General features: G+C 71.1%; 218 protein-coding genes, 1 tRNA gene, 2 pseudogenes and 2 riboswitches (2 of these 223 running past the window's edge). Of the genes and pseudogenes, 129 read left to right on the top strand and 92 right to left on the bottom strand.

Annotated features, from left to right (window positions below):
- On the top strand, positions 1 to 825 hold the 3' portion of the coding sequence (locus BLQ62_RS04380) for a PucR family transcriptional regulator (RefSeq protein WP_068567078.1). It extends 387 nt beyond the left edge of the window; the window shows 825 of its 1,212 coding nt (coding positions 388–1,212); its start codon lies off the left edge, out of view; its stop codon occupies positions 823 to 825.
- Positions 826 to 835: 10 nt separating this feature from the next.
- Here the strand turns inward: BLQ62_RS04380 and BLQ62_RS04375 are convergent, their stop codons facing one another.
- From BLQ62_RS04375 to groL, 4 genes are all read right to left on the bottom strand, one after another.
- On the bottom strand, positions 836 to 1,351 hold the full coding sequence (locus tag BLQ62_RS04375) for a mycothiol transferase (protein ID WP_068533532.1): 516 nt from the start codon (positions 1,349 to 1,351) through the stop codon (positions 836 to 838).
- A 42-nt stretch (positions 1,352 to 1,393) separates the two neighbouring features.
- The gene (locus BLQ62_RS04370; RefSeq protein WP_068567080.1) at positions 1,394 to 1,879 is read right to left on the bottom strand and encodes a hypothetical protein; all 486 of its coding nucleotides are present in this window, start codon (positions 1,877 to 1,879) and stop codon (positions 1,394 to 1,396) included.
- A 129-nt stretch (positions 1,880 to 2,008) separates the two neighbouring features.
- Complete coding sequence (gene htpG / locus BLQ62_RS04365) at positions 2,009 to 3,922, bottom strand: molecular chaperone HtpG (RefSeq protein ID WP_068567082.1); 1,914 nt, start codon at positions 3,920 to 3,922, stop codon at positions 2,009 to 2,011.
- A 185-nt stretch (positions 3,923 to 4,107) separates the two neighbouring features.
- Positions 4,108 to 5,730: a chaperonin GroEL gene (gene groL, locus BLQ62_RS04360; protein WP_068533544.1), complete on the bottom strand. Its 1,623-nt coding sequence runs from the start codon at positions 5,728 to 5,730 to the stop codon at positions 4,108 to 4,110.
- Positions 5,731 to 5,984: 254 nt separating this feature from the next.
- On the opposite strand from groL, the gene BLQ62_RS04355 reads away from it, so the two are divergent.
- The gene (locus BLQ62_RS04355; protein WP_068533546.1) at positions 5,985 to 6,446 is read left to right on the top strand and encodes an SRPBCC family protein; all 462 of its coding nucleotides are present in this window, start codon (positions 5,985 to 5,987) and stop codon (positions 6,444 to 6,446) included.
- A gap of 60 nt (positions 6,447 to 6,506) precedes the next feature.
- Here the strand turns inward: BLQ62_RS04355 and BLQ62_RS04350 are convergent, their stop codons facing one another.
- The 3 genes from BLQ62_RS04350 to BLQ62_RS04340 are packed head-to-tail and all read right to left on the bottom strand — an operon-like array spanning position 6,507 to position 10,052.
- Entirely contained in the window at positions 6,507 to 7,694 is a 1,188-nt protein-coding gene (locus BLQ62_RS04350) for a DUF7373 family lipoprotein (RefSeq protein WP_068533548.1), read from the bottom strand.
- Between the two features lie 19 nt (positions 7,695 to 7,713).
- Complete coding sequence (locus BLQ62_RS04345) at positions 7,714 to 8,889, bottom strand: DUF7373 family lipoprotein (protein WP_083350791.1); 1,176 nt, start codon at positions 8,887 to 8,889, stop codon at positions 7,714 to 7,716.
- On the bottom strand, positions 8,886 to 10,052 hold the full coding sequence (locus BLQ62_RS04340; protein ID WP_068567086.1) for a DUF7373 family lipoprotein: 1,167 nt from the start codon (positions 10,050 to 10,052) through the stop codon (positions 8,886 to 8,888). The genes BLQ62_RS04345 and BLQ62_RS04340 overlap by 4 nt, the downstream gene beginning before the upstream one ends.
- A 75-nt stretch (positions 10,053 to 10,127) precedes the next feature.
- Here BLQ62_RS04340 and BLQ62_RS04335 point away from each other — a divergent pair, with 75 nt between their 5' ends.
- From BLQ62_RS04335 to BLQ62_RS04310, 6 genes are read left to right on the top strand one after another with little or no spacing between them, the layout of a single operon-like run.
- Positions 10,128 to 11,522 carry a M20/M25/M40 family metallo-hydrolase gene (locus BLQ62_RS04335; RefSeq protein WP_068567087.1) on the top strand — a complete coding sequence of 465 codons (1,395 nt, stop codon included), beginning with the start codon at positions 10,128 to 10,130 and terminating at the stop codon, positions 11,520 to 11,522.
- Positions 11,519 to 12,733, top strand: coding sequence for a molybdopterin molybdotransferase MoeA (gene moeA, locus BLQ62_RS04330; RefSeq protein ID WP_068567089.1), 1,215 nt, complete (start codon positions 11,519 to 11,521; stop codon positions 12,731 to 12,733). The genes BLQ62_RS04335 and moeA overlap by 4 nt, the downstream gene beginning before the upstream one ends.
- 9 nt (positions 12,734 to 12,742) lie before the next feature.
- Positions 12,743 to 13,054: a GlsB/YeaQ/YmgE family stress response membrane protein gene (locus BLQ62_RS04325; protein WP_068533557.1), complete on the top strand. Its 312-nt coding sequence runs from the start codon at positions 12,743 to 12,745 to the stop codon at positions 13,052 to 13,054.
- Between the two features lie 56 nt (positions 13,055 to 13,110).
- The gene (locus BLQ62_RS04320) at positions 13,111 to 13,833 is read left to right on the top strand and encodes a phosphatidylserine decarboxylase (RefSeq protein ID WP_068533559.1); all 723 of its coding nucleotides are present in this window, start codon (positions 13,111 to 13,113) and stop codon (positions 13,831 to 13,833) included.
- Positions 13,830 to 14,726, top strand: a complete 897-nt coding sequence (locus BLQ62_RS04315; RefSeq protein ID WP_170842893.1) for a CDP-alcohol phosphatidyltransferase family protein — start codon at positions 13,830 to 13,832, stop codon at positions 14,724 to 14,726. Before BLQ62_RS04320 ends, BLQ62_RS04315 begins: the two co-directional genes overlap by 4 nt.
- A 36-nt stretch (positions 14,727 to 14,762) precedes the next feature.
- Positions 14,763 to 16,967, top strand: coding sequence for an AAA family ATPase (locus tag BLQ62_RS04310; RefSeq protein WP_068533561.1), 2,205 nt, complete (start codon positions 14,763 to 14,765; stop codon positions 16,965 to 16,967).
- Between the two features lie 70 nt (positions 16,968 to 17,037).
- Here BLQ62_RS04310 and BLQ62_RS04305 read toward each other — a convergent pair whose 3' ends face one another.
- Both BLQ62_RS04305 and BLQ62_RS04300 read right to left on the bottom strand, forming a co-directional pair.
- Positions 17,038 to 17,895 (bottom strand): type IV toxin-antitoxin system AbiEi family antitoxin domain-containing protein, encoded by an 858-nt coding sequence (locus tag BLQ62_RS04305; RefSeq protein ID WP_068567091.1) that lies wholly within the window; start codon positions 17,893 to 17,895, stop codon positions 17,038 to 17,040.
- 181 nt (positions 17,896 to 18,076) lie between these two features.
- Complete coding sequence (locus BLQ62_RS04300) at positions 18,077 to 18,526, bottom strand: hypothetical protein (RefSeq protein ID WP_133298757.1); 450 nt, start codon at positions 18,524 to 18,526, stop codon at positions 18,077 to 18,079.
- Positions 18,527 to 18,597: 71 nt separating this feature from the next.
- Here BLQ62_RS04300 and BLQ62_RS04295 point away from each other — a divergent pair, with 71 nt between their 5' ends.
- The 6 genes from BLQ62_RS04295 to mnhG are packed head-to-tail and all read left to right on the top strand — an operon-like array spanning position 18,598 to position 25,137.
- A complete protein-coding gene (locus BLQ62_RS04295) occupies positions 18,598 to 21,495 on the top strand; it encodes a Na+/H+ antiporter subunit A (RefSeq protein WP_068567414.1) in 2,898 nt (965 codons plus the stop codon).
- Positions 21,492 to 22,073 (top strand): Na(+)/H(+) antiporter subunit C, encoded by a 582-nt coding sequence (locus BLQ62_RS04290; protein ID WP_068533565.1) that lies wholly within the window; start codon positions 21,492 to 21,494, stop codon positions 22,071 to 22,073. The genes BLQ62_RS04295 and BLQ62_RS04290 overlap by 4 nt, the downstream gene beginning before the upstream one ends.
- Positions 22,070 to 23,797 (top strand): Na+/H+ antiporter subunit D, encoded by a 1,728-nt coding sequence (locus BLQ62_RS04285; protein ID WP_068567093.1) that lies wholly within the window; start codon positions 22,070 to 22,072, stop codon positions 23,795 to 23,797. Before BLQ62_RS04290 ends, BLQ62_RS04285 begins: the two co-directional genes overlap by 4 nt.
- Positions 23,790 to 24,488 (top strand): Na+/H+ antiporter subunit E, encoded by a 699-nt coding sequence (locus tag BLQ62_RS04280; RefSeq protein ID WP_068533569.1) that lies wholly within the window; start codon positions 23,790 to 23,792, stop codon positions 24,486 to 24,488. Before BLQ62_RS04285 ends, BLQ62_RS04280 begins: the two co-directional genes overlap by 8 nt.
- A complete protein-coding gene (locus BLQ62_RS04275; RefSeq protein WP_068567095.1) occupies positions 24,485 to 24,808 on the top strand; it encodes a monovalent cation/H+ antiporter complex subunit F in 324 nt (107 codons plus the stop codon). Before BLQ62_RS04280 ends, BLQ62_RS04275 begins: the two co-directional genes overlap by 4 nt.
- Positions 24,805 to 25,137 carry a monovalent cation/H(+) antiporter subunit G gene (mnhG, locus tag BLQ62_RS04270; RefSeq protein ID WP_068533573.1) on the top strand — a complete coding sequence of 111 codons (333 nt, stop codon included), beginning with the start codon at positions 24,805 to 24,807 and terminating at the stop codon, positions 25,135 to 25,137. Before BLQ62_RS04275 ends, mnhG begins: the two co-directional genes overlap by 4 nt.
- On the opposite strand, the gene BLQ62_RS04265 is transcribed toward mnhG, so the two are convergent.
- The 11 genes from BLQ62_RS04265 to BLQ62_RS04215 form a co-directional block, all read right to left on the bottom strand.
- A complete protein-coding gene (locus BLQ62_RS04265; RefSeq protein ID WP_068567098.1) occupies positions 25,134 to 26,135 on the bottom strand; it encodes a pyridoxal-phosphate dependent enzyme in 1,002 nt (333 codons plus the stop codon). The two genes, mnhG and BLQ62_RS04265, sit on opposite strands and share 4 nt — an antisense overlap.
- Entirely contained in the window at positions 26,132 to 27,052 is a 921-nt protein-coding gene (locus tag BLQ62_RS04260) for a GHMP family kinase ATP-binding protein (RefSeq protein WP_068567100.1), read from the bottom strand. The genes BLQ62_RS04265 and BLQ62_RS04260 overlap by 4 nt, the downstream gene beginning before the upstream one ends.
- Positions 27,049 to 28,254, bottom strand: coding sequence for an MFS transporter (locus tag BLQ62_RS04255; protein WP_068533579.1), 1,206 nt, complete (start codon positions 28,252 to 28,254; stop codon positions 27,049 to 27,051). Before BLQ62_RS04255 ends, BLQ62_RS04260 begins: the two co-directional genes overlap by 4 nt.
- Entirely contained in the window at positions 28,251 to 29,045 is a 795-nt protein-coding gene (locus tag BLQ62_RS04250; RefSeq protein ID WP_068567102.1) for a Rossmann-like domain-containing protein, read from the bottom strand. The genes BLQ62_RS04255 and BLQ62_RS04250 overlap by 4 nt, the downstream gene beginning before the upstream one ends.
- Positions 29,042 to 30,040, bottom strand: coding sequence for an ABC transporter substrate-binding protein (locus BLQ62_RS04245; protein WP_068567104.1), 999 nt, complete (start codon positions 30,038 to 30,040; stop codon positions 29,042 to 29,044). The genes BLQ62_RS04250 and BLQ62_RS04245 overlap by 4 nt, the downstream gene beginning before the upstream one ends.
- A 28-nt stretch (positions 30,041 to 30,068) precedes the next feature.
- The gene (locus BLQ62_RS04240; RefSeq protein ID WP_068567106.1) at positions 30,069 to 30,818 is read right to left on the bottom strand and encodes an ABC transporter ATP-binding protein; all 750 of its coding nucleotides are present in this window, start codon (positions 30,816 to 30,818) and stop codon (positions 30,069 to 30,071) included.
- Complete coding sequence (locus BLQ62_RS04235) at positions 30,815 to 31,882, bottom strand: FecCD family ABC transporter permease (protein ID WP_068567108.1); 1,068 nt, start codon at positions 31,880 to 31,882, stop codon at positions 30,815 to 30,817. Before BLQ62_RS04235 ends, BLQ62_RS04240 begins: the two co-directional genes overlap by 4 nt.
- 82 nt (positions 31,883 to 31,964) lie before the next feature.
- A complete protein-coding gene (locus tag BLQ62_RS04230) occupies positions 31,965 to 33,101 on the bottom strand; it encodes a glutamate--cysteine ligase (RefSeq protein ID WP_068533781.1) in 1,137 nt (378 codons plus the stop codon).
- 2 nt (positions 33,102 to 33,103) lie between these two features.
- A complete protein-coding gene (gene sodC / locus BLQ62_RS04225) occupies positions 33,104 to 33,838 on the bottom strand; it encodes a superoxide dismutase[Cu-Zn] (RefSeq protein WP_068533589.1) in 735 nt (244 codons plus the stop codon).
- 119 nt (positions 33,839 to 33,957) lie between these two features.
- Positions 33,958 to 34,425, bottom strand: a complete 468-nt coding sequence (locus BLQ62_RS04220) for a LytR C-terminal domain-containing protein (RefSeq protein ID WP_068533591.1) — start codon at positions 34,423 to 34,425, stop codon at positions 33,958 to 33,960.
- Positions 34,426 to 34,444: 19 nt separating this feature from the next.
- Complete coding sequence (locus BLQ62_RS04215) at positions 34,445 to 34,771, bottom strand: nucleoid-associated protein NapA (RefSeq protein ID WP_068533592.1); 327 nt, start codon at positions 34,769 to 34,771, stop codon at positions 34,445 to 34,447.
- A 173-nt stretch (positions 34,772 to 34,944) separates the two neighbouring features.
- On the opposite strand from BLQ62_RS04215, the gene BLQ62_RS04210 reads away from it, so the two are divergent.
- The 3 genes from BLQ62_RS04210 to BLQ62_RS04200 are packed head-to-tail and all read left to right on the top strand — an operon-like array spanning position 34,945 to position 36,906.
- Positions 34,945 to 35,535 carry a peptide deformylase gene (locus BLQ62_RS04210; protein ID WP_068533594.1) on the top strand — a complete coding sequence of 197 codons (591 nt, stop codon included), beginning with the start codon at positions 34,945 to 34,947 and terminating at the stop codon, positions 35,533 to 35,535.
- Position 35,536: 1 nt separating this feature from the next.
- On the top strand, positions 35,537 to 36,424 hold the full coding sequence (locus BLQ62_RS04205; RefSeq protein WP_068567110.1) for a GNAT family N-acetyltransferase: 888 nt from the start codon (positions 35,537 to 35,539) through the stop codon (positions 36,422 to 36,424).
- Complete coding sequence (locus tag BLQ62_RS04200; RefSeq protein ID WP_068533598.1) at positions 36,421 to 36,906, top strand: DUF1990 domain-containing protein; 486 nt, start codon at positions 36,421 to 36,423, stop codon at positions 36,904 to 36,906. Before BLQ62_RS04205 ends, BLQ62_RS04200 begins: the two co-directional genes overlap by 4 nt.
- On the opposite strand, the gene BLQ62_RS04195 is transcribed toward BLQ62_RS04200, so the two are convergent.
- Positions 36,903 to 37,244, bottom strand: coding sequence for a GNAT family N-acetyltransferase (locus BLQ62_RS04195; RefSeq protein ID WP_068533783.1), 342 nt, complete (start codon positions 37,242 to 37,244; stop codon positions 36,903 to 36,905). The genes BLQ62_RS04200 and BLQ62_RS04195 overlap by 4 nt on opposite strands.
- Before the next feature lie 133 nt (positions 37,245 to 37,377).
- Between BLQ62_RS04195 and BLQ62_RS04190 the strand changes: the two genes are divergently transcribed.
- From BLQ62_RS04190 to thiD (BLQ62_RS04175), 4 genes are all read left to right on the top strand, one after another.
- Positions 37,378 to 38,217, top strand: coding sequence for an ABC transporter ATP-binding protein (locus BLQ62_RS04190; RefSeq protein ID WP_068567112.1), 840 nt, complete (start codon positions 37,378 to 37,380; stop codon positions 38,215 to 38,217).
- Positions 38,214 to 39,344 (top strand): ABC transporter permease, encoded by a 1,131-nt coding sequence (locus BLQ62_RS04185; RefSeq protein WP_068567114.1) that lies wholly within the window; start codon positions 38,214 to 38,216, stop codon positions 39,342 to 39,344. Before BLQ62_RS04190 ends, BLQ62_RS04185 begins: the two co-directional genes overlap by 4 nt.
- A 31-nt stretch (positions 39,345 to 39,375) precedes the next feature.
- A riboswitch (TPP riboswitch) is annotated at positions 39,376 to 39,488 on the top strand.
- Positions 39,485 to 41,167 (top strand): phosphomethylpyrimidine synthase ThiC, encoded by a 1,683-nt coding sequence (gene thiC / locus BLQ62_RS04180; RefSeq protein ID WP_068567415.1) that lies wholly within the window; start codon positions 39,485 to 39,487, stop codon positions 41,165 to 41,167. Its footprint overlaps the riboswitch before it by 4 nt.
- Positions 41,168 to 41,253: 86 nt before the next feature.
- Positions 41,254 to 42,093 carry a bifunctional hydroxymethylpyrimidine kinase/phosphomethylpyrimidine kinase gene (gene thiD / locus BLQ62_RS04175; protein ID WP_068567416.1) on the top strand — a complete coding sequence of 280 codons (840 nt, stop codon included), beginning with the start codon at positions 41,254 to 41,256 and terminating at the stop codon, positions 42,091 to 42,093.
- Positions 42,094 to 42,099: 6 nt separating this feature from the next.
- Here the strand turns inward: thiD (BLQ62_RS04175) and BLQ62_RS04170 are convergent, their stop codons facing one another.
- A complete protein-coding gene (locus BLQ62_RS04170) occupies positions 42,100 to 42,564 on the bottom strand; it encodes an HNH endonuclease (RefSeq protein ID WP_068567115.1) in 465 nt (154 codons plus the stop codon).
- Between the two features lie 120 nt (positions 42,565 to 42,684).
- On the opposite strand from BLQ62_RS04170, the gene thiD (BLQ62_RS04165) reads away from it, so the two are divergent.
- Positions 42,685 to 43,527, top strand: coding sequence for a bifunctional hydroxymethylpyrimidine kinase/phosphomethylpyrimidine kinase (thiD, locus tag BLQ62_RS04165; protein WP_068567116.1), 843 nt, complete (start codon positions 42,685 to 42,687; stop codon positions 43,525 to 43,527).
- Here the strand turns inward: thiD (BLQ62_RS04165) and BLQ62_RS04160 are convergent.
- From BLQ62_RS04160 to BLQ62_RS04150, 3 genes are all read right to left on the bottom strand, one after another.
- On the bottom strand, positions 43,493 to 44,674 hold the full coding sequence (locus tag BLQ62_RS04160) for an AbrB family transcriptional regulator (protein WP_231857660.1): 1,182 nt from the start codon (positions 44,672 to 44,674) through the stop codon (positions 43,493 to 43,495). The two genes, thiD (BLQ62_RS04165) and BLQ62_RS04160, sit on opposite strands and share 35 nt — an antisense overlap.
- A gap of 107 nt (positions 44,675 to 44,781) precedes the next feature.
- Positions 44,782 to 45,543 carry a hypothetical protein gene (locus BLQ62_RS04155; RefSeq protein ID WP_068533609.1) on the bottom strand — a complete coding sequence of 254 codons (762 nt, stop codon included), beginning with the start codon at positions 45,541 to 45,543 and terminating at the stop codon, positions 44,782 to 44,784.
- Positions 45,540 to 46,478, bottom strand: a complete 939-nt coding sequence (locus BLQ62_RS04150) for an ABC transporter ATP-binding protein (protein ID WP_068533612.1) — start codon at positions 46,476 to 46,478, stop codon at positions 45,540 to 45,542. Before BLQ62_RS04150 ends, BLQ62_RS04155 begins: the two co-directional genes overlap by 4 nt.
- A gap of 89 nt (positions 46,479 to 46,567) precedes the next feature.
- Between BLQ62_RS04150 and BLQ62_RS04145 the strand changes: the two genes are divergently transcribed.
- The 4 genes from BLQ62_RS04145 (at position 46,568) to BLQ62_RS04130 (ending at position 51,410) form a co-directional block, all read left to right on the top strand.
- Positions 46,568 to 48,076 (top strand): serine/threonine-protein kinase, encoded by a 1,509-nt coding sequence (locus BLQ62_RS04145; protein WP_068567117.1) that lies wholly within the window; start codon positions 46,568 to 46,570, stop codon positions 48,074 to 48,076.
- On the top strand, positions 48,054 to 48,992 hold the full coding sequence (locus tag BLQ62_RS04140; protein ID WP_139184153.1) for a serine hydrolase: 939 nt from the start codon (positions 48,054 to 48,056) through the stop codon (positions 48,990 to 48,992). The genes BLQ62_RS04145 and BLQ62_RS04140 overlap by 23 nt, the downstream gene beginning before the upstream one ends.
- 81 nt (positions 48,993 to 49,073) lie before the next feature.
- On the top strand, positions 49,074 to 49,922 hold the full coding sequence (locus BLQ62_RS04135) for a LuxR C-terminal-related transcriptional regulator (protein ID WP_068533616.1): 849 nt from the start codon (positions 49,074 to 49,076) through the stop codon (positions 49,920 to 49,922).
- A gap of 84 nt (positions 49,923 to 50,006) precedes the next feature.
- Complete coding sequence (locus BLQ62_RS04130; RefSeq protein WP_068533618.1) at positions 50,007 to 51,410, top strand: MFS transporter; 1,404 nt, start codon at positions 50,007 to 50,009, stop codon at positions 51,408 to 51,410.
- 3 nt (positions 51,411 to 51,413) lie between these two features.
- Here the strand turns inward: BLQ62_RS04130 and BLQ62_RS23700 are convergent, their stop codons facing one another.
- The 5 genes from BLQ62_RS23700 to thiO all read right to left on the bottom strand — a co-directional run bounded on the left by BLQ62_RS23700 (position 51,414) and on the right by thiO (position 56,222).
- Entirely contained in the window at positions 51,414 to 52,784 is a 1,371-nt protein-coding gene (locus BLQ62_RS23700) for a TetR/AcrR family transcriptional regulator (protein WP_082756672.1), read from the bottom strand.
- 11 nt (positions 52,785 to 52,795) lie between these two features.
- On the bottom strand, positions 52,796 to 54,211 hold the full coding sequence (locus BLQ62_RS04120; RefSeq protein ID WP_115391400.1) for an ABC1 kinase family protein: 1,416 nt from the start codon (positions 54,209 to 54,211) through the stop codon (positions 52,796 to 52,798).
- Positions 54,198 to 54,998 (bottom strand): thiazole synthase, encoded by an 801-nt coding sequence (thiG, locus tag BLQ62_RS04115; RefSeq protein ID WP_068533622.1) that lies wholly within the window; start codon positions 54,996 to 54,998, stop codon positions 54,198 to 54,200. The genes BLQ62_RS04120 and thiG overlap by 14 nt, the downstream gene beginning before the upstream one ends.
- The gene (gene thiS / locus BLQ62_RS04110; protein ID WP_068567119.1) at positions 54,991 to 55,188 is read right to left on the bottom strand and encodes a sulfur carrier protein ThiS; all 198 of its coding nucleotides are present in this window, start codon (positions 55,186 to 55,188) and stop codon (positions 54,991 to 54,993) included. The genes thiG and thiS overlap by 8 nt, the downstream gene beginning before the upstream one ends.
- Positions 55,179 to 56,222, bottom strand: coding sequence for a glycine oxidase ThiO (gene thiO / locus BLQ62_RS04105; RefSeq protein ID WP_231857661.1), 1,044 nt, complete (start codon positions 56,220 to 56,222; stop codon positions 55,179 to 55,181). The genes thiS and thiO overlap by 10 nt, the downstream gene beginning before the upstream one ends.
- Positions 56,213 to 56,324, bottom strand: a riboswitch (TPP riboswitch). Its footprint overlaps the gene before it by 10 nt.
- A gap of 33 nt (positions 56,325 to 56,357) precedes the next feature.
- Here thiO and thiE point away from each other — a divergent pair.
- The gene (gene thiE, locus BLQ62_RS04100; protein WP_068567121.1) at positions 56,358 to 57,029 is read left to right on the top strand and encodes a thiamine phosphate synthase; all 672 of its coding nucleotides are present in this window, start codon (positions 56,358 to 56,360) and stop codon (positions 57,027 to 57,029) included.
- 129 nt (positions 57,030 to 57,158) lie between these two features.
- Here the strand turns inward: thiE and BLQ62_RS04095 are convergent, their stop codons facing one another.
- Entirely contained in the window at positions 57,159 to 57,629 is a 471-nt protein-coding gene (locus tag BLQ62_RS04095; RefSeq protein ID WP_068533628.1) for an NUDIX hydrolase, read from the bottom strand.
- Between the two features lie 153 nt (positions 57,630 to 57,782).
- On the opposite strand from BLQ62_RS04095, the gene BLQ62_RS04090 reads away from it, so the two are divergent.
- From BLQ62_RS04090 to BLQ62_RS04080, 3 genes are read left to right on the top strand one after another with little or no spacing between them, the layout of a single operon-like run.
- Positions 57,783 to 59,120 (top strand): hypothetical protein, encoded by a 1,338-nt coding sequence (locus tag BLQ62_RS04090; protein ID WP_139184152.1) that lies wholly within the window; start codon positions 57,783 to 57,785, stop codon positions 59,118 to 59,120.
- On the top strand, positions 59,117 to 60,097 hold the full coding sequence (locus tag BLQ62_RS04085) for a glutamate ABC transporter substrate-binding protein (protein ID WP_068567125.1): 981 nt from the start codon (positions 59,117 to 59,119) through the stop codon (positions 60,095 to 60,097). The genes BLQ62_RS04090 and BLQ62_RS04085 overlap by 4 nt, the downstream gene beginning before the upstream one ends.
- A 9-nt stretch (positions 60,098 to 60,106) precedes the next feature.
- Complete coding sequence (locus BLQ62_RS04080) at positions 60,107 to 62,434, top strand: serine/threonine-protein kinase (RefSeq protein WP_068567127.1); 2,328 nt, start codon at positions 60,107 to 60,109, stop codon at positions 62,432 to 62,434.
- A gap of 189 nt (positions 62,435 to 62,623) precedes the next feature.
- Here the strand turns inward: BLQ62_RS04080 and BLQ62_RS04075 are convergent, their stop codons facing one another.
- The 3 genes from BLQ62_RS04075 to BLQ62_RS04065 are packed head-to-tail and all read right to left on the bottom strand — an operon-like array spanning position 62,624 to position 65,669.
- Entirely contained in the window at positions 62,624 to 63,481 is an 858-nt protein-coding gene (locus tag BLQ62_RS04075; protein WP_231857662.1) for an ABC transporter ATP-binding protein, read from the bottom strand.
- Complete coding sequence (locus tag BLQ62_RS04070) at positions 63,478 to 64,569, bottom strand: FecCD family ABC transporter permease (protein WP_068536442.1); 1,092 nt, start codon at positions 64,567 to 64,569, stop codon at positions 63,478 to 63,480. Before BLQ62_RS04070 ends, BLQ62_RS04075 begins: the two co-directional genes overlap by 4 nt.
- Positions 64,566 to 65,669: a FecCD family ABC transporter permease gene (locus BLQ62_RS04065; RefSeq protein ID WP_197467303.1), complete on the bottom strand. Its 1,104-nt coding sequence runs from the start codon at positions 65,667 to 65,669 to the stop codon at positions 64,566 to 64,568. The genes BLQ62_RS04070 and BLQ62_RS04065 overlap by 4 nt, the downstream gene beginning before the upstream one ends.
- Before the next feature lie 43 nt (positions 65,670 to 65,712).
- On the opposite strand from BLQ62_RS04065, the gene BLQ62_RS04060 reads away from it, so the two are divergent.
- The gene (locus tag BLQ62_RS04060; RefSeq protein ID WP_068536444.1) at positions 65,713 to 66,639 is read left to right on the top strand and encodes an ABC transporter substrate-binding protein; all 927 of its coding nucleotides are present in this window, start codon (positions 65,713 to 65,715) and stop codon (positions 66,637 to 66,639) included.
- Positions 66,640 to 66,687: 48 nt separating this feature from the next.
- On the opposite strand, the gene BLQ62_RS04055 is transcribed toward BLQ62_RS04060, so the two are convergent.
- Genes BLQ62_RS04055 through BLQ62_RS04035 form a run of 5 tightly spaced genes read right to left on the bottom strand, consistent with a single transcriptional unit; the run spans position 66,688 to position 73,516 of the window.
- Positions 66,688 to 68,247, bottom strand: a complete 1,560-nt coding sequence (locus BLQ62_RS04055) for an adenylate/guanylate cyclase domain-containing protein (RefSeq protein ID WP_068536447.1) — start codon at positions 68,245 to 68,247, stop codon at positions 66,688 to 66,690.
- Positions 68,247 to 69,404: an acetate kinase gene (locus BLQ62_RS04050; protein ID WP_068567131.1), complete on the bottom strand. Its 1,158-nt coding sequence runs from the start codon at positions 69,402 to 69,404 to the stop codon at positions 68,247 to 68,249. Before BLQ62_RS04050 ends, BLQ62_RS04055 begins: the two co-directional genes overlap by 1 nt.
- Positions 69,401 to 71,530, bottom strand: coding sequence for a phosphate acetyltransferase (gene pta / locus BLQ62_RS04045; RefSeq protein ID WP_068567134.1), 2,130 nt, complete (start codon positions 71,528 to 71,530; stop codon positions 69,401 to 69,403). The genes BLQ62_RS04050 and pta overlap by 4 nt, the downstream gene beginning before the upstream one ends.
- A gap of 24 nt (positions 71,531 to 71,554) precedes the next feature.
- Positions 71,555 to 72,565 carry a glucose-6-phosphate dehydrogenase (coenzyme-F420) gene (fgd, locus tag BLQ62_RS04040; RefSeq protein ID WP_068536455.1) on the bottom strand — a complete coding sequence of 337 codons (1,011 nt, stop codon included), beginning with the start codon at positions 72,563 to 72,565 and terminating at the stop codon, positions 71,555 to 71,557.
- A gap of 33 nt (positions 72,566 to 72,598) precedes the next feature.
- Positions 72,599 to 73,516: a SpoIID/LytB domain-containing protein gene (locus tag BLQ62_RS04035; RefSeq protein ID WP_068567137.1), complete on the bottom strand. Its 918-nt coding sequence runs from the start codon at positions 73,514 to 73,516 to the stop codon at positions 72,599 to 72,601.
- Positions 73,517 to 73,838: 322 nt separating this feature from the next.
- Between BLQ62_RS04035 and BLQ62_RS04030 the strand changes: the two genes are divergently transcribed.
- Both BLQ62_RS04030 and BLQ62_RS04025 read left to right on the top strand, forming a co-directional pair.
- Positions 73,839 to 75,707 carry an ABC transporter ATP-binding protein gene (locus BLQ62_RS04030; protein WP_068536458.1) on the top strand — a complete coding sequence of 623 codons (1,869 nt, stop codon included), beginning with the start codon at positions 73,839 to 73,841 and terminating at the stop codon, positions 75,705 to 75,707.
- A 79-nt stretch (positions 75,708 to 75,786) separates the two neighbouring features.
- Positions 75,787 to 76,074 carry a putative quinol monooxygenase gene (locus BLQ62_RS04025; RefSeq protein ID WP_068536459.1) on the top strand — a complete coding sequence of 96 codons (288 nt, stop codon included), beginning with the start codon at positions 75,787 to 75,789 and terminating at the stop codon, positions 76,072 to 76,074.
- A gap of 13 nt (positions 76,075 to 76,087) precedes the next feature.
- On the opposite strand, the gene BLQ62_RS04020 is transcribed toward BLQ62_RS04025, so the two are convergent.
- On the bottom strand, positions 76,088 to 76,441 hold the full coding sequence (locus BLQ62_RS04020; protein ID WP_068536460.1) for a VOC family protein: 354 nt from the start codon (positions 76,439 to 76,441) through the stop codon (positions 76,088 to 76,090).
- A gap of 63 nt (positions 76,442 to 76,504) precedes the next feature.
- Between BLQ62_RS04020 and BLQ62_RS23990 the strand changes: the two genes are divergently transcribed.
- Both BLQ62_RS23990 and BLQ62_RS04010 read left to right on the top strand, forming a co-directional pair.
- The gene (locus tag BLQ62_RS23990) at positions 76,505 to 77,008 is read left to right on the top strand and encodes a nucleoside deaminase (protein ID WP_068567139.1); all 504 of its coding nucleotides are present in this window, start codon (positions 76,505 to 76,507) and stop codon (positions 77,006 to 77,008) included.
- Complete coding sequence (locus BLQ62_RS04010; protein ID WP_068567141.1) at positions 77,005 to 77,739, top strand: ankyrin repeat domain-containing protein; 735 nt, start codon at positions 77,005 to 77,007, stop codon at positions 77,737 to 77,739. The genes BLQ62_RS23990 and BLQ62_RS04010 overlap by 4 nt, the downstream gene beginning before the upstream one ends.
- A 33-nt stretch (positions 77,740 to 77,772) precedes the next feature.
- Here BLQ62_RS04010 and BLQ62_RS04005 read toward each other — a convergent pair whose 3' ends face one another.
- Positions 77,773 to 78,345, bottom strand: a complete 573-nt coding sequence (locus BLQ62_RS04005; RefSeq protein WP_139184151.1) for a hypothetical protein — start codon at positions 78,343 to 78,345, stop codon at positions 77,773 to 77,775.
- Positions 78,346 to 78,395: 50 nt separating this feature from the next.
- The gene (locus tag BLQ62_RS04000) at positions 78,396 to 79,358 is read right to left on the bottom strand and encodes an alpha/beta hydrolase (protein ID WP_139184150.1); all 963 of its coding nucleotides are present in this window, start codon (positions 79,356 to 79,358) and stop codon (positions 78,396 to 78,398) included.
- Positions 79,359 to 79,509: 151 nt separating this feature from the next.
- Between BLQ62_RS04000 and BLQ62_RS03995 the strand changes: the two genes are divergently transcribed.
- From BLQ62_RS03995 to BLQ62_RS03965, 7 genes are all read left to right on the top strand, one after another.
- Positions 79,510 to 83,418: a Pls/PosA family non-ribosomal peptide synthetase gene (locus tag BLQ62_RS03995; protein WP_170842892.1), complete on the top strand. Its 3,909-nt coding sequence runs from the start codon at positions 79,510 to 79,512 to the stop codon at positions 83,416 to 83,418.
- A 210-nt stretch (positions 83,419 to 83,628) separates the two neighbouring features.
- Positions 83,629 to 84,609 carry a hypothetical protein gene (locus BLQ62_RS03990; protein WP_068567148.1) on the top strand — a complete coding sequence of 327 codons (981 nt, stop codon included), beginning with the start codon at positions 83,629 to 83,631 and terminating at the stop codon, positions 84,607 to 84,609.
- Positions 84,606 to 84,989 carry a GntR family transcriptional regulator gene (locus BLQ62_RS03985; RefSeq protein WP_068567150.1) on the top strand — a complete coding sequence of 128 codons (384 nt, stop codon included), beginning with the start codon at positions 84,606 to 84,608 and terminating at the stop codon, positions 84,987 to 84,989. Before BLQ62_RS03990 ends, BLQ62_RS03985 begins: the two co-directional genes overlap by 4 nt.
- 50 nt (positions 84,990 to 85,039) lie before the next feature.
- A complete protein-coding gene (locus BLQ62_RS03980; protein WP_231857663.1) occupies positions 85,040 to 85,516 on the top strand; it encodes a GNAT family N-acetyltransferase in 477 nt (158 codons plus the stop codon).
- A gap of 36 nt (positions 85,517 to 85,552) precedes the next feature.
- A complete protein-coding gene (locus tag BLQ62_RS03975; protein ID WP_068536469.1) occupies positions 85,553 to 86,917 on the top strand; it encodes a M1 family metallopeptidase in 1,365 nt (454 codons plus the stop codon).
- 135 nt (positions 86,918 to 87,052) lie between these two features.
- Positions 87,053 to 87,424, top strand: a complete 372-nt coding sequence (locus BLQ62_RS03970; protein ID WP_231857664.1) for a YciI family protein — start codon at positions 87,053 to 87,055, stop codon at positions 87,422 to 87,424.
- 34 nt (positions 87,425 to 87,458) lie between these two features.
- Entirely contained in the window at positions 87,459 to 88,727 is a 1,269-nt protein-coding gene (locus BLQ62_RS03965; RefSeq protein WP_068567427.1) for an RNA polymerase sigma factor, read from the top strand.
- Positions 88,728 to 88,731: 4 nt separating this feature from the next.
- Here BLQ62_RS03965 and rfbC read toward each other — a convergent pair whose 3' ends face one another.
- Together rfbC and rfbA are read right to left on the bottom strand one after the other, a co-directional pair.
- Positions 88,732 to 89,301, bottom strand: a complete 570-nt coding sequence (gene rfbC / locus BLQ62_RS03960; protein WP_068567152.1) for a dTDP-4-dehydrorhamnose 3,5-epimerase — start codon at positions 89,299 to 89,301, stop codon at positions 88,732 to 88,734.
- Positions 89,298 to 90,167 (bottom strand): glucose-1-phosphate thymidylyltransferase RfbA, encoded by an 870-nt coding sequence (gene rfbA, locus BLQ62_RS03955; protein ID WP_068567154.1) that lies wholly within the window; start codon positions 90,165 to 90,167, stop codon positions 89,298 to 89,300. Before rfbA ends, rfbC begins: the two co-directional genes overlap by 4 nt.
- Positions 90,168 to 90,232: 65 nt before the next feature.
- On the opposite strand from rfbA, the gene BLQ62_RS03950 reads away from it, so the two are divergent.
- The 16 genes from BLQ62_RS03950 to BLQ62_RS03875 all read left to right on the top strand — a co-directional run bounded on the left by BLQ62_RS03950 (position 90,233) and on the right by BLQ62_RS03875 (position 106,232).
- Complete coding sequence (locus BLQ62_RS03950; protein ID WP_068567156.1) at positions 90,233 to 91,300, top strand: alpha/beta hydrolase family protein; 1,068 nt, start codon at positions 90,233 to 90,235, stop codon at positions 91,298 to 91,300.
- On the top strand, positions 91,297 to 92,457 hold the full coding sequence (locus BLQ62_RS03945; RefSeq protein WP_068567428.1) for a saccharopine dehydrogenase NADP-binding domain-containing protein: 1,161 nt from the start codon (positions 91,297 to 91,299) through the stop codon (positions 92,455 to 92,457). Before BLQ62_RS03950 ends, BLQ62_RS03945 begins: the two co-directional genes overlap by 4 nt.
- Positions 92,458 to 92,483: 26 nt before the next feature.
- On the top strand, positions 92,484 to 93,281 hold the full coding sequence (locus tag BLQ62_RS03940; protein WP_068567429.1) for a PaaX family transcriptional regulator C-terminal domain-containing protein: 798 nt from the start codon (positions 92,484 to 92,486) through the stop codon (positions 93,279 to 93,281).
- A 9-nt stretch (positions 93,282 to 93,290) separates the two neighbouring features.
- The gene (gene rfbB / locus BLQ62_RS03935; RefSeq protein WP_068536476.1) at positions 93,291 to 94,292 is read left to right on the top strand and encodes a dTDP-glucose 4,6-dehydratase; all 1,002 of its coding nucleotides are present in this window, start codon (positions 93,291 to 93,293) and stop codon (positions 94,290 to 94,292) included.
- A 145-nt stretch (positions 94,293 to 94,437) separates the two neighbouring features.
- Positions 94,438 to 95,061 (top strand): cholesterol catabolism transcriptional regulator KstR, encoded by a 624-nt coding sequence (gene kstR / locus BLQ62_RS03930; RefSeq protein ID WP_068536478.1) that lies wholly within the window; start codon positions 94,438 to 94,440, stop codon positions 95,059 to 95,061.
- Positions 95,062 to 95,188: 127 nt separating this feature from the next.
- The gene (locus BLQ62_RS03925; RefSeq protein WP_068536480.1) at positions 95,189 to 96,007 is read left to right on the top strand and encodes an MlaE family ABC transporter permease; all 819 of its coding nucleotides are present in this window, start codon (positions 95,189 to 95,191) and stop codon (positions 96,005 to 96,007) included.
- Positions 96,007 to 96,864 (top strand): MlaE family ABC transporter permease, encoded by an 858-nt coding sequence (locus BLQ62_RS03920; protein ID WP_068536481.1) that lies wholly within the window; start codon positions 96,007 to 96,009, stop codon positions 96,862 to 96,864. The genes BLQ62_RS03925 and BLQ62_RS03920 overlap by 1 nt, the downstream gene beginning before the upstream one ends.
- Before the next feature lie 9 nt (positions 96,865 to 96,873).
- Positions 96,874 to 97,905, top strand: coding sequence for an MlaD family protein (locus BLQ62_RS03915; RefSeq protein ID WP_068567158.1), 1,032 nt, complete (start codon positions 96,874 to 96,876; stop codon positions 97,903 to 97,905).
- On the top strand, positions 97,906 to 98,910 hold the full coding sequence (locus BLQ62_RS03910) for an MlaD family protein (RefSeq protein WP_068536485.1): 1,005 nt from the start codon (positions 97,906 to 97,908) through the stop codon (positions 98,908 to 98,910).
- Entirely contained in the window at positions 98,907 to 99,899 is a 993-nt protein-coding gene (locus BLQ62_RS03905) for an MlaD family protein (protein WP_068536487.1), read from the top strand. Before BLQ62_RS03910 ends, BLQ62_RS03905 begins: the two co-directional genes overlap by 4 nt.
- An 8-nt stretch (positions 99,900 to 99,907) precedes the next feature.
- Positions 99,908 to 100,981 (top strand): MlaD family protein, encoded by a 1,074-nt coding sequence (locus BLQ62_RS03900; RefSeq protein WP_068536491.1) that lies wholly within the window; start codon positions 99,908 to 99,910, stop codon positions 100,979 to 100,981.
- Positions 100,981 to 102,006 carry an MlaD family protein gene (locus BLQ62_RS03895; protein ID WP_068567160.1) on the top strand — a complete coding sequence of 342 codons (1,026 nt, stop codon included), beginning with the start codon at positions 100,981 to 100,983 and terminating at the stop codon, positions 102,004 to 102,006. Before BLQ62_RS03900 ends, BLQ62_RS03895 begins: the two co-directional genes overlap by 1 nt.
- Positions 102,003 to 103,082 (top strand): MlaD family protein, encoded by a 1,080-nt coding sequence (locus tag BLQ62_RS03890; RefSeq protein WP_068536494.1) that lies wholly within the window; start codon positions 102,003 to 102,005, stop codon positions 103,080 to 103,082. Before BLQ62_RS03895 ends, BLQ62_RS03890 begins: the two co-directional genes overlap by 4 nt.
- A 19-nt stretch (positions 103,083 to 103,101) precedes the next feature.
- Complete coding sequence (locus BLQ62_RS03885; RefSeq protein WP_068567162.1) at positions 103,102 to 105,192, top strand: acyl-CoA dehydrogenase family protein; 2,091 nt, start codon at positions 103,102 to 103,104, stop codon at positions 105,190 to 105,192.
- 44 nt (positions 105,193 to 105,236) lie between these two features.
- On the top strand, positions 105,237 to 106,022 hold the full coding sequence (locus tag BLQ62_RS03880) for a 2-keto-4-pentenoate hydratase (protein WP_068567164.1): 786 nt from the start codon (positions 105,237 to 105,239) through the stop codon (positions 106,020 to 106,022).
- Positions 106,023 to 106,043: 21 nt separating this feature from the next.
- Complete coding sequence (locus BLQ62_RS03875; protein WP_068536500.1) at positions 106,044 to 106,232, top strand: ferredoxin; 189 nt, start codon at positions 106,044 to 106,046, stop codon at positions 106,230 to 106,232.
- Between the two features lie 122 nt (positions 106,233 to 106,354).
- Here BLQ62_RS03875 and dmpG read toward each other — a convergent pair whose 3' ends face one another.
- Together dmpG and BLQ62_RS03865 are read right to left on the bottom strand one after the other, a co-directional pair.
- Positions 106,355 to 107,404: a 4-hydroxy-2-oxovalerate aldolase gene (dmpG, locus tag BLQ62_RS03870; RefSeq protein ID WP_068567166.1), complete on the bottom strand. Its 1,050-nt coding sequence runs from the start codon at positions 107,402 to 107,404 to the stop codon at positions 106,355 to 106,357.
- Positions 107,401 to 108,309 (bottom strand): acetaldehyde dehydrogenase (acetylating), encoded by a 909-nt coding sequence (locus BLQ62_RS03865; protein ID WP_068567168.1) that lies wholly within the window; start codon positions 108,307 to 108,309, stop codon positions 107,401 to 107,403. Before BLQ62_RS03865 ends, dmpG begins: the two co-directional genes overlap by 4 nt.
- Before the next feature lie 39 nt (positions 108,310 to 108,348).
- Between BLQ62_RS03865 and BLQ62_RS03860 the strand changes: the two genes are divergently transcribed.
- On the top strand, positions 108,349 to 109,104 hold the full coding sequence (locus BLQ62_RS03860) for an IclR family transcriptional regulator (RefSeq protein WP_068567170.1): 756 nt from the start codon (positions 108,349 to 108,351) through the stop codon (positions 109,102 to 109,104).
- On the opposite strand, the gene BLQ62_RS03855 is transcribed toward BLQ62_RS03860, so the two are convergent.
- Positions 109,101 to 110,102, bottom strand: coding sequence for an NAD(P)-dependent alcohol dehydrogenase (locus BLQ62_RS03855; protein ID WP_068536509.1), 1,002 nt, complete (start codon positions 110,100 to 110,102; stop codon positions 109,101 to 109,103). The genes BLQ62_RS03860 and BLQ62_RS03855 overlap by 4 nt on opposite strands.
- Positions 110,103 to 110,160: 58 nt before the next feature.
- Between BLQ62_RS03855 and BLQ62_RS03850 the strand changes: the two genes are divergently transcribed.
- Positions 110,161 to 110,847: a TetR/AcrR family transcriptional regulator gene (locus BLQ62_RS03850; protein ID WP_068536511.1), complete on the top strand. Its 687-nt coding sequence runs from the start codon at positions 110,161 to 110,163 to the stop codon at positions 110,845 to 110,847.
- Here the strand turns inward: BLQ62_RS03850 and BLQ62_RS03845 are convergent.
- Genes BLQ62_RS03845 through BLQ62_RS03835 form a run of 3 tightly spaced genes read right to left on the bottom strand, consistent with a single transcriptional unit; the run spans position 110,807 to position 113,160 of the window.
- Positions 110,807 to 111,493, bottom strand: a complete 687-nt coding sequence (locus BLQ62_RS03845) for a nuclear transport factor 2 family protein (protein ID WP_068567172.1) — start codon at positions 111,491 to 111,493, stop codon at positions 110,807 to 110,809. The genes BLQ62_RS03850 and BLQ62_RS03845 overlap by 41 nt on opposite strands.
- On the bottom strand, positions 111,494 to 112,267 hold the full coding sequence (locus tag BLQ62_RS03840) for a glucose 1-dehydrogenase (RefSeq protein ID WP_068567173.1): 774 nt from the start codon (positions 112,265 to 112,267) through the stop codon (positions 111,494 to 111,496).
- Positions 112,268 to 112,269: 2 nt separating this feature from the next.
- Positions 112,270 to 113,160 carry a 3-oxoacyl-ACP reductase gene (locus BLQ62_RS03835; RefSeq protein ID WP_068567433.1) on the bottom strand — a complete coding sequence of 297 codons (891 nt, stop codon included), beginning with the start codon at positions 113,158 to 113,160 and terminating at the stop codon, positions 112,270 to 112,272.
- 121 nt (positions 113,161 to 113,281) lie between these two features.
- Between BLQ62_RS03835 and BLQ62_RS03830 the strand changes: the two genes are divergently transcribed.
- The 4 genes from BLQ62_RS03830 to BLQ62_RS03815 are packed head-to-tail and all read left to right on the top strand — an operon-like array spanning position 113,282 to position 118,790.
- The gene (locus BLQ62_RS03830) at positions 113,282 to 114,463 is read left to right on the top strand and encodes an acyl-CoA dehydrogenase family protein (protein WP_068567175.1); all 1,182 of its coding nucleotides are present in this window, start codon (positions 113,282 to 113,284) and stop codon (positions 114,461 to 114,463) included.
- A gap of 16 nt (positions 114,464 to 114,479) precedes the next feature.
- Positions 114,480 to 115,562 (top strand): acyl-CoA dehydrogenase family protein, encoded by a 1,083-nt coding sequence (locus BLQ62_RS03825; RefSeq protein WP_068567177.1) that lies wholly within the window; start codon positions 114,480 to 114,482, stop codon positions 115,560 to 115,562.
- Positions 115,559 to 117,202: a GMC family oxidoreductase gene (locus BLQ62_RS03820; RefSeq protein ID WP_068567179.1), complete on the top strand. Its 1,644-nt coding sequence runs from the start codon at positions 115,559 to 115,561 to the stop codon at positions 117,200 to 117,202. Before BLQ62_RS03825 ends, BLQ62_RS03820 begins: the two co-directional genes overlap by 4 nt.
- A gap of 1 nt (position 117,203) precedes the next feature.
- Positions 117,204 to 118,790, top strand: coding sequence for an AMP-binding protein (locus BLQ62_RS03815; protein ID WP_068536523.1), 1,587 nt, complete (start codon positions 117,204 to 117,206; stop codon positions 118,788 to 118,790).
- Here the strand turns inward: BLQ62_RS03815 and BLQ62_RS03810 are convergent.
- Positions 118,776 to 119,645: pseudogene (locus BLQ62_RS03810) on the bottom strand (ATP-dependent DNA ligase); the annotation flags it as partial. The gene BLQ62_RS03815 and the pseudogene BLQ62_RS03810 overlap by 15 nt on opposite strands.
- A gap of 39 nt (positions 119,646 to 119,684) precedes the next feature.
- On the opposite strand from BLQ62_RS03810, the gene BLQ62_RS03805 reads away from it, so the two are divergent.
- From BLQ62_RS03805 to BLQ62_RS03755, 12 genes are all read left to right on the top strand, one after another.
- Positions 119,685 to 121,076 carry a recombinase family protein gene (locus tag BLQ62_RS03805; RefSeq protein WP_068567181.1) on the top strand — a complete coding sequence of 464 codons (1,392 nt, stop codon included), beginning with the start codon at positions 119,685 to 119,687 and terminating at the stop codon, positions 121,074 to 121,076.
- Between the two features lie 219 nt (positions 121,077 to 121,295).
- Positions 121,296 to 121,517: a MerR family transcriptional regulator gene (locus tag BLQ62_RS03800; RefSeq protein ID WP_068567183.1), complete on the top strand. Its 222-nt coding sequence runs from the start codon at positions 121,296 to 121,298 to the stop codon at positions 121,515 to 121,517.
- Positions 121,514 to 121,657, top strand: a complete 144-nt coding sequence (locus BLQ62_RS23695) for a hypothetical protein (RefSeq protein WP_156483199.1) — start codon at positions 121,514 to 121,516, stop codon at positions 121,655 to 121,657. The genes BLQ62_RS03800 and BLQ62_RS23695 overlap by 4 nt, the downstream gene beginning before the upstream one ends.
- Entirely contained in the window at positions 121,654 to 121,932 is a 279-nt protein-coding gene (locus BLQ62_RS03795) for a hypothetical protein (protein ID WP_068567185.1), read from the top strand. The genes BLQ62_RS23695 and BLQ62_RS03795 overlap by 4 nt, the downstream gene beginning before the upstream one ends.
- Before the next feature lie 103 nt (positions 121,933 to 122,035).
- On the top strand, positions 122,036 to 122,215 hold the full coding sequence (locus BLQ62_RS03790) for a hypothetical protein (RefSeq protein ID WP_068567187.1): 180 nt from the start codon (positions 122,036 to 122,038) through the stop codon (positions 122,213 to 122,215).
- Positions 122,216 to 122,243: 28 nt separating this feature from the next.
- Positions 122,244 to 123,131: a hypothetical protein gene (locus BLQ62_RS03785; RefSeq protein ID WP_068567189.1), complete on the top strand. Its 888-nt coding sequence runs from the start codon at positions 122,244 to 122,246 to the stop codon at positions 123,129 to 123,131.
- Positions 123,132 to 123,155: 24 nt separating this feature from the next.
- On the top strand, positions 123,156 to 123,464 hold the full coding sequence (locus BLQ62_RS03780; RefSeq protein WP_068567191.1) for a hypothetical protein: 309 nt from the start codon (positions 123,156 to 123,158) through the stop codon (positions 123,462 to 123,464).
- Positions 123,461 to 123,667, top strand: coding sequence for a hypothetical protein (locus BLQ62_RS03775; protein ID WP_068567193.1), 207 nt, complete (start codon positions 123,461 to 123,463; stop codon positions 123,665 to 123,667). The genes BLQ62_RS03780 and BLQ62_RS03775 overlap by 4 nt, the downstream gene beginning before the upstream one ends.
- 121 nt (positions 123,668 to 123,788) lie before the next feature.
- Positions 123,789 to 126,413: a phage/plasmid primase, P4 family gene (locus BLQ62_RS03770; RefSeq protein WP_082756681.1), complete on the top strand. Its 2,625-nt coding sequence runs from the start codon at positions 123,789 to 123,791 to the stop codon at positions 126,411 to 126,413.
- A 189-nt stretch (positions 126,414 to 126,602) separates the two neighbouring features.
- The gene (locus BLQ62_RS03765; RefSeq protein ID WP_139184149.1) at positions 126,603 to 127,148 is read left to right on the top strand and encodes a hypothetical protein; all 546 of its coding nucleotides are present in this window, start codon (positions 126,603 to 126,605) and stop codon (positions 127,146 to 127,148) included.
- A 1,186-nt stretch (positions 127,149 to 128,334) separates the two neighbouring features.
- Positions 128,335 to 128,559, top strand: coding sequence for a hypothetical protein (locus BLQ62_RS03760; RefSeq protein ID WP_068567199.1), 225 nt, complete (start codon positions 128,335 to 128,337; stop codon positions 128,557 to 128,559).
- Between the two features lie 27 nt (positions 128,560 to 128,586).
- Positions 128,587 to 129,462: a putative toxin-antitoxin system toxin component, PIN family gene (locus BLQ62_RS03755; protein WP_160126339.1), complete on the top strand. Its 876-nt coding sequence runs from the start codon at positions 128,587 to 128,589 to the stop codon at positions 129,460 to 129,462.
- Here BLQ62_RS03755 and BLQ62_RS03750 read toward each other — a convergent pair.
- A complete protein-coding gene (locus tag BLQ62_RS03750) occupies positions 129,450 to 129,641 on the bottom strand; it encodes a hypothetical protein (RefSeq protein ID WP_115391402.1) in 192 nt (63 codons plus the stop codon). The genes BLQ62_RS03755 and BLQ62_RS03750 overlap by 13 nt on opposite strands.
- A gap of 301 nt (positions 129,642 to 129,942) precedes the next feature.
- Here BLQ62_RS03750 and BLQ62_RS03745 point away from each other — a divergent pair, with 301 nt between their 5' ends.
- The 7 genes from BLQ62_RS03745 to BLQ62_RS03715 all read left to right on the top strand — a co-directional run bounded on the left by BLQ62_RS03745 (position 129,943) and on the right by BLQ62_RS03715 (position 134,984).
- Positions 129,943 to 130,452: a hypothetical protein gene (locus BLQ62_RS03745; RefSeq protein ID WP_068567205.1), complete on the top strand. Its 510-nt coding sequence runs from the start codon at positions 129,943 to 129,945 to the stop codon at positions 130,450 to 130,452.
- Positions 130,452 to 130,784 (top strand): hypothetical protein, encoded by a 333-nt coding sequence (locus tag BLQ62_RS03740; RefSeq protein WP_068567207.1) that lies wholly within the window; start codon positions 130,452 to 130,454, stop codon positions 130,782 to 130,784. Before BLQ62_RS03745 ends, BLQ62_RS03740 begins: the two co-directional genes overlap by 1 nt.
- On the top strand, positions 130,781 to 131,818 hold the full coding sequence (locus tag BLQ62_RS03735; protein ID WP_068567209.1) for a hypothetical protein: 1,038 nt from the start codon (positions 130,781 to 130,783) through the stop codon (positions 131,816 to 131,818). Before BLQ62_RS03740 ends, BLQ62_RS03735 begins: the two co-directional genes overlap by 4 nt.
- Positions 131,815 to 132,147, top strand: a complete 333-nt coding sequence (locus BLQ62_RS03730) for a hypothetical protein (protein WP_068567211.1) — start codon at positions 131,815 to 131,817, stop codon at positions 132,145 to 132,147. Before BLQ62_RS03735 ends, BLQ62_RS03730 begins: the two co-directional genes overlap by 4 nt.
- A gap of 94 nt (positions 132,148 to 132,241) precedes the next feature.
- The gene (locus BLQ62_RS03725; protein WP_068567213.1) at positions 132,242 to 134,254 is read left to right on the top strand and encodes a glycine-rich domain-containing protein; all 2,013 of its coding nucleotides are present in this window, start codon (positions 132,242 to 132,244) and stop codon (positions 134,252 to 134,254) included.
- Positions 134,251 to 134,535: a DUF7572 family protein gene (locus BLQ62_RS03720; RefSeq protein ID WP_083350788.1), complete on the top strand. Its 285-nt coding sequence runs from the start codon at positions 134,251 to 134,253 to the stop codon at positions 134,533 to 134,535. The genes BLQ62_RS03725 and BLQ62_RS03720 overlap by 4 nt, the downstream gene beginning before the upstream one ends.
- Positions 134,536 to 134,648: 113 nt before the next feature.
- Positions 134,649 to 134,984, top strand: coding sequence for an HNH endonuclease (locus BLQ62_RS03715; protein WP_244499917.1), 336 nt, complete (start codon positions 134,649 to 134,651; stop codon positions 134,982 to 134,984).
- Positions 134,985 to 135,057: 73 nt separating this feature from the next.
- Here BLQ62_RS03715 and BLQ62_RS03710 read toward each other — a convergent pair whose 3' ends face one another.
- Positions 135,058 to 135,744 carry a hypothetical protein gene (locus tag BLQ62_RS03710; protein WP_231857665.1) on the bottom strand — a complete coding sequence of 229 codons (687 nt, stop codon included), beginning with the start codon at positions 135,742 to 135,744 and terminating at the stop codon, positions 135,058 to 135,060.
- Positions 135,745 to 135,834: 90 nt separating this feature from the next.
- On the opposite strand from BLQ62_RS03710, the gene BLQ62_RS03705 reads away from it, so the two are divergent.
- Together BLQ62_RS03705 and BLQ62_RS03700 are read left to right on the top strand one after the other, a co-directional pair.
- Positions 135,835 to 136,854, top strand: a complete 1,020-nt coding sequence (locus BLQ62_RS03705; protein WP_115391403.1) for an ATP-binding cassette domain-containing protein — start codon at positions 135,835 to 135,837, stop codon at positions 136,852 to 136,854.
- The gene (locus BLQ62_RS03700; RefSeq protein WP_068536529.1) at positions 136,851 to 137,672 is read left to right on the top strand and encodes an ABC transporter permease; all 822 of its coding nucleotides are present in this window, start codon (positions 136,851 to 136,853) and stop codon (positions 137,670 to 137,672) included. Before BLQ62_RS03705 ends, BLQ62_RS03700 begins: the two co-directional genes overlap by 4 nt.
- 27 nt (positions 137,673 to 137,699) lie before the next feature.
- On the opposite strand, the gene BLQ62_RS03695 is transcribed toward BLQ62_RS03700, so the two are convergent.
- Positions 137,700 to 140,927: an ATP-binding protein gene (locus BLQ62_RS03695; RefSeq protein WP_068567223.1), complete on the bottom strand. Its 3,228-nt coding sequence runs from the start codon at positions 140,925 to 140,927 to the stop codon at positions 137,700 to 137,702.
- Positions 140,928 to 140,979: 52 nt separating this feature from the next.
- The gene (locus BLQ62_RS03690) at positions 140,980 to 142,560 is read right to left on the bottom strand and encodes a succinic semialdehyde dehydrogenase (RefSeq protein WP_068567225.1); all 1,581 of its coding nucleotides are present in this window, start codon (positions 142,558 to 142,560) and stop codon (positions 140,980 to 140,982) included.
- 45 nt (positions 142,561 to 142,605) lie between these two features.
- Here BLQ62_RS03690 and BLQ62_RS03685 point away from each other — a divergent pair, with 45 nt between their 5' ends.
- On the top strand, positions 142,606 to 143,625 hold the full coding sequence (locus BLQ62_RS03685) for an LLM class F420-dependent oxidoreductase (RefSeq protein ID WP_068567226.1): 1,020 nt from the start codon (positions 142,606 to 142,608) through the stop codon (positions 143,623 to 143,625).
- Positions 143,626 to 143,628: 3 nt separating this feature from the next.
- On the opposite strand, the gene BLQ62_RS03680 is transcribed toward BLQ62_RS03685, so the two are convergent.
- From BLQ62_RS03680 to BLQ62_RS03670, 3 genes are read right to left on the bottom strand one after another with little or no spacing between them, the layout of a single operon-like run.
- Complete coding sequence (locus tag BLQ62_RS03680; RefSeq protein ID WP_068536536.1) at positions 143,629 to 144,309, bottom strand: hypothetical protein; 681 nt, start codon at positions 144,307 to 144,309, stop codon at positions 143,629 to 143,631.
- Between the two features lie 8 nt (positions 144,310 to 144,317).
- A complete protein-coding gene (locus BLQ62_RS03675; protein WP_068536538.1) occupies positions 144,318 to 144,815 on the bottom strand; it encodes a pyridoxamine 5'-phosphate oxidase family protein in 498 nt (165 codons plus the stop codon).
- 4 nt (positions 144,816 to 144,819) lie between these two features.
- Positions 144,820 to 145,923 (bottom strand): NAD(P)H-dependent flavin oxidoreductase, encoded by a 1,104-nt coding sequence (locus tag BLQ62_RS03670; RefSeq protein WP_068536540.1) that lies wholly within the window; start codon positions 145,921 to 145,923, stop codon positions 144,820 to 144,822.
- Between the two features lie 118 nt (positions 145,924 to 146,041).
- Between BLQ62_RS03670 and BLQ62_RS03665 the strand changes: the two genes are divergently transcribed.
- Positions 146,042 to 146,839 (top strand): crotonase/enoyl-CoA hydratase family protein, encoded by a 798-nt coding sequence (locus BLQ62_RS03665; protein WP_068567228.1) that lies wholly within the window; start codon positions 146,042 to 146,044, stop codon positions 146,837 to 146,839.
- A 93-nt stretch (positions 146,840 to 146,932) separates the two neighbouring features.
- Here the strand turns inward: BLQ62_RS03665 and BLQ62_RS03660 are convergent, their stop codons facing one another.
- Entirely contained in the window at positions 146,933 to 148,486 is a 1,554-nt protein-coding gene (locus BLQ62_RS03660; RefSeq protein ID WP_068567230.1) for an AMP-binding protein, read from the bottom strand.
- A gap of 129 nt (positions 148,487 to 148,615) precedes the next feature.
- Between BLQ62_RS03660 and BLQ62_RS03655 the strand changes: the two genes are divergently transcribed.
- From BLQ62_RS03655 to BLQ62_RS03645, 3 genes are read left to right on the top strand one after another with little or no spacing between them, the layout of a single operon-like run.
- A complete protein-coding gene (locus BLQ62_RS03655) occupies positions 148,616 to 149,578 on the top strand; it encodes a Zn-ribbon domain-containing OB-fold protein (protein WP_414929918.1) in 963 nt (320 codons plus the stop codon).
- Entirely contained in the window at positions 149,575 to 150,654 is a 1,080-nt protein-coding gene (locus BLQ62_RS03650; RefSeq protein ID WP_068567231.1) for a thiolase domain-containing protein, read from the top strand. Before BLQ62_RS03655 ends, BLQ62_RS03650 begins: the two co-directional genes overlap by 4 nt.
- On the top strand, positions 150,654 to 151,826 hold the full coding sequence (locus BLQ62_RS03645) for a thiolase domain-containing protein (RefSeq protein WP_068567233.1): 1,173 nt from the start codon (positions 150,654 to 150,656) through the stop codon (positions 151,824 to 151,826). The genes BLQ62_RS03650 and BLQ62_RS03645 overlap by 1 nt, the downstream gene beginning before the upstream one ends.
- A 31-nt stretch (positions 151,827 to 151,857) precedes the next feature.
- On the opposite strand, the gene BLQ62_RS03640 is transcribed toward BLQ62_RS03645, so the two are convergent.
- Together BLQ62_RS03640 and BLQ62_RS03635 are read right to left on the bottom strand one after the other, a co-directional pair.
- Positions 151,858 to 153,003 (bottom strand): MFS transporter, encoded by a 1,146-nt coding sequence (locus BLQ62_RS03640; protein ID WP_068567234.1) that lies wholly within the window; start codon positions 153,001 to 153,003, stop codon positions 151,858 to 151,860.
- A gap of 264 nt (positions 153,004 to 153,267) precedes the next feature.
- Positions 153,268 to 154,491 carry a cytochrome P450 gene (locus BLQ62_RS03635; protein WP_068567236.1) on the bottom strand — a complete coding sequence of 408 codons (1,224 nt, stop codon included), beginning with the start codon at positions 154,489 to 154,491 and terminating at the stop codon, positions 153,268 to 153,270.
- 246 nt (positions 154,492 to 154,737) lie between these two features.
- Between BLQ62_RS03635 and BLQ62_RS03630 the strand changes: the two genes are divergently transcribed.
- Both BLQ62_RS03630 and BLQ62_RS03625 read left to right on the top strand, forming a co-directional pair.
- On the top strand, positions 154,738 to 155,898 hold the full coding sequence (locus BLQ62_RS03630) for a steroid 3-ketoacyl-CoA thiolase (RefSeq protein WP_068567238.1): 1,161 nt from the start codon (positions 154,738 to 154,740) through the stop codon (positions 155,896 to 155,898).
- A 4-nt stretch (positions 155,899 to 155,902) separates the two neighbouring features.
- Positions 155,903 to 156,889 (top strand): NAD-dependent epimerase/dehydratase family protein, encoded by a 987-nt coding sequence (locus BLQ62_RS03625; protein WP_068536551.1) that lies wholly within the window; start codon positions 155,903 to 155,905, stop codon positions 156,887 to 156,889.
- Between the two features lie 85 nt (positions 156,890 to 156,974).
- On the opposite strand, the gene BLQ62_RS03620 is transcribed toward BLQ62_RS03625, so the two are convergent.
- Both BLQ62_RS03620 and BLQ62_RS03615 read right to left on the bottom strand, forming a co-directional pair.
- Complete coding sequence (locus BLQ62_RS03620) at positions 156,975 to 157,880, bottom strand: SDR family oxidoreductase (protein ID WP_068536553.1); 906 nt, start codon at positions 157,878 to 157,880, stop codon at positions 156,975 to 156,977.
- A 27-nt stretch (positions 157,881 to 157,907) separates the two neighbouring features.
- Positions 157,908 to 158,705 carry an SDR family oxidoreductase gene (locus tag BLQ62_RS03615; protein ID WP_068536556.1) on the bottom strand — a complete coding sequence of 266 codons (798 nt, stop codon included), beginning with the start codon at positions 158,703 to 158,705 and terminating at the stop codon, positions 157,908 to 157,910.
- Between the two features lie 105 nt (positions 158,706 to 158,810).
- On the opposite strand from BLQ62_RS03615, the gene BLQ62_RS03610 reads away from it, so the two are divergent.
- The 4 genes from BLQ62_RS03610 to BLQ62_RS03595 are packed head-to-tail and all read left to right on the top strand — an operon-like array spanning position 158,811 to position 162,281.
- Positions 158,811 to 159,623, top strand: a complete 813-nt coding sequence (locus tag BLQ62_RS03610; RefSeq protein ID WP_068536558.1) for an enoyl-CoA hydratase family protein — start codon at positions 158,811 to 158,813, stop codon at positions 159,621 to 159,623.
- Complete coding sequence (locus BLQ62_RS03605) at positions 159,620 to 160,486, top strand: CoA transferase subunit A (protein ID WP_068536560.1); 867 nt, start codon at positions 159,620 to 159,622, stop codon at positions 160,484 to 160,486. Before BLQ62_RS03610 ends, BLQ62_RS03605 begins: the two co-directional genes overlap by 4 nt.
- The gene (locus BLQ62_RS03600; protein ID WP_068567240.1) at positions 160,483 to 161,226 is read left to right on the top strand and encodes a CoA-transferase; all 744 of its coding nucleotides are present in this window, start codon (positions 160,483 to 160,485) and stop codon (positions 161,224 to 161,226) included. The genes BLQ62_RS03605 and BLQ62_RS03600 overlap by 4 nt, the downstream gene beginning before the upstream one ends.
- Positions 161,223 to 162,281 carry an NAD(P)H-dependent flavin oxidoreductase gene (locus BLQ62_RS03595; RefSeq protein ID WP_068567242.1) on the top strand — a complete coding sequence of 353 codons (1,059 nt, stop codon included), beginning with the start codon at positions 161,223 to 161,225 and terminating at the stop codon, positions 162,279 to 162,281. Before BLQ62_RS03600 ends, BLQ62_RS03595 begins: the two co-directional genes overlap by 4 nt.
- Positions 162,282 to 162,293: 12 nt before the next feature.
- Here the strand turns inward: BLQ62_RS03595 and BLQ62_RS03590 are convergent, their stop codons facing one another.
- The 5 genes from BLQ62_RS03590 to BLQ62_RS03570 all read right to left on the bottom strand — a co-directional run bounded on the left by BLQ62_RS03590 (position 162,294) and on the right by BLQ62_RS03570 (position 167,128).
- Positions 162,294 to 162,986 carry an MspA family porin gene (locus BLQ62_RS03590; RefSeq protein ID WP_082756683.1) on the bottom strand — a complete coding sequence of 231 codons (693 nt, stop codon included), beginning with the start codon at positions 162,984 to 162,986 and terminating at the stop codon, positions 162,294 to 162,296.
- 411 nt (positions 162,987 to 163,397) lie between these two features.
- On the bottom strand, positions 163,398 to 164,561 hold the full coding sequence (locus BLQ62_RS03585) for an acetyl-CoA C-acetyltransferase (protein ID WP_068536568.1): 1,164 nt from the start codon (positions 164,559 to 164,561) through the stop codon (positions 163,398 to 163,400).
- The gene (locus BLQ62_RS03580; protein ID WP_068536569.1) at positions 164,558 to 165,163 is read right to left on the bottom strand and encodes a TetR/AcrR family transcriptional regulator; all 606 of its coding nucleotides are present in this window, start codon (positions 165,161 to 165,163) and stop codon (positions 164,558 to 164,560) included. Before BLQ62_RS03580 ends, BLQ62_RS03585 begins: the two co-directional genes overlap by 4 nt.
- Entirely contained in the window at positions 165,156 to 165,944 is a 789-nt protein-coding gene (locus BLQ62_RS03575) for an SDR family oxidoreductase (protein ID WP_068536570.1), read from the bottom strand. Before BLQ62_RS03575 ends, BLQ62_RS03580 begins: the two co-directional genes overlap by 8 nt.
- Positions 165,941 to 167,128 (bottom strand): acyl-CoA dehydrogenase family protein, encoded by a 1,188-nt coding sequence (locus BLQ62_RS03570; protein WP_068567244.1) that lies wholly within the window; start codon positions 167,126 to 167,128, stop codon positions 165,941 to 165,943. The genes BLQ62_RS03575 and BLQ62_RS03570 overlap by 4 nt, the downstream gene beginning before the upstream one ends.
- 113 nt (positions 167,129 to 167,241) lie before the next feature.
- On the opposite strand from BLQ62_RS03570, the gene BLQ62_RS03565 reads away from it, so the two are divergent.
- The 6 genes from BLQ62_RS03565 to BLQ62_RS03540 all read left to right on the top strand — a co-directional run bounded on the left by BLQ62_RS03565 (position 167,242) and on the right by BLQ62_RS03540 (position 173,842).
- Positions 167,242 to 168,768, top strand: coding sequence for a FadD3 family acyl-CoA ligase (locus BLQ62_RS03565; protein WP_068567246.1), 1,527 nt, complete (start codon positions 167,242 to 167,244; stop codon positions 168,766 to 168,768).
- On the top strand, positions 168,765 to 169,676 hold the full coding sequence (locus tag BLQ62_RS03560; RefSeq protein WP_068567249.1) for an enoyl-CoA hydratase: 912 nt from the start codon (positions 168,765 to 168,767) through the stop codon (positions 169,674 to 169,676). Before BLQ62_RS03565 ends, BLQ62_RS03560 begins: the two co-directional genes overlap by 4 nt.
- Positions 169,677 to 169,680: 4 nt before the next feature.
- Positions 169,681 to 170,841, top strand: a complete 1,161-nt coding sequence (locus BLQ62_RS03555) for an acyl-CoA dehydrogenase family protein (RefSeq protein WP_068567251.1) — start codon at positions 169,681 to 169,683, stop codon at positions 170,839 to 170,841.
- Entirely contained in the window at positions 170,838 to 171,827 is a 990-nt protein-coding gene (locus tag BLQ62_RS03550) for an acyl-CoA dehydrogenase family protein (RefSeq protein ID WP_068567253.1), read from the top strand. The genes BLQ62_RS03555 and BLQ62_RS03550 overlap by 4 nt, the downstream gene beginning before the upstream one ends.
- On the top strand, positions 171,824 to 172,858 hold the full coding sequence (locus BLQ62_RS03545) for an acyl-CoA dehydrogenase family protein (RefSeq protein ID WP_068567255.1): 1,035 nt from the start codon (positions 171,824 to 171,826) through the stop codon (positions 172,856 to 172,858). The genes BLQ62_RS03550 and BLQ62_RS03545 overlap by 4 nt, the downstream gene beginning before the upstream one ends.
- 69 nt (positions 172,859 to 172,927) lie before the next feature.
- Positions 172,928 to 173,842: an SAM-dependent methyltransferase gene (locus tag BLQ62_RS03540; RefSeq protein WP_068567257.1), complete on the top strand. Its 915-nt coding sequence runs from the start codon at positions 172,928 to 172,930 to the stop codon at positions 173,840 to 173,842.
- Between the two features lies 1 nt (position 173,843).
- Here BLQ62_RS03540 and BLQ62_RS03535 read toward each other — a convergent pair whose 3' ends face one another.
- The 5 genes from BLQ62_RS03535 to hsaA all read right to left on the bottom strand — a co-directional run bounded on the left by BLQ62_RS03535 (position 173,844) and on the right by hsaA (position 178,008).
- Complete coding sequence (locus tag BLQ62_RS03535) at positions 173,844 to 174,407, bottom strand: peroxidase-related enzyme (protein ID WP_068536588.1); 564 nt, start codon at positions 174,405 to 174,407, stop codon at positions 173,844 to 173,846.
- A 70-nt stretch (positions 174,408 to 174,477) separates the two neighbouring features.
- The gene (gene hsaB / locus BLQ62_RS03530; RefSeq protein WP_068567259.1) at positions 174,478 to 175,038 is read right to left on the bottom strand and encodes a 3-hydroxy-9,10-secoandrosta-1,3,5(10)-triene-9,17-dione monooxygenase reductase subunit; all 561 of its coding nucleotides are present in this window, start codon (positions 175,036 to 175,038) and stop codon (positions 174,478 to 174,480) included.
- The gene (gene hsaC / locus BLQ62_RS03525) at positions 175,038 to 175,943 is read right to left on the bottom strand and encodes an iron-dependent extradiol dioxygenase HsaC (RefSeq protein ID WP_068536592.1); all 906 of its coding nucleotides are present in this window, start codon (positions 175,941 to 175,943) and stop codon (positions 175,038 to 175,040) included. Before hsaC ends, hsaB begins: the two co-directional genes overlap by 1 nt.
- Before the next feature lie 17 nt (positions 175,944 to 175,960).
- Entirely contained in the window at positions 175,961 to 176,830 is an 870-nt protein-coding gene (hsaD, locus tag BLQ62_RS03520) for a 4,5:9,10-diseco-3-hydroxy-5,9,17-trioxoandrosta-1(10),2-diene-4-oate hydrolase (RefSeq protein WP_068567260.1), read from the bottom strand.
- A 2-nt stretch (positions 176,831 to 176,832) separates the two neighbouring features.
- Complete coding sequence (gene hsaA / locus BLQ62_RS03515) at positions 176,833 to 178,008, bottom strand: 3-hydroxy-9,10-secoandrosta-1,3,5(10)-triene-9,17-dione monooxygenase oxygenase subunit (protein WP_068536594.1); 1,176 nt, start codon at positions 178,006 to 178,008, stop codon at positions 176,833 to 176,835.
- Between the two features lie 160 nt (positions 178,009 to 178,168).
- Between hsaA and BLQ62_RS03510 the strand changes: the two genes are divergently transcribed.
- From BLQ62_RS03510 to BLQ62_RS03480, 7 genes are all read left to right on the top strand, one after another.
- Positions 178,169 to 179,632: an FAD-dependent oxidoreductase gene (locus BLQ62_RS03510; RefSeq protein ID WP_068567262.1), complete on the top strand. Its 1,464-nt coding sequence runs from the start codon at positions 178,169 to 178,171 to the stop codon at positions 179,630 to 179,632.
- A gap of 237 nt (positions 179,633 to 179,869) precedes the next feature.
- The gene (locus BLQ62_RS23690) at positions 179,870 to 180,304 is read left to right on the top strand and encodes a hypothetical protein (RefSeq protein ID WP_156483200.1); all 435 of its coding nucleotides are present in this window, start codon (positions 179,870 to 179,872) and stop codon (positions 180,302 to 180,304) included.
- 170 nt (positions 180,305 to 180,474) lie between these two features.
- Positions 180,475 to 182,196, top strand: a complete 1,722-nt coding sequence (gene kstD / locus BLQ62_RS03500; protein WP_068567267.1) for a 3-oxosteroid 1-dehydrogenase — start codon at positions 180,475 to 180,477, stop codon at positions 182,194 to 182,196.
- Positions 182,193 to 183,365, top strand: coding sequence for a 3-ketosteroid-9-alpha-monooxygenase, oxygenase component (locus BLQ62_RS03495; protein ID WP_068567269.1), 1,173 nt, complete (start codon positions 182,193 to 182,195; stop codon positions 183,363 to 183,365). Before kstD ends, BLQ62_RS03495 begins: the two co-directional genes overlap by 4 nt.
- A gap of 4 nt (positions 183,366 to 183,369) precedes the next feature.
- Positions 183,370 to 183,708: a hypothetical protein gene (locus BLQ62_RS03490; RefSeq protein WP_197467304.1), complete on the top strand. Its 339-nt coding sequence runs from the start codon at positions 183,370 to 183,372 to the stop codon at positions 183,706 to 183,708.
- On the top strand, positions 183,705 to 184,793 hold the full coding sequence (locus BLQ62_RS03485) for a ferredoxin--NADP reductase (RefSeq protein WP_068567271.1): 1,089 nt from the start codon (positions 183,705 to 183,707) through the stop codon (positions 184,791 to 184,793). Before BLQ62_RS03490 ends, BLQ62_RS03485 begins: the two co-directional genes overlap by 4 nt.
- Before the next feature lie 47 nt (positions 184,794 to 184,840).
- Positions 184,841 to 185,698: a MaoC/PaaZ C-terminal domain-containing protein gene (locus BLQ62_RS03480; RefSeq protein ID WP_068567273.1), complete on the top strand. Its 858-nt coding sequence runs from the start codon at positions 184,841 to 184,843 to the stop codon at positions 185,696 to 185,698.
- A 75-nt stretch (positions 185,699 to 185,773) separates the two neighbouring features.
- Here BLQ62_RS03480 and BLQ62_RS03475 read toward each other — a convergent pair whose 3' ends face one another.
- Together BLQ62_RS03475 and BLQ62_RS03470 are read right to left on the bottom strand one after the other, a co-directional pair.
- A complete protein-coding gene (locus BLQ62_RS03475) occupies positions 185,774 to 186,190 on the bottom strand; it encodes a nuclear transport factor 2 family protein (RefSeq protein WP_068567275.1) in 417 nt (138 codons plus the stop codon).
- Positions 186,191 to 186,207: 17 nt separating this feature from the next.
- The gene (locus tag BLQ62_RS03470; protein ID WP_068536610.1) at positions 186,208 to 187,077 is read right to left on the bottom strand and encodes a TIGR03619 family F420-dependent LLM class oxidoreductase; all 870 of its coding nucleotides are present in this window, start codon (positions 187,075 to 187,077) and stop codon (positions 186,208 to 186,210) included.
- Between the two features lie 99 nt (positions 187,078 to 187,176).
- Here BLQ62_RS03470 and BLQ62_RS03465 point away from each other — a divergent pair, with 99 nt between their 5' ends.
- From BLQ62_RS03465 to BLQ62_RS03445, 5 genes are read left to right on the top strand one after another with little or no spacing between them, the layout of a single operon-like run.
- Positions 187,177 to 189,471: an acyl-CoA dehydrogenase family protein gene (locus BLQ62_RS03465; protein ID WP_068567435.1), complete on the top strand. Its 2,295-nt coding sequence runs from the start codon at positions 187,177 to 187,179 to the stop codon at positions 189,469 to 189,471.
- Entirely contained in the window at positions 189,468 to 190,454 is a 987-nt protein-coding gene (locus BLQ62_RS03460) for a bifunctional MaoC family dehydratase N-terminal/OB-fold nucleic acid binding domain-containing protein (RefSeq protein ID WP_068567277.1), read from the top strand. Before BLQ62_RS03465 ends, BLQ62_RS03460 begins: the two co-directional genes overlap by 4 nt.
- Positions 190,455 to 190,512: 58 nt before the next feature.
- Complete coding sequence (locus tag BLQ62_RS03455) at positions 190,513 to 190,929, top strand: MaoC family dehydratase (protein WP_068567279.1); 417 nt, start codon at positions 190,513 to 190,515, stop codon at positions 190,927 to 190,929.
- On the top strand, positions 190,926 to 192,098 hold the full coding sequence (locus tag BLQ62_RS03450; protein ID WP_068567281.1) for a lipid-transfer protein: 1,173 nt from the start codon (positions 190,926 to 190,928) through the stop codon (positions 192,096 to 192,098). Before BLQ62_RS03455 ends, BLQ62_RS03450 begins: the two co-directional genes overlap by 4 nt.
- Positions 192,099 to 192,101: 3 nt before the next feature.
- Positions 192,102 to 192,728, top strand: a complete 627-nt coding sequence (locus BLQ62_RS03445; RefSeq protein WP_068536620.1) for a PaaI family thioesterase — start codon at positions 192,102 to 192,104, stop codon at positions 192,726 to 192,728.
- Between the two features lie 62 nt (positions 192,729 to 192,790).
- Here the strand turns inward: BLQ62_RS03445 and BLQ62_RS03440 are convergent, their stop codons facing one another.
- Together BLQ62_RS03440 and BLQ62_RS03435 are read right to left on the bottom strand one after the other, a co-directional pair.
- Complete coding sequence (locus BLQ62_RS03440; protein WP_068567283.1) at positions 192,791 to 193,501, bottom strand: hypothetical protein; 711 nt, start codon at positions 193,499 to 193,501, stop codon at positions 192,791 to 192,793.
- A gap of 151 nt (positions 193,502 to 193,652) precedes the next feature.
- Positions 193,653 to 194,135, bottom strand: coding sequence for an SgcJ/EcaC family oxidoreductase (locus BLQ62_RS03435; protein ID WP_082756684.1), 483 nt, complete (start codon positions 194,133 to 194,135; stop codon positions 193,653 to 193,655).
- Between the two features lie 275 nt (positions 194,136 to 194,410).
- Here BLQ62_RS03435 and BLQ62_RS03430 point away from each other — a divergent pair, with 275 nt between their 5' ends.
- From BLQ62_RS03430 to BLQ62_RS03415, 4 genes are all read left to right on the top strand, one after another.
- Positions 194,411 to 195,331: an SPFH domain-containing protein gene (locus BLQ62_RS03430; protein WP_068567440.1), complete on the top strand. Its 921-nt coding sequence runs from the start codon at positions 194,411 to 194,413 to the stop codon at positions 195,329 to 195,331.
- A complete protein-coding gene (locus BLQ62_RS03425) occupies positions 195,331 to 195,579 on the top strand; it encodes a type II toxin-antitoxin system antitoxin (RefSeq protein WP_068536624.1) in 249 nt (82 codons plus the stop codon). The genes BLQ62_RS03430 and BLQ62_RS03425 overlap by 1 nt, the downstream gene beginning before the upstream one ends.
- Before the next feature lie 75 nt (positions 195,580 to 195,654).
- A complete protein-coding gene (locus tag BLQ62_RS03420; protein ID WP_068536626.1) occupies positions 195,655 to 196,647 on the top strand; it encodes an ABC transporter substrate-binding protein in 993 nt (330 codons plus the stop codon).
- Positions 196,648 to 196,797: 150 nt separating this feature from the next.
- Positions 196,798 to 196,873: transfer RNA gene (locus BLQ62_RS03415), tRNA-Thr, on the top strand.
- Positions 196,874 to 196,876: 3 nt separating this feature from the next.
- On the opposite strand, the gene BLQ62_RS03410 is transcribed toward BLQ62_RS03415, so the two are convergent.
- The 3 genes from BLQ62_RS03410 to BLQ62_RS03400 are packed head-to-tail and all read right to left on the bottom strand — an operon-like array spanning position 196,877 to position 198,872.
- Positions 196,877 to 197,269, bottom strand: coding sequence for an inorganic diphosphatase (locus BLQ62_RS03410; protein ID WP_231857666.1), 393 nt, complete (start codon positions 197,267 to 197,269; stop codon positions 196,877 to 196,879).
- Between the two features lie 37 nt (positions 197,270 to 197,306).
- Positions 197,307 to 197,885 carry a hypothetical protein gene (locus BLQ62_RS03405; RefSeq protein ID WP_083350787.1) on the bottom strand — a complete coding sequence of 193 codons (579 nt, stop codon included), beginning with the start codon at positions 197,883 to 197,885 and terminating at the stop codon, positions 197,307 to 197,309.
- Positions 197,886 to 197,915: 30 nt separating this feature from the next.
- Positions 197,916 to 198,872 carry an arsenic resistance protein gene (locus tag BLQ62_RS03400; protein ID WP_068567286.1) on the bottom strand — a complete coding sequence of 319 codons (957 nt, stop codon included), beginning with the start codon at positions 198,870 to 198,872 and terminating at the stop codon, positions 197,916 to 197,918.
- Between the two features lie 52 nt (positions 198,873 to 198,924).
- On the opposite strand from BLQ62_RS03400, the gene BLQ62_RS03395 reads away from it, so the two are divergent.
- From BLQ62_RS03395 to BLQ62_RS03385, 3 genes are all read left to right on the top strand, one after another.
- The gene (locus BLQ62_RS03395) at positions 198,925 to 200,169 is read left to right on the top strand and encodes a PucR family transcriptional regulator (protein ID WP_068536634.1); all 1,245 of its coding nucleotides are present in this window, start codon (positions 198,925 to 198,927) and stop codon (positions 200,167 to 200,169) included.
- Between the two features lie 141 nt (positions 200,170 to 200,310).
- Positions 200,311 to 201,804, top strand: a complete 1,494-nt coding sequence (locus BLQ62_RS03390; protein ID WP_068536637.1) for a flavin-containing monooxygenase — start codon at positions 200,311 to 200,313, stop codon at positions 201,802 to 201,804.
- Positions 201,805 to 201,886: 82 nt separating this feature from the next.
- Positions 201,887 to 203,566, top strand: coding sequence for a serine/threonine-protein kinase (locus BLQ62_RS03385; RefSeq protein ID WP_068567288.1), 1,680 nt, complete (start codon positions 201,887 to 201,889; stop codon positions 203,564 to 203,566).
- A 27-nt stretch (positions 203,567 to 203,593) separates the two neighbouring features.
- On the opposite strand, the gene BLQ62_RS03380 is transcribed toward BLQ62_RS03385, so the two are convergent.
- The gene (locus tag BLQ62_RS03380) at positions 203,594 to 204,814 is read right to left on the bottom strand and encodes a DNA polymerase III subunit delta' (protein WP_068567290.1); all 1,221 of its coding nucleotides are present in this window, start codon (positions 204,812 to 204,814) and stop codon (positions 203,594 to 203,596) included.
- A 63-nt stretch (positions 204,815 to 204,877) separates the two neighbouring features.
- Here BLQ62_RS03380 and BLQ62_RS03375 point away from each other — a divergent pair, with 63 nt between their 5' ends.
- Complete coding sequence (locus tag BLQ62_RS03375; protein WP_068536652.1) at positions 204,878 to 206,407, top strand: adenylate/guanylate cyclase domain-containing protein; 1,530 nt, start codon at positions 204,878 to 204,880, stop codon at positions 206,405 to 206,407.
- An 87-nt stretch (positions 206,408 to 206,494) separates the two neighbouring features.
- On the opposite strand, the gene topA is transcribed toward BLQ62_RS03375, so the two are convergent.
- From topA to BLQ62_RS03360, 3 genes are all read right to left on the bottom strand, one after another.
- On the bottom strand, positions 206,495 to 209,452 hold the full coding sequence (gene topA, locus BLQ62_RS03370) for a type I DNA topoisomerase (protein ID WP_068567292.1): 2,958 nt from the start codon (positions 209,450 to 209,452) through the stop codon (positions 206,495 to 206,497).
- Positions 209,453 to 209,621: 169 nt separating this feature from the next.
- Positions 209,622 to 210,200 carry a hypothetical protein gene (locus BLQ62_RS03365; RefSeq protein ID WP_068536655.1) on the bottom strand — a complete coding sequence of 193 codons (579 nt, stop codon included), beginning with the start codon at positions 210,198 to 210,200 and terminating at the stop codon, positions 209,622 to 209,624.
- A gap of 135 nt (positions 210,201 to 210,335) precedes the next feature.
- Entirely contained in the window at positions 210,336 to 210,539 is a 204-nt protein-coding gene (locus BLQ62_RS03360; protein ID WP_013128449.1) for a cold-shock protein, read from the bottom strand.
- A 367-nt stretch (positions 210,540 to 210,906) separates the two neighbouring features.
- Between BLQ62_RS03360 and BLQ62_RS03355 the strand changes: the two genes are divergently transcribed.
- Positions 210,907 to 213,222, top strand: coding sequence for a DEAD/DEAH box helicase (locus BLQ62_RS03355; protein WP_068567294.1), 2,316 nt, complete (start codon positions 210,907 to 210,909; stop codon positions 213,220 to 213,222).
- A 1-nt stretch (position 213,223) separates the two neighbouring features.
- Here the strand turns inward: BLQ62_RS03355 and BLQ62_RS03350 are convergent, their stop codons facing one another.
- Complete coding sequence (locus BLQ62_RS03350; RefSeq protein WP_068536658.1) at positions 213,224 to 213,553, bottom strand: TfoX/Sxy family protein; 330 nt, start codon at positions 213,551 to 213,553, stop codon at positions 213,224 to 213,226.
- Between the two features lie 84 nt (positions 213,554 to 213,637).
- Here BLQ62_RS03350 and BLQ62_RS03345 point away from each other — a divergent pair, with 84 nt between their 5' ends.
- Positions 213,638 to 213,982 (top strand): tetratricopeptide repeat protein, encoded by a 345-nt coding sequence (locus tag BLQ62_RS03345; RefSeq protein ID WP_068567297.1) that lies wholly within the window; start codon positions 213,638 to 213,640, stop codon positions 213,980 to 213,982.
- Positions 213,983 to 214,000: 18 nt separating this feature from the next.
- Here BLQ62_RS03345 and BLQ62_RS03340 read toward each other — a convergent pair whose 3' ends face one another.
- The 6 genes from BLQ62_RS03340 to BLQ62_RS23200 form a co-directional block, all read right to left on the bottom strand.
- Positions 214,001 to 214,399: an Rv3654c family TadE-like protein gene (locus tag BLQ62_RS03340; RefSeq protein WP_231857667.1), complete on the bottom strand. Its 399-nt coding sequence runs from the start codon at positions 214,397 to 214,399 to the stop codon at positions 214,001 to 214,003.
- Entirely contained in the window at positions 214,396 to 214,704 is a 309-nt protein-coding gene (locus BLQ62_RS03335) for a TadE family type IV pilus minor pilin (protein WP_068536662.1), read from the bottom strand. The genes BLQ62_RS03340 and BLQ62_RS03335 overlap by 4 nt, the downstream gene beginning before the upstream one ends.
- Before the next feature lie 23 nt (positions 214,705 to 214,727).
- Complete coding sequence (locus BLQ62_RS03330; protein ID WP_068567299.1) at positions 214,728 to 214,922, bottom strand: DUF4244 domain-containing protein; 195 nt, start codon at positions 214,920 to 214,922, stop codon at positions 214,728 to 214,730.
- A 24-nt stretch (positions 214,923 to 214,946) separates the two neighbouring features.
- On the bottom strand, positions 214,947 to 215,423 hold the full coding sequence (locus tag BLQ62_RS03325) for a type II secretion system F family protein (protein ID WP_231857668.1): 477 nt from the start codon (positions 215,421 to 215,423) through the stop codon (positions 214,947 to 214,949).
- 117 nt (positions 215,424 to 215,540) lie between these two features.
- On the bottom strand, positions 215,541 to 216,353 hold the full coding sequence (locus BLQ62_RS03320; protein WP_068567301.1) for a type II secretion system F family protein: 813 nt from the start codon (positions 216,351 to 216,353) through the stop codon (positions 215,541 to 215,543).
- On the bottom strand, positions 216,350 to 216,526 hold the full coding sequence (locus BLQ62_RS23200; protein WP_176582433.1) for a hypothetical protein: 177 nt from the start codon (positions 216,524 to 216,526) through the stop codon (positions 216,350 to 216,352). The genes BLQ62_RS03320 and BLQ62_RS23200 overlap by 4 nt, the downstream gene beginning before the upstream one ends.
- A gap of 174 nt (positions 216,527 to 216,700) precedes the next feature.
- Between BLQ62_RS23200 and BLQ62_RS03315 the strand changes: the two genes are divergently transcribed.
- The 5 genes and pseudogenes from BLQ62_RS03315 to BLQ62_RS03295 all read left to right on the top strand — a co-directional run bounded on the left by BLQ62_RS03315 (position 216,701) and on the right by BLQ62_RS03295 (position 222,945).
- Positions 216,701 to 217,459 carry a hypothetical protein gene (locus tag BLQ62_RS03315; protein ID WP_068567303.1) on the top strand — a complete coding sequence of 253 codons (759 nt, stop codon included), beginning with the start codon at positions 216,701 to 216,703 and terminating at the stop codon, positions 217,457 to 217,459.
- 58 nt (positions 217,460 to 217,517) lie between these two features.
- A complete protein-coding gene (locus BLQ62_RS03310; RefSeq protein WP_068567304.1) occupies positions 217,518 to 218,780 on the top strand; it encodes a helix-turn-helix domain-containing protein in 1,263 nt (420 codons plus the stop codon).
- Between the two features lie 31 nt (positions 218,781 to 218,811).
- Entirely contained in the window at positions 218,812 to 220,068 is a 1,257-nt protein-coding gene (locus BLQ62_RS03305) for a tyrosine-type recombinase/integrase (protein WP_068567306.1), read from the top strand.
- Positions 220,055 to 222,409: pseudogene (locus tag BLQ62_RS24090) on the top strand (tyrosine-type recombinase/integrase); the annotation flags it as partial. The gene BLQ62_RS03305 and the pseudogene BLQ62_RS24090, both read left to right, overlap by 14 nt.
- Positions 222,410 to 222,516: 107 nt before the next feature.
- Entirely contained in the window at positions 222,517 to 222,945 is a 429-nt protein-coding gene (locus BLQ62_RS03295) for a DUF6262 family protein (protein WP_068567308.1), read from the top strand.
- Positions 222,946 to 223,059: 114 nt separating this feature from the next.
- Here BLQ62_RS03295 and BLQ62_RS03290 read toward each other — a convergent pair whose 3' ends face one another.
- On the bottom strand, positions 223,060 to 223,247 hold the end of the coding sequence (locus BLQ62_RS03290) for an LCP family protein (RefSeq protein WP_082756685.1). It continues 1,105 nt past the right edge of the window; 188 of the gene's 1,293 nt are visible here — the last part of the coding sequence; its start codon lies beyond the right edge, outside the window; its stop codon occupies positions 223,060 to 223,062.

The raw sequence follows: 223,247 nt of genomic DNA, 5'->3' as shown, positions 1-223,247 counted from the left end.
CTGCTGTACTTCTGGCCGCGGACCACGGACTGGCTCGACAACGCGATCGAGGAGATGATCGGCACCTTCACCGCCGAGCGCGAGCAGTGGCAGCGCGGCGCGCTCGCCCGGCAGGCCGGCGCCGTGGAGGCCGTGCTGTCCGGGCAGGAGGTCGACGCGGGCGAGGTCAGTGCGGCGCTCGGCTACCCGGTGACCGCGACGCACACCGCCTACGTCCTGTGGGTCGACGACGGTGTCCCCGACGCCGACGTGCACCGCCTCCTCGAGCGCGCGGGGCTCGCGGTGCACCGCGCCGTCGGCGGCGAGCACCGCCTGGCCCTGCGCACCGGGGCGCGGTCACTGCGCTGTTGGAGCGCCGGTTCCGCGACGCCCGACCTGCAGGACCTTGCCCCGACGGTGCGCTGCGCCCTCGGCACCGCGCATCCCGGGATCGACGGGTTCCGGCGCAGCGAAGCCGAAGCCGCTGCGGCACTGGAGGTCGCGCAGCGGACCGGAAGGCGGGCCGTCGCCTACGAGGACGCGGAGCTGGCGTGCCTGGCGCACGGGATCGCGGGCCCGGCCGGTGCGCGGACGCTGATCCAGCGGGAGCTCGGCGAGCTCGCCGCGCCGACGGATTCGGCTGCGCGGCTGCGGGAGACGGCCCTGGCGTTCCTCGGCGCCGGAGGCGATGCGCGGGCCGCGGGCGAGGCGCTGGTGCTGCACCCCAACACCGTTCGCTATCGGATTCGGCAGATCGAGCAGCTGCTGGGGCACCCGATCGATGAACGGCGGGTGCACGTGGAGCTGGCACTGCACTGCGTGCGGACGTTCGGCCCCATCTCTTGACCGCCCCGGCTCAGGGAACGAGTGCGCCCTTGAGATAGGCGGCAGCGCCGAGGTGCTGGGCACAGTCGTCGACGATGCTCACCAGCCGCACCGCGACGGTGACCGGCGGGTCCCACGCCTCGTCGATCACGCGGGCCAGCTCGTGCTCGGTGATGCCGGCCAGGTAGCGCTGCGCCATCGCGTCGACGTCGCGGAAGTACCCGATGAGCAGCGCGTCGCTCCCGTGCACCTCGGCCGCCTCGGCGCGGCTGTGCCCGTAGCCGGTGGACTCCGGCGGCAGATCGAGACCGAAGCGGCCGTACCAGTCGCTTGCGGTCCAGACCTCCTCGACGCCCGTGATCGGTGCGAGCTGCGCGTCGATCACCCGGGCGCTGTGCCACACCAACCACGCGATCGTGTTGGCCTCCGGCACGATCCGGCGGTTCGCGATCTCCGCGGTGAGCCCGTCCGTCACGTCCTCCGCGTGCTCGAGGATGCGGGCGAAGGAGTCGATGAGCAGGTCCCGTGCAGCCGTCGCGTCGTCCATGTCCCCGACGGTACGCCGATGCCTCGACGAACAGGATCGGGGTTAGGCAGCCATGACAAAGACGAGGAGGGCGAGCGCCGCCAACAGAATGGCGAGCAGAATGCCGCCACAGATCCACAGGATCGCGATCTGCACGACTTTGTAGCCGTTGGTCGGTGGCGGGGGCGGCGGCGTGAAGCTGAAGCTCCCCGGCGTCCCGCCGCTGTTGGGAGCGGCGTAGAACACCGTTACCGTCTGACCCGCAGCCACCCGGAGCGGGATACTCGCCGTGCCGAACATCGCGCTCGGCACGCCGAGCGCCATCCCGGGACCACCGAGCGCCAGAGCGGTACCCAACTGCACACTGAGCACATGGTCGCCAGGGGCGACGGGGAGGATCGACTCACCCCATGCCGCCATCCGGGCGACGCTGTCGACGAACGCGCTGACGTGCACGCTGTACTCGTACTCGATGAAGGCGTCAGGCGAGTCACCGGGCTGGCAGATCAGTCGGATCCAGCCCTGCTCAGGCGCTACGGGGAAAGCCACTGCCACTCCTTCGTCGTCAGCACAGTTCTGTGCGATGACGCCAGCGTGGCAATTCCTGCTTTCCCTCCGCTTGCCGCCGACTGAAAGCCGCGGTGCCCCGGGAGTGCCGGGCGCCGCGGCCTACGTCGATCAGGCGAGCTCGCGCGCCAGATGCCGCGCGAGCACGGCGGCGAACTCGGCGGGCTCCGCCGGTGCGCCACCTTCGGCGAGAACGGCGGTGCCGTAGAGGATCTCGGCGGCGTCCTTGAGTGCCTCGTCGTCGCGCGCGGCCCCGTCGCCGACGACGCGGTCGCGCAGGCCCTTGACGAGGTCGTTCTCCGGGTTGAGCTCCAGGGTGCGGCGGGTGCGCGGCACCTCCTGGCCGCTGGCGCGGTACATCTGCTCGAGCTGCGGCGTGAGGTCGAACTCGCCACCCACGAGGCAGGCGGGCGAAGTGGTCAGGCGCGAGGTCAGGCGCACACCGGAGACCTTGTCGGTCAGCACCTCGGCGAGCCACGTCGTGAGCGGCTCGAAGCCCTCGGCCTCCGGCGCGTCGTCGCCGAGATCGGCCTCGCCCTTGGCGACGGAGACGAACCGCTTACCGTCGAACTCCGCGCCCGTGGTCCACAGTTCGTCGACCTGGTCGGTGAGGAGCAGTACCTCGAAGCCCTTGGCGGCGAACGCCTCCAGGTGCGGGGACGACTCGAGCTGCCGCCGCGACTCGCCGGTGGCGTAGTAGATCACGTCCTGTCCCTCGGGCATGCGCGAGACGTACTCCGCGAGGCCCGTGGTGCCGTCCTCGCTGAAGGTCGACGCGAACGACGATGCCTTGAGCAGGGTTTCGCGGTTGTCCTGATCGTCGAGCAGGCCCTCCTTGAGGACCGCGCCGAACGCGGTCCAGAAGGTCTCGTACTTCTCCCGCTCGTTCTCGCGCAGGGCGGTGATCGTCTGCAGGACCCGCTTGACGAGGCGCTTGCGGATCATCACGAGGTGGCGGTCGTTCTGCAGGATCTCGCGGGAGACGTTGAGCGAGAGGTCCTGTGCGTCCACGACGCCGGTGATGAAGCGCAGGTACGGCGGGAGCAGCGCCTCGCAGTGGTCCATGATGAAGACGCGCTTGACGTAGAGCGCCGGCCCCGGCTTGGTGTTGCGGTAGAACATGTCGAAGGGCGGCATCGTCGGGATGAACAGCAGCGCCTGGTACTCGAAGGTGCCCTCGGCGCGGAACGCGATCGTCTCCAGCGGCTCGTCGAAGGCGTGGCTGATGTGCCGGTAGAAGTCGGCGTACTCCTCGGCGGAGACCTCGTCCTTCGGGCGGGCCCACAACGCCTGCATGGAGTTCAGCGTCTCGGGGCCGGTGTTCTCGCCCTCGGTGTCGGCATCCTCGGACGCGGGCAGCACCAGTCGGATGGGGAAGGCGATGAAGTCGCTGTAGCGCCGCACCACCGTCCGCAGCACGTGCTCGGAGGCGTAGTCGTGCAGGCTCTCGTCGCCGTCCGCGGCGCGCAGGTGCAGGGTGATGGTCGTGCCGTGGCCGGCGGGCACGTCGTCGCCGGTGAGGTCGGTGACGGTGTAGGTGCCGTGCCCCTCGGACTCCCAACGCGTCGCGGTGTCCTCGCCGGCCTTGCGGGTGGTGAGCACGACGCGGTCGGCGACCATGAACGCCGAGTAGAAGCCGATGCCGAACTGCCCGATCAGCTCCGCGGAGGCGCCCTGTTCCTTGGCCTGCTTAGCCGCCTCGAGCTTGCGCTTGAGCTCGCCGGTGCCGGACTTGGCGAGGGTGCCGATGAGGTCGACGACGTCCTCGCGCCTCATACCGATGCCGTTGTCGCTGATCGTGAGCGTGCAGGCCTCGGCGTCGGGGCGCAGCTCGATGTGCAGATCCGAGGCGTCCGCATCGAGGTCCTTGTCCTGGTACGCCTCGAGCCGCAGCTTGTCGAGGGCGTCCGAGGCGTTGGAGATCAACTCGCGCAGGAAGACGTCCTTCTCCGAGTAGACGGAGTGGATCATCAGCGAGAGCAGTTGGTCTGTCTCAGCCTGGAACTGAAGGGTCTCTGCGGTCACGTCGTCGCCTTTCTGAACACGAAGGAGGGAATGAACAACGTCTGGTCGTTCCGAAATTCGGGTTCTGCGGGGCTTCGCGGCAAGATTCCGTCGCCGACCCCCGCAAGACCTGAATGTCGGAACAGGGCGGGCCCGGCACCGTCGTGACGATGCCGGGCCCGGAATCCTGATCCGGAGGCGGGGACTTAGAAGTCCATGCCGCCCATGCCGCCGGTCGGATCGACCGGGGCACCGGCCTTCTCCGGCTTGTCGGCGACGACGGCCTCGGTGGTGAGGAACAGCGCCGCGATCGAGGCTGCGTTCTGCAGCGCCGAGCGGGTGACCTTCACCGGGTCGTTGATGCCGGCGGCCAGCAGGTCCTCGTACACGCCGGTGGCGGCGTTGAGGCCGGTGCCGGCGGGCGAGTTGCGGACCTTCTCGGCGACGACGCCGGGCTCGAGGCCGGCGTTGACGGCGATCTGCTTGACGGGGGCGTCGAGCGCGACCTTGACGATGTTCGCGCCGGTGGCCTCGTCACCCTCGAGCGCGAGGCTCTCGAAGACGGTGCCCGACTGCGCGAGAGCAGCGCCACCACCGGCGACGATGCCCTCCTCGACGGCGGCCTTGGCGTTGCGCACGGCATCCTCGATGCGGTGCTTACGCTCCTTGAGCTCGACCTCGGTGGCGGCACCGGCCTTGATGACGGCGACGCCGCCGGCCAGCTTCGCGAGGCGCTCCTGCAGCTTCTCACGGTCGTAATCCGAGTCGCTGTTGTCGATCTCGGCGCGGATCTGCGAAACGCGGCCCTCGATCTGCTCCTTGGAACCGGCACCGTCGACGATGGTGGTCTCGTCCTTGGTGACGACGACCTGGCGCGCCTGGCCCAGGACCTCGAGGCCGGCGGTGTCGAGCGAGAGGCCGATCTCCTCGGAGATGACCTGGCCACCGGTGAGGATGGCCATGTCCTGCAGCATCGCCTTGCGACGATCGCCGAAGCCGGGGGCCTTGATGGCGACCGACTTGAAGGTGCCGCGGATCTTGTTGACGATGAGCGTCGACAGGGCCTCGCCCTCGACGTCCTCGGCGATGATCGCGAGCGGCTTGCCCGACTGGATGACCTTCTCCAGCAGCGGCAGCAGGTCCTTGACGGTCGAGATCTTGCCCGAGACGAGCAGCACGTAGGCGTCCTCGAGGACGGCCTCCTGGCGCTCCGCGTCGGTGGCGAAGTAGCCCGAGATGAAGCCCTTGTCGAAGCGCATGCCCTCGGTCAGCTCCAGCTGGAGACCGAAGGTGTTGCTCTCCTCGACGGTGATGACGCCTTCCTTGCCGACCTTGTCCATGGCCTCGGCGATGAGCTCACCGATGGCGGGGTCGCCGGCCGAGATGCCCGCGGTAGCAGCGATCTGCTCCTTGGTCTCGACCTCCTTGGCGGCCTTCAGCAGGTGCTCGGTGACGGCGTCGACCGCCTTCTCGATGCCCCGCTTGAGGCCCAGCGGGTTCGCGCCCGCGGCCACGTTCCGCAGACCCTCGCGCACGAGCGCCTGGGCCAGAACGGTGGCGGTGGTGGTGCCGTCGCCCGCGACGTCGTCGGTCTTCTTGGCGACCTCCTTGACGAGCTCGGCGCCGATCTTCTCGTAGGGATCCTCGAGCTCGATCTCCTTGGCGATGGAAACGCCGTCGTTGGTGATCGTGGGGGCGCCCCACTTCTTCTCCAGAACGACGTTGCGGCCCTTGGGGCCGAGCGTCACCTTGACGGCGTCGGCGAGGGCGTTCAGGCCCCGCTCGAGACCGCGGCGGGCCTCTTCGTCGAACGCGATGATCTTGGCCATTGCGAAGTGATTCCTCCAGATAGGGGCCGGTTCGGCCCGTACTTTGGACACGTCTTCTAGGTCGATTCGATGCCCGCGACGGACGACCCGGCGTGTCACCTGCGCGGGTTGCGCGCAGGGCCCGGTCTCACCTCTTCGACCTAGCACTCACGTAATCCGAGTGCTAAGTCGTTTCTAGCACTCGGCAGTGTCGAGTGCAAGGTCGTTCACCGCTGGCTGCGCGGACCTTTCCTACCCCTGGGTAGGATCCGGTCATGGCAACCCCCGTATTGGAGTCGAGCGTCGTGATCGACGCGCCCGTGGAGAAGGTCTGGTCGGTCGTGTCCGACCTCGAGGCGATGGGCCGTCGCAGCCCGCAGTGCAAGAAGGTGTTCGTCTTCGGCGGCCCGCTCAAGGTGGGCACCCGCATGCTGAACATCAACCGTCAGGGCTGGAAGGTCTGGCCGACCAACAGCCAGGTCACCGAATTCACGCCGAACGAGCGCGTCGCGTTCCGCGTGGCCGAGAACCACACCGTGTGGAGCTTCACCCTCGTTCCCGACGGGGACAAGACCACCGTCGTGGAGCGGCGCGAGGCGGCCGGCGGCAAGACCACCGCGCTGAGCAGCGCCCTCGTCGCGGCGCTCCTGGGCGGCAACGACGACTTCGAGCGCGGCCTGCTGGTCGGCATGAAGCAGACCCTCTCGCACATCAAGACCGAGGCCGAGGCGAAGTAGCCTCTCCGATCCCACGAAGCGCGCGTCCCCGAGGGGGCGCGCGCTTCGTCGTGGAGCGGCCTATCGCCGCCCGTCGAGGATCAGGTACGCCGCGCCGATGCCCTGTATCGCCCGCCCGCGCTGCGGGTCGGTGAACTCGGCGACGTGGCGTCCGACCGGCACCACGCACGTCGTCCTGGTGGCATCGGAACCGACTTTGAACCGATACGTCAGGCACGTTCCACGAGGGACTCCCGGCACGGATTCGCGCTGCATCGAGGGCTTGGTCTCCGTGTACTCGGCGAGCAGGGCATCGGCGAGGCGCGCGGCTCCCGGGGCGTCCTTCGCCCGCGACGTCGTACCGGCGCCGACGCCCACCGCATCGACGCCGGCATCCGCGAAGGCCCGCACGGAGCGCTGGACATCGGTCCGCTGCAGAGCCGCCACGCGCGGCGACATCGCGTAACTCGTCGCCCCGTCCGCCGGTGCCACCGTCAGCCCCGCCACTCCGTCCCGATCGAGCGCGAGTGTGGTCACCTTCTCCAGCGGGGTCGGGATGAAGCGATCGAGCTCCGCCGTCTGCTTGTCGAAGTACGCGCGGATCTGCTCGACACCGAGATCGCCGCGCACCCCGATCACGTACCGGTCGTGCGCCACCAGCGCGATCGTCGGATTCTTCCCTCCACGGAAGTCCTGGCTGTAGGCAACGGCATTCCCGTAGCGGGGCACGGACATCACGACCTTCGGCGGCGCCGCACCGCCCGTCGGGACGTCCTCCGCGGCCAGCAGCCCCGGGCCCACCGCCCGACTCGCCTCGTCCGACGAGGCCATCCGGAAGACGCTGACGGTGACTTCACGCAGCGCGACCGTCGGATCGTCCATCCCGCCACCGACGGCGTTCGATGCGCTCACCGCGGTCCCGACCTCCGCATCGCGGAGCGCGGTGCCCGCCGCGGTCCCGAACATGTACCTCACCATCTGCGGCAACGCCGCTCGGCCTTCGGCCCGGACCGTACCCGACAGGTGGAGCGCCGGATCGATGTCGAACAGGTACGGGATCGTCTCCGCCATGCGCAGGGATTCGAGCATCTGACCGCTCGCGTGCGTGGGTGCGCCGAGCGAGCGGGCCGTGGTGGAGAAGGAACCGGTCTCCGGGCGCGGCACGGCGGACGAGTCCGCGGTCGGTGATCCCTCCACGGTCTGGGCGCACCCGGACAGGAGCAGGCACCCGGTGAGTGCCGTGATCGTCCGCCGGATCCCTGCTGTCACGAGCCGGCGCTCCGTCGCATCACTGCCGGCTCTTGAGGATCACGTAGGCGGCGCCGACGGCCTGCGCGGCCTGCACACGCTGATCCGCGCTGACCTCCGCGACGAACCGGCCGACCGCGACGATGCACCAGGTGTCGGTGGACGGCGCGCCCTCGTACGCCGCGTAGGTCAGGCAGGTGCTGCCGGGGACGCCCTTGATCGATTCGCTCTGCGCCTTGGGGAAGGCGGCCTTGTTCTCTGCGAGGAACTCGTCGACGACGTGCTGCGCACCCTGCGCGTCCTTCGCGCGGTACGTGGTGCTGCCGCCGCTGCCCACCACGTCGACGCCGGCGTCGGCGAAGGTCTTCACCGACCGCTGCACGTCGGTCTGGCGCAGCACCGCGACCCGCGCGGGCAGCGAGTACCCGCCGTTGCCCTTCGCGGGGCTCACCGTCATGCCTGCAACGCCGTCGGGATCGAGCTTGAGGGTGGTGACCTTGTCGAGCGGAGTCGGGGTGAACCCGTCGAGCCCCTTGGTCTGCTTGTCGAAATAGGTCTTGACCTGCTCGCCCGAGAGGTCGCCGTACACACCGATCACGAACTGCTTGTACGCGAGGAGGGCGACGGTCGCCGTACTCGTCTGCCGGGTCATCGTGTAGGCGACGGCACCGTCGTAGCCGGGGATCCGCGTCGTGACCTTCGGCGGCGGCGCCTGCCCGAAGAGCGGCGCGTCCAACCCCCGCAGTCCCGGCCCCACCGCCGAGGTCGCGGCCGCCGGGGAGGCCATCCGGTACACGCCGACGACGACACCGCGCGACTTCCGCTGCGCATCGCTCGTCGCCCCCGTCTTCGTGTCATCGGCGCCGACGGTGACCCCCGCCTCCGCCGCTGCAAGTGCCTCACCGGGAACGGAACCGAAGATCTCCTTGGCGATCCCCCCGATCGACGAGCGGCTGCCCGCCCGCACCTTCCCGTTGAAGCGCAGCGCCGGATCGACCTCGTAGAGGTACGGCACCGTCTCCGCCATGCGGTACCCCTCGAGCGCCTCGCCGTCCTCCTGACTGGTGGCGCCGATGGTCCGCGCCTCGGTCGAATACGACCCGGTCTCCGGCTTCGACGCGGCGGACGGATCCGCGACGGGAGTACCCGCCACCGTCGTCGAACAGCCCGCGAGCAGGAGCGCCGTAGCGATCACCGTCAGACGCGCGTGCCTCATTTCGCCCCCTGCAGGATCAGGTAGGACGCGCCGAGCGCCTGCTTCGCTCGAGTGTCCTGGGCGTCGCTGACCTCGGCGAGGTACCGCCCGACGGGCACCACGCAGTAGGAATTGGTCGACGTCGCGCCCGGGTACTTCGGGGTCTTCAGGCAACGGCCGCCGGGGACGCCGGTCACCGTCTCGACGTTGGCGCCCTTCCGCAACGTCTGGATCTCCGTGATGAAGCGATCGCTCAGCGTCTTCGCCGCGCCCGCGTCCCGGGCGCGGTAGACGATGTTGCCGGCAACGGCGATGTAATCGACGCCCGTGTCCGCGAAGTCCTTCTGCGCCGCGGTCACGTCGGTCTGCCCGCTGACCAGCGTGCGCGCCGGCAGCGCGGCCTCGAACACCGTCGGGCTCTGCTCGGCCAGGGTGTACCGGAGCATGTCGTCGTGATCGCGGGTGAGCGTGGAGAACTTCTCGACGGGCGTCGGAGCGAACCCCTTGAGCGCGGGCAGCTGCAGGTCGAAGAACTTCTTGACCTGCTCGACCGGCCCGCGCGTGTACGCCGCGAGGACGAAGCGCCCACTGGCGAGCAGTCCCACCACGGAGGTCGCCCCGGAGGAGGCCTTCGAGTACGCCCGCGCCTCCGCGTAGCCGGGGACGGTGACGGGGGTCTTGGGGATGGGTTTGCCGCTGCCGAAGCCCTTGTCCTCACCCATGACCGCCGGATCGGCCACGGCCGCCCGCGCCGCCGCGTCGTCCTTGAACCGGAACAGGCCCGTGATCAGTTGGTTGCCCAGGGCCGTCGAGTCCGAGGAGGGCGACTTGTCGGTCCCGGACGTGTAGGCGCCGACCTCGTGCCCCGCGAGGGCCGCGCCGACGCCGTCGCCGTACACGGACTTGATCGTGCTCGACATCCGCCCCACCGAGGGCCGCCCGCCGAAGCGGATCGCCCCGTCGATCTCGGTGGCGAGCGGGATGATCGCCACCATCCGGAACGCCTCCGCGGCGATCTGCACCTTCTCCGACATCGGGGCGATCGTGCGCGGGGCCGTCGCGTAGGAGCCGGTGTCCGGCTTCGGCACGCCGGACGGGTCCGCCACCGGCGAGCCCGCCACCGTCGTCGAACAGCCCGCGAGCAGCACCGCCGCCCCCGCGACGACCAGGGACTTCCGCACCATGGATTCCTCCTCCAGAGTCACTCAAGTCAACCACGAGCACCTTGCCGCGCACTGAAGCCGCGCTAGGGTGAGCCGATGACCGAGCGCAGCCTGCGGGAGACCGTCGCGGAATTGATGGACAAGGCCAGGTCGGACCTGGCGGAGCTGGTGGCGCACCCGTCCGTGCACGACTCCCCCGAGTTCGGTCCCGAGCCCAACGCCGCATCGGCGCAGTGGGTGGCGAAGGCCTTCGCGGACGCCGGCATCGCGAACATCGAGAAGGTCACCACCTCCGACGGTTCCGTCGCGATCGTCGGGCACACGCCTGCTCCGCAGGGCGCCCCGACGGTGCTGCTCTACAGCCACCACGACGTGCAGCCGCCCGGGCCGCGGGAGGCCTGGGAGTCCGACCCGTTCACGCTGACCACCCGCCCCGGGCCCGACGGGGCCGAGCGCTGGTACGGACGCGGCTCCGCCGACTGCAAGGGCAACCTCGTCGCGCACCTGACCGCGCTGCGGGCGGTCCGCGGCGAGGACGGGTCCTTCCCGGTGGGCGTGCGGATCATCATCGAGGGCTCCGAGGAGGGCGGCGGCGCCGGCCTCGAGGACCTGGTGGCCGAGCGGCCCGAGCTGGCGCAGGCCGACCTCATCGTCATCGGCGACACCGGCAACGTCGCCGTCGGCCGTCCCACGCTGACCACCTCGCTGCGGGGCGTCGCCAGCGTCCGCGTGGAGCTGAGCACCGGCACCTCCGATCTGCACTCCGGCGCCTTCGGCGGCGCCGCGCCCGACGCCCTCGCCGCCCTGATCGCGCTGCTCGCGACGCTGCGGGACGGCTTCGGCAACACCACGATCGACGGGCTCGACGGCTCGGCCCGCTGGTCCGGCGAGCCCTACGAGCCGGCGCAGTTCGCCACCGACGCCGCCATCTACGACGACGCCGCGATCCTCGGCTCCGGCACCATCGCCGACCAGTTGTGGGCGCGCCCGGCGGTCACCGTCATCGGCCTGGACGCCCCGGCCACCGCGACCGCCGCGGCCGCGATCCAGCCCCGCGCCGCCGCGCTGCTCAACCTGCGCGTGCCGCCGGGCACCGACCCGCACCACGCCGGGCACCTGCTGGTCGCGCACCTGACCAACCACGCGCCGTGGGGCGCGCACGTGGACGCGGTCGTCGAGTCCGTCGGCGAGCCCTTCGCCGCCGAGACCACCGGCCCCGCCTACACCGTGCTGCGCGAGGCACTGACCCAGGCGTACGACGGTGCCGAGGTCGCCTTCAGCGGCCAGGGCGGCTCGATCCCGCTGTGCACGCAGCTGCGCAAGGCCGCCCCGGCGGCCGAGATCGCGCTGCTCGGCGTCGAGGAGCCGCAGTGCCGCATCCACGCGCCCAACGAGTCCGTCGACCCGCAGGAGCTGCGCCGCACCGCGCTCGCCGAGGCGCTGCTGCTCACCCGGCTGGCCGGGGCACAGGCTCCCGCCGCGGCCGGATGAGGTCCGTCGAGGAGCACCGCGCGGCCGTCGCCGCCGTGCTCGGCCGACCGCGGACCGTCGACCTGCCGCCCGAGGACGCGGTGGGCCTGCGTCTCGCGGGCGACGTCGTCGCGCCGCTCTCCCTGCCCCCGTTCACCAATTCCGCGATGGACGGGTACGCGGTGCGCGCATCCGAGGCCGTCGCCGGTGCCGTGCTGCCCGTCGCCTTCGACGTCCCCGCCGGCCGCACCGACGTACCCGCCCTGGCGCCCGGGACCGCGTGCCGCATCATGACCGGCGCGCCCCTCCCCGACGGTGCCGACGCGATCGTGCCGGTCGAGCGGACCGACGGCGGCGTGGAGCGGGTCCGCATCGACGAGGCGCCCGAACCCGGCCGGTTCTTCCGCGCCGCGGGCAGCGACATCGCGGCCGGCGAGGTCGCGCTGCGCGGCGGCGAACGGGTCTCGCCCGCCACCGTCGGGCTGCTGGCGGCGCTCGGGCACCCGACGGTCCGCGTGAGCGCCCCGCTGCACGTCGCGGTCCTCTCCACAGGCTCCGAGCTGGTGGAACCGGGCACGCCGCTGCGGCCCGGGCAGATCTACGAGTCGAACGCCCCGATGCTCGCCAGCGCGATCCGCGCGGCCGGCGGCACCGCGGAGGTCGTGCGGTTCGTGGCGGACGACGCCGACGCCTTCCTGGCCCGGCTCGCCGAGCGCGTCGCGGCCGGCGGGATCGACCTCGTCGTGACCAGCGGCGGGGTCAGCGCGGGAGCGTACGAGGTGGTCAAGGACGCCCTCTTCGGCCGCGGCGTCGAGTTCGTCAAGGTCGCCATGCAACCCGGCATGCCGCAGGGGTGCGGCACCGTCGGATTCGACGACGGGGCGCGGGTCCCGTTCGTCACGTTCCCCGGCAACCCCGTCAGCGCGCTGGTCTCCTTCGAGGTCTTCCTGCGGCCCGCGCTGCGCGCGGCGATGGGCCTGCCGGGCGGCCCACGACGCACCGCACGGCTCGCCGAGCCCGTGGACTCGATTCCCGGCAAGCGCCAGTACCTGCGCGGACTGCTCACGACGGACGGCGACGGTACCGATTCGGTCTCGGTTGTCGGCGGGCCGGGATCGCACTACTTACGATGGCTCTCACAGGCGAACTGCCTACTGGACGTGCCCGCCGAGGTCGAGCATCTGGCCGCGGGGGATCCGGTGGACGTGCTCGCTCTGAACGGCACCGACTAGGAGGCAAACATGATCACCCAGTACGCCGACGCACTCATCGCAGCATCGTTCACCCCCGACAAGGTCGGATGGATCGGATGGATCGTCATCGGCGGCCTCGCCGGTTGGATCGCCAGCAAGTTCATGGGCACCGACAAGCAGATGGGCTTCATCCTCAACGTCGTGGTCGGCATCATCGGCGGCGTCGCCGGTGGCTTCATCCTCACCAAGCTGGGAATCGACGTGAAGGGCGGCGGCTACTGGTTCACGTTCTTCACCGCCGTGGCCGGCGCGTGCATCCTGCTGTTCATCGTGAAGCTGGTCACCGGACGCAAAGGATAGCGCCGTCGGGTGAGAAGATGTCCCCCGACATGAGCACTGCATCGAAGGGACGTTAGGTGGCACGCCGACCTCGCACGCCGGTCGACGGACATCTGACCGAGCACTCCACCGGCATCGAGCACATCGCCGAACTCATCCGGCACACCGTTCCGCCGCTGCACCCCGCGGGCACCCCGTTCATCGCGGGCGCCCTCGGGGTGGCGGCGGTCGGCTACCGCAAGAGCTGGATCCGGGTCCCCGCCCTGATCACGGCCGGCGCCTGCGCCGGCTTCTTCCGGCACCCGCCGCGCGTGGTCCCCACCGCCGAGGGTGTCGCGGTGGCGCCCGCCGACGGCGAGGTGACCCTCGTCGACGAGCACGTGCCCCCGCGTGAGCTGGGCCTGGGCGACGCGCCGCTGCCCCGCGTGTCGATCTTCCTGTCGGTCTTCGACGCGCACGTGCAGCGCGCGCCGCTCGCCGGCGTCGTCGACTCCGTGGTGCACACCGACGGCCAGTTCCTCCCCGCCGATCTGCCCGACGCCAGCGACCGCAACGAGCGCACCACGGTGCGCCTCGCGACCGAGCACGGGCCCGTCGGGGTCGTGCAGATCGCCGGCCTCGTGGCGCGGCGCATCCGCACCGACTGCGCACCGGGCGACACGCTCGAGCTCGGCGAGACCTACGGCATCATCCGGTTCGGCTCCCGCGTCGACACCTACTTCCCCGCCGGCACCGAGCTGACCGTCTACAGCGGCCAGCGGGCGGTGGCGGCCGAGACCGTGATCGCGCGCCTGCCGTGACCGAGTCCCCCGCCGAGCAGCACCGCCCCGTCGGCGTCATGATCCTGCCGTCCGTGCTGACGGTGGCCGCGCTGTGCGCGGGCCTGACGGGCGTGCGCTTCGCGGCGGACGGCAAGGTCGACCTGGCACTCATGCTGGTCGTCATCGCCGCGATCCTCGACGGTCTCGACGGCCGCGTGGCCCGTCTGCTGGGGGCGTCCACCAAGATCGGCGCCGAGCTGGACTCCCTGGCCGACGCCATCAACTTCGGCGTCACGCCCGCGCTGATCCTGTACTTCGTGTGCTTCCCGGGTTCGCCGTCGGGGTGGTTCGTCGCGCTGCTGTTCGTCGTGGCGATGGTGCTGCGGCTCGCGCGGTTCAACACCCTCGCCGCCGACCCCACGGCGCCCGCGTACACCAAGGACTTCTTCGTCGGGGTGCCCGCGCCCGCCGGCGCGCTGCTGGTCCTGGCCCCGCTCGCCGCCCAGCAGGAGTGGGGCGACGGCTGGTGGGTGAGCACGCCGTTCGTCGCCGGCTGGACGCTGTTCGTCGCCGCACTGACCGTCTCCCGCATCCCGACCTCGAGCTTCAAGTCGATGACGGTGCAGCCCGCGAAGGCCGCCGGCGTGCTCGTGCTGGTCGCCGGCCTGGCCGCCCTGATCCTGACCTACCCGTACATCGCCTTCCTCGTGGTGATCGCGATCTACCTGCTGCACATCCCGTTCGCGTGGCGCTCCAAGCGGTGGGTCGTCGCCCGGCCCGAGGCCTGGGACAACAAGCCCGCCGAGCGCCGCCAGATGCGCCGCGAGCAACGGCGCGCGGTGCGCCCGAACCGGCGCGCGGCCACCGTCGGCCGCGGTACCCGGCGCTCGGCCGCCCGCATGGGCCTGCGCCGCCCGACCCGCGAGGACTGACGCACCCGGCGCTCCACCGCGAACTAGGGTGGACGCGTGTCGAACCTGTCGCTCACCGTCCGCCTGCAGACCTCCGCCCTCGAGGCGCGACGGGGCATCGTCCGCATCCATCCCGAGGCGCTCGCCGCGCTCGGGCTGCGCGAGTGGGACGGGATCGAGCTGCTCGGCGCGCGACGCACGGCGGCCGTCGTCGCGGCGGCACCGTCGGGCACGGCGCCCGGCGTCGCGCTGCTCGACGAGCTGACCATCACCAACTGCGGGCTGCGCGAGGACGCGACCGTCGTGATCTCCCCCGCCACCGTCTACGGCGCCAAGCGGGTGCTGCTGCGCGGCAGCACGCTCACCCGCACCGCGCTCGACGGTGCCGCCCTGCGGCAGGCGCTGCTCGGGAAGGTGATGATGCCGGGCGACAGCGTCTCGCTGCTGCCGCGCGACCTGGGCCCCGGCACGTCGACGGCGGATGCGGTGCAGCAGCTCTCGCGGCTGGTGGGCATCACCTGGACCAACGAGCTGCTGACCGTGGTCTCGGTCGACCCGTCCCCCGGGCCCGTCTCGGTGCAACCGAACTCGGCGGTGATGTGGGCCGACGACGACGGCGTCGCCGTGCCCGCCCCCGCGTCCGCGCCGGCCGTGACCTTCACCGCCGAGGTGCCCGAGGTGGACACCGCCCCGGTGCGCCCGGTCGCCGACCTGGTCGGCGCCGACGACGCGGTCCGCCGACTCACCGAGTGGATCTCCCTGGCGCTCGACGAGCCGGAACTGCTGGAGAAGCTGGGCGCGCCCGCCCGGCTCGGCGTGCTCATCACGGGGCCGACGGGCGGCGGCAAGGCCACCGTCGCGCGGTCCGTCGTGGCGCCGCGGCCCCTGATCGAGCTCGACGGTGCGCTGACCGGCGCGCTCGAGTCGCAGGCGCGGCTGGACCGGGTGCGCGACGCCGCGGCCCGCGCGATCGCCGCGGTCGGCGAATCCGGGTCCGCGCTGCTGGTGCGCGATGTGGAGGCGCTGTTGCCCGCCACCCGCGAGCCCGTCTCGACCGTGATCCTCGACGAGTTGCGGCGGGTCGTCGCCACTCCGCGGGTCGCGCTGCTCGCGACCACCTCCGCCCCGGGCGAACTGGATTCGCGGCTGCGCGAGCCGGACCTGGCCGAGCGGACGGTCACCGTCGACCTGCCGGACGCGAAGGAGCGCGAGCAGCTGCTCGAGCTGCTCCTGCGCGAGGCGCCCACCGCCGAGCTCGACCTGCACGCGATCGCGCTGCGGGCACCCGGGTTCGTCGCCGCCGACCTGGCCGCGCTGTGCCGCGAGGGCGCGCTGCGCGCCGCGGCGCGGGTCGTGGGCACCGACCTGCCGATCGCGATCACGCAGCCCGATCTGCTGGGCGCACTGTCGGTGATCCGCCCGGTGTCGCGGTCGGCGACCGAGGAGGTGGCGGTCGGGTCGATCACGCTCGACGACGTCGGCGACATGGTCGAGACCAAGCAGGCGCTCACGGAGACGGTGCTGTGGCCGCTGCGCCACCCGGACACCTTCGCGCGACTGGGTGTGGAGCCGCCCCGCGGTGTGCTGCTCTACGGGCCGCCCGGTTGCGGCAAGACCTTCGTCGTGCGGGCGCTCGCCGCGTCGGGCCAGCTGTCGGTCCACGCGGTCAAGGGCGCCGAGCTGATGAACAAGTGGGTCGGCGAGTCGGAGAAGGCGGTGCGTGACCTGTTCGCGCGGGCGCGGGGCAGCGCGCCGTCGCTGATCTTCCTCGATGAGGTGGACGCGCTGGCGCCGCGTCGCGGGCAGTCGTCGGACTCCGGGGTGGGCGACAAGGTGGTGGCCTCGCTGCTCACCGAACTCGACGGTGCCGAGCCGCTGCGCGATGTGGTGGTGCTGGGCGCGACGAACCGCCCGGACCTGGTCGATCCCGCGCTGCTGCGCCCCGGCCGGCTGGAGCGACTGATCTTCGTGCCGCCGCCGGACGCGCAGGCCCGCGCCGAGATCCTCAGGACCAGCTCGCGCGCGATCCCGCTGGCGGACGACGTGGACCTGGAGGCGCTGGCCGAGCAACTCGACGGCTACTCCGCCGCCGATTGCAGCGCGCTGTTGCGCGAGGCCGCGCTCACCGCGATGCGGCGCGATCTCGACGCCGCCATCGTCACGGCGGCCGAGGTCGAGGCGGCCCGGCAGGTGGTCCGGCCGTCGCTCGACCCGGCGCAGGTCGCGGATCTGCAGGCGTACGCGGACCGTCGCGCGACGTAGCCGTTCCGAAACCGGGCCGATTCTCGATCAGGGCGGCGTAGGGCGATCCTGATCGAGAATCGGCCCGGTTTCAGAATGCGGTCACCCCGCGATGCCGGCCCGCCCGGATGATCGCGCGGATCTCCTCGAGGATCTCGTCCCACTGGTCGATCACCTCGGCGTAGTCGACGCGGAGCACGAGGTACCCGCCGACGGTCGCGATGCGGTCGCGACGGTAGTCCCGCCGTCGCTGTGCACCGTTGTGGAAACCGTCGCTGTCGCATTCGATGATGAGCCGATCGCCGACGACGAGGTCGACCCGGCCGACACCGGGGATCACCACCTGCGAGCGGACCGCGATGTGCTCGCTCCGCAGCCGGAACCGCACCAGCGACTCCGTTCCCGATCCGGCGAGCGGGTCGAGCGCGGGCAGCAGCGTGGTGATCCGCTGCGCGGCGCCGGCGAAGCACTGCTCCAGATCCGCGAGCGTGTACGGCACGGGCAGGCGCAGCGTCGATTCGAGCACCGCGACGAGCATGTCGCGCTCGAGGCAGTCGGCGGCGCAGCGCAGGGCGTCGCCCAGTGCGTCCACCGCGCGGATCGGCGTCGGCAGGGCCGGGCGGGCGCCGCACCGGTGCTCGAACCGCGGCCGGCTGCGGTGCTCCGACCAGCGGACGTGCAGTCGGCGCTGGTTCGGCGGAATCCACACGCCGTGCCGGTGCTCCAGCGCGGAGACGCAGGCGACGACGGCGCCGGCCCGCACCGTCGCGACGACCGCGGGAGCGGCACCGGGCAGGGCGTACCAGCCGCGGCGGATCACCGTGAGCCCACCGCGTCGCCGCAGCTCACTGATCCGCCTCGCGTCGACACCGGAGCGGAGGAGGTGCTGCCGCGAGACGACGCCGCCGTCCTCCGCGGCGAGCCGCACGATGAGTGCATCGCTGTCCACCCGTGCAGCGTGCACCGGCGCCACCCGGCGAAAGCCGTCGCGAGGCCCCGGCTGTGGACAGAAAACGTTATGTACGCAAAGTTGTGGAGGAAGCGCCGACCGAAACCGGGCCGATTCCAGGTCAGAACACAGATATCGCAGTCCGACGCGATTTTCGCCCGGTTTCGGAACGGACGAAGGGCTAGGCCTTGCTGATGGAGTAGAAGACCGCGTTCGGGACGGCGCCGGCCTGCACCGAACTCACGGTCACCACGTACCCCTTGCCGGAGAACTGCGCCGACTGCGAGGCGTTGTCCGGTGTGCCCGCGCCGGCGCCCAGGGCGAGGTAGCCCGCGTCGGTCAGCTTCTTCTTCGCGTTGTCGAATCCGTCGTCGCCGGCCTGGACCGTCGCGTTGAACACGGTGACGCCGCCCTGCGAGCGCTCACCCGCGTCGATGAGGTTGCCGTCGACGATCGGCACCTCGTCCTTGGGGAACGTCGCGGGCAGGGTGACCGCGGCCGAAGGCTCGTTCGCGGTGTCGTCGCCGCAGCCCGCGGCGCCGAGGACGAGCGCCCCCGCCGTGAGAAGGGCGAGCGCGCCCCGCACGAGGCGCCCCGCAGAAGTGGTCGGACGATCCGTCGACTGGTCCATGCAGCTCCCGACATCCCTACCGGTAGAATCTGACAGCGAACGACACCCCGCTCATGAAGGACGGAGTGCCCTTGCTTGTCATCCTTGCCTGTTTGTCATTGGCGACCTTAGCCGCCCCCGTCGTGGTGGGCCGATTCGGCGCGCGCGGATTCCTCGGTCTCGCCGCCGCCCCCGCAGCCGCCCTGGTCTGGATCATCACCGTCTGGCCGGCCGACGGCGAACCCGACCGCACCGAGACGCTGCAGTGGGTCCCCGCCCTGAACATGAACGTCGACCTGCGGCTCACCCCGCTCGCCGCGGTGATGTCGGTGCTGGTCCTCGGGGTCGGCGCCGTGATCCTGGTCTACTGCGCCGGCTACTTCACCGGCGTCTCCAACACCCGCAAGCTGCCCACCTTCGCCGCCGAGCTGGTCGCCTTCATGGCGGTCATGTTCGGCCTCGTGGTCAGCGACAACATGCTGGTGATGTACGTCTTCTGGGAGCTCACGTCGGTGCTGAGCTTCCTGCTCGTCGGCTACTACGCCGAGCGCGCGACCAGCCGTCGCGCCGCCACGCAGGCACTGCTCGTGACCACCCTCGGCGGCCTGGCGATGCTGGTCGGCATCATCGAACTGGGCGAGCACTACGGCAGCTACCTCTTCTCCGAGGTCATCGCCCGCGCGACGGCCGACCCGTCGACCATCTCGATCGGTGTCGAGGTCGGCGTGGTGCTGATCCTCATCGGCGCGATCAGCAAGTCGGCGATCGTGCCCTTCCACTTCTGGCTCCCCGGCGCCATGGCCGCGCCGACGCCCGTCTCCGGCTACCTGCACGCCGCCGCGATGGTCAAAGCCGGCGTCTTCCTCGTCGCGCTGCTCGCGCCCGCCTTCGCGCACCTCACGGCCTGGCGCGTCATCGTGCTGGGCCTGGGCATCCTGACGATGGTCCTGGCCGGCTGGCGCGCCCTGCGCGAGTTCGATCTCAAGCTGATCCTCGCCTTCGGCACCGTCAGCCAGCTCGGCATGCTGATGGTGCTGGTCGGCACCGGCGAGCGGAACGTCGCGCTCGCGGGCATCACGATGCTCACCGCGCACGCGCTGTTCAAGGCGACGCTCTTCATGGTCGTCGGCATCATCGACCACGCGACCGGCACTCGCGACATCCGCCGCCTGGCGATGCTCGGCGACCGGCACAAGGTGCTCGCGGTGATCGCGGCGCTCGCCGCCGCGTCGATGGCCGGTATCCCGCCGCTGTACGGCTTCGTCGGCAAGGAGGCCGCGCTCGAGACCATGCTGCACGCCGCCCTGCCGTCGCCGCTGCCGGTGCTGCTGCTGATCGGGCTGTGCGCGGGATCCGCGCTGACGGTGGCCTACAGCGTCCGGTTCCTGTGGGGCGCGTTCGGCCGCAAAGGGCAGGCCAAGCCCACCAGCGCCGTGGAGAACATGCACGGCATCGGCCCGCTGTTCCTGGCCGGTCCCGCACTGCTCGCCGGCCTGAGCCTGCTCGCCGGCGTCTTCTCGCCGTGGCTCGATCACGTGCTGGCGCAGTACCCGGACCGGGCCTTCCCGCCGGCGGCGGAGCCGTACCACCTCGCGCTGTGGCACGGATTCACGCTGCCGCTGCTGCTCACGGTGCTGATCATCGCGACGGGCGTCGTCATCGTCCAGCCGCACAGCCCGTTCTCGCGCCTGCGCCGGCGCAACAGCGTGCTGCTGGGCAACGCCGACCGGCTCTACGACGCCACCCTGCGCGGCGCCGACGTGATCTCGCTGCGCATGACGCAGTTCACCCAGCGCGGTTCGCTGCCGCTGACGCAGGGCACCGTCCTGCTGACGCTGGTGCTGCTGCCGCTCCTGGTGCTGGCGTTCGGCACCACCACGCGTCCCGAACTGCGGGTCGAGGCCTCGCCGCTGTTCCTGTCGATCTCGGTGCTCATGTGCGCCGCCGCCCTGACCGCGGTGGTGCTGCGCAACCGCCTGGCGACGGTGCTCGTCGTCGGCGTCACGGGCTACGGCACGGGCGTGATCTTCGCGATCTACGGCGCCCCCGACCTCGCGCTCACCCAGTTCCTGGTGGAGACGCTGACCCTGGTGATCTTCGTGTTGGTGCTGCGCAAGCTGCCCGCGGAGGCGCCGATCACGGGCAACCGGCCCTCGCGCATCGCCCGCGCGCTGCTCGGTGTCGCCGTGGCGGCGATGGTCGTGGTGGTGGCGATCGCCGCCCGCGGTGCCCGGGTCGCGGCCCCCGTCGCCGATCGGCTCCCCGACCAGGCCTACAAGTTCGGCTACGGCCACAACACCGTGAACGTGATCCTGGTCGACATCCGCGCCTGGGACACCTTCGGTGAGATCTCCGTACTGCTCGTCGCGGCGACGGGCGTCGCCTCGCTGGTCTTCCGCAACCGCCGCTTCGGCTCCGCGCCGCGGGTCAGCGCCGCCGCCGCGGCCGCGGCGGCCGCCGCACCGGGCACCACGTGGCTGCGCGGCAGCGCACTGCGCGACCCGCGGCACCGCTCGCTGGTCCTGGAGATCACCTCGCGGCTGGCCTTCCCGACGATCATGGTGGTCTCGGTCTTCTTCTTCTTCGCCGGTCACAACGCTCCCGGCGGCGGCTTCGCGGGCGGCCTCACCGCGGGACTGGCGCTGGTCCTGCGCTACCTGGCGGGCGGCCGGTACGAGATCGGCGAGGCGCTGCCGGTGGACGCGGGCCGCATCCTCGGCACGGGCCTGCTGCTCGCGGCCAGCGGCACCATCGTCTCGCTGCTCGCGGGAGCCCCCGCCATGTCCTCGGTCGCCTTCGAGTTCACCCTCGCGATCTTCGGTGACGTCAAGGTGGTGACCGCGCTGATCTTCGACGCCGGCGTGTACCTCATCGTCGTGGGCCTCGTCCTCGACGTGCTGCGCAGCCTGGGCGCGCGACTCGACCTGGAGGGATCCCCCGCCGACATGACCTCGCCCCTGCCCGTGCAGTCGGGAGGTGGCGCGCGATGATCGTCGACATCGGTCTCTTCGGCGCCGTCGCCGTCATGGTCGCCACCGGCGTGTACCTGCTGCTCGACCGCAGCCTCACCCGGATGCTCATGGGCATCATCCTGTTCAGCAACGCGGTGAACCTGGTGCTGCTCGCGCTGTCCTCCCCGCCCGGCAACCCGCCCATCGTCGGGTACTTCTCGGAAGGGCGGCTCACCGACGCGGATCCGCTGGCGCAGGCCATGATCCTCACGGCCATCGTCATCACGATGGGCATGGCGGCCTTCATCCTCGCGCTGGCCTACCGCTCCTTCACCATCAACACCGACGACGAGGTCGACGACGACCCCGAAGACACGAAGGTGCTCGAGCGCGACGTGGACATCGCCGCCGACGATCCCGACTACGACGCCTCGGACGATCCGATCACGGGCGCACCGTCGGCCCTGGGCGACGCGTACGGCCCGGACGGCCGTCTCCTCACCCCCGAGGAACTGCAGCAGGCGCGGGTCGACGTCGTCGACACCGGCGCCCTTCCGCTGCCGAGCGTGCCCCGCGAGAAGCAGTTGCCGACGGCCGAGCAGGAGGAGGAGCGATGACCGAATCCCTGATGCTCGCCCTCATCCCGCTGCCGACGGTGCTGCCGATCGTGGCCGCCGCGATCACCATGGTCATGGGCCGGCACCCCCGGCTGCAGCGGTTGATCTCGCTGATCTCGCTCGCGGGCATCGTCGTGGTGTCCGCGATGATGCTGTACTACACCGACCGGCACGGCACCGTCGCGCTGCACGTCGGCGGCTGGGGCGATCGGGACGGCGGGGGCAGCCCGCTCGGCATCACCCTGGTGGCCGATCAGCTGGCGGCGCTCATGGTGCTGGTCTCGGCGATCGTGCTGCTGGGCGTGCTCGTCTACTCGGTCGGCCAGGGTATTCGCGACGGTGACGAGCACCAGCCCGTCTCGATCTTCTACCCCACCTACCTGATCCTCGCAGCGGGCGTGTGCAACGCCTTCCTCTCGGGCGACCTGTTCAACCTGTTCGTCTCCTTCGAGATGCTGCTCGCCGCGAGCTTCGTCCTGCTCACCGTGGGCGGCAGCGCCGACCGCATCCGGGCGGGCGTCTCGTACGTGATGGTCTCGATGGTCTCGTCGGTGGTCTTCCTGCTGGGCATCGCCTACGCCTACTTCGCGACGGGCACGCTCAACTTCGCCGACATGGCGATCAAGCTGCAGGACCTGCCCTCGGGGACGCGGACCACGCTGTTCGCGGTGCTGCTGGTGGCCTTCGGGATCAAAGCGGCCGTCTTCCCGCTCTCCACCTGGCTGCCGGACTCCTATCCGACGGCGCCGGCGCCGGTCACCGCGGTCTTCGCCGGCTTGCTGACCAAAGTCGGCGTGTACGCGATCATCCGGGCGCACACGCTGCTCTTCCCGGGCGGTTCGCTCGACGACGTGCTCATGATCGCCGGCCTGCTCACCATGATCGTCGGCATCCTGGGTGCGATCGCCCAGACGGACATCAAGCGTCTGCTCTCGTTCACGCTGGTCAGCCACATCGGTTACATGATCTTCGGCATCGCGCTCTCCACCCCCCTGGGCCTGAGCTCGACGATCTACTACGTGGTGCACCACATCCTCGTGCAGACCACGCTGTTCCTGGTGGTGGGCCTCATCGAACGGCAGGCGGGCGCGGCGTCGCTGCGCCGCCTCGGCGGGCTCGCCGCGGCCAGCCCGGTCCTCGCGATCCTGTTCTTCCTGCCCGCGCTCAACCTCGGCGGCATCCCGCCCTTCTCCGGCTTCGTCGGCAAGGTGGGCCTGATCGAGGCGGGCGTGCAGCAGGGGTCGGTGCTGGCGTGGGTGCTGGTCGCCGGCAGCGTGATCACCTCCCTGCTGACGCTGTACGCGGTGATCCGCGTGTGGACCAAGGCCTTCTGGCGCCCCCGCTCCGACGCCCCCGAGGGGCAGCTGGCCGTCGCGCACCCGGAGGCCCTGCTCGACGACGCCGACGTCATCGAGTTCGCCGACCGCGAGGATCCGGGCCGGATGCCGCTGAGCATGGTCGCGCCCACCGCCGGCCTGCTCGGGGTGGGGCTGGTCCTCGCGCTGCTCGCCGGCCCGATGTTCACCGTCACCGACCGCGCCGCCGAGCAGCTGATCGGGCGCGCCGATTACATCGAGGCAGTGCTCGGACCCGAGGGCGTCGCCAAGCTCAAGACCCCCGACGGTGCCGGCGGCTGGCACGCGTACGAACCGCTGACCGCCGCGGCCGACGGTGCGCCCGGCACCGTCGGACCGGAGAACCGTGAGGGGGGCGCGCATGGCTAGGCGACTCGTGGCACGGATCCTGCCCGACCTGCACGACGGACGCGCCGTCCTGGTCAAGGTGGGGCAGCTGCTCTGGCTCGACGCGGTGTGGGTGATGCTGTGGGGCAGCGTGACGTGGGGCAACATCGCGGGCGGCCTGCTCGTGGGCCTGGCGATCCTGCTGCTGCTCCCGTTGCCGCCGGTGCCCGTCGAGGGCCGCGTGCATCTGGGGGCGCTGCTCAAGCTGATGGCAGTCTTCGTGGTGGAGATGTTCCGCTCGTCGGTCGAGGTCGCCTGGCTGGCGATCCGGCCCGGCGCGATGCCGCTCAGCGCGGTGCTGCGCGCGAAGGTCTCGATCAAGTCCGACCTGGTGCTCACGCTGCTGGTGGACATGATGAACCTGATCCCGGGCACGATGGTGCTCGAGATCGACACCAGGCGTCGCCTGCTCTACGTGCACGTGGTGGACGTGAGCAGCGAGAAGGCCGTGCGCCAGTTCTACCGCAGCACAGCGCGTCTCGAGCGACTGTTCATCGACGCCTTCGAGCGCGACAACGAGTGGCACGCCAGCCCGATGCACGGCATCGACGACGACGAGTACCACCACGTCACGTCGGAGGGGCGGGGCCTGGCCGGCGACGCCCGGCGGATGGCCGCGCCCGAGATCGCGTACCGCAGGACCCACCGGCCCGAGGGAGAGGACAAGTCATGACCGTCGTCTTCGTGATCACCGGCGTGGTCCTGATGATCGCCGCCTTCCTCACCGCCTACCGGCTGCTGCGCGGGCCGAACACGCTGGACCGGGTCGTCGCCGTCGACGCGCTGGTCGCGATCGCCGTCGGCGGCCTCGCCGTGTGGGCGGCCTACAGCCGCAACTCGTCGGTCATCCCCGGCATCGTTGCGCTCTCGCTCGTCGGGTTCGTGGGCTCGGTGTCCGTGGTGCGCTTCCGCGTTCCCGACGATGCCGGGACGGCCCCGTCACCGCCGGACGAGACGCCGGACATCGCTCCGCGGAACGGGGGCCAGCGATGATCGTCGACATCATCTCCGCGATCCTGTTCCTCTCCGGCGCCGCGTTCGCGGTGACCGCCTCGATCGGCATCATCCGCTTCCCGGACACGCTCACCCGGATGCACGCGGCCACCAAGCCGCAGACCTTCGGCCTGCTGCTACTGCTGGCGGGGGCGATCGTGCAGATGATCGATTCCGTCGACGTGTGGATGCTGGTGCTGGTGGGCCTGTTCACGATGATCACGGCGCCCGCCGTCGCGCACCGCGTGGGCCGGGTGGCCTACCAGGAGCAGCGGTTGCGGGACCGCACGATCGAGCGGGATCAGATGGAGACCGGCAGTCGCGACTAGCGGCCGGCGCGCCGCGCCCATCGCATCCGCGACCACGGCAGCGCGATCTCCGCCGGATCGTCCACGAGCAGCGGCGGTTCCGGCTCCGCCGGGCCGTCCCCCACGAGCGCCGCCTGGTAGCGGTGCCCGGTGTCCGGCAGCACCTGCACGGTGGCGTCGACCGGTGCGCCGTGGTCCTGCTCGTAGTCCGCGGCGACATGCCCCGCGCCGGAGGAGAGCCCGGCGAACAGCGCGTGCTGCCGCAGCAGTCGGTGGGTGCCGGCGCGGGCCACGTCGAAGGACACCCAGTGGATCACGTCGTAGAGCCCGTGCCGGACGTTGGCGAACGGGATCGACGAGCCGATGCCAGCGATGAGCATGGCGGGGTCGTCGACGTGCTCGGATCCGAAGGTGACGCTGCCGAAGGGCTGCACCCCGACCAGTTCGACGGCCATTCCGGCCTCCTCGAGCCCGAGGCGCAGCGCCCCGCTGGAGACACCGGAGCCGACCGGCGCGACGAGCCGCACCGTCGCGACGCCCTCCGCCGCGAGTTCCGCCGCTGCGCCGCAGGCGATCTCGCGATAGCCGATGTAGTGCACCGGATCGTGGTACTGGCGCATCCAGTGCAGCGACGGGTCATCGGCCAGCAGTTCGGTGATGCGGCGGACGCGGCGGTCCTGGTCCAGCTTGAGCGACGCGGACGGCGGCATCTGCTCGAGTTCGACACCCAGCGCCAGCAATTGGATGCGCAGGCCCTCGTCGATGGTGGTGGAGCCGATGATGCGGCAGCGCACCCCTGCCTCGTGGCAGGCCAGCGCCAGCGCGTAGGCGTAGATCCCCGACGAGGAGTCGATGACGGTGCCGCCGGGCCGCACCCGGCCCGCCGCGAGCGCCTCCCGCAGCGCGGCGCGGGCGGAGGCGACCTTCATCGACTCGAACCGCAGCAGGTAGCGGCGCTCGCTGCCGCGGATCAGCGCGGGCCGGCTCAGCGCCTCGGCGATGTGCCCGTGGATCATCATGCGGCACCGCCGATCACGACGGGTGCGTCGTCCACGCGGATGCCCTCGTCGCGCATCGCCGCGCACGCGCGGCGCAGGCGGCCCGGCGGGTGCTCATGATCGAAGAGCAGGCCCGCCACGTTCCCGGAGTGCGCCACCTGGACACCGAGCGCACCGCGCCGTCGAGCCGACGCGATGAGCCGATCCAGGCCGGGCTTGTAGTGGCGGCTCTGGTTGAGGACGGCGCTGCGCGTGGCGACGGCGGCGACGCCCGCCGCGTCGCGTCCGGCGATCGCCCGGCGCAGCAGTGCCCGGAGCTGTTCGTACTCGTCGACCTCGCCCTCGCCGAGGGGCCGGAGCGCGAGCGTGTCGACGGGGCCGCCGAGCACGCAGCGCACGAGCAGCATCGGCGGCAGGTGCGGGCCGAGTTCCTCGATGACGTGACCGTGCCGGTGCGCGAACAGGATCGGCCGATCGGACCACAGCGGATCGGACGCCCCTTCGGCGCCGACGGCCAGATGCGCGACGGTCCCGGCGTCCAGCTCGATCCCGCCGCTGTCGGCGACGGCGCGCACCGCGGCGAGGACGTCCGCCGTCGACGATCCCAGGCCGAGGCCGATCGCGGTGGTCCGCGCGATGCGCAGGTCCCCGCCGTCGAACCCGCAGGCGCCGCGCGAGAGCAGGTGCGCGACGGTCGCCTCGGCCGCGCGGCGGGCCTTGCTGACCGCGTGCCCGTCCCCCGCGGCGTGTGCGCGCACCGCGCCGGAGGAGTCCGGCTCGAAGACCGCGACGGAGCCGACGGTGCCGATGGGCACCGTCACCAGGCCCGGGCATTCGTCGAGCACGGGACAGCGGAAGCGGCCCTGCAGGATCTCGCCGTGGTGCCCGGGGCTGCGCCCCACCCCGCGGCCGCGGGACCGGTTGCGCGCGGCGCTCATGCCGACGCCTCCGCCGCTTCGGCCCGGCGCAGCGCGCGCCGGGCGAAGACGGCGGCGAGCGCGGTGGCGCCGCCGAGTACCAGGCCCACGCCCGTCCATCCCCCGATCGCGAGCGCCGCACCGGCCAGCCCGGCGCCGGCGAAGACGCCGACGCTCTGCGCCGCACCGTTGAGGGAGAGGACGGTGCCGCGGACGGGACCCGCCGTGCGGACCAGCGTGGTGGTCACCGCCGCGGCGATCACGGCGTGCGCGGCGGAGACGAGCGCCACCATCGGCCACGCAAGGGCGAGGTGCGGCACCGTGTACAGGCCCACCATCGCGACGGTGGCGACGACGATAGCGGTCATCACCGTGCCGAACAGGCGGTCCGCACCGCGATCCTGCATCATCTTGCCGCCCAGGAAGTTCCCGAGGAAGAAGGCCAGGCCGGAGGTCGCCCAGACCAGGGAGAACCAGCCGGTTCCGATGCCGAAACGCTGCCCGAACGCGGCGGCGATGTAGGCGAGCGAGCCCATGAAGGCCAGCGTCCGCAGCATCGAGACCGCCAGTGCCTCGAGCGCGCCGGGCAGGGCCCGGACGGTCCGGAACGCCTGCAGGTAGCTCACCGACGTGTCGCCGCCGTGCGGGTCGCGCCGACGGAACACCAGTACGGCGACGACGAGCAGCACCACCGCGGTCGCGGCCATGTCGACGCGCCATCCCCAGAGCACGGCGGGCAGCGCGAGTACCGGGGCGGCGAGGACGGCGGTGAGCGTCATCGTCGAGGAGACCAGGGTCGCGGCGCGCGCGGATGCGGCGGGCGACGCGAACCGGTCGGCGGCCATCGCCGAGAGCGCGGGGTTGAGCACCGCGGTGCCCGCCCCGATCAGCAGGCAGAAGCCGATCCATGCCGCCGTACTGCCCTGCAGCGCAAGGGCGCAGCCCACCGCGAGCACCAGCAGGGCAAGCGCGGCGACCGAGGAGCGGGAGAGCCGGTCCAGCAGGGGCGCGGCCGCGACGCCGACCAGCAGGGCGGCGACGCCGCCGAGCCCCCGCAGGCTGCCGATGAGGTCGACCCCCGCGTGGGCGTCGGCGGCGATGGCCACGAGGAAGTTCGCCATCACGGTGAACGGCACCAGGCCGAGCGCGGCGGCCGCGAGCAGGGGCCAGATCGCGCGGACGAGAACCCCGTCGGGCAGCGGGCGGTCCAGCGGTGCGCTCATGCGTGCCCCCGGTACAGGTACATCGGCGAGGCGTCGGCGGAGAACTGGGAGAACGGGAAGTGCTCGGCCGAGAGGGCGGTCAGGCCCGCGCCGAGGAAGGCGCGCGCGACGGCGGAACCGCTCTGCGCGTACACGGCGAGCGGCACGCCGCGCTCCCGGCAGGTGGCGAGGATCTCGTCGAAACTGCCGTTGCCCAGAGTCATTCCGGTCGCGAGCACCGCATCGGCCTCGGCGATCACGGCGTGGTGGTCGTCCGCGACGGGGTCGCCCCAGTGGGTGCGCTGCAGGTTCCGGTCCGCGAGCAGCGGCTCGCCGCCCCGCTCTCGGATGGCCGCGACGAGGGGGTTCACCACGCCGATGAGGGCCACGCGGGCGCCGGGCGCGACGGTGAGCAGTTCCGCGACCGCCGCGTCCCGCGCGACGGCCCGCTCGTCGGGGGTGCCGGTGGGCAGGGTGCGCAGTTCGGCGCGCGGATCCTCGCGGTGCGGGGCCGCGGCACCGAGCGCCGCGTCCGCGGCGGCGATCCGCAGCGGTTGCGCCGCGTGATCGAGCAGTGCCGTGAGGGGCTCCCCGGACAGGTCCGCGACGTCCGGGTCGAGCTCGCCCTCCTCGAAGGCGCACGCGCCGAAGGAATCCCCGACGCGCACGAGGACGTACCGGTTGCGGTAGCGCTGATCGCTCCCCGCGAGGCGGGTGCCGTGCGCGACGAAGAAGACGCTGCGGGCGACCGCGTCCTGCTCCGCCCCACGGGCGAGATCGAGGACGTCGGCGACGGTGCCGGGCGCGGTCATCGGGCCACCCCGCTCTGCTCCAGGTAGTCCGCGAGCGCCGCTGCGGCGTCGAGGTTGCGCGGGCTCGCCACCAGCTCGGCGTAGTCCACCACCCGGATGCGGTTCTCCCGCACGGCCGGTGAGTCCTTGATCGGAGAGGACTGCCGCAGGTAGTCGATCTTCTGCTGCGCGGGCTGCTTGTCGTAGTCGACGATGACGATCACCTCGGGCTGGGAGCGGACGACGGACTCCCAGCCGACGGTGGTCCACCGGCCGTCCACGTCGTGGGTGACCGAGCGACCGCCGGCGAGGGAGACCACCTGGTCGGCGGCGGCGCGCCGGCCGGCGGTGTAGGGCTCCGCCGTGCCGGAGTCGTAGACGAAGACCGAGGGCCGGACGCTCTTACGGGCCGCGCGCTCCTCCAGCCCGCGCTGCCGGGTGCGGAGCCCGTCCACGAGCGCCGCCGCGCGGTCCTGCACCCGGAAGATCGCGCCGAGGTTGGTGAGATCGGCATAGGTGTCCGCGAGGGGATCGATCGGCCGGGGCGCGGGATCGGCGCCGTAGTTGTAGCAGGTCTCCTCCTGCATGTAGCTGTCGATCCGCAGCTTGCCCAGGGATTCGGGGGTGACGCCGCGGGCCGGACTGAACCCGGCCTGCCAGCCCGCGAATACCCAGTCGGCCTTGGCGGCGACGAGCGGCTCCTGCGCGAGGACGCCGTCGCTGATGATCGGCACCTTCGCGTAGTCGTCGCGGTAGGGGGACTTGGCGATCACCCCGTGCACCGTCTTCGGCAGGGCGATGCCCTTGATGCGGTCGGTGAGCCCGAGCGCGAACATCTTCTCGATCGCCGAGACGTCGTAGGGCACGGCGGCCGTGGGCGACCGGTACTGCTGGTGCACACCGCAGTTGGTGACGTCGATGAGGTCCGTCGCCGACTCGGCGGGACGGGCGCCGCACGCGGTGACCGCGAGCAGGGCGCTCGCCGCCAGGGCGGCGAGCAGAGGGCGGGAGTGCATCGGTCGATCCTTTCGATCGGTGAGGGGGCTAGAGGTCGAAGCTGATGCGCGGCGGGCCGCCGGCGGTCGCCACGACGGTGGGCCGGACGCCGTAGACGGCCTCGACGCGGTCCGGCGTCAGCACCTCGGCGGGGGTGCCGGTGGCGACCACGCGCCCCGCGTCCAGGAGGACGAGCCGATCGCAGCTCTGGGCCGCGAGGTCGATGTCGTGGATGGCGGTGACGGTGGTCTTGGCGCTGGCCCGCAGGAGGCGCAGCAGGTCGAGCTGGTGCCGGACGTCGAGGTGGTTGAGCGGCTCGTCGAGCAGGAGGACCGGAGTGTCCTGCGCCAGCGCGCGGGCGATGAGGACGCGCTGGCGCTCGCCGCCGGAGAGGTCCAGCACGCTGCGGGGGCCCAGGTGGGTGGCGCCGACGGCGGCGAGCGCGTCCGCGCAGGCGCGGGCGGCCGTCGTGCTGCCGGCGTCGCCGTGCGCGAACCGTCCCAGCATCACCGTCTCCCCCGCCGTGAACCCGAGGTGCCCGGATTCGCTCTGCGTGACCGCGGCGATGCGGCGCGCCGCCTCCTTGCGGCGCAACGCGTGCAGGTCGTCCCCCGCGACGCGGACGGTGCCGGCCGAGGGCTCGATCGCCCGGTACAGGCAGCGCAACAGAGTCGACTTGCCGCTCCCGTTGGGGCCGATCAGCCCGACGTGTGCGCCCGCGTCGATGACCAGTGAGATGTCGTCGAGGATGCGGATTCCGTTGATGTCGACCGTGATCCCGCGCAGTTCGACCTTCACGCGGCACCACCGAGCAGGCCTCCGCGGCGCCGCAGCAGCACAACGAAGACCGGTACCCCGACCACGGCGGTCACGATGCCCAGCGGCAGCTCGCGCGGCGCCACGAGCAGCCTGCTGAGCAGGTCCACCCATACCAGCAGGACCGCGCCGACGAGCGGGGCGAGCAGCAGCACCCGGCGGTGCGCGGGCCCGACGATCATCCGGACGGCGTGCGGGACGACGAGCCCGACGAAGCCCACGGTGCCCGCGACGGCGACCAGCACCGAGGTCAGCACGACGATGACCAGGAACAGTGCGCGGCGTGCGCGGTGCGGATCGAGGCCGAGCGCGGAGGCCGCCTCGTCGCCCTGCGCCAGGACGTCGAGCGTCCCGGCGAGGCGACCGGTGACCACCGCGCCGGCGACGACCGTCGCCGCGACGAGCGGCAGCACCGACCACTGCGCGCCGCCGAGCCCGCCGAGCAGCCAGAACATCACCGAGCGCGCGGCGTCGCCGACCGGATCGAAGAACACGATCGCGCCGGCGAGCCCCTGGAAGGCGAAGGCGAGCACGACGCCCGTGAGGACCAGGCGGACGGGGTGCAGTGCGCCGTCCGGGGTCCGGCTGAGTAGGTACACCAGGATCGAGGCGAGGACGGCGGTGACGAACGCCGCCCCCGCGGTGCCCGCGACGCCCAGCCCGGCCACCACGCCGGTGGTCACCACGAAGCTGGCGCCGACGGAGGCGCCGCTGGAGATGCCGAGGATGAACGGATCGGCGAGCGGGTTGCGGACGAGCGCCTGGCAGGCCACCCCCGCGATCGCGAGCCCCGCGCCGACGAGGGCCGCGAGCAGTACCCGGGGGACGCGGAGGTCCCACAGGATCGAGTAGGTCGAGAAGTCCTCGCGGGCGATCGTCCCGTTGCCGAGGGCCGCCCAGATCAGGCGCCGGACGTCGGCGAGGGGCACCGTCGCGGCACCGAGCGAGACCGCGACGGCCATCGAGCCGAGCAGGACGACGACGAGCGCTCCGACGAGGAGGAACGGGGCTCCGCCGGAGCGGGGAAGCGGTGGGGCGGAGGACACGCGGCAACATTAACGACAACGATTATCGTTAACAAAGACGAATACGTCTATGGGTGCAGAGCCCTCGCCCGGCCCGCCGCGTCTACGGCAGGATCAGCTCGCCGGTCACCGACCGGACCACGTCGCGGTACGCGTCGGTGCTGCACACCCCGTCGGCGACCATCCGCTGCCGCTGGTAGGAGGCGCCGTGGCGCGGGATCGCGGCGACGGCCTCCAGCTCGCGGGTGCAGCCGAGCCGGCGGGCGATGGGCGCCAGCTGCTCGAGCAGGTCGTCGAGGTCCTCGGTGACCAGGCGCTCGTTGTTGTCGGCGTCCTGGATGATGATGGCGTCGAGGCCGTAGCGGGCGGCGCGCCACTTGTTCTCCTGCACGTGCCACGGCGGCAGCGTCGGCAGGGTCTCGCCGGCGTCGAGCCGGCCGTCGAGCCACACGACGAGGCAGTGGATCAGCGCGACCACGGCCTCGAGCTCCGCGAACGAGGACATCCCGTCGCAGATCCGCACCTCGATGGTGCCCAGGTGGCACGCGGGCCGGATGTCCCAGCGGATCTCGTTGAGATCATCGATGATCCCGGTCGTCTTCTGGTCGTGCACGAAGCGCTCGAACTCGCTCCACCGCTCGAACTGGAAGGGCAGGCCCGCGGTGGGCAACTGCTGGAACATCATCGCGCGGGTGCTCGCGTAGCCGGTGTCGTGGCCGCCCCACATCGGAGAGCTGGCGGAGAGCGCCAGCAGGTGCGGGTAGTGGTTGAGCAGCGCCGAGATGATCGGCAGCACCTTGTCGCGATGGTTCACCCCGACGTGCACGTGCACGCCCCAGATCAGCATCTGCCGGCCCCACCACTGGGTGCGGGCGATCAACTCGTCGTAGCGCGGGTTCTCGGTGAGCTGCTGCGCGTTCCACTGCGCGAACGGGTGCGTGCCCGCACCGAAGAGCTCCACGCCCATCGGGTCGGAGGTCTCGCGCACCGCGCGGATCACCGCCGCCAGGTCCGCCATCGCCTCGGCGGTGTTCTCACAGACGCCCGTCACCACCTCGACGGTGTTGCGGAGCATCTCCGAGTGCACCTGGGAGGCGATGTCCGGGCGGGAGGCCCGCACCCCGTCGAACAGCTCCCCGGCCCTACTGACCAGGTCCGAGGTCTCGCGGTCGACGAGTGCGAATTCCCATTCGACACCGATCGTCGGCCGCGGCGACGCCGCGAAGGCGACGGGCTCGATGACTAACCGACCTTGATCACGCCGCAGGCGATGCGCCCGCCGGCGTCGCCGGTGCTCAGGGTGGTCTCGTCGGGCACCGGCTGGCCGGGAACGACGTTGGCGTAGCGCGAGGACGGGATGTTGCCGAAGTTGTCCGGGCCCGCGTGGATCATCAGGGCGTTGCCCTCGGCGTTCTTCTTGATGTCCGCGAGGGTGAACGCGCCGGTGCTGGTGACCGTCTGGCCCGTGCCGTTGGCGTTGACGTAGATCGAGACCAGGTCGCCGGTCATCGGGTGGCCCGAGGCGCCCGGCTTCTGCCAGTGGCCGCCCGCCGAGCCGAAGTTGGTGGCCGAGCCGGGGGCGCCGTTCTTGGCGACCGAGTTCGGCTCGCACTTGCCCACCTCGTGGATGTGCATGCCGTGGAAGCCGGCCGGCAGGCCGGTGACGCGCACGTCGACCACGACGACGCCGTCCTTCTCCGAGAAGGTGGCCTTGCCGGCGCTGCTGCCGTCGGGCTTGACGAGCGACGCCTCGGCGGCGCCGGACGACGGCGCGCTCTCGCCGCCCGCGGGCTCCTCGCCGTGGGCGTTGGGGTCGAGGCTGCGGACGGGGCCCTGGGCGGGCACCGTCGCGCCCGTGACGACGGCGGGCGTCGTTCCGGGGCTGTCCGCGGGCTCCTCGTTGGTCGTGCAGCCCGACAGGGCGATGGCCGCCACCGGAAGGATCGCGATCGGGGCGAGGAACTGACGCTTCGTCATCGATGACTCCTTATGGAACGGCTACCTGGGGCTGGGCCGCCCTGGGGCTGGTGTTGCCCGAAATCATATCGGGGCCGCTGTCGCGGCGCGGGACAGGTCCCCGGTCGGCTCGTCGCGGGCTACTTTTTCACGACGGCGACGGCGAGCTCACCCTCGCACGCCTCGAGCCCCGCGGGCCGCGGTGCGGTGGCGGATCCGGGGATCGCGGTGGAGACCGTCTCGGCGGCGGCCTCGCCGCCCTCGTCGAAGAACACGGTGGTCGCGCGCGGCGCGGCGGGCCGGTTCGGCCAGGCGGCGGCGTTCTCGCCCTGCACGGTGATGCCGGCCTTCTTCAGGCGATCACGGGTGTCGGCGACGGGTGCCTTGGCGACGGAGAGCAGGCAGACCGGCGGCGTGTCCGCAGCGGGCTTCGCCGTCTGCGTGGCGGCGGCCTGGATCTTCTCCTCCTGGGCGTTGAGCGCGGCCTGCGGATCGTCGTTGCGCGTCACGAGCCCGTGGACGCCGACGGCCGCGAGGATGATCGCGGCCGAGATCAGGATCATGATGATCGTCCGGATCGGGACGGCGCGGGTGTTCTGTGTGCTCACGACACCCGACTGTATCGGATCACGTGATCTCGAAGCCGAGCTTGCGGGCGGCACGGGCCTTCTGCCGGCTCGCGCGGACGCGGCGCAGCCGCTTGACGAGCATGGGGTCGGCGGCCAGCGCCTCGGGCGTGTCGACCAGGGCGTTGAGCACCTGGTAGTAGCGCGTCGCGGAGAGCCCGAAGAGCTCCTTGATCGCGTCCTCCTTGGCGCCCGCGTACTTCCACCACTGGCGCTCGAAGGCCAGGATGTCGTGTTCGCGCCTGGTCAGGCCGTCCTCGCCGCGCTCGTCGACGGGCTGCGCGTCAGTTCGGACCGTGTTCTGCGCGGCCGCACCGGCGCCCTCCATGCGTTCCCCTCGCATTCGAAATAACACTTCTGTAGTTCGCGTCAATCTAACCACGGCCGCGGGCGGCGTCGCGGGGCTACGGGGGCGTGTCGCGGATCGGCCGGGGTGTCGAGGCCGCTCGACCGGACGGTGCGCGGGTGCGTCCCCGAACCCGCCCGACTACCGTGTCCCCCATGTCCGTTCTCCCCATCGTCATCGTCGGCGACCCCGTGCTGCACACCCCCACGACGCCCGTCGAGCTGGATGCGGACGGCAAGCCGTCGGCTGAGATCGTCGCCCTGCTCGACGACATGTACGAGACGATGGACGTCGCCAACGGCGTCGGCCTCGCCGGCAATCAAGTGGGGCGCGACCTGCGCCTGTTCGTCTACGACTGCCCCGACGAGGAGAGCGGCGAGCGCCGCCGCGGCGAGGTGATCAACCCCGTCCTGACCACCTCCGAGATCCCCGAGACGATGCCGGACCCCGACGAGGACTGGGAGGGCTGCCTCTCCGTCCCCGGTGAGTCCTTCCCGACGGGCCGCGCGGACTGGGCGAAGGTCGTCGGCACCGACCGCAACGGCGAGAAGGTCGAGATCGAGGGCACCGGGTTCTTCGCGCGGATGCTGCAGCACGAGACCGGCCACCTCGACGGCTTCCTCTACACCGACGTGCTCACCGGCCGCTACGCGCGGCAGGCGAAGAAGTTCATCAAGAAGCAGGGCTGGACCGAGCCCGGTCTGACCTGGGTGCCGGGCACCGTCGAAGACCCCTTCGGTCACTGACGTGCCCGTCCCCGGCGACCGGGTGGTGATCCGGCGGCTGCTGCCGTCCGGGCAGGCCTCGGACGTCATCGGCACCCTGCTCGCCGACGGTGACGCCCTGCTCGTCCGGGCGGACCGGGACGGCGCGGAGCACCTGATCCCTCGCGCCGACGTCGTCCGGGCGAAGACGGTGCCTCCCCGACCGGTGCGGGCGAGCGAGATCCGCTCGCTCGACCTCGCGCGCGCCCGGTCGTGGTGGTCGATGGAGCGCGAGTGGGTCGACGGCTGGCTCTGTCGCGCCGCACCCGGGGTGCCGGGGAACCGGGCGAGCTGCGCGGCGCCGCTGCATCCCGACGCCTCGCTCGACCGGCTCGACCGCGTGCGCGCCTGGTACGCCGAACGCGGTCTGCCCCTGCACCTGACGCTGTCCGACCGGCTCCTGCGCGGCGCGACCGCGCTGGCTCCGGTGGTCCAGCCGACGGACGTCCTCACCGCGCCCGCCACGGCCGGCCCGGAATCCGACGTCCGGTTCGCGGACGCGCCGGATCGGACATGGCTGGCGCTGACCGGCGCGGCGGAGCCGTTGGTCACCTCCGTGGACGGGACCGCCCTGTTCGCGACGCTCATGGACACCGGCGGCGCCCCCGTGGCCGCGGGGCGACTGGCACTCATCGCCGACGCGGCGGGGACGCTCTGGGGCGCTCTCGGCTCGATGGCCGTCTCCCCCGCCCACCGCCGGCGCGGGCACGCCACCCGCCTGCTCGCCGCGCTACGGGCGAGGGCGGCCCAGCGGGGCGCACAGCGGGTCTTCCTCGAGGTCACCCACGAGAACACCGCCGCGCGAAGCCTCTACGGCGCGAACGGATTCATCCGGCACCACGGCTACCACTACTGGACCGAGCTCCGATGACGCGGCCCGATGCGCCCACCTGGGACAGCACGCCCGCCCAGTTCAGGCGTTCGGAGATCACCGCGACGATCGGCCACGGCGACGACGATTTCGCCCGCGCCGCGCACGACGTGCTCCGCTGGGCGGTCAAGACTCGCAGCGGCTTCGCGGTCTCGTCCGACGGACCCGCGACATCCGGGCAGCGCCTCGTCGTGACGGCCGGCCTCGCGGGCGTCACCGTGCGCGAGCCGGTGCAGGTCCTCGACGTGGTGCGCTCCGCCGAGCGCGTCGGCTTCTCCTACCGCGCACTCCCGGGGCATCCGGTGCGCGGCGAGGAGGCCTTCGTCGTGCACCGCGACGGCGCCGCGGTGCTCCTGACGATCCGCTCACTGACGCGGCCGGCACCGGGCGGACCATGGCGGTGGGCCTTCCCACTCCTGCTCGTCGCGCAGCGGGTGGCGCGCGCCCGGTACGTGCGGGCGCTGCGCCGGCCGGACCGCTAGGTGTGCGCCGCCGAGGCGACCACGTCCTGATACTGCGGGAACCGGGTGAGGAACGAGCGCACGTAGGTGCACACGGGGATCACGCGGCGACCCCGCGAACGCAGGTCGTCCAGGACGCCGGAGACCAGCGCACGGGCGAAGCCCTGCTTGCCGAACTTCTCCATGACCACCGTGTGCAGCAGGATCACATCCCCCTGCTCGGTGACCTCGTACCCCTCCACTCCGATGAGCTCGTCGCCCGACCAGAGTTCGTACCGGTCGCGCACCGGATTGTCGAACAGACGCAGCGACTCCCCCAGTTCCAGCGTGGGCGGGGGAACCTCGACCTTGTCAGCCATGAACACCTCCATGTGATGCGGGTCACCCCACCGTACGCCCGAACTCCGACAAGTCGGCGAACACGCGGGGAGTGTTTTCACATCCGTCACATTTGTGGATCGTGAATATCGAACTGCGACTACTGTGGCAGTCATGACGCTCGTCGCCCGCGGCCTCACGCGGACCTTCTCCCAGCACGTCGCGGTGGCCGACGCCAGCCTCACTCTCGCCCCGGGCCGCATCACCGGCCTGGTCGGTCCGAACGGCGCCGGCAAGACGACCCTGCTGCTGATGCTCGCCGGGTTGCTCCGGCCGTCCGGCGGAAGCATCGAGCTCGACGGTGCACCCATCGCTCCCGAGGACCTGCGCGGCCGCATCGGCTGGATGCCCGACGTCTTCGGCACGTGGGATTCGTTGACCCCCACCGAGATCCTGACCACCTTCGCGAAGTTGTACGGCGTCCCGTCGGGGGAGGCCCACGCCCGCGCGAAGGACCTGCTGGCCCGCGTGCACCTGACGGAGTTCGCGGACCGGCCGGCGCAGGTGCTCTCCCGCGGGCAGAAGCAGCGGCTCGGGTTCGCCCGCGCGATGGTGCACCACCCGCCGATCCTGCTGCTCGACGAGCCCGCCTCCGGCATGGACCCCCGCTCCCGCTTCGAGCTGCGCGATTCCCTGCGCGCGCTCGCCGACAGCGGCGTCGCCGTCCTCGTCTCCTCGCACATCCTGTCCGAGCTCGGCGAGATGGTCGACGAGGTGGTGCTCATGGCACGGGGCCGGACCGAGCCACCACCCGAATCCACCACCACCCGGTGGCGCATCCGGTTGATCGGCGAACCGCCGAGCGGCGGAACGTACCTCGAGTTCTCCTCCGAGGACGATGCCGCCGCGCATCTCGCGCAGCGCATCGCCGACGGTGACCGGGTGGTCGAGTTCGCCCGCGCCACCAACGCTCTCGAGGACTCCTACTTCGCACTGGAGGCCGATCGCACATGAGCACCTTCACCGGATGGTGGCGCACCGTCGGCGTGATCGTCGGCCTGGAACTGCGCCAGCGCACCCGCGCCACCCGCTGGCGCGTCCTGCTGGGGATCTTCTTCCTGGTCGTGAGCCTCGTCGTCTTCGGCTCACTCTGGTTCGCGCTGTCCTCGACCTCGCGGACGTCGTGGGCTTACAACGGGTGGTCCGAGAATCTCTACTTCATCGTGCTGGGATTCGTCGGCTTCCTCGGCCTGGTGATCGCACCGACGATGACGGCCACGGCCATCAACGGCGATCGCAAGGACGCGACGCTGGCGGTGGTCCAGGCGACGCCCGCCAGCGGGTTCCAGATCGCCATGGGCAAGCTCCTCGGGGCATGGATCGCTTCCTGCGCCCTGCTCCTAGTCTCGACGCCGTACCTGATCTGGGCGATCGTGGAGGCCCACTATCCGGTCGCCTTCTCCCTGCTCGGCATCGCTGTCATCGCGCTCGTGCTCCTCGCGTACTGCGGTCTCGGGCTGGGAATGTCCGCGCTGTTCTCCCGTCCGATCGGTTCCGCGGCGGTGACGCAGCTGGCGGTGCTGTTCCTGCTCATCGGACTCCCCGTGATCACGGCGATGCTCGCTCCCGCCACGGTCGGCACCCAGTCGGCGGTGCAGACCCGCTTCGCCTATAACAAAGCGGACGGCAGCGGACGGTGCACGGAGGTCCGCGAAGACGTCGAAGTCACTCACACCGAACGGATCTGGTGGGTCCTGGCCGCCAACCCCGCCGTGGTGTTCGCCGATGCCGCCGCACAGTCCGATCCCGGTCGCGAGGCCCGCGGCCACGGTCGCCGGTACGCGGACTACACCTCGAGCGACCCCGCCCCCGACGAATCGACCCTCGGCGAACTCGCCGATCTGGTGTCCGACGTTCGCGTCGGAGCCGACAGGAATCACGACGAGACGTGCGCCGAGCGGTACGGCGAGGCCTACTCGGTGTCCGTCGGTGGCTACGGCGACGACACCAGGGAAGTAGGTCGCACCTGGTCCTGGGGCCTGTTGGCGAATCTGGCGCTGGGTGGCATCGGACTGGCGTTCGCAGCCCGCCGCCTGCGGGTTCCGGCGGCGAACCTGCCGCGCGGTGTGCGGATCGCCTGACCTCTCCTCGCAGGGTGCGTTACGCTCGGTAGTGCACACCAACGGGAGCTCACCGCAGTGAGCTGAGAGGACGTCTTCGATCGGGCGTCGACCGTACGAACCTGTCCGGGTAATGCCGGCGTAGGGAAGAGGAGTCCCGCATGCCTGTTTCGTCATCAGCCCCCGTCAGCACCGTCACCGTCGGCCCGATCGAGGGGTCGGAGAAGCGCTACCGCACCGTCCCGGGCGTCGACGGTGACCTGCAGGTCCCGTTCCGGCGCATCGCGCTGACCAACGGCGACCACCACGACGTCTACGACACCTCCGGCCCGTACACGCAGTACACCGCCGACGACCAGTTGCACGATCTCGCCGAGGGCCTGCCGAAGACCCGCGACGGCTGGCACCAGCCCGCCCCCGTCGACGGTGCCGCCACCCAACTCGCTTGGGCCCGTGCGGGAATCATCACCGACGAGATGCGTTTCGTGGCCGCCCGCGAGGGCTTCGATCCGGAGAAGGTACGCGAGGAAGTGGCCGCCGGCCGCGCCGTGATCCCCGCCAATCGCAAGCACCCGGAACTGGAGCCCGCGATCATCGGCAAGGCCTTCGCGGTGAAGATCAACGCGAACATCGGCAACTCCGCGGTCACCAGCTCGATCGCCGAGGAGGTCGAGAAGATGGTGTGGGCCACCCGCTGGGGCGGCGACACGATCATGGACCTCTCGACCGGCAAGGACATCCACGAGACCCGCGAGTGGATCATGCGCAACGCGCCGGTCCCCGTGGGCACCGTCCCGATCTACCAGGCACTGGAGAAGGTCAAGGGCGACCCGACCAAGCTGACCTGGGAGATCTTCCGGGACACCGTGATCGAGCAGTGCGAGCAGGGCGTGGACTACATGACCGTGCACGCGGGCGTGCTGCTGCGCTACGTGCCGCTCGCCGCGAACCGCGTCACCGGCATCGTCAGCCGCGGCGGCTCGATCATGGCGGCGTGGTGCCTGGCGCACCACGAGGAGTCGTTCCTGTACACGCACTTCCGCGAGCTGTGCGAGATCCTGCGCGAGTACGACGTGACCTTCTCCCTCGGGGACGGCCTGCGCCCGGGCTCCATCGCGGACGCCAACGACGAGGCGCAGTTCGCCGAGCTCCGCACCCTGGGCGAACTGACGAAGATCGCGAAGTCCCATGGCGTGCAGGTGATGATCGAGGGGCCCGGCCACGTCCCGATGCACAAGATCGTGGAGAACGTGCGGCTCGAGGAGGAGCTGTGCGAGGAGGCGCCGTTCTACACCCTGGGCCCGCTCGCCACCGATATCGCGCCGGCGTACGACCACATCACCTCGGCGATCGGGGCGGCGATCATCGCGCAGGCCGGCACGGCGATGCTCTGCTACGTCACCCCCAAGGAGCACCTGGGCCTGCCCAACCGGGACGACGTGAAGACCGGCGTCATCACCTACAAGATCGCGGCGCACGCCGCGGACCTCGCCAAGGGGCACCCGGGCGCGCAGTCCCGCGACGACGAGCTGTCCAAGGCGCGCTTCGAGTTCCGCTGGGTCGATCAGTTCAACCTGTCGCTGGACCCGGATACCGCGCGCGAGTTCCACGACGAGACGCTGCCCGCCGAGCCGGCCAAGACGGCGCACTTCTGCTCGATGTGCGGCCCGAAGTTCTGCTCGATGCGGATCAGCGCCGACGTGCGCGCGTACGCGGAGGAGCACAACCTGGTCACGCAGGAGGACATCGACGCCAAGCTGGCGGCCGACATGGCGGCGAAGTCGCAGGAGTTCGCCGACGCCGGTGGCCGCGTGTACATCCCGCTCGAGACCACGCGCGCGTGAGTCAGGCCGGTCGGGCCGCCGTCGGCGCGCCGGCGAGGTTCGCCGTCGGCGCGCCGGCGAGGGTCGCCGTCGGCGGGCCGTCGCGGCTGCCCACCGCCCCGCGGGGCACCGCACCGCGCCGGGTGCTGACCATCGCGGGATCGGATTCCGGTGGTGGCGCGGGTATTCAGGCCGACATGCGGACCTTCGCGGTCCTCGGCCTGCACGCGAACGTGGCGATCACCGCGGTCACGGTGCAGAACAGCGTGGGCGTGCAGGACTTCCGCGGCGTCGACCCGGAGATCGTGGCGGCGCAGATCCGTTCCGTCGCCGGCGACATCGGCGTCGAAGCGGCGAAGACGGGGATGCTGGCCTCCACCGCGATCATCGAGGCGGTCGCCGACGCCGCGGACGCCGAGGGCATCGGCAACGGCCACCCGGTGCCGCTCGTCGTCGATCCCGTGGCCGCGTCGATGCACGGCGACCCGCTCCTCGCCACCGAGGCGCTGGACGCGCTGCGCACCCTGCTGATCCCCCGCGCCACCCTGGTCACCCCGAACCTCGACGAGGTCCGGCTGATCACGGGAGTCGAGGTGGTGGACGGGGATTCGCAGCGCGCCGCGGCGGAGGCCCTGCTGGCCCTCGGCGCGCAGTGGGCCCTGGTCAAGGGCGGGCACCTGCGCGAGAGCCCGGACAGCCCGGACCTGCTCACCGACGGTGCGCAGTCCGTCGAGTTCACCGCGCCGCGGGTGGCGACGGGACACGATCACGGCGCCGGCGACACCCTCGCCGCGGCGACCACCGCGGCCCTGGCCCACGGCGCGACGATGCCTGCGGCCGTCGAATTCGGCAAGGCGTGGGTCACCGAGGGCCTGCGCTGGGCGTACCCGCTGGGCGCGGGCCACGGCCCCGTCAACCCCCTCTGGGCAGTGGCCCAGGAGGGCTGACGGGACTCAGACGGCCGCGGGGCGGAAGGGCTCGCGCACCAGGCGCATGCCCGCCTCCGGCGGGGTGCGATCGGCCTTGCGGTGGTTGCACGGCGCGCAGCACGCGACGAGGTTGGTCCACGTGTTGCCGCCACCGCGCGAACGCGGGAAGACATGGTCGATCGTCGCCGCCCGCGCCCCGCAGCCCGCGTACTGGCAGGTGTGCTCGTCACGGCGCAGGATCTCAGCGCGGCTCGCGTGATCGGCGGTGCGCCGGTAGGGCACTGGCGCGTACCGCACGAGCAGCATCGACTTGGGCAGCTCGATCTCGGCGCTGGGCGAGCGCAGCACCCGGGGCGGATCGTGCGGCTCCAGCGCGTAGGCCACTTCGCGCAGCATCATGCCCACGGCGTCCTGCCAGCGCACCGCGTCGAGCGGGCTGTAGTCGGCGTTGAACACCCGCACCGGCGGTGCGGCGGTGAACGAGCTCATCGCGCACCTCCTTCCCGGTCGTCCGTGCCCGTCGAGCACATCGACGATAGGAGCGCACCGTTGCGCCCGCAACGGCTTTTCGCCGTCGGTCCCCGCTCGCCCCGGCGGTATCCTCTGCGCATGCGGTTCCTCCCCCTGCCCGGCACCGGCGAGACCCCCGTCCGCGTGATGACCATCGCCGGTTCCGATTCCGGCGGCGCGGCGGGACTCCAGTCGGACCTGCGCACCTTCGCCCTGGCGGGCGTGCACGGCACCAGCGCCGTCACCGCCGTCACGGTGCAGAACAGCCTCGGCGTCACCGGGTTCCACCCGATCCCGCCCGAGACCGTGGCGGGACAGATCCGGGCGGTGGTGCAGGACATCGGGGTCGGCGCGGTGAAGACGGGCATGCTCGCGACCGCCGAGATCATCGACGCGATCGCCGATACGGCACAGGAACTGGGCATCGGCGCGTCGATCCCCTTCCTGGTCGACCCCGTCTGCGCCTCGCAGCACGGCGATCCGCTGCTCACGCCCGAGGCCCTGGCGACGTTGCTGAACCGCCTGTTCCCGCTCGCGCACCTGGTCACCCCCAACCTCGACGAGGTGCGGCTCATCACCGGCATCGACGTCGTCGACGACGCCACGCAGCGCGACGCGGCGCGCGCACTGCACGCGCTGGGCCCGCGCTGGGCGCTGGTCAAGGGCGGGCACCTGCGCACCGCGTCGACCAGTACGGACGTGCTCTACGACGGTGCCGATTTCCTCGAGTTCGAGGCGCCCCGCCTGGATACGCGCCACGATCACGGCGCCGGTGACACGCTCGGCGCGGCCACCGTCTGCGCGCTGGCGCACGGCTACGACGTGCCCGAGGCGGTCGCGTTCGGCAAGGAGTGGGTGACGCGGTCCCTCGCGGCGGCCTACCCGGTCGGGGCGGGCCACGGCCCCGTCAACGCGTCGTGGCGGCTGCGCGAGCTTCCTTGAGCCCGGCGAAGCGGTTCATCGCCGCCACCACCAGCGGGAGGGCGAGGACCACGATGATCAGCCGCAGGCTCTGGACGGTGGCGATCAGGGCCATGTCGGCCTCGGCGCTGCCGGTCGCGCTCGCGACGACGGCGTTGATGCCGCCCGGCGTGGTGGCGAGGTAGGCGTCGGCCATCGACACCCCGGTCACGTGCGCCGCGACCGCGGCGAGGAGCGCGACGAGGCCGCACAGCACGAGGATGCCCACACCGATCGCGGGCAGCAGGTGCGCGAGCCGGCGCAGCAGGCGGCGGTCGAACATGAGACCCACCTCCAGCCCGACGACGATGAGCAGCAGCTCCTTGAACGCGCCCTGCGGGGCGAAGCCGCGGGTCAGTTCGGTCCCGCCCATGACGGCGGCGAGGAGCATCGGCCCGATCAGCCCGCCGCCGGGCAGGTGCAACCGGCGCCCGAGCCACATGCCCGCCATCGCGAAGACGAACGCCGTGGACAACCCGGCGACCTGATCGCCGCGGCCCACGATCTGCAGGTCGAAGGACCACGACCGCGCGGACGCTGTGGCGCCGCCCGCGAGACCGACCATCACGAACGGTGCGGTGAGGCTCACGAGCAGCACCCGCGAGTACTGCATCACGCCCACGACGTCCTTGCGGGCGTCGAGCTCGTCGCACAGGGTGACCACGGCCGACGAGCCGCCCGCCATGAGACCGAGCGTCGCCGTGCGCTGGTCGAGCCCCGTGACCCATCGGCTCAGCAGCCAGGCCGCCGCCACGGACAGGGCGATGGTGAGGACCGAGATCAGCACGAACGGTGCGAGCACCGGGCCGACGGAGCGCATCGCCTCGAGATTGAGGTAGCCGCCCAGCATCACGCCGATGAAGGCCTGGGTCCAGCGGCTGACCTCCGCCGGCACCGTGACTTCGCGCCCCGTCGCCAGCCGCAGCGCCGCACCCAGGAACAGCGCGGCCAGCAGTGCGGGTGCCGGCACCCCGAGCCGTCCCATCACCTCGGAGAGCAGCCACGCGCCGATCAGCACCGCGCAGTACCGCGCGGCCCGTCGCCCGAGGAGCCGCCGGACGGGGCCCCGGGCCGGCGCGGGCGCGGCGGCGTCGGGGGTGGTCGACGGGGCGGGGCTCTCGACGGTCACCCTATCTGTGTAGCACTGCGAAGGAACTATCTCCAGAGGCGCCGACGAACGTTCACACGATGCTCATACAACCGCCGTGAGCTGGCCCGATCCGCGATGCGAGTGAGTCACGCGTCACGTCGCGCGACGAGCGCCACCGCCCCCGCCCACAGCGCGCCGATGACGATCACCAGGTAGACGAAGGACACTCCCGGGCCCCACGGGAACGCGCCTCCGTCGATCAGGACGCCCATGAAGTTCTGCAGGTTCGACAGCGGCAGGTACGGCCCGGCCTCGCGGGTCTGCGGGATGCTCGTGACCACGTTGTCGACGACGAACAGGTACCCGAGGAGCAGCGTGATGGCGCCGGCCCCGTTGCGCAGCGCCGCGCCGACCGCCACACCCAGCACAGCGGCGAAGGCGGTGCCGATCGGGAAGGCCAGGAACGAGGCCCCGCCCGCCCGGAGCACCTCGGCCGGCGAGCCGTCGACGATCACCCCGAACGCGAGCACCGCGACCACCATGGCCACGGCGTACGCCACCGCGCAGACCACCGCGACCACGATGGTCTTGGCCAGCAACGCGATCCACCGATTCGGCACGGCGAGAAAGGTCGCGCGCAAGGTGTTGTAGCGCATTTCGGTGGTCACCGAGAGCACGCCGATGACGGCGGCGAACGTGATCCCGATGCCCGGCAGCCCGCCGAAACCGGACAGGGGCGCAAGCGCCACCACGCCGAGGTCGTCGATGTTCTCGCCGATGTTGCGCACGACCAGCGCCACGATCACCGTGATCGCCACCGCGGCGGCGGACGAGCCGAGCAGCAGCCACTTCGTGGCCCGCACGGTCGCGATCTTGACGAGCTCCGCTCGAACGGCCCGCACGATCATCCGATTCCTCCCGTTCCCCGGTACTCCACGGCACCGCCGGTCATCCGCATGAAGACCTGCTCCAGCGAACTGGACTGCGGGGCGAGCTCGGCCAGCGGCAGCCCCTCCGCCGCGGCGATCTCGCCGACCGCGTCGCTGCTCGCGCCGCGCACCGTCAGGACGGTCCGCCCTCCCCCGCCGGGCGCGGCCTCGGCCGCCGCGTCCACGGCGAGGCCACGGGAGGTGAGCGCCGTCGCGAGCTCGCGGTCGCGCGGGCTGCGCACGCGCACCGTGTGTTCCGAGTTCTGCGCGATGAAGTCGGCCATGGTGCCGTTCCACACCAGGTGCCCGCGGCCGACGATCACCACGTCGTCGGCGGTGAGCGCCATCTCGGCCAGCAGGTGACTGGAGACGAAGACGGTGCGCCCCTGCGCGGCGAGGGACTTCATGAACGTGCGCACCCAGACGATGCCTTCGGGGTCGAGCCCGTTGACGGGCTCGTCGAAGAGCAGCACGCCCGGATCGCCCAGCAGCGCACCGGCGATGCCGAGGCGCTGCGCCATGCCCAGGGAGAAGCCGCCCGCCTTCTTGCGGGCCGCGTCGGTCAACCCCACGGCGGCGAGGCACTCGTCCGCCCGCCCCACGGGGATCCCGCTCGCGGCGGCCAGCCAGCGCAGGTGATCGCGCGCGGTCCGGTTGGGGTGCACCCATTTCGCATCGAGCAGAGCGCCCACGCGGGTGAGCGGTCGGTCGATGGCGCGGTACTCGCTGCCGCCGATCGTCGCCCGGCCCGCGGTGGGACGGTCCAGACCGAGGATGCACCGCATCGTCGTGGACTTGCCGGCGCCGTTCGGCCCGAGGAACCCGGTGACCCGGCCGGGCCGCACCGCGAAGGAGAGGTCGTTCACCGCCTGGACGGCCCCGTAGGTCTTGGTCAAACCCGCGACTTCGATCATGGATTCACGCTAACAATTCTCCGGCCGCGCCGCCGTGATGCACTCGCCGCCCTAGACTCGACGCACCGGAACCGCGGAGGGGGCGAGTGATGGGTGCGGACGCCACGGGCGATCGGACGGGGACGACCTTCGGCCCGTACCGGCTGATCCGACTGCTCGGCCGCGGCGGCATGGGCGAGGTGTACCTCGCGCACGACACCCGCAAGGACCGCGACGTGGCGCTCAAGCTGCTGCACGCCGGATTCGCGCAGGATCCGGGGTTCCGCGAGCGGTTCACGCACGAGTCGCAGACCGCGGCCCGGCTCTCCGAGCCCCACGTCATCCCGATCCACGACTACGGCGAGATCGACGGCACCCTGTTCCTGGACATGCGCCTGGTCGACGGCAGCAACCTGGCCGAGCTGGTCGCGGCGGGCGCGCTCCCGCCCGAGCGCGCCGTCGACCTGGTGGCGCAGGTCGCCTCGGCCCTGGACTCCGCGCACCTGACCGGGCTGGTGCACCGGGACGTCAAGCCCGCCAACATCCAGGTCACCCCGCAGGGGTTCGCGTACCTGCTCGACTTCGGCCTCGTCGTGGTCGGCGACGCCGAGCGCCTCACCTCGGCGGGGCTGTTCATCGGCTCGCAGGCCTACGCGGCGCCCGAGCGGTTCGACGGTGGCGGCGCCACCCCGGCGGGCGATGTCTACTCGCTCGCCTGCGTGCTCTACGAGCTCCTCGTCGGGCGGCCGCCGTTCACGGCGGGCTCGATCTCGGAGATGATGCGCCAGCACCTGATGTCGGCGCCGCCGCGGGCGTCGGCGAACGCACCCCTCCCCGTTCCCGCCGCGCTCGACGCCGTCATCGCCAAGGGCATGGCCAAACGCCCGGAGGACCGGTACGCGACGTGCGGTTCCCTCGCGCGGGCCGCGACCGCGGCGCTGCAGGGCGCGCCGCAGAGCTGGGGCACCACCACGACGGTGCCGTCGGCGCAGCGCCCGGCCGGGCCGCCGTCCGTGCCGTGGCCCGGTCACGTCGGCGCCGCACACAGCACCCCGAGCTCGAGCGGGCGCCCCCAGTACGTCACGCCGAGCTACGCGCCGCCCGCCTCCCATCCCGCGCCCGCCGCCGCGGCCCCGCGCTCGAACCGCGCGCTGATCGCGGCGCTCGCGGTCGGCGTCGTGGTGCTGCTCGCGCTGATCGCCACCGCCGTCGTGCTGGTGAGCGGGAACGGGAGGCCCGAGCCCGCCGCAGCGGCCACCACCACGGCGACCACGAGCGCGGAGACCACGACGACCACGGCACCGCCGACCACGACCACGGCGCCGAAGGCGGCCCAGCCGCCGAACGTCGAGGTCTGCGAGGGCAGCACCGGCGCGGTCTTCGGCACCGTCGCCGCGGATCGGGGCAGCGGGGTGGCGGGGCAGCCGTACACCTCGTGCGGCTTCGCCACCGCGGTCGCGGCCGCCTACCGGGCGCGGTTCACCGCACCCGAGTCCGGATCGGTGTCCGCGGTCAGCCCCGCCGCGCCGGATCTCGGCGCGATCGCCATGGCGTGCACCGGCGCGACCAACATCGTGACCTGCCGGGGAGGGAACAATGCGATCGTCTACCTCTACTAGGGCCGGCGCGTTGCTGGTGCTCGCGCTGAGTGCGGCCGCCTGCACCATCGGCGACGACGGTTCGGCGCCGCCGGCTCCGTCGAGTGCAGCGGGTGCGTCGAGTGCAGCGGGTGCGGCGGGGCCGGGTGCCGCAGCACCGTCGTCGTCCGCCGCGGGGCCCCCGTCGGGCTCGTCCCGCCCCGCGCCGCCGAGCGACGACCCACTGCAGGTGGCGCTGGAGCAGGCCGTCACTGCGGTCGGCGGGCGGGCGAGCGTCGCGGTCGCCGGCGGCGGGCGGGTGGTGAGCGCCGGCGACGCCACCGGCTTCCCGGCCTGGTCGACGATCAAGGTGCCGCTGGTCATGGCGGCGATGGAACGCACGGCGTCACCGGAGCCCGTCGTCACCGCCGACATGCGCGCCGCGATCACCCGCTCGGACAACGCGGCGGCGGAGGCGATCTGGTCCTCCCTCGGCCCGCCCGCGAAGGCCGGCGCCGCGGTGCGCGAGGTCCTCCGCGCGGGTGGGGACCGCGCGACGGAGGTGCAGGTCACCAAGGTACGGCCGGAGTACTCCGCGTTCGGCCAGACCGTGTGGGACGACGGGCCGGCGGCGACCTTCGCCGCCCGGCTCCCCTGCTCGCCGTCGGGCCGCGCGACCCTCGCGCTGATGACCGGCGTCGACGCGAACCAGCAGTGGGGTCTCTTCGGTCCGGTCGGCGCGCAGCCGGTGGGCGTGAAGGGCGGCTGGGGCCCGGGCACCGACGGGGCGTACGTCGTGCGGCAGCTCGCCGTGGTGCGGACCGCGCGCGGATCCACCGGCGTCATGCTCTCCGCCCGCCCCGCCGACGGCTCCTTCGCCTCGGGACGCGCGGCGCTGACCAGGCTCGGCGAGGCGATCCGCGCGCACCTCGGGGCACTCCCCGCCGGTCGCTGCTGAGCGCATCGGTGTGGTTCGCGTCACACGCGCGAACCGGTCATGCGATGATGAATCACCCTTCATGACCGCCCGGAGAGACCGATGATCGCCAGCACGCTCGACGCCGACGTCACCCGGGGCGCCCTCCGAGAGATTCGTACGCGCACAGAACTTCCGGTCGCCTTCGTCGGCCTCGTCGATGCGGACCGCGTGGTGCTGAGCGGCGGCGTCGGGCTGCGCACCCCCGCCCTCAACGGCCTACCGGTCGCGCACGGCGCCGGGCTCGGCGGGCACGTCCTGCGGACCGGCCGCCCCACCGCCGTCGCCGACTACGGGACGGCGGGCATCACCCAGCACTACCACGCGCACGTGCAGGCCGAGGGGCTGCGCTCGATGGTCGCGGTGCCGCTCGCGGTGAACGGCGTGGTTCGCGCCGTCTTCTACGCCGCCGACCGGCGCCAGTCCACCTTCGGCGACACGGTGCTCGGAGCCGTCGCGCACACCGTGCGCGACCTCGCGTACGAGTTGCGCGTGCGCGAGGAGGTGGAGCGGCGCATGCAGTACGCCGAGGCCGCGGCCGCCGAACGGTCGGCGCTCGGCGGCGTCGACCGCGAACTCGTGCGCGAGGTCTTCTCGGAGCTGCGCGCGCTCGCCGGGGAGATCACCGACGGTGCCGTCCGGTCGCGGCTCGAATCGGCGTGCAGCCGCATCACCGGCCTCGGACGCCAGGCCGGTGACGAGCCCGCAGGGCTGGAGCGCCCGCTCACCGTCCGCGAGCTGGACGCACTCTCCCACGTGGCACTGGGGTGCACGAACGCCGAGGTGGCGCAGCGACTCTCGCTCAGCACCGAGACCGTGAAGGCCTACCTGCGCAGCGCCGGGCAGAAGCTCGGCACCCGCACCCGCTTCGAGGCGGTCACCCGGGCCCGCAGCCTCGGCCTGCTGCCGTAACGGCCCGGTACCCCCTTTCGGGGGTACCGGGGATGTGACCGCGATCACTACCGTTCGTCAGGTCCACCGACCCGAGGAGCACACGTGAGCGCACCCGAACTCCCCACCGTCCCGAAGTCCCGGCTCCGCCGGGTGGCGATGGCGAGCTCGATCGGAACCACGATCGAGTTCTACGACTTCTTCATCTACGGCACCGCCGCCGCCCTGGTGTTCCCCACCATCTTCTTCTCGAACATGAGCCCGGGCGTCGCGACGCTGGCCTCGTTCGCCACCTTCGCCGTCGCCTTCTTCGCCCGGCCCGTGGGCGCGATCCTGTTCGGCCACTTCGGTGACCGGATCGGTCGCAAGCGCACGCTGGTGTGGACGCTGCTCATCATGGGCGCCGCCACCGTGATGATCGGCCTGCTCCCGGGCAGCGAGACGGGCGTCTTCGGGCTGTTCCCGAACGGCATCGGCACGCTGGCCCCCGTGCTCCTGGTGGCGATGCGCTTCCTGCAGGGCTTCGCCGTGGGCGGCGAGTGGGCCGGCGCCACGCTACTCACCGCCGAGTACGCACCGAAGGGCAAGCGCGGCCTGTACGCGATGTTCCCGCAGCTGGGTCCGTCGTTCGCCTTCTTCCTCTCGAGCGGCACCTTCCTGCTGTTCACGCTGGCCGCGGGTGACACCAAGGACGCCGACAGCGCTTTCATGACCATCGGCTGGCGCATCCCGTTCCTGCTCTCGGCGCTGCTCGTGCTCGTCGGCCTGTGGGTGCGACTGACCGTCGAGGAGACGCCCGTCTTCACCGAGGTCCGCAAGCGTGCGATGAGCGAGATCCACCGCACCAAGCTGCCCTTCCTGGATGCGATCCGCTTCCAGTGGAAGGAGATCCTGATCGCGGCGGGCGCGCTGGCCTCCCTGTTCTCGCTGTTCTACATGGGCACCGCGTTCCTGACCAACTACGCGACGAAGAACCTGGGCTTCCCCCGCACCACCGTGCTGGCGATGGGGATGCTGGGCGCGGTCTGCTTCGGGCTCGCGATCGCCGCATCCGCGGTCTACTCCGACAAGATCGGTCGCCGGAAGGTCATCATGACCTCCTGCGCGCTGGCCGTGGTGTGGTCGCTGGTGCTGTTCCCGATCCTGGACACCAAGAGCCTGCCGCTCTACGCCGTCGGCCTGATCGGCACGCTGATCATCTTCGGCATCGCCTACGGCCCGGCCGGTGCCGCGCTGCCCGAGATGTTCCACGAGCGCTACCGCTACACCGGGGCGGGCCTGGGGTACAACCTCGCCGGCATCCTCGGTGGCGCGATCCCGCCGCTGATCGCCGCGAAGTGGGTGGCCGACGGTCACCAGCTGTGGGTCGGGTTCATGCTGGCCGGCCTCTCCGCAGTGAGCGTGCTGTGCTGCTACCTGATGGTGGAGACCAAGGACCACGACATCGTGGAGACGGCCCCCACCGGCCGCGACGCGGCGCAGCCGGGCGAGGACCTCGCCGCCGTCTGACCGCTAGGCCGTACGAGCCCCGCCGAGAAGCAGATTCGTGACCACACGAGCGCTCTCGGCGGGGCTCGCCACGTCCACGTCGTTCACCATCGCCGCGACGGTGCCGAGCATGTAGCCGAGCCAGAACTCCGCCACGTCGGCGATGTCGAGCTCCTCGTGCAGCAGGCCCGCGGCGCGGGCGCGCTCGAGGATCGCCCGGTACCGCGCGACGGCCTCGCCGTACAGGGCGAGATAGGTGTCGAAGGCCTCGACATCGACACCGGGCACCTCCAGCGCGAGGAACCGGAACTCCTCGCGCCGGTGCGCGATGTCCAGCAGCACGACGAGATTCACCTCGTGCACCGCCTCCTGCAGCTCTCCCGCCGACAGTGCGGTGGGCAGCGCGGCCACCATCGCATCGAGCCGGCCGAGAGTCAGCTCGCGGTTGCGCTCGATGAGCACCGAGAGCATGTGCCGCTTGCTGTCGAAGTAGTTGTAGAAGGTGCCGTGGCTGACGCCCGCACGCTCGGTGATCTCCCGGACGCCGACGGCCGCGTAGCCGTTCTCCACGAACTCGGCGACCGCGGCGTCGAGCAGTTCGGTGGCACGACCTCCGGGCACCACCGACGAAACCACGGCCGGGGGCGGACCGTCGGGCGGCGTGGACGTTCCGTCCGCGCGCGGCGGTTCCGGCAGCGCGGCCCGGGCCTCGTCGGAAAGCAGCCCGCTGCCCGACAACCGGAGTGCGGCGCGCACGTAGGCGCGGCGCCGATCGAGATCCTCGACACCGGTGAGCGCCATGACCAGGCCGGGCACCCCGAGCGCCGGCAGCAGCCGCCCGAGTTGGACCGTCTCGGTCTCCGGGTTCGCGGTGCGGGTGACGATCCATCCGCGCTCGCGGGCGTGGCCGAGCGCGCGCCCCATCATCGAGTCGAAGGTCTGGTAGAGGCCCTGGATCCGGAACCGCAGCTCCTCGTCGACGGTGCCCGCCTGCACCACGACCACCTTGAGGATGTCGGGCCGCGCGTCGACGAGGTCGAACAGCCGGGCTCCGAGCGCCTCCACCATGTGTTGGGCGGCCTCGGGGTCGCCGGCGGCCGTCACCTCGACCACCTCGTCGGGGGCGATCGCGGTCATCAGCTCGTCGACGCACCGGTCGAAGACGAGGTCGAGCAGCTCGCGCTTGCCCTCGACGTAGCGGTACAGCGTGCCCTGCCCCATACCGGCGCCCCGGGCGATGTCGGCGACGGAGGCCTGCTCGTAGCCCTGCTCGGCGAAGACGGTGAAGGCGGCGTCGGTCAGCTCGGCGCGCCGCCGCTCGGCGAGCCCGACGGAGGGCGGGCGCCCGCGGCGCGGCCGACGGACCTCCGCGACTCCCGACTCCGTTTCCGACATGGTTGAAGACTTTAGCGTGCGCCCCGCTCCCGGTGGTCGTTCCACTGTGAGATCGCAATTCCCATCGGGGTCGCGGGCCCTCCCAGACCCAGCACCTCGGACGCGATCGCCCGCCACGGTGCGCCGGCGCGCAACTCACCGAGGAGTGCCACCGTGGAGATGTCGGTGCGCCGGCCCAGGGCGTGCTCGGCCTGCAGCGTCTGCCCCTCGAAGTTGCCGTAGAAGCCGCCCGCCGGGAGCGCGGCCGCGATCACGGCATCGCGCGCGGTCTCCGGCGTGATGGTGACTTCGCCCTCGCGTAGGTGCCAGCCGACGACGTCGTCGATGTAGGCGGCCAGGTCGTCGACGTTCATCACGTCGGGGCGGCCGATGAAACCCGCGCCCACCGCCAGCTCGTGCACCCGGTCGTGCTCGCCGCGCAGCAGCGCCGAGAACAGCTCCCGCTCGAAGGCGTGCTCGCGGTCGGTCAGCTGCACCGTCATCCCGAAGTCGACGAAGCCGGCGCGTCCGTCCGGCAGGATCAGCACGTTCCCCGGGTGGGGGTCGGCGCAGAACCGCCCGGTGCGGTACATCTCGCCGCAGTAGAACCGGTAGACGGCCTCCCCGATCCGGTCGCGGGCCTCCTGGCCGAGCCCGGCCGCCGCCGCGAACGGCTCTCCCTCGAGGAACTCGGTGACCAGCACCCGGCCGGTGCACAGCTCGTCGACGGGCGGCGGCACGACGATGGCCGGGTGCCCGGCGAAGAGGTCGGCGAAGTAGCGCTGGTGCGCCCGCTCGGCGTCGAAGTCCAGTTCCGCCAGGACCTGGCGGGCGATCTCCTCGGACAGCGCGACCGCGTTCGAGGCGGGAATGTACTTGCCCAGCACCTTCATCAGCAGACGCAGGTTCTTCAGGTCCGCGCGGACCATGGCGTCCACCCGCGGGTACTGGATCTTGACCGCCACGGTGCGGCCGTCGTCGAGCACGCCGCGGTAGACCTGGCCGATCGACGCGGCCGCGATCGGCCCGTCCAGCGCGACGATCCGCTCGCGCCGCGGGCCCAGCTCCTTGTCGAGCAGCGCCGTCATCGCGGAGTCGGTCCACCGCGGCGCCGCCCGGAACAGCGGCTGCAGGCGCTCCGAGAACGCCTCCCGCGCCGCAGTGCCGGTGATCCCGATGTCGATGACGGCCAGGAGCTGGCCCAGTTTCATGGCGGCGCCGCGCATCCCGCCGAGCACGGTCACCAGGTCGTCGGCGAGGGCCAGCAGCGCCGCGTCGCGGGCGTCCCGGTCGGCCCGCTCGTCGCGGAAGGGCGCGGCGGCGCGGGTGCCCGCGGTGCGCGCGACGTGCCGGACCGCGACGCCCCCGATCTGCGCACTGCGGCGGATCCGGCCCGACGGTGCCTCCGACGCCGGGCCCGGCAGCGGCCCGGGATCAGGCGCGGGCACGCTGTCCCGCCGTCCCGTCCATCCGCCCGTCCATCGGCGAGGAGGGCACCGCCCACCGCCGCTCGGGGATCCGCCCGGCGCCGCGCGCGAGCCGGCCGGCCTGCACGGCCAGGCGCATGGCGGCGGCCATCGCAGCGGGATCGGCGGCGCGGGTCACGGCGGAGGCGAGCAGCACGGCGTCGCAGCCGAGTTCCATCGCGCGGGCGGCGTCGCTCGCGGTCCCGATGCCGGCGTCGAGGATCACCGGCACGGGGCTCTGCGCCACGATCATCTCGATGTTGTGCGGGTTGAGGATTCCCAGTCCGGTACCGATCGGCGAGCCCGCCGGCATGACCGCGGCGCACCCGACGTCGGCGAGGCGCCGCGCGAGGATCGGATCGTCGTTGGTGTAGGGCAGCACCGTGAACCCGTCCGCCACCAGTTCCTCGGCCGCCTCGACGAGGGCCACGGCGTCGGGCAGCAGGGTCTTCTCGTCCCCGATCACCTCGAGCTTGACCCAGTCTGTGTGCAGCGCCTCGCGCGCCAGCCGTGCCGTGAGCACCGCCTCGGCGGCGCCCAGGCAGCCGGCGGTGTTCGGGAGCGGCATGATGCCCAGCTCGCGGATGGTCTCCAGGACTCCGCCGCCCTCCTCCAGGCTGGTGCGGCGCAGGGAGACGGTGGTCAGCTCGGTACCGGAGGCGACCAGCGCCGCCCGCAGGTGCTCCAGGTTGGCGCTGCCGCCGGTGCCCGTGATCAGCCGCGAGCCGAACTCGCGGCCCGCGATGACCAGCGGATCGGATTCAGCCACCCTGGACCGCCGTCAGCACCTCGACGTTGGCGTAGGCGGGCAGTTCCTCGTCCCACCGGGATCGCGGGTGCACCGCCCCGTTGACAGCGATCGCCACGCCCTGATCGGGCAGCCCGAGCTGCTCGAGCAGCGACTGCGCCGACGTCCCGTCGAGCACCTGGCGGTCGTCACCGTTCACCGTCAGTTCCATGCCTGCACCTCCTGCTGAAGAACCATATCGGCCGCCCGCGCGCCCGTCACCGGGGCGAGCAGCAGCCCGTTGCGTCCGTGCCCCGTCGCCGCGTAGACCCGGCCACCGATCGGCGCGATCACCGGAAGGTTGCCCGTGGTCGTGGGCCGCAGTCCCGCTGTCACCTCGATCAATTCGTACTCGCGCAGGAACGGCAGCACGGTGAAGGCATCGTCGAGCAGCTCTACCACCGGTCCAATCCGCACGCCGAGGTCGCGGTCGTTCTCGTACTGCGTGGCTCCGACGACCACGCCGTCCGCGCGGGGCACCACGTACACGTGCCGGCCGCGCACCCGGGCGCGCACCGTCACCTCCGGGGGCGGCAGGCACGTGGGCCCGCGCCGCAGCCGCACCACCTCGCCCTTGACGGGCCGGATGCCGAGGTCCGGCCGCAGCGAGGCCGAATCGACTCCGGCGCAGACGATCACCGCATCCCCGGGCAGCTCCTCGAGCGCGGCGGGACCGTCCACCGACTCCGCGCGGAAGTCCACACCCGCGGCCCTACACGCCGCGAGCAGCGCACGGTGCACCAGCCGGTTGTCCACCGCGATCTCCTGCGGCGCCCGCGCCGCCGCCCGGATCCGCGGTGCCGCACCGGGAACGGCGCGGGCCGCCGCGGACGGGCGGATCGGGCCGAACCGCGCCGGGTCGTCCACCGCGGCGGCGATGGTGTCCAGCTCGGCGGCGTCGCCCTCGTCCACCGCGAGGTGCACTGTGCCCCGGGCGGTGATCAGCGGACCGTCGGCGAAGGGTTGCAGCGCGCTCGCGAATTCCTCCCACAGGCCCAGGGATTCGACGCCCAGCCGGTGCAGCTCGTCCTCCCCCGGCCACGCCTCGGAATCGGGGGCGATCATGCCGCCGGCCACCCAGGAGGCACCCGACCCCGGCCGCGGATCGACGACGGTGACGGCACCGCCCCGCAGGGCCAGGGATCGGGCGACGGTGAGGCCGACGGTGCCGCCGCCCACGACGGTCACACTCATCTTCACGCTCACGAAATCCTTCCTTCGCCGGCATTACCCGGATCAGGTCTGACGGTCAGGGGCGCGACGTGCCCCACTCTCAGCCCCGCGGCGGGAGCTCCCGTGTGTACGTGTTCCAGCCTACTCCGCCGGGCCTACGCTGGGGCCATGATCTCCCCCCGCGAGCGGCTCGCCTCCGCCTCCCTGTACCTGTGCACCGACGCCCGCCGCGAGCGCGGCGACCTGGCCGAGTTCGTGGCGGCGGCGCTGCGCGGCGGCGTCGACATCGTGCAGCTGCGCGACAAGGGCTCGGCCGGCGAGCGGGAGTTCGGAGCGCTCGAGGCGGCGCAGGAGATCGAGATCGTCGCGCGGCTGCGGGAGATCGCCCACGAGCACGGCGCGCTGGTCGCGGTGAACGACCGCGCCGACGTCGCCCTCGCCGCCCGTGCCGACGTGCTGCACCTCGGGCAGGACGATCTGCCGGTACCGGTGGCCCGCGCGATCGTCGGACCGGACGTCGTCATCGGCCGGTCCACGCACGACGGCACCCAGGCCCGCGCGGCCGCCGCCGAGGACGGCGTCGACTACTTCTGCACCGGACCGTGCTGGCCCACTCCCACCAAGCCCGGCCGCTCCGCGCCGGGCCTGCCGCTGGTGCGGGAGACCGCCGCCGCGTCGCCCGCGCGGAAGTGGTTCGCCATCGGCGGCATCGATCTGCCCCGCGTGCCCGAGGTGACCGCCGCGGGCGCCGACGCGATCGTCGTGGTCCGCGCCATCACCGCCGCCGACGACCCCGAAGCCGCCGCCCGCGCCCTCAAGGCCGCCCTCATCGCCGGCTGAGCCGATGTCCTCCCTAGCGGGACGTTCAGCACCTTCGCGTGTCGTGCATTCCCTACGTCCATGGACGTAGGGAGGTGGCCGCCCCGCTAGGGAGAGCGACGAGCGCAGCGAGCGGCAGCGGTGACGAGGCTAGTCCGAGGCGAGGGCGCGAACCTGGACCTGCAGGTCCGGCCAGGCGGTGGCGAAGGCGGGATGCAGTTTGCGCTCGAGCACCGCGTCGAGCGGCACCCACTCGAGCGCGGTCGACTCCTCGTTCGGCACCAGTTCGCGGGGCTCGACGAGGCGGGCGAGCACCGTCGTGTAGGTCCAGCCGACCTGGGAGCGGGCGGTGACCACCTCGGAGAGGACCTCGAGTGCGGTGGGCGGGAGCCCCGTCTCCTCGAATGCCTCGCGCAGCGCCGCGTCGGCGGCCGACTCGTGCGAATCGCGCGCACCACCCGGCAGCGCCCACGTGCCGCCCTGGTGACTCCACCACGCCCGGTGCTGCAGTAACACCCGGCTCTCGTCCTGCGACAGAGCCAACAGACCCGCCGCACCGAACCGGCCCCAGAACCGGGACCCGTCCGGGTCGCGGACCCAGCCGTTCCCGTCACCCAACATGGCACCCACCGTAGCCGACGACGTGCCGCTCGGGGCGCGCTCAATGCGCGTCATCACGACGGTGAGCGGGGCTCGCGCGATAGGGTCGCAGGGAGCATGTCCGCGGTGGCCCGACCCCGGCCGAAGGGTGCGACAGACGGGAAGGAGCAGACGGTGACAGCCCAGGCGTCGAAGAATCGGCAGCTGTCGTCACTGCGCCTTCGTTCCTTCCCGGAATCGTCGGTCTTCGCGGAGCTGCGGGAGTTCTTCACTTCCAGTCCCGGCAAGCTCGTTTCAATGGCGCTGGTGCTCATCACGATGTGCCTGTTCGCCGGGTGGTTCACCTCTGCGGCGCAACTCTCGCGCACCGAGGTGCTGCAGCAGAACCTGGCGGACTACGAGCCGCGCGCGCACGCGGCGCAGGTGCTCTACAGCTCGCTGTCGGCGGCCAACGAGTCGGCCAACGCGGCGTTCGTCGCCGGGGGCCTGCCGTCGGACGAGATCCAGAACAGCTACAGCATCGCGCTGGCGACGGCGGGGAAGGCGCTGATCACCTCCGCGACCAGCCTGCCCGCCGACGACGGCCGGGCCCACGACAACCTCGACACCCTCGCGATGAACCTGCCCGTCTACACCGGGCTGGTGGAGACGGCGCGCACCAACAACAGGCTCGACAACTCGGTGGCCGCCGCGTACCTCGCGACCGCGTCGACCCTGATGCAGGACACCATGCTGCCCGCGGCCGAAAGCTTCTACCGCGAGGAGACGGAGAACCTGCGCAACACGCACGACCAGTTCGCCGCGCCGCCGTGGGCGATCTACGGCGTGCTCGGCATCGCGCTGGCCTCGGTGCTGCTCACCCACCAGTACCTGGCCCGGCGCACCCAGCGGCGGGTGAACCGCGGGCTGGTGGTCGCCGCCGCGACGCTCACCGTCGCGATGACGTGGGTGGTGATCGCTGGGCTCACCTCCTCGACCTACTCCATGCGCGCCGAGCAGCGCGGGACCGCCGCCGTCGACACCCTCTCCCAGGCCCGCACGCTCACGCAGAAGGCCCGCTCGATGGAGACGATGGGGCTGGTGCAGCGCGGCGCCGGGCGCGGGGTGCCGGCCTCGGCCTTCGCCGAGACGCTGCAGCGCGCCGAGCAGGACCTGGAAACGGTCGGCGATGCCGATCCGCAGATCGCCGCCGCCGTGCAGGCCGCCCGCTCCGACGCGCAGCGCTGGGTGATCGCGCACCAGCAGATCGCGGCCCGCGAGGCGACGGGCGACTACCTGGGCGCGACGCGTCTGGCGATCGGGAGCGATCCCGGGTCCGCGGCGGTCGCCTACCGCTCCCTCGACGGTCACCTGACCGCGGCGATCGACCGCGCCCGCACGATCTACCGGGACAACGTCAACACCGCCCGCTACGCGATCGCCTTCTCCGGCCCCGGCGCGTTCATCCTGTGCGTCCTCGCCGCCGCCGGGATCGCGGCGGGCTTCTACCCCCGGGTCAGGGAGTACCGATGATGCGCCGCACCCTCAGTGGAATCGCCCTCGCCACGACCGTCGCGCTGGCGACGACGGGCTGCGTCGTCTCGGCCCCGGAGGCCCCGGGCGACGCGGTCACCGCCGTCACCCAGCCCGTCCCGGGGGCCGGCGCCGTGGTCCCCATGGACGCCCCGATCCCGCCCGAGGTCTCGATGTGCACCGCCACCCCGTCGCCGTCCGGGCTGCCGACGCCGGGACAGATGGCGCCCGGCACGACCATGGCCGACATCGCGGACCGCGGCCGCCTCGTCGTGGGCATCGACATCGGCTCGAACCTGCTGTCGTTCCGCGATCCGATCACCGGCGAGATCAAGGGCTTCGACGCCGACATCGCGCACCAGCTCGCCGCCGCGATCTTCGGCGATCCGAACCGCGTCCACTTCCGGATCCTCTCCACGGCCGAGCGGCAGAAGGCGCTCGAGGAGGGCACCGTCGACGTGGTGGTCAAGACCATGTCCGCCACCTGCGAACGGGCGAAGTCGGTCGCCTTCTCCGCGACCTACTTCATCGCGCAGCAGCGCATTCTGGCGCCGCGCGGGGCGCCGATCAACACCGTCGGCGATCTCTCCGGCCGCCGGGTGTGCGAGGTCCGCGGCACCACCTCTCTCGACCGCGTGCGCCGCCTGGTGCCCAGCGCCACCGTCGTGGCGGCCGATTCGTGGTCCGACTGCCTGGTGATGCTGCAGCAGGCGCAGGTCGACGCGGTCTCCACCGACGACGCGATCCTCGCCGGTCTCGAGGACCAGGACCCGAACCTCACCATCACGGGCCCGTCGATGGGTCTGGAGTACTACGCGGTCGGCGTCGGGAAGAACAAGACCGACCTGGTGCGTTTCATCAACGGGGTGCTCCTGCGGATGGCCTTCGACGGGACGTGGATGCGCCTGTACAACGAGTGGTTCGCGCCGTCGCTCGGCCAGGTGTGGTCGGCGCCCGCGGCGAGGTACGAGGGGTAGTGATGCACGATGGCTGACGAGATCGAGGAGCCGGAAGGCACGCAGGCGCAGGTCGTCTCGTTCGACGATGACGACGAGGAGCAGGGCACCGTCGGCGCGCCGATGGCGAACCTGTTCGACGACACCGAGCCCCCGCCGGTCGGCACTCAGGTCACGACGGTGCCCCCGCCCGCCCCGGCGGTGGCGACCGAGGCCACGCCGCGGTTCGGCAACGGGCCGGTCCGCACGGCCAGCACCACGCGCGTCGCGGCGCGCCGTCGCGTGGGCGGCGGCCTGGTCGAGATCCCGCGGATCATCGAGGTCGATCCGTCCGAGGCGATCCGCACCAATCCGATCATCGCGGAGGGCAAGCGCTACTGCTGGAACTGCCGCAAGCCCGTCGGCCGCGCGCACGACGGCGAGCCCGGCGCCCTGATCGGCACCTGCCCGCACTGCGGTGCCCGGTTCTCCTTCGAGCCGGCGCTCGAGCCCGGCGACATCGTGGCCGACCAGTACGAGATCAAGGGCGCCATCGCGCACGGCGGCATGGGCTGGATCTACCTGGCCACCGACCTGAACGTCGTGGACCGCCCCGTCGTGCTCAAGGGCCTGCTCAACTCCGGTGACGCGCAGGCGCAGGCCGTCGCCGTCTCCGAGCGGCGCTTCCTCGCCGAGATGACGCACCCGTCGATCGTCAAGATCTACAACTTCGTCGAGCACCCCGATCCGGACGGCACCCGGATCGGCTACATCGTGATGGAGTACGTGCCGGGCAAGACCGTCAAGGACATCCTGGGCGAGGCGGCGGACGACGCCGACGCGAAGGTCGAGGTCGAGCAGGCCATCGCGTACATCCTCGAGGTGCTGCCCGCCCTCGGCTACCTGCACAGCCTGGGACTGGCGTACAACGACCTCAAACCCGACAACATCATGATCAGCGAGGAGGACGTCAAGCTGATCGACCTGGGCGCCGTCGCCCCGCTCGCCGGTTACGGATACATCTACGGCACACCGGGATTCCAGGCGCCGGAGATCGCGCGGACCGGCCCGTCGGTGGCCTCCGACGTCTACACGGTGGGTCGCACCCTCGCCGTCCTGGTCTCCGACATGCCGATGGAGAAGGGGCGCTACGTCGACGGTCTGCCCTCCCCCACCGAGGACGACACCCTCGCGAAGTACAACTCGCTGTACCGGCTACTGGTGAAGGCGACGGCGGAGGACCCGGAGGAACGCTTCGCCTCGGCGGCGGAGCTCACCGATCAGCTGCTGGGCGTGCTCCGGGAGTGCTTGTCCACCAAGTCCGGTGAGCCGCGCCCCGGGTTGTCGGTCGTGTTCACGCCGCAGCGCTCCACCTTCGGCGTGGAGCTGATGCTGCGCGCCGTCGACCCCGACCCCGAGGTGCACGACGACCGGCTGCGCGCGCCGGAAGTCCTGGCAGCACTGCCGATCCCGATCGCCAACCCGTCCGATCCCGCGGCCGGCGTGCTCGCCCTGACGATGCGCAGCGACCCCACCCAGGTGCTCGATTCGCTGGCCGAACTGCGCGAGGCGATGGCCGGCACCGTCGAGATCGATCTCGCGGAGGCCCGCGCGCACCTGGAACTGGGCGAGGTGGACGCGGCCACGACGCTGCTCGATTCGCTGGCCTCGCGCGAGCCGCACCGCTGGCAGGTCACCTGGTACCGCGCCGAGACCGCGCTCATGCAGGGTGAGTACGCCGCCGCCTACGACTACTTCGAGACGGTGACGGACCAGGCCCCCGGCGAGGCCGCCCCCAAGCTCGCCGCCGCGGTGGCGGCCGAGTTCTGCTACCTCTCCGGCGAATCCGACCCGAACGGGTGGCGCGACCGGGCCCGCCAGCGGTACGAGAGCGTGTGGCGCACCGACCGCGGCATCATCTCGGCGGCCTTCGGCGCCGCCCGCATGCGTCGCGCCGCGGGCGACATCGTGGGCACCGTCGAGATCCTCGACCAGGTGCCCTCGACCAGCCGGCATTATCACAACGCATTGTGTTCATCGGTGGTCGCGCTGGTGCACGGCCGCGATCTCGCGGACGTCACCGAGGCCCAGCTGCACGAGGCGGCACGGCGCGTGCGCACGCTGCCCAAGTCCGAGTTCCGCCGGCTGCAGTTGCGCGCCCTCGTGCTCGGCGTGGCGCTGGGCTGGGTGCAGCACCGCAACCAGCACGGCCGCCTCGACGGCACCAGCACCCTGCTCGACCACGCCCTCACCGAACGCGGACTGCGCAGGGCCACGGAGAAGTCCTTGCGCGACATCGCCGCGCTCGCCGAGCGCAAGCGCCAGCGGCACGCCCTCGTCGACCTGGCGAACGCGATCCGCCCGCGCACCCTGTTCTGATCCTGCTGCGCTCCCTAGCGGGGCGGCCACCTCCCTACGTCCATGGACACGGGGAATGCACGACACGCCGGGGCGCTGCACACCCCGCTAGGGAGCGGCACCACCAGCCCTGCGCACCCCGCTAGGGAGCGGCACCACCAGCCCTGCACACCCCGCTAGGGAGCAGCACCACCAGCCCAGCACGCCCCGCTAGGGAGTGGCGTCGCCGGTGCGGCGCTCCCCGATCGGGATGATGCACGGGCGGCCGGGGGCGACGGGATCGTCGATCACCTTCGAGTGGAGCCCGAAGGTCTCGCGCAGCATCTCCTCGCTGATCACGTCCGTGGGCGTGCCCTGGGCGACCACGGCACCGTCGCGCATGGCGATGATGTGGTCGCTGTAGCGGATGGCGAGGTTCAGGTCGTGCAGCACCATGACGACGGTGCGCCCCTGGCTGCTGAGCTCGTCCACGAGATCGAGCACGTCGAGCGCGTGCGAGAGATCGAGGTAGGTGGTCGGCTCGTCGAGCAGGAGCAGGTCGGTGCCCTGCGCGAGCGTCATCGAGATCCACACCCGCTGGCGCTGACCGCCCGAGAGGGAGTCGACGGGGCGGTCCGCGAGGTCGCGCACCCCCGTCTGCTCCAGCGCGGCGTCGACGACATCGGCGTCGTCGGAGCTCCACTGCCGCAACCACGACTGGTGCGGGTGCCGGCCGCGCGCGACGAGGTCGCCCACGGTCAGTCCCTCCGGGGCGAGCGGGCTCTGCGGCAGCAGGCCCATCGTCGTGGCGATCTGCTTCGACTTCAGCTTGGCGATGTCGGCCCCGTCGAGCACCACGTGCCCGGACGAGGGCTTGATCAGGCGAGCCAGCGTGCGCAGCAGCGTGGACTTGCCGCAACCGTTGGGCCCGATGATCGTGGTGACCACCCCGGTCGGGATGTCGAGATCGAGCTCCTCGAGGACGGAGACCTGCCCGTACCCGGAGGTGACCTTGCGGGCACCCAGGCGCGACGGTGCCGTCGTCGCGCCGTGGTGCGGCTCGTTCTGCACAGCGTCGGTGGTGGTCACTTGGCCCCCTTGAGGTTCTGGCGGACGAGGAGATAGACGAGGAACGGTCCGCCCACGGCCGCGGTGATGATGCCCACCGGCAGCGCGACGGAGAACAGCGTGCGGGCGGCGAGGTCGGCACAGGAGAGCAGGGCCGCGCCCATCAGCGCCGACGGGATCAGCGGCGGCGTGGGCAGCCGGGTCAGGCGCATCGCCAGCTGCGGCGAGACGAAGGCGATGAAGCCGATGGGGCCGGCGGCGGCGACGGCCGCGGAGGCCAGCAGCACCGAGGCGATGAGCAGGACCGCGCGGTTGACGCCGAGGCGCACGCCCAGCCCCAATGCGACGTCGTCGCCGAGCTGGACGGCGCGCAGCGGGAACGCCGCCGCGAGCGCGATGACCGCGGCCGGGACGCCCAGCCCCAGGGCCGTCCACACGTCCGACCAGTCGCGGCTCTCGAGCGAGCCGACCAGCCAGGTCTGCGCGCGGGCCACGTCGCGGATGTCCGCGCGCACCAGCATCCAATCGACGAGCGCGCGCATGAGGAAGGTGATGGCGATGCCGACCAGGATCAGCCGCATCCCGTCGACGCCGCCGCGGACGGCGAGCAGGTAGACCAGGCCGCCGGTGAGCAGGCCGCCGGCGACCGCGACGACGGGGAGCCCGAAGTCGGTGTTCAGGGTCGCGGCGAGCGTGCCGGTGGAGGTGACGAGGAAGACGGCCGCCACGCCCGCGCCGGCGGTCACGCCGAGGATGTCGGGGCTGGCCAGCGGGTTACGGGCGATCGACTGCACGATCGCGCCGGACATGCCGAGGGCGGCGCCGACCACGAGGCCGACGAGGGCCCGGGGCATGCGCAGCTCCATGACGATGAAGTGCGTGGTCGAGTCGCCCGTGCCGACGAGGGCCTGCAGCACCTCGCCGAAGGTCATCGGGAAGGCGCCCAGACGGATGCTGGCGCAGAACGCGATGAAGGCGACGACGGCCAGCGCGACGGTGACCGCGACGGGCCAGGGCCGCCACACGAAGGAGACGACGGTGCCGAACCGCAGGCCCGGCCGGATCGGGGGCTTCTTCTGCTCGTCGACCTGCTCCAGGGTGGTGCTCATACCTTGACCGCCTTCCGCCACCAGACGAGAGCCACGAAGAAGGGGGCGCCGAACAGCGCCACCACGATGCCGACCTCGAGCTCGCCGGGGCGGGCGACGACGCGGCCCACGATGTCGGCGGCGAGCAGCAGCCAGCCGCCCATCAGTGCCGAGTAGGGCAGCAGCCAGCGGTAGTCGGGGCCGGTGAAGTAGCGCACGATGTGCGGCACCATCAGGCCGAGGAAGGAGATGCTGCCGCAGGCCGCGGTGGCCGCGCCGACGAGCAGGGTGATCGACGCGATGCCGACGGTACGCGCCAGGTTGATGTTCAGGCCCAGGCCCTTGGCGACGTCGTCGCCCATGTTGAGCAGGTTCACGGCCGGGCCGTTGGCCAGGGCGAGGATCATGCCGATCGCGATGAACGGCGACACCACGACGATGATGTCGAAGCCGCGGCCGACGACCGCGCCGGCGTTCCAGAACCGCAGCGTGTCGAGCGAGGCGTTGTCGCTCAGGGCGATCGCGGAGGTCATCGAGCTCAGGAACATCGCCACGCCCATGCCGGCGAGCACCAGCGTCAGCGGCGAGCCCACGCCCCGGCCGATGCTGGAGAGGCCGAAGACGAGGAGCGCGGTGAGCGCGGTTCCGAGGAAGGCGAACCAGACGTACTGGATCGGCGCGGTGAGGCCACCGAGGAAGGTCGCGCAGACCACGGCGAACGCGGCGCCCTGGGTGAGGCCGAGGAAGCCCGGGTCGGCGACGGGGTTGCGGGTGTGCCCCTGGATCAGCGCGCCTGCCAGCGCGAGCGCCGCGCCGGCGATGAGCGCCAGCAGCGTGCGCGGCACGCGCAGCGTCTGGACGATGATCGCGGCCTGGTTGAGCTCGGGATCCGCGGGGTTCGGCCCGGTGGTGTACTCGTGCCACAGTCCGTCCCACACCAGGGAGGGCGCGAGGCTGCGCGAGCCGATCGCCAGCGAGGCGATCACGGTCACCACCAGCAGTACGAGCAGCAGCACCAAACCGAACAGGCGCCGCTTGCGCCGGGCGGCGCCGGACGTCGCCGTCGATCGCGCGGGCGGGGTGCCCCCGGCGGGGGCCTCCTCAGTCGCAGATAGGGTCACAACCGTAATGATAGGCTGCCCTTCATTCTATGGAAGGGGCGGTATGCGTCTGGTCTCGACGGTGCTCGCGATCGTGCTCACATTCTCTCTCGCAGCGTGCGGGTCGGACTCCGGTCGGAGCTCCTCGGACGACGCCCCGGCGGGCCCCCAGCGGGTGGCCTCGCTGGGCCTCGGCGACGTGGACACACTGCTCGCGCTCGGCGTCGTCCCCGTGCTGGTCGCGCCCTGGGCCCAGGACGCGAAGGAGCCCGTCGGCGAGTGGTCGAAGCCGCTCCTGCAGGGCAAGAACCCGCAGATGCTGCTCGGCACCGGGACGAACCTCGACACCAAGGCCATCGAGACCCTCGCCGCCGCGAAGCCGGACGTGATCGTCGCGGTGAACTCCGGTTTCGACGACGCCACCTTCACGCGCCTCGAGGCGATCGCCCCCGTCGTCCGGCGGCCCGCGCAGTTCGCGGCCTGGGGCGTGCCCTGGCAGGACCAGGTCCGCGCGATCGCCGGCGGCATCGGGCGCTCGGCGCAGGGCGATGCGCTGATCACCAAGACCGACGGGACCATCCGCCGCACGCAGGAGCAGCACCCGCAGTATCAAGGGAAGACGGCCGCCACCGTCCTGCCCAAGTCCGACGGCGGCTTCTACGCCTACGCCACCACCGACGGCCGCGGCCAGGTGCTGACGATGCTCGGCTTCACCCTGCCGCAGACGATCACTTCGCTGATCCCCGAGGGGAAGTTCTTCGCCGAGATCCCCGCCGAGCGCGTGGACGTGCTCGACCTCGACGCGCTCGTCTACCTCGACTACGGCACCAAGGTCTCCGAGGACACCGCCTTCCGGTCCCTTCCCGTCAACCGCGACAAGCGGGTCACCACCATCGACCGGACGATCGGCAACGCCATGTCCATGCCCAACCCGGTCACCATCGAGTGGGTGCTGCAGCAGCTGCCGCCGCGGCTGCCCTCCTTCGCCTGACGGCACCGTCGCCGCGGGTCGCGGCGGCCCGGCCGTACCGCGCCCGCGTCAGCGCTTCGCGAGGTACATCCGGGTCGGCTGGGTCCGGCCCCGCAGCACGTCGACGGGGCCCTCGCGCCACCGCGCGCCCTCGGCCGGGTCGGCGGTCTCGACCGCCGGGGCCGAGGCCCACGGCACCGTCGGGTCCGCCTTGGCGTAGGTCGACAGGCGCGCGGCCTCGTTGACCGGATCGCCGATCACGGTGTACTCGAACCGATCCGCGGCACCGACGTACCCGGCCACGACGACACCGTGGGTCACGCCGCAGCCGGCGCGCACCTCGGGCACCTCGCGGGCGAGGCGCCGCATCATCGCGCGGGCGGCGGACAGGGCCGCGCCGGCCGGATCGGTGAGCGGGGCGGGCGCGCCGAAGATCGCCAGGACGGCGTCGCCCTCGAACTTGTTGACCAGCCCACCGCGGCTGTTGACCTCGGCGACGACGACGCCGCAGAACCGGTTGAGGATCTGCACCACCTCGGCGGCGGGGCGCTGCGCGGCCAGCGCCGTGGAGCCGACCAGATCGATGAAGATCACCGCGACGGTCTGCTCGACGCCGCCGAGCTCGGGTTCGCTCTCGATGGTGGCGCGGGCGACCTGCTCGCCGACCTGCCGGGCGTAGAGGTCGCGCACCCGCTCACGCTCACGCAGCCCGGCGGCCATCGCGTTGAACCCGGATTGCAGATCCCCCAACGAGGTCCCGTCGTAGACCACGACCTCGGTGTCGTAGCGGCCCTCGGAGACCCGGCGCATGCCGGTGGTCACGCTCTTGACCGGCGCCGACACGCGCGAGGACGAGAGCAGGTTGAAGGTCATGCCCGCGAAGAAGCCGCCGGCGGCCAAGGCGCACATGCTCACGGCGATGCCGCGCACGGTGGCGGCGGGCTCGAACAGCGCGAACAGCGCGACGGTGATGACGCCGAGGAAGGGCAGGCCGGAGCCGAGCAGCCACAGCCGCAGCGAGCGGCCCTGCAGGCTCTGGTGCCGGGGCTCGGGGCGGGTGACCTGGAGCGCGATCGCCGTGACGGGACGCAGGCTGAACTCCGTCAGCACCCGCACCACACCCGAGGTCATCAGCCCGGCGCCGAGCACCACCAGCGAGACCTTCGGCACCAGGTCGGCGTCGACCCGGCCGTAGAGCCAGCCGAACAGGATCGCTGCGCACAGCCAGGCGAGCATCTCGAACCAGTACAGGCGGCGCGGCAGCGCCAGCGCGTCGGCGGCCTCCTGCGGCGTGGGCGGATCCTCCCCTCCCGTCCAGCGCAGCGAGCGGAACACCAGCCAGAAGGTGTAGAGATGCCCGACGACCAGGCCCGCCGCGATGTACGACGGCACCGCCACGGTGTTGATCGTCTGCAGTTCGGGGCGCTGCACGGAGGGCTCGGGGATGCCGACCACGATGAGCATGGCCGCGAAGCCGCCGCCGATCAGCGTGGCCACCGAGGAGCTCACCGCGATCAGCGCGACGGTGCGCGTGCGGCGCTCCCGCGCGCCCTCGGTCCGCGTGCCCAGCAGCGGCGAGCCGTAGTCGGCCCCGTCGCCCTCGGATCCCGCGGCGAGCCCGAGGGGCATCAGAGTGCCGCAGCCTCGCGGGCGATCGCGAGCTCCTCATTGGTCGGGATCACGAGCACCGCCACGGGCGCCTCGTCGGGCGAGATCCAGGTGGGCTCGGTGACGCGGCCGGCGTTGCGCTCCGGATCGACGACGATGCCGAATCCCTCGAGCCCGGCGAGGGCGTCGGCGCGGACCTGGGCCGCGTTCTCGCCGACGCCCGCGGTGAAGGTGATCGCATCCACCCGCCCGAGGTCGACGAGGTAGGCGCCGATGTAGCGGCGCAGGCGGTGGATGTAGACGTCGTAGGCGAGCCGCGCGTGCTCGTCGCCGTTCTCGATGAGCGTGCGCAGCGCCCGGAAGTCGTTCTCACCGGAGATGCCCCGCAGGCCCGAGCGGCGGTTGAGCAGGTCGTCGATCTCGTCGATCGTCATGCCGATGGTCCGGGCGAGGTGCAGCACGAGACCGGGATCGATGTCGCCGCTGCGCGTGCCCATGACGAGCCCCTCGAGCGGCGTCAGGCCCATCGACGTGTCCACCGCGCGGCCACCGCGCACCGCGGAGGCCGAGGCGCCGTTGCCCAGGTGCAGCACGATCTGATTCACCTCGGCGTCCGGCCGCCCGAGGAACGCCGCAGCCCGCTGCGAGACGTACTCGTGCGAGGTGCCGTGGAAACCGTAGCGGCGCAGCGCGTGCTCGGTGGCCAGCTCGCGGTCGATCGCGTAGGTCGCGGCGGCCGGCGGCAGGTCGTAGAAGAAGGCGGTGTCGAAGACGGCCACCTGCTTCACGCCGGGCAGCAGCTCGCGCGCCACCTCGATGCCCTGCGCGTTCGCCGGATTGTGCAGCGGCGCGAGCGAACTGAGCCGACGGATCTCGGCGAGAACGTGATCGTCGATCAGCGTGGGCGAATGGAAGGAGCGACCGCCGTGCACCACCCGGTGCCCGACGGCGGCGATCCCGGCGGGGGTGCCCGCACCGTCGGTGAGGTCGAGGCCGCGCCCGGCGAACTCCTCGAAGACCCGGCGCAGCGCCGCCTTGTGGTCGGGCACCTCGCTCTCGCCGATGCGCTCGACGATGCCGCCGTGCACCACCTCACCCGTCTCCGGGTGCAGCAGTTGGTACTTCAGCGACGACGAGCCGGAGTTGAGGACCAGGACCGTCCCCGAGACCGCGGTCATGACCGCCCCTCTCCCGCGGCGCGCTCCGCCGCGAACGCCTGCGCCTGGATCGCCGTGATGGCCACGGTGTTGACGATGTCCTCGACCAGCGCGCCGCGCGAGAGATCGTTGATCGGGGCGTTGAGGCCCTGCAGCACCGGGCCGATCGCGATCGCGCCGGCCGAGCGCTGCACGGCCTTGTAGGTGTTGTTGCCCGTGTTCAGGTCCGGGAAGACGAGGACGGTCGCCTTGCCCGCCACCGCGGAGTCGGGCATCTTCGAGGCGGCGACGCCGGGGTCGACGGCGGCGTCGTACTGGATCGGGCCCTCCACCAACAGCTCCGGGGCACGCTCGCGCACGAACCCGGTCGCGGCGCGCACCTTGTCGACGTCGGCACCCGTGCCGGATTCGCCCGTCGAGTACGACAGCATCGCCACCCGCGGGTCGATCCCGAATTGGGACGCGGTCTGCGCCGAGGAGATCGCGATGTCGGCGAGCTGGGTGTCCGTCGGGTCCGGGACCACGGCGCAGTCGCCGTACGCGAGCACCTTGTCCGCGAGGAGCATGAGGAAGATCGACGACACCGTCGAGACACCGGGCTTGGTCTTGATGATCTCGAACGACGGCCGGATGGTGTGCGCGGTGGTGTGCGCGGCACCGGAGACCATCCCGTCGGCCATGCCCAGGTGCACCATCATCGTGCCGAAGTAGCTGACGTCCACCACCGTCTCGGCGGCGCGCTCGAGCGTCATGCCCTTGTGCTTGCGCAGCTCGTAGTAGGTCTGTGCGAACCTGTCGATGAGGTCCGTCGCGCGCTTGGGATCGATGACGTCGGTGTCGCCGAGGTCGACGCCCAGTTCGGCGGCGCGGGCGCGCACGCGCGATTCCTGGCCGAGGATGGTCAGGTCGGCCACCTCGCGCTGCAGCAGCCGGCCGGCGGCGCGCAGGATGCGGTCGTCGCCGCCCTCGGGCAGCACGATGCGCTTGCGGTCCGCCCGGGCCCGGGCGAGCAGGCTGTACTCGAACATCTGCGGGGTGACCACGCCCGGGTTCGACACCTGCAGCGCCTCGAGCAGGTCGTCCGAGACGACATGCTTCTCGGTCAGCGCGATCGCGATGTCCACCTTGCGCTCGGACCCCGGCCCGACACGGCCGCGGGTCTTGGCCGCCAGCCGGGCGGTCTCGTAGGTGCCGTGCTCGACGGAGATGATCGGCACGTTCGGCTTGAGCCCGTCGACCAGCGCGGCGGTCATGGGGTGCGGCGCGTAGCCGCCGTTGAGGATGATCCCGGCCAGCGACGGGAAGCCGGCGGCGCGGTGCGCGGTGACCATCGCGAGCAGCACCTCGGAGCGGTCGCCGGGCGCGACCACGGCGACGCCCTCGGTGAGGCGCTCGAGGCTGTGCTCGGCGGTCATGCCCGCCACCAGCACGTCGAGGGCCTCGCGGGAGAGCAGTTCGGGATCGCCCCAGAGCAGCTTGCCGTCCATGGCCTCCATCAGCTCGCCGACGGTGGGCGCGGTGAGCACCGGCTCCTCGGGCAGCACCCACACCGGCAGGCCCGTGTCGGCCTTGAGCGCCGCGCACACCGCGTCGAGCTGCTTGGGGTCGCAGCGGTTGGCGATGATCGAGGCGGTGTGGGCGTGGTTGGCCCGGATCTCGGCCATCGACTGCTCGGCGACGGCGACGACCTGCTCCGGCGTCCGGTCGAGCGCCTTGACCGCGAGCAGGATCGACGAGCCGAGGTTGGCGGCGATCCGCGCATTGAAGGACAGCTCCGTCGGCGTGGTCACGTCCGTGTAGTCGGAGCCGAGCACCAGCACGAAGTCGCACTTGTCCGCCACGGCGTGGAACCGGCTGACGATCGCGGCGATCGCGGCGTCCGGATCCTCGTGCACCTGCTCGTAGCTGACGCCGACGCAGTCCTCGTAGTCGAGATCGGCGGTGGCCTGCTCGATGAGCAGCTCGAGGATGTAGTCGCGCTGCTCGCCGGTGGAGCGCGGAACGGGGCGGAACACCCCGATCGTCCATCCCGTGGAGGTGAGCAGGTTCATCGCTCCGAGCGCGATGGTGGACTTACCCGTATCGCCCTCGGGGGAGGCGATGTAGATGCTGGTCGTTTTCGGGGATCGCTCAGCGGTCTCGGCCATGGGCTCAACTATTGCAGTCGCGGATCAGCCCAGCGAACGCAGGCGGGGTGCCAGGTCGCGCTGGAAGTTGTCCAGGAATCGGCGCTGATCGTGGCCGGGGGCGTGGAAGACGAGATGGTTCAGGCCCGCGTCGACGTACTGCTTGACCGCGGCGACGGCCTCGTCCGGGTCGGAGGCGACGATCCACCGCTTGGCGACCTGCTCGATGGGCAGCTCATCGGCGAGCCGCTCCATCTCCGCGGAGCTGTTGACGCTGTGCTTCTGCTCTGCGGTCAGCGAGAGCGGCGCCCAGAAGCGGGTGTTCTCCAGTGCCAGGGCCGGGTCCGGGTCGTAGCTGATCTTGATCTCGATCATCTTGTCGAGCGCGTCGTAGTCGCGGCCGCCGATCTCGGCCCCGTCCTTGGCGGCGGGGATCAGCTTCTCGGTGTAGAGCTCCATGCCCTTGCCGGACGTGCAGATCATCCCGTCGCCCATACGGCCCGCGTACTTGGCGACGACGGGGCCGCCGGCCGCGATGTAGACCGGCACCGGCTTGTCCGGGATGTCGAACAGGACGGCGTCCTTGGTGTGGTAGTAGTCGCCCTCGAAGTTGGTGATCTCGCCGGACCACAGCTCGCGCATCAGCCGCACGGACTCGCGCAGGCGCGCGAAGCGCTCCTTGAACTCGGGCCACTCGCCCTGGAAACCGGTGGCGTACTCGTTGAGCGCCTCCCCCGTGCCGGCGCCGAGGAAGATGCGGTCCGGGTACATGCACGCCATGCTCGCGAAGGCCTGCGCGATCACGGCGGGGTTGTAGCGGAACGTGGGCGTCATCACCGAGGTGCCGATCTTCACGCGCTCGGTGCGCTCGCCGACGGCGGCCATCCAGGCCAGGGAGAACGGCGCGTGGCCGCCGTTGACGCGCCAGGGCTGGAAGTGATCGCTCACCGCGACCGAATCCATGCCCGCCGCCTCCGCGGCGACCGCGATCTCCACCAGCTCACGCGGCCCGAACTGCTCCGCCGATGCCTTGTACCCCAGCTGCAACTTCGCCATGACCTCACACTACTGGGCCACGGCGCGCTCGGCCTACGGTGCGGGAGCGGCCGCCGGATCATCGGCGCGGGAGGCGCCGTACTCGGTCTCGAAGACGCGGCCGTCCTTGGCCATGACCAGGCCGTAGGTGCTCACGATGACGGCGTCGGTGCGCGGATCCTCCTTGTCGACGCCGCCGTAGACCTGAGAGGCCTGGGTGTCGTCGAAGGTCTCGCCGCGCTCGGCGCCGCGGACCAGCACGTAGGAGCGCGCAGCGATCGCCTGCGCCTGCAGCGCGGCGATGCCTCCCTGGTCGGCCCAGCCGGGCGAGTTCTCCACGGGCACCACACTGCGCACGTAGTCCTCGATGCCCACGATGTTGAGCACACCGTCGTCGCGGGCGGCGAGCTTGCCGCGGTACTTGGCATTGTCGCCGCAGAACTGCAGGACCTGGTCGGGCGCGATGCCCTGGTCGGCCGTGAGCGGGCTGACGGTGCGATCCGGAGCGTCGACGGTGCCGAGCACGGGCCCGCCGCAGCCCTGGCGGATCGTCGCGGTGGTCCCGTCGATGCTGACGGCCTGCCCGGGCATGACCTGCTTGCCGCCGACGAGGGCGCCGGCCGGCGCGAGCACGTCGACGCGATTGCGCTCACTGAGCCGGACGGTGACGGGCAGCCCGGTGTGCACGGTACCGAGCGTCGTGCCCGGGTAGTAGTAGGCGAGGATCCGCTGCGCGTCCCACCCCTGCTTGGCGTAGGTGAGCGCACCGAGCTGACTCATGCCGCGCCCGTGACCGCCGGCGGAGCCCGGCGCGACATCACCCGGCGCGTCGACGAGGGTGGTCTCGGGCGGTGCGCCGGAGCCCGCCAGCACCCCGCCGATGGCGAGCGCGGGCACCGCCGCGACGAGCGCGGCGCGGACGGCACGGCTGCGCCGCGACCGCCGCGGGCCACCGTCGATCCACACGGGCATCCTCGGTTCTCCTTCGATCATCGGCCACGAGCCCGTGGGGCTGACGTGACTGTTGTTACTAATGAGACTCAAGTAAAGATCAAGGGTTGTCAAGCGCAGTCGCAACACACGGCGTCGCGAACCCCGCCGCGACCGGCCGCATCCGCAGCGATTCGAGGAATCGGCCGATATCGCGTCGGGGCCGGATATATCCGCCGCCAGGCGAGAATCGGCGGATTCCCCGAGGAGAACTCGCGTGCGCTCCACACCCCGGCAGGGCCGAGGATTCGCCGCCGGCGAACGACTGGACATGAACATAACTTTAGGTTCTAAGCTTGTATGCATGAGCATGGAATCAGTCGCCTGGAGCACCCTGTACCAGGGCAATCGGTCGCTGGACGCGCCGACGAGGAGCCCGCGCGAGACGCTGCGCCGGATGGGGCCGTTCGCCCGGCCACACCGCTGGCGACTGACCTGGTTCCTGCTGCTCTCGGTCCTGTCCGCTCTGCTCGCGGTCGCCACGCCCCTGCTCGCCGGCAAGGTGGTCGACCGGATCGTCGGCGGCGGACCGACGAGCACCGTCGTCGAGCTGGCGCTGCTCATCGCCGCGATCGCACTCGCCGGCGCCGGCGTCGATCTGCTCTCGCGCTGGTTCTCCTCGCGCATCGGCGAGGGCCTGATCTACCAGCTGCGCACCGCGGTCTTCGATCACGTGCAGACGATGCCGGTGGCCTTCTTCACCCGCACCCGCACCGGCGCGCTGGTCAGCCGCCTCAACAACGACGTGCTCGGCGCGCAGCGCGCGTTCTCCGACACCCTCGCCGGTGTCGTGACCAACGTCGTGACCCTCGCGCTGACGCTCGGCGTCATGCTCAGCATCTCCTGGCAGATCACCCTGCTCGCGCTGGTGCTGCTCCCGGTGTTCATCATCCCGTCGCGCAGCATGGGCCGGAAGATCGCCGCGATGTCGCGGCGCGCGGCCCGGCACAACGCGTCGATGAGCGACCAGATGACCGAGCGCTTCTCCGCGCCCGGCGCCACCCTGGTCAAGCTCTACGGCCGCCCCGAGATCGAATCGCACGAGTTCGCCTGGCGCGCGGGCGCGGTCCGCGACATCGGCGTGCGCACCGCGATGGCCCGCATGACCTTCGTGACCATGCTGACGCTGGTCAGCTCGCTCGCACTGGCGCTGGTCTACGGCCTGGGCGGCTTCTACGCGATCCGCGGCGACCTGCAGGCCGGCGCCGTCGTCGCCCTCGCCCTGCTGCTCACGCGCCTGTACGTGCCGCTCACCGCGCTCGCCAACGCGCGCGTCGAGGTGATGACGGCGCTGGTCTCCTTCGAGCGCGTCTTCGAGGTGCTGGACCTGGAGCCGATGGTGCGCGACGCCCCGGACGCCCGCGCGATCGCCAAGGGTCCCACCGAGTTGCGCTTCGACGGCGTCGATTTCGCCTACCCGTCGGCGGAGAAGGTCTCGCTCGCCTCGCTCGAGGAGGTCGCGCACCTGGACACCCGCGGCGGCGAGACCGTGCTGCACGGCATCGATTTCACCGCGGCGCCGGGCTCGATGGTGGCGCTGGTCGGAAGTTCCGGCGCCGGCAAGTCGACGATCGCGCAGCTCGCCACCCGCCTCTACGACCCCGACGCGGGTGCGATCACCCTCAACGGCGTCGACCTGCGTGAGATCACCGCCCGGAGCCTGCATTCCGCCGTCGGCCTGGTCACGCAGGACGGGCACCTGTTCCACGACACCATCCGCGCGAACCTGCTGCTCGCGAATCCGGAGGCGACCGATGCCGAGATCGGCGACGCGCTGCGACGGGCCCGCCTCGAGGAACTGGTGGCCCACCTGCCCGACGGGCTGGACACCGTCGTCGGCGAGCGCGGCTACCGGCTCTCGGGCGGCGAGCGCCAACGCCTGACCATCGCGCGGCTGCTCCTCGCGCAGCCCTCGGTGGTGATCCTCGACGAGGCCACGGCCCACCTGGATTCGACGTCGGAGGCCGCGGTGCAGGCCGCGCTCGGTGAGGCCCTGGCCGATCGCACCTCACTGGTGATCGCCCATCGCCTCTCGACGATCCGCGCGGCGGACCAGATCCTCGTGCTCGAGGCCGGGCGCATCGTCGAGCGCGGCACGCACGACACGCTGCTCGCGCGCGGCGGCCGCTACGCCGAGCTCTACCGCACCCAGTTCGCCGACCAGGCGGCGTGAGGACCGTCGGATCCGCGTGAGGACAGTCGGATCCGCAAGCCGGGCCCGGCGGACCGCCCCGCGCGCCTACCGTGAAGCCATGCTGAAGGTGATCGCGCAGGACTACATCCGGCCCGATGCGGTGGAGATCGTCCGGCCCCTCATGGAGGAGCTCGTCCGTCTCACGCGCACGGAGCCGCTCTGCATCAGTTACGAGCTCTTCCAGGATCGGGAGGATCCCGGCCACTTCGTCTACATCGAGTCCTGGCCGGACCGCGCCGCACTGGACGCGCACTGCGCCTCCGAGCACTTCCGCCGGCTCGTCCCGCAGATCGACGCGCACCGCCGGCAGGACGGAACGGCGACGCTGATGGACCCGGTCGCCTGACGACCGACCCCGGTCAGCCCTGGGCGATACAGAACTCGTTGCCCTCCGGGTCCTGCAGCACCGTCCACCGCACGCCCCACTCGTCGTGCTCGCGCAGCTGCGTCGCGCCCAGCGCGACGAGGCGCGCGACCTCGGCCTCACGGTCGTCCGCGTGCAGGTCCAGGTGCAGCCGGTTCTTGACCGTCTTGCCCTCGGGGACGGCGAGGAACATCATCCGCGGCAGCGCGGGTTCCGCGAACCCGACGGTGCGCATGAAGGCGTTGCCGTCGTTCTCGTCGACGGGCACGCCGAGCGCCTCCGACCAGAACGCCGCCTGCCTCGCGACATCGGCGCAGTCCAGGTTGATCATGTGCAGATGCAAGGCCATGTGGTCTCCTTCGTCCGGCCGAACGGCGCCCGATTCGCCTGACTCGAACGTTACGGTCGGGGTGTGACAACCGAGCACCGGACGACCGAACCGCTTCCCGATGACCTGCCCCACCTGCGCCGCTGCGTCGACCTCGCCCGTGCCGCCCTCGACGCGGGCGACGCGCCCTTCGGGTCGCTGCTCGTCTCCGGCGGCGCGGTGGTCTTCGAGGACCGCAACCGGATCGCGGGCGGCGACGGGACGCGGCACCCCGAGTTCGAGATCGCGCGGTGGGCGGCGGAACACCTCACGCCCGCCGAGCGCGCCACCGCGGTGACGTACACCTCGGGTGAGCACTGCGCGATGTGCAGCGCCGCGCACGCGTGGGTCGGCCTCGGCCGGATCGTCTACGCGGGCAGCACCGAGCAACTCGTCGCCTGGCACGCGGAATGGGGCCTGCCGCCCGCGCCCGTCGCGCCGTTGCCGATCGGCGTCGTCGCCCCGACGGTGCCGGTGTCCGGCCCGGAACCCTCCCTCACCGCGGAGCTGCGCGCGCTGCACGCCCGCGCCGCGGGGGTCGCACCGTGAGGCGGCTCGCCGTCGCCGGCGCAGCGCTCCTCCTGGCCGGGTGCGCGGCCCAGAACCCCTCCGCCGCACCGGTGCCGAGCAGCGCACCGTCGAGCGTGAGCGTTCCGGCACCGTCGTCGACGGTGCGCCCCGCCCCGCCCCCGGAGGCGACCCGGGCGCTGGTCCGCGCCGTCACCGACGGCGACCTCGCCGGGGCCCGCGCCGCCATCGCCGACGGTGCCGACCTCGAGGTCCGCATCGCCCGGGCCCGCACGGCACTGGTCGCGGCGACGAAGGCCGGGCACACCGAGATCGCGCTGGCGCTGCTGGACGCGGGCGCGGACCCGAACGCCAAGGACGACATGGAGGACTCCGCCTACCTGTACGCGGGTGCCGAGGGCATGACCGAGATCCTGGCGTCGACGCTGCGGCACGGCGCCGACGTGCGCAGCCTCAACCGCTACCGCGGGACGGCACTGATCCCCGCGTGCGAGCACGGGCACGTGGAGAACGTGAAACTGCTGATCGGCGCGGGCGTGGACGTGGACCACGTCAACGCCTCGGGGTGGACCTGCCTGCTGGAGGCGGTGATCCTGGGCAACGGCGACGCCGATCACGTGGAGACGGTGCGGCTCGTGCTCGACGCGGGCGCCCGCGCGGATCTCGCGGACCGGCAGGGCGTGACCGCCCGCGAGCACGCCGTCGCCCGGGGGCAGAACGCCGTCGTCGCGGAGATCGACCGCCGCCGCTGAGCGGGATCAGGCGCCGCGCTGCACCGCCCCTGGTCAGCCGCGCGGCCTCCGCGCCAGCACCACCACGAGTCCCAGCCCGAGGACGAGCGCGAGCGCGACGAGCGCCGGCCCGGACCAGTACGACTGCTTCGCAACGTTCCACCACGACAGGGGCGGCCCGGGAAGGCGGTGCTCCTCGGCGCCAGGCCCCGGTGGGACTCCGGTGACGTCGGGGGCGTCGGCGCGGCTGAGCACCGCGTTGCTGCAGATCGGATGCACCCACCGCGGGCCGCCGGGCTTGACGACCAGTCGGACCTCCTGACCGTCGAGGTAGTCGTCACCGCACGACGAATAGCGCCCGGACTCCGCGCGGATCACCGTCACTCGTTCGGGCGGTGCGCCGTGCATCGAGGTCACGCGGACCTGGAGGTCGACCGCGCGATCACCGATCAGCTGCTTCTCGACCACGCCGTTGACGACCGTGAGCTCCTTCGGAACCTCCACGGACGCGCAGGAGCACGCGGACGCGACCCCGCTCGAGCCCGGCACGACGACGCCGACCCCGAGCACTGCGAACAGTGTGGTGATCGCCGCTGCGCACCTGAGGAGCGTCCATCGCCTGGCCACACATCGAGTTTACGATGCGCAATGCGTGGGGTTCGCCCCTTTCGCAGGTCTCAGGCCGCCTCGCTGTGCGCCGTCTCCGCCTCGGTGAGCCGGTCGGAGAGGAACGCGACGGCCGTCTTGTACGCCGCCCACGACTCGGGGGTGAGCCCGGCGGCGACGACGAAGGCGTGCACCTGGCCGTCGTAGACGTGCACCTCGTTCTCGACGCCGGCGCGGTCGAGCGCGGCGTGCAGCTCCATCGCGTCCAGCTCCAGGGCCTCGCGCCGCGCGGCGAAGACGATGCTCGGCGGGAAGTAACGGGCGGTCGCATCGGTGGTCATGTCCTCCGGCCCGCGCAGCTCCTCGGGCCCACGGCCCAGCACGCGCCGCAGCCGGCGGATCTTGCCGAGCGGCAGCATGGCGTCGTGCCGCGAGGAGCGCGGCAGCCCGGCGCTGATGTCGAGGAACGGCGAGAAGCCGGCGAAGGCCGTCGGTCCCTGGATCTCCGCCTCGGCGGCGTACTGGATCACCTTGGCGCACACGTACCCGCCCGCGGAGTCGCCCGCCACGAGGATCCGGTCGAACTCGCCGGAGTCGAGCAGTTCGCGGTAGGCGGCGAAACCGTCGGCCACCGACGTGCCGACGCCACCGTCGGGGTACTGCCGGTACTCGACGTTGTAGACCGGCACCCGCAGGCCGCGCGCCAGGAGCGCGGCGATCCGGCGATGGGTGTCGAGGTTGCAGCCGATGAATGCGCCACCGTGGTAATAGACGAGCGCCGCGCGCGGGTGCGGGTCGGCGTCACCGTCGGGGATGATCCGCTCGGTCGGCACGCCGCCGAGCGTGATCTTCTCGATCCGCACGCCGCGCACCGACTGCGGGACCCGGCTCAGGTACGGCTCCGCCGCGCGCAGGACCGGCAGGGTCCGGTCACTCATCGGGAACAGGCGGAACACCGTCTTCATGAACATCCGGGTCAACCACAGCACGACCAGGGCACGCACACTGCGGCCTCGATGGGCGATGACGGCCATGTCGAACACTCCTTGTTACTGGCCAGTAATCTATCCTTCAAGCTTAGCCCTGCCGGTCGGTTCGGCGGCGTTCCTGTGACCTGACACAATCAACGCGAAGTCTTGTGTTCTCTGTCGTGCCCGTCTGCATATCCGGAGGAAGTCGGCCACCGTGGTCCCGAACGAGATCCCCCCGCAGTACCTGCTGTCCGCATCGGCCCCCGCGCCCCGGACCCTGATCGACATCCTCAAGGCGACAGTCGACGCCTTCCCCGAGGTCCCCGCCATCGACGACGGTGACGTGGTGCTCACCTACTCCGAGCTGTGGGAGGAAGTGCTCGAGGGCGCCGACTTCCTCGGCCGGAGCGGCGTGCGGGCCGGCGACCGCGTCGGCATCCGCATGCCGTCCGGGCACCGCTCGCTGTACGTCGCGATCCTCTCGACGCTGGCCGCCGGCGCCGCGTACGTCCCCGTCGACGCCGACGATCCGCAGGAGCGCGCCGATCTCGTCTTCGGCGAGGCCGCGGCGGCCGCGATCTTCACCGGCGACGGACTGTGGCGCGCGCCCGAGACCAAGGAGCGCGCGGCCGCGATCGAGGCCGGCACCGCCGAGCCCGGCAACCGCCTCCCCACGCCCGAGGACGATTCCTGGATCATCTTCACCTCGGGATCGACCGGCACCCCGAAGGGCGTGGCCGTCACCAATCTCAACTCGGCGGCGTTCGTCGACGCCGAGGCCCGACTGTTCCTGCAGGCCGAGCCCCTCAAGCCGGGCGACCGGGTGCTGGCCGGGCTGTCCGTCGCCTTCGACGCCTCCTGCGAGGAGATGTGGCTCGCGTGGCGCCACGGCGCCTGCCTGGTGCCCGCGCCGCGCTCGCTGGTGCGGTCCGGCATGGACCTCGGGCCCTGGCTCGTGTCCCGCGACATCTCCGTCGTGTCGACGGTGCCGACCCTGGCCGCCATGTGGCCGGCCGAGGCCCTGGAGGCCGTGCGCCTGCTCATCTTCGGCGGCGAGGCGTGCCCGCCCGAGCTGGCGCAGCGGCTCGCCGTCGACGGCCGCGAGGTGTGGAACACCTACGGCCCCACCGAGGCCACCGTGGTCGCGTGCGCCGCGCCCCTCGACGGCACGGGCCCGGTCCGCATCGGCCTGCCGCTGCAGGGCTGGGACCTCGCGGTCGTGGACCCCGCCACGTCGCTCCCGGTGGCAGAGGGTGAGTCCGGCGAGCTGGTGATCGGCGGCGTGGGCCTGGCCCGCTACCTCGATCCCGCCAAGGACGCCGAGAAGTACGCGCCGATGGAGACGCTGGGCTGGGAGCGGGCCTACCGCTCGGGCGACCTGGTGCGCCTCGAGCCCGAGGGCCTGCTGTTCGAGGGCCGCGCCGATGACCAGGTCAAGGTCGGCGGACGCCGGATCGAGCTCGGCGAGGTCGACAACGCGCTGCAGAACCTGCCCGGCGTGTCCGGCGCGGCGGCCGCCGTGCGGAAGAACTCCGCGGGCACCTCCATGCTCGTCGGCTACCTGGCCTCGACCGATCCCGACTTCGACCTGGGGGCGGCGCGCGCGCTGCTCGCGAAGGAGCTACCGGCGGCGCTGGTACCCCGCCTCGCCCTGGTCGACGAGCTGCCCACCCGCACCTCCGGCAAGGTCGATCGCAACGCGCTGCCGTGGCCGCTGCCCGGTTCCGACGACACCGACACCGGTGACCTCGAGGGCACCGCGGCATGGGTCGCCGAACGCTGGGCCGGGATCCTGGGCGCCGCGATCACCAGCGAAGACGCCGATTTCTTCGCCGAGGGCGGCGGCTCGCTCAGCGCGGCCCAGCTGGTCACGGCGCTGCGCGAGCAGTACCCGTCGGTCACCGTCGCCGATCTCTACGACCACCCGCGCCTCGGCTCGCTCGCCGCGTACCTGGACTCGCTCTCCCCGGCGGAGGTCGTCGAGCCGCGGATCGTGCGGCCCACCCCGCGCTCGACGGGGATCGCCCAGATCGTGCTGTCCGTACCGCTCACCACGCTGACCGGCCTGCAGTGGCTGACCTGGATGGCCATCGCCAACAACGTCTTCGCGTGGGCCACGGGCTCGGACCTGCTGCCGACGCTGAGCTGGTGGATCGTCCTCGCGCTGTTCCTGGTGTTCATCACGCCGATCGGCCGGATGGCGCTGTCGGTGATCGCGTGCCGCCTGCTGCTGGGCGGGCTGCAGCCCGGCGTCTACCGGCGCGGCGGTCCCGAGCACCTGCGACTGTGGATCGCCGAGCGCTTCACCGCCGCATCGGGCGCCGAGAACCTCTCCGGCGCACCGTGGATGATCTACTACGCCCGCGCACTCGGCGCGAAGATCGGCCGCGGCGTGGATCTGCACGCGCTGCCGCCGGTGACCGGCATGCTCGAGTTGGGCGACCGCTCCTCGGTCGAACCCGAGGTCGACCTCGCCGGCCACTACCTCGACGGCGACGAACTGCACATCGGCGCGATCAGTATCGGCGAGGAGGCGTCCGTCGGGGCGCGCTCCACGCTGCTGCCGGGCGCGAAGATCGGTCGTCGCGCCGAGATCGCCCCGGGCTCCGCGGTCTTCGGCAAGGTCAAGGCCAAGCAGCACTGGGCCGGCTCCCCCGCCGAGAAGATCGGCAAGGCCGAGCACCCGTGGCCCTCGGAGCGCCCGCCGCGCAAGCCCTACTGGGTGTGGATCTACGGCATCACCTCGGTGCTGCTCGCAGGTCTGCCGATGGTGGCGATCGGCGCCGGACTGGCGCTGATCGGTTGGGTCGTGCGCGATTCCACGAACCTGGAGCAGGCCGCGTGGCGCGCCCTCCCGGCGCTGCCCGTCGCGGTGATCGTCTCGCTCGTGGTCTACGCGCTGCTCACGCTCATCGCGGTACGGCTGCTCTCGATCGGCCTGCGACCCGGCTACCACGCCGTCCGCAGCAGTGTCGGCTGGCAGGTCTGGGCCACGGAGCGCCTGATGGACTCCGCACGCACCTTCCTGTTCCCCCTGTACGCCTCGCTGCTCACGCCCATCTGGTTCCGCATGCTCGGCACCAAGGTCGGCAAGGACGCCGAGATCTCCACCGCCATGGTGATCCCCAAGTTCACCACCATCGGCGACGGCTCCTTCCTCGCCGACGACACGATGGTCGGCAGCTACGAGCTCGGCGGCGGCTGGATGCGCATCGACGAGGCCAAGATCGGCAAGCGCGCCTTCCTCGGCAACTCGGGGATGACGGGACCGGGCCGTCGCGTCCCGAAGGACGGCCTCGTCGCCGTGCTCAGCGCCACCCCGTCGAAGGCCAAGAGCGGCAGTTCCTGGCTCGGCTCGCCCCCGGTCCGCCTGCGCCGCACCGCCGGGAACACGGATTCGACGTTCACCTACCACCCGTCGCTCGCGCTGCGCCTGGCCCGCGGCACCGTCGAGACGGCGCGCCTGCTCGCTGTCTTCGTGAGCTTCGGCCTGGGCCTGGGAACGCTGATCGCGCTGAACTACTTCGTGATCAACGTCGGCTGGTGGTTCGCCGCACTCCTGTCCGGCGTGACGCTGCTCGTCGCGGGCGCGATCGCCTGCTGCGTCGCCGCCGCCGCGAAGTGGCTGGTGGTCGGGCGGATCGGGCGCGAGGAGCACCCGCTGTGGTCGAGTTTCGTCTGGCGCAACGAGCTCTCGGACGCGTTCGTCGAGTGCGTCGCCGCGCCGTGGTTCGCACACGCCGCCACCGGTACGCCGATCCTCAACCTGTGGCTGCGGATGCTCGGCGCGAAGATCGGGCGCGGCGTCTGGTGCGAGACCTACTGGCTCCCCGAAGCCGACCTGGTCACGCTCGGCGATGCCGCGACCGTCTCCCGCGGCTGCGTGGTGCAGACGCACCTGTTCCACGACCGGATCATGGCGATGGACACCGTCGTGCTGGGCAAGGGCGCCACGCTCGGCCCGCACTGCGTGGCCCTGCCCGCCTCCTCGCTGGGCGACGGCGCCACCGTCGGCCCCGCCTCCCTCGTGGTGCGCGGCGACTCCGTCCCCGCCAACACCAAGTGGCAGGGCAACCCCATCTCTCCGTGGGCCGTCGGCGAGGGCAAGCGCAAGCGCGACTAGCCCGACGGTGCCGGCGCACCCCGTCGCGCCGCTCCCCGCAGAGATCTCCGCTCGCCCCGCAAATTTGCGGGGCGAGCGGCGCTTTCGACCGTCGTCGACGGCGGTCGCCCGCGTTGAGCGCCTTCGACTGACCACTTGAACCAGTTGATTGACACAAGCGGCCCCCCTACGCCTAGTCTTGTGCCAGTCCACTGACACAAGGAGTTCACAATGCCGCTGGCGCCGCTCTTGGGCATCGTCGCTGTCGCGATGATCGTCGCACTGTTCTACGTCGTCGCGCGCACACTGACGCCGGACGATTCGGCACCGCAGTCGGCGAGCTACCGCGCGTACCGGCGAACGATGCGCAAGCACCTCAAAGTCGCGTTCATCGTCCCGATCGCGGCCGCCATCGTCCTGACGGTCTACGGAATCGTCGCCCAAACACTCGATCCGACCAATCCGACCGCCACACCGGCGCCCATCAGGCTCGCCCTCGGTCTCCTCTGGTCCCCCGGCTTCTATCTGCTTCCGCTCATCGCGATGCTCCTCACCGAGATGACGACTCGCCCCTCCGGCCCACGCGTCGCGACGCTCGCACCGCGGGGCGTCCGGGAGTTGTTCCCCCGGTGGCTGCTTGTGGCCTTCGGTTCGGTTTTCGCGGTCGCCGCGCTCACCCCGCTGATCCTCACCACCCCGCTGGGCACCGCCCAGACGCTGGAGAGTCGGAGCAATCCGCCCACCGTCGAGTACTCCGTGAATGCCGCGGGCATCTGGATCGACTACGCCGCCTTCGTCATCACAGGTGTCCTCGCCGTCTGGGTGATCCTTGCCGCGACCCGACGCCCCGACATCGATCCGCTCACCGGCAGCGACAGCTGGGGGCGCAGCGGCACCGCCGTCCGCGCGCTGTGCCTGCTCTACATCCCCGCCGTCTTCGTCATCATGGACGGGGACGGACTCGAGATCCCGAGGAATGCTGCACTCGACTATCTCGATCACGTGCGCGTCGGCGGCGAGCCGATCGACGGCTGGCCCACGTGGTTGGCCTCAACCGCTCCCTCCTACATCGCCGACGCGATCAGCGTGCTGCTGATGCTCGGCATCGTCGTCGCGCTGGTCGTCTTCGCCCGTCCTCCGGTGCCGACCGCGCTCTCCGCTGCTGCAAGCTCCGCTCAGCGCGAATCCGACGACGAGGCCACCGCCCTATGACGGCGCCTCGCATCGGCGTCGACGACTCGGATCCCACTCCGGCGTTCGAGCAGATCCGTCGACAGATCACGGGCCACATCGCATCGGGCGCGCTGCCCGTCGGCTCGAAGCTGCCTCCGCTGCGCCAACTCGCCCGCGACCTCGGGATCGCCGTCGGCACAGCCGCTCACGCGTATCGGGAGCTCGAAGCCACGGGCCTGATCGAGAGTAGACGCGGAGGCGGAACGCGAGTGGTCGGCCTGCCACACGAGGAGCCCTCCTACGACGCCGAGGCGCTCCGCGTCGCCGCCGCGCGGTACGCCGACGCGGCCCGGCACCTCGACGCCCCGCCGCAGGCCGCACTCGACGCTGTCGTCGCGGCGCTGCGTGCCCGGGCCTGAGCTGCCGCGGCACTAGGCTGATCCCAGACTCCCCCGACGAAAGGGCCACCGTGAGCGACGGGCTCGAGATCACCCCGTTCATGCCGAGCGACGTGGCGGAACTGCTCGTCCTGCAGCGCTGCTGCTGGGTGCAGGAGGCGATCGCGAACAACAGCCTCGAGATCCCGCCGCTGACCGAGACGCACGACGACATCCTGCAGTGGACGGCGCAGTGGGCGACGTTCGTCATGCGCCTCGACGGTCGGCTGATCGGTGCGGTCCGCGGCCGGGCGGAGCCGGAGCACCGCTGGCACATCGGGCGGGTGATGGTGGCCCCGGACCTCGCCGGCCGGGGCCTGGGCACCGAGCTGATCTCCCTGATGGAGTCGCTCGCCCCGCCGGGCACCGAGGAGTTCATCATGTTCACCGGCGCGGGCAGCGAACGCAACATCCGGACATACCAGCGCGCGGGCTACGTCGTCTCCGAACCCGAACCGGCGCCGCACGGCGGCGTGGCGACCGTGACGCTGCGCAAGCCGGTAAGGTGATCCCCCGAACCCGAGCGAAAAGGAAGTGGATCCGTGGTGCGCAAATCGGCCAGGCCGAAGCTCGTCGCCGCACCGAATCCGCAGCACGCCCGCGCGGTGGATCCGTACATCCCCGGGCACGGTAATCCCGGCTACCGGATCTCGCGGTACGACCTCGAACTCTCGTACAAGGTCGAGAGCAACCGGCTCGAGGGCAGGGCCGAGATCACGGCCACCACGAACGAGCCGCTCAAGCGGTTCGCGCTCGACCTCTCCGATGCGCTGAGCGCGTCGAAGATCGCGATCAACGGGCGACGGCCGCAGCGCTACACCCAGCGCGGCGGCAAGCTCGAACTCACTCTCGCCGCGGAGGTCCCCGCCGGCGCGGCGATGACGATCTCCATCCGGTACGCGGGCACCCCGCGCCCGATCCGCTCCACCTGGGGCGAGGTCGGCTGGGAGGAGCTCTCCGAGGGCGTCATCGTCGCCTCGCAGCCGAGCGGCGCACCGTCGTGGTTCCCCTGCGACGATCACCCGGCGTCCAAGGCCGCCTACCGCATCGCGATCACCACCGACTCCCCGTACCGCGTGGTCTCCAACGGCAACCTGGTCTCGCGCAAGGTCTCCGCCGCCCACACCACCTGGGTCTACGAGCAGGCCGAACCGATGGCGTCCTACCTCGCGACCATTCAGATCGGCAGCTACGACCTGCTCAAGGTCGCCGAGAAGCCGGTGCCGATCCGCGCCGCCGTCCCGGCCCGCCTCACCTCCGACTTCCAGCGCAGCTTCGGCAACCAGGAGCGCATCATGCGCGCCTTCACCCGCTGGTTCGGCCCGTACCCGTTCCCGCAGTACACGGTCGTGGTCACCGACGACACGCTGGAGATCCCGGTCGAGGCGCAGACGGTGTCGATCTTCGGCGCCAACCACTGCGACGGGACGCGCGACGCCGAGCGGCTCGTGGCGCACGAGCTCTCGCACCAGTGGTTCGGCAATTCGCTGACGCTGACGCGGTGGAAGGACATCTGGCTGCACGAGGGCTTCGCCTGCTATTCGGAGTGGCTGTGGGCGCAGGAGTGCGGCGAGGCCACCACGCAGCAGATGGCGGCCCGCTACTACGCGAAGCTCGCGGCCTCGCGCACGGACATCGTCGTCGGCGATCCCGGCCCGGACCTGATGTTCGACGACCGCGTCTACAAGCGGGGGGCGCTGACGGTGCACGCGCTGCGCGTCGCACTGGGCGATCCGGCGTTCTTCACGGTGCTGCACGAGTGGACGGCCGAGTACGCACACCAGTCGGTCACCACCGAGGACTTCATCACGCTCGTCGCCAAGCACAGCCCGGAGCCCCTGCGCGAGCTGTGGCGGACCTGGCTCTACGAGACCGCGCTGCCTCCACTTCCGGTGCTCACCGCCCTCTGACGGGGCCGGATCGCGGCGTTCCGCCGGCGGCGGAAACTTTTCGTGGGGATGATGTCGAAACGGGCTCGTCCCGTTCGACGCATGGACGAGACACGCTCACCACACACAGAAGGACTGATCGATATGCCTCGTTTCATGGGATTCGTACGGATGGCGGAGGGCCCCGAGGTCGGTACCCCGCCGCAGGCCCTGTTCGACGCGATGGACGTCTACATCGGCGAGCAGGCCGCGAAGGGCCACTTCCTCGACGGTGGCGGCCTCTACGGCACCGAGGACGCAGTCAACTTCGTCGTCCGCAAGGGCGAGATCACCCGGGTCGACGGCCCGTACGCCGAATCGAAGGAGGTCGTCGGCGGCTGGTCGCTGCTGCAGTACGACACCGTCGAGGAGGCCGTCGCCGCGTCGGAGGAGTTCGCGCAGTTGCACGCCACGCACTGGCCCGAGCTGACCATGGTCTCCACGCTCCGCCAGATCTCGGACGAACCGCCCGCCCCGGCGGACGCCTGACGCATCGGCGGTGGTCCCGCCTACGCTGGTCGTCGTGCCAGCCGGGACCACCGCCGAAGCGATCACCGCCACGTGGCGCGCCGAATCGACGCGCCTCATCGGCGCGCTCACCCGCATGACCCGCAGCATCCAGCTCGCGGAGGACCTGGCGCAGGACGCGCTCGTCGCCGCGCTGGAGCAGTGGCCGGAGAAGGGCGTTCCCGACAATCCGGCCGCGTGGCTCATGACCACCGCCAAACGGCGCGGCGTCGATGCGATCCGCCGCGCCGAGAACCTGCGCCGCAAGACCGAGGAGATCGGCCGCGGCCTGCGGGAGGACGACGTCATGCCCGATCTCGACGCGCAGGTCGACTTCATCGAAGACGACGCGCTGCGCCTGATCTTCCTGTCCTGCCACCCGGCGCTCACCCCCGAGTCGCGGGCGGCGCTCACGCTGCGCGTCGTCGGCGGCCTCACCACCGCCGAGATCGCCCGCGGCTTCCTGGTCCCAGAGAAGACCATGGGGCAGCGCATCTCCCGCGCGAAGAAGACACTCACCACGGCCCGCGCCGAGTTCGAACTGCCCACCGGCGAGGAACGCACGCGCCGGCTCGACGACGTGATGGCGGTGATCTACCTGATCTTCACCGAGGGCTACTCCGCGGCCGCGGGCGAGGATTGGATGCGCCCCGACCTCGCGCGGGAGGGGATTCGCCTGGCCCGCATGCTCGCCGGGCTCGCGCCCGATGAGCCGGAGGCGCACGGGCTGCAGGCGCTCGTCGAGCTGCAGGGCTCCCGCCTCGACGCCCGCACCGGTGCCGACGGCGCGCCTGTCCTCCTCGACGATCAGGACCGGGAGCGCTGGGACCGGCTCCTGATCCGGCGCGGCCTGACCGCCCTGCGTCGCGCCGAGGAACTCGCCGCGCGCGGGATCCCGGTGGGCCGCTACTACCTGCAGGCCGCGATCGCCGCGCAGCACGCCCGCGCGACGACGCCCGCCGACACCGACTGGGCCCGGATCGCGCGCCTCTACGACGCGCTGGCCCACGCCGCGCCCGGGCCGGTCGTCGAGGTCAATCGTGCTGTGGCGCATGGGCGGGCCTTCGGCCCCGAGGCGGGGCTCGCCGTGCTCGACGCGGTCGATCCGGCGGTACTCGGCGAGGCGCCGCTTGTGCCGAGCGTCCACGGTGATCTGCTGGAGCGCGCCGGTCGGCACGCGGAGGCCGCGGACCGGTTCGACGAGGCCGCGCGGCGCACCCGCAACGCGGGCGAGCGCAGGCTGCTCAGCCGTCGGGCGCAGGAGAACCGTTCGGCGGCGGGGTGATCGGTCAGCCGAGCCAGCGGGGCAGGGCCCCGGCCGCCCGCGCCTGAGCCAGCGACGGTGCCGCCGTGTCCTTCTCGGAGAGGATCGGCGGAACCTCTTCGGGCCACGCGATGTTCAGGTCGGGATCGAGCGGGTCGACGCCGTGCTCCGCGGACGGGTTGTACTCGGAGGAGACGTGATAGGCGACGACGGCGCCGTCGGTCAGGGCGCAGAAACCGTGGCCCAGCCCCTCCGCGAGGTAGACGGTGCGGTGCCCCTCGGCGTCGAGACGCACCGTCTCGACCGCGCCGAAGGTGGGCGAGCCGACCCGCAGGTCGACGATCACGTCGAGGACTGCGCCGTGCAGACACGCCACCAGCTTCGCCTGCCCCGGAGGGACATCGGCGTAATGGATGCCGCGCACCGCACCCACGCGGTTGACCGAGACGTTGGTCTGCGCGACGACGAGCTCATGGCCGGTGGCCTCGCGGAAGGCGGAGGCCTTGAACAGCTCGAAGAACTCGCCGCGCGCGTCCGGGCGGACGATCGGGTCGAGCACGAAGGCGCCGGTGATCGGCAGCGGCGTGACGTTCACCGGCCCTCCTCCAGCAGACCGTGCAGGTAGGCGCCGTACCCCGATTTGCTGAGCCGGTCCGCGTGCTCGCGCAGCTGCGCGTCGTCGATGAAGCCGGACCGCCACGCCACTTCCTCGGGCGCGCCGATCTTGGTGCCCTGCCGCTGTTCCACGGCGCGCACGTAACCGGTGGCGTCCGCGAGGGCGTCGAAGGTGCCGGTGTCGAGCCACGCGGTGCCGCGCGGGAGCACCTCGACCGAGAGCCGCCCCTCGCGCAGGTAGTGCTGGTTGACGTCGGTGATCTCGTACTCGCCGCGTGCCGAGGGCCGCAGCCCCCGCGCCACCTCGACGACGGAGGGGTCGTAGAAGTACAGGCCGGGCACCGCGTACTGCGAGCGCGGCCGCTCCGGCTTCTCCTCGAAGCCGATCGCACGGCCGGCATCGTCGAACTCGATGACCCCGTAGGCGCGCGGGTCGGCCACCCGGTAGGCGAACACCGCACCACCGTCGACACCGTCGAAGCGGCGCAGCTGGGTACCCAGGCCCGGACCGTAGAAGATGTTGTCCCCCAGGATCAGCGCCACGGTCTGATCGCCGATGAAATCGGCGCCGAGGACGAAGGCCTGCGCCAGGCCGTCCGGCCGCTCCTGCACGACGTAGCTGATCTGCACGCCGAACTGCGCGCCGTCACCGAGGAGCCGGCGGAACTGATCGGCGTCCGCGGGAGTGGTGACCACCAGGATCTCGCGGATTCCCGCCAGCATAAGGGTCGAGAGCGGGTAGTGGATCATCGGCTTGTCGTAGACCGGTAGCAACTGCTTACTGACGCCGACGGTGATCGGGTGCAGCCGGCTTCCGGTCCCGCCGGCCAGGATGATCCCTCGCATGTGGCGACTCTATCGGATCCCAAAACGGTCATACTTTGAACGATCGTCACTGATATGATCGTTTCATGAACAAGAAGCAGTGGGCTCTCGTCGTCATCGCCCTCGTCGCCGCTCTGACGGTGCCGCTCGGGGTGCGGATCGCAGTGGCGAACACCTTCGCCTTCGACGAGCAGCGGGTCAGCATTCCCGTCACCGACGCGCTCGCCGCGGGCGGCACGGCCGCCGACGCGCATACCGGCGGTCGGCTCGACGCCGTGCTGACCACGCCCAAGGGCACGACGGGCCGCCACGGCCTCGTCGTATTCGTGCACGGCGACGGTGCCGCGAACGCCTCGCGCGACGACGCCTACCGCCCGCTGTGGGAGGCCTTCGCCAAGGCCGGGTACGCGACCCTCGCGTGGAACAAGGCCGGGGTCGGCGGCGCCCCGGGCAACTGGCTGGACCAGTCCCTCGCCGACCGCGGCGCCGAGGTCGCCGCCGCCCTCGACTGGGCGCGCACCCGGCCCGAGATCGATCCGGCCCGGATGGGCGCGTGGGGCGTGAGCCAGGGCGGGTGGGTGCTGCCGCCGATCGCGGCGAAGCGTCCGGACCTGCGGTTCCTCGTCCTCGTCGGCGCGGCGGTGAACTGGCTGCGGCAGGGCGGGTTCAACCTGCGCAGCGACCTGCGCGACGCGTCCGATCAGGAACGACAGCAGGTCCTCGCCCGGCGGGCCGCGAACGTCGCGCTGCTCGAGCGCGGCGCGACCTACCGCGAGTACCTGGAGTCGAAGGTCGACGGGGAACCGATGAGCGAAGACCGCTACGGCTTCGTCCTGCGCAACTTCCGCGCCGACGCAACGGCCGACATCCACCGGATCGGCGTTCCCACCCTCCTGCTCCTCGGCAGCGCCGACCGCAACGTCGACACCGCGGAGACCGCGCGCGTCTACGCCGCGCAGATGCGGCCCGGCCTGCTCACCGAACAGACCTTCCCCGGCGCGACGCACAGCCTCACCCGCGACGACATCGAGTACCGCAGCACGGACCCGCGCGTGATCGCGCAGGCCGTCGTCGCGCCGCGCTCGATCTACGCGCCCGGATACCTCGACCGGCTCACCGCCTTCGCCGAGCAGTGGCGGGCGGTCACGGAATGAGGTTCGCCGTCCTCGGCGCCGGGGCCATGGGGTCCCGCGCCGCGCAGACCCTCGCCGCGCTTCCCGGTGTCGACGACCTCGTGGTCGCGGACCTCGACCGGGCCCGCGCCGAGAGCGTCGCGGCGGCGCTGCCCGCGGCCACGGCCCGCCGTGTCGACGTCGCCGACGGTGTCGCGCTCCGCGGGTTCCTGGCGGACGTCGACGTGGTGCTGAGCACTGTCGGGCCGTACTACCGCTTCGGCGCCGACGTGCTGCGCGCGGCCGTCGACACCGGAACCGACTACATGGACATCTGCGACGACTGGGAACCCACCGCAGAGTTCCTCGAGCTCGACGGTGCCGCGCGTGCGGCCGGGATCTGCGCCGTCATCGGCGCGGGCGCCAGCCCCGGCCTCAGTACGCTCCTCGCCGCGGCGGCCGCCGCGCGGCTGGACCGGGTGCGCGACCTCTACACCGCGTGGCCGGTCGATGCCGCGGGCGCCGCCGGCACAGGCGGAGGCACGATGCCGGGTGCGGCGGGCGTCCACTGGATGCACCAGTGCAGCGGCACCGTCGTCGAGCTCGCGGCCGGCGCCCCGGTCCGCCGAGCACCACTGCGCGCCGTCCGGCTGACCCTGCCGGGCGGCCGGCGCGGCACCGCGTACACCGTCGGCCATCCGGAACCGATCACCCTGCGCCGCACCGTCGCACCGTCGGGCGAATCGGCCTGTCTCATGCTGCTGCGACCGGGCACCGCCGCCTACCTCGACGTGCTCCGGCGCGAGATCGACGGCGGGCGACTCACACCCGACGGGGCCGCGGAGCTCCTGGAACCGCCCTCGTGGTCGAGGGTCCTGCGCTCGCTACCGGGAGCGTGGACGCGACGCGGAGCCGGCACCCTGCCGCCCTTCTTCGCGGCGGCCGACGGGACCGTCGGCGGGCGGGACCTCCGGGTCTGCGCCCGTCTGGAGACCGACGGTGCGCTGCTGCAGGACATGGCGGCCGTCACCGGTGTCCCCGCGGCACTCGCTGCGGCGCAGCTGCCGGCGGTGCGCCGCCCCGGCGTCCACCCGCCGGACGCCCTGCTCGACGGTCCGCGCCTGTTCGCGGACCTGGCGGTAGCGTTCCCCGGAACACGGATGATCGTCGACGAGGAGGCCGGGTGGCTGAGGGAGTGATCTCGACGCGCGCGCTCATCGAGGCGATGCTGCGCGAGGACGCCACGATCGACGGCGGGGAACTGTACGCGGTCGCCGAGGCGCTCGACATGAGTGATCAGCAGGTGCGCCTGGCGATCAAACGACTGATCTCCGAGGGCCGGTTCACGGTCACCGGGCGGGGCCGGGGCGCGGTACTCACCGCGACGGACGCGACCCGCGCGGGCATCGAACCCGATCGCGCACACATCCGGCTGGCCTACGCGCAGGACCGCGGCGACGCACCGTGGGACGGCGTCTGGCACCTCGCTGGCTTCGCGGTGCCGGAGTCCGAACGCGAGGCGCGCACGGTGCTGCGCGACGCGATCCTCGCGCTGGGCGGCGCGCCGGTGCAGGGCGGCCTGTACGCCTGCGCCCATGCCTGGGAGAAGCGGTTGCGCGTCGCCGCCGGGACGGCCGGCGCGGACACCTACCTCACCACGCTGACCAGCACCGACCTCACCGTCGGCGGCGACCGCGGCGCGGCGGCCGCGCGCCGCCTGTGGCCACTGGACCGGCTCGCCGACGGGCACCGCCGGCTGGCGGACCGCGCGAGCCGGACGCTCACCCGCACACCCGCCGCGCCGCACGCCGAACGGCTGGCCCTGTCCATCGGGCTCGTCGCGGAGTTCACCCGCGCGCACGAGCCCGACCCGCTTCTGCCTCCGGAACTGTTGCCGGAGGACTGGATCGGAGCTCGCGCCCGCGCGCTGGCCGAGCAGGCGTGGACGGCACTGGCTGCGGCCGAGCCGGAATCGCCGGTGCGGCTGCTGCGCTGGTTCGACGCGCCCTTGCAACCCCACTAATCTGTCCCCATGCACATCGTGGTCACCGGCGGCGCCGGCTTCATCGGCGCGAACTTCGTCCGCCGCACCGTCGCGACCCGTCCCGACGTGCGGATCACGGTCCTGGACGCGCTCACCTACGCGGCCAGCGAGGCCACGCTCGACGACGTGCGGGAGTCGATCGCCTTCGTCAAGGGGTCGATCACCGACCCGTCCGTCGTCGACGACCTGCTCGCCGACGCCGACACCGTCGTCAACTTCGCCGCCGACACCCACAACGACAACTCGCTGCGCGACCCGTGGCCGTTCCTCGACACCAACATCCGCGGCACCGCCGTCCTCCTCGACGCGGCGCGCCGGCACGACGTGCGGCTGCACCACATCTCCACCGACGAGGTCTTCGGCGATCTCGCCCTCGACTCCCCCGAGCGCTTCACCGAGGACACCCCGTACCGGCCGTCGAGCCCGTACTCGGCGTCCAAGGCGTCCTCGGACCACCTGGTGCGCGCCTGGGTCCGCAGCTTCGGCGTGCGGGCCACGATCTCCAACTGCTCCAACAACTACGGGCCGTTCCAGCACGTCGAGAAGTTCATCCCGCGCCAGATCACCAACATCCTCACGGGCGAGCGCCCCAAGCTCTACGGCGCGGGCGCGAACGTGCGCGACTGGATCCACGTCGACGATCACAACGACGCCGTCTGGGCGATCCTCGAGCGCGGCCGGATCGGCGAGACCTACCTGATCGGGGCCGACGGCGAGCGCTCCAACCGGGACGTCCTGCGCGCGCTGCTGACGATGATGGACCGCCCCGCCGACGACTACGACACCGTGCCGGACCGGCCCGGCCACGATCTGCGGTACGCGATCGACTCGGCCAAGCTCCGGCGCGAACTGGGCTGGGCGCCCGCGCACGCCGATCTCGATGCCGGCCTGCGGGCCACCGTCGAGTGGTACCGCGAGAACCGGGCGTGGTGGGAGCCGGGCAAGACCGGGGTCGAGGCGGCCTACGCACGGCGCGAGAGCGGCTCCTGAGCCGACCGAATCATGTGATCTTCGACTGAACCGGCCCGGAAAGCACAGGTCCGGCACGAAAACCTGTTTCAATTGTCGCGACACGATGCGACCCCGCCCGCCGGACACCAGCCGGCGGACGACGAGATTTCCGAGGTGACCACCCATGCCGCCCGAAGGCACCCCCGCCGCGACCGCGACCGCTCCCGCTTCCTCCCGTGAGGACCTCGACACCGCGGGGCAGCGCGAACGGCGCAAGCGCATCATCGACGCCACGCTGGCGCTGGCCCGCAAGGGCGGCTACGACGCGGTGCAGATGCGCGCGGTGGCGAAGAAGGCCGACGTGGCACTGGGCACGCTCTACCGCTACTTCCCGTCGAAGGTGCACCTGCTCGTCGCGGGTCTGGTCAGTCAGTTCGAGCGGGCCGGTGAGCGGATCGGCAAGGCGCAGATCCCCGGCGAGACGGCGGCGGAGCGCCTGATGTTCGTGCTGGACCGCAACACCGAGGCCCTGCAGCGCGCCCCCTTGCTCACCGAGGCCATGGTCCGCGCGTTCATGTTCGCCGATGCGACCGCCGCCGCCGAGGTCGAACGGGTGGGTCGCCTCCTGGAGGGCATGTTCGCGCACGCCCTCGGCGTCGCGGATCCCGACGAGCGCCAGCGCGATACGTTCCATCTCATCGCCGATGTGTGGATGGCGAACCTGGTCGCGTGGGTAACCCATCGCGCATCGGCCACGGAGGTCCAGAAGCGGCTCTCAGTGGCCGTCGATCTCCTCATCAAGGACTGACGAACCAGCAGGTCACATCGGGTAATCAAGGGAAAAACTGAAACACGTACTAGTTTTGCCCGCCAGTTGATACGCTCCTCTCGAAAATGAGGAGAGGACACCCGATGGTGGCATTCGGAGGCCGAGCGTGAGGGCCGCGGCGCTGTACCGGCTGTACCGGTTGACCGCGATCTTCACCAAGAGCCTGTCCACGATCGGGCGCTCGGTCCTGCTCGCCGGCCAGATCATCGTCTGGACGGCCCGCGGCATCCTCAAGCGCAACTTCGCAGTGGGCGAGACCATCACGCAGGCGGTCACGCTGCTGCGAGTCACCACCTTGCCCGCCGTGCTGGTCGCGATCCCCTTCGGTGCGGTCGTCTCCGTCCAGGTCGGCGCCCTCGTCGACACCGTCGGCGCCAACTCGCTGGTCGGCGCCGCGTCGGGCATCGGCATCATCCGCCAGGGCGCCCCGCTCGCCACCGGCGTCCTGCTCGGGGGCGTCTGCGCCTCCGCGATCGCCGCCGACCTCGGCTCGCGCACCGTTCGCGAGGAGCTGCAGGCCATGCAGGTCATGGGCGTCGACCCGATCGCGCGCCTCATCGCCCCGCGCATGCTCGCGCTGATGATCATCGCGCCGATGCTGCTGGTCGCGATCGTCGCGGTGGCGATGCTCGTGGCGCTCACCGTCTCGGTCTGGCAGTTCGGTCTCAGCTCCGGCGGCTTCTGGTCCTCCTTCGGCGCCTTCTCCGCCCCGTCGGACCTCGCCTTCGCGGTGCTCAAGGCGGAGACGGGCGCGATGATCGTCGGCCTCGTCGCGGGCCTGCGCGGCCTGGAGGCCTCGGGCGGCCCGCGCGGCGTCGCCGACGGCGTGAACTCCTCCGTGGTGCTGTCGATCACGCTGATCTTCCTGTCCTTCCTCGGGCTCACGCAGCTGCAGACGATGTTCTTCCCGAGTCAGGTGGCCTGATGACCACCACGACCCCACCCGCACCGGCGAAGCCGAAGAAGGGCGCGCTGGACTCGAAGCCGGCCGGCCTGATCGCGCGCATCGGCGAGGCCGTCGTCTTCGTCGCCCAGTCCATCTACCTCGTGCCCGTCGCGCTACTGAAGTACCGCGGCGAGACCTCGCGCGTACTCAAGCAACTCGCCTGGGGCCGTGGCTCCGTCGTGGTCGACGGCGGCGTCGTGGTGATGATGGTGATCCTCGGCGCGGCCAGCGGCGCGGCGGTGGCCATCGAGGCCTACGCGGGCCTGAACCTGATCGGCTTCGGACCGCTGACCGGTGTCATCGGCGGCCTGGCGAACATCCGCGAGATGATCCCCATCTCCGCGGGCATCGGCTTCGCCGCCCAGGCGGGCTGCCGCATGACCGCGCAGATCGGCTCGATGCGGATCGCGGAGGAGATCGACGCCGTCGAGGCGCTGGGCATCCGCTCGATCCCCTACGTGGTCAGCACCCGGCTCATCGCCGGCATCGTCGTGGTGATCCCCGCGTACATGCTCACGCTGCTGCTCGCGTTCCTCACCTGCAAGCTGATCGTGGTCGTCTTCCACGGCCAGGCGCTCGGCACCTACAACCACTACTTCGAGCAGTTCCTCAGCCCGGGTGACATCGCGCTGTCCACACTCAAGGCCGTGGTCTTCTGCGCCGCCGTCACCATCATCCACTGCTACTACGGCTATTTCGCCAAGGGCGGGCCCGAGGGCGTCGGTCTGGCCAGTGGGCGCGCGGTGCGCGCCAGCCTGGTCACAGTGCTCACGCTCGACTTCATCCTGACCATCGTCTTCTGGGGCATCACCCCCGAGATCATCTTCAAGGGCTAGGGGGCGACGATGTACGAACTGCTCGGCGGCACACCCGGTCGCCAACAACGCGTCTTCTTCACCGTGGGCGTCGCGACGATCGCCGTGATCCTGATCGCGGCGCTCGCCGCCTTCGTCTCCTCCCGCATTCCCGCCTCGGACCCGCGGCTCGCGCTCACCGTCGAGTCCGCCGACGTGGGGCCCGGCGTCAAGCCCGGCACCCGGGTCACGTTGCGCGGCGTGCCGATCGGCGAGGTGCAGTCGGTGGTCATCCCCCGCGCCGGGCAGGCACGGGTGGCGGTCCGCCTGGACCGCAGCAACATCCGCGGCCTGACCGATGCCCTCTCGGTGCGCTACCAGCCGGGCAATTACTTCGGCGTCACCGAGATGGCTCTGGTCCCGGGCCAGGGCGGCGCGGACCTGCGCTCGGGCAGCACACTGCGCCCCCGATCGAGCAACGACACCATCTCCGACCTGCTCACGCGCAGCGCGGTCTCCGTCTCGGGTGTCATGACGCCGAAGCTGATCGACGTGACCCGCAAGGCCACCCGGTACACCCAGGCCATCACACCGCTGCTGCAGGTCGCCTTCTCCATCGAGCAGCAGAACGCCCGGTCCGCGCAGGTGCCGATCGGAACCACCCTGCGCAGCGTGCGCACCACGCTCGACGGTGCGCCGGGCCTCGTCGAAGGCGCGTTCGAGGGCTGGTTCGTGCCGCAGATGCGCGGCGGCGAGGCCGCGGGCACGCTCGACTACACCGTCAACAACTACGACAAGATCGACAAGACGACCACGCTGCTCGGTACGGGCTTCTTCACCCCGTTGGCCGACATGTTCGGCTCGCACGAGGCCGAGTTCACGCCGGGCACGGTCATGCTGCGCGTGATCATGGACAGCACCACCAAGGTGATGCGCACCGTGAGCATCCCACGCCAGATCGTCCCGTTGATCGCCGGTATGAACAAGGCGTTCATCACCGTCCCGGAGGGCATCGCACTGCGTATGAACGTCATCGCCGACCGCCTGCCGGCCGCCGCCTCCGTACTGGAAGGGGGACGCTAGATGCGCGCCAACAACACTCGCGCCACGATCACCCTCGCGATCGCACTCGTGATCACCCTGGCGATCGCCGCCGGCATCTTCGCCGCGCTGCGCAACCCGGCCGGCGGCGAGACCCGCGACTACGAGGCGCACCTCTCGGACGCCTCCGGACTGCGGGTCGGCAGCGACGTGCGGCTGCGCGGCGTCCTGATCGGCAAGGTCACCGCCGTCGACGTCCGCGGCACCGCCGACGGCAACGGCAACGAGGCGGTCGTCGGATTCTCCGCGCAGAACGAGCATCCCGTCACCTCGACCACCCGCGTCGCCGTGAAGTACCGCAACCTCACGGGCGAGCGGTTCATCGAGATCCAGCCCGGCAGTTCCGCCGGCGGCGCGCCCACCACGTCGATCCCGATGGCCCGCACCACCCCGTCGTTCGACATCACCACATTGTTCAACGGCCTGGCCCCGGTGCTGCGCACGCTCAGCCCCGAGGACGTCAACGAGCTCACCCGGAACCTGCTGGGGCTGTTGCAGGGCGACGACACGACGGCGGCCCAGACCTTCGGCGCGATCGACAAGATCACCGCGAACCTCGCCGATCGGCAGACCGTGATCAAGACACTCATCGACAACGTCACCCGCGTCGCGAACATGATCAACGACTACTCGCCGCAGGTCGTCGAGTTCATCGTCAATTTCGATCTCCTGCTGACGAAGGTGTTGCAGAACCTCGACGAGTTCCGTCGTACCGCCACCTACGGCCCCGGCTTCGGTGCTGCCACCAACCGGGTGCTCACCGCCCTCGGCCTGTCCAAGGAACTCGACGTGGAGAAGCTCATGCGTACGGCCTTCCAGGATCCGGGCGCTGCGGTGCAGGCGATGGGCAAGCTGCCCGGCCTGTTCACCGGGGTCGCGGCCCTGCTCGGCGCGCCGCCGGCGCCGTGCTCGAAGGGCGAGGCCCCGCTGCCGAACAAGGTGACCGTGCTGACCGGCGGAACGAATGTGACGGTGTGCCTGAAATGATCTTCACCGGACGTCCGCCCTGGCGCGGACTCATCAGCCGCAGCACCAGGATCGGTGCCATCGCCGTCGCCGTCGCCCTCGTCATCACCGCGGGCCTCGCCTACGTCTATCTGCGCCCGCCGGGCCAGAAGGAGCTCACCTTCGTCACCCAGGACGCGGCACTGATCAAGCCCGGTGTGGAAGTGCGCGCCTCCGGCGTGCGGATCGGCTCGGTGTCCGCCGTCGACCTGCGCAAGGACGACGTGCAGGTGACCGCCCGCATCGATGACGACGTCTTCGTCGGTGACCAGACCTCGGTCGCCGTCCGCATGCTCACCGTGGCCGGCGGCTTCTACGTGGCCGTCACCTCCGCCGGGCGGTCCGCGTTGGGCGACAAGCCCGTTCCGCGTTCCCGCGTGAGCCTCCCGTACAGCATCGGTGATCTGCTGCAGGACACCCCCGAGAAGCTCGAGCCCGTGGACCGCACCCAGCTCGCCACGTCGATCAAGGCGCTGAGCACCGGCCTGGATTCCAACCCCGGCTCGGTGGACAACGTGGTGGAGGGCGTGAACTCGCTGATCGGCCAGCTCACGGAGCAGCGCGACCAGATCGGCCGGATCATCAACGTGAGCACGCAGTACGCCACGAGCTTCGCCGAGCAGCGCGAGACCATCATGACGATGATCCACAAGGCCTCGCTGGCGATCGTGACCCTCGACCAGACGGCGGCCAACTTCGGCCTGGCGTACCAGGGATTGGCCGGGATGTTCGGGAAGATCAAGCCCTTCCTCGACCTGTACTGGAAGTACCGGGACACGCTCGGCGACGCCTTCGGCAAGATGGAGTCCGCCCTGCAGACGACGAACGTGACGATCCCCGCGATGATCGGTGAGCTGCAGAAGACGATCGAGACGATGCAGGCCAATCTGGAGAAGCAGGGCAAGCCGATGTCGCCCGACACCGTGCTGGCCAGCCGCCTGTGCTTCCCGACGGCGACGGTGAGCTGCTGATGCGACCGATGAGGATCTCCCTGCTCGCCGCGGCCGCCGTACTACTCGCGCCGCTCGTCCCCACCGCGGTCGGCGCGGCCGCCGCCGCGTCCAGCACGCAGTGCGCGTACCTCGCGGACGGCATCGGCCTCTACCCCGACAACGACGTCACCCAGATGGGCGTGAAGATCGGTGCGGTCCGCTCCGTCGAGCCTTCGGGCGACGGGGTCAAGGTCACCTTCGACGTCTCCGGGCGCACCCTGCCCGCCTCGGTGAAGGCGGTCACCCGCTCGACGTCGATCCTCGCGGACCGCTCGCTCGAGCTCGTGGGCAACTACTCGACCGGCGCCACGCTCAACCCCGGCACCTGCATCACCAGGGAGAACACGGCGACGCCGAAATCCATCTCCGAGACCACCTCCGCGGCGACGCGGCTGGTCGATTCGGTGACCGAGGGCGGTGCCTCCGCCGACCTGGGCAGGCTGCTCACGCGCCTCGACACCGAGGTCGGGCCGTCGGTGCCGCCGCAGGCCGCCCGTTCGCTGACGAACCTGTCCACGCTGATGAGCGATCCGGCCGGCTTCCTCGGCGACGTCACCACCGTGGTCAGCAACGTCCGTCCGCTCATGCAGAGCATGGACCAGCAGTGGGGCGAGATGCTGCTCACCCTCCAGCACGCGGGCAACGTCCTCGACCAGTACGGCAAGGTGACCTTCCCGGCGGTGTCGGAGATCTTCCAGACGCTGCCCGTCTTCTTCCTGGTCGGCGACGACATGATGCGCCGCTACGGCGACGTCATCAAGCCGGGCGGCACCCTGGCGGCGGACGCGGTCAAACTGGCCGCCACCGGCGTGAAGTCCAACGAGGCGCTGGCGAAGATGCTCCCGGTGTTCGGCTCGCAGATCGCGCCGTACCTGCCGCGCGGCGACGAGACGCCCACCGCGGTGGCGGGGGTTCCGGTCACCTCGGTGGCGACCCGCGACCCGAACGCACTCTGCGCGCAGATCAACGCGCAGGCGCCCGGGAGCTGCTCCGTGGTCGCCGGCAAGGCACAGACCGCCACCGTCGACCTGGCCCAACTGCCCTTCCAGGGAGGTCGCTGATGACCCGCACACGCCGCGCGGTGCGCTGGCTCCCCCGCCGCCTGTCGACGGCGATCGTCGTCGGTGCGGCCGTGACCCTCGCCGGGTGCGGCGTGAGTCCCGCCAACATGGACATGCGCAATCCTCTCTCCGACGGCGACCAGTACGAGGTGAAGCTGCAGTTCGCCGACGTGCTGAACCTGCCCATCGGGGCACGGATCTCGTTGGGCGGGCTGACCGTCGGCCGGGTCAAGGCCGTCGCGCTGGGCGAGGACGCCGCGACCGTCACCGTGCGCATGGACAAGTCCGTCTCCGTGCCCTCGGACATCCACGCCTCCGTCCTGCAGGACACGCTCCTCGGCGAGGCCTACGTCCGGTTGGAGATGCCCGAGAAGTCCACCGGCGCCGCGCAACCGCTGCGCGCGGGAGCGGTCCTGCCCCAGACGCAGACGAGTCCGCCGCGATCGGTGGAGAGCACGCTCACGATCCTCGCGGACTACTTCGGCAGCGGCTCGGTGCAGGACGTCAGCAAGACGATCGAGCGACTCAACACGGCGCTGCCCAAGGAGCGCCCGCAGTTCGACTTGCTCTCGACCCAGCTCAGCCGGGACGTGACCGGTCTCGGCGCCAACACCGCCGAGGTGAACCGCCTGCTCGATTCGGCGACCGAGATGGCCGACCGGATCGCCAAGCAGGAGGCGAACTTCAAGGACACGCTGACGCCGTACCACATGAAGTACTGGGCCAACCAGGGCAAGCTCATGTCGAACATCGGTGTGCTGCTGCCCGCCGTGGGCGGCATGCTGCAGCAGGGCTACTGGCTGATCCCGCTGATGAACTCGTCGTCCGACCTGTTCGAGCTGCTCACCGCGGACATGGTCTCGCTGGGCTCCGCGATCCACGGCGGCTCGGTCCTGGTGAACAAGAACCTCGTCCCGTTCGTGACCAAGCCGGTCGTGAAGATCGACTCGGTGACCAACACCGCCGGCCAGGACGTCTCGCCCGGCGCGATCAAGGTCCTGCGACTGATCGGACAAGCCCGATGACCCGCTCCGGTATCGCCTCCACCCTCGGCCTCGTCGCGCTCGTGGTGGTCTCCGTCCTGCTCCTGGGAAACCAGGGCGTGCAATGGTTCTCGCCCTCGGGTGAGCGCACCGCCTACATCCGGCTCACCGACGCCAACGGCCTGCAAGAGGGCTCGCGGGTCCTCGATCGCGGCGTCGAGGTCGGTAAGGTCCGCGGGCTCACGGTCGACGCCGACCGGGTCGAGGTCGAGGTCGGCTACGCGAAGGACACCCGGATCACCGCCGGCGCGAAGGTCCGCGTGCAGAACCTCTCGGGGCTGGGCGAGACGTACCTGACCATCGCCCAGAGCGACGGTGCTGCGGTCCCCGACGGGGCACGCCTGGACGGCGTCGTGGACACCGCCGATTCCACCGTCGGCGCGCTGTCGAGTTCGCTCTCACGGCTGATGAAGCAGCTCGATCCGGGCACCGTGCAGCGCCTGCTGGCCCGCGCCGACGAGGCCCTGCCGGACAACGAGCAGACGGTGCCCACCATCGATTCCGGTGCGGTTCTCTCCGCCACGTCGATCCTGCGCCAGCTGCCCGACATCCGGGACCTGCTGCAGTCGTTCAACTCGATCACCCCGCGCGCGACCGAGGTCGGCGCCCTGCTGCTCAGCCTCGAGCAGCCGTTGCGCACCTTCGGCAAGGGCTACGGCGAGATGGCGCCCCACTCGGTGTCCTACATCAGCGAGGGCGACTACCCCAACGTGATCCAGGACGGCATGTTGGAGCTGTTCAAGGTGATCCAGGGCTTCGAGGACGGTGCCGCGCCGAGCGTGCAGTACCTCTCCGAGCTCCTGCTCCCCTCGGTCCGCGCTATGGCCGCGCCGCTCTCGACGATCAACGCCGGCCAACTCCTCGACACGGCGCTGGGCTCGGTGCGCGGTCGTTCCGGCGCAGTCACGCTGCGCCTGGCCGGATCCGAGGGCGGGCCCGCGACCCCGTCGTCGGCGAAGCCCACGGCCGATCCCACCCGCCCGGCGTCATCGAGCACGACGCCCGCCGCGCCGTCCCGCCGCACCGCACCGTCCAGCACACCCGCGCAGCCCCGCTGACGCGGGCCGAAGGAGAACCGTGGCCCTCGCGATCACCGATGTCCAGCACGCCCTCGCCGAGTCGATCCGTGACTGGGCCGAGCGCGCCCACCCCGTCGACGCGGTCCGCTCCGGCGACGCGGGCGCCCTGGAGAAGGCCTGGCGCGGCCTGGCCGACATCGGCGTCTTCGGCATCACGCTCGGAGAGGACCTGGGCGGATTCGGCGGCACCGCCGAGGACGCCGCCGTCGCCGTCGAGGCCGCAACCGCGGTGCTCGCCCCGGGACCGGTCACGGGCACCGTCACCGTGGGCGTACTGCTCGAGCATCACCTGCGCGGCACGGACCGCCTCGGCGACGTGCGGGCCGCGCTCGCGGCGGGTGAGGCCCGCGCCGCGCTCGTCGTCGACGGTGACGGCTCCCTCGCACCGGACGCGACGCCGGACTCCCATCTGCTGATCGAGTCCCCCGGCGGCACCTGGCATCTGCTTCCGCCCGGGACCGCCGGCGTCACCGTCGAGCCGCTGCCAGGACTCGACACCTCCCGGCCACTGGCCCGGATCCACCTCGAAGACCCGGCGTTCGAGGAGGCCACCGCGATCCCCGCGCTGACCGGCGACGACGCCCGGGCCGCGCTCGCCGCCTTCGCCGCCGCGGAGGCCGCCGGCATCGCCGCCTGGTCGCTCCGCACCGCGGCGGAGTACGCCAAGGTCCGGGTGCAGTTCGGCAAGCCGATCGGCGCGTTCCAGGCGATCAAGCAGATCGCCGCCGACATGCTCTGCCGCGCCGAGCAGTCCGCGGCCCTGGCCTGGGACGCCGCCCGCTCCGTCGGGGCCGGAACCGAGCACCACCTCGCCGCGGCCGTCGCGGCCGCGGGGGCGCTCGACGCCGCGGTGCAGAACGCCAAGGACGCGATCCAGGTGCTGGGGGGCATCGGCTTCACCTTCGAGCACGACGCGCACCTGTACCTGCGCCGCGCGACGGCGCTGCGATCCCTGCTCGGCGATACGACCGGATGGCGCACGCGCGCAGCAGAACTCGCGATCTCCGGCGTCCGCCGCGGACTCGACTACGAGGTGGAGGGCGATCACGCAAGGGCCGCGGCGGAGGCCGAGCGGATCGCCGCGATGACGGCGGACGAGCAGCGACGCACCCTCGCCGAATCGGGACTGCTGGTGCCGCACTGGGATCCGCCCTACGGCCGCGGCGCGGGACCGGCGGAACAGCTGGTGCTCGACGAGGCCCTGGAGGCGGCGGGCGTGGAGCGGCCGACACTGGTGATCGGCGCGTGGGCCGCGCCCACGATTCTCGAACACGGCACGTCCGAGCAGGCGGAGCGGTTCGTGTGGCCGACCCTGCTGGGCGAGATCACCTGGTGTCAGCTGTTCAGCGAGCCCGAGGCCGGATCCGACCTCGCCTCACTGCGGACGAGGGCGACGCGTGTCGAGGGCGGATGGTCGCTGACCGGGCAGAAGGTGTGGACCTCGCTCGCACACGAGGCCGACTGGGCGATCTGCCTGGCGCGCACCGATCCCGACGCACCGAAGCACAAGGGCATCACCTACTTCCTGGTCGACATGCTCTCGGACGGCATCGACGTCCGCCCGCTGCGCGAGATCACCGGCGACGTGCGGTTCAACGAGGTCTTCCTCGAGGACGTCTTCGTGCCGGACGACTGCGTCGTGGGCGCGGTGAACGGCGGCTGGCGCCTCGCCCGCACCACGCTCGCCAACGAGCGGGTGGCGATGAGCGGCTCGGGGCTGGGCGCGCGGCTCGAGTCCCTGCTCGCCGATCCCGGTCCGGCACCCGATCTCGCGGCGCTCGGCGAACTCGTGACCGAGGCGGCGTCCTGCACCCTGCTCGACCTGCGCGCCGTCATCGCCAGCGTCGGCGGGCAGGATCCGGGAGCGGGGTCCAGCGTCCGCAAGCTGGTCGGCGTGCAGCACCGCCAGGCCGTGGCGGAGGCCTGCCTGCGACGCCTGGGCCCCGACGGTGCGGTCGCCGGCCCGGAGGACCCCGCGGACGCGCGCTACGAGTTCCTGCTGACCCGGTGCCTGTCCATCGCGGGCGGCACGTCGCAGATCCTGCGGAACGTCGCCGCCGAGCAACTGCTCGGCCTGCCCCGCTCCTGAGGCGTTCCGCACCGCTGGACTGGAACCTGTTCTAGTATTCGATCATGGACGATTCCGCTGTCTCCGCCGCCGCCGACGCGCTGCTCGGCGCGTACGCCGCATGCGCGCCGATCGACCCGATCATCGGCATGTTCCCCGATGCCACGGTCACCGACGCGTACCGCATCCAGCAGGAGCAGGTGCGCCGCTGGGAGGCCGCGGGCGACGCGGTCAAGGGCCACAAGGTGGGGCTCGCCTCGCTCGCGATGCAGCGCCAGATGAACGTCTACGAACCTGATTTCGGTCACCTCACGGCGTCGATGTTCCACTTGGAGCAGATGCCGATCGACACCTCGTCGTGGATGCAGCCGCGGATCGAGCCGGAGATCGCCTTCGTCCTCGGCCGAGAACTGCGCGGCCCCGGTGTCACGGTGGCGGACGCGATCCGCGCCGTGGACTTCGTGGTGCCCGCCCTCGAGGTGGTGGACTCGCGGATCAAGGACTGGAACATCTCCATCGTCGACACCGTGGCAGACAACGCCTCTTCGGGCGGCGTGGTCCTGGGCAGCCGGCCCACCCGGCTGACCGACATCGACCTGCGCACCGTCGGGTGCACCTTCCGGATCAGCGGCGAGCAGGTGGGCACCGGCGCGGGCGGCGCCGTCCTCGGCTCGCCGATCAACGCGCTCGTCTGGCTCGCGAACACCGTCGGCCCGCTGGGCACCACCCTCGAGCCCGGCCACGTCGTACTACCCGGCTCGATGACGCGCGCCGAGCCGGTGCGCGCCGGAGACACCGTCGTCGCCGACATGGGCCCGCTGGGCTCCGTGACGGCCGTACTCGCCCCCTGAAAGACCCGAACGGAGAAGAACATGAAGATCATCATCGGCGATGCGTGCACCGGATTCGGCGTCTGCGAGGGCATCCGCCCCGACGTCTTCGAGGTCAACGACGAAGGCTTCGCCGAGGCCACCGACGAGGGCCTCACCGACGCCGACCGCGAGGACATCGAGTACGCGGCCAGCCAGTGCCCCACGCAGGCCATCCGCATCGAATACTGAGCCCCCTTTCCTGACTTAACAGCAGTGGAGCCCTGATCTTCGCCGGAAGATCAGGGCTCTACTGCTGTTAAGTCAGGAGGGGGAGGCCCGACGGTGCCGCGCGGGCGACGCCGGGCCCGCGGTCAGACCTTCTGGGCCGCGGACATCTCCACCGCGATGGCGATGATCATGTCCTCCTGGCCGCCGACGTAGCCGCGGCGACCGCACTCGTAGAGGATCTCGTACGCGGGGACGCCGTAGCGCTCCGCGGCCCGCTCCGCATGCAGCAGGAAGCTGGAGTACACACCCGCCGCGCCCTGGACGATCGAACTGCGGTCCATGACCGGCAGCCGGGTGATGTAGGGCTTCACCACGTCCTCCGCCGCGGCCATGAGCGCGTCCTTGTCGGTGCCGGTGCGCACGCCCAGCTTCTCGAAGGCGGCCGAGAGGACCTCGGTCGGTGAATTGCCCGCGCCGGCGCCGAGGGCCAGCAGCGAGCCGTCGATCTGCTTCGCGCCCGCCCGGTACGCGAGCACGGAGTTGGCGACGCCGAAGCTGAGGTTCTGGTGCCCGTGGTATCCCACCTGCGCGTCCTCCCCCAGCTCCGCGACCAACGCGGCGACGCGGTCGCCGGCGTCCTCAAGGATCAGCGCGCCGGCGGAGTCGACGACGTACACGCACTGGCAGCCGGCGTCGGCCATGATCCGCGCCTGCTTCGCCAGCGCCTCCGGCGTGGACATGTGCGAGAGCATGAGGAAGCCGACGGTCTCGAGGCCCAGTTCCCGAGCGGCGCCGAAGTGCTGGATCGAGACGTCCGCCTCGGTGCAGTGCGTCGCGATGCGCAGCGCACCGGCGCCGAGGTCGGCCGCCACGCGGATGTCCTCGACGGTGCCGAGTCCCGGGAGCATGAGCACGGCGATCTTCGCCTGCTGCGCCTCGTCGACGGCGGCGGCGATGAGCTTGCGCTCGTCGACCAGCGAGAAGCCGTAGTTGAACGTGCTGCCGCCGAGGCCGTCGCCGTGGGTCACCTCGATGAGCGAGATGCCCGCGTCGTCGAGGGCGCGCACGGTGTCCCGCACGTTCTGCTCGGTGAACTGGTGCGCCATCGCGTGGCTGCCGTCGCGCAGCGACGTGTCGACGATGCGCACGTCGCGGTTCGGATCGTTCCAGAGCTCGCCGTTGATGCCGGTCATGCCTTCACTCCTGCCAGAATGCGCTGCGCCAGCAGCTCGCCCGCGCGCGCGGCCGCGGCGGTCATGATGTCGAGGTTGCCCGCGTAGGTGGGCAGGTAGTCGCCGTTGCCCGCGACCTCGAGGAAGACCGCGACGCGGGCCTTGCCCTCCCAGCCGGGCCGGGGCTCGTCGTACTGCGGCGGAGCCTTGAGCGTGTAGCCCGGAACGTAGACCTGAACGTCCTCCACCATCTTCTCGATCGAGGCGGTGATCGCCGCACGGTCGGCGTCGGGGTCGATGGCGCAGAACACGGTGTCGCGCATGATCATCGGCGGCTCGACCGGGTTGATGATGATGATCGCCTTGCCCTTGGCCGCGCCGCCGACCTCCTCGATCGCACGGGCGGTGGTCTCGGTGAACTCGTCGATGTTGGCGCGGGTGCCGGGGCCGGCGGAGCGCGAGGACACCGACGCGACGATCTCCGCATAGCTCACCGGCGTCACGCGGCTGACGGCGTGCACGATCGGGATCGTCGCCTGGCCGCCGCAGGTGATCATGTTGACGTTGGGTGCGTCCAGCTGCGACTCCAGATTGACCACCGGGCACGCCAGGGGACCGACCGCGGCGGGCGTCAGGTCGACGGCGACGATGCCCGCCTCCGCGTAGCGCGGAGCGTTGGCGCGGTGCGCCTTCGCCGACGTCGCCTCGAACACCAACTGCGGCGGTTCCGGTCGCGAGAGCAGCCAGTCCACCCCCTCCGCCGACGTCTCGAGCCCGAGCTCGGCGGCACGCTTGAGACCGTCCGATTCCGGGTCCACGCCCACCATGTAGCGCACGTCCACGTGCTCGCTGCGCCGCAGTTTGGCCAGCAGGTCCGTTCCGATGTTGCCCGGGCCGACGATGGCCGCGGTCACTTTCTCCGTCATATCCCGACGATGCGTCCCCGCGGCCCTCATACTCAAGGCATGTGTCCCGCTGAGCGGAACGACGGCGCCACCGTCGACCGGATCTCCGCGTTGCTATCGGCGTACCGCCCCGGCGACGGCGGGCTCGGCGTCTCCGAGCTGGCGCGGCGCACGGGACTGCCCAAGTCGACGGTGCACCGCCTCACCGGACATCTCGTGGCGGCCGGACTGTTGGAGCGCTCCGGCACCGACCTCCGGCTCGGCCTGCGCCTGTTCGAGATCGGCCAACTCGCCACGGGGCACCGCGACCTCGTCGACGCCGCTCGGCCCGTGCTCGCCGACCTCCGCTCGGCCACGCGCAACACCGTCCACCTGGCCCGTCTCGAGGGCACAGAGGTCGTCTACTTCGAGGTCCTCCCCGGCCCCGACGCGCCGAATCTGCCTTCCCGCGTGGGCGGCCGGATGCCCGCGCACGCCACCGGAGTCGGCAAGGCGATCCTCGCCTTCGCCGACGAGGCCGCGCTCGCCGCGGTGCTCGCGACCGGACTGCCGCGCCTGAGCACGCGGACCATCGAATCGCCGTCGCTCCTGCGCCGGCAGCTGCAGCGCATCCGCGACGAGGGCGTGGCCTACGAGCGCGAGGAGTCCGGCCACGGCACCGTCTGCGTGGCCTGCCCGATCCTCTACGCCGACGGCACCCCCGTCGCCGCGATCTCCGTGGCCGGCTGGAGTACGCGGATGCGGCCGGAGCGCGTGGGCCCCGCCGTGCGCGCCGCCGCCCTCACCCTCTCCCGCGTCGCCGGCTCGCGCGACTAGTCCCGGTCCACGTCGACGACCACCTTGCCGCGGACGCCCCCGGCCTCGAGCCGGCGATGCGCGCCCGCGACATCGGCGAGCCGGTACGTCTCATCGAGGACCGGCCGCAGTGCGCCGGCCTCGGCCATCCGCGCGACCTCGGCGAGCAGGGCGGAATCGGGGCCACCGCGGAAGAACCGGATGCGCCGCGAACCGTGCACCACGGAGGTCGCGATCGTCGCCAGACTCCGCACCGGGTTCTCCGTGTCGAACCGGACCGTGACCATGCGTCCGGTGGAGGTGAGCAGGCGCCGGAACGCACGCAGGTCGGTACCGACGGTGTCGATCACGACGTCGAATCGGCCGAGGTCCGCGTGCTCGGCCCGGCGGTAGTCGACAACGCGATCCGCGCCGAGACCGGTCACGAAGTCGGCCGCGCCGGCCGCGGCCAGCCCCGTGACCGGCCCCGCGCCGAGCGCTCTGGCGACCTGGACGGCGGCACTGCCCACGCCGCCCGCCGCACCGCGCACCAACACGCTCTCACCCGACCGCAGCCCGGCCTCGCGCCGCAGCGCGAGCAGCGCCGTGAGCCCGCCGACGGGGAGCGTCGCAGCCTCGATCGGCGTCAGCGATGCCGGTGCGGCGGCGATCTGCGCGGGTCGGACGGCGACGTACTCCGCGAGGCTCCGCAGCGCCTGCCCCGTTGCGTCGGGTTTCTCGCTGAGCAGGCCCCAGACTCGGTCTCCGACGGCGTACCCGGACGCCCTCACCCCGATCGCGGCGACGTCCCCGACGAAGTCGAGTCCGGTCCGCCGGGGGAACGGGCCGCGCAGCAGCCAGCGCGGCACGGCCCCGGAGCGGAGCAGGAGCTCGCCACCGTTCACCGACACCGCCCGGACACGCACCAGCACGTCATCGGGGCCGATCGCGGGTAACGGCACGGTACCCGCGTAGAGCACGTCGGGTGGGCCGTACCGATCGAACAGGGCCGCGCGCATCGTGGATTCGTCGTGTGTCATACCCGGGGGAACAGCCGGCCACCCGTCGCGGCTTCCTCCTGCGGATAAAGTGAGAGGCATGGACGCCGATCCGTCTCACCTAGCGGCCGGCACGCAGCCCGCGTTGCGGACCGACGCGCGGCGTAACCGGGAGCGGATCGTGCGCGCGGCCCAGGAGGTCTTCACGGCCCGCGGGGTCGATGCTCCGCTCAGTGCGGTCGCCCGCCGGGCCGGGGTCGGCGTCGCGACGCTGCACCGCCGCTTCCCCTCGCGCGAGCATCTCGTGGCCGAGGCCTTCCAGGAGCAGTTCGGCGCTTGCACGCGTGCGCTCGACGACGCCCTCGCCGATCCCGACCCCTGGCACGGCCTGAGCGCCCTGGTGCACACGGTCTTCGCGTTGCAGGCCAGCGATCGCGGATTCACCCGGGCGTTCCTCGACCGGAATCCCCATGCCGCCGGTTCCGCAACGGTCGACGACGCGGAACGTGCGCTGGACGCACTCGTCGGCCGGTGCCGCAGCGCTGGCGTCGTGCGTCCCGACGTCACCGGCGCCGACCTGGTTCTCGCGTTCCTCTCCAACGCCGGGCTCGTCGCCGACGGCGGGGTCCCGCCAGAGGCATCGCCGAGGCTGGCGGCGCACCTCCTCCGTGCCTTCGCCGTGTCCGACGGTGCACCGCTGCCCCCTGGCCCACCCCTCGCGCTGCGACCGATCCTGGGCGGAGCCGTTAGAAGTGCAGGACCGGGTCCGGGTCCCCGGGGACGCTGAAGTCGACGACGGCGAGGCCGCGGCGCGCACCGTCGTACACGGTGGCCGTGACCATCGGTCCCGACGCGAGCACCTTGCCCACCTGCAGCCCGCGCAGGTGCAGCAGCTCGGCGACCCGCCGCCGGCCCTTGCCGCCGACGCCGCGCATTCCACCGAGGAAGCCGAGGGCGGTGCGGGCACCCAGAGTGCGGAACAGCCGCGGACCCAACAGGGTTCCGGCGGCCAGCCCACGCGGACCGGAGAGCAGAAGGGCGGTGATCATCCCGCGCAGCTCCCAGTGGGCGTACAGGCCGGTGATGGCGGCGCCGTCCGGTCCATCGACCACGGTGTAGCGCAGATGCATCGGAATGTGCAGGGTGACACCGGTGCTCATGGTGGTGTGCACCGTGAGATCGCGGATCATGAGCCCCTCGTCGTCACCCGGGACGATGAGGTCGTGTTCCACCTCGAAGGCGATGCGGTTGGGCGCGATGAACATGTCGTAGAAGCGTGCGATCGCCGCCGGGTCCGTCTGCGGCGGCGGGCCGACGGGGTCGTGAACGGCTCCACCCGGCGCGAACAGCGCGGTCCAGGCCCCTTTGTCGTGCGCGGCGACGGCGGCGGGCGATGCCTCCACCACCCGCCGGATCGCTTCGGTGCCGGGCATCTAGAGCTTCAGCGCGTGCGTGGCGGTGGCGCCGCCGTCGGCCACGAACTCCGCGCCGGTGCTGTAGCTGGCCTCGTCGGAGGCGACGAACAGCACCAGCGCGGCGATCTCGTCGGCGCTGCCCTGGCGCCCGATGGGAAGTCGCTGTTTGAGCCAGTCCGTCGGCGGCTCGTTGCCGCCCAGCGCGTCCGCCACCATCGCGGTGTCGATCATGCCCGGATGCACCGAGTTCACCCTGATGCCGTACTGCCCCAGCTCCATCGCAGCGGCCTTCGTCATGCCGCGGATGGCGAACTTACTCGCCGTGTAAGCGGTCAGGTACGGCATGCCGCCCAGCCCCTCGACCGAGGAGGTGTTGACGATCGAGCCGCCCCCGGCGGCCTTCATCGGCTCCACGGCGGCGCGCATCCCGAGGAAACAGCCGAACTGGTTGATGCGGATCACCCGTTCGTAATCGGCGAGAGCGGTCTGTTCGAGCGCCGAGAAGAACAGCACGCCCGCGTTGTTGACCAACACATCGAGGCCACCGAAGCGGGCCTGCACCTGCGCCACGGCGGCCGCCCAGTCGTCCTCGCTCGTCACGTCGAGGTGGCGGTAGACGGCCGCGTCGCCGAGCTCGGCGGCCAGCGCCTCGCCCTGCTCGTCCAGCACGTCGCCGAGCAGCACGCGCGCGCCCTCTGCGACGAATCGCCGCGCCACGGCGGCGCCCTGCCCGCGGGCGGCTCCGGTGATGAGCGCCCGCTTGCCGCTCAGTCTTCCCGTCGTGCTCGTCATGATCAGCCCTCCAGTTGTGCGGCGACGAACATCCGGTCGTCGCGGTCCGCGAAGTAGCCGCCCACCGCTGCGGCGAGCCCGACCTCGTCCCACTGCCCGCCGTCCGCGTCGAAGCGGGCCTCCAGGCTGGGCGGCGCCATCAGGGCGACCATTCCCCCGTGCACCACGAAGACCTGGCCGTTGACCTTCGCGGCCTCGGGTCCGGCGAGGAAGCGCACGAACCGCGCGACGTGGTCGACCGACAGCGGATCGACGGTGCCGTCCGGGGCGTCGCCGAAGACGCCCTCGGTCATGGCGGTACGGGCCCGGGGACAGATCGCGTTGGCCCGCACGCCGTACCGGCCCAGGCCGCGGGCGGTGGCGATGGTCAGCGCTGCGATGCCCGCCTTGGCGGCGGCGTAGTTCGGCTGCCCGACGGAACCGAACAGGAAGGCCTCCGACGAGGTGTTGATGACGCGGCCGTAGACCTCACCGCCCGACGCCTTGGCGGCATCGCGCCAGTAGGCCGACGCGTTGCGCGAGAGCAGGAAGTGCCCGCGCAGGTGCACCCGGACCACCGAATCGAACTCGTCGTCGGTCATCGAGAAGATCATCTTGTCCCGGCAGAAGCCCGCGTTGTTGACCACGATGTGCACGCCACCGAGCCCCTCGGCCGCTGCCATCAGCGCGTCCGCGGTCTCACGATCGCCCGAATCGCCGAGCACCAGCGCGGCGCGACCGCCGTCGGCCCGGATCTGCTCGACCACCTCCTCGGCCGCGGGCGCGACGTCGCCCACGACGACGGCGGCACCCCCGCGGGCGAGTGCCAACGCCTCCGCACGGCCGAGGCCGGCTCCGGCGCCGGTCACGATCGCCACCTTGCCTTCGAGGCTCGCCACGTCTGCCTGCGTCATCTGCAACCCTTCGATTTCGAGAACCTGTTCACCGCGGAGCACGCGCTCCTCCACCTAAGGAAAATACTGCCGAGACCGCGGTTTCGTTCCGCTTTTCTAGAACTTGTTCTACAGTGGCGCCATGCGGATCGACTATGCGCCGGAACAGCAGGAGCTGCGCGCCGAGCTGCGGGCCTACTTCGCCCAGCTGATGACGCCCGAACGGCGCGAGGCGCTTCTGGGCCCCGGTGGCGAGTACGGCGACGGCGAGGTCTACAAGGAGATCACCCGCACGCTCGGCAAGGACGGGTGGCTGGCCATCGGCTGGCCGCAGGAGTACGGCGGGCAGGCCCGCCCCATGCTCGACCAGCTGATCTTCACCGACGAGGCCGCCGTCGCCGGCGTGCCCGTCCCGTTCCTCACGGTGAACACGGTGGGCCCCGCGATCATGGCCGGCGGCACCGCGGAGCAGAAGGCCGAGTTGCTGCCCGGCATCGCCGCCGGCGAGACGCACTTCTCCATCGGCTACTCCGAGCCGGAAGCCGGCACCGACCTGGCGGCGCTGCGCACCCGCGCCGTCCGCGACGGCGACGACTTCGTCATCAACGGCCAGAAGATGTGGACCTCGCTCATCGAGTACGCGGACTACATCTGGCTGGCGGCGCGCACGGATCCCGAGGCCCAGCGACACCGCGGCGTGTCGATCCTGGTGGTGCCCACAGACTCCCAGGGATTCTCCTGGACCAAGGTGCACACCGTCGCCGGGCCGGGCACCTCCGCCACCTACTACCAGGACGTGCGCGTCCCCACGACGTCGGTGGTGGGTGATCTGCACGGCGGCTGGAAGCTCATCACCAATCAGCTCAACCACGAGCGCGTCGCACTGACCTCCGCCGCACCGCTGCTCGATTCGGAGCGACAAGTGCGGCACTGGGCGCAGAACACCAAGCTCGCCGACGGCTCCCGCGTCATCGACGCGGAGTGGGTGCGCACGCACCTCGCCCGGGTCTACGCCCATGCGCAGTACCTCAAACTACGGAACTGGAAGATCGCGTGGGCCGCGGACCACAGCGAGCTCGGTCCGGCCGACGCCTCCGCCACGAAGGTCTTCGGTACCGAGTACGCCACCGAGGGCTACCGCCTGCTGATGGAGGTGCTCGGCACCGCGGCCGTCGTACGCGCGGGCTCGCCCGGCGCGCTGCTGCGCGGCCGCATCGAACGCCTGCACCGCAGCTCGCTGATCCTCACCTTCGGCGGCGGCACCAACGAGATCCAGCGCGACCTGATCGCGGGGGCCGGTCTCCGGCTACCGGTCAGCCGCTAGGGACAGGAGAGACGACATGGATTTCACCGTCCCCGAGGCCCGGACCGACCTGGCGGGCCTGACGCGACGCATCGTCGAGGCGTGGTCCGAGAAGACCCCGCGGCCCACCGACTCCGGGCTCGATCCCGACCTGTGGGCCACCCTCACGCGCTCCGGAGTCCTCGATGCGGCGCTGCCGTCCGCGGTCGGCGGCGGAGGCCTGGGGCTGTTGGCGCACACCGCCGTTCTGGGCGAGCTCGGCCGGGTCGCGGCACCCGCTCCGTACCTGGACTCGATCCTGGTCGCGGGTGAGCTGCTCGCCGAATCCGGCACCCCCGCCCAGCTCGAGCAGTGGCTCGTGCCCCTGGTCCGCGGCACCGCGACGGCCACCGTCGCCTTCGGTGATGACCTGTCGGGCTTCACCGCTCGCTCCGTCGCGGACGGCTGGCGCCTCGACGGTGCGCAGACCGCCGTCTCGTCCGCCGCCTTCGCCGATCTGCTCGTCCTCGAGGCCGTCACCGCCGACGGTGCCGCCCTCTTCCTCGTGCCGCGCGGAACCGCCGGGATCACCGTCACCGGCCAGCAGGTCGGCAACGGGAGCGACGCCGCGCTCGTCGAGGCGGAGGCGGTGACCCTGCCGGCCACCGCACGACTGGGCGGCGACGCGGCCGCGGCCCGCGCGCGACGACTCGCCACCATCGGCTGGTGCGCCCTGCAGGCGGGCATCACCGAGCGCGCGCTCGAACTGACCGCCGAGTACGCCCGCACCCGTGAGCAGTTCGGCAAGCAGATCGGCAGTTTCCAGGCCGTGCGACAACGCCTCGCCGACGCCTACATCGACGTCGAAGCAGTGCGCCTCACTCTGCTCGAGGCGGCCTGGCGCGAGTCCGAGGGGCTCGACGCGGCCGCGGAGATCGCCACCGCCAAGTTCTGGGCCGCCGACGCCGGACACCGCGTGGCGCACACCGCGGTCCACGTGCACGGCGGCGTCGGCATCGACACCGATCACCCCACCCATCGCTACTTCGTGGCGGCCAAGCGCGCGGAGTTCGCGCTCGGCGGCGCGACGGCCCATCTCCGCGCCCTCGGCGCGACCCTCGCCGGAAGGAACCCCGCATGATCCGCAAGTTGTCCAAGACCGCCACCACTCCGCTGAGCCCGAACGAGGCGGTCGACTACATCGTGATCGGCTCGGGCAGTGCGGGTTCCGTGGTGGCGGGCCGGCTCGCCGACACCGGCGCCACGGTCGCGCTGCTCGAGGCCGGCAAGGCCGACAACACGCGCATGACGCAGGTGCCCGGCATGATCACGATGGTGCACACGGTGCCGCAGATGAAGTCGCGGGTGGCGTGGAAGCAGCACTCCGTGCCGCAGAAGTTCGCCAACGACCGCACGATCCCCATGACGCGCGGCAAGATCCTCGGCGGGTCCAGCTCGATCAACGGCATGCTGTTCGTCCGCGGCAACCGCGCCAACTACGACTCGTGGGCCGCCGAGGGCGCCACCGGCTGGGACTACGAGGGCGTGCTCCCCGCGTTCAAGCGGCTCGAGAACTGGGAGGGCGGCGGCAGCGAGCTCCGCGGCGCCGGCGGCCCGATCGAGGTCACTCGCCAGCGGGACCTGACCGCGGCCACGAACTCGTACATGCAGGCCCTCTCGGGCACGCTGAACACGCCGATCATCGAGGACTACAACGGCGCCTCCCAGGAGGGTGTCAGTGTCTTCCAGCAGAGCGCCGCGGGTGGCACCCGCTACAGCTCCGCGCAGGGGTATCTCCGCAAGGCCCGACCCAATCTGCGGGTGCACGTGAACGCACACGTCAAGCGGGTCGTGATCGAGAACGGACGAGCCACGGGCGTGGAGGTGCTCGACGGGAACTCCGTCACCACCATCCGCGCCAAGCAGGAGGTCATCGTCTCCGCCGGCGTCATCGGCACCCCGCAGATCCTCATGCTTTCGGGGGTCGGCCCCGCGGCGCACCTGCGGGAGAAGGGGATCGACGTCGCCGCCGATCTGCCCGTCGGCCAGAACCTGCACGATCACCTGTTCGTCCCGATGACCTTCCTGATGAAGGATGCGGTGAACAAGGGCACCCCGGCGTACTTCGCCAAGGGCCTGGCGGCCGAGGTCCGTGAGCCCGGCACCACGTGGATGGCGCGCACCGTCTTCGACGCGGCGGCCTTCGTCCGCACCTCCTACGCCAAGGACATCCCGGACCTGCAGATCCACTGCCTGCCGTGGAACTACCCCGTGCCGAACCAGGACGCCGACAAGCTGCACATGGTCGATCCCCGGCCGGGCCTGACCATCCTGCCCACGCTGATCTACCCGCAGAGCCGCGGCGAGTTGCGCCTGAACTCCGCGAACCCCCTGGAGCAGCCCTCGATCGATCCGGGGTACCTCAGCGACCCGCAGGACACCGAGGTGCTCATGGAGGGCATCGGCATGATCCGCGAGGTGATGCAGCATCCCGCCGTGCGCGGCAAGGTGAGCGAGGAGTTCACGCCCGGCGCCTCGTTCATGGACGAGACGGCCCTGCGCCGCGAGCTCCCGAACCGCGTGCACTCGGTGTACCACCCGGTGGGCACCTGCCGGATGGGCGTCGACGAGCGCGCCGTCGTCGATCCGCAGCTCAAGGTCATCGGCGTCGAGGGCCTGCGCGTCGCCGACGCCTCGATCATGCCGTCCATCACCGGCGGCAACACGAATGCGCCGTCGTACATGATCGGCGAGATGTGCGCGCGGTTCCTCGGCGCCTGAGATGAGCGGCGCACGCTCGCACTCCCTTCCGACGGTCGCCGACCTGCTCCGGGCCCGCGCCGACGACCCCGGCGCGGGCCTGCGGGCCGGGGATCGGTCGTGGACCTGGGCGGAGCACGTCGCCGCCTCGGCGGTGCGGGCGTCCGTCCTGCGCGAGCTCCTGCCCGATGCCGGCGGAGGCACCGGCGATGGAGCTGCGCGCCGGCACGTCGGGGTGCTCGCCGACAACGTCCCCGAGTTCTCGCTGCTGCTCGGCGCTGCGGCGCTGTCGGATGCGGTCGTGGTGGGGCTCAACCCCACTCGTCGCGGGGACGCCCTCGCCCGCGACATCGCGCTCGCCGATTGCGGTGCGGTCCTGACCCAGGGCCGGCACAAGGAGCTCCTCGACGGCCTCGACCCCGGCGTCCCGGTCCTCGATCTCGACGGTCCGCAGTGGGCCGCCCTGCTCGACGCGCACGCCGGTGCACCGATCCCCGACCCTGAGGTCACCCCGGACAGCCTGCTCGCACTGGTCTTCACCTCCGGCACCAGCGGCGAGCCGAAGGCGGTGCGGACCACGCACGGCAAATTCACCGGCGCGGGGATCATGCTGGCGCAGCGTTTCGGCCTCAGCGGCGACGACACCGCGTACGTCGCGATGCCGCTGTTCCACTCCAACGCGCTGCTCGCGGGCTGGGCCGTGGCCCTGGCCGCCGGCGCCACCATCGCCCTCGCCGAACGCTTCTCGGCCTCGAACTTCCTCGCCGACGTGCGACGGTACGGCGCCACGTACGCGAATTACGTGGGCACGCCCCTGTCGTACATCCTCGCCACCGCGGAGCGCGACGACGACGCCGACAACCCGCTGCGGGTCCTGTACGGCAACGAGGGCCGCGCCGACGACATCGCGGCGTTCGCCCGGCGGTTCGGGTGCCACGTGCAGGACGGCTACGGCTCGTCGGAGAACGGGGTCGCCATCGCCCGCACCCCGGACACCCCGCCCGACGCGCTCGGGCCGCTCCCCGACGGGGTCGCCGTGTGGAGGCCCGGCACCACGACCGAATGCCCGCGTGCCGAGACCGCCCCGGACGGGACGCTCCTCAATCCCGAGGAGGCGATCGGCGAACTGGTGAACACCGCGGGCACCGGCGGTTTCTCCGGCTACTACAACGATCCCGCCGCGGACGCCGCGCGCGCGGACGGCGGCGTCTATCGCACCGGTGACCTCGCCTACGTCGACGGCGCCGGCTACGTCCACTTCGCCGGCCGCACCGGTGACTGGATGCGAGTGGGCGGCGAGAACCTCGGTGTCGCACCGATCGAGCATGCTCTGCTGCGCCATCCCGCGATCGCGGAGGCCGCCGTGTACGGCCTGCCGGACCGCGTCGGCGATCAGGTGGCGGCGGCGCTCGTCCTCACGCCCGGCGCGGAACTCACGCCCGAGGACTTCACTGCATTCCTCCGCGCGCAGCCCGACCTGGGACCGCGGCAGCACCCGCACCGCTGGCGCATCGTCGACGAGCTGCCGCGCACCCCGTCGTTCAAGGTGCTCCGGCGCGCCCTCGTGGCCGACGGGATCGACGCCACCGCACCGCTACCCGGGCAGTAGCGCCCGCACCGCATCGATCGTGTCGGCCTCGGCCGCGGTCTTGTCCGGGCGGTAGCGCAGCACGCGGGCGAAGCGCAGCGCGACGCCGCCGGGATAGCGGCGCGAGACCTGCACCCCGTCGAGCTCGATCTCGACCACGATCTCGGGGCGTAGGTGGACGGTGTGCTCGTCGCGCGAGATCTCGTGCCGCGGGAACTCCTCCGTCTGCCATCGCAGCAACGCGTCCGTGAGGCCCTTGAACGTCTTGCCCACCATGATCGGCGCGCCGCCGTCCGGATCCCGCGCGCCGAGGTGCAGGTTCGAGAGCATCCCCGTGCGGCGCCCGTACCCCCACTCCGCGCCGAGGACGATCAGGTCGAGCGTGTGGCTCTGCTTGACCTTCTGCCAGGCGCGGCCCCGTCGGCCCGCGGCGTAGGGCGAATCGAGCGACTTGACCATCACGCCCTCGTGGCCGGCGGTGAGCGCCGCGGCGTACTGGGCCGCGGCCTCGTCCGCAGTGGGCCGGGTCAGTGCGGGGATCCGCAGCCCTCCCGCCACCGCCTGCAGCGCGTCGAGGCGGACCGACAGCGGCTCGTCGAGCAGGTCGCGGCCGTCGAGGTGCAGGCAGTCGAAGAAGTACGGGCGCAGCACCGTCTCCCCGGATTCCGAGGACCCGAACCGGCTCATCGTCTCCTGGAAGGGTCTGGGCCGGCCGGCGTCGGTGAGGGCGAGCGACTCGCCGTCGAGCACGACGGACCGGCACGGCAACTCCCGTGCCAGCGCGACGATCTCGGGTACCGCGTCGGTGATGTCGCGGAGCGTGCGGGTGTAGACGCGCACCTCCTCGCCCAGACGGTGGACCTGGATGCGGGCACCAGCAAATAGTTGGTCATGACTCATGTAGTCTTTGGTGCCATGAGCAGCACGAACGCCATCATCTACGCCCGCATCAGTAAGGACCGCGCAGGCGCGGGGCTCGGCGTCGAGCGCCAGGCCGAGGATTGCCGCGCCCTCGCGGAGCGGCTCGGCTGGACCGTCCTGCGCGTCGAATCTGACAACGACATCTCGGCGTACTCGGGCAAGAAGCGGCCGGGGTACCAGCGCACTCTGGCCGCGCTGGAGTCCGGCGAAGCGTCGGCGGTCATCGCGTGGCACTCCGACCGCCTACACCGGCGCAATACTGAGCTGGAGCCCTTCCTCGACATCGTCGAGCGCACCGGCGCGCAGGTGGCCACCGTCCAGTCCGGCCCCGTGGATCTCGCCTCACCGTCGGGCCGGATGACGGCGCGCATTCTCGGCGCCGTGGCACAGCAGGAGGTCGAGCACACCACGGCCCGGATCAAGGCCCAGAAGGCACAGACGGCCGCAGCGGGCGGGTACCGGGGCGGGATGCGCCCGTTCGGATACGAGCGCGACGGAATGACGATCCGGGAGCGGGAGGCCGCGATCATCCGGCAGGCCATCGCCGACGTGACGGCCGGGAAGACGATCAGCGCCGTCCGGCGTGAGCTCAACGCGGCCGAGATCCGCACCTCCAGTGGGCGCGAGTGGTCGCTCCCGGGCGTGAGGAACGTGCTCTCCCGGTGGCGCAACGCGGGAAAGGTCGAGCGGGAGGGCGAGCCGGTCGCGGATGCGCAGTGGCCCGCAATCGTGACCGTGGACGAGCTGCTCGCCGTGCGGGCCGTGCTCGCCAACCCCGCGCGCCGGGTGAGCCCCGGGAATCAGCGCCGCTGGCAAGGCGCGGGCGTCTACATCGACGCGTTCACCGGCGACCCGATGGTGTGCACCAAGAGCAGCGGGACCAATCCCACGCCGGTCTACCGTCCCGCTGCCCGCACGGCGGGGTGCGCGTCCGTGGTCGCCGTCGACCTCGACGAGTACGTCAGTGCGGCCGTGTGCGCCCGCCTGGGCCAGCCGGACGCCCGGGAGTTGCTCGCGGCCCCAGAGGTCGACACGCGGGCTCTCAGCGGGCAACGGGAGGCCCTCGACGCGCGCCTCCGGGAGGCGGCGAGCTTGTTCTCTTCCGGCGCGATCACCGGCGCGCAACTCACCGAGATCACGGCCGATCTCCGGGCCCAGCTCGACACGATCGACGCGCAGTTGGACGCGGCGACGGCCGACCCGGAGCTTGCGGAGTTGCTCCGCGCCGACGACATCCGCGCGGCGTGGGACGGCCCGAACGGTCTGCACGTGGATACGCGCGCCCGACTCATCAAATCCCTTGCGCGGGTGACGGTTCACAAGATGACCATGAAGGGCGTGCGCCGCACATTCAAGCCCGAGTGCGTCGACATCGAGTGGCTTTGATCGTCAATTCTGGCATAGCACAACAGATTCCGAGCCACACGCCGAACTGGGAGTTTGCCGCACACACTGGCACGGAGCAGAACGATCCGATACAGTTCTTCTTGTCGGTAACGAGCCGACACCATCGGATACCGTGCGGCACACGCTGAGCGGCAAGTACGAGAGTCTGCGGGCCACGCGCCCCGGCTAAGCGGTGGTCTTCTTCCACAGGAGACCGCTATGCCCTCACCGCCCGCCACCGGGCCCCGCCACCTGCGCGGATTCAGCAACGTCCACGCCTACCTGCGCGACACGCTCGGTATGCCCGTCGGCCTTCGTGCGATCAAGCGGGCCACCCACGAGGGCGAGTTGCCCCACCTGGAGATCGCGGGCCGCCACTACTTCGCGCCGGAGGACATCGACGATTGGGTCGTATCCCTGAAAGTCGGCGGTCCCTCATGACCCGCGACGAGATCCGCGCCGCCGGTGCGAAGGCCGCCCAGGGTGCGCCCCCGCTGAAGCCGGAGCAGCGCGCCATGATCCGGGCCGCCTTCGCCTCGCGGCCGGTGTGCCACCCCACCTCGCGGCAGGCCGCCGCGTGAGCCACGGCGACATCGAGATCGTGCCCGTCGTCCGCATCACCCCGGTCGGCCTCATCGAGGTCGAGTTCGGCGACCAGGTGATGACGCTGGACACCGAGGCTGCGCAATCGCTCGCGGTCAACCTACTAGCCCTGGTCATCGTCGTCCGTGAGGACGATCCGCCGCCGGGCGTGAGGTCGGAGGTCGTGAAATTCGCGTTGCTCGCACGGGTCGCGGACGCAGTCACGCTGTGGCGCGACGAGCTCGCCGAGCCGGATTCCGCACCGACACCCTGACACCCACCTACCTGCGGTTGCTGTGCCGCCCACCCTGCACACCTGTTCCACCCCTCGTCGCCACCGGCGAGGGTCCGGGGAGGACCCCACTTAGGAGTCCTAAATGCAACACAGCACCATCACCACCGACCAGCTCGACGCGGCCGAGCGCCGCGTGCGCCAGACGTATGCCGCCGGTTTCATGCCGGACGTCGCCGACGAGCGCCTGTTACTCGACGCGGGCCGCATCACCCGCTCCGAGCTGCATCGACTGGAGCACTCACCCATTCAGCTGCACCGCTGACCACCACTTCATTACCTAGGAGAATCACATGACCACCAAGAGCACGCCCAGCATCACCACGACCGACACGACGCCCGGTTTCACCTACGAGCCCACCCTCATGCCCGAGCATTTCGCGAGCCCGTCGAGCCGTGAGACCAATGACAAGATCGACCGGAAGAACCTGGAGGACCGCACCGCGAAGATCGCGCGGGAGACAACCCTCAGCGCGCAGGCTGCGCAGGCCATGCAGCCGCAGGCCCGGCCCACACTGCTCACGAACGCGCTCACCGGCAGCGCTGAGGCGATTTGGGGCCCGATCCTCCGTCGCGAGCTTGGCTCCTGTAGCCGCGTCACGAGCCGCCTTCAGCCGCGCGAGGCGGGCAAAACCAGCACCGCGATCCTGGAGGCCGCCCTCGACGCGGGCCGCAAGCGCGAGGCCATTCCCGAGGACCTTGCGGAGCAGCTCGCCGAGGTCGCGGGCACCGGCCGACTCATCGAGGCCTCACGGGATGGCGCGTACCTCGCGGGGTCGATGACGGCGGCCCGCCTCAGCTCGGAGATCAAGGCGCGGAAGAAGGAGTTGGAGGCCGCTGCGCACCAGGACCTCGCGGCCCTCGTCGCCGACGCCGCCCAGGTTGCGCGGGAGCTGGAAGGCGTCGACAGCGCGGACGTGGCGATCCGGCGCGGGCAGTCGGCCGTCATCGCGTGGGGCCTGCGCGATGGCCTGCGCGAGCGGATGGTGAGCATCGCGAAGGATCTGCACTACATCCGGCGGGCGACAACGTCCGGCTTCGGCTTCGTGCGCGGCGGCTCTCCCGACCGCCTCGCGCAGGGTGGGGAGGTCTCGTTCGCGTCCACGTGGGCCCGCGTGGACGAGCTGCTCGAAAAGCTCAACGCGAACGACGCCACCACCGACCTGCTCGTCGGCCGGTAGACCACTCAAAGAACGGAGAAACACATGAGCAACAACGGTTTCGGCAAGTATCTCAACGGCGAGCAGACCGAGGCGCAGCGCCAGCAGTCCCACGGCTATCGGCGCGGTTTCGGCCAGCATGTCGACGGCACGCGCACGGCCGAGAACTTCAAGCGCGAGCAGCTCGCGACCCAGCGCCGGGCGCGCATCCGGGCCGCGATCGACGCGGGCACCGTGGAGTACGAGGGCCAGGAGCACGGCAGCCGCAACGGTGCGCCGCGTGACCCGCTGCACGATCAGCCGAACGCCATCGAGGCCGAGTGGCGGCGCGAGTTCGGCGGGGGCGCCAAGTGATCACCACGGCGACATGCGGCAGATGTTTCGAGCCCGTCGGCGGGCGCGTGTGGGTCGAGACCCGCACCGACGGCGTGGCGCACTGGAGTCGCACGTGCAAGCGCATCGTCGGCGAGGTGGCCGAGGACGTCGCGCTCGCCTTCGTGACGCCCGAGCAGGACGTTCCGGTTGGCGTCAAGTCTTCCAAAGCCCAAGTAGCATAGGCACTTTCACTCTGCACAGGTGTATCGTGGGCCGCATCGGTTAGCACCCGATGCGGCCCACGTCTTGGAGATCATCCGTCGGCCCACCAAATAGTCACAGTCGAACAGGAACGGATTCACGATGGCTATTCAGCCGCACCCCAAGACTTCTCCGGCCGGGACACCCGCCAACGACAAAGCCCCCGCGCGAGGCGGGGGCCTTGACGAGCATGTCCAGTCGAGGAACGTCTCCGATCGTACCAGCATCGGCCGAAAGATCCACCTGCCGAGCGGCCGAAAGTCCCCGCCGCCGAAGGACGTCACTGGCTGGAAGAACCTGCGCACCCGTGCTTCCTACGTCTTTCCCGAGGGTCACCGAGGCAATATCGGTCTCCTACTCTCGGACGGCGTCATCGGCCTCGATGTCGACGACTACGAGGACGAGCACCAGACAAAGCGCGGGTGCGAGACGATGCGCGAGCTCGTGGCGCAGTGGGGGCCGCTGCCCGACACCTACATGTCCACCTCACGCGCCCCCGAGACGGCGAGCGGGATTCACCTCTACCGCGTGCCAGCGGGGACCCGCCTGAAAGACCGCCTCCCCGACGTCGACGTGATCCAGCCGGGGCACCGATACGCCGTCGTCGCGCCCAGCGTTGTGAGTTGGGACAAGGGGCACGACGTCGACCCGCCGAGGGTCTATCAGTGGTACGGGCCCGACCTGAAGCCATGCGCCGAGCCCAAGCTAGAGGCGCTCCCGTGGCTGCCTGAGCGGTGGCTCGACGGCCTACGCGACACCACCGAGCGGGTGCAGCTCGACGTGGTCGATTTCGCCGACGACACGGCCGCGCTGGCCTGGCTGGCCGAGAACATCCCCGGCTATCGGGAGCCGATGACGTCCGTGCTCCGTCGCGCTGCCGAGGGTCTCGCCGACTCGGTCGACGTCGGCGCGCACCAGGCGATCGTTGAGCCGCTGAACCACATCATCTTCCTCGCGGCCGAGGGCCACCACGGCCTGAAGGCGGCCGTCGAGCTGGCCCACAACGCGTTCTTCAGTGAGGTGCTCGGCGCGAAGGACGGGGAGGCCCGGCGCGACCTCGCGACGGCAGAGAGCGAGTGGAGCCGGACGCTCACCGGCGCCATCGCGAAGCTGCGCGCCGAGGTCGACAACGGCCTCCGGCAGCTCTCCCCTATCGGCCTCGACGCCCAGAGCTTCGAGGTGGACCTCGCGGTGTTCCAAGAACGCATGCTGGAGATCGTCGCCTCCCGAATCTCGCCGATCGACACCCGGGAGTACGACCTCAGCGACATGGGGCGAGGGCTCGTGTTCAACGCGGCCGTCGGGTCGAACCTCCGGCCGGTGCTCGGCGGTAATGACTGGTGCTACTGGGACACCCAGCGCGGGGCATTGACCCGCCTGGACCCCCGCGCGGTGCAGCGCCGGTTCTGGTCGGTCGCGACGATCGAGAGTTACAAGCACACGGCCGCCTTGCTGGAGAAGGACGCCCAGGACGAGGAGAACGAGGGCCGTACCGAGCGGGCCGAGAGCCTCCGCAAGCAGGCCTGTTCCGTCCATACATACGGCGTGAAGTCGGGCGACCTGAAGAACCGACGCGCGGGGCTGGAGAGCGCGCACACGGACCACCCGGACGAGATCAACCCGGAGCAGTTCGACCGCGAGAAGCGGACTCTCGGAGTGGCGAACGGCGTCCTGGACTGGACCAGCGGGGCCGTGGTGCTCCGCAAGGGCACGCCCGAGGACATGATCCTGTCGAGCACCGCCGTTCCGTACGAGCCCGGCGCCACGCACCCACTGTTCACCGAGTATCTCGACACGTTCCTCCCCGATCCGGCGATCCGGCGGTACGTGCGCAAGGTGCTCGGATACGCGCTCGTCGGCGGCAACCCCCGACGGCGCATCGTCTTCCTGAAGGGCGGGACATCCACCGGCAAGAGCACGTTGATCGAGGGCGTGCAGGCCGTGTTCGGCGACTACGCCACGACCTTCGAGCCGAACGCGCTGTTCCGGGCCAAGCGGGACGGCGGGCCCAGCCCGGAGCTGCTCGCCGTGTTCCCGAGGCGCGCGATCTTCGCGTCCGAGGTCGGCAACCGGAACCGGCTGCACGCCGACGTGCTGAAGCGCATGGCGGGCAATGACTCCGTCACGGCGCGCGCGCTGTACTCGAATCACATGGTGACCGCTACCCCGATGTTCCTGCCGATCATCGCGACCAACTCCATGCCGACGATTGAGGACGCCGACGAGGCCCTAGACCGGCGCTTGCTCGTGCTCCCGTTCGAGCAGACGGTGCCGAAGGGGACCGACAAGGACGAGCTGAAGTCGGTGCCGGAGGCTCTTGTGGCTCTGTTCGCGTGGCTTGTGGAGGGGCTCGGCGACTACCTCCGCGAGGGGCTGGACGAGGACGTCCCGGACGTCGTGGACGTGTTCCGAGATGAGGCTATGGGCCAGCTCAACGCGTTCCGCCGATGGGCCACGAGCACGTTCGAGGTCGACACGAGCGCACCCATGTCCAAGCGGGTCACGGCCGACTTCGCGTGGGCGTATTTCGACGGCCAGCGGAGCGTCTGGCCCCGCGAGCTGCGCGAGATCGAGCGAGACGATTTCAAGGGCCGCATGCGCGCCCTGTACGGCAAACAGATGTCCCGCAAGGTGACCGTTCGCAAGCCCGACGGGACGACGGAGCGGAAGACCATCACCGTCTACGAGACTCCGATTGTGCTGCGCGCCAGCACGGAGAGCGAGTAGTCCAAACTACGACCGGCCTCACGATCGCCGTCGGCCCGCAGCCCCACACCTCTCAGGTGTGGGGCTGCCCTGTATCCAGACCTGTCACGCTACGGATACTCGCAACGTCACGAGTACGTGTGCGACGGCGCAGATATTTGTAACGAGACATATTTGCGTAACGTTACGTTTATCTGTATCGTTACAGCTATGGCAGCGACACAGCGCACATGCACACAGTGCGGCACGGAGTTCTACGGCCGGGCCGACGCCCGCTATTGCTCGACGGCGTGCAGACAGAAGGCATACCGCAACCGTAACGTTGCGACTACTCATCACGTCACGGACAGCCGTAACGTTACGGCGCCCGCTCCTGTCCCTGCCGGGGACGAGTGGATGCACGACCGATTCTGGAGTGCCCACGAGGAGAGCTACGTCCGACAGGCCGACCGCCTCGCCTGGGCCGAGGACATGCCGACCGCTACAGCCGCCCAGAAGCGCAAGCGCACGGCGGCGATAGATCGCGAAACGGCCGACGACGGCGCCGATACCCTCGCCGGATTCCTGGAGAGTCTCGCGATGGGGTTCCGAGTGATCCAGGAATCCGGCCCCGAGTTCGAGGCCCCTATCTCCGGCGCACTGCCCGCAAGCATCAGCCCCGAGCGAGCCCGGGGACTCGCACAGCAAATGGAAGACGTGACGCTCCCCCGGCTCATGGAGATCATGGCCCTACTCCGGGGCCGAGCAGCCGAGTAAATCCAACTCCCCCACACAGACCCCTACCGCGACAGGTAGGGGTCTGCTTGTGCACCAGGACATAGAGGGGCACAGCACAGGTAGGGGTCCACCTACAGGACCGGACTATGTGCAGTACGGGTGTAGCCGGATACATGTCAGTGTTGACGTGAATGGTGTGTGGAATAGCAATAGGGCTTAGCGTGAACACACACATAGGGGTCCCTAACCCGGAGCCCTGACCTAGATGTGACTTAGACATGACCTAGATGCAAAACACGGCCTGAGCTGCGATGACTTACGAGACTGAGGTGACTTAGACGGAAAGTCTCCGCTATACACGCGAGGGGCATAAGGGGAGACGAAAAGAGGGAATATCTCTATATGGGAAGCTTTCCACCTAAGTCACCTAAGTCATCTAGGTCATTCCAGCTCAGAGCACGTTTCCCATCTAGGTCACTTCTAAGTCACATCTAAGTCACCCCCGTAATCGCCACCGTGAGCCATCAAGGGCTGCCAGACGGACACGGAGGCGACGAAGGCGTGCCGATCGCTCAGCGTGGACGTGAGGGCGTGGCAGTGCGGACGCCAGCACGGAGGACGACGGACGAGCCGACACCCGGGGGGTGGGGCCCCTCCCCCACGGCCACGAGGGAGCCCCCAGCGTGCTGTCAGGATTGGTTCGTTCACCTAACTAAATCATTCGATATAGCAAGCCTGGAGCCAAATATGCCTCTGACCTGCGGCTTTACCGTCATCGCCGGACGCGGGCGAACCCGGAGCGGTCGACGGCGCACGCCATCCACGGTCGCCCAGACGCGGGACAGAGCACGAGAACCGTTCCCGCGCAGTCGATTCCAGATCCGCCCTTCGCGGGCACCAGCGGGCCGCCTCGCGGGGATCGCGCCCACGCCCTCCCAGAGCCGTCGAGACCGCTCGACGGCGCCCGCACCCCGCCGGGCACCGCCCGACCCGCCAGCGGGGCACACAGGCCGCCCGACGGCCCACGCGAGCGCGCACAGCACGGCGCCGACCCACGCGGGGAGCAGCGACACGAGCACGGGGAGCAACGGAGGCCCTTCGATGGACGAGGCGGGACGGAAAGCCAGAGCGGCACAGGCGCAATCGGGGTTGACGCCAACCCCTACATTACCCCCTCCGCAGCGGGTAGACTCGATGGACACCGCAGCACCGGGAAGGGGACCGCATGAGCACGCAAGATCGACGCGCCGCAGCGCTGAAGCGGTTGTCTGCGCGCTACGGAGATCGCGGCACCGAGACCGACCTCGCGGGGGCCGCACTGGCCGACGTGGCCGCGAAGGTCCGAGAGCGTGGCGAGGTCTCCGAGGACGAGGCCTTCGCCCTCGCCGCCGCCGAGACCAAGGCGATCCGGGACGAGCGGCGCCACGGCGCCTACGCCCCGACCCGATAGGCCTTCCCTCCGTTGGCGATCACATTCGTGCTGGACACGAACACCTACATCAGCGCAGCTATCAGCCCCAGCGGGACGTGCGCGCAGCTTGTGGAACTCGCCCGACAGGGCCGCATCCGGCTCGTGGTGTCGCCGCACCTGCTTGACGAGCTGGAGACACGCCTCGCGCGGGAGAAGTTCCGCCGGTGGCTCACCCTCGACGACGTCCGCGTCTTCGTCGACGCCCTCACGCTTCTCGCCGACATGGTGGAGGATCGGCCCGAGAACGAGACCCCGCACGTGTGCACCGACCCGGACGACAACTTCCTCGTGGCCCTGTTCCAAGACGCACAGGCGGCGATCCTCGTGAGCGGGGACAAGGCTGTCTTGGCGATCGAGTACCCCGGCCTCGATGTGCGCAAGCCGGTCGACGCTCTGGCCGCGCTCGATTTCCACCACGAGTGGGGCGAGGGATTCCTAGAAGGTTCAGGCGAGCAATCGTTCGCCCAGATCGAGACCGAGGGCAACAGGGGGATCTTCGCGGCCTACTCGTCCTTCGTCACGGTGCTGGAGCAACCCAATGCGCACGAGCTGTTGCCCTACGTCGTCGTCCCCGAGACGCTGAAGGCATTCCGCCGGGACCTCGCGTGGGTCCGGGATAACGTCCTCAATCGCGGCTTCACCACCCGACCGCACTATGCATCGCCCGAGGTCGCCTACATCAAGCTACCGCCCGATTCGGGGGTAGTTCTCCGCTCGACCGGCGACATCGTCCTACCGGAGGACACTATCTACGCGACGATGCAACTGTGCCCGGACCTACCGGCGCTCCCGGGGTATGACGGCAATCATTGGCGCGTGTTCGGCATCGGCCGCACCGTCCCGCCGGAGCAGATCGAACCACGTCCCGGCTACGCGCCGTAGCGTTCAATGTCCTCCGGCGTCATCGTCCGGTCGATACAGCCCTTGCGGCAGTAGATCGCACGCTTGATCCGGCTGAAACCGTCGCTGCCGTACCCCTTGCCGATCTTCGTCACGCGCTTGACGAGGGGCCCGCCGCACTCCGTGCACTCGCCGACGACGGTCTCAGTGATCTCGCTCATGAGGCCGAACGTAGTGCCGGACAAGCCTCGCCGTGTCCGTTTCGACCTAACCCGTTCGACCAGCGGGAACCGGCAGGCAGCTACGCCGCCGGCCTCGTCAGAATTGACGTCGACCGGAACGTTTGTGTTGACGTAAACCCTTGCATCACAGTCTGATTCGTCGTCTGAACATTTGACACCCCGTGCTCTACTGAATGCATCGGCGAGCCCGGGGTGTCTTCGATGACCTCCCCAGGATTCGGTCCCCCGGGCTCGCCGATCACTCATTTCGCCCCACGCGGGCACGACCACGGGAGACGACATGGCAGCCGCCCGGCGCAAGATGCCCGCGAAGGTCACGAGCGCACAGCTCCGCGCGCACTACGACGCGGAGGTCGAGCGGCTCAACGACGAGCTCGACGAGCGGGGCGAGGACGGGTTCGAGCTGGACGACGCCGACCGCGCGTTCATCGACCGCCTTGCCGTCATCGCCGACGAGATCCTGATCCTGGAGAAGGACATCGAGCGCAACGGCCCGCTGGTCAAGTCGGCCGTCACCGGCGACACGAGGGCCAACCCGGCCGTCGCACTACACCGGGGGCTCGTGCAGGACTTCGGGAAGATCATCGCGACCCTGGATCGGCGCCTCGCCGCCACGAGCGGGATCGAGCCCGCGACCAGCACCACGGGACCCAAGCCGGGCACTCCGAAGGGTTTCAGGGGCGAGTACAAGCCCCGCGCCACCGGCACGGACGGCGGCAACGTCGTCGCCATGCCGCGCCCCGCACCGAAGCACAGCAGCGCGGGCGGTCGACGGATGAGGAACACGTAATGGGGCGTCGGATCAAGCGCGCGCAGCACGAGGCGCCGCCCCGCCCCGAGCGGGCCACCCGCACCGCACCGGCGGCCCCGCTCCCCGCCTTCGAGGACGAGCTGGAGTCGGTCCTGGAGACGTTGGGGTTGAGCCCGGATGACCTGGAGCGCGGTGGGGTGCTCAATCCCTTCGCGGGCGAGGACAGCGACGGGTTCCGGCCGTTCGCGCCGAGCGAGTTCGTGTGGCCCCATGCCGCGCTACGCCGGGTCGAGCACCGTGCCGAGATCGAGCGGCGCCTCTGGCCGCACCGGCGGTTCTTCAGCTACGTCCCGCGCGCCGTCGCCGCATGACCACGCTCGGCACCACGCGGGAGCGGCCGACGCACTGCAAGCACGGCCACGAGTTCACCGAGCTGAACACGCGGATCAACCGCAACGCGGACGGTTCGTTCCGGCAGTACCGGTGCCGCGCCTGCGCAGCGGAGGCGCAGCGCCGCGCCGTCGAACGCAAACGGGAGTCGATGACCCCGGACGAGTGGGCCACCTACATCGACGCACGGCGGGCCACCCAGCGGGAGAAGGACCGGGCCGCCCGGCGGGCGCAGGGCATCAAGTCGCGCGCGGAGATCGCCGCAGTGCGCGCCCGTGAGCGCAAGGCCCAGACGGCCGAGAGCGCAACCGCGCGGGCAGCGAAGCGCGCGACCCGCGAGGCCGCGAAGATCCGCCCCCAGCAGGAGCGCGAGCGGGGCGAGCTGGCAGAGCAGAACCGGCAGGACGAACAGGAGGCACTCATGGCACAGGCTCGCGACCACGCGCACGTCGCGGCGGGGCCGTTCCCGATTGTTGACCCGCTCGTGCGCGTTCCGGCGGCGTGCCGACGCGGCCACGAGCTCACGGCGCGCACGGTGCACGTCACGACCCGCGTAGTCGACGGCGACACGGTGCCCGGCGGCGTCGAGTGCATCCGGTGCCTCCGGGAGGACTGCTATCGCGCGCACTACCGGATGAGCGCCGCTGACCCCGTGCCACCGGAGTTGCTCGACGAGGCCGAGTTCATACGGCAGCCGTGCGGCACCGGCCACGCCTCCCGCCGCGCGGAGCCGTGGCCCACCAGCGGTTGGTGGGCGCGTGTCGACTTCGCCAGCGGGTGGGGGTTCTGCGACCCGGACCCCACGCCGGAGCTCCGCGCCGCCCGGGAGGCGGCCCGCGCAGAGGAAGCCCTCCGCGTAGACGAGGCCACCCGCGCACGGATCGCCGACGAGCTGGACGAGATCGAGCTACGAGACGCCCGTCTACGCCGGGAGCAACGGCGCCACGACGCGGAGGCCGCCACGGCGGCGATCCGCGCCGCGATGACGGCCGCGCGAGGCGGGGTGGCCGTATGAGGTTCGGCCTGGAGATTCTTGGCCGCGAGGTCCTCGCGGTCACGGTCGGCGTCGGGGATTCCGGGGAGGACCCCGACGCCGACCACCTCGACGACGGGCCGACGTACGAGCTCGGCTCCGATTCGATGCCCGTTGAGACGGATCTCGGCATGGACGACGACGAGGACGCGCCCCGCCCGCTCGTGATCGTGCGCGGCGATCACCTGCGCGACCGGACCACGCGGACACGCCGTAACCCGCCGCCGTTCATCGGGTCCGGCCCCACGCGGGGAGACGTCAGGAATGACGCCAAGCGAAGCACCACAAGGGGTTTCGGGTTCCATGCCTGAGCGGAGTTTTGACCGGGCGTGGGATCATGGACGCAAGCGCCGGGCACCCGCCCGGGACCGGGGAGGTCCATCGCGTAGTTAGGCATCCCCGCACATGGCTCCGTTCGACGTCCACGCCGCCAACCCGCGCACGCCGGGGGAGCTACTCGACGCGGGCGGCCAGCTCGCACTGAAGCGGGACATCAGCTCGCCCGACGAGGTCCTGAAGATCGCCGGTCAGATCGCCGCGATGTTCGGGTTCGACCTGGAGCACTGGCAGGAGATGTTCGACTTCGACGACCTGCGCGCGGCCATCGCGGGCGAGTACGTCGGCACCGATCCGGCCCTCAACGCGATCCAGACCGTGGTGGGGACGATCCGCCGGTTCGCGACCGGCATCATCGAGCCGTGGCGCCTGCCCCTCATCCCGCTCTCGCACATCGGCGAGGCCAGCCCGAACCTGCTGGAGAACGGCGGTTTCGACGGCACCATGCCGATCGAAGAGACCGAGGGTTGGACCTTCAACCCCACCATCGGCCGCACGTCGGCCGGGTCGGCGCAGACGACCGGCAACGGCACGCGCCGCGTGCTGCTCTCGAACGTCGTGCTCTGCGCGCCGGAGCAGAAGTTCGACATCGGCGGCTTCGTCACCTGGTCGATGCTCACCGGTGGGGGCACCGGCGCGTTCAAGCTCTCGGCCGTGGCCTACGACGACACCGAGTCGGTCGTCGAGGAGAAGGTCATCGCCCAGATCGACAGCCCGTCCGGCGCGCAGGCGTGGACCGGTCTGCTCGGCACGTACACCGTCCCGGCCGGGGCGACGAAGATCCGCGTGCAGGTCGAGGTGGCCGCCACGGTCACCGGCGGCACGATCAACTGGGATGACCTGAGCGTCACGAAGTACGGCAACCTGCCCCAGCGCATGGTCGCGGGCCTGGTCTCCGCGCTTGGCGACCTCGGCAGCGGGATCGCCGCCGTGGTCGCGAAGATCGGCGACTTCTTCGACCGGCTCACTGGCAAGGTCGGCACCACGATCGCCGACCTCCAGTCCTGGGCCGGGCAGTTGAAGACGATCCTCTCCGGCGGCACCGTCGGGTCCGGGATCTTCCCCACGCTCGACGACGGCCTGAAGGGCGCGCTCGACGGCGTGCGCAACTTCGCGCAGCAGATCCTGGAGAAGATCGTGCAGGCGATCCGGGGTATCCCCGTCGTCGGCGCGGGCCTCGCGGACCTCTTCGACGACGTCGCGGGCCTTCGCCAGACCGCCGACACCGCCAACGCGACCGCGATCACGGCCGACACGAAGGCGGTCACGGCGCAGAGCTCGGCGAACAACGCTCTCGGCGACATCACCAACGTCGTGCAGGGCCTCGTGAACGGGTGGCGCGGCACCGGCACACCGAGCGGCAGCAACGCGCAGCAGGCACAGGACACCATCGCCGCGATCAAGGTCGCCATCGAGAACGGCTACACCGTTCAGACCGTCACGAGCACGACAACCTGGAACAAGCCCGCGAACCTCACCGAGTGCATCCCCGTCATGATCGGCGCGGGCGAGAACGGGCAGCCCGGCAACGGCACCCGCAAGGGCGGTCGCGGCGGCGGGTTCCTCGCCGAGCGCCTCGACCCCGCCGACGTCCCCTCGTCCGTGACCATCACGATCGGCGCGAGCAACGGGACGCCGTCCTCGTTCGGCAGCCTCGTCGTCGCGGCTCCGGGCCGCAACGGCATCGCGCAGCCGGGCGACATCGGATACGCCTACACCACGTCCGCACCCGGCGACGGCGGCGACGGCGCCAACCAAGACAACTCGACACCGCCGACCGCAGGCACGAGCACAGCCCTCGCCACCGGCGGCAACCCCGGCACCGGCACAGGCGGCGCCGGGCAGAACGGCCAGAACGTCCCCACGACCACCAAGACCAAGTGCGGCGGCTCCGGCGGTGGCGGTGGTCGCGGCGGTGGCGGGAACGTCGGCAACCCCGGCGGCGGCAAGGGCGGTAACGGCGGATTCCCCGGCGGTGGTGGTGCCGGTGGCGGCGAAGGCGGCGCCTACCTAGCCCCGCACGGCGCAGGCGGTACCGGCGCGGCCGGTGTCGGGTTCATCCTCACGAAGACAGGAGCATGACGATGCAGCACGTCGCGGATCTCGATTGGTGGTGCCCGGTGACCAAGCTCTACCGGGCCGACGACGGCCAGCACTACGCGGTGCTGTGCGCCGACTTCTACACCGCCCAGCACACCGAGGTGTTCCTCGCCGACGAGCACGGCAACGCGATCGACGCCGACGGCGACCCCGCCAACGGCCTCACCGCCCTCGTGCGTTGGGACGAGCAGCTCGACCACGACGAGGCCGTTGCTCGGCTCAGCGCGTGGCTCGTCGACCGATCCGAGGCGGTGGCCCAGTGACCGGCCGGGCACCAAAGACCTGTAGTTGGCGCAACCCCGAGAACATGGCGCAGGGGTGCCCCCGGCGCGCCGTCGAGCACCGAGGCCGTGACTACCGGTGCGAGCAGCACCCCGTGGTGGAGAACCTCGACGCCAACCAGCGCGCCCGACGCCGCCGGATCAAGCCGCTCACGACGGCCGAGAAGGACCACATCCGCGAGCGCGACTGGCACGTGTGCCGCGAGTGCGGCGCACCGGCGCACCAGGTCGACCACATCACGGAGATCGCCGACGGCGGCGACAACCGGCCCTCGAACCTCCAGTTGCTATGCGACCGGCACCACGCGCTGAAAACGGCCCAGAGCCGACGGGACGGGGACCCCCGCGACGCCGCCACGTTGCGCCGGGAGCTCTCCGCGCGTGCCCTCCGGAAACGCCGCCTGCGCGAGCAAGGTTTCTACGTGCAGTAGCCTCGCGACGGCACGTCACGGCCGACGCAAACTCTGACATACTCGCAGGTCAGCCCCGCCCCGACTACATGAGTCACAAACCGCAGGTGGCACCGTCGAGCTTGTACTCGACGCTCACGTCCGGCCCCAGGTCGGCCAGCGCGGAAGCGACGTCCTCCGCCGGGGAGGCCAGCATCGGGGAGACGCCCCGCAGCACCTCGAGGCCGAAGCCCGCGAGCTCGTCGGCGCCGCCGCGCAGGGCGGCCGCGGCGGTGTCCGGCAGCGAGCCGGAGAGCATCGCCGCGCGACGCACCGTCTCCAGCGGGACCTCTGCGGCGCGGGCCACCGCGTCGGTGACAACCCCCGCGAGCGCGCCCTGCCGGACCTCGCCCGTGATGAGCCCGACGAGGAAGCGCTGCTCCGCCGCTGTCGCGCGCCCGAACAGCGCGGTGAGGACGGCGTCCCGCCGGGCGACGGAGCCCGCGCCGGAGGTGCCGGCCAACTCATCGAGCGCGGTGATGACCTCCTCGATCGTCAACTCCGGTTCCGCCGCGGGCGTGAGCGCCGGGGCGGTGCGCGCGAGCGTGCGCCAGCCGGTACCCAGTCGCCCCTGCAGGAGCTCGCCCGAGAGCCAGGCGACGACCGGACGCACGTCGGCGGGCCCGGCGGCGCGGATGACCGCGGCCAACGCCGTGATCTTCGCGGTACGCGAGCGCGTGCCCGCTACCTCGGTGGACACGGCGACGACCTCGGCGAACAGCACCCCGTCATTGTGGCGCACACCCCTGACAGATACCGGCCGACCGGCGACGACAGTCCGCGTCAGCGCGACGACAGTCCCACGACAGCGGGGCGATGCATCGTCATGCCCATGACGATCACACAGATGAGGACCGGCGCGAGCCCGTCCTCCCCCACCGACCTCGCGATCGACGCCCGCGGCCTGGTCAAGCACTTCGGTGCGACCCGCGCGGTCAACGGCGTCGACCTGCAGGTGCCCACCGGCACCGTCTACGGCGTGCTCGGCCCCAACGGCGCGGGCAAGACCACCACCATCAGCATGCTCGCCACGCTGCTGCGCCCCGACGCCGGCAGTGCCCGCGTCTTCGGGCACGACGTGGTGGCGGAGTCCACCACGGTGCGCTCGCTCATCGGCGTGACGGGGCAGTACGCCTCGGTCGACGAGGATCTCACCGCGCGGCAGAACCTCGTGCTCTTCGGCCGGCTGCTGGGCAAGAGCCGCCCGGCCTCGCGCGATCGCGCCGAGGAGCTGCTGCACGCCTTCGGGCTGGAGGATGCGGCCAACCGGCCGCTCAAGGAGTTCTCGGGCGGCATGCGGCGGCGGCTCGACCTGGCCGCCAGCCTGATCGACACCCCGCCGCTGCTGTTCCTCGACGAGCCGACGACGGGCCTCGATCCGCGCACCCGCTCGCAGATGTGGGACACCATCCGCGATCTCGTCGCCCAGGGCTCGACGGTGCTGCTCACCACGCAGTACCTCGACGAGGCCGATCAGCTGGCCGACCGGATCGCGGTGATCGACCACGGCCTCGTCATCGCCGACGGCACCGCCGACGAGCTCAAGGCCTCCGTCGGCTCCTCCACGCTGCAGCTCACCCCGGCCGACCGCGCCGATGCACCCGCCGTCGCGCGCACCGTCGACGCCGTACTGGACGAGCCGGCGGCGCTCAGCCCGGAGGCGGCCCGCGTCACCGCTCCGCTGCGGCGTCCCGACCTCGTGCCGGACCTGCTCATCGCGCTGCGTGAGCAGGGCGTCGCCATCGAGGAGATCACGGTCTCCAAGCCCAGCCTCGACGAGGTCTTCCTCACCCTCACCGGCCACCCGGAGAACGGCGCGGCCGCCACCGATCCCGCCCAGGAGGCGTCATGACCACCACCCTGACCCGCGCCCCGGGCCGCACACCCGACCGCGCGGCCCCGAACCACATCGGCCTCGCCGACACCGTCCGGCAGTCCTTCACCATGGGCTGGCGCGGTGTGCTCAAGATCCGGCACAACCCGGAGCAGCTCTTCGACGTGGTACTCCAGCCCGTCGTGTTCACGCTCATGTTCGCCTACATCTTCGGCGGCGCGATCAGCGGCGACGTGCACAGCTATCTGCCGGTCATCATCCCCGGCATCCTCGTGCAGACCGTGATCGTCGCATCGATCGTCACGGGCACCCAACTGCGCGAGGACATGAACAAGGGCGTCTTCGACCGGTTCCGGGCGCTGCCGATCGCCCGGATCAGCCCGCTCGCCGGTGCCCTGCTCGCGGACGTCGTGCGCTACCTCATCGCCACGATCATCACGTTCGTCGTGGGAATCGCGATGGGCTGGCGCCCGGACCCGGTGGGCGTCCTCGCCTCCACCGCGCTGATCCTGTTCTGCAGCTTCGCCGTGTCGTGGATCTTCGCGCTCATGGGCTGCCTGATGAGCAAGGCCACCTCGGTGCAGGGGGTGTCGATGATGATCATGTTCCCGCTGACCTTCCTGTCCAACGCCTTCGTCCCGGTCGAGACGATGCCGGGCTGGTTGCAGGCCTTCGTGAACGTGAACCCGATCAGCCACCTGGTCTCCGCGATCCGCGAGCTGTGCAACTCCGGTCACGCGGGCGTGCACGTGGTGTGGAGCCTGGCCGGCGCGCTGGTGATCATCGCGATCTTCGCGCCCCTCGCCGTGCGGGCCTACATCCGCAACGCCCGCTGACGGCGCTCCGTCCCCGGCACCGCCGCGCTACGCCCTCCGGCGCAGCGCGGCGGTGCTCTCGCGCAGGAGGCGGACCGCGCGGGAGCGCGGGAGCCCGGCCACCTCCTCGCCCCGGGCGCGCCACTGGCCCGCCGGAGCACCCTCCGGCGGATCAGCGAGACGGCGCACGGTCTCGTGCATCACCGGGTAGTCCTGGCGCGCACCGAGTCTGCGCGCCAGGGCCACGAAGATCGCCGCCTCGGCGGAGCCCGGGTCCGTCGCCACCAGGTACGCGCCGACGGCCAGCGCCATGGTCGCCGCCTGCGGCAGATCCCAGTATCCGGTGACCCCGAACATCGCCTCGTCCCCCGCGGTCAGCGCCGCCACCAGCTCGCGCCCCGACTCCGGCTCCCCGCACGCCACGACACCGAGCAGAGCGATCGCCACCAGCATCTCGCCACCGGGATCCCTGCTGCCGTTGGGGATCCGTCGCACCAGCAGTTCGCCGGCCCGCCGGTAGAGCGCGGCGTCGGGCACGCCCCGCAGCCGCGCCAGCTCGGCGGTGCCGATCATCATCGCGGCGACCGCCTCGGGTCCGCCGTCCGGGTCCGGATCGACGGGTTCCCAGTCGCCCTGCAGCGTGCGGTGCAGGGCCTGCGCCTCGTCGAGGCGGCCGAGCGAGCTCAGGCTCGCCACGAGGTACGCGGTCGCCTGCCTCGCGTCCTCCTCGGCGCCGATCGAGGTCAGCTTCTCGGCGGCCGTCCGGTAGCGGCGCTGCGCCTCCTCCCACCGTGCCTGCTGGCCGAGGATGCTCGCGGTGCTCATCGCCAGCATCGCCTCCGTCCACGCGTCGCCCGCGCCGCCGAGCGCGCCGATGGCCGCCGAGTCCTCCAGAGCGCCCACGAGATCGCCGCGGTTCTCCCGCAGGTTCATCCGAGCGGCGAGGGCGTGCAGGCGCACGTCGTCGACGGGCGCGTCCACCCCGGCGAGCACGAGCCGCAGCAGGCCGAAGACGGAGCGCTGCAGGAAGAGGGCGCTGAAGTACTCGGCCGGGTCGAGCAGCGTCCGCTCGGGGCGGTGCAGGCGACGGATCATGGTGCGGCCCCGCACCACGTGCCGCGCCTTCGGGTCGGCCCCGGGCGCCGCGCACGCGGCGAGCACCGTCGCCTGCCACAGCTCGCGATCCTCGTCGCCGAGGCCGGCCACGAGCGCCGGGCGCGGATCGGGCAGGGCGTGCACGATCCGGATGCCCAGCTCCTGCACCTGCGCGTGCAGGCTGCGCATCGACCACAGCCCCGCGAGCAAGGGGAAGACGCGGATCACCGTCCACATCGCGTCGCGATCGCCGGCCGTCAGCGCGCTGACGGCACCGCGGAGCACGAAAGCAAGGTTCTCGAGATCGTCCGCGAGCCGACCGATCACCCCGTGCCCACCGACGGATCGGTACTCGCGCCACATCTGCGCCGACAGCGCCGCCGCCCACGACGCCATCGCCCGATCCACGCCGGTGCCCTCGCCGGTCCCGTCGATCGATCGCGGTGCCTCGGCGAGCCGCTCCTCGCCGAACTCGCGCACCGTCTCCAGCATCCGGTAGCGGGTGCGACCGCCGCTCTCCGTGACGTGGAGCAGGGACTGGTTGACGAGGGATTCCAGCGCATCGTCGAGCGCGATCGGGTCCAGTCCGGTGACCGCGGCGGCAGCGGCGGTGTCGAAGCCCGCGGGGAAGCGGCACAGGCGCCGCAGCGTCCGCTGAGCGTCGGATTCGAGGAGCTCCCAACTCCATTCGATCACGGCATGCAGAGTGCGGTGCCGGTCCGGCGCCGAGCGGTCGGCGGAGCGCAGCAGCGCGAACCGCTGCTCCAGTCGGTCGGTGATCTCCTCCACGCTCAACGTGCGCACCCGGGCCGCGGCGAGCTCGATCGCCAGCGGCAGCCCGTCCAGGCGTCGGCACAGTTCCGCGACGGCGCCGCCGGGCAGGGGCACGTCGGGCCGGACGGCGCGGGCGCGCTGGGCGAACAGTTCGACCGCGGCGGAGGTGGATCCGGCGGTCGCCAGCACGGGCAGCGGGTGCACCCGCTCCGCCCGGATCCGCAACGGCGCACGGCTGGTCGCGAGCACGGTGACGCCGGGAGCACCCGCGACGAGGTCCCCCACCACCTCCGCACAGGCGTCGACGACCTGCTCGCAGTTGTCCAGCACGACGAGGCAGCGCCGGCGTCCCAACGCCTCCACCACCCGGGCGCCGAGATCGCGGATCGCCCTGCGCGGCATCCCGTCCGCGCCCAGGTCCGCCTCCGCGAGACCGAGTACGCGCGAGACCGCCGGCAGCACACCGTCGGCGGAGCGGACGGCGGCGAGCGGCACGTAATAGACCGGGGTGCCCGCCTCCGCCACGGCGAGGCCGACCGCTTCGGCGATGCGGGTCTTGCCGACTCCACCCGGCCCGAGGACGGTGACCACCCGGGACTCCCCCAGGAGCCGCACCAGCTCGGCGCGCTCCGCGTCGCGGCCGATCAGCGGTGTGACCTCGGCGGGCAGGCCCACCGCGGCGGCGCGCGACGGTGCCGACGACGCGGGGGCGCCGTCCGTCAGGAGTTCGCGGTGCAGCCGAGCCGCCTCCTCGCCGGGCTCGGTGCCCAGTTCGGTGATGGAGACGCGGCGCAACTCGGCGTAGGCCGCGAGGGCCTCGGCCGTCCGGCCGTCGCGGGCGAGGGCCCGCATCAGCAGGATCCGGGCGGGTTCATCGAGAGGATCGGCGGCGATGCGGCGCTCGGCGATCGCGCGCGCCGTGTCGATCTCACCCGCTGCCAACGCCGCGGTGGCCGACCGCGCCTCGAGTCGATCGAACGCGGCGCCCGCCCGGCGCGCGAGCTCGTGCGCGGGGCCACCGTCGTCGAGATCCTCACCGGGAGCGCCCCGCCACAGCGCGAGGGCGCGCCCCTCGTCGCCCGGTCGCCGCAGCGCCGCCTCGGCGCGCGCGAGATCGGTGTCCGCCGTGAGCCGGTAGCCGCCCGCGACCGCGTCGAGCGCGGCGGGCCGGATGAGCGCACGGACGCGGGAGATCTGGGTGTGCAGCGCGGCGTGCGGCGCCTTGGGCGGCGCGTCACCCCAGACGTCGTCGACGAGACGGTCGGCACTGACCGGGCGTCCGTCCGCGAGGACGAGCGCGACGAGGAGCCGCCGGGCACGGACGCCCGGCACGGCGCGACCGCCGGCGACGACCGGTCCGAGGACGCCGATCATCGCCGCGTGGTCGGTGGCGCTGCCGTCGTGCACCCGGCCAGCGTAGTCGCGGTGGTGCCTTCGGATCGCCCCGGTGGCGACGCGATCAGCGGATGCGCAGCTTGCGCATCCAGCGCAGCACCTGGAGCGTCTGCTGCGCGTACTGGTCGTAGCTCTGCCCCGGCCGAGCCCCGTAGACCTGCTTCTTCATCGTCGCCAGGTTGGTGGTGTCCGTGTACTTGAGCAGCCCCGCATCGCCGTGCCGCACACCCACGCCGGAGGCCTTCCACCCGCCGGACGGGGTGCCCTTACTGGCGAAGGACGCCGCGAAGCCGTCGTTGATGTTGACGTTCCCCGCCTCGAGCTGTGCGCCGATCCGCGCGGCCCGGCGCAGGTCCTTGCCCCACACACTGGCGTTGAGCCCGTAGTGGGTGTCGTTGGCGAGGCGGATGGCCTCCTCGTCGTCCGCGTACCGGAACAGGGCGACGACGGGGCCGAAGGTCTCGGCCGTCGCGAGCTGCATGTCCGGGGTGACACCGGTGAGCACCGTCGGCGCGTAGAAGGCGGGGCCGACGTCCGTGCGCTCGCGACCGCCGCACAGCACGGTGGCGCCCTTGGCGCGCGCGTCCTCGACGTGCGCCGAGACGCGGCGCAGCTGATCGGGCGAGGCGAGCGAGCCCATGTCGGGTTCGTAGTCGTAGGTGGCGCCCAGCTTGAGCGCGCCCGCGGCGGCGACGAACCGGCGGGAGAACTCGTCGAAGATGCGCTCGTGCACGTACATCCGCTCGATGTGCATGCACGCCTGGCCCGCGTTGGCGAAGACGGCGAAGATCGCCGACGTGATCGCCTCGTCGAGGTCCACGTCGTCGAGCACGATCATCGGGTTCTTGCCGCCGAGTTCGAGGCTGCAGCCGATCAGGTTGCGCCCGGCCCGCTCCCCCACGGTGGTGCCCGTGGCACTCGATCCCGTGAACATGACGAAGTCGGACTCGTCGATGAGGGCGGGGCCCACGTCCGGTCCCTGCCCGCAGACCACCTGGAAGAGCCCCTCCGGCGCGCCGGCGCGGCGCAACAGCTCGACGCCGTAGAGCGCCGCGAGGGCGGTCTTGTTGTCCGGCTTGAGCACCACGCCGTTGCCCGCGATGAGAGCGGGGATCGCATCCGAGAGGGCCATCGCGAACGGGAAGTTCCACGGGGCGATGACACCGATGACACCCTTGGGGCGGTGCAGCTCGACGGAGTTGCTGAGCACCGGGATCGGGCCGCCGCGGCGCCGCGAGCGGAGCAGTCCCGGTGCGGCCTTGAGGTAGTGGCTGATCACCATCGGCACGTCGCAGGACTCCTCGAAGGCCATGCGGCGGTTCTTGCCGGTGCCGCTCTGGATGAGGTCGACCAGCAGCTCGTTGTTCTCCAGGATCAGCTCGTGCAGGCGCCGGAAGACCGCGAGCCGCTCCTCGAGCGGACGCTGCGCCCAGTGCCGCTGCGCCTCGCGCGCGGTGGCGAAGGCCGCGATCACGTCGCCGGGGGTCGACTGCGGGAGTGAGCCGATGGCCGCTCCCGTGAACACCTCGGTCATGGTGAACGGTTCGCGACTGCCGTCGGCCACCACCTGCGCGGTGAGGCGCTCGATCAGCTCGTCGGTGACGCGCGCGGGCAGGGTGCTGTCGATCTGCGTGGGCGAAGCCATACCGAACTGTAACCCAAACCCTAGAACTTGTTCTAGATTCGGGGAATGGTCAACCATCTCAATCTGGGCATCAACCTCGGCTACTGGACCCGTGGGCCGGAGGACCACACCGCCGCGGTGGTCGCCGCGGACGAACTCGGCTACGACTACGTCTTCACCGCCGAGGCCTACGGCTCGGACGCCTTCTCGACCCTGGCCTGGTACGGGGCGCGGACGAAGCGGATCAAGCTGGGCACCGCCGTGGCGCAGATCCCCGCGCGCACCCCCACCGCGACCGCGATGCACGCCCTCACCATCGACGGCCTCTCCGGCGGTCGCATGGTGCTCGGCCTCGGCGCCTCCGGCCCCCAGGTCGCCGAGGGCTGGTACGGCAATCCGTTCCCCAAGCCGCTCGCCCGCACCCGCGAGTACGTGGACATCGTGCGGCAGGTGATCGCCCGGGAGGAGCCGGTCACCAGCGCCGGACCGCACTACCCGCTCCCCCTGCCCGGCGGTACCGGCCTGGGCAAGCCGCTCAAGTCCATCGCCCTGCCGGTGCGACCGCGGATCCCGGTCTTCCTCGGCGCGGAGGGCCCGAAGAACGTGGCGCTCTCGACCGAGATCGCCGACGGCTGGCTGCCACTCTTCGTCGATCCGCAACAGGTGGAGACGGTCTTCGGCGAATTCCTCGCGGGTCGCTCCGCCGGCTTCGAGATCGCCGCCACGGTCTCGGTGATCGTCTCCGACGATCTCGACGCGGCTCTGACCCGGGCCAAGATCCCGCTCGCCTTCTACATCGGCGGCATGGGCCACAAGTCGACCAACTTCCACCTCGACCTCATCGGTCGGCTCGGCTTCGCGGACGCCGCCGTCGCGGTCCAGGAGAAGTTCCTCGCCGGCGACCGCGCGGGCGCCATCGCCGCCGTCCCCGACGAGCTCGCCGACTCCATCGCCCTGCTCGGGCCGATCGACCGGATCGCCGAACGGATGCAGCTCTGGCGCGACTCCCCGGTCACGACGGTGCTGTTCAGCGGCGTCCGGGACGAGAGCACCCTGCGCGCCCTGATGGAGGCGGCGCGGGGCTGAGCGTCAGCGCCGCCCGAAGGTGAAGGCGAGATCCCACGGGTCGAGGTCCCACCGGCTGATCGCCTCGATCATCACCGTCGGGGCCGTCGCCACCGTCTCGGGGCTCGACGGTGCGCTGATCGTCGCCGTCCGCTCCCACTCGTCGATGAACGGGGCCCACAGCTCGGAATCGCCCGGCGGCGGCGCGGTCTCGACGACGGTGACGACGCCGCCCGGCGCACCGTCGGCGGGCAGAACGACGAAGAGGCAGAAGGGTTCGCGGCCGGCATCGTGCGCGCCCCGCTCCACGACGAGGTACTCGTCGGTGGCGGCGCAGTGCTCGACCGCGCGCACGAGCACCTCCCGGAAGTCCTCGAAGGTCGACCGCGAGGGCCGCTTCTGCGCGGCCAGCGCGACCGACTGCTCCTGCATGGTCAGGGCCCCGTCGGCGCCCCGCAGCGGGGCCCGCGGCCGCACCAGCAGCGCACCGTCGGCCTCCGACAGGCGCGCCGCCTCGCGATAGCGCCCCTCCTTGCGCGAGACGCGGCCGATCCGGCCGGCCGCCTGCACCTCGCGGAGCCAGGCGTCGTCGGGCACGGACCAGAGGCGGGCGGCACCGTCGGCCGACCAGGTGCGCACGAGCCCCCCGACGCACGGGCTGAGCTCGACCAGGTCCGCATCGTCGTCCGAGTGCGTTTCGAGCATCGTCGCGCCTACAGGAACGCCGCCGTGCTCCCACTCACGGGCATCGCGGGCATCCCGAGCTTGCGGTGATCCCAGCTGCGCACGCGGTCACCGCGCAGGCGCACCGCGACCCGCTTGTTCATCATCGCGTCGATCGCCGGCTTGAGATCCTCGGTGTACGGGCCGAAATAGCGCTCGTAGACCTGCTCGCAGACCGCGCGCACCGTCGCCTCGTCCTCCACGATCTCCGCAGCGCCCTCGATGGTCACGCCGCGCAACTGGTCGTAGGAGTCCCCGGCCTCGATCGACGCGCTCATGACCGGATTGCGGCGCAGGTTCACCACCTTCTGCGACTTGGACTTGGTCTCGATCCACAGGTCACCGTCGATGACGGCGTACCACATGGCGACCAGGTGCGGCGCCCCGCTCGCGCCGAGAGTGGCGATGGTGGCCGTCCGGCTGCGCTCGAGGAAGTCCTCGATCTCCGCCTCGGACATCTGGATCGCGCCGCGCTGATTCGTTCCCATGTGATCAGCGTGCCAGGTTCAGGCGGTCGACGGCATCGGAGAACTCGCCGACCAGCTCCGCCATGATCTCGGCGACGGGCCGCACCGCGTTCATCCTGCCCACGATCTGGCCGACGGGCATCGCCACCACCGAGGGGTCACCCGAGGCGTGGATCCGGCTGTGCGCCTCCCCCACCAGCAGGTTCTGCAGGGGCATGGGCAGCGCCGACGGTGCGCCGGGCTGCTCCCACGCCTCCGTCCACCGGGTCTTGAGCAGGCGGGCGGGCTTGCCGGAGAAGATCCGGGTGCGCACCGTGTCGGCGCTCGTCGCGGAGACCAGGGCCTCCTGCATGGTCTGCGACTTCGTGTGCGTCTCGAGGTACTCGGTGGTGGTGAGCCAGTACGAGCCCATCCACACCCCCTCGGCACCGAGGGTCAGCGCCGCGGCGATCTGCCGGCCGGAGCCGATGCCGCCCGCGGCGACGACGGTCGCGTCCTCACCCACCTCGTCGACGATCTCCGGGAGCAGCACCATCGAGCCGATCTCGCCGGTGTGGCCGCCCGCCTCGTAGCCCTGCGCGATGACGATGTCGACGCCGTTGTCGACGTGGGCGCGGGCGTGCTTGGCGCGGCCGGCGAGCGCGGCGACCTTGACGCCGTGCTCGTGCGCGGCGTCGATGACGTCCTTCGGCGGCGAGCCGAGGGCGTTGGCGATCAACGAGATCCGGTGCTTGAGTGCGACGTCGACGTGCGATCGGGCCACCGAGTGCAGCCAGCCGAGCACCCCCGCACCGGCGGCACCGTCGGGCAGCTCCGGCACCCCGAGCTCCCGCAGGGTGCGCTCCACGAAGGCGCGGTGCTCGGCGGGGATGAGCTCGGTGAGATCGCCCGCGCTGCCCTCGGTGGGCACCTTGTTGGGCATCACGATGTCGACGCCGTAGGGCCGGCCGTCGGTGTTGGCGTCCATCCAGTCGAGGACGGCGTCGAGCTCGTCGGGGTCGTTGAACCGGACGCAGCCGAGGACGCCGAGGCCGCCGGCCCGGGAGACCGCTGCGGCCACGTGCTCCGACGGGGTGAAGGCGATGACCGGGTACTCGATGCCCAGGTCCTCGCACAGGGGTGTGCGCATGAAACCTCCTGAAGACTTCTTTCCTCCAAACTAGAACCTGTTACTGTTCGGTGGCAGCGGATTGCCGCAATTGCCGACCCCCATTTCTCCGGGGATCCTGGACCGAGGAGCTTTCGCCATGTCCGACAACGCCCCACACGCCCTCGTCGAGCAGCGCGGTCACACCCTGCTCATCACGATGAACCGGCCGGAACGCAAGAACGCGCTCACCGGGGAGATGCTGCAGATCCTCAGCGACGCCTGGGACCGGATCGACGACGATCCGGAGATCCGCAGCGCCGTCCTCACCGGCGCGGGCGGCGCCTTCTGCGCCGGCGCGGACCTGAAGAACATGGCGAAGTCGAACCCGGGCGAGGCGATGAAGGAGGGCAGCGCCTTCGATCCGGCCCGGATCCCGGGACTGATCAAGGGCCGCCGCCCCGGCAAGCCGCTCATCGCCGCGGTCGAGGGCGCCGCCATCGCCGGTGGCACGGAGATCCTGCAGGGCACCGACATCCGCGTCGCGGGCGAGAGCGCGAAGTTCGGTGTGTCCGAGGCCAAGTGGAGCCTCTACCCGATGGGCGGCTCGGCCGTCCGGCTGCCGCGGCAGATCCCCTACACGGTGGCGGCGGATCTACTGCTCACCGGTCGGCACATCACCGCGGCCGAGGCCAAGGAGTACGGCCTGATCGGCCACGTCGTGCCCGACGGCACCGCGCTAGACAAGGCCCTGGAGTTGGCCGACCTGATCAACGCGAACGGCCCGCTGGCCGTGCAGGCGATGCTGCGCACCATGCGCGCGACCGAGGGCATGCACGAGGAGGAGGCCTTCGCGATCGACGCGAAGGAGGGCCTGCCCGTCTTCCTCTCCCGCGATGCCAAGGAGGGCCCGCGCGCCTTCGCCGAGAAGCGCACCCCCGCCTTCGAGGGCCGCTGAGCCTCCCGCGCGAGCGCCCGCTGTGACTCGACAGCAGGAGAGCCCTGATCCTCGGCTGAAGGATCAGGGCTCTCCTGCTGTTGCGTCGGGTGGTCAGGCGTACTGGGCGCGCAGCGCCTTCTTGTCGGGCTTGCCGAGGGGGCTCACGGGGATCGATTCGACGAGGTCGACGGTCTTGGGCGTGTAGACGGCCCCCTTCCGATCGCGGACCAGCGCGCGCAGTTCCTCGACGTCGACGCTTGCGCCGGCGCGGGGGACCACGACCGCTTTGACCGCCTCGCCCCACTTCTCATCGGGCACGCCGATCACCGCGACCGAGGCGACGGACGGGTGCGTCGAGATCACGTCCTCGACCTCGCGGGGGAAGACGTTGAAGCCGCCGGTCACCACCATGTCCTTCTTCCTGTCGACGATGTAGAGGTAGCCCTCGTCGTCGAACCGGCCCACGTCGCCGGTGTGCAGCCAGCCGTGCGCGGTGGCCTCGGCGGTCTGCTCGGGCTTGTTCAGGTAGCCCTGCATGACCAGCGGCCCGCGCACGCAGATCTCCCCCGGCGCACCGGGTTCGACAGGGCGCCCGGCGTCGTCGAGCAGGGCGACGTTCACCCACGGGACGGGCTTGCCGCAGCTCGCCAGCCGCTCCGGCTTCGACGGGTCGTGGTCGGCGCGGCGGAGCACGGAGATGGTCATGGGGCACTCGGCCTGGCCGTAGAACTGGAAGAACTTGGGGCCGATGCGCTCGATGGCCTCGGTGAGCCGGGTCGGCGAGATCGCGGAGGCGCCGTAGAAGACGGTCTCCAGGCTGGAGAGGTCGTAGTCGTCGAACTTCGGGTGATCGAGCAGGGCGTAGATCATGGTGGGCACCAGCATCGTCGCGGTGATGCGGTACTTCTCGATGGCCGCCAGCACCGCCTCGGGCTCGAACCGGGGCAGCACCACCATCGAACCGCCGGACATCGACGTCGGGTTCCAGAAGGCACCGCCCGCGTGGCTGAGCGGCGCGCACACCAGGAACCGGATCTCCTGCGGCCATTCCCATTCCGTGCGCTGGATGCGCAGCAGGGAGGCGCCGCCGGAGTAGCTGAGCATGACGCCCTTGCTCTTGCCCGTGGTACCGCCGGTGTAGGCCAGGCTGGCGGTCGACGACGGGTCCGCGGTGTGCGCGGCGAGCGGTCCGGGCTCGAACCCGGCCGCGACGGCGGTCAGGTCGACCCCGTGCTCCGTGGGGCCGAGCGAGAGCAGGGTCTTCAGGCCGGGCACGCGTTCCCGCAGGTCCGCGGCGCGCTGTTCGTAGAGCTGCGGGTCGTAGATGAGCGTCTCGATTCCCGCGTCCTCCATGACGTAGACGTGATCGTCGAGCGAGCCCATCGGGTGCAGCGCGGCGAACCGGACGCCGGTGATCAGATTGGTGGACTGGGCGATCAGCACCTCGTGCCGATTGCCCGAGAGCATCGCGACCGGGCTGCCGACGCCCAGGCCGAACGACGCGTAGGCCTGGGCGTACCGGCTCACCTCGTCGCGCACCTGGGCGTAGGTGAGCGTGCTGTCCCCCTCGGGCCCGGTGACGTGCACGGCCGTCCGGTCGGAGTAGGCGCCCAGCGAACCGAGCAGGATGTCGCCGGCGAGCGGCTCGCGGTGCAGATCGTCCATGGAACACCTCGTGGATCGTGACGGGGATACCGGCGCGGAACGCGGTACGAACTTTCTTCACGGTAAAGGCATCGCGCCGTTTCCGGGATACCCTTGCGCCAAAAAGTTAGAACATGTTTCACTCGTGAGGTGACCGCTGAACCGCAGACCCTCTCGGCGCCGATGCACCTGTCCTTCGACTACACCCGGTCGCTCGGGCCGGTCCTGGGCGCGTTCATGACGAACCTCCGCGCGCGCCGCATCGTCGGCACCCGGGACGCGGCCGGACGGGTGCACGTGCCCCCGCTCGAGTTCGATCCCGACACCACCGCCGCCCTCACCGAGGTGGTCCCCGTCTCCGACACCGGCACGGTGACCTCCTGGAGCTGGAACCAGCACCCCGTCGACGGGCAGCCCTTCGACCGGCCGTTCGCCTACGCCCTCATCCGGCTCGACGGTGCCGACACGGCGCTGCTGCACGCCGTCAATGTCGCGAGCAGCGCCGACATGGCGACCGGGATGCGGGTGCACGCCCGCTGGGCGGCCGAGACGACCGGCGCGATCGGCGACATCACGCACTTCGTGCCCGGCGAGGGCGGCGGCGTCCCCGACGTCGCGGAGCCTGCCGGCGAGCCGATCGAGATCCTCACCACCCCCGTGGAACTGCGGCTCGAGCACTCGGCGTCCGAACCCGAGACGCGGTACCTGCGGGCCCTCGCCGAAGGGCGGTTGCTGGGCCAGCGCTGCGGGAAGTGCGGCAATGTCTACGTCCCGCCCCGCAACGCCTGCCCGATCGACGGCATCCCCACCACGGACGAGGTCGACCTCCCGGACACCGGCGTCGTCACCACCTTCTGCGTGGTCAACGTGCCCTTCCAGGGCCAGCGGATCAAGCCCCCGTACGTCGCCGCCTACGTGCTGATCGACGGTGCCGACATCCCGTTCCTGCATCTCGTGCTCGGCTGCGACCCCTCCGAGGTGCGCATGGGCATGCGCGTGCGCGCCGTGTGGAAGCCGCGCGAGGAATGGACCGAGAGCCCCGGCAACATCTCCCACTTCGAGCCGACCGGCGACCCGGACGCCCCCTACTCCAGTTACGAGAAGCACCTGTGAGCACACGCACCTGCACCGATCCCGACGGCTCCGTCGCCGTCGTCGGCTACGCCGCCACTCCGTCGCTGCGCGCCGCCCAGACCACCACCAACGGCGTGGAGATGCTGATCCCGCTGTTCGCCGATGCGTTCGCGCAGACCGGCCTCACCAAGTCCGACATCGGATTCTGGTGCTCCGGCTCGTCGGACTACCTTGCCGGGCGGGCCTTCTCGTTCATCGCCGCGATCGACTCCATCGGCGCCGTGCCGCCGATCAACGAGTCGCACGTGGAGATGGACGCCGCCTGGGCCCTGTACGAGGCGTGGGTGAAGATCCGCACGGGCGAGGTCGACACCGCGCTCGTCTACGGCTTCGGCAAGTCCTCCGCCGGGGTCCTGCGCCGCACTCTCACCATGCAGCTCGACCCGTACACCGTCGCGCCGCTCTGGCCCGATTCGGTGTCCGTCGCCGCGCTGCAGGCCCGCGCCGGCATCGACTCGGGCGCGTGGACCGAGGCCGACATGGCCGCCGTCGCCGCACGCAGCCTGGGCGATGCCACAGCGAATCCGGGCGCGCAGGTCTCGCGCACCGTCGACGCCGACAAGCTACTGGCCGAACCGCTCTGGGCGGATCCGCTGCGCCGGCACGACATCGCGCCCGTCACCGACGGCGCCGCGGTCGCCGTCCTGGCCTCGGCGGAACGCGCCCGCGAGATCCGTGAGAACCCGGCGTTCATCACCGGGCTCGAGCACCGGATCGATTCGCCCGCCTTGGGATCGCGCGACCTGACACAGTCCCCGTCGACGACGGCCGCTGCCCGCGCCGCGGGTGCCGACGGCGTGCGCCTCGCCGAGCTGCACGCGCCGTTCACGCACCAGGAGCTGATTCTGCGCAATGCGATCGGCCTCGGGGACGATGTACGGATCAACCCGTCCGGCGGTGCGCTCGTGGGTAATCCGATGTTCTCCGCCGGCCTGGCGCGGATCGGTGAGGCGGCGCGCGCCGTGTGGAACGGCGACGCCGAGCGCGTCCTCGCCCACGCCACGAGCGGGCACGCCCTGCAGCAGAACCTGATCGCAGTGATGGAGGCCAAGTGATGGGTAAGCCCACCGCCGTACTCGGAACGGGACAGACCCGTCACCGCGCCAAGCGCACGGACGTCTCGATGGCCGGCATGATCCGCGAGGCCGTCGACGCCGCGCTGCTCGACGCCGGCACCACGATGGCCGACATCGACGCGATCGTGATCGGCAAGGCGCCGGACATGTTCGAGGGCGTCATGATGCCCGAGCTGTTCCTCGCCGACGCCCTGGGCGCCGTCGGCAAGCCGCTGCTGCGCGTGCACACGGCGGGCTCGGTGGGCGGTTCGACCGCCGCCGTCGCCGCCGCCCTGGTGAAATCCGGTGTGCACAAGCGGGTGCTCACCGTCGCCTGGGAGAAGCAGTCGGAGTCGAACGCCATGTGGGCGCTGTCGATCCCGGTTCCGTTCACGGTCCCCGTCGGTGCGGGAGCGGGCGGCTACTTCGCCCCGCACGTACGCTCCTACATCCGGCGCTCGGGCGCCCCCGAGCACGTCGGTGCGATGGTCGCCGTGAAGGACCGACGCAACGGCGCGCGCAATCCGCTCGCCCACCTGCACCAGCCCGACATCACCCTCGAATCGGTGCAGGCGTCGCAGATGCTGTGGGACCCGATCCGATTCGACGAGACCTGCCCGTCGTCCGACGGCGCGTGCGCCATCGTGCTCGGCGACGAGGAGGCGGCCGCCGCCTCGGAGGCCGCCACCGGCAACCGCGTCGGCTGGGTCCTCGCGACCGCCATGCGCACCGAGCCGCTGGCCTACGCCGGCCGCGAGCACGTGAGCCCGCGCGCCGGCCAGGACGCCGCGGCCGCCCTCTGGCGCGACGCCGGCATCACCGATCCGCTGAGTCAGGTCGACGCCGCGGAGATCTACGTGCCGTTCTCCTGGTTCGAGCCGATGTGGCTCGAGAACCTCGGCTTCGTGCCCGAAGGCCAGGGCTGGAAGCTCACCGAATCCGGCGGCACCGAGATCGGCGGCGAGCTGCCGGTCAATCCGTCGGGCGGCGTGCTCTCGTCCAACCCGATCGGCGCCTCCGGCATGATCCGGTTCGCCGAGGCCGCCAAGCAGGTCATGGGCCGGGCCGGGGACTACCAGGTCGACGGCGCCCGCACCGCCCTCGGCCACGCCTACGGCGGCGGCTCGCAGTACTTCTCCATGTGGCTGGTGGGCGCGGACAAGCCGCAGTAGCCACTCCCGAACGCGAGTAGCCCGCGCATCGCTATCGTCCCGCCCGACGTAGAAGCCCACCCAGGACCAGCGCCACCGCGACAGCGGACGCGGCGAACCACGCGGGCCCCGCGCCCCCACCGACGCGTTCGAGCGCGGCACCGGCGCCCACCGGACCGGCCACCGCGCCGACGTTGAGCGCCGCGGTGGCGTAGGCGCCCGCCATGGTGGGCGTCCGCCCTGCGGCCGAGTCGATCACGAGCGCGATCAAGGTCCCGCCGACGGCGAACGCGAGCAGGCCTGCCGCAGGCACGGCCGTCAGCAGAACGAGCGGTGCCCGGCCACCGGTCGCGAGCGCCGCCCACGCGCCCACCAGAGTCGGGGCGGCCGTGGCGAGAAGCGCCCACGGGCGTGCGTCAGCGATCCGCCCGACGAGGGCAACACCGAGGCACGCCCCGACTCCGAAGAGCAGCAGCACTCCGGGAATCCACGAAGGTGAGAGCGTCTCCTGCACCGGGACGGCGAGATACGTCAGCATCCCGAAGGTTCCCGCGTTCACCAGCGCGGTCAGAGCGAGCAGCACTGCCGCCCTCGGGTTCCGGAGCGCGCGGATCTCCCCACGCAACGACGGGCGGCCGCCGGCGGCCTCGGATCGATCCCCCGGCGCCACGGCGAGGATCGCAACGAACGGCGGCAGGCAGAGCACCGCGACCGCCCAGAACAGGGTTCGCCACCCCGCCGCCGCGCCCACGACGGCACCGGCCGGGACGCCCGCGACCATGGCGATCGTGGTGCCGGCCAGCAGAACCGACAGGGCGCGGGCGCGGCGGTCGGGGCCCACGGCGGCCGTCGCCACCGTGAAGGCGACGGCGAGGAAGCCGGCGTTGGCGACCGCCGCCAGTACCCGGGTCACGAGCAGCACCGGCAGGGACGCGGTGAGCGCACCGACGGCGTGGACCGCCGCGAACACCGCGAGGAACACGAGCAGGGCCGCGCGCGGGGGCCACCGTCGCGCGAGGGCGGCGGTGGCCGGTGCACCGACGACCATGCCCAGCGCGTAGGCGGAGACGAGGCCGCCCGCGGCGGACGTGGTGACCGCGAGATCGTCGGCGAGAGCGGGCAGGACGCCGGAGAGCATGAATTCGGAGGTACCCATCGCGAAGACGGCGAGGGCGAGGAACAGGACGAGCCGAGGCACGAAGAACTCCTGGGGCGAGGGAAACGGGGCATCGTCTCCGGTCGCCGCAGTCGGCTCGATCAGCGCACGTCGGCGCGCTGCGCGGGGCCGACGGCGGGACCGGCGACCCCTTCCTCATGGGATTCGGGTGTGCTCACCGGCGCCACCGTAGTCCGCATGCGGCACCCGGGGCGATCCGTTTTCCGGGAGATCCGCAATGAAATGCGCTCCGAAGCCTGATTCGGCTTCGGAGGGCAGCAGGATGCGGAATCCTCGGGCGATCGGCTACTCGTACGCGACCTTCCAGTGCTTGATGCCGTTGAGCCAGCCGGAGCGCAGGCGCTGCGGGGGCTCGAGCTCACGCAGGTTCGGCATCACGTCCGCGATCGCCTTGAACATCAAGTCCATCTCCAGGCGGGCGAGGTTGGCGCCCACGCAGTGGTGGGTGCCCGAGCCGCCGAAGCCGACGTGCGGGTTCGGGTCGCGCAGGATGTTGAAGGTGTAGGGATCCTCGAAGGCGTCCTCGTCGAAGTTGGCCGAGGCGTAGAACAGCGCGACGCGCTGGCCCTTCTTGATCGTCTGCTCGCCGAGCTGGACGTCCTCGAGCGCGGTGCGCTGGAACACCGAGACGGGTGTCGCCCAGCGGACGATCTCGTCGGGGGCCGTGCGCGGCCGCTGCTCCTTATAGATCTCCCACTGCTCGGGGTAGTCCACGAAGGCCTTCATACCGTGGCTGATCGCGTTGCGCGTGGTCTCGTTGCCGGCGACGGCGAGCAGGAGCACGAAGAAGGCGAACTCGTCGCTGCCCAGCGACTCGCCGTCGATGTCGGCCTGGATCAGAGAGGTCACGATGTCATCCATCGGACACTTGCGACGCTCCTCCGCCAGGTTCCACGAGTAGCCCGTGAACTGCGTCATCGCGTCGAGGTAGTTGCCCTCGAACTCCGGATCGTCGTAGGCCATCATCGAGTTGGACCAGTCGAAGAGCTTGCGCCGGTCCTCCTGGGGCACACCGAGCAGCTCGGCGATCGCCTGCAAGGGGAGTTCGGACGCGACCTGCTCGACGAAGTCGCCTCCGCCCGTCTTGCGGGCCTCGTGCACGATCTGCTCGGCCCGCCCGGCCAGCGCGTCGTGCAGCGAGGCGACCGCCTTCGGAGTGAACCCGCGGGAGATGATGCGCCGCGTCTTCGTGTGCTGCGGCGGATCCATGTTCAACAGCAGCATGCGCTGCATGTCGATCTGCTCGCGCTCGATCTCGGGGCCGAAGCGCACGATCGCGCCGTTCTCCCAGTTGGAGTACTGTTTCGGGTTGCGCGAGATCGCCTTGATGTCCTCCAGCTTGGACACCACCCAGAACCCGCCGTCATCGAATCCGGTGGTGCCGGGCAGGATGTCCTGCCACCACACCGGGGCCGATCGCCGCAGCTCGGCGAACTCGGTCTCCGGCCGTCGCTCCGACCACAGGTCGGGGCTGGTGAAATCGAACCCCGCGGGGAAGTGCACGCTCACGCCGCCTCCTCAAGCGTCTTCACCCGGTCTCTGGCCAGGCGTATCTGAAACATGTTCTACTCATTGAAGCACAGACGCTCCGCTCGTGAGCTAGATTGCGAAGGACGCTGCGCCCACAGCAGTTACACAGGGACGAACCAGCCGCGGCGCCACCGCACGAGGCTCGACAGAGCCGGAGCTGCGCGCCACAATCGAGAACGTGCTCTACCTGTTCGGGAGAGCCGAGAAATGTGAGGAACGATCGATATGGGCATCCCCGTCATCGTCGACGCCGTCCGCAGCCCCATCGGCAAGCGGGGCGGCTGGCTCAGCGGCCTGCATCCCGCCGAACTCCTCGGCGGCACCGTCACGGCCCTCCTCGAGCACGCCGGGGTCGAGCCCGCGCAGATCGAGCAGATCATCGGCGGCAACGTCACCCAGGCGGGCGAGCAGGCGGGCAACATCACCCGCACGGCCTGGCTCAACGCGGGCCTGCCCGAACTCACCGGCGCCACCACCATCGACGCGCAGTGCGGCTCCGCGCAGCAGGCGACCGGCCTCATCGCCGGTCTCATCGCCACGGACGCGATCTCGGCGGGCATCTCCTGCGGCGTCGAATCCATGAGCCGCATCCCGCTGGGCGCGAACCGACCGGAGGGCCTCGGCAACTCGCGCCCGCCGTCGTGGACCATCGACATGCCCAACCAGTTCCTCGCCGCCGAGCGGATCGCCGAGCGCCGCGGCCTGAGCCGCGAGGACATCGACGCCTTCGGCCTCGCCTCGCAGCGCAAGGCACTGCAGGCCTGGGCGGAGGGCCGGTTCGACCGGGAGGTCGTACCGCTCAAGGCGCCCGCGATGGTCGACGGTGCGCCGACGGGCGAGACCATCGAGGTCGCGCGCGATCAGGGTCCGCGCGAGAGCACGCCGGAGGGTCTCGCCAAGCTCAAGCCCATGCTCGACGGAGGCCGGCACACCGCCGGAACCTCCTCGCAGGTCTCCGACGGTGCCGCCGCCGTCCTGCTCATGGACTCCGATCACGCGGCCGCGCTCGGCCTGACCCCACGAGCGCGCATCGTCTCCCAGGCCCTCGTCGGCGGCGAGCCCTACTACCACCTGGACGGCCCGATCCGTGCCACCGAGCGCGTCCTCGAACGTTCCGGCCGCGCGTTGAGCGACATCGACCTCTTCGAGGTCAACGAGGCCTTCGCCTCGGTCGTGCTCTCGTGGCAGCAGGTGATCGGCCCCGATCCGGACAAGGTCAACGTCAACGGCGGCGCCATCGCGCTCGGCCACCCGGTGGGTTCCACCGGCGCTCGCCTGATCACCACCGCGCTGCACGAGCTGGAGCGGCGCGACGCGTCGACCGCGCTCATCGCGATGTGCTGCGGCGGCGCGATGGCCACCGGCACCATCATCGAGCGGATCTGAGCCGATGCGTGTAGCAGTGACCGGCGCGGCCGGCTTCGTCGGCGGGAACCTCCTGCAGCAGTTGGTCGATCAGGGCCACGAGGTGGTCGCCATCGACCGAACGACCTCGCCGCAGTCCCCGGCCGGGGTGCGGTGGGTGCGGGCGAGCGTGCTCGAGCCCGACGAGATGCGCAGCGCGCTGGACGGCGTGGAGGTGGTCTATCACCTGGTCGCCATGATCACGCTGCGGATGCAGGACGAGACCGCGTGGCGCCTGAACACCCGGGGCGTCCGGGTTGTCGCACGCGCCGCCCTCGATGCGGGCGTACGCAAGATGGTGCACCTGAGCTCGATCCACGCCTTCGATCAGGACCTCGTCGACGTCATCGACGAGACGGCCCCGCGCTCGGAACGGCCCGAGATCCCCGTCTACGACCGGTCCAAGTGGGCCGGGGAGCAGGAGCTCCGCACGGTCATCGACGACGGTCTCGACGCCACCATCTGCAACCCCACCGGCGTGTGGGGCCCGGCCGACCACGGCGCCGCCCTCTCGCGGCTGAACCGCCTCGCCTGCACCGCCGCCCGCGGCCGGATGCCCGCCTTCGTCTCCAAGGCCGGCTTCGACCTGGTCGACGTGCGGGACGTCGCGACGGGCGTGATGCTCGCCGCGGAGAAGGGGCGTACAGGCGAGAACTACCTCCTCGGTGGAGAATTCGCCCCGATCGTGGACGCGATGCGGCTCGCGGCACAGGCCGCCGGCCGCTCCGGCCCGCGGGTGGTGGTGCCGATCGGCGCCCTCGCCGCGGTCATGCCCGTGCTCGAGCCGATCGGCGCCCGGCTCGGATCGGACGTGCTCTCGAAGGCGGCGCTCGGGCCGCTGTTCGCCTCACCGCTGGTCGACATCTCCAAGGCCCGCAACGAGCTCGGCTACGCACCGCGGTCGATGGCGACGACGGCCACCGACCTGGTGCGCTTCTTCCAGGAGTCGGGCCGGCTGAGCGCCCGGCCCTGACCCATCGACTCGGCCCACCCCTCGCCGAGACGCGGCCGGCCGCGCGGAGTTCCCCTCCCGCGCGGCCGGCATCGTCGTCTCCGGGTCAGGCTCCGTACACGGGCTCCGGGTCCGGCGCCTCGGCGACGAGACCGTGCACCACCGCGCCCAGTTCCGCGGGCTCCCATCGCGCACCCTTGTCGCGCTGCGGCCCGTGCCGCCAACCCTGCGCGAGGGAGACCTTGCCGCCCTCGACCTCGAAGACGCGACCGGTGACGTCCGCGGACTCGACACTGCCCAACCACACCACGAGCGGCGAGATGTTCTCGGGCGCCATCGCATCGAAGCCGTCGTCCGGCGCCGCCATGTCGTCGGCGAAGGTCACCTCCGTCATCCGCGTGCGTGCGGCGGGGGCGATCGCGTTCACCGTGATCCCGTACCGGCCCATCTCCGCGGCGGCCTGGATCGTCATCTCGGCGATGCCCGCCTTGGCGGCCGCGTAGTTGCCCTGCCCGACGCTGCCGAGCAGGCCGGCGCCGGAACTGGTGTTGATCACCCGCGCCTGCGGCTGCCGGCCCGCCTTGGACTCGTCGCGCCAGTACGCGGCCGCGTGCCGCAGCATCGCGAAGTGCCCCTTGAGGTGCACGCGGGTCACGGCGTCCCACTCCGTCTCGGACATGTTCACCAGCATCCGGTCGCGCAGGAAGCCCGCGTTGTTGACCAGCACGTCCAGCCGACCGAACTCGTCGATCGCGCTGCGAACCAGCGCCTGCGCGCCGTCCCAGTCCGCGACGTCGGAGGCGTCCGCGATCGCGCGGCCGCCCGCGGCGCGGATCTCATCCACCACCTGCTGTGCGGGGCCCGACGAGGCGTCCGCACCGTCGAGCCCGACACCGTAGTCGTTCACCACGACCGCGGCGCCCTCCGCCGCGAAGGCGAGCGCGTGGGCGCGTCCGATGCCGCGCCCGGCTCCGGTGACGATGACGACGCGACCGTCGACGATTCCTGTCATTGTTGTTCTCCTGATTCGTGGTTCGGTCTAGTTCGTGTCGCGCTGCGCGTTCGCCGCAGCGAGGAAGGCGGGGCGTTCACCGCCGCCGTGGACGAGAAGGGTCGCGCCGCTGACGTAGGACGCGAGCGGGGAGGCGAGGAAGGCGGCGCACGCCCCGACCTCCTCGGGATCGGCCAAGCGGCCGAGGGGGACCGTCGCGCCGATCGCCGCGATCCCGGCGTCGTCGCCGTAGTGCTGCTCCGCCGCCTCGGTGCGCACCATGCCCACGTCGAGCGCGTTCACCCGCACCGCCGGGGCCCACTCCACCGCGAGGCTCGCGGTAAGGGAATCGAGACCGGCCTTCGCTGCCCCGTAGGCGGCGGTCCCGGGCGACGGACGCGTGGCGCTGACGCTCGAGACGTTGACGATCGACCCGCCCCCCGCCTCCTGCATCACGGCGTTCGCACGCTGCGCGACCAGGAGCGGGGCCAGCAGGTTCAGCCCGACGACCTTCTCGTGGAATCGGGGCGAGGCGGTGGCCGCGTCCGAGAAGGGCGCGCCGCCCGCATTGTTCACCAGCACGTCGAGCCTTCCGTGCCGCGCAACGATGCCCGCGATCAGGCCGTCGACCTGCTCCGGCTCGCGGACGTCGGCGGCGACGAACTCGGCGACGGCACCGTCGATCCCGACCGGACTCTCGGGCTCCCGCCGGGCGCACACCACCACCGTGGCGCCCTGCCGGAGGAAAGTGCGGGCGATGCCCGCGCCGATCCCCCGGACGCCGCCGGTGACCAGCACCACCGCGCCGTCGAGTCCGAGATCGCGCCCCGCAGGTGCGTTCGCCACAAGATTCACCACTTCCCATTCCGGCCGACCGGGCTTCGGTGGTAGCGTACCAAGCAATTGCTAGGTTTAGATCACGTTCTACCTGTCTACCTCGAAGGAGTCGGTGTGCCTTCACCGATCAAGACCACCGTCGACGAGCCCGGGATCCACACGATCACCGTCGACGCGCCCCCCGTCAACGCCCTCACTGTGCAGGGCTGGTTCGACCTCGCGACCGCGATCACCGAGGCCGGCCGCGACCCGTCGTGCCACGTCGTCGTGGTGCGCGCGCAGGGGCGCGGCTTCAACGCGGGCGTCGACATCAAGGAGATCGACGCGGCGCAGGCGGCGGGTGACGGCTACGGCGCGCTGATCGGCGCGAACGCGGGCTGCGCCGCGGCCTTCTCCGCCGTGTACGACTGCGCGGTCCCCGTGATCGTGGCGGTGAACGGCTTCTGCCTGGGCGGCGGCATCGGTCTCGTCGGCAACGCGGACGTGGTGGTGGCCTCCGACGACGCCACGTTCGGACTGCCCGAGGTCGATCGCGGGGCGCTGGGCGCCGCAACGCATCTGGCCCGCCTCGTGCCGCAGCACCTGATGCGCACGCTGTACTTCACCGCCGGCACCGTGACCGCCCAGCAGCTGCACCACTTCGGGTCGGTGTACCGCGTGGTGCCGCGCGGCGAGCTGGACGAGGCGGCCGTCGAAGTGGCCCGGGCCATCGCCGCCAAGGACACCCGTGTGATCCGGAAGGCCAAGGAGGCGATCAACGGGATCGACCCGGTGAACGTGCACACCAGCTACCGGTTCGAGCAGGGCTTCACCTTCGAACTCAACCTCGCGGGGTACTCGGACGAGCACCGCCGGGAATTCGTCTCGACCGGCCGCACCGTGAACGAGGCCGCCGAGGCGCAGGACGCACAGCAGGAGAACGCATGACCGACAAGACCATGACCGCCGAGCAGGTGGTCGCCGAACTCGAGGACGGCATGACGCTGGGCATCGGCGGGTGGGGCTCGCGGCGCAAGCCGATGGCCCTGGTCCGCGCGATCCTGCGCTCGGACCTCAAGGACCTCACCGTGGTCTCCTACGGCGGGCCCGACGTGGGCCTGCTGGCCGCGGCCGGGAAGATCCGGAAGCTGGTCTTCGGCTTCGTCACCCTCGACACCGTTCCCATCGATCCGAACTTCGCACGCGCCCGGCAATCCGGCGCCATCGAGGTCGCCGAGTGGGACGAGGGCATGTTCGCCGCGGGCCTCAAGGCCGCGGTGCAGCGCCTGCCCTTCCTGCCGATCCGCGCGGGGCTCGGCTCCTCGGTGATGGACGTCAATCCCGATCTGCGCACCGTCTTCTCGCCCTACTCGGACGGCGAGGAACTGGTGGCCGTGCCCGCTCTGCGCCTGGACGCCTCGCTGGTGCACATGAACCGGGCCGACGCGCGCGGCAACGCCCAGTACCTGGGGCCGGATCCCTACTTCGACGACGACTTCGCCCTCGCCGCCGACCGCTGCTACGTCTCCTGCGAGAAGATCGTCCCCACCGAGGAACTCGTGGCGGGCGGCCCCGTCCAGTCGCTGCTCCTCAACCGCGGCGCTGTGACCGGTGTCGTGGAGACGCCGAACGGCGCGCACTTCACCACCGCGGTTCCCGACTACGGCCGGGATGAGAAGTTCCAGCGGCACTACGCCGCCAGCGCGAAGGACCCCGTCGCGTGGGCCGCGTTCACCGAGCGCTTCCTCAGTGGCGACGAAGCGCACTACCAGGCTCAGGTGGCCGCCTGGGCCGCGGAGGAGACGAAATGACCGACATCACCCGCGCCGAGGTCTGCGTGACCGCGATCGCCGACCTGTTCCGCGGCGACGGCGAGATCACCGCCAGCCCGATGGGATTGATCCCGTCGCTGGGCGGCCGGCTCGCCCGCCTCACCTCCTCCCCCGACCTGCTGCTCTCCGACGGCGAGGCGTACCTCATCGCGGATGCGGCGGACCCGTCGGCGGGGATCGAGGGCTGGCAACCCTTCAAGAAGGTGCTCGACGTCGTGGTGCCGAACGGTCAGCGCCACGTGATCATGGGCGCCAGCCAGATCGACCGGTACGGCAACCAGAACATCTCGGCGATCGGCGAGCACAGGGCACCGTCGCGCCAGTTGCTGGGCGTGCGCGGCGGACCGGGCAATACGGTGAACAACCGCACCTCGTACTGGATCCCGAAGCACTCGACGCGGGTCTTCGTCGACTCCGTCGACGTCGTCAGCGGCGTCGGACACGACCGTGCGCGCGCCGCCGGGCCCTCCGCCGCGCGGTATCACGACGTGTACCGCGTGGTCACCGATCTCGCGGTGCTCGGCTTCGGCGAGGACGGCGCGATGACGCTGCTCTCCGTGCATCCGGGGGTCGACGAGGACGCGGTGCGCGAGGCCACCGGGTTCGCGCTCGCGGGCGCCGACGTCCCCGAGACCCGCCTGCCCACCGCGGAGGAGCTGGAGATCATCCGCACCGTGGTGGATCCGAAGGGCCTGCGCAGCAAGGAGGTTCCGGCATGACGCTGCGGACGCCCTTCACCGAACTGGTCGACGTCGAGCACCCCGTGGTGCAGACCGGCATGGGATGGGTCTCCGGCGCCCACCTGACCTCGGCCACCGCGAACGCCGGCGGCCTCGGCATCCTCGCGTCGGCGACGATGACCTACTCGGAGCTCGAGGACGCGATCCGCAGGACCAAGGAGCGCACCGACAAGCCCTTCGGGGTGAACCTGCGCGCCGACGCCGAGGACGCGCAGCAGCGGGTCGAGCTGCTCATCCGTGAGGGGGTCGCGGTCGCATCGTTCGCGCTGGCGCCCCGCAAGGAGATGATCGCGCAGCTCAAAGACGCCGGGCTCGTGGTGATCCCGTCCGTCGGCGCCGCTCGACACGCGGAGAAGGTCGCTTCCTGGGGAGCCGACGCGGTGGTGGTGCAGGGCGGCGAGGGCGGCGGTCACACCGGTGGCGTCGCCACCACGCTGCTGCTGCCGTCGGTGCTCGACGCGGTGGACATTCCCGTGATCGCCGCCGGCGGCTTCTTCGACGGCCGCGGGCTCGCCGCAGCGCTGGCGTACGGCGCCTCGGGCGTGGCGATGGGAACCCGATTCCTGCTCACCCGGGACAGCCGCGTCCCCGAATCGGTGAAGGCGGAGTACCTGCAGCGCGGCCTCGGCGACACCGTCGTCACGACCAAGGTCGACGGGATGCCGCACCGGGTGCTGCGGACGGCACTGGTCGACGCGCTCGAGCGCTCGCACGGCGTGGCGACGTTGGCGCACGCCGCCGTGAACACCCTGCGCTTCCAAGCGCTCACGGGCGTCTCCTGGAAGGGGCTCGTCAGCGAGGGCCTGGCGCTCAAGCGGGGCGGCGATCGCACCTGGAGTCAGCTCATGATGTCGGCGAACACCCCGATGCTGTTGCGCGCCGGGCTCGTCGAGGGCAATACCGACGCGGGCGTCCTGGCCTCGGGGCAGGTCGCCGGGATCATCGAAGACCTGCCGACGGTGGCGGAGCTCATCGAGCGGATCACGCGCGAGGCCGAAGAGCGCTTGGACGCGCTCTCCGGCCTCAGGTCATGATCGATTCGCGGCTCACGCGAAGCGCATGACCTCGCTGTAAACGGTCTTCATGTCGTCGAAAGCACGCGACGAGACGGTCAGCGTCGAGTAGGCGACGGCGTCGACGCTGCCGATGCAACCCTCGATGCTCACGCGCTTCTCACCGAAGCGGATGCCGAAGTTCTCGCCCGGCTTGGGCTTCGAGATCGTCTTGGTGCCGACCGGCAGGTAGACGATGGCGCCCGGCGCCGTCTTGATGACCTGGTTCTGCGTCAGCCCGAGGGAGCCGCCGACTCCGACGATGGCCGCGCCGGCGGCCGGGATGCTGCCCGCGAGCGCACCGCCCGCGCCGATGGTCTGGTTGCTTCCGATCCAGGACTCGAAACCGCCGTCCTTGACGCCACAGGCCACGACGTAGCCGACCTCGACTGTCGCCGACTCGATCTCGCCCGGCGCCTTGGTGATCAGGCCCTCGGCCTTGCCGTCGACGTAGGCCAGGCGCGACTTGTTGTCGCCGGCCAGCGGCGGGAACAGCTTCGCCTTGAGGTCGAAGAGCGAGATCTGCGCGTTCACACCCTCCCCCGACTTGATGGTCTGCTTGGCGCCCTTGACGGGGCCGGACGGGTTCTGCGGGGTGATCTGCGCGGAGGCCGGGCCCACGGACAGCACCGAGACGGCGCACGCTGCGGCGACTGCGGCCGCCATGCCGAACTTGATTCGACGCACTCTTCGACTCCTCTTCGAACGGTCTCTGATTGAGTACGCAAAGACAACCACGTCCCTGAGAATTTGCCAAGCCAAATCTGAATTCAGGGTCGATTTTGCGACTTAGAACACATATCTCGCCCAGGGTTCAGCGGTCATCACGCCCCAGACACGCCTCCGACATGAAATCTACACATTTTCACCTGCTTGAATGCATGCATCGCAATGAGAACGTGTGGTAACTTCCCGCGCGCCCACTCCCGTGCGATCGCGAACAGACCATGCAACTACGCTGCAATCGCTACAGCGGCAACACAACCCTCCCGTCGGTGCGGGTTCATGATGACGAACCGACGTCACCCCGACACGACAGAAGGCGCACGTCGCGTCGCGACGTGCGCCTTCCGCCTGGTCTCGGGAGAGTCTCCGCCCTCAGAGGCGCTCGATGATCGTCACGTTGGCCGTTCCGCCGCCCTCGCACATCGTCTGCAGCCCGTACCGACCACCACGGCGCTCGAGCTCGTGCAGCAGGGTGGTCATGAGCTTGGCACCGGTGGCGCCGAGCGGATGCCCCAGCGCGATGCCACCGCCGTTGACGTTCACCTTCTCGTGCGGGATGCCCAGCTCGTCCATCCAGGCCAACGGGATCGACGCGAAGGCCTCGTTGCACTCGAAGAGATCGATGTCGCCCACCGCGAGTCCGGTCTTCTGCAGCGCGTACTGCGTGGCGGGGATCGGCCCGGTGAGCATCCACACCGGGTCCGCGGCGCGCACCGAGATGTGGTGGATCCGCGCCCGCGGCCGCAGCCCGTGGCGCTGGGCGAACTCGCCCGAGGCGACCATCACGGCGGCCGCGCCGTCGGCGATCTGGCTCGCGACCGCGGCAGTGATCGCCGAGCCCTCGGCGAGCGGGGCGAGGCCGGCCATCTTCTCCAGAGTCGTTCCCCGGCGCGGCGTCTCGTCGACCGCGAAGCCTTCGACCGGGGCGATCTCGGCCTCGAACCGGCCCTCGTCGATGGCCGCGATCGCCCGCTCGTGGCTCGCGAGCGCGAACTCCTCCATGCGGGCGCGGGAGACGCCCCACTTGGAGGCGATCATGTCGGCGCTGGCGAACTGGGAGACCTCGACATCGCCGTAGCGCTCGCGCCAGCCCACCGAGCCGGAGAAGGGATCGTCGAAGCCGTACTCGCGCCCGGCGATCATGGCTGCGCTGATCGGGATCGCACTCATGTTCTGCACGCCGGCGGCGACCACCGCGTCCGCGGTCCCGGAGAGGACGGCCTGCGCCGCGAAGTGGACCGACTGCTGGCTCGAGCCGCACTGGCGATCGACGGTGACGCCGGGGACCTGTTCGGGCAGGCCCGCGGCGAGCCACGAGGTGCGGGCGATGTTGCCCGACTGCGGGCCGATGGTGTCGCAGCACCCCATGATGACGTCGTCGACGAGGTCCGGGTCGACGCCCGAGCGCAGGACGGACGCGCGCAGGACGTGCGCACCGAGATCGGCGGAGTGCACCTCCGCCAGGGAGCCGCCGCGCTTGCCGGTGGGGGTCCGTACCGCGTCGAGGATGTACGCGCCGGGGGCGAGATCGGTCATGACTGCTCCTTGTCGAGACTGGCGATCCCGTGCTCGAGGATCGTGAGGTACTGGTCTGCCACCGTGTCCACGGAAAGCTGCCCGCCCGGGCGGTACCAGCGGACCGCGACCCAGACGGTGTCACGGAGGAAGCGATAGGTGACGTCGACATCGAGATCGGCACGGAAGTCACCGGTTTCGATGCCACGGGTGATGATGCCGCGCCACATGGAGCGGAACTCCTGGAGAAAGTCGGCGATGTAGCCGAAGCGCTCCTGCTGGGCGAGCCCGCGCGCCTCCGCCTGGTAGATCGCGACGGCGTCGGGGCTCGCGTCGATCGCGGCGAAGGAGGCGATGACGCAGCCGCGCAGCTGCTCCCGCGGCGCATCGGCACCGGCGAGCACGGCGCGGTACTCGCCGAAGAGCCGCTCGAGGAACTCGCGCAGGATCTCGTCGAGCATCGACTCCTTGGAGTCGAAGTGGTGATAGAGGCTGCCGGACAGGATGCCCGCGGCGTCGGCGATGTCGCGCACCGTCGTCGCGCGATAGCCGTTCTCGGCGAACAGCTTCGCGCTCAGGGCCAGGACCTCCGCGCGACGCGCGGACGGGTCCGGCTTAGGCATGCTGACTGCTCACGGAGACCACCTCACCGGTCATGTACGAACTGTAATCGGAAGCCAGGAAGGCGATCACGTTGGCGACCTCCCAGGGCTCGGCGGCGCGGCCGAAGACCTCGCGGCGCGAGAGCTCGTCGAGCAGTTCGTCGGAGGTGACCTTCGCGAGGAAGGCGTGCATGGCGATGCTCGGGGAGACGGCGTTGATCCGGATCCCGTGCGGCGCGGCGTCGACGGCCGAGCACCGGGTCAGCGCCATGACGCCCGCCTTCGCGGCGGCGTAGTGGGCCTGCTCGGCCTGCGCCCGCCAGCCGATCACCGAGGCGTTGTTGACGATGACGCCGCCCCCGCCCTGCGCGATGAACCGGTTGATCGCAGCGCGCGTGGCGCGGAAGGTGCCGGTCAGCGTCACGTCCAGCACGCGGGACCACTGCTCGTCGGTCATGTCCTGCACGGCGACGCTGCCGCCGAGGCCGGCGTTGTTGACCAGCACGTCGATCCGCCCGTACCGCTCCGCGGCACCGTCGAGCAGGGCCTGCACCTGCTCCTCGACGGTGACGTCGCAGGTGATCGCGTGCACCCGGTCACCGAACTCCGCGGCGAGCTCGTCGCGCTTCTCGCCCAACCGGCGCTCGTGCCAGTCGGAGATCACGACGCGGGCGCCCTCCTCGAGGCAGCGCCGCGCGGTCGCGGAACCGATGCCGGTACCGGCGGCCGCGGTGACGACGACGACCTTGTCCTCGACCAGGTTGCGGCCCTGCGGGTACGGGGGTGCGGGAATGGCGCTCATGGGCGGGCCTCTCTCGGCAGGCCGAGCACGCGCTCGGCGAGGATGTTGCGCTGGATCTCGTTGGAGCCGCCGTAGATCGTGTCGGCTCGGGTGAACAGGTACAGGCGCTGCCAGTCGTCGAGGTCGACGCTGCCGGAGGCGCCCGATCCGGTGCCGTCGGCGAGCAGTCCGGCGGCGCCGCGGACCGTCATCGCGATCTCGCCGAGCCGACGGTGCCAGTTGGCCCACAGCAGCTTCGCGACCTCGGCGGTGCCGGTCTCGGCCGAGCCGAGGGTGCGCAGGGCGTGCGCGCGCATCACGTCGAGCTCGGTCCACGCGCGACGCAGGGCGTCGGCGACCTCGGGACGCTCGGCGGCGCCGGTGTCGAGGGCGAGATCGGTGAGGGCCTGCACTTCGCGACGGAAGCCGATCTGCTGGCCGAGGGTGGCGACGCCGCGCTCGAAGGCGAGCGTCCCCATCGCGACGCGCCACCCCTCGCCGGGCTCGCCGACGACGTTAGCGGCGGCGGTCCGCGCACCGTCGAAGAAGACCTCGTTGAACTCCGATGTGCCGGTGAGCTGCACGATCGGCCGCACCTCGACGCCCGGCTGGTCCATGGGGACGAGCAGGTAGGACAGGCCCCTGTGGCGGGCCGATCCGGGCTCGGTACGGGCGACGACGAAGCACCAGTCGGCGACGTGCGCGAGGGAGGTCCAGACCTTCTGCCCGGAGACGACCCATTCGTCGCCCTCGAGGCGCGCGGTGGTACTGACATTGGCGAGGTCGGAGCCGGCACCTGGCTCGGAGTAGCCCTGGCACCACAGTTCACGGACGTCGCGGATCGCGGGGAGGAACCGCGCCTTCTGCTCCTCGGTGCCGAAGGCGATGAGCGTGGGCCCCAGCAGTTCCTGGCCCAGATGCGAGACCTTCGCCGGTGCTCCCGCACGCGCGTACTCCTCGTGGAAGATCACCTGCTGCGCGATGCTCGCCCCGCCGCCGCCGTTCTCGGCCGGCCAGCCGATGCAGTTCAGGCCCGCCGCGGCCAGATGTCGCTCCCAGGCGACGCGCTCGTCGAAGAACTCGTGCTCCCGGCCGGGGCCGCCCGCGCCGCGGAGCGCGGCGAACTCGCCGGACAGGTTGGTCGCGAGCCAGTCGCGGATCCGTGCCCGGAATTCCGCGTCCGTCTCACCGCTCGCCGTGGCCACGGCACTCCCTTCGCCATTCCACCAAGCAAGTGCTTGGTGGAATCAGGTTACACAGACTCGACTCGCACTGTAACGTGTTCTACCAAGCACTTGCTAGGCAGAAGGGTTTGCGCATGTCACGCACCATTGCAGCGGCTCTGCGCGACGTCGCGGAACGGTTCGCGGCGCACACCGCCGTGGTCGACGGCGATCTGCGGATCAGCTACGCCGATCTGCACAGCCGCGCCCGCGACGTCGCCCGGGCACTGCTCGCCGAAGGGATACGACGGGGCGACCGGGTCGCGGTCTGCGCGCCGAACGGGCACGAGTGGATCGAGGCCGCCCTCGGCGCCGCCTACATCGGCGCCGTCCTGGTCCCCGTCAATACGCGGTACACCGGCCCCGAGATCGTCGACCTGCTCGCGCGCACCCGCGCCCGGGCCTTCATCGTCGCCGGCCCGTTCCTCGGCGTCGACCGGCTCGAGCTCGTCGTCGAGACGGCCGGCGGCCTGCCGGACGACATCGTCTCCGTCCTCCGGCTCCCCGAGTGGGACGGGATCCCCGCCCGGGGCGCGCAGGTCACCGACGCCGCGCTCGACGACGCCGCCGTCGCGGTGGCGCCCGGCGACCCGTCGGACATCTTCTTCACCTCGGGCACCTCGGGTCGCAGCAAGGGCGCGATGAGCACGCACGCCCAGACCCTCGCGAACGCCGCGAACTGGGCCGAGCTGGTCGGCGTCACCGACGCCGATCGGTACCTGATCCTGAGCCCGTTCTTCCACATCTTCGGCTTCAAAGCCGGGATCCTCGCCGCTCTGCAGAGCGGCGCGGCGATCTATCCGGCGCAGACCTTCGACGTGCGCGAGGCCTTCGAACTCATCCAGCGGGAACGGATCTCGGTCCTGCCCGGCGTCCCCACCGTGCACCAGATGATGCTCGATCACCCGGACCGCGCGCAGTACGACCTGTCGAGCCTGCGCGCCGCCACCACGGGCGCCGCCACGATCCCCGTCGTGCTGATCGAGCGAATGCGCACGGAACTGTACGACCGCGTGCTCACCGCCTACGGCCTCTCCGAGGCGCCTGTCGTCACGATGTGCCGGGCCGACGACGACCCGGAGGTGATCGCCACGACCTCCGGCCGAGCCGTGCGCGACATGGAGGTGCGGATCGCGGACGACGGCGAGATCCTGGTGCGCGGTCCCAACGTGATCGCCGAGTACTTCGAGGATCCCGAGGCGACCGCCAAGGCCTTCGACGCCGACGGCTGGTTCCACACCGGCGACGCCGGCTCGATGGACGAGGCCGGGAACCTGCGCATCACCGACCGCATCAAGGACATGTTCACCAACGGCGGTTTCAACGTCTACCCGGCGGAGATCGAGCAGGTGATCGCCCGGATCCCCGGCGTCGCCGAGAGCGCCGTCGTCGGCGTGCCCGAGCCGCGCCTCGGCGAGGTGGGCAAGGCCTTCGTCGTCCTCACCCCCGGCACCGCCCTGACCGAGGAAGCGGTCATCGGCCACTGCCGGGAGTTCCTGGCCAACTTCAAAGTCCCCCGCAGCGTGGAGTTCGTGAGCGAGCTACCGCGCAACGCGACCGGAAAGGTGCTCAAGCGCGTCCTGCGCGGCGAGCCCGACCCTGCAGCAGGAGAGAAACGATGACCGACAGCACGCCCAGCGCCGATGCGACCACCGAGCAGGAGGTGGTGACCTACGAGGTGCGCGGCCCCGTCGCCGTGGTCACCATGAACCGGCCCGAGTACCGCAACGCCCAGAACTCGGCGATGACCTACGCCCTCGACGCCGCTTTCGTGCGCGCGGTGGAGGATCCGGCCGTCAAGGTGATCGTGCTCGCGGGCAACGGGAAGCACTTCTCCGCCGGGCACGACATCGGCACGCCGGGTCGCGACGTGGATCAGCACTTCGAGAACAAGGCCGTCCTGTGGTGGGACCACGTGGGCCGCGACGGCGGCGACCAGCGCTTCGCCCGCGAGTCCGAGGTCTACCTCGGGATGTGCCGGCGGTGGCGGGAGATTCCCAAGCCCGTGATCGCCTCGGTGCAGGGGGCGTGCATCGCCGGTGCGCTGATGCTGGCGTGGAGCTGCGACCTCATCGTCGCCTCCGACGATGCCTTCTTCTCGGACCCCGTGGTGCGCATGGGGATCCCGGGCGTCGAGTACTTCGCGCACCCGTGGGTCATGGGCCCGCGCGCGGCCAAGGAGTTCCTGTTCACGGGCGACCGGTTCTCGGCGCAGCAGGCCAAGGAGTGGGGCATGGTCAATCGCGTGGTGCCCCGCGGAGAGCTCGAGGAGGAGACGCTCGCCCTCGCCGAGCGGATCGCCGACATGCCGAGTTTCGGTCTGGCGCTGACGAAGAAGGCCGTCAACCAGTGCGAGGATCTCATGGGTATGCGCGCGGGTATGGACTCGGTCTTCGGCCTGCACCACTTCGCGCACGCGCACAACGCCGAGGTCTCGGGCGGCGATTCGCTGGGTGGGCAGAGCGCCAAGTCGATGGCGTCCGGAGCGCGCAGCGCGACCGACGACGGCGCCGCACGGAAGGCGGAGTAGGCCGGTGGATCTCGAGTTCGACGATGCGACCGTCGCCTTCCGCGACGAGGTGCGCGCCTGGCTCGCCGCGAACACGCCGGCCGAGCCTCTCCCCTCGTTCGACACCGCCGAGGGCTTCGCCGCGCACCGCGTGTGGGAGGCGACGCTCGCCGACGCCGGCTACGCCGCCGTCTCCTGGCCCGCGGAGTTCGGCGGGCGGGACGCGAGCCTGCTGCAGTGGGTGGTCTTCGAGGAGGAGTACTACGCCGCCGGGGCACCGCTGCGCGTGAACCAGAACGGCCTGTTCATGCTGGCGCCCACGCTCTTCAGCCACGGCACCGACGAGCAGCGCGCGCGGATCCTGCCCGCGATGGCCCGGTCCGAACGGGTCTGGGCGCAGGCCTGGTCGGAGCCGGAGGCGGGCAGCGACATCGCCTCCCTGCGCTCGACCGCGACCCGCGTCGACGGCGGATGGAAGCTCTCGGGGCAGAAGACGTGGAGCTCGCGCGCCGCGTTCGCCGACGGCGCCTTCGGCCTGTTCCGCAGTGAGCCGGGGTCCGAGCGGCACAAGGGCCTGACGTATCTCATGTTCGACCTGCGCGCGCCCGGTGTCACCGTGCGCCCGATCCCCCAGCTCGACGGCGAGCCCGGCTTCGCGGAGATCTTCCTCGACGAGGTCTTCGTCCCCGACGCCGACGTGATCGGCGAGCCGGGACAGGGCTGGCGGGTCGCCATGACGACCGCCAACAACGAACGCGGGCTCTCCCTGCGCAGCCCCGGCCGGTTCCTCTCCGCCGCGGACGCCCTCGTCGACCTGTGGGAACGCGAGGACGGCGCGACCGGCACCGCCGCGGCGCACCGCGTCGCGGACGCCTGGATCGGCGCCCGCGCCTACCAGCTCTACACCTTCGGCACCGTCACCCGCCTGCAGGACGGCGGCGAGCTCGGGCCGGAGTCGAGCGTGAACAAGCTGTTCTGGAGCCACCTCGACGTGGAACTGCACGAGACCGCGCTCGATCTGCTCGGACCCCTGGCCGAGCTCACCGGCGACGCCGCTCCCGACGCGGGCCGCTGGCCCGCCGGCTACCTGTTCTCGCTGGCCGGACCGATCTACGGCGGCACCGACCAGATCCAGCGCAACACCATCGCCGAGCGACTCCTCGGCCTACCCCGGGGAGCCCGATGAGATTCGCACCGTCGCAGGAGAACCAGGCCTTCGCACAGTCGCTCGACGACCTGCTCTCGCGGGCCGGCGTCGTCGCCGCCGCCCGCGCGTGGGCCGAGGGCGAGCACGGACCCGGCCGGAAGGTCTGGGCGGCGCTCGCCGACCTCGGCGTGACCGGCCTGGCCGTTCCCGAGGAGCACGGTGGCGTCGGCGCCGACGCCACCGACCTCGCCGTCGCCTTCCAGGCCCTGGGCTACCACGGCGTGCCCGGCCCGGTCGTCGAGTCGATCGCGGTGCTGCCGGCGCTGCTCGACGACCCCGCTCAGCTCGAAGCCCTCGCGGGCGGGGCCATCGGCACCGTCGCCCTCCCGCCCCGCACCCCGTTCCTGCTCGACGCCGATGTCGCGGACCTGCGTTTCGTCGTTGGCCTCGACGGCGCGATCGCGGAGGCGGCGGCGCCGTCGACCCTCGCACACGGTTCGGTGGACCCGACCCGGCGACTGTTCGACGCCCCGCCGTCGACCGGAGGGGCGCCGGTCGACCGCGACCGCGGCGAGCTCCTGGGCGCGTTCGCCGTCGCCGCACAGCTCCTCGGCGCGGGGCGCCGCCTGCTGGACGACACCGTCGAGTACGCGAAGGCCCGCGCGCAGTACGGGAAGGTGATCGGCGAGTACCAGGCGATCAAGCACCTCCTCGCCGACGTGGCGACGCGGCTGGAGCTGGCCGCGCCCCTGCTCAGCGGGGCGGCGGTCGCCCTGTCGGGCAACGACTCCCGCGGCGTGGACCTCGACCCCGTTCGCGACGTGGCCGCCGCGCGCGTCGCCGCCGCCGACGCGGCGTACCTCGCCGCCCGCACCGCGCTGCAGGTGCACGGCGCCATCGGCTACACCGCCGAGTACGACCTGGGGCTGTGGATCACCAAGGTCCGCGCGCTGCAGTCGGCATGGGGAACCCAGGCCGAACACCGCGCGAGCGTGCTGGACGCGGTCCGGAAGGCGGCGCGATGAGCTCGGAACTGGACGACCTGGCGGGCGCGGTCCGCAGCGTCATCGACCGCCGCTGGAGCGCCTCGGCCCTGCGCGCCGCGATCGACTCCCCTGCCGGCTACGACCGCGACCTGTGGTCCGTGTTGTGCGATCAGGTCGGCATCGCCGCGCTGGCGGTGCCGGAGGCGCAGGACGGGCTTGGGGCCGGCGTCCGCGCGCTGCAGGTCGTGGCCGAACAGCTCGGCCGGCACCTGATCCCGTCGCCCTACCTCGGCTCGTCCGTGCTCGCGACGACCCTGCTCGCCGGCACGGGAGAGACCGAGCTGCTGGCCGGCCTCGCGAGCGGCGAGCGGATCGCCGCCGTCGCCTTCGCGGGCGAGGACTTCGACGACCGACCGATCACCACGTCCGGCGGAACGCTCTCCGGGACGGCACGCCTCGTGCTCGACGGTGATCTCGCGGACGACCTCCTGGTCATCGCCGAGGACGAGCTGCACCTCGTCGATCCCGCCGCGATCTCCCGCCGGCACACCCCGTCGATGGATCCCACCCGCCGGTTCGCCGAGATCGTCGTCGACGGCGCCCCGACCCGCCGGATCGGGGACGCTGCGGGACTCGCGCGCGCCCTCGATGCGGCCTGCGCGGTCCTCGCTGCCGAGCAGGCCGGGGCTGCGGCCAGGGCCCTGGAGATCACCGTCGAGTACGCCGGCTCCCGCGTGCAGTTCGGCCGGCCGATCGGCTCGTTCCAGGCGCTCAAGCACCGAATGGCGGACATGTACGTGCTCGTCGAATCGGCCCGCTCGGCCGCCCTCGCCGCGGGTGACGCGCTGGACCGGGACGACGCGGAGGCGGCGCTCGCCGTCGCGACCGCCAAGACCTACTGCTCGGAGGCGTTCTCGACGGTGGCCGCCGAGATGATCCAGCTGCACGGTGGCATCGGCATCACCTGGGAGCACGACGCGCACCTGTACTTCAAGCGTGCGCATTCGTCCTCCCAGCTGTTCGGCGACCCGGCCCACCACCTCGCGCGACGGGAACTCGCCCACTCCTGAAACACGTTCTTGCCCGCGTCACCACCGCACGGTACTTTCGTAGACGAACTACTTGCGAAAGGAACGCATATGGCGGGCAGTGCACGCACGGACGGCGACACCTGGACCATCACCACCAGCGTGGGCTTCACCGCGCTGCTGGTCGCCGCGGCCAGAGCGGTGGAGACCGAGCGCTCCGACGCCCTCGCCCGGGACCCGTACGCGAGAGTCTTCCTCGCGGCGGCGGGCGATCCCCGCGCGGTGGCGCTCGCGGACGCGGGCGACGGGCCCGGCAACCCGATGGCGGCGACGCGGCACCTCGGTGTGCGCACCCGGTACTTCGACGAGGCCGTCGATTCCGCCGTCGCCGCCGGGCTGCGGCAGGTGGTCATCCTCGCGGCCGGGCTCGATTCGCGGGCCTACCGGCTCGACCTGCCGGAGGGCACGGTCGTCTACGAGCTCGATCAGCCGGAGGTGCTGGCGTTCAAGGAGGAGGCTCTCGCCGCGCACGGCGCGCGCCCGGCCGCCGGGCTGCAGCACGTCCCCGTCGACCTGCGCGAGGACTGGCCGTCCGCGCTGCGCTCCGCCGGGTTCGACGGTGCCGCACCGACGGTCTGGCTCGTCGAGGGCCTGCTCCCGTACCTGCCCGCTGCGGCGCAGTCCCTGCTGTTCGAGCGGATCGTGGACCTGTCGGCGCCGGGCAGCCGGGTGGCCGTCGAGGGGCAGATCGGACCGCTCGACCTCGACGGCTTCCGGTCCATCACCGAGAAGTACTCGCAGTCCGGCAATCCCCTCGGCGACTTCGACGTGACCTCGCTGTTCGTGGCCGACGAGGACCGGTCGGACCCGGCGGAGTACCTCACGGCGCAGGGGTGGACCGTGGTGCGCGCGGGCGATCCCGTCGAGCTGGGCCGGACCTACGGCGTGCAGGACGCGGTGCCCGAGAACGCGCAACTCCTCTCCGGCGCCATCGGCTACTTCACCGCCGCTCTGCCCGGCGAATGAATCAGCGTGCGGCGGAGTGGTACTCCGGGTTCGGGCGCATGTCGATCGCCGACGCGAGCCGGTTGGTCATGTTGAAGAAGGCCGCGGTGTTGGCGATGTCGTAGACGTCGCGATCGGTGAACCCCGCGTCGCGCAGGCGCTGCCGATCCGGCTCGTCGAGCTTGGCCGGTGCCTCGGTGACCTTCTCCGCGAATTCGAGCATGGCCCGCTGCTTCGCCGGCAGGTCCGCGGCACGGAAGTTCATCACCAGCATCTCGCCGAGCACCGGGTCGCCGGACAGCTCGCGCACCGCGGCGCCGTGCGCGGTGAGGCAGTAGAAGCACTTGTTCACCGAGGAGACGACGACGGCGATCATCTCGCGCTCGAGCTTGCTCAGACCCGAGTCGCCGAGCATGAGGTCGTTGTAGGTATCGCTGAAGGCGCGCAGCTTGCCCTCGTCGAAGGTCAGCGATTGCAAGACGTTCGGCACCATGCCGAGCTTCTCGCGGCAGATCTCGAAGTACTTCCGCGTCCCCTCGCTCAGCTCGCCCGCGGGCAGGTCCAGCGCGGTGATCCGGTCGGTCATGTCATCTCCTCGTGCGAACGCCAGTGCCCTCCCTGATTACCAGGAAGGGCACTGCACCACGGCGGTTCGGTCAGATCCAGTCGTCGCCGACGGGCCAGGTGAGGAACGAGTCGAGGGAGAGCGCGCGCGGGATCGCCTCGCCGGGATCGGTCACCGTCTGCGTGTAGCGCCCCTTGTAGAAGAGCAGGGGCCGACCGGCGTTCGGCGCGCTGAGCTCGAGCACCCGCCCGATCACGATGTGGTGGTCGCCGCCGTCGTGCACGGTCTCGACGGCGCAGTCGATCCAGCTCAGCGCACCGTCGAGCAGCGGCGAACCGGCGCGTGAGGGTTTCCAGTCGACGGCCCCGAACTTGTCCGGGTGCCGGGAGCCGAAGATCGAGCTGACGTCCTGCTGGCCCTCCCCGAGCACGTTCACCGCGAACCGCCCGGTGCGCTCGATCGTGCGCCAGGCCCCCGAGGTCTTCATGGGACAGAACAGGACCAGCGGCGGATCGAGCGACAGCGCCGAGAAGGACTGGCACGCGAAGCCGACCGGGCCCTCCTCGTCGGCGGCTGTGATGACCGTGACGCCGGTGCAGAAATGGCCCATGGCCGTGCGGTAGTCCAGCGGTTCGATGACGGGTGCGGTCATCACTGCTCCTTGAAGCCGATGGAGAAGTCGTGGCCCCAGAGGCTGACCGCGGTCGACTCCCGGGCGATCCAGTCGTCGTTCTCCACTTCCAGGCCCTCGCAGCCGAACTCGATGTCGAAGCCGCCCGGCGTCTTCATGTAGAAGGAGAGCATCTTGTCGTTGATGTGCCGGCCCAGGGTGGCGGACATCTTGACCTTCTTGCGGTTGGCGCGGTCGAGGCACAGGCCGACGTCGTCGGAGTTCTCCACCTCCACCATGAGGTGGACGATCCCCGTGGGGTTGGGCAGCGGGAGGAAGGCGAGCGCGTGGTGGCGCGGGTTGCAGCCGTAGAAGCGCAGCCAGGCCGGATCGCCGTCCGCGGGGCGGCCCACCATCTGCGGCGGCAGACGCATGGAGTCGCGCAGCTTGAAGCCGAGGACGCCCTGGTAGAACTCCTGCGCCGCAGCGTCGTCCGTGCACGTGAGCACGACGTGGCCGAGCCCCTGTTCGCCGGTGACGAAGCGGTGCCCGTACGGGCTCACGAACCGCCGGCCCAGGTACTGCGCCCCGTGGAAGGCCTCGAGCGTGTTGCCCGCCGGGTCCTGGAACCGGATCATCCCCTCGACGCGACGCTCCGCCTTGTCCTCCTTGGTGCCCTCCTCGAAGGCGACGCCCGCAGCGGTGAGGGTGTCGCGCAGCTCCTGCAGTCCGAGCGCGTCGGTGACCTCCCAGCCGGAAGCCAGGAGGCGGTCCTTCTCACCGGGCACGATCACCAGCCGCGCCGCGAAATCGTCCATGCGCAGGTAGAGGGAATCGGGATCGTTGCCCGTCCCCTCCATCATCCCGAGCACCTTGAGCCCGTACTCGCGCCAGGCCGCCATGTCGGTGGCCTCGATGCGCATGTACCCGAGCGCCTTGATCGCCATGTAGTCGCTTCTCCTTGTCAGCCGGCGAGGAAGTCGGCCGTGAGACGGTTGAACTCGTCGAACTTCTCCAGCTGCGCCCAGTGCCCGCACTGCCCGAAGACGTGCAGCTGCGCGCGGGGGATCTGCTTGAGCGCGAGGAGCGCGCCGTCGAGGGGGTTGACCCGGTCCTCGCGGCCCCAGATCATGAGCACGGGCTGGCGCAGCTTGTAGGCGTCGCGCCAGAGCATGCCCTTCTCGTAGTCCGCGGAGGCGAAGGACTTGCCCATGGCCTTGAAGGCCGCGATCGCCTCGGGATCGAGCGCGAGCTCGAACCGCTCCTCGACGAGCTCGGGCGTGATCATCTTCTGGTCGAAGACCATGATCCGCAGGAAGTCCTCGAGCCGCTCCTTGCTGGGTGCGGCGTAGAACTTCTGCAGCGTGCGCAGGCCCTCGGTGGGGTCCGGTGCGAACGTGTTCACGCTCAGGCCGCCCGGGCCCATGAGCACGAGCCGGCCCGCCCGGTCCGGGAAGTCCAGGGCGAACCGTACCGAGGTGCCGCCGCCGAGCGAATTGCCCACCAGGTGTACGCGTCCCGTGATACCCAGCGTGTCGAGCAGGCCGGCCAGGGCCGTCGCGCTGTGCACGAAGTACTGCGGGTGCTCGGTCGGCTTGTCGGACCGTCCGAAGCCCGGCTGGTCGACGGCGAGCACGTGGAAGCGCTGCGCCAGTACCGGGATGTTGCGCCCGAAGTTGCTCCAGGAGGAGACGCCGGGACCGCTGCCGTGCAGCAGCACGACGGTGCCGTTGGCCCGGTTCTCCTCCCCGGCCTCGTGGTAGTGCAGCGTGAGACCTGCTGCGGTGGTGGCGAACTTGCCCTCCTTGAGGAGGTCCGTCTCGGCCGTCGTCACGACTAGACCATCCCGTCCATGACGGGCAGGCCGAACTCGCCGGTGCCGAACATCTTGTACGCGCGCTCGGGATCGTTGGCGGCGTGCACGCGACCCGCGTGCGCGTCGCGCCAGAACCGCTGGATCGGCGTGCCCTCGGCCAGTGCGCGGCCGCCCGAGTTCTCGAACATGCGGTCCACGGCGAAGATCGCGCGCTCGGTGCCGCGCACCTGATCGCGACGGACCTTGAGGCGCAGGTTGAACGGGATCTTCTCGCCGGCCTTGACCAGCGCGTACTCCTCGTTGATGTTGGAGATCAGCTGGAGCCACGCCGCGTCGATCTCGCTGCCGGCCTCTGCCACGCGGACCATGGCGAACGGATCCTCCTTCGCGGACTCGCCCGCGTAGGCGGCGCGCACGCGCTTGCGCTGGTGCTCGACGTGCGCGTCGTAGGCGCCCTGCGCCATGCCGATGATCGGGGCGGTGATCGTGGACGGGTGCACCGAGCCGAAGGGCAGCTTGTAGAGCGGGCTGGTGTTGACCTCCTGGCCCGGGCCCTTGCACTTGCTGACCACTTGGAAGCTGAGGGCGCGGTGCTCGGGGACGAAGACGTCCTCGACGACGATGTCGTTGCTGCCGGTGCCGCGGAGGCCGACGGTGCGCCACACGTCGTTGATCGTGTAGTCGCTGATCGGCACCAGGTAGGTCAGGAAGTCGACCGGCTTGCCGTCCTTGAAGGCGGGGCCGCCGAGCAGCGCCCACGTGCCGTGATCGCAGCCCGAGGAGAAGCTCCACTTGCCCGAGAGCCGGTAACCGCCCTCGACGATCTCCGACTTGCCCATCGGCGCGTACGACGAGGAGATCAACGTGTCCTGATCCTCGCCCCACACCTCCTGCTGCGCCCGATCGTCGAACAGCGCCACGTTCCACGGGTGGATGCCGAGGATCGAGGAGACCCAGCCGGTGGAACCGCAGGCGCTCGCCAGCATCTTGACCGCGGTGTAGAACTCCACCGGATCGGCCTCGAAGCCCCCGTAGCGCTTGGGCTGCAGCAGGCGGAAGAAGCCGCTCTTCTGCAGCGCCTTGATGGACTCGGCCGGGATCCGGCGCGCGTCCTCCGTCTCTTGCGCCCGGTCCCGGAGGGTGGGCAGCAGCTCCGCCACCTCAGCCAGCACCGCGTCGACGCTCTGATCGCTCATCTTTCCTCGCCTCCTGAAGACCCTCTGGCGAACACCGAAGTCCGCCGTTGGAATCGATACTAGAACACGTTCTCATTTTCTGACGCGAAACGCTACATCAAAGGTTCGGATCCACCTATCTTGCTGGTGTAACCGGTTACGAGACCGACCTAGGAGAGCCATGCCCCACGACCGCCGTCCCATCCCCGCGTCCGACGTCTCGACGTGGGATCTGGAGGCCGACGTGGTGATCGCCGGATACGGCATCGCCGGCGTCAGCGCGGCGATCGAGGCGGCCCGCGCGGGTGCCGACGTGCTGGTGCTCGACCGCGCCGGCGGGTGGGGCGGGGCGGCGGCGCTCTCGGGCGGCTGGATCTACCTCGGCGGCGGCACGCCGTTGCAGCGGGCGCTCGGCTTCGAGGACAGCGCGGAGAACATGGCGGCCTTCATGACGGCGGCGCTCGGACCGGGCGTCGACGCGGCCAAGATCGGCGCCTACGCGCACGGCAGCGTCGAACACTTCCACTGGCTGACCGGCTGCGGCGTGGTCTTCAAGGAGGAGTTCTGGGGCGAGCCCGGCTGGGAGGTCCCGCACGACGAGGGGCTCGGCTACTCCGGCGGCGAGAACGCCGCACCCTTCAACGCGGTCGCGACGCCGGCTCCGCGCGGGCACGTCCCGCAGATGACGGACAAGCGGACCGGGGTGCGCGGGGCCGGCTACATGCTGATGAAACCACTGGTCGAGACGGCAGAATCGCTCGGCGTACGCGCCGAGTACGACATCCGCGCGCACGCACTGGTGACCGGGGTCGACGGCCGGGTCGAAGGACTTCTCTGCCGCCGGTTCGGTGCGGACGTGCGCGTCCGAGCCCGACGGGGCGTGGTGCTCGCGACCGGCAGCTTCGCCTACAACGCGGAGATGATCGAGACCTACGCGCCGCGGCTGATCGGCCGCCCGGCCGCCGCGATCGAGGAGCACGACGGGGCGGGGATCCTCATGGCGCAGGCGGCGGGCGCCGCGCTCGCGCACATGGACGCGACGGAGGTCGCGTTCTTCGGCGATCCGCAGATGATGGCCCGCGGGATCCTGGTCAACGGTCGCGGCCAGCGCTTCATCGCCGAGGACACCTACGGCGGGCGGATCGGCCAGGCGGTGCTGATCCAGCAGGACAACGCCGCCTACCTGGTCATGGACATGGATGCGCACGAGGAGGCGCTCGCGACCACGACCTCCACCCCGTTCTTCCGGCAGCCGCCCACCTGGGCGGCGGAGACCGTCGCCGAACTGGAGGCCGACATGGGCCTGCCCGCCGGGGCGCTGACGAGCACCGTCGAGACGTACAACCGGCACGCCACCGCGGGCACCGATCCCCTGCTGCACAAGAAGGCGCAGTGGGTGCGGCCGCTCGAGGGCCCCGTGGCGGCCTGGGATCTACGGGGATGCACCGCCGGCTTCACCCTCGGCGGGCTGCGCACGGACGTCGACGCGCGGGTGCTGCACGTCGACGGTACGCCGATCCCCGGCCTGTACGCGGCGGGCCGTTGCACCTCCGGCGTCTGCGCGGGTGGGTACTCGAGCGGTACGAGCCTCGGCGACGGCAGCTTCTTCGGACGGCGCGCGGGAGTCTCCGCCGCAACCGGGTAGTCGCTCGATTTGCGATCGGCGAGGCATCCGTAGCGCCTCGACCTGGGGCTCGACGAGGTCGCACAATCTCCCGCCGATTCACTGTCGAGGACGAAGCACACGACTTTGAATCAACTGCGCACCAGCGTCATTCGCTTTCGACCCACTCTTTCCGAGGCGATCGGCGGACTGTCAAGATGAGGACATGACTGCGATTGCGTCCGCCGCGCCCGCGCTCTCCGAGAGCGGGTGGTCCGCATGAGCCATCGGGTCGACACCTCGGGCTCCCGCCGCCTCGGCGGATTCGCCGGCCGGGTCCTCGCCATCGCCGCCGCCACCGCACTCTGCGCCGCCGCGATCGGGGTGACGGTGAGCATGTGGGGCGCGCCGGCGGAGGAGCCGCAGCCGGTGGTGGCACCGTCGAGCTCGGCCCCGTCGGACGCCCCGACCAGCTCCGCGCCGGTCGCCGTAGCGCCGTCGACCTCCCTCGTGACGACACCGCCCTCGACCCCGAGCCCGGTCGCACCGCCGGCACCGACGACGACCGTCGCACCGGTCGCGCCGACGACCGCCACCCTGACGCGCACCGCACCCCGGGTGACGAGCCCCTCGCGGCCGCGCTGCACGCCCCACCCGCAGTGGGTCTACCGCCCCAGCACCGGGAGCTACGAGCGGATCACCCTCCCCTGCTGACCGCTTGAGGCCCACCTCCGGCGACGGCTCCTCCGCGGTGCCGTGGTCCGATCACCGCCGAACCCTGGCAAGTGGAACCTGTTCTAGTCTATGCTGCAGTTGTAGCGCGTACCTGCTGCCCATCGGCGCAGGTGAAGCTAGAGAACTTGTTTCATCAGCGAGGAGAGTCGATGACGGCGGAGACCACCGAATACGACGTGATCGTGGTGGGGAGCGGCGCAGCGGGCATGACCGCCGCGCTCAAGGCGGCGGACACCGGGCTCAGCGTCCTGGTCGTGGAGAAGGCGGCGCACTACGGCGGATCCACGGCCCGATCCGGCGGCGGCGTCTGGGTGCCCGGCAACGAGGCGCTCGTCAAGGCCGGGATCAAGGACACCCCGGACGAGGCGCGCAAGTACCTGCACTCCATCATCGGCGACGTGGTGCCGGCCGAACGGATCGACACCTACATCGACCGCGGCCCCGAGGTCATCTCGATGGTGCACCGGATGAGCCCACTGCAGCTCACCTGGGTTCCCGGCTACTCCGACTACTACCCGGAGGCCCCGGGCGGACGGGCACACGGCCGCTCCTGCGAGCCGAAGCCCTTCGACGGCAAGCAGTTGGGCGAGGAGCTGCGCAACCTCGAGCCGGACTACACCAAGGCCCCGATGAACCTCGTGGTCACGCAGGCCGACTTCAAGTGGCTCAACCTGATCATGCGTCACCCCAAGGGGCCCCTGCGCGCGCTCCGGGTGGCCGGCCGTTACTACGGCGCCCGAGTTCGCGGCAAGCACCTGCTCGGACGCGGCCAGGCGCTCATCGCGGCACTGCGCGTCGGACTGCAACGGGCCGGTGTTCCGCTGTGGCTCAACACCTCCCTCGTCGAACTCACCCAGGAGGACGGCCGGGTCACGGGCGTCGCCGTCGAGCGCGACGGTGAGCGCCTGTCGCTCACCGCCCGTCGGGGCGTGATCCTCGCGGCCGGCGGCTTCGAGTCCAGCGCCGAGATGCGCGCGCAGTACCAGCGTCAGCCGATCGGCACCGAATGGACCAACGGCGTACCGGCCAACACCGGCGACGCGATCCGCGCGGGCGAGGCGGTGGGCGGCGCCCTCGAGTTCATGGACGACGCCTGGTGGGGCCCGTCCATCCAGCTGCCGAAGATGGCCTGGTTCGCCCTGTCGGAGCGCTCGCTGCCCGGCAGCGTCATGGTCAACACCGCGGGTGAGCGCTTCGTCAACGAGTCCGCGCCGTACGTCGAGGCCGTGCACGCCATGTACGGCGGCGAGCACGGCCAGGGCGAGGGCCCGGGCGAGAACGTGCCGTGCTGGCTGGTCTTCGACCAGCGCTACCGCAACCGGTACATGTTCGCCGGCCAGCCGCCGCGCCAGCCGCTGCCCAAGCGCTGGTACGAATCCGGCTGCATGGTCCGCGCGAACACCCTGGCCGAGCTGGCCGCGAAGATGGACGTGCCCGCGGAGACCCTGACCGCCACCGTCGAGAAGTTCAACGGCTTCGCCCGTGCCGGGCGGGACGAGGACTTCCACCGCGGCGAGAGCGCCTACGACCGCTACTACGGCGATCCCCGGAACAAGCCGAACGCCAGTCTCGCCGAATTGAGCACCGGGCCGTTCTACGCTGCCCGTATGGTTCCCGGCGATCTGGGTACGAAGGGAGGCCTGCGCACCGACGTCGCGGGTCGGGTCCAGCGCGCCGACGGCAGTGCCATCGAAGGCCTCTACGCCGCCGGCAACACCAGCTCGCCCGTCATGGGTCACACCTACGCCGGCCCGGGCGCCACCATCGGACCCGCCATGGTCTTCGCCTACCTCGCCGTCGAGGACATGGCCCGTCAGGACACAGCCCCTGCGGCGGCAGCCCCCGCCCGCGCGGAAGAGGAGATCGCATGAGCACCGAGACCGAGGCGACAGCCCGCCTCATCGACAGCGGCACCGCCCCCACCCGCTACGCCCGCGGCTGGCACTGCCTGGGCCTGTTGAAGGGCTTCGCGGACGGGAAGCCGCACGCCGTCGAGGCTTTCGGCACCAAGCTCGTGGTCTTCGCCGGCGAGGACGGCAAGGTCAACGTGCTCGACGGGTACTGCCGGCACATGGGCGGCGACCTGACCCAGGGCACCGTCAAGGGCAACGAGATCGCCTGTCCCTTCCACGACTGGCGCTGGGGCGGCGACGGCAAGTGCAAGGCCATCCCGTACGCCAAGCGCGTGCCGCTGCGGGCCCGCACCCGCACCTGGCCCACCATGATCGAGAACGACCAGCTCTTCGTCTGGCACGACGTGGAGAACTCCAAGCCGCCTGCGGAGCTGGACATCCCGAAGATCGACGGTGACGTCGACGGACCCGAGTGGTCGAACTGGGTGTGGAACGAGATCATCATCGAGGGCAGCAACTGCCGCGAGATCGTCGACAACGTGGTCGACATGCCGCACTTCTTCTACATCCACTACGGCCTGCCCACGTACTTCAAGAACGTCTTCGATGGGCACATCGCCTCGCAGTACCTGGACACCAAGGGCCGCAACGACGTCACCGACATCGGGCTCTCCGGCGGCGACGACGTCCTGCTCAAGTCCGAGGCGCACTACTTCGGGCCGTCGTACATGATCAACTACCTGCACAACGACTACAAGGGCTTCCAGATCGAGAACATCCTGATCAACTGCCACTACCCGATCGATCAGCACTCGTTCAAGCTCATGTACGGCGTCAAGGTCAAGAAGCTGCCCGGCTTCGACGACGAGAAGTCCGACTACCTCGCCGGCAAGTTCGCCAAGAACGTGGGACTGGGCTTCCTGCAGGACGTCGAGATCTGGAAGAACAAGACCCGCATCGACAATCCGCTGCTGTGCGAGGAGGACGGCCCCGTCTACCAGCTGCGCCGGTGGTACGAGCAGTTCTACGTGGACGCGGCGGATGTCTCCGAGGACATGACGCAGCGCTTCGAGTTCGAGATCGACACCACCCACGCCGTCGAGGCGTGGGAGGCCGAGGTCGCGCAGAACATCGCGCGCCAGGAGTCCGAGAAGACCTCCGCCGACGCGTCCGGGGCAGGGGCCTGATCCCATGTCCCCCACGGTGACGATGTTCGGCGAGCCGGTCACCCAACCGGCGACGGTGGCCGACCGGGAGGGCTTCCTCACCGACGGCTTCACCCCGCTCAACTGCGGCACCTGTGGCGTCGCGGTGCAGGTCCGCAAGAACAGTCGTGAGCAGACCTCGATCCAGTGGTGCGGTTCCGCACGCGAGTGCGCGGTCTTCGCCGCCGACGGGGCCGGATCCGCACTGCGCGCCACCTGCCCGCGATTGATGGAATCGATCACGCGCGCCGCCAAACTCGGCGAGGTGCCCGTCCCCACGGACGCCGCCGCGCCGGACACCGACCAGGAGAATCAGAACCAGTGAGCATCCACCGACTGCTCGTCGCCAAGGTGGTCGCGGAGACGCACGACGCGCACTCCATCGAGTTCGAGGTGCCCGCCGAGCTCGCGTCGTCGTTCACCTACAAGCCCGGCCAGTTCCTCACCCTCCGGGTGCCGAGTGAACAGACCGGGTCCGTCGCGCGGTGCTACTCGCTGTGCAGCGCACCGCACGACGGCGGCCCGCTGCGGGTGGCGGTCAAGCGAACCGCCGACGGCTACGCGTCGAACTGGTTGTGCGACAACGCCACCCCGGGCATGGAGGTCGACGTGCTGGTGCCCGCGGGCATCTTCACGCCGAAGTCCGTCGATGTGGACATGCTGCTCTTCGCGGGTGGCAGCGGCGTCACGCCCATCCTGTCGATCCTGCGCTCGGTGCTGGAGACCGGCACCGGGTCCGTCGCGCTGATCTACGCCAATCGCGATGCGCAGTCGGTGATCTTCGCCTCGGCTCTCGCCGAGCTCACGCGGAAGTACCCGGAGCGGTTCGTCGTGGTGCACTGGCTCGAGTCGGTACAGGGCCTGCCCAGTGCTGCGAACCTCGCCGCGCTGGCGGCACCGTTCGCCTCGCGCGAGGTGTTCGTCTGCGGTCCGGGACCGTTCATGGACGCCGTTTCAGAGGCGATGACCTCACTCGGCAAGGGCCGCCGCGAGGTGCACATCGAGAAGTTCCGCTCCCTGCCGCGCAACCCCTTCGAGGTGGAGGCCGCGCAGGAGGAGGCTGAGGAGAAGGCCGCGATCGCCGAGGCGGAGGATCTGCCCGCCGACACCGCCGACGCCCCCGCACCCGCCGACGACGGGGGCACCGTGACCGTCGAACTGGACGGGAAGACCACCGAACTCGCGTGGCCCGCGGAGAAGAAGTTGTTGGACGTGATGCTCGAGGCGGGTATCGACGCTCCCTACTCGTGCCGCGAGGGCGCGTGCAGCGCGTGCGCGTGCCGCCTCGTCGAGGGCGAGGTCGAGCTCGCGCACAACGAGGTGCTCGATCAGGAGGACCTCGATGACGGGCTCATCCTGGCGTGCCAGTCGCTGCGCCGCACACCCGCCGTGCACATCACCTACGAATAGCCCGTCGACCATTCCGTCCCACGACGGCCCACTGCTGAGGGAGTCCCATGCCCATCGACCCGTCGGTCGCGATCGGTGCCGAGCTCGGCACCGCCGAGTTCTCCTGGAGCGCCTCTGACGTGCTGCTCTACCAGCTGGCGCTCGGCGCCGGTGCCGACCCGCTCTCGGGCCGCGAACTGCGCTACGCCACCGAGCAGGACACCGTGGTGCTGCCGACGTTCGCCACCGTGGCGCAGAACTTCCACGCCACCGAGCCGCCGAAGGTCTCCTTCCCCGGCGTCGAGATCGACCTGGCCAAGGTGGTGCACGGCAGCCAGTCGGTCACCGCGCACCGCCCGCTGCCCGCCTCCGGGACCGCGGTCGCGCGCACCCGGATCAGCGACGTCCACGACAAGGGCAAGGCCGCCGTCATCTGGCAGGAGACCGAGGTGGTCGACGGCGCCGGAGACCCGCTGTGGACCGCCCGCTCGTCGATCTTCGCCCGTGGCGAGGGCGGATTCGGCGGCGAGCGGGGGCCGTCGGAGCGGATCGAGCTGCCGGACCGGGACGCCGATGTCACCGTGGACGTGCCGACGCTGCCCCAGCAGGCGCTGCTCTACCGACTGTGCGGCGACCGGAACCCGCTGCACTCGGACCCCGCGTTCGCGAAGGCCGCCGGATTCGACGCACCGATCCTGCACGGCCTGTGCACCTACGGCGTCGTCGCCAAGGCCGTGACCGACGCGGTGCTCGACGGCGACGCCTCCCGCGTCGGCTCCTGGTCGGCGAAGTTCGCCGGCATCATGCTGCCGGGTGAGACCCTGCGCGTGCGGATCTGGCACGACGATGAGCGTCATCTGGTGACCGCGGAGTCGGTGGAGCGGTCCGCTCCCGTGCTCGCGGACGCGGTGTTCACCGCGCGATAGCCACCGAAACCGGGCGAATTCTCGATCAGGACGCCGGATACGAATCCTGGCCGAGAATCCGCCCGGTTTCGGAAGTCAGGAGTCGACGGGGCGGGCGGTCGCCATGGCGCGATCGACCTCCCAGAAGGCGCGCAGCGCCACGATCTTGCCGGCAACGTCCACCTTGTAGGTGAACACGCCCTCGGCGTCGATGACGTGCCCGCCGATCACCGTGCGGATCAGGCCGGTGAAGGCCACCTCGTTCCCGCAGGCGAAGCCGTCGCCGAAGAGGAACTCCAGCGACTCGGCGACGCCGATCGTCTTATCGTAGAAGGCAGAGATCTCCTCGCGGCCGTGGTGCCCCTTGCCCTCGGGATCGAAGCCGGAGGGGCCGACGGGATCCTCGACCACGCCGTCATCGGCGAACAGGTCGAGCCACTCCTGCTTGCGGCGGCCGCTGGCGGCGGCCTGCGAGGCACGGCCGGCGAGCACGGCGGGATGATCGTCTTTCATCGCGGTCTCCTTGCGGTTCAGGCGAACTTGCTGATCACGGAGTCGGCGTAGCGCCGCAGGTGATCGATCTTGGTCTGCAGCGGCTCGGTGTCCGGTCCCAGCTGATACGGCAGCCGGAATCCGACGATGACGTCGGTGACCCCCTTGTCCTCGAGCCGCTTGATCCCGTCCGCGGTGTAGGCGTCCAACGAGATCACGTGGATCTGGAACTCCTTCTTGTCGTGCTCGGCACGCAGCTCGTCGATCCGGGCGAGCATCCGGTCGAGCTCCTCGCCGTCGCCGCCGGCGTGCATCCAGCCGTCGCACAGCCGCACGGCGCGGCGCAGGGCCGCGTCCGCGTGCCCGCCGACCAGGATCGGCAGGGGCTCGGTGGGCACCGGGGCGATCTTGATGGAGGGGATGTCGAAGAACTCGCCGTGGTACTCGAAGTACTCGCCGGTGCTCAGGCCCTTGATGATCTCGATGCACTCGTCCATGCGCTTGCCGCGACGCTCGAAGGGCACGCCCATGATCTCGAAGTCCTCGGGCCACGGGCTGATCCCGACGCCGAGCGAGAAACGGTTGCCGCTGAGAGACGCCAGCGACGCGGCCTGCTTCGCCACCAGCACCGGGGGCCGGATCGGCAGCTTCAGGACGAAGGGCGTGAAGCGGAGGGTCTTCGTGGACGCGGCGAGCGCGGAAGCGAGCACGAAGGTCTCGACGAACTCCTTGCCATCCAGGAATTCCCGGCTCCCGTCGGGTGTGTACGGGTAGGTCGAGTCCGAGACCTCCGGGTAGGCGATGCTGTCCGCGACGCACATGCTGTCGTAACCGGCCTCCTCGGCCGCCTGAGCGAGCGGCACGTAGTACGACGGGTCGGTCATCGCCTCGGCGTACGTGAATCGCATGGTCACCCTTTCGTCGAACTGCTTGCGGGCGTTCGCCCCACTTGCTAAAAATAGAACACGTTTCACCGTTTGTACGCGGTATCGAGATCAGGAGTGCGCGTGGACTTCCGTCCGGACGAGAACCAGGTGGCCGTCGCCGGCCTCGCGGCCGACGTGCTCGGGCACGCCGCCGCGCGCGAGAGCACGGACGCCGCCGGGGGCGTCGACCGGTCCGACGGGGCCTGGCGCGCCACGTGGGCCGACCTCGCCCGTGCCGATCTCCTCGGCCTCGCCGCACCCGAGGATCTCGGCGGCGCCGGGCTCGGGGCGGAGGAGGTGGCCGCGGTGCTCACCGAGGCCGGCCGGCTCGCGATTGCGGCCCCGGTCCTGCCCGGCCTCGCGCTCGGCATCCTCCCGGTCGCCGTCCACGGCACCGACGATCAGCGGCGCCGGCTCCTGCCCGCGGCCCTGACCGGCGAGGAGCTCATCGTCGGCGCGCTGAGCGAGGTCGGCGCCGCCGTGCCCACCGCGCCGTCCACCCGCGCCGTCCGCACCGCGAGTGGCTGGGCGCTCACCGGCCGGAAGGTGGCCGTCGGCTACGCACAGCACGCCGCCCACCTCCTGGTGAGCGCGACCACCGACGACGGCGCTGCGGTCTTCCTGGTGCCCGCGCCCGCGCCCGGCGTCACGGTCACCCCGAGCCCCACCTCGACGGGAGCGGCCGAGGGCACCGTCGACCTGGCGGGCGTGGAGCTTCCCGCCGAGTCCGTTCTGGGCGGTTCGACCGACGGGACCGTCGCGCAGGCGGTGCGCGAGTGCGGTCTGTCGGGCGCGGCCGCCGTCGCCGACGGTGCGCTCGCCGGGGCGCTCGCGCTCACCGTCGATCATCTGCGCAAGCGCGAGCAGTTCGGGCGCCCGCTGGGCGCCTTCCAGGCCGTCGCCCAGCAGATCGCCGACGTCTACATCGCCTCCCGCACCCTGCACCTCGCCGCCGCGTCCGCAGCGTGGCGCGTGGGTACCGGCTCGCCCGCGGACGAGGCGACCGCGCTCGCCGCGCACTGGCTGGCGGCGGAGGCGCCGGCGGCCGTGCGGACCTGCCATCACCTGCACGGCGGTATCGGGGTCGACGTCACCTACCCGCTGCACCGGTTCTACTCGACGATCAAGGATCTGACCCGGTTCGTCGGCGGCGTCCCACAGACCGTGCGCGCCCTGTCGGCCGCGCACCGCGATGATGCGACGAACGCCGACGAGTCGGGACGCTTCCTGGCGCTCACCACCTCCCAACGTGCCCTGCAGGCCGAGTTGCGCGACTACTTCTCGACCCTGATGACGCCCGAGGAACGCGCCGAGATGCTCGTGCAGCGGCACGGCGAGGCGTTCCGGGACGTTGTCCGCCGCATGGGGATCGACGACCGGCTGGGCGTCGGATGGCCGATCGAGTACGGCGGCAAGGGGTTCGGTCCGATCGAGCAGTACCTGTTCGCGAACGAGGCCTCCCGCGCCGATGTGCAGCTGCCCTCGGTCACACTGCAGACCGTCGGACCCACGCTGCAGGCCTTCGGCACCGAGGAACAGAAGGCGCGGTTCCTGCCCAAGATCCTCTCCGGCGAGATCCATTTCGCGATCGGCTACACCGAGCCCGAGGCGGGCACCGACCTCGCCTCGATCCGCACCACCGCGGTCCGCGACGGCGATCACTACGTGGTGAACGGCCAGAAGATCTTCACCACCGGCGGCCACGACGCCGACTACGTGTGGATCGCCGTGCGCACCGATCCGGACGCCCCCAAGCACAAGGGCATCTCGATCCTCATCCTCGACACCAAGGATCCCGGGTACAGCTGGACGCCGATCATCACCGCGGACGGCGCGCACCACGTGAACGCCACCTACTACAACGACGTCCGCGTGCCGGTGGACATGCTGGTCGGCGCCGAGAACGAGGGGTGGAAGCTGATCACGACCCAGCTCAACCACGAGCGGGTCATGCTCGGTCCGTCGGGCCGCATCGGCGTGCTGCACGACCGGGTCGACGCGTGGGCGCACGAGAAGGACCTGCTGGGCGACCCCGACGTGGCCGGGGCGCTCGCCCGGGTCCGCGCAGCGGAGCTCATCAACGAGCTCCTGAACTGGCAGGTGGCTGCCGCCGAGGCGGGTGGCCCCGTCGACGTGGCTGACGCCTCCGCCACCAAGGTCTTCGGCTCGGACCGCATCCAGGGACTCACGGCACTGCTGGAGGAGACGGTCGGGACACACGGCGACCCGTCCGACCCGGCGACCGCGGAGCTGTTGCAGTGGCTCGACATCCAGGCCAAGCGGCACCTGGTACTGACCTTCGGCGGCGGGGTCAACGAGATCCAGCGCGAACTGATCGCCCTCATGGGCCTGCAACTGCCGCGGGTGCCCCGATGACCGCCGCGACGGACACCACCGCGGCCGTGCACGCCGCAGCCGAGCGGATCCGTGCGCTCGGCGATTCCACGCCGCGCGCCGGCCGGGATCCGGTGAACCAGCCGATGATCAACAATTGGACCGAGGCGATCGGCGACACCAACCCGCTCTACGCGGACCCGGAGTTCGCCGCGAGGTCGCGCTTCGGCGGACCCGTCGCTCCGCCCGCGATGGCGCAGGTGTGGTCCATGCGGGGCCTGCACGGCGAGCGCGCCGGCGACGACCCGCTCGGCCTCATGACCGAGGCCCTGGACGAGCTCGGCTTCACCTCGGTCGTCGCGACCAATTCGGACCAGACCTACCACCGGCACGTGCGGCCCGGCGAGGAGATCACCGCCTCGTCGCGCCTCGAGGACGTGGTGGGACCGAAGAAGACCGGGCTCGGCGAGGGCTGGTTCTTCACCACCCGCACACTCTGGCGCGTGGGCGACGAGGTGGTCGCCGAGATGGTCTTCCGCATCCTCAAGTTCCGCCCGCCCGCGTCCGATGCACCGGAGACCACCGTTCCCGACGCCGGGCCGAGCGGCCGGATCGTGGACGCCTCCGCCTACGCCGGCGGCGTACTGCGCCCGGTGATCTCGCGCGATACGTCCTTCTACTGGGAAGGCGCGAAGATCGGCGAGCTGCGCATCCAGCGCTGGGGCGAGACCCTGCGACACCCGCCTGGGCCGATGGACCCGGGCGGCGACCTCACCCTCGCGCCCGACTACGTGGTCTCCCCCGGTACCGGGACCGTCTTCAGCTTCGTCGTGCACCACCACCCGAAGGTCCCCGGCAAGCGCCTGCCCTTCGTGGTGGCGCTCGTCGAGCTCGACGAGGGCGTCCGCGTGCTCGGCGAGCTGATCGACGTGGACCCGACCGCCGTCGAGATCGGCATGCCGGTGCGCGCCGTTTTCCTGCGGGTCGACGACGATCTGACACTGCCCGCGTGGGAGGCCCGGTGACGTCCCCCACTTCGCTGCGCGATGACGACGACCTGACCCTGCCCGCCCGGGAGGCACGATGAACTACCCCGCAACACTGACAGCGGGCGGGATCACCGTCGGGACGGCGCTGCCGCCCATGACGATCCACGCCAGCACCACCTTCGTCGCGACCACGGCCATCGCCACCCGCGACTTCCAGGACGTGCACCACGACCGCGACGCGGCGCACGCCCGGGGTAGCAAGGACATCTTCGTCAACATCCTCACCGACAACGGGCTGGTCCAGAAGTACGTGACCGACTGGGCGGGCCCGGAGGCCTTCGTGCGGAACATCGCCATCCGTCTCGGCGCGCCCTGCTACGCCGGAGACACCCTGCACTTCTCGGGCACGGTCACGGAGATCGACGGTGCAGTCGTCACCATCGCGGTGACCGCGAAGGGCGCACTGGGGGATCACATCTCCGGCACGGCGACCGTGGAGCTGCCGGCATGAGCGCACTGAGCGGCAGGGCCGCGATCGCCGGCATCGGCGCCACCGAGTTCTCCAAGGACTCCGGCCGCAGCGAGCTGCGGCTCGCCGTGGAATGCGTGCGCGCCGCCCTCGACGACGCGGGCCTGACCCCGCAGGACGTGGACGGCCTGGTGACCTTCACGATGGACACCAACTCCGAGATCGCCGTCGCCCGCGAGCTGCGGATCCCGGAGCTGAAGTTCTTCAGCCGCATCAACTTCGGCGGCGGCGCCGCGGCCGCCACCGTGCAGCAGGCGGCGATGGCCGTCGCCACCGGCGTGGCCGACGTCGTGGTGGCCTACCGCGCCTTCAACGAGCGCTCCGGGCACCGCTTCGGTCAGGTCTCGAGCGCCGCGGCCCAGCAGGTGAACACCAACGGCATCGACAACGCCTTCCACTACCCCGCCGGGATCGCCACCCCGGCGGCCACCGTCGCGATGGCGGCCCGCCGCTACATGCACGACTTCGGCGCCACCAGTGAGGATTTCGGCCGCGTCGCGGTGCTCGACCGGGCACGGGCCGCCACCAATCCCCGCGCCTGGTTCTACGGCAAGCCGATCACGCTGGAAGAACATCAGTCCTCCCGGTTCGTCGCCGAGCCGCTGCACCTGCTCGACTGCTGCCAGGAGTCGGACGGCGGTGTGGCGCTGGTGATCACCAGCGCCGAGCGCGCCCGCGACCTGAAGCAGACCCCGGCCGTGATCGCCGCCGCCGCACAGGGCGCGGGCCCCGACCAGTACGTGATGACCAGCTACTACCGCGACGGACTCACGGGCCTGCCCGAGATGGGCGTGGTCGGCAGCCAGCTGTGGGCCCAGGCGGGCATGGCACCGTCGGACATGGACCTGGCCGTGCTGTACGACCACTTCACCCCCTACGTGCTCATGCAGCTCGAGGAACTCGGCTTCTGCGGGCGGGGCGAGGCACCGTCGTACCTCGCAGCCGGGACGTGCGAGCTCGACGGGGCCCTGCCGCTCAACCCGCACGGCGGCCAGCTCGGGGAGGCGTACATCCACGGCATGAACGGCATCGCTGAGGCGGTGCGACAGCTGCGCGGGAGCGCGGCGAACCAGATCGCCGGGGCGGAACGCGCCGTCGTCACCGCCGGGACCGGGGTGCCGACCAGCGGTTTGGTGCTGAGTAAGGTCTGAGGAATGAGCGAGCCGGAATCGGACAAGGTGGACCTGCGCAGCGAGATCCCGCGTTTCCGCCCCGCCACACCCCCGCCCTCGTTCGGCGAGCTCGTCGAGAACCTGCGCCGCCTGCAGGATCTCGCGGTGAGCGTCGACGCGACCGACGAGGTGTACGCGCAGGCGCGCGACCGGGTGGCGGAGCTGACGGAGTTGCTCGCGCCCTACGCGGCGCCGGAGGGCAAGGGGCCGGCGAACCGCAGCATGGCGCTGCCGGGCCGCGGCAGCCTGCTCATGCCCCCGTTCGTCGTGGAGAAGTTCGACGAGGAGTCCGTCGTCGCGCGGGGCGTGCTGCGCCGCTACCACCTCGGCGGCGGCGGAGTGGCCCACGGCGGTGTGCTGCCGCTGATCTTCGACGACAACTTCGGCAACGTGGTCTACGCCGCCAAGCGGCCGATCAGCCGTACCGCGTACCTGCACGTCAACTACCGCAAGGTGACGCCGCTCGACGTGCCGCTGATCATCGAGGGCAAGGTGGACCGCGTCGACGGCCGCAAGACCTTCATCACCGCGCGCCTGACGGAGGAGGACGGCACACTCCTCGCCGACGGCGAGGGCCTGATGGTGCAGTTGCTGCCCGGCCAGCCCTGACACTCCCCCTCAACGAACGAGAACGGCGCGGGCCGCAGCCCGCGCCGTTTCCCGTGGAAGGGTCACTTGCCTTTGAGCGCGGCGTCCATGCCGCTCACGTCGCTGATCTTCCAATCCTGCTTGGAGTCGATGGTGAGCGTGTAGGTGGCCGTGGAGGGGATGCCCTCGGGGCGCTGCGTGGTCTTGGTGATCATGTTCAGGAAGACGTTGAGCGTGATCAGGCCGTCCTTGTCGCCGGTCACGACGGTGGCGAGCGGGGTGGCGGTGGACTGCCACTGCAGCGGCACCACGATCTGCTCGAACTGCGTGGACGCCTCGCGGAGTTCGTTCGCCAGCTCGTCGGTGGTGCCCGCGGTGAGTGCGGTGCGCCAGGTGCCCAGGTTCTGGTAGTCGATGGTGGCGGCGCCGATCGCGTACTTCTTCGCGATGTCCTCGGCGCGTGCGTTCGTCTCCTGCGTCTGCGTGACGGCCGCGAGCTGATCGCGCGCCTCGTCGCGGTCCGAGGACGCGGACTGCCAGAGGAAGCCGAACGCCGTCGCGGCGACGGCCAGCAGGACGACGACCGCCGACAGGCCGAGCATGAGCGGCGTGACGACGATGCCGCTCGGCGGCTTCTCCTCCGCGACCTTCGCCGCCTTCACCGGCTTCGCGGTGGGCTTCGGCTTCGCGGCGGGCTGCGCCGGCGCGGGCCGGGAGGTCGTGTCGATCTCGGTCGTGGTGGCGCCGGACTCGTCGAGTGCCGCGTCGTCGACCTCGGGCTTCGTTACCGCCATTGTGCTACCCCTCTCCCGCAGCGCCGTCGGAAAAGCCCAGGCAGGACAGCTCGACGCTCACGGTATCGTGGGCAGAACTGTAACAGGTTCCAGTTTGGCGGGAGGCGGTTCGCGCAGATCACCGAACCGGGCGTCAGCGACGCGCCGAACGCTACCCGGCGCGCCTGTGCTGCGCGGCCGGATCGTCGAAGACCGCCGTCGACTGCGCGGCGGCGATGCGCCAGGCACCGTCATCCTTCGACAGGACGTACAGCGGCGCCGAGTCGGGGACCGACGGCAGCGGCGCACCGTCGGGGCCGAGGGGCCGGACCCGGACACTGACCGCGGCCACGTCCGGGCGGACGAACAGGATCCGCTCGACGGCGTACTCCGCGGCCCCGCGCGCCATCGCGCCGTGCACCGTGCGCGCGAGAAAGGCGTCGATCGCGGCCCGGCCGTGCAGGCGGCGCCCGTGCGCCGTGGTCCACACCGCGTCGTCGCGGAACAGCGAGCGCACGCGCGGGACGCTGCCGGCGCGCTGCGCCTCGAGCACCTCGGCGACGAAGTCCACGATCGCCGTGGCGTCGGCGGCGGCACCGTCGCCGAGGATGTCCGGAAGGCCGCGGGAATCCGCCCGCGTGAGGTCGTCAGCCATGCCTCCAGGCTCGCCTATCAACCCCGGTTGAGGTCAAGGCTTCGGTTCAGTGCGATTCGATCGCCCGACCGTCGGCGTGCCGGTAGTACAGCTCGTGGAGCAGGCGCAACAGGAGCAGGACGCCGGTCACGATCAGCAGGAAGGTCATGACTCGGAACGCTATTGCGGGCGGGACCCGCCCGGAAGCGGGCTTGACGCAGCCCTGACGCGTTCTTGACGTCGCGAACGAAAAACTGATATCACTTAGATAAGTGATATCAGAATAAGGAGGGGTGATGACAGCAATCGTTCAACCCGAGGACACCCAGGTCGCGATCACGGAGCGGTCGGCGTGGCACGGAGGCGCCGGCGCCGCGGTGGGGGCCTTCGTCGGCTTCCTCGCACTCGTCGCGGGCGCGGTCGGCCTCGTCGTGCTGTCGATCGCGGCGGAGACGCCCGCCCTGGTCGTGGTCAGCGTGCTGCTCGGCATCGTCGCGCTGCTCCTGCTCAGCATGGTCGTCGTGGTCGCGCCCGGCCACACGCTGGTGGTGCAGCTCTTCGGCCGGTACGTGGGCACCGTGCGCACGCAGGGCCTCGGCCTGGTGCTACCGCTGACCACCCGACAGCGGGTCTCGGTGCGCGTGCACAACTTCGAGACCGCGGAGCTCAAGGTCAACGACTCCACCGGCAACCCGGTGAACATCGCGTCGATCATCGTCTGGCAGGTCGCCGACACCGCGCGCGCCACCTTCGCCGTGGAGGACTACGAGGAGTTCATCGTCTCGCAGGCCGAATCGGCGCTGCGGCACGTGACCACGAGCCACCCGTACGACGCCGACGACGCCGTGGCCGGCGCCACCTCACTGCGCGGATCCACCGACCAGGTGGCCGCCGAACTGGCCGAACAGGTCGCCGCGCGCGTCGAACTCGCCGGGCTTGAGATCCTCGAGGCGCGCATCTCATCGCTCGCCTACGCGCCGGAGATCGCCGGCGCCATGCTGCAGCGGCAGCAGGCCTCGGCCCTGCTCGCGGCCCGCGAGAAGATCGTCGAGGGCGCCGTCGGCATCGTCGAGAACGCCCTGGTCCGGCTCGAGGAGAACGGCACCGTCGAGCTCGACGACGAGCGCCGCGCGGCGATGGTCTCGAACCTGCTGGTGGTGCTGTGTTCCGACAGCCGCACCACACCCGTGGTGAACACGGGGAGCCTGTACAGCTAGTGGGCTCGACGGACTCCCCGGACACCGGGGGCGACCGACCGGAGCGGGGCCGCAAGGCGGTCCCGCTCCGCATCGACCCCGAGGTGTACCGCGCGCTGGCCAAGTGGGCCGCCGACGATCTGCGCAGCGTCAACGCGCAGATCGAGTTCCTCCTGCGCCGGGCGCTCGACGACGCCGGCCGGATGCCGTCGCGCGTGCGGCCCATGCGCGGCCCCGGACGACCGCCCGCGAACCCTGACCAGCACTAACGACAGTTGTCCGCGATGTAAGGGCAGCGTAGCCTTCCCTCTCGCGATCTTCGCGACGGAAGGACAACCGGACACATGAAGCTCTCCCTGGCGCGCGTCACGCTCGCCGCCCTCACGATCGGCGCGCTCACGGCGTGCGGCAGCGGCGCACCGTCGGACACGGCGACCGGCAGCAGCGCCGCCGACGGCGCGTTCCCGCGGACCGTCGAGCACGCGATGGGCTCGACGACCATCCCGACCCGGCCGCAGCGAGTGGCGGCCCTCGACGCCTCCTTCACCGACGCGACACTGATGCTGGACACCCAGGTCGTCGCGTTCACCGAGTACAACACCCTGGGCAGCAAGCTCCCCGACTACCTCGGCGCGTCCGCGACGAACTACGGCGCGCAGGCCGTCAGCGTGGGCAAGCTGGCCTCGCCGTCGCTGGAGAAGATCGTCGCGGTCAAGCCCGACCTCATCGTGAGCGCGAAGGTGCGCCACAGCAAGGAGTACCCGCAGCTCGCCGGCATCGCGCCGACCGTCTTCAGCGAGACCACCGGCCCGACGTGGAAGGACAACATCCGGCTGCTGGCGAAGGCCCTCGGCAAGGAGACCCTCGCGGATCAGCGCCTCGCGGAGTACGAGGCGCAGGCGCGCGCCGTCGGCTCCGCGGTCAAGGCGAAGGCCGGCCCGGACACCACCATCTCCGTGGTGCGCTTCCTCGACGGCCCCACGCGCCTGTACGGCAAGAAGTCCTTCTCCGGCATCGTGCTGCAGGACGCCGGTCTCGCACGCCCCGCGTCGCAGGACGTCGACGAGTTCATGACCGAGATCAGCGCCGAGCGCATCCCCGCTGCCGACGGGACGAAGATCTTCGTGACCACCAACGGCGACAAGGGAACCGACTCGCTCAACACGTTCCGGCAGAACCCGCTGTGGGCGCCGCTCGAGCCGAAGACCGTGGAGGTCAAGGACGCCGAGTGGATGAGCGCCGTGAGCGTGCAGGGCGCGTACCACATCCTCGCCGACATCGCGAAGGCCTTCGACGTGCCCGGTCCCGCGATCCCGGCGTGGATCTCGGGGAAGTAGTCCGACGGTGCCGGGGCGGACGCTCGCGCGGTTCGCCCCGGCTCCCACGGGAGCGGGTGCCAGAAGGGCAGCCCAGTTGAGCGGTGCATTTGGTGGTCGACGGGGCGGTCAGTACACTTGGTCCTCGGTCACGCGTTCGCGTGGGGCCACGCTGCCTTAGCTCAGTCGGTAGAGCGCTTCACTCGTAATGAAAAGGTCGCGAGTTCGATTCTCGCAGGCAGCTCCAGAATCACAGGTCAGGCCGGGTCTCGTACCCGGCCTGTTTCCGTTTCGCCCGTAGTACGGGAACACCACCGATTCCCAAGACCTCGGTCAGGAACCGCTGCACTTCATCGATCTCGGTCGCAGCGCAGTCGACGAGCAACTTCACCTCTGCGTCGCGCTTGGCCACGTCAGCCGTGAGGAGCACTCCGACCAAGCCGGAATTCCTTTCCGTGCCGACGAAGACGTCGATCCCGTCGCCGTCACCGCCCGTCGTGCCGACCAGGTATCCGTAGTCGAGCGGGTAGACGGCGTGCGGGATACGTGGATGCGCGCTTCCAGCTCGCCGATCGATCACGAGGGTCGACGTGCTGATCAGTTCGTCGAGCGCGGCGAAGTATCGATCGGATTCGAGGACCACGACGGCATCGTAGGCACCCCACATCGTGGCGCGATGCCTAGTCGATGAGGACCAGCCACCAGTCGTCGGACAGCTTCTCGCCCCGCACCTCGCCACCGAACGTCGGGGAGCTCCCGTCCGGTCGGTACTCGAGCGTCATGACGCTGAAGCCGCCACCGAGGATCGAGAACGTGACCACCCCGCCGGCCTTGTCCGTCCCGTACACCTCCTGCGAGCCGATCCGCCGGTTGCCGTGTTCGGAGAATTCCGGTCGCGGATCGGCCAGCACGGCTCGGGCTGCCGAGGTGAGGCGAGGTTCGTCGTACGACCACCTCGCCTTCTGCGGCAGGCCGGTGAACGCCGCGGCGAGACCGAGCACGCCGATGACCGGGATGATCAGGAGGTGCCAGGCGAACCGCCTGCGCCGGATCGCCCAGGTCACGAGATAGACGAGCCACATCACGATGAGCACGAACCCGGTGAGCAAGGTGGCCGCGAACCACCCGAATTCGGCGCCGACGGTGTGGCCCCACAGCCAGGCCAGCACCTCGATCGCGACGAGCACGGCGAGAACGGCTCCGACCACGCCGAGCGGCGTCACCCGCCGGGCCGCTGACTGACCGGGATCCGCATCCATCACATCAGGATAGCGATCAGTGAACTCGTGCTAGCGGATCAACCGCGGGATCAGGCGGACGAAGAGCACCATGACCACCAACTCGACGAGGGTCTGCGTCACCACGACGAGCGGCGCCAGCCCGTACGCGCCGGGCAGCGCGAGGACCAGCGGCAGGATCACCAGCGAGTTCCGTGTGACGCCGCTGAAGACCACGCTGCGCCGGCCCGGCACGTCCAACCGGGCGAGCCGGCCCGCAGCCGCGCCGACGGGCGTCATCACCGCCGCGAACAACACGTACACCGGGATCGTGAGCAGGAGCGACGCGAGCTGGTCGCGCACCCCCGCCACCTGCGACGCCACCACGACGGCCAGCGTCAGCACCATGATCGGCACCATCGCGCCGACCATCCCGTCGGCGAGCACGGCACCCCACCGCCTCCGGGCCGCCGCCCACTGCGTCACGCCCGCGAGCAGCAGCGGCACCGCGATGACCCACGCGAAGGCCGCGAGGAACGGCCCGTAGTCGATGGTGCGCACCACCTCGCCGCCGACGAACAACCACAGGTACAGCGGCAGCAGCGCCATCTGCACCAGCATCAGCAGCGGCGCCGCCGCGAGCAGCCGGTCCTTCGCGCCCCCGGCGAGTCCACTGAACACGATCACGTAGTCGATGCAGGGCGTGAGCAGCACGAACAGCACGCCGACGAGCAGCACCCGGTCGTGCGCGACGATCCGCGACACCGCGAAGACCACCACCGGCACCGCCACGAAGTTGACCGCCAGGACAGTGCTCAGGAACCGCACGTCGCGCAGCGCCTCCCCGATCCGCGCGAACGGGATCCCCAGGAACGTGGCGTAGAGCAGCAGCGCGAGCACCGGGTTGATGACGGCCTCCGCGGGGCCCGCCACCGTCGGTACGGCGAGGCCGAGGGCGGCACCGAGAACCAGCCCCACGAGGTAGAGCGGTACCTGGTGGTCCTCCGCCCACTCGGCCGTCGACCGCATTCCCGCCACGCGCACACCCTAGTTCGGGGGCGGGGTCAGTAGGGTTCCACCCATGGGTGCGCCGACGGAGCAGAGCTGGCCCGAACCCTCGGATCGGGTCAAGGAGCTGATCCGGCGCGCCGCGGAGTTCGCGAGCAACGCCCCCGAGGAGTGGGTGACCGCCCTGCAGGACGCCACGCTCACCGGCATCATCCTCTCCCCCATCGCCGCGGATCCGACGCTGGCCGAGCTGGTCCGCAACTCCGACACCGCCGTCATGCTGCACTGGGCCGCGCACAACCTGGCCCACCCGGGCGCCCGGGTGCCGCCGAACATCGACTCCGCGGACGCCCTCGCCGTCGCCCGCGACCTGGTCCGGCGGGGCCTCGACCTGCACGGCATCGACACCTATCGCAAGGGCCTCAACACCGCCTGGACGCTGTGGATGGACGTCTGCTTCGAGCTCACCGACGATCCCGCCGAGCTGCGCGAGCTGCTCGCCGTGACGTGGGCGTCGATGTCGACGTACGTCGACGACACCATCGACGCCATCACGATCCGGATGGCCGGCGAGCGCGAGCAGCTGACCACCGGGACCAACGCGGACCGTCTGGCCGCGGTCTCGCTGATCCTCGAGGGCGCCCCGATCGCCCGGGCCCGGGCGGAACAGCAGCTGGGCTACCGACTGACCGGGCCGCACACCGCCGCGGTCGTCTGGACGACGGGGCCGGTCGGCGACCTGGACGCCGCGGCCCACGCACTGGCCCGGCACACCGGCACGACGCGCGCGCTGACCGTCGTGGCGAGTGCGTCGGCGCTGTGGCTGTGGCTGCCCGGCACCGTCGTCCCCGACTCGGGCGAGCTGGCCCGCGAACTGGCCGACCACCCCGAGGTCCGGGTCGCGATCGGCCGGCCGGGCGAGGACCTCGACGGGTTCCGGCGCAGCCACCTCGACGCCGGCACCGCGCAACGCGTGATGACCCGCCTGCGCACCCGGCGGCGGGTCGCGCGCTACGACGACGTCGTGCTGATCTCGCTGGTCACGAGCGATACCGGCAAGGCCGACGAGTTCGTCCGCGACACCCTCGGCGATCTGCTCACCGCCGATCAGGAGACCCGGGAGACCGTCGCGGCGTACGTCGAGGAGCAGTTCAACACCTCCCGCACCGCCGAGCGGCTCTACACCCACCGCAACACGGTGATCCGCCGCCTGACCAGGGCCGACGAGCTGCTGCCCCGCCCCCTCGCCGACAATCCCACCGGGGTCGCCGTCGCGCTCGACGTGCTGCGGTGGCTCGGCCCCGACGGGCCGGCGTGATGCGGCACGACGGCCCCGCGTGACGATCTGCACCAGAGCGAGGAGCATCCGGGTGCACTCTGCGCTGGCCGCACACCCCGTCCGAGCGAGAGAGTGAATCATCGGTTCTATCACTGAGCCCTCGGACCAGGAGAGACAAGCATGACGAGCACCACACCCGAGCACCTCGACATCATCGTCATCGGTGCCGGCATCTCCGGCATCGGCGCCGGCCACTACATCACCACCGAACTGCCCGGGAAGTCCTTCGCGATCCTCGAGGGGCGCGCGACGTTCGGCGGCACGTGGGACCTGTTCAAGTACCCCGGCATCCGCTCGGACTCGGACCTGCACACGTTCGGCTACGAGTTCAAGCCGTGGGAGGCCAAGGACTCCATCGCCGACGCGCACAAGATCCTCGACTACCTGCAGGAGACGATGGTCGAGAACGACCTCGTCGACAAGGTCCGCTACGACCACCGCGTGGTCTCCGCGGACTGGTCGAGCGAGGACGGCCGCTGGACCGTGCAGGTGGACCACGCCGGCGAGCGCATCGTGCTCACCGCGAACTGGGTGCTCTTCGGCAGCGGCTACTACGACTACGAGCAGGGCTTCACGCCCGAGTTCGCGGGTCGCGAGAAGTTCGCCGGGCAGATCATCCATCCGCAGTTCTGGCCCGAGGACCTGGACTACAGCGGCAAGAAGGTCGTCGTCATCGGTTCGGGCGCGACCGCGGTGACCCTCGTCCCGTCGCTGCTGACCAGCGAGAAGCCCGCCGCGCAGGTCACCATGCTGCAGCGCACGCCGACGTACATCATGCCGGTGCCCAAGCAGGACCCCCTGACCAACCTGTTCCACCGCGCCTTCGGCCACAAGATCGGCCACGATCTCTCGCGCAAGCGGTTCATCTGGCAGCAGCGCGGCGTGTACGTCTTCGCGCAGCGCTTCCCGGACCTGGCGCGCAAGATCATCCGCAACGAGAACGCCAAGCGCCTGCCCAAGGGCTACCCGGTGGACGTGCACTTCAACCCGCCGTACAACCCGTGGGACCAGCGCCTGTGCGCCGTGCCCGACGGTGACCTGTTCAAGGCCATCCGCTCGGGCAAGGCGGCCGTCGCGACCGACAAGATCGTCACCTTCGACGAGACCGGCATCGAGCTGGCGAGCGGCGAGCACCTCGACGCGGACATCATCGTCACCGCGACCGGTCTCAAGCTCAAGCTGCTCGGCGGCGTGACGCTGTCGGTCGACGGCCGCGACGTGGACGTGCCGAACGCCGTCATCCACCGCGGCGCGATGCTCTCCGGCGTCCCGAACGCCGCCCTGGCCATCGGCTACACGAACTCGTCGTGGACGCTGAAGGTCGGCATGCTGTGGAAGTACATCACCAAGCTGATCGGGACGATGGACGCGAAGGGCCTGGACACCGCCGTCGCCGTCGCCGATCCCGACATGGCCACGCGCCCCGCCCTCGACTTCGAGGCCGGCTACGTCCAGCGCGCCCTCGGCGAGCTCCCCCGCCAGGGTGAGGCCGACGACTGGCGCATGTCCATGAGCTACTTCGAGGACGCCAAGCGCCTCAACAGCGAGCTCTCCTTCGGCGAGGAGTCCGGCCTGCGCCTGAGCTCGAGCAAGCAGGCCAAGGTCACCGTCTGACCTGCGCTATCGCCGCCTCCGCCCGTCTACCGCTACCGTTGACTCGGTGCGGCCGACGGGCGGTCGCGGTGTGAGGGAGTGGATGAACGAGCAGCAGATCGCGGGCTACCGGGTGGTCCGCAAGCTCGGCGGCGGCGGCATGGGCGAGGTGTACCTCGTCCAGCATCCGCGCCTGCCCCGGCAGGACGCGCTCAAGCTGCTGCACACCTCCGTCAGCAGCAACCCGCAGTACAAGGCCCGGTTCGATCGCGAGGCGTACGTGCTCGCGCAGCTCAACCACCGCAACATCATCCACCTCTACGACCGCGGCGAGGTCCAGGGCCGGCTGTGGATCACGATGGAGTACGTCGCCGGCCCCGACACCTCGCAGATGCTCGCCCAGCGCGGGCCCATGCCGCTGCCGCTCGCCATCGAGATCGCCGACGGTGCCGGCGCCGCCCTCGACTACGCCTACCGGCAGGCGCGGATCACGCACCGCGACGTCAAGCCCGCCAACATCCTCGTGGCCTTCGACTCCGACGGTGCGCCGCAGGTCAAGCTCGCCGACTTCGGCATCGCCAAGGCCGCCGGGGAGGCCGTCGGCGTCACGTCGACGGGGATCACCGTCGGGACCATGGCGTACATGTCGCCCGAGGCCTTCGACAACAAGATCCTCGACAACCGGGCCGACCTGTACTCGCTCGGCTGCACGGTCTTCGAGCTGCTCACCGGCGAGCCGCCCTTCCCCGGCGACTCCCCCGCCGCCGTCATCTCCGCGCACCTGAACCAGCCGGCGCCGAAGATCACCACCCGCAACCCGGCGCTGCCGGGCCACCTCGACGCCGTCTTCCGCAAGGCCCTGGCCAAGCGCCCCGAAGACCGCTACGCCACCTGCGCCGAGTTCGTCGCGGGCCTGCGGGGCGAGCTGCCCGCGGAGCCCGCACAGGGCGGCACCGCCGAGCACCCGGCACTGTCGACCGGCGGGTACGCGGCACCGTCGACGGCGGCGAGCCCGGCCGGCCGGCCGACGGGTGCGTACGGACCGTCGACGAGCGCGTACGGACCGTCGACCGGTGCCTACGGGCCGGCGACGGGCGGGTACCCGTCGCCCGGGACTCCCCAGTCCCCCGCCCCGACCCGGGCGGAGGCGCTGCCGCCGTCGACGACGGCGGAGCCGGTGCGGGCCGAGCAGTACCCGCCGGCCGAGTACGGCGGCGACAGCCGTCCCCGCCGGCGCAGCATCCCGCTCGTCCTGGGCGCGCTGCTGGTGGTCGTCGCGCTGGTGGCCGGCGGGATCTTCCTCGTCCGGGAGAGCGGCGACAACGGCCCGACCAGCGGATCGGCGCTGACGGCCGCGTCCGTGCGGCTCATCAATTTCCAGGACAGCTCGGAGCAATCGAAGAACCTCGACAACGTGCTCACCGGCGCGACGCCGCCGTGGCGCACGTACGAGTACTACTCCGGTCCCCAGTTCGGCGGCCTCAAGAAGGGCACCGGATTCCTCCTGACCCTCGATCGCGAGGCGACGATCACCTCGGGCACCATCACTTCGCCCAGCTCGGGCTCCTCGGTGCAGATCCGGACGGCACCGTCGAGCTCGGTGAGTTCGCTCGATCAGACCTCGACCGTGTGGGAGGGCTCGCTCACCAGCGGTGCCACCGATTTCTCCGCCCGCGACGGGGCGAAGACCCGTTACGTGCTGGTGTGGATCACCGGGCTCTCACAGATCACCGGCGGTAAGTGGCAGACCACCATCGAGCAGGTGCAGCTGCGCGGGAACTAGCCGATCGGACGGTGTCCGAGCGTGCGGTCAGAAGCGGTGGTCGCGCAGGGCCGACGAGACGCCCGCGGCCATCGCGTCGAGCGCGACGACGGGCTTGACGTTGAGGTCGATCGCCTCGCGACACTCCAGGACCGATTCCACGCAGCGCAGCAGCCCCTCGGGACGGGCGTAGCCGGCGAGCCGCCGGGTCTGCTCGGCCTCGTCGGGGTGCATGAGCGTGACCCGCGCGCCCGTGCCCTGCACCAGCGCATCGCGGAACAGCGCGGCGAGGTCGATGAGTGCGCGGTCGAGGGCATCGCGCACCGCGCGGGTGCCGCGGGCCTTCTGCCGCTTCTCCAGGTCCTTGAGCTGGCCCGCGGAGCCGCGCATCACGCCGCCGGTGCCGCGGCCGACGCCGCCCGCGCCGAGCGCCGTCTTCAGATCCTCGGTCTCGCGCTCGTTGACATCGGCGTTGAGCTCCTTGGCCGTGCTCTCCGCGTCGCGCAGCAGCTGTTCGACGACGCCGTAGACGCCCTCCGACGTGGCCGCCCGCGCCAGGCCCAGCGCCTGCTTGCGCTGCTTCTGCGCCTCCGGATCCGTCGCGAGGCGCTTGGCCCGCCCGACGTGCCCGCCGGACACCCCGGCCGCCCAGGCGGCACGCTCGGCGTCGATCCCGTCCTTCTCCAGCACCGCGGCGATGGCGGGCGCCGACGGGGTGACGAGCGGGACGTGCCGGCACCGGGACTTCAGAGTGACGGAGATGTCCTCCGGATCGACGGTGGGCGCGCACAGCAGCACGATGGTCTGCGCCGGCGGCTCCTCCACCATCTTCAGCAGCGCGTTACCGGCCTGCTCGGTGAGCCGGTCGGCGTCCTCGATGAGCACGATCTGCCAGTTGCCGACGGACGGCCGGCGCGACGCGTCCGCCACCACCTCGCGCATCTGCTTGACCGCGATGGACAAGCCGTCGGGGGCGATCGACCGCACGTCGGCGTGGGTGCCGGCCAGCACCGTGGTGCAGGCCCGGCAGTGCCCGCAACCGGGCTCGACCGGATCGTCGCACTGCAGCGCCGCGGCGAGCGCGCGCGCCGCGACGGACCGCCCGGATCCGGGCGGACCGGTGAACAACCAGGCGTGCGTCATGGACGATCCCGCCAGATCGGCGACGGTGCCCCCGTCCGCCACGACCTCGCGCGCGGCGGCCGCGGCGGCCCGCAGGCCGATCACCACCGCTTCCTGCCCCACCAGGCGATCGAACACTGAGCTCACCCCCACAGCTTAGCCATCCGACTGGCCCTCCCCCGATCACACAGCGCAGGCTAAGTTGGAGCGGTGGCAGCACCGAAGAGCAGACTCAGTCGCGCACTGCGACTGGCGCGGTGGCTCGCCAAGACCCCCTGGCCGATCTTCGCGCTGGACATCCTGCGCTCGAACATCCTGGGCGCGGTCTTCGTCTTCGGTTTCCTGCGGTTCGCGCTACCCGTGCAGCAGTCGGTGCAGCTGCAGGAGATCAGCGGCATCAACCTACTGGTCTTCATCACCTACCTGATCGGCGCGAGCGTGCTCGGCATGCTGATCGGGCTGCGACTGGTGCTGCCCGTGCTGCGCTGGCACCGGCGCAGCGCCCCGCACGATCCGGCGATCTCCCGCATGGCCCTGAACCTGCCCCTGCGGATGGCGCTCATGCAGGCCTTCTTCTGGCTCATCGGCGGCATCATCTTCGTGGTCATCAACTTCAACTCGTCGAGCGGCATCCGGGTGGTGGTCGCGCTGACGGTGCTGCTCGGCGCCATCACGACGTGCGCGCTGAGCTACATGCAGACCGAGCGCGTACTGCGCCCGATCACCGTGGCCGCACTGGCCCAGGAGCCGCAGGGCTCCGCCGGACTGTCGGTGACCACGCGCATCCTGCTCAGTTGGGTGCTCGGCACCGCCACGCCGATCGTCGGCATCATCATGGTGATCGCCTCGCAGGAGCTGGGCGTGATCGACCCGAACGCGCCCACGCTGATCAACCCCGTGCTGCTGCTCTGCGTCGTCGCGCTGGCCGCCGGCCTGCTCGGCACCGTGCGCGCCGCGAAGTCCATCGGCGATCCCATCCGCGACCTGTTCCGCGCGCAGCGCAAGGTCCGCGACGGGGACTTCACCGCCTCGGTGAAGATCTACGACTCCAGCGAGCTGGGCCTCCTGCAGGCCGGCTTCAACGACATGGTGCACGACCTGGCCGAGCGACAGCGGATGCGCGACATGTTCGGCCGGTACGTCGGGCAGGACGTCGCGCGGCAGGCGCTCGAGCACGGCACCCACCTCGGCGGCGAGATCAACGAGGTCGGCGTGCTGTTCGTCGACCTCGTCGGCTCGACGAAACTGGCCGTCACGGAGGAGCCCGCCGCGGTCGTGGACCTGCTCAACGACTTCTTCAAGGTCGTCGTCGACCTCGTCGACCTGCACGGCGGCTTCGTCAACAAGTTCCAGGGCGACGCGGCGCTGGCCATCTTCGGGGCGCCGCTCCCGCACCCCGACGCCGCCGGCGCCGCGCTGGCGGCGGCCCGCGAGATGCGCATCCAGCTCAGCGAGGTCCTCGGCGGCACCGGCTTCGGCATCGGCGTCTCCGCCGGTCAGGTGGTCGCGGGGCACATCGGCGCGAAGGCCCGCTTCGAGTACACGGTGATCGGTGACCCGGTGAACGAGGCGGCGCGGATCACCGAGATCGCCAAGTCGGAGCCCTCGTCGCTGCTCGCGGCCGGGCGCGCCGTCGAGTCCGCGACGCCCGCCGAGCAGGCGATGTGGACGCTCGGCGAGGCGATCGAGCTGCGCGGGCGCGGGCAGCTCACGCAGCTGGCGCGCCCCGTCGAGGACTGACGGCCACCGGGGGGCGGCCGGCGCCGCGCGACGCCGGCGGATCGGACCGCATCACCCGCCGTGTCGCTCCAGCGGGCGAGTGATGCGTCAGGACGCGTCGTTCGACGCCGTCGCGGTGGACTTCGTCGCGGTGGCCTTCTTCGCGGCCGTGGTCTTCTTCGCGACCGTCTTCTTCGCGGTGGTCTTCTTGGCCGCCGTCTTCTTGGCGGCGGCCTTCTTCGCCGGTGCCTTCTTCGCGGGCGCCTTCTTGGCCGCCGCCTTCTTGGTGGCCTTCTTCTTCACCGGTCCCCGCGCGCGACGGTCCGCGAGCAGCTCGGAGGCGCGCTCGTCGGTGATGGTCGCGACCTCGTCGCCCTTGCGGAGCGAGGCGTTGGTCTCGCCGTCGGTGACGTACGGGCCGAACCGGCCGTCCTTGATGACCATCGCGGTGCCGGAGACGGGATCGTTGCCCAGCTCGCGCAGCGGCGGCGCGGCGGCCGCGCCACGGCCCCGACGCTTGGGCTCGGCGTACAGCTTGAGCGCCTCCTCGAGGGTCACCGTGAACATCTGCTCCTCGGTGGCCAGCGAGCGGGAGTCGGTGCCCTTCTTCAGGTACGGCCCGTAGCGGCCGTTCTGCGCGGTGATCTCCTCCTTGGACTCGGGATCGACACCCACGACGCGCGGCAGCGATAGCAGCCGCAGCGCGTCCTCGAGCGTGACGGTCTCGATGTCCATCGTCTTGAGCAGCGAGCCGGTGCGCGGTTTGGGCCCCTCGGCCTTCTTCTTGCGCGTCTTCGGCTTCGCCGCCGCCTCGTCCAGGTCCTCCGCCTCGGGATCCTTCTCGGGCTCCGGGAGGATCTCGGTGACGTACGGACCGAAGCGGCCCTCCTTGGCGACGATCTCGTGCCCCGTGGCCGGGTCTATGCCCAGCGGGCGGCCGTCCTGCGGGGTCGCGAACAGCTTCTCCGCGACCTCCTCGGTCAGCTCGTCGGGGGTCATCGACGCCAGGATGTTGGCGCGCTGGACCTGCGGCTCGGTCTCGCCCTCCTTGGGCGCGACGGTGCGCTCCAGGTACGGGCCGTAGCGACCCACGCGCACGTAGACGACGTTGCCGTCCGGGTCGGTGTAGAGCGGGATCGAGTTGACGGCGCGGGCGTCGATGGCGTCGAGGTTCGCGGCGACGAGGTTCTTCAGGCCGGGGCTGTCGGGGCCCGGGCCGTCGGCGCCGGAGACGGCCGCGCCGTCGCCCTCGGGGCCGCCGTCGCCGAAGTAGAACCGGGTGAGCCAGTCGACCCGGCCCTCGCGGCCGCCGGCGATCTCGTCGAGATCGTCCTCCATCGACGCGGTGAAGTTGTAGTCCACGAGGCCGCCGAAGTGGCCCTCGAGCAGGCCGATCACCGCGAACGCCACCCACTGCGGGACGAGGGCGTTGCCCTTCTTCACGACGTAGCCGCGGTCCTGGATGGTCTTGATGATCGAGGCGTAGGTCGACGGCCGGCCGATGCCCAGCTCTTCGAGGGTCTTGACCAGCGAGGCCTCGGTGTAGCGCGCCGGTGGGCTGGTGACGTGGTCGGCGGCGGCCAGCTCGGCGGCCGTGATCGCCTGGCCGGTGACCAGCTGCGGCAGCCGCGACTCGGCGTCGTCGGCCTCGCCGCCGGCCTGGTCGTCGACGGTCTCGACGTAGGCCGAGAGGAAGCCGGGGAAGGTGATGGTGCGGCCCGAGGCGGCGAACTCGACGCTCTCGCCGGTCGAGGCCGCGCCGCCGATGCGCAGGCTCAGCGTCGTGCCCTTGACGTCGGCCATCTGCGAGGCGACGGTGCGCTGCCAGATCAGCTCGTACAGGCGGAACTCGTCCGAGTTCAGCACCGACGCCAACGCGCCCGGCGTCTGGAAGGTCTCGCCCGCGGGGCGGATCGCCTCGTGCGCCTCCTGCGCGTTCTTGACCTTGCGGGTGTACTGCCGCGGCGTCGGGTGCACGTACTCGGCGCCGTACAGCTGCCGCGCCTGGTCCCGGGCCGCGGCGATCGCGGTCTCGGACAGCGTGGTCGAGTCGGTACGCATGTAGGTGATGTAGCCGCCCTCGTAGAGGCGCTGCGCGATCTGCATGGTGCGGTCGGTGTTGAACCGCAGCTTCCGGCTGGCCTCCTGCTGGAGGGTGGAGGTCATGAACGGCGCGTAGGGCTTGCGCGTGTAGGGCTTCTCCTCGACGGAGGTCACCGTCAGGTTCGCGCCCTGCAGGCCCTCGACCAGGGCGTTCGCCCGGGCACCGTCGAGTACGGTGATGCCGGCGGGCTTCTTGAGCTGCCCCTGCGCGTCGAAGTCGCGGCCGGTGGCGACGCGGTCGCCGTCGACGGTGACCAGGCGCGCGCCGAAGGTGCGCGGGGTGGCCTCGGCGCCCGCGTCGAGCTGCGCGGCGATGTCCCAGTAGCCGGCGGTGCGGAAGGCGATGCGCTCGCGCTCGCGGTCGACGATGATGCGCGTCGCGACGGACTGCACACGGCCGGCCGAGAGGCCCTGGTTGACCTTGCGCCACAGCACGGGGCTGACCTCGTAGCCGTAGAGGCGGTCGAGGATGCGGCGGGTCTCCTGCGCGTCGACGAGGTTCATGTCGAGCTCGCGCGGCTCCTCCGCGGCGGCCTGGATGGCCTGCTGGGTGATCTCGTGGAAGACCATCCGCTTGACGGGGACCTTCGGCTTGAGCACCTCCTGCAGGTGCCACGCGATGGCCTCGCCCTCGCGGTCACCGTCCGTCGCGAGGTAGAGCTCGTCGGCCTGCTTGAGCAGGGACTTGAGCTCGGAGACCGTGGAGCGCTTGCTGGCGGAGGTGACGTAGTGGGCCTCGAAGTCGTGGTCGACGTCGACGCCGAGCCGGGCCCAGGGCTTGCCCTGGTCGGCCTCGGGCAGCGGGTTGTCGCGGCTCGGGAGGTCGCGGATGTGGCCCATCGACGCGCGGACGGTGTAGTTCGGCCCCAGGAAGTCGCCGATCTTCTTGCCCTTGGCCGGGGACTCCACGATCACCAGACGCTGCAGGCCGTCTCCCGCCGCTGCCTTTCCACGTGCCGCCATCGACCCTCCTGATCTGCTCCGGTGGCACTGCGTCACCACCTCGACCCCTCGCGTCACGTGCGACGGCGGTGGTCACTCCAGTGCGCATTCTGCCGCACCTTTCGCCCCACCTTATATACAGGGGCCACTGCACGCCTCATGGAATCCGTGCTGCGAGTCCGATCCGGTGTCAGGGTTGCGGCCACTGCGCGGCGGCGTCGGCGCCCGCCGGCGGGTCACCGATGCTCTCCCGCAGCCGCAGGAGTCGGCGGTGCCCGGAGACGCGCAACGCGGGCTTCGCCCCGCGGGTGCCCACCAGGGTGGGCGCCACGCCGGCACGCATGAGGGCGGTCGCCAGGACGGGGGCGCTCTCGGGCGCGTGGGGGTCCAGGGAGAGCAGGTAGTGCACGCCGTCGACCTCGCCGCCCGCGAGCGCCCAGGCGCGCAGGGCGCGGGGGCCGGGCACCCAGGTCGACGGTGCCGTCTTCACCGCGCCGCGCGTCCAGGCGAGCGCCATCGGCTGCAGTTCCGGCGCCGCGAGGGTGCGCACCAGCGGGTTGCCCTCCTCGGAGAGGTCGAGCTGCGCGCGCAGGCCGGCCTCCTCGATCATGACGGCGAGGGCGTCGGCACGCCACTGGTCGGGAACGACCGCGGAGACGCGGGCGGCACCGCCCAACTGCACGATCTGCCCCGTCGTCGCGAGCAGGCCGGCCAGGTCGCGGGGCGACGGCTCGGTCTGCTCGGCGGAGAAGAGTGACAGTTGGGACACGTGATGAGCCTAGAACGCGGCCTCACCCCACGGTGCGGCCGACACGTCGAACGGGCTGTGAAATGCACAGCACCCTTCCACCGAGACGGTGGAAGGGTGCTGCGAGAAAGCCTATACGCGTGGTGCGGAGGTTTCTTAGAGAGCGCGGACGCCGGTGGCCTGCGGGCCCTTGGTGCCCTGGCCGACCTCGAACTCGACCTGCTGGTTCTCCTCGAGCGTACGGAAGCCGTTGCCCTGGATCTCCGAGTAGTGGACGAACACGTCATCCGAGCCGTCGGCGGGAGCGATGAAGCCGAAGCCCTTCTCCGCGTTGAACCACTTCACAGTGCCCTGTGCCATTGAGATGTTTCCTAACTTGTCTTACTACCGGTGTAGGAACCGTTCCCCGAGTGGGGTGCGACTCCTGGCCGGTTCCGGCCGCCATACTTTCTGGAGCCGTTTGCGGAGACCGCACACAAAAACCTTCAGTACCACGCCCGCAACATCGATCCCCCGATGATCCTCTCGGACCGCCGACGGGAGCTGCGACCGCATACAGTCAATCACGATTTCTCAGCGAGCAACAGCGGGCGGAGCGATTTCGCCTTCCGTTCACCCGGCGTCCCACCACGCGACAACCGTTTCCTCGCGCCGGTAGACTGGACGATCGGCGATCCGCGGCCCGTTCCGGCCGCGCGGATCTCATCGCGACGCGGGGGCGAATACGGTGGAGCACAACACCTTCGGCAGGGAGCTGCTGGCTCGCATCCAGGCCGGGGCCGGCCCCGGGACCGAGAGCCTGACCCATGTGGCGGACATCCCGTCACGCCGAGCGGAATTCGCCCCCTGGCCGGAGTGGGTTCCGCCCCGCGTCCGGGACGGGCTGATCGACGAGGGCGTGCGGGAACCCTGGCGCCACCAGATCGAGGCCGCGGAGCACGCGCACGCGGGGCGGCACGTCGTGATCTCCACCGGGACGGCGTCCGGCAAGTCCCTCGCCTACCAACTCCCGGTGCTCGCGGCGCTCGCGGACGACCCGCGCGCCACCGTGCTCTACCTCTCCCCGACGAAGGCCCTGGGCACCGATCAGCACCGGGCGGCGGTCCGCCTCACCACCGACTACGGCCCCGCCGACGCCTCCCCCGCGATGTACGACGGGGACACCTCGCAGGAGATGCGCCGCTGGGCCCGCTCCGACAGTCGCTGGGTGTTCACCAACCCGGACATGCTGCACGTGGGACTGCTTCCGCGGCACGCGAAATGGGCACGATTCCTGCGCGGTCTGCGGTACGTGGTGGTCGACGAGTGCCACCACTACCGCGGCGTCTTCGGCTCGCACACCGCGCTGGTGCTGCGCCGATTGCTGCGCGTCGCGGCGAAGTACGGCAGCACGCCCACGGTGATCTGCGCGTCCGCCACCACCTCGGATCCGGCGGGCGCCGCGTCGCGGCTGATCGGCGCGGACTGCGTTGCCGTCACCGAGGATTCGTCCCCGCACGGGCCGCGGACCGTCGCACTGTGGGAGCCGCCGCTACTGCCCGATCTGGAGGGCGAGAACGGGGCGCCGGTGCGGCGTGCCGCCACCACCGAGGCGGCGCGGATGCTGGCGGACCTGGTCGTGGAGGGGGCGCGCACCCTCGCCTTCGTCCGGTCCCGACGGTCCGCCGAGACCGTCGCGCTCTCCGCGCGCAGGATGCTCGCCGAAGCCACACCGGAGATCGCCGAGCGGATCGCCGCGTACCGGGCGGGGTACCTCGCCGACGACCGTCGCCGCCTCGAGCAGGGGCTCAACGACGGTGCGCTGCTCGGCGTCGCGACGACCAACGCCCTGGAGCTGGGCGTGGACATCGCGGGCCTGGACGCCGTGCTGATGGCGGGCTTCCCGGGCACCGTCGCCTCGTTCTGGCAGCAGGCCGGGCGCAGCGGGCGGCGCGGACAGGGCTCGCTGATCCTGCTGATCGCGCGCGACGATCCGCTGGACACCTACCTGGTGCACCACCCCGAGTCGCTGCTCGGGCGGCCGGTGGAGGCCACCATCACGGATCCGGGCAACCCGTACGTGCTGGGGCCGCAGTTGCTCTGCGCGGCCGGCGAGATACCGCTGGCCCGCTCGGAGGTCGTCGAGCTGGGCGCCGTGGACGTGGTGGGTCGGCTCGTCGCCGACGGCCTGCTCCGCGAGCGGCCCGCGGGCTACTTCCTCGCCGCCGGGATCGATCCCCATGCGGGGGTGAACATCCGGGGCGGGGCGGGCAGCGAGATCCTCATCGTGGAGGAGGCGACGGGGCGGCTGCTCGGGACCGTCGACTTCACTCGCGCCCTGTCGACGGTGCACGAGGGCGCGGTGCACGTGCACCAGGGCGAGTCGTACGTGGTGGACGAGCTGGACCTCGACGACGGCCTGGCGCTGGTGCACGCGGAGGAGCCCGAGTGGACCACCTCGGCGCGCGAGGACCTGGACGTCCATGTGACGGCGGTGCATTCGACCGAGGTGCTGGGCGAGGTGACGGCGCGGTTCGTCTCCGTGGAGGTCACCAGCCGCGTCGTCGGATACCTGCGCACGCTGCGCAGCGGTGAGGTGATGGACGCCGTGGAGCTGGACCTGCCCGAGACCACGCTCGCGACCCGGGCGGCGCTGATCACCCTGACCCCGGAGGTGCTCGAGGACGCGGGCCTCGTGCCGGAGCGCTGGCCCGGGGCGCTGCACGCCGCCGAGCACGCGGCGATCGGCCTGCTGCCCCTGGTCGCCTCGTGCGACCGCTGGGACATCGGCGGCCTGTCGACGGCGCTGCATGAGGACACCGGGCTGCCGTCGATCTTCGTCTACGACGGCTATCCCGGCGGCGCGGGATTCGCCGAGCGCGGCTACGAGTCGATCGCCACGTGGCTGGTGGCGACGCGGGACGCGGTCGCGGCGTGCGAGTGCCCGTCGGGCTGCCCGTCGTGCGTGCAATCCCCCAAGTGCGGCAACGGGAACGATCCACTCGACAAGGCGGGCGCCGTGATCGTGCTGGACGTGGTGCTCGCCGCGGTGGCGGCGGGCTGAGTCACTTCGGTGGCAGCGAGCGGGCGTACTCGACGGTGCGCCGCACCCACTGCGCGAGCTCGGTGTCCGAGGCCGTGGCCTCCGGGTCGAGGTCCAGCCAACCGCGCAGCGCACGCCCGCGCATGACCGTGTGCGTGACGTGGGGTCCCACGAGTTCCTCCGCGACGTCCGGGTCGAGGTGCACCATCGCCTCGCCCTTGCTGTTGGCGGCGATCGTCATGTGCCCGTCGACCAGGAAGGCCAGCCCGCCGAACATCCGCTTCTCCACGACGCCCGTCTCGCCGTCGAACGCGTCGCGGATCCGGTCCGCCAGCCCCTCGTCGTACGCCATCGCCCCAGTGTGCGCCGGTACATCGCGCAGCGCAGCGGTTCCCGCGGGGCGTCGTTACGCTGAGCTCAACGACCGAGGAGGGGCATGGGCTGGGAGGACGAACTCGACGCGGTGTGGCGCACCGCTGCGGAGGATCCGGAGACCCTGGTGGCCCGGATCGAGCGGGTCGTCAGCGCGCCCGAAGTGCCGGCGGCGATCCGCGAGTTCGAGATCGGCGGTGCGTACGACTCGTCGGGCAGGCCCGACGAGGCCGTCGCCCGGTACCGGCGCGCAGTGGCGGCCGGCCTCGACGATCACCGCGCCCGGCAGGCGACCATCCAGCTCGCGAGCTCCCTGCGCAGGCGGTACCCGCCTCGCCGCGCCACCCCGCATCCGGTGCATGCCGGCGCCACGCATGCTCGACGGGCCGAGCGAACTCCTCGCCGCTGAGCTCCTCCTCACCCGCTGTCACAGCGGACCCGCACGCGCGAGGGCGACTGCCTCGCCGGAACCGAAGACCGACAGGGAGACCGGGACGCTCACGCGGACCGTCACCTCGAAACCGTCCACGCCACACGCCCGCAGCATCGCGGTGTTGGCGCGGGCCAGACGGTCCGCGGCCGCGCACGCCTCGTCCGCGTCGATGGCGCTCGCCGCCCCGGCGAGGGCGGCGAGGTCGGCCGCCGCCTGCGCCCGGTGGCGGGCGGAGACGGCGGCGCCGACGTCGATCACCATGACCGCCACCACGACGATCGCGGCGACCATCACGGCGGCGAGCACCGTCGCCACCCCGTCCTCCCGCCCGCCTCGCCGGAACGTGCGGCCGGCTCGCCGGAACGTGCGGCCGGCTCGCGGGGGCGCGGTCACGGCGCGGCGCCAGGCTCGGCGGCCGCGACCGCCGTCGCGGAGACGGTGAGCCCGGGCAGCAGCGCCACCGGAGCCCGGACCTGCACCGTCACCGTGTCGGAGTCCCGGCTCACCGACGAGCTCGCGCCCGGCGGGCCCACCTCCGCGACGGCGCGCGCCGCACGGGCGTCGTCACCGCGAGCGGCGAGCCGCGCCGCCTCGCGCGCAGCGTCCACGCACCGCACGTGCGCCGTCACCCCCACCACGGCACCCACGCTCAGCACCAGCACCGTGATCAGGCTCGCGACGGCGAACGCCGCCTCCACCGTGACCGCGCCCGCATCGCCCGCTAGCCGGTGGAGGTGCCCAACGCCTTGCCGATGATGTCGGTCAGCCCGCTGATGATGTTGTCGCCGGTGACGACCCCGTAGAGCACCGCGCCGAAGGCGGCGGCCGCGATCGTGCCGATCGCGTACTCCACGGTGGACATGCCCTCGTCCTCCATCATCAGCTCGGTCATCCTGCACCGCAGTCGGATCCACATTCGTCTCCCCCTTCAGTCGGGCCGCTAGAGCAGCCCCTCCCCGAGCACCTTGCCCGCGAGTCCCATCACCACCGGCACGATGCCCAAGCACACGAACGCCGGTAGGAAGCACAACCCCAGCGGCCCCGCCACCGCGACACCCGCCCGCTCACCGGCCGCCACGGCACGGTCCTCGGCCTGCGCCCGCTCGGTGCGTGCGAGGTCCGCCAGGCCCGCAGCGGGCGATGAGCCGGCACGGGCGGACCGTCGGAGCATGCGCGTGAGCCCGGCGACCTGCGGGTCCGCCGATTCGGTCCGCCAGGCGGTGGCCGCGTCGGCTCCCAGAGCGAGCAGTTCCGATGCCCGCGTGAGTACCTCGGCCACCGCGGGCGGCGCACCGGCGGCGACCGCCCGCGCGGCGTCCGCGGTGGGCATGCCCGCACGCAGGCACACGGCGAACAGGTCGTAGGCCGCGGCCGCCTCGAACGGATCCGGCCCCGCGGCGCGGCAACCGCGGCCCACGCCGCCCGGTCGGACCGGTACCGACGGTGGCCGCCACCGCGGACCGGGCCGTGACCGGCAGCACCACGAATGCGAGCGCGAGCAGCGCCAGCGCCGCTGCCAGGGGCGCGTGGCCGCTCACGCCCGGGCTCCGTCCTTCGGGGCGGCGCCCGGGCCCGCGGCGCCGGCCGCGATCGCGTGGGACCACAACAGCCCGGCGCAGGTCAGGCACGTTCCGACGACCAGCAGCGCGCCACCCGCGCCGGTGCCGATCAGGGTGCCGAGCGGATCGGCGCCGATGAGCTGCCCCATCGCCACCCCCAGCACGGGCAGCGCAGCGAGGACCTGGGCGGTCGCACGGGCACCCGCCAGCGACGAATGCGCGCGCCGCTCGTACCGCTCGCGCGCGCGGAGGTCCTCGCGGACGGAGGCCAGCAACTCGCCCATCCCGATGCCGTGCCGAGTCCCGGTGTCCCAGGCAGCCGCGATCCGGGCCCACGCGGCGCTCTCGTCCGCGTGGGCGCGAAGGCCGGCCGCGACGTCGCCGCCGAGCTCCGCGCGACCCGCCATCTCGGCGAAGACGGTGCGCACGTGGGCGTCCTCGGCGTCACGACCGGCGGTGATGCAGGCGGCGGCCGGATGCGCTCCGACGGAGAGCTCGGCGACCATCGCGTCCACGCCGGCGAGGATCGCGGAGAGCCGAGTCGCCCGCTGTTTCTGCGCCCGGCCGCGCGCCCGCAGCTCGCGCACAGTGCCGGCGGCGAGCGCCGCGGCGAGCGCCTGCCCCGGCCCGATCAGCAGCGCGCCGAGCGGAATCGCCACCGCGAGCCAGCCCCAGCGCAGCACCACGGGCGTGGCGGTGCTCGAATGCACGGCGCGCAGGCGGGCGGCCGCAGGGCCGCCGGGCCAGACGAGGGCCGCCGCGGCGAGCAGCACGATCGAGACGCTCATCCGATCCCCCGTTCCGCGAGCAGTTCGTGCAAGAGCGGCGCGTGCGCGGTGAACCCGCTGTCACGCTCCCACGCGGCGCGCACCCGCACGTACCCGTCCTCGCCCCGCTCCACCACGCCGATGCTGCGCAGCCCGCGCCGCCCCGTCGGCCAGCGGTGCACCGAGAAGACCACTTGGGAGTTTTATCAGTAATTGGTGCGTCTAACACGCATCTATCCGCATGCCAGAACTGGTTTATTCATTCGCTACATGTAGGATTAGATGCATGTCAGTGGTCGGATCTACCGTGAGACACGGTGGTCGGCGGGCCTGTTGCGAGTGGAGGGTTTCCGTGCAATTATTTCGCTATGGCACTCCATGGGGAGCTTCAGAAGACGCTCGAGGTGTTCGTCGAGCAGCATCGCGCGGCGTTGGCGACGGTTCGTCTCGATCTGCCGACGGCAATCACCGAGGTCGGGAAAATGTGGTCGCCTCGGCACGCGGATCCGGTGGAGGTGTCCGGCGATGCGTTCTGCTCGGCGGTTCGGCATACGATGCGCGACATCTGGAGGAACGACCGCAACGACCAGCCTGGGATGAATCTGCGGTGCGGTCGCGGCCAGGGCGGCGGCGCAGTGTTCTCCGATCTGGGTGGTACGGAGTTTCGGCTGCGGAAGTTCCTGTCCAAGCACTTGCAGGCGGCGATCGACCGGGAGGTGGTGCTGCCGCCGGAGGCCGAGCAGGCGATCGCGAGCGGCGGGTTGCAGGCGGAGCAGATGAATCTGTTCGCCGGCCCGGGCCGGATTCCCAAGCCCGCGAAGCGCAGCGCCAGCGTGGACGACGAGGAGCAACGCGAGCACGACGGCATCTTCGCGTTGTGGTCGACGACGGACAACACCACGTTGGAGTCGCTTCACCTGGCGGTGGTGCGCGGGGTGGACAACCCGGCCAGTGCGGAGATCTTGGCGGTGGTGCCGTTCCCGTCGGCGGAGGAGTCCCCGTTCTACGGGCTTCCGGCGGCCAAGCCCGTCGGTGCGCCCCCGGCAGACGACTTCGGCAGCTACGACAAGCCGGTTCAGGGTACGGGCGACGAGGACGACGACGGGCCGGAGTTCACGCCTGCGTAGCCGTCACGGCAGGGGGAAACTGGGATGCGGGGACCTGCAGCGTTGAATCGGATGGGCAATGAGGGCGACGGTGAACGTATACGGACGCCGGGTGCGTCAAGCCCGGATCATGCGGAAGATGACCGCGAAAGCGTTGGCGGCTGAGTTGAATTGGCCGTCAGCTGCGCGGCTCACGCGTTTGGAGAAGTCGATCACGAGCGAGATCGGCACTGATGAGTTGGAGGCGTTGACGACGATTCTGCGGTTCCCTCCGCGGTTTTTCATCACGGAGCCGCCGATGCGGATCCATGCGTCGGACTTGCTGTTTCGGGCTCCGCAGTCGACGACGAAGACCGAGCAGGAGTACCTGGCTGATTTCGCGTCGATGATCGGTGAGTTCCTCGATGAGCTGCATTCGCGGTGGCAGCTGCCAGCGGTGAAGGTCCCGATGGTCGATCCGTCGGTGCCGGTCGCGGAGGCAGCTGGGCGGGTACGTGATGCGCTCGGTGTGGGTCGGGATGAGCCGATCGACTACCTGACCCACAACATCGAGCACGCGGGTGTGCCGATCGTGATGCGGCGGATGTTCGCGGCCGCGACGCTGCGCGACGGCGACGCCGGTGCGGCGGCGTCGGAGAAGCATCTGGGGTATTCGACGAGGGTCGGTGAGTTCAAGGCGCGGCCGTTGATCGTGGTGCGTCAGTCGACGTCGTGGGAGCGGACGCGGTGGACTCTCGCCCATGAGCTGGGGCACTTGAGTTTGCATTGGAGCGGCGATGTTACTGAGGACAAGGAGGAGCAGGCGTCGAGGTTCGCCTCGGAGTTGCTTGCTCCGCTGGCGCAGGTGCGCAAGGAGGTGACGGCGACTCCGTCGCTGATGTCGCTGGTGCCGGTCAAACAGAAGTGGGGAATCTCGATCGGTGCGTTGCTGCGGCATCTGCACACCGGCGGTGTCCTCGACGACGACCGGTTCCGCAGTCTGCAAAAGCAGCTCTACCAGCGGGTCAACCCAGATACCGGGCGGACCTGGGGTCGGACCGAGCCGGGGTGGAACGACCGTGTCGTGGAACGGCCACGGTTGCTGAGCAAGTGGATCGAGCTGGGCTTTTCGGTGCAGTCACCGCAGTTGCTGGCGACCTACGATCTGATCTTCCCCGGCGATATCCTCGCGGACTTCCTGGTCGGGCAACGCCCCGCCCCCACCACGTCGTCCACGGCGTCGTCGTCCGCCCCGGCGGCCGATACGGCTGCGGGTGCGCGGGCAGGGGATCGGGGCGCCGGTGACGGTTCAGCGGATGTGATCGACTTCCGTCGGTTCCAGCAACGCTCCCGGCGAGCCTGACCCGGAACGAACAGCGAAGGGGCGCGAGTCGGTGGCGAAGGTGCAGCGGGTGCGGTACCCGGACCGGCCGGGCACCTTCATCGTGGTCGACGAGCTGGACCGGCCGATCGCACCGGCCCGCGAGTACCTGCGGTTCCTGACCGCGAGCGCGGCGTCGCCGAACACAATTCGCGCGTACGCAGCAGGGTTAGCGCAGTGGTGGACGGTGCTCGAGCACAGCGGGCACCGGTGGGATGAGTTCCCCACCACCTTGTTCGGGCAGTTCCTGACGTTCCTGCGGACCGGGGATCTGCCCGGAACCCGGCGGATCGGCCCCGAGGTGCTCGGCGGGTCGTCGACGGCGACGGTGCAGCTGCGGGCGACCGCGGTGCTCAGCTTCTACCGGTTCCACGCGGATGCGCATCATCTGCTGGGCCCGTACGAGAAGCTGTTCACCTCGCACAGGCAGTGGCGACGCCGGTCCCGGTACGTCGGGTTCCTCGACGGTGTCGGCCCCAGCCAACCCTCGGATCACCCGATCTACCGGGTACGGCAACCCAACCGGTCCGCCACCCCGGTGCTGCTGCCCCGGGAAGTCGCGGCGATCCTCAACGCGTGCGCCACCCATGACGGCACCCGCTGGTCCGGAGCCGGTCCCGGGTTGCGGAACCGGCTGCTGTTCGCGATCCTCGCCGAGACCGGGATGCGGCTCGGTGAGGCGTTGTCGTTGCGGCATCACGACTTCCACATCGGTGGCGGTGGTACCCCGTATGTGGAGGTCGCCGGTCGCCAGGACCACCCGCACGAGGTGCGATGCAAGACCGGGCCGCGGCGGATCTACGTCGGCGATGATCTCGCCGCCCTGTACTCGGAGTACGTGTGGGCGTTGATCGATGACGGCGCCGACCTGGAAGTGCCTGGTTTCAGTACGCATTTCGTGTTCGTCAATCTCACCCACGGCACACGGTTCGCGCCGATACGGCCGGAAACGGTGTACGCGGCGGTCCGGTCGATCACCCGCCGCTGCAACCACCACGCCCCGGACACAGCCACCCACACCGATACAGAGCCTGGGCAGCGGGTGCTGCAGCCGGGGTGGACGCCGCACTGGCTGCGCCATACCCACGCGACGGCGTTGCTGCTCTCCGGTGTCGCGCCGCATGTGGTGATGCGCAGGCTCGGTCACGCGGATGTGCAGACCACCCTGTCGACGTACGGGTGGGTCACCGAGGACGCCGAGATGCGGTCGATCGCGCAGTGGCGCAACTACGTCGCCGGATGGAAAGGCCTGCACGATGACCACCCCTGAGCACACGCCACGACTGTCGGCGGCGGCGGCGACCGCGTTCACCTGGCAGGCCCAGGCGGCCCTAGTGCCAGCGGCATGGCGCGAGCCGATCTACCAGATCGACGCCCCCGAGCACCGGCAGGTGTTCCGGCAGAACTCGCGCTACCTCGGCCGCCGTCTCGACTTCACCCCGCCCGGGTGTCCGCCGCGCTTCGCCCGGGAGGTGGCCTGGTACGTGTGGCTGTGCGCCACCGACCAGATCGCGAAGATCGAACCGGCGTACCTGCGGTGGTGCTGCGAGGCGATCTCCCTCGCCACCCACAGCTACACCCGTGAGCATGGGCACCCACCGGTGTCGATCACCGACCTCACCTCGGCGGCGCTGGTGCGGCACGCCCTGCTCGCGTACCAAGCCCGCAACAAGCGGCTCCCGCCGGTGAATACCCGCCGCAGCATCACCCACCTGATCGAACAGCTGCACCTGTACCTGTCGGTGCGGTGCACCGACCGCTCCTGGTGGGAACACGACATCTGGGACCTGCGGGTCGATCCACGGATCCCGCAACGCGACCACGAACCCAGCCACGACATGTGCGCCCGCCTCGGCGGCATCGAACCAGCGTGGCTGCGCGAAGGAGTGCGGTTCTGGCTGCGCGTGTCCATCACGGCGGAGCTGCTGCGCTGGTCCTCCGCGGTGGAACGCTCGAGGATGGCGACCCGGCACTTGGGGCGGTTCCTCACCGACACCGGACACACCGACGACCCTGTCCTCGCCGATGATCCCGCCCGGCTGCGGATGATCTTCACCGAGTTCGCCGCGTGGTTGCGCAGCCCGGCCGCCTCCGCCCGCCCGGACCGGCGGCTGACCGGCTCGGCGATCGAAGCGACCGTCTCCCAGACGCAGGTGTTCTACACGTTCATGGTCGACCACGCCCCCGAGGCGGCCGCCGCGACCGGCATCGCCCGCTGGGGCGAGGTCGGCCCGGCGCACACCCGCCTGTGGGGTCCGGCGTTCCGCCGCCGCGCCGCACCGAGGAATCGCGAACTGACCTGGTACAGCACCGGCGATCTGCAGCGGATGCTGTGCTACCTCGACGTCCTCGCCGCCGACCGCGGCCGCCACGTCACGCTCACCCACCCCGACGGCACCGTCTCCCTCGTCGCCGGCCTCGGGGACCCGCAGGCGGCACGGATCTGGCTGCTGCAGGCGCTCACCGGCCGGCGGGCCTCGGAGATCCTCATGCTCGACGTCGACCCGATCGAGCCCATCCCCGGCTTCGAACGCCCACCCACAGCCCCGGCAGAGCACCCCGCGAACAGGGCCGACAACAGGGTTACCAGCAGGGTTAACGACCGGGTTACCGGCGGGGTTGAGGGCCGGGTTGGGGACGGGGTTGGCACGGAGGCTGTGGCCAGCGACGACGCAGGCGACGGCGAGGATAGCGGGGTGTTCGTGGCGAAGTTGCGGTACCAGCAGACCAAGGTCGACGGGGTGATCCCGACGATCCTGATCGAGCAGGCCGTGGTCAACGTCATCGCCGAGCAGCAGGCCTGGCTCGCCGCGGCGCACCCGGACTGGTCGCCGCGGTACCTGTTCGTGCCGCTGCGCGATCACCACCAGGGCCGCCGGCACCGCCCCTACAACAGCTACCGGCAAGCCCTCAGTGGCCTCGACCGGATCCATGGGCTCACCGACTCCACCGGGCGGCCGTTGCGGTTCACCCAGACCCATCGGCTGCGGCACACCCGCGCCACCGAGCTGCTCAACGACGGCGTGCCCTTGCACGTGGTGCAGCGCTACCTCGGGCACAAGAGCCCCGAGATGACCCTCCGGTACGCCGCCACCCTGGCCGCGACCTCGGAGGCGGAGTTCCTCAAGCACAAGAAGATCGGCGCGGGCGGCGTCGATATCGCCCTGAGCCCCAGCGACATCTACGACATGACCCAGCTGGCCAAGCGCACCGACCGGGTCCTGCCCAACGGTGTGTGCCTGCTGCCGCCGGTGAAGACCTGCGACAAGGGCAACGCCTGCCTCTCGTGTGGGCATTTCGCCACCGACGCCACCCACCTCGACGAGCTCCGCGCGCAGCATGCGGCCACCACCGCGCTGCTGCAGGCCCGCCGAGAGCAGTTCCACGCCCGCACCGGCCGCACGCTGACCGACGACAACATCTGGGTGCACCAACGGCTGCGGGAGCTGCACTCCCTCGAGCAGATCATCACCCGCCTCACCGCCGAAGAGCCGGGCGGCGAACCGGGCCAGAGCGCCGCTGGGGCGGTGACCGGTGCCGGCGCCGCGAATCGGCTGCCGATCCTGCAGATCCAGACCCGCGGCAGCCACGAATCAGCCCTGCGCACCGCAGCAGGCACCACTGCAGGCACCACGGCAGGCGCCGCGTCAGGCACTGCTGCGGGCACCGGTGGGGATGGCGATGCCGCACACAGCGCCGGCGCGGGCGGTGGTGCGTCGTGACGGCCAACGACGCCTCCCTCGCTGCGCTCGCCGAGAGCGCGGAGATCCGGTCCGAGGCGTCGCGACGCAGAATCGACAAGGCGCTCAAGGCGATGCGACGCAACGGGGAAGCCATCAACGTCCAGGCCGTGGCCCGGCGGGCCGGGCTGGCCCGCACCACCGTCTACCGGCACAAGGATCTGCTCGGACAGATCCACCGCCAGCGCCGCACCGCAACCGCCGTGCCTTCTGATCACGCCGCCTCCGGGCAGGGCACTGCCGCATCCGATGCTGGGGTGGATCCATCGCGCGGAGTCGCCGCGGCGCTGCATCTGCGGATCCGGCAGAAGGACGCCACGATCGCGGAACTGACCGGTCAAGTCAAGGCCCTCGAAGCGACGATCGCCCGGCTGCACGGCGTCATCGACGACCTGTCCCCGGACTGAACCGAACCCCCAGGGGACTATTGCTGCCGACGAGGTAGGCGATCGCGGTCTGGCCGTCCAGGTCCCGCGACGGCGCGCACATCCACAGCTGGTCAACCCGCCGTGACCATCGCGTCAATTGACGCAGGGCACACCACCGGCCCCGACACCGGTTCCGGTATCCGGGGCGGGCGCGTCGGCGGCTACCTGCACTGACGCCCGTCCCGCTGAGCCGGTCACACCCGGTTTCCCCAGCGGCACGGCCCGCGAACCGGTGTTGCGGCTGCCCACTGTCGCCGGTGCTGGTGTCTGGAACTCGAAGG

The organism is Tsukamurella pulmonis (assembly GCF_900103175.1).
In the GTDB taxonomy this organism is placed as follows: domain Bacteria; phylum Actinomycetota; class Actinomycetes; order Mycobacteriales; family Mycobacteriaceae; genus Tsukamurella; species Tsukamurella pulmonis.
This window is presented reverse-complemented; position numbering and strand designations above follow the sequence as displayed.

Excerpts from the sequence above, each read along its gene's own strand:
- BLQ62_RS03735 (WP_068567209.1), top strand. The coding sequence starts at position 130,781 with ATGACCACGCTCGGCACCACGCGGGAGCGGCCGACGCACTGCAAGCAC.
- BLQ62_RS03760 (WP_068567199.1), top strand. The coding sequence starts at position 128,335 with ATGAGCACGCAAGATCGACGCGCCGCAGCGCTGAAGCGGTTGTCTGCG.
- BLQ62_RS04260 (WP_068567100.1), bottom strand. The coding sequence starts at position 27,052 with ATGAGCGCCGCGCGCAACCGGTCCCGCGGCCGCGGGGTGGGGCGCAGC.
- rfbA (WP_068567154.1), bottom strand. The coding sequence starts at position 90,167 with ATGCGAGGGATCATCCTGGCCGGCGGGACCGGAAGCCGGCTGCACCCG.
- BLQ62_RS03900 (WP_068536491.1), top strand. The coding sequence starts at position 99,908 with ATGAGGATCTCCCTGCTCGCCGCGGCCGCCGTACTACTCGCGCCGCTC.
- BLQ62_RS04035 (WP_068567137.1), bottom strand. The coding sequence starts at position 73,516 with ATGCCCGTGTGGATCGACGGTGGCCCGCGGCGGTCGCGGCGCAGCCGT.
- BLQ62_RS03350 (WP_068536658.1), bottom strand. The coding sequence starts at position 213,553 with ATGGCGTACGACGAGGGGCTGGCGGACCGGATCCGCGACGCGTTCGAC.
- BLQ62_RS03645 (WP_068567233.1), top strand. The coding sequence starts at position 150,654 with ATGGGTAAGCCCACCGCCGTACTCGGAACGGGACAGACCCGTCACCGC.
- BLQ62_RS03875 (WP_068536500.1), top strand. The coding sequence starts at position 106,044 with ATGAAGATCATCATCGGCGATGCGTGCACCGGATTCGGCGTCTGCGAG.
- BLQ62_RS04155 (WP_068533609.1), bottom strand. The coding sequence starts at position 45,543 with ATGATCGTGCGGGCCGTTCGAGCGGAGCTCGTCAAGATCGCGACCGTG.
- BLQ62_RS03550 (WP_068567253.1), top strand. The coding sequence starts at position 170,838 with ATGAGATTCGCACCGTCGCAGGAGAACCAGGCCTTCGCACAGTCGCTC.
- pta (WP_068567134.1), bottom strand. The coding sequence starts at position 71,530 with ATGGCCGAGACCGCTGAGCGATCCCCGAAAACGACCAGCATCTACATC.
- BLQ62_RS04355 (WP_068533546.1), top strand. The coding sequence starts at position 5,985 with ATGGCAACCCCCGTATTGGAGTCGAGCGTCGTGATCGACGCGCCCGTG.
- BLQ62_RS04060 (WP_068536444.1), top strand. The coding sequence starts at position 65,713 with ATGCGTCTGGTCTCGACGGTGCTCGCGATCGTGCTCACATTCTCTCTC.
- BLQ62_RS03940 (WP_068567429.1), top strand. The coding sequence starts at position 92,484 with ATGCTGCGCGAGGACGCCACGATCGACGGCGGGGAACTGTACGCGGTC.
- BLQ62_RS04140 (WP_139184153.1), top strand. The coding sequence starts at position 48,054 with ATGCGATCGTCTACCTCTACTAGGGCCGGCGCGTTGCTGGTGCTCGCG.
- BLQ62_RS23700 (WP_082756672.1), bottom strand. The coding sequence starts at position 52,784 with ATGTCGGAAACGGAGTCGGGAGTCGCGGAGGTCCGTCGGCCGCGCCGC.
- BLQ62_RS04340 (WP_068567086.1), bottom strand. The coding sequence starts at position 10,052 with ATGGTGCGGAAGTCCCTGGTCGTCGCGGGGGCGGCGGTGCTGCTCGCG.
- BLQ62_RS04050 (WP_068567131.1), bottom strand. The coding sequence starts at position 69,404 with ATGACCGCGGTCTCGGGGACGGTCCTGGTCCTCAACTCCGGCTCGTCG.
- BLQ62_RS04245 (WP_068567104.1), bottom strand. The coding sequence starts at position 30,040 with ATGCACTCCCGCCCTCTGCTCGCCGCCCTGGCGGCGAGCGCCCTGCTC.
- BLQ62_RS04280 (WP_068533569.1), top strand. The coding sequence starts at position 23,790 with ATGGCTAGGCGACTCGTGGCACGGATCCTGCCCGACCTGCACGACGGA.
- BLQ62_RS04285 (WP_068567093.1), top strand. The coding sequence starts at position 22,070 with ATGACCGAATCCCTGATGCTCGCCCTCATCCCGCTGCCGACGGTGCTG.
- BLQ62_RS04000 (WP_139184150.1), bottom strand. The coding sequence starts at position 79,358 with ATGGCCGTCATCGCCCATCGAGGCCGCAGTGTGCGTGCCCTGGTCGTG.
- BLQ62_RS04345 (WP_083350791.1), bottom strand. The coding sequence starts at position 8,889 with ATGAGGCACGCGCGTCTGACGGTGATCGCTACGGCGCTCCTGCTCGCG.
- BLQ62_RS03855 (WP_068536509.1), bottom strand. The coding sequence starts at position 110,102 with ATGACACACGACGAATCCACGATGCGCGCGGCCCTGTTCGATCGGTAC.
- BLQ62_RS03490 (WP_197467304.1), top strand. The coding sequence starts at position 183,370 with ATGTCCCCCACGGTGACGATGTTCGGCGAGCCGGTCACCCAACCGGCG.
- BLQ62_RS03970 (WP_231857664.1), top strand. The coding sequence starts at position 87,053 with ATGGGATTCGTACGGATGGCGGAGGGCCCCGAGGTCGGTACCCCGCCG.
- BLQ62_RS03690 (WP_068567225.1), bottom strand. The coding sequence starts at position 142,560 with ATGGCTTCGCCCACGCAGATCGACAGCACCCTGCCCGCGCGCGTCACC.
- fgd (WP_068536455.1), bottom strand. The coding sequence starts at position 72,565 with ATGGCGAAGTTGCAGCTGGGGTACAAGGCATCGGCGGAGCAGTTCGGG.
- BLQ62_RS03680 (WP_068536536.1), bottom strand. The coding sequence starts at position 144,309 with ATGCTCGAAACGCACTCGGACGACGATGCGGACCTGGTCGAGCTCAGC.
- BLQ62_RS04215 (WP_068533592.1), bottom strand. The coding sequence starts at position 34,771 with ATGGAGGGCGCCGGTGCGGCCGCGCAGAACACGGTCCGAACTGACGCG.
- BLQ62_RS03315 (WP_068567303.1), top strand. The coding sequence starts at position 216,701 with ATGGCACTCCATGGGGAGCTTCAGAAGACGCTCGAGGTGTTCGTCGAG.
- BLQ62_RS03790 (WP_068567187.1), top strand. The coding sequence starts at position 122,036 with ATGCAACACAGCACCATCACCACCGACCAGCTCGACGCGGCCGAGCGC.
- kstD (WP_068567267.1), top strand. The coding sequence starts at position 180,475 with ATGACGGCGGAGACCACCGAATACGACGTGATCGTGGTGGGGAGCGGC.
- BLQ62_RS04170 (WP_068567115.1), bottom strand. The coding sequence starts at position 42,564 with ATGAGCTCGTTCACCGCCGCACCGCCGGTGCGGGTGTTCAACGCCGAC.
- BLQ62_RS03430 (WP_068567440.1), top strand. The coding sequence starts at position 194,411 with ATGACAGCAATCGTTCAACCCGAGGACACCCAGGTCGCGATCACGGAG.
- BLQ62_RS03750 (WP_115391402.1), bottom strand. The coding sequence starts at position 129,641 with ATGAGCGAGATCACTGAGACCGTCGTCGGCGAGTGCACGGAGTGCGGC.
- BLQ62_RS03440 (WP_068567283.1), bottom strand. The coding sequence starts at position 193,501 with ATGGCGGTAACGAAGCCCGAGGTCGACGACGCGGCACTCGACGAGTCC.
- BLQ62_RS03565 (WP_068567246.1), top strand. The coding sequence starts at position 167,242 with ATGTCACGCACCATTGCAGCGGCTCTGCGCGACGTCGCGGAACGGTTC.
- BLQ62_RS04150 (WP_068533612.1), bottom strand. The coding sequence starts at position 46,478 with ATGATCGAAGTCGCGGGTTTGACCAAGACCTACGGGGCCGTCCAGGCG.
- BLQ62_RS03585 (WP_068536568.1), bottom strand. The coding sequence starts at position 164,561 with ATGACCGATCTCGCCCCCGGCGCGTACATCCTCGACGCGGTACGGACC.
- BLQ62_RS04335 (WP_068567087.1), top strand. The coding sequence starts at position 10,128 with ATGACCGAGCGCAGCCTGCGGGAGACCGTCGCGGAATTGATGGACAAG.
- BLQ62_RS04085 (WP_068567125.1), top strand. The coding sequence starts at position 59,117 with ATGATGCGCCGCACCCTCAGTGGAATCGCCCTCGCCACGACCGTCGCG.
- BLQ62_RS03820 (WP_068567179.1), top strand. The coding sequence starts at position 115,559 with ATGATCCGCAAGTTGTCCAAGACCGCCACCACTCCGCTGAGCCCGAAC.
- BLQ62_RS04020 (WP_068536460.1), bottom strand. The coding sequence starts at position 76,441 with ATGGCCTTGCATCTGCACATGATCAACCTGGACTGCGCCGATGTCGCG.
- BLQ62_RS04325 (WP_068533557.1), top strand. The coding sequence starts at position 12,743 with ATGATCACCCAGTACGCCGACGCACTCATCGCAGCATCGTTCACCCCC.
- BLQ62_RS03850 (WP_068536511.1), top strand. The coding sequence starts at position 110,161 with ATGGACGCCGATCCGTCTCACCTAGCGGCCGGCACGCAGCCCGCGTTG.
- BLQ62_RS03905 (WP_068536487.1), top strand. The coding sequence starts at position 98,907 with ATGATCTTCACCGGACGTCCGCCCTGGCGCGGACTCATCAGCCGCAGC.
- BLQ62_RS03345 (WP_068567297.1), top strand. The coding sequence starts at position 213,638 with ATGGGCTGGGAGGACGAACTCGACGCGGTGTGGCGCACCGCTGCGGAG.
- BLQ62_RS04185 (WP_068567114.1), top strand. The coding sequence starts at position 38,214 with ATGAGCACCTTCACCGGATGGTGGCGCACCGTCGGCGTGATCGTCGGC.
- BLQ62_RS03360 (WP_013128449.1), bottom strand. The coding sequence starts at position 210,539 with ATGGCACAGGGCACTGTGAAGTGGTTCAACGCGGAGAAGGGCTTCGGC.
- BLQ62_RS03725 (WP_068567213.1), top strand. The coding sequence starts at position 132,242 with ATGGCTCCGTTCGACGTCCACGCCGCCAACCCGCGCACGCCGGGGGAG.
- thiD (WP_068567116.1), top strand. The coding sequence starts at position 42,685 with ATGCGGTTCCTCCCCCTGCCCGGCACCGGCGAGACCCCCGTCCGCGTG.
- BLQ62_RS03990 (WP_068567148.1), top strand. The coding sequence starts at position 83,629 with ATGCCGCTGGCGCCGCTCTTGGGCATCGTCGCTGTCGCGATGATCGTC.
- BLQ62_RS03845 (WP_068567172.1), bottom strand. The coding sequence starts at position 111,493 with ATGCCCGGCACCGAAGCGATCCGGCGGGTGGTGGAGGCATCGCCCGCC.
- BLQ62_RS03720 (WP_083350788.1), top strand. The coding sequence starts at position 134,251 with ATGACGATGCAGCACGTCGCGGATCTCGATTGGTGGTGCCCGGTGACC.
- BLQ62_RS03405 (WP_083350787.1), bottom strand. The coding sequence starts at position 197,885 with ATGGATGCGGATCCCGGTCAGTCAGCGGCCCGGCGGGTGACGCCGCTC.
- BLQ62_RS03480 (WP_068567273.1), top strand. The coding sequence starts at position 184,841 with ATGCCCATCGACCCGTCGGTCGCGATCGGTGCCGAGCTCGGCACCGCC.
- BLQ62_RS03705 (WP_115391403.1), top strand. The coding sequence starts at position 135,835 with ATGACGATCACACAGATGAGGACCGGCGCGAGCCCGTCCTCCCCCACC.
- BLQ62_RS03740 (WP_068567207.1), top strand. The coding sequence starts at position 130,452 with ATGGGGCGTCGGATCAAGCGCGCGCAGCACGAGGCGCCGCCCCGCCCC.
- BLQ62_RS03575 (WP_068536570.1), bottom strand. The coding sequence starts at position 165,944 with ATGAGCGCCATTCCCGCACCCCCGTACCCGCAGGGCCGCAACCTGGTC.
- BLQ62_RS04375 (WP_068533532.1), bottom strand. The coding sequence starts at position 1,351 with ATGGACGACGCGACGGCTGCACGGGACCTGCTCATCGACTCCTTCGCC.
- BLQ62_RS03560 (WP_068567249.1), top strand. The coding sequence starts at position 168,765 with ATGACCGACAGCACGCCCAGCGCCGATGCGACCACCGAGCAGGAGGTG.
- BLQ62_RS04195 (WP_068533783.1), bottom strand. The coding sequence starts at position 37,244 with ATGGCTGACAAGGTCGAGGTTCCCCCGCCCACGCTGGAACTGGGGGAG.
- BLQ62_RS03545 (WP_068567255.1), top strand. The coding sequence starts at position 171,824 with ATGAGCTCGGAACTGGACGACCTGGCGGGCGCGGTCCGCAGCGTCATC.
- BLQ62_RS03730 (WP_068567211.1), top strand. The coding sequence starts at position 131,815 with ATGAGGTTCGGCCTGGAGATTCTTGGCCGCGAGGTCCTCGCGGTCACG.
- BLQ62_RS04080 (WP_068567127.1), top strand. The coding sequence starts at position 60,107 with ATGGCTGACGAGATCGAGGAGCCGGAAGGCACGCAGGCGCAGGTCGTC.
- BLQ62_RS03840 (WP_068567173.1), bottom strand. The coding sequence starts at position 112,267 with ATGACGAGCACGACGGGAAGACTGAGCGGCAAGCGGGCGCTCATCACC.
- thiC (WP_068567415.1), top strand. The coding sequence starts at position 39,485 with ATGCCTGTTTCGTCATCAGCCCCCGTCAGCACCGTCACCGTCGGCCCG.
- hsaC (WP_068536592.1), bottom strand. The coding sequence starts at position 175,943 with ATGGCGATCAAGGCGCTCGGGTACATGCGCATCGAGGCCACCGACATG.
- BLQ62_RS03865 (WP_068567168.1), bottom strand. The coding sequence starts at position 108,309 with ATGACGGAGAAAGTGACCGCGGCCATCGTCGGCCCGGGCAACATCGGA.
- BLQ62_RS04250 (WP_068567102.1), bottom strand. The coding sequence starts at position 29,045 with ATGACCGCGCCCGGCACCGTCGCCGACGTCCTCGATCTCGCCCGTGGG.
- BLQ62_RS03835 (WP_068567433.1), bottom strand. The coding sequence starts at position 113,160 with ATGACGCAGGCAGACGTGGCGAGCCTCGAAGGCAAGGTGGCGATCGTG.
- BLQ62_RS04190 (WP_068567112.1), top strand. The coding sequence starts at position 37,378 with ATGACGCTCGTCGCCCGCGGCCTCACGCGGACCTTCTCCCAGCACGTC.
- BLQ62_RS03310 (WP_068567304.1), top strand. The coding sequence starts at position 217,518 with ATGAGGGCGACGGTGAACGTATACGGACGCCGGGTGCGTCAAGCCCGG.
- BLQ62_RS04265 (WP_068567098.1), bottom strand. The coding sequence starts at position 26,135 with ATGATGATCCACGGGCACATCGCCGAGGCGCTGAGCCGGCCCGCGCTG.
- groL (WP_068533544.1), bottom strand. The coding sequence starts at position 5,730 with ATGGCCAAGATCATCGCGTTCGACGAAGAGGCCCGCCGCGGTCTCGAG.
- BLQ62_RS03880 (WP_068567164.1), top strand. The coding sequence starts at position 105,237 with ATGGACGATTCCGCTGTCTCCGCCGCCGCCGACGCGCTGCTCGGCGCG.
- BLQ62_RS03675 (WP_068536538.1), bottom strand. The coding sequence starts at position 144,815 with ATGGGAACGAATCAGCGCGGCGCGATCCAGATGTCCGAGGCGGAGATC.
- BLQ62_RS03665 (WP_068567228.1), top strand. The coding sequence starts at position 146,042 with ATGTCCGACAACGCCCCACACGCCCTCGTCGAGCAGCGCGGTCACACC.
- BLQ62_RS04070 (WP_068536442.1), bottom strand. The coding sequence starts at position 64,569 with ATGAGCACCACCCTGGAGCAGGTCGACGAGCAGAAGAAGCCCCCGATC.
- BLQ62_RS03435 (WP_082756684.1), bottom strand. The coding sequence starts at position 194,135 with ATGGCTGACGACCTCACGCGGGCGGATTCCCGCGGCCTTCCGGACATC.
- BLQ62_RS03985 (WP_068567150.1), top strand. The coding sequence starts at position 84,606 with ATGACGGCGCCTCGCATCGGCGTCGACGACTCGGATCCCACTCCGGCG.
- BLQ62_RS03770 (WP_082756681.1), top strand. The coding sequence starts at position 123,789 with ATGGCTATTCAGCCGCACCCCAAGACTTCTCCGGCCGGGACACCCGCC.
- hsaA (WP_068536594.1), bottom strand. The coding sequence starts at position 178,008 with ATGAGCGATCAGAGCGTCGACGCGGTGCTGGCTGAGGTGGCGGAGCTG.
- BLQ62_RS03580 (WP_068536569.1), bottom strand. The coding sequence starts at position 165,163 with ATGCCTAAGCCGGACCCGTCCGCGCGTCGCGCGGAGGTCCTGGCCCTG.
- BLQ62_RS03910 (WP_068536485.1), top strand. The coding sequence starts at position 97,906 with ATGCGCGCCAACAACACTCGCGCCACGATCACCCTCGCGATCGCACTC.
- BLQ62_RS04145 (WP_068567117.1), top strand. The coding sequence starts at position 46,568 with ATGGGTGCGGACGCCACGGGCGATCGGACGGGGACGACCTTCGGCCCG.
- thiE (WP_068567121.1), top strand. The coding sequence starts at position 56,358 with ATGATCTCCCCCCGCGAGCGGCTCGCCTCCGCCTCCCTGTACCTGTGC.
- BLQ62_RS03780 (WP_068567191.1), top strand. The coding sequence starts at position 123,156 with ATGAGCAACAACGGTTTCGGCAAGTATCTCAACGGCGAGCAGACCGAG.
- BLQ62_RS03950 (WP_068567156.1), top strand. The coding sequence starts at position 90,233 with ATGAACAAGAAGCAGTGGGCTCTCGTCGTCATCGCCCTCGTCGCCGCT.
- BLQ62_RS03460 (WP_068567277.1), top strand. The coding sequence starts at position 189,468 with ATGACCGCCGCGACGGACACCACCGCGGCCGTGCACGCCGCAGCCGAG.
- BLQ62_RS03745 (WP_068567205.1), top strand. The coding sequence starts at position 129,943 with ATGGCAGCCGCCCGGCGCAAGATGCCCGCGAAGGTCACGAGCGCACAG.
- BLQ62_RS03805 (WP_068567181.1), top strand. The coding sequence starts at position 119,685 with ATGAGCAGCACGAACGCCATCATCTACGCCCGCATCAGTAAGGACCGC.
- BLQ62_RS03595 (WP_068567242.1), top strand. The coding sequence starts at position 161,223 with ATGACGCTGCGGACGCCCTTCACCGAACTGGTCGACGTCGAGCACCCC.
- BLQ62_RS03330 (WP_068567299.1), bottom strand. The coding sequence starts at position 214,922 with ATGTGGATCCGACTGCGGTGCAGGATGACCGAGCTGATGATGGAGGAC.
- BLQ62_RS03890 (WP_068536494.1), top strand. The coding sequence starts at position 102,003 with ATGACCCGCTCCGGTATCGCCTCCACCCTCGGCCTCGTCGCGCTCGTG.
- BLQ62_RS03510 (WP_068567262.1), top strand. The coding sequence starts at position 178,169 with ATGCCCCACGACCGCCGTCCCATCCCCGCGTCCGACGTCTCGACGTGG.
- BLQ62_RS03915 (WP_068567158.1), top strand. The coding sequence starts at position 96,874 with ATGTACGAACTGCTCGGCGGCACACCCGGTCGCCAACAACGCGTCTTC.
- hsaB (WP_068567259.1), bottom strand. The coding sequence starts at position 175,038 with ATGACCGCACCCGTCATCGAACCGCTGGACTACCGCACGGCCATGGGC.
- BLQ62_RS03390 (WP_068536637.1), top strand. The coding sequence starts at position 200,311 with ATGACGAGCACCACACCCGAGCACCTCGACATCATCGTCATCGGTGCC.
- BLQ62_RS04025 (WP_068536459.1), top strand. The coding sequence starts at position 75,787 with ATGCTGAAGGTGATCGCGCAGGACTACATCCGGCCCGATGCGGTGGAG.
- BLQ62_RS03945 (WP_068567428.1), top strand. The coding sequence starts at position 91,297 with ATGAGGTTCGCCGTCCTCGGCGCCGGGGCCATGGGGTCCCGCGCCGCG.
- BLQ62_RS03320 (WP_068567301.1), bottom strand. The coding sequence starts at position 216,353 with ATGAGCGTCTCGATCGTGCTGCTCGCCGCGGCGGCCCTCGTCTGGCCC.
- BLQ62_RS03830 (WP_068567175.1), top strand. The coding sequence starts at position 113,282 with ATGCGGATCGACTATGCGCCGGAACAGCAGGAGCTGCGCGCCGAGCTG.
- BLQ62_RS03455 (WP_068567279.1), top strand. The coding sequence starts at position 190,513 with ATGAACTACCCCGCAACACTGACAGCGGGCGGGATCACCGTCGGGACG.
- BLQ62_RS03470 (WP_068536610.1), bottom strand. The coding sequence starts at position 187,077 with ATGCGATTCACGTACGCCGAGGCGATGACCGACCCGTCGTACTACGTG.
- BLQ62_RS03600 (WP_068567240.1), top strand. The coding sequence starts at position 160,483 with ATGACCGACATCACCCGCGCCGAGGTCTGCGTGACCGCGATCGCCGAC.
- BLQ62_RS03860 (WP_068567170.1), top strand. The coding sequence starts at position 108,349 with ATGTGTCCCGCTGAGCGGAACGACGGCGCCACCGTCGACCGGATCTCC.
- BLQ62_RS03670 (WP_068536540.1), bottom strand. The coding sequence starts at position 145,923 with ATGCGCACACCCCTGTGCGAGGACCTGGGCATCGAGTACCCGGTCATC.
- BLQ62_RS03765 (WP_139184149.1), top strand. The coding sequence starts at position 126,603 with ATGGCAGCGACACAGCGCACATGCACACAGTGCGGCACGGAGTTCTAC.
- BLQ62_RS03535 (WP_068536588.1), bottom strand. The coding sequence starts at position 174,407 with ATGACCGACCGGATCACCGCGCTGGACCTGCCCGCGGGCGAGCTGAGC.
- BLQ62_RS03495 (WP_068567269.1), top strand. The coding sequence starts at position 182,193 with ATGAGCACCGAGACCGAGGCGACAGCCCGCCTCATCGACAGCGGCACC.
- BLQ62_RS03785 (WP_068567189.1), top strand. The coding sequence starts at position 122,244 with ATGACCACCAAGAGCACGCCCAGCATCACCACGACCGACACGACGCCC.
- BLQ62_RS04095 (WP_068533628.1), bottom strand. The coding sequence starts at position 57,629 with ATGTTGGGTGACGGGAACGGCTGGGTCCGCGACCCGGACGGGTCCCGG.
- BLQ62_RS04055 (WP_068536447.1), bottom strand. The coding sequence starts at position 68,247 with ATGCCCCTCGGGCTCGCCGCGGGATCCGAGGGCGACGGGGCCGACTAC.
- BLQ62_RS03630 (WP_068567238.1), top strand. The coding sequence starts at position 154,738 with ATGGGCATCCCCGTCATCGTCGACGCCGTCCGCAGCCCCATCGGCAAG.
- BLQ62_RS03825 (WP_068567177.1), top strand. The coding sequence starts at position 114,480 with ATGGATTTCACCGTCCCCGAGGCCCGGACCGACCTGGCGGGCCTGACG.
- BLQ62_RS03395 (WP_068536634.1), top strand. The coding sequence starts at position 198,925 with ATGGGTGCGCCGACGGAGCAGAGCTGGCCCGAACCCTCGGATCGGGTC.
- moeA (WP_068567089.1), top strand. The coding sequence starts at position 11,519 with ATGAGGTCCGTCGAGGAGCACCGCGCGGCCGTCGCCGCCGTGCTCGGC.
- BLQ62_RS23690 (WP_156483200.1), top strand. The coding sequence starts at position 179,870 with ATGAGCCATCGGGTCGACACCTCGGGCTCCCGCCGCCTCGGCGGATTC.
- BLQ62_RS03815 (WP_068536523.1), top strand. The coding sequence starts at position 117,204 with ATGAGCGGCGCACGCTCGCACTCCCTTCCGACGGTCGCCGACCTGCTC.
- BLQ62_RS03540 (WP_068567257.1), top strand. The coding sequence starts at position 172,928 with ATGGCGGGCAGTGCACGCACGGACGGCGACACCTGGACCATCACCACC.
- BLQ62_RS04275 (WP_068567095.1), top strand. The coding sequence starts at position 24,485 with ATGACCGTCGTCTTCGTGATCACCGGCGTGGTCCTGATGATCGCCGCC.
- BLQ62_RS03685 (WP_068567226.1), top strand. The coding sequence starts at position 142,606 with ATGGTCAACCATCTCAATCTGGGCATCAACCTCGGCTACTGGACCCGT.
- BLQ62_RS04200 (WP_068533598.1), top strand. The coding sequence starts at position 36,421 with ATGACGCGGCCCGATGCGCCCACCTGGGACAGCACGCCCGCCCAGTTC.
- BLQ62_RS04135 (WP_068533616.1), top strand. The coding sequence starts at position 49,074 with ATGATCGCCAGCACGCTCGACGCCGACGTCACCCGGGGCGCCCTCCGA.
- BLQ62_RS03475 (WP_068567275.1), bottom strand. The coding sequence starts at position 186,190 with ATGAAAGACGATCATCCCGCCGTGCTCGCCGGCCGTGCCTCGCAGGCC.
- thiS (WP_068567119.1), bottom strand. The coding sequence starts at position 55,188 with ATGGAACTGACGGTGAACGGTGACGACCGCCAGGTGCTCGACGGGACG.
- BLQ62_RS03605 (WP_068536560.1), top strand. The coding sequence starts at position 159,620 with ATGACCGACAAGACCATGACCGCCGAGCAGGTGGTCGCCGAACTCGAG.
- rfbB (WP_068536476.1), top strand. The coding sequence starts at position 93,291 with ATGCACATCGTGGTCACCGGCGGCGCCGGCTTCATCGGCGCGAACTTC.
- BLQ62_RS03420 (WP_068536626.1), top strand. The coding sequence starts at position 195,655 with ATGAAGCTCTCCCTGGCGCGCGTCACGCTCGCCGCCCTCACGATCGGC.
- BLQ62_RS03400 (WP_068567286.1), bottom strand. The coding sequence starts at position 198,872 with ATGCGGTCGACGGCCGAGTGGGCGGAGGACCACCAGGTACCGCTCTAC.
- BLQ62_RS03620 (WP_068536553.1), bottom strand. The coding sequence starts at position 157,880 with ATGACAGGAATCGTCGACGGTCGCGTCGTCATCGTCACCGGAGCCGGG.
- BLQ62_RS03700 (WP_068536529.1), top strand. The coding sequence starts at position 136,851 with ATGACCACCACCCTGACCCGCGCCCCGGGCCGCACACCCGACCGCGCG.
- topA (WP_068567292.1), bottom strand. The coding sequence starts at position 209,452 with ATGGCGGCACGTGGAAAGGCAGCGGCGGGAGACGGCCTGCAGCGTCTG.
- BLQ62_RS03385 (WP_068567288.1), top strand. The coding sequence starts at position 201,887 with ATGAACGAGCAGCAGATCGCGGGCTACCGGGTGGTCCGCAAGCTCGGC.
- BLQ62_RS03800 (WP_068567183.1), top strand. The coding sequence starts at position 121,296 with ATGCCCTCACCGCCCGCCACCGGGCCCCGCCACCTGCGCGGATTCAGC.
- dmpG (WP_068567166.1), bottom strand. The coding sequence starts at position 107,404 with ATGACCGGCATCAACGGCGAGCTCTGGAACGATCCGAACCGCGACGTG.
- BLQ62_RS04290 (WP_068533565.1), top strand. The coding sequence starts at position 21,492 with ATGATCGTCGACATCGGTCTCTTCGGCGCCGTCGCCGTCATGGTCGCC.
- BLQ62_RS04210 (WP_068533594.1), top strand. The coding sequence starts at position 34,945 with ATGTCCGTTCTCCCCATCGTCATCGTCGGCGACCCCGTGCTGCACACC.
- BLQ62_RS03895 (WP_068567160.1), top strand. The coding sequence starts at position 100,981 with ATGACCCGCACACGCCGCGCGGTGCGCTGGCTCCCCCGCCGCCTGTCG.
- BLQ62_RS03920 (WP_068536481.1), top strand. The coding sequence starts at position 96,007 with ATGACCACCACGACCCCACCCGCACCGGCGAAGCCGAAGAAGGGCGCG.
- BLQ62_RS03445 (WP_068536620.1), top strand. The coding sequence starts at position 192,102 with ATGAGCGAGCCGGAATCGGACAAGGTGGACCTGCGCAGCGAGATCCCG.
- BLQ62_RS04300 (WP_133298757.1), bottom strand. The coding sequence starts at position 18,526 with ATGGACCAGTCGACGGATCGTCCGACCACTTCTGCGGGGCGCCTCGTG.
- mnhG (WP_068533573.1), top strand. The coding sequence starts at position 24,805 with ATGATCGTCGACATCATCTCCGCGATCCTGTTCCTCTCCGGCGCCGCG.
- BLQ62_RS03625 (WP_068536551.1), top strand. The coding sequence starts at position 155,903 with ATGCGTGTAGCAGTGACCGGCGCGGCCGGCTTCGTCGGCGGGAACCTC.
- sodC (WP_068533589.1), bottom strand. The coding sequence starts at position 33,838 with ATGACGAAGCGTCAGTTCCTCGCCCCGATCGCGATCCTTCCGGTGGCG.
- BLQ62_RS03660 (WP_068567230.1), bottom strand. The coding sequence starts at position 148,486 with ATGGACGATCTGCACCGCGAGCCGCTCGCCGGCGACATCCTGCTCGGT.
- BLQ62_RS03450 (WP_068567281.1), top strand. The coding sequence starts at position 190,926 with ATGAGCGCACTGAGCGGCAGGGCCGCGATCGCCGGCATCGGCGCCACC.
- BLQ62_RS04030 (WP_068536458.1), top strand. The coding sequence starts at position 73,839 with ATGAGCATGGAATCAGTCGCCTGGAGCACCCTGTACCAGGGCAATCGG.
- BLQ62_RS23695 (WP_156483199.1), top strand. The coding sequence starts at position 121,514 with ATGACCCGCGACGAGATCCGCGCCGCCGGTGCGAAGGCCGCCCAGGGT.
- kstR (WP_068536478.1), top strand. The coding sequence starts at position 94,438 with ATGCCGCCCGAAGGCACCCCCGCCGCGACCGCGACCGCTCCCGCTTCC.
- BLQ62_RS04255 (WP_068533579.1), bottom strand. The coding sequence starts at position 28,254 with ATGAGCGCACCGCTGGACCGCCCGCTGCCCGACGGGGTTCTCGTCCGC.